Source organism: Arthrobacter sp. NPDC057013 (genome assembly GCF_042674585.1).
Classification (GTDB): Bacteria; Actinomycetota; Actinomycetes; order Actinomycetales; family Micrococcaceae; genus Arthrobacter.
On record NZ_JBHUSE010000003.1, the window covers coordinates 1 to 210,958 of the forward strand.

At 66.6% G+C, this 210,958-nt stretch carries 194 protein-coding genes, 1 tRNA gene, 2 pseudogenes and 3 riboswitches; of the genes and pseudogenes, 120 read left to right on the plus strand and 77 right to left on the minus strand.

Going from position 1 to position 210,958, the window contains the following annotated elements; genetic code table 11:
• From ACFTSA_RS05585 to ACFTSA_RS05600, 4 genes and pseudogenes are all read left to right on the plus strand, one after another.
• Positions 1-497 (plus strand): annotated as a pseudogene (locus ACFTSA_RS05585) (integrase); the annotation flags it as partial.
• A gap of 106 nt (positions 498-603) precedes the next feature.
• A complete protein-coding gene (locus ACFTSA_RS05590; protein WP_377950244.1) occupies positions 604-831 on the plus strand; it encodes a hypothetical protein in 228 nt (75 codons plus the stop codon).
• A gap of 103 nt (positions 832-934) precedes the next feature.
• The gene (locus ACFTSA_RS05595; RefSeq protein ID WP_076798765.1) at positions 935-1,237 is read left to right on the plus strand and encodes a DUF4193 domain-containing protein; all 303 of its coding nucleotides are present in this window, start codon (positions 935-937) and stop codon (positions 1,235-1,237) included.
• Between the two features lie 366 nt (positions 1,238-1,603).
• Positions 1,604-2,152, plus strand: coding sequence for a hypothetical protein (locus ACFTSA_RS05600; RefSeq protein WP_377950245.1), 549 nt, complete (start codon positions 1,604-1,606; stop codon positions 2,150-2,152).
• A 120-nt stretch (positions 2,153-2,272) separates the two neighbouring features.
• Here ACFTSA_RS05600 and ACFTSA_RS05605 read toward each other — a convergent pair whose 3' ends face one another.
• From ACFTSA_RS05605 to ACFTSA_RS05615, 3 genes are read right to left on the minus strand one after another with little or no spacing between them, the layout of a single operon-like run.
• Complete coding sequence (locus tag ACFTSA_RS05605) at positions 2,273-3,835, minus strand: APC family permease (RefSeq protein ID WP_377950246.1); 1,563 nt, start codon at positions 3,833-3,835, stop codon at positions 2,273-2,275.
• A 12-nt stretch (positions 3,836-3,847) separates the two neighbouring features.
• A complete protein-coding gene (locus tag ACFTSA_RS05610; protein WP_377950247.1) occupies positions 3,848-4,873 on the minus strand; it encodes an agmatine/peptidylarginine deiminase in 1,026 nt (341 codons plus the stop codon).
• Complete coding sequence (locus ACFTSA_RS05615; protein ID WP_377950249.1) at positions 4,870-5,904, minus strand: nitrilase-related carbon-nitrogen hydrolase; 1,035 nt, start codon at positions 5,902-5,904, stop codon at positions 4,870-4,872. Before ACFTSA_RS05615 ends, ACFTSA_RS05610 begins: the two co-directional genes overlap by 4 nt.
• Before the next feature lie 215 nt (positions 5,905-6,119).
• On the opposite strand from ACFTSA_RS05615, the gene ACFTSA_RS05620 reads away from it, so the two are divergent.
• Positions 6,120-6,599 (plus strand): Dps family protein, encoded by a 480-nt coding sequence (locus ACFTSA_RS05620; protein ID WP_377950250.1) that lies wholly within the window; start codon positions 6,120-6,122, stop codon positions 6,597-6,599.
• 102 nt (positions 6,600-6,701) lie between these two features.
• On the opposite strand, the gene ACFTSA_RS05625 is transcribed toward ACFTSA_RS05620, so the two are convergent.
• Positions 6,702-8,273 (minus strand): MFS transporter, encoded by a 1,572-nt coding sequence (locus ACFTSA_RS05625; protein ID WP_377950252.1) that lies wholly within the window; start codon positions 8,271-8,273, stop codon positions 6,702-6,704.
• Positions 8,274-8,339: 66 nt separating this feature from the next.
• Between ACFTSA_RS05625 and ACFTSA_RS05630 the strand changes: the two genes are divergently transcribed.
• The 6 genes from ACFTSA_RS05630 (at position 8,340) to ACFTSA_RS05655 (ending at position 16,916) form a co-directional block, all read left to right on the plus strand.
• Positions 8,340-8,879, plus strand: a complete 540-nt coding sequence (locus ACFTSA_RS05630) for a TetR/AcrR family transcriptional regulator (protein ID WP_377950253.1) — start codon at positions 8,340-8,342, stop codon at positions 8,877-8,879.
• A 100-nt stretch (positions 8,880-8,979) separates the two neighbouring features.
• Positions 8,980-9,078, plus strand: a riboswitch (glycine riboswitch).
• A gap of 189 nt (positions 9,079-9,267) precedes the next feature.
• A complete protein-coding gene (gene gcvP, locus ACFTSA_RS05635; protein WP_377950255.1) occupies positions 9,268-12,126 on the plus strand; it encodes an aminomethyl-transferring glycine dehydrogenase in 2,859 nt (952 codons plus the stop codon).
• Positions 12,127-12,151: 25 nt separating this feature from the next.
• Entirely contained in the window at positions 12,152-13,285 is a 1,134-nt protein-coding gene (gene gcvT, locus ACFTSA_RS05640) for a glycine cleavage system aminomethyltransferase GcvT (protein WP_377950257.1), read from the plus strand.
• Positions 13,286-13,664: 379 nt separating this feature from the next.
• The gene (gene gcvH / locus ACFTSA_RS05645; protein WP_377950258.1) at positions 13,665-14,048 is read left to right on the plus strand and encodes a glycine cleavage system protein GcvH; all 384 of its coding nucleotides are present in this window, start codon (positions 13,665-13,667) and stop codon (positions 14,046-14,048) included.
• Positions 14,045-15,370 (plus strand): serine hydroxymethyltransferase, encoded by a 1,326-nt coding sequence (gene glyA, locus ACFTSA_RS05650; protein WP_377950260.1) that lies wholly within the window; start codon positions 14,045-14,047, stop codon positions 15,368-15,370. Before gcvH ends, glyA begins: the two co-directional genes overlap by 4 nt.
• Positions 15,371-15,503: 133 nt before the next feature.
• Positions 15,504-16,916 carry an L-serine ammonia-lyase gene (locus ACFTSA_RS05655; RefSeq protein WP_377950261.1) on the plus strand — a complete coding sequence of 471 codons (1,413 nt, stop codon included), beginning with the start codon at positions 15,504-15,506 and terminating at the stop codon, positions 16,914-16,916.
• Between the two features lies 1 nt (position 16,917).
• Here the strand turns inward: ACFTSA_RS05655 and ACFTSA_RS05660 are convergent, their stop codons facing one another.
• A complete protein-coding gene (locus tag ACFTSA_RS05660) occupies positions 16,918-17,505 on the minus strand; it encodes a TspO/MBR family protein (RefSeq protein ID WP_377950263.1) in 588 nt (195 codons plus the stop codon).
• 96 nt (positions 17,506-17,601) lie between these two features.
• Between ACFTSA_RS05660 and ACFTSA_RS05665 the strand changes: the two genes are divergently transcribed.
• From ACFTSA_RS05665 to ACFTSA_RS05675, 3 genes are all read left to right on the plus strand, one after another.
• Positions 17,602-18,423, plus strand: coding sequence for a DNA/RNA non-specific endonuclease (locus ACFTSA_RS05665; RefSeq protein ID WP_377950264.1), 822 nt, complete (start codon positions 17,602-17,604; stop codon positions 18,421-18,423).
• Positions 18,424-18,531: 108 nt separating this feature from the next.
• A complete protein-coding gene (locus tag ACFTSA_RS05670) occupies positions 18,532-19,605 on the plus strand; it encodes a lipid II:glycine glycyltransferase FemX (RefSeq protein ID WP_377950266.1) in 1,074 nt (357 codons plus the stop codon).
• A 57-nt stretch (positions 19,606-19,662) separates the two neighbouring features.
• Complete coding sequence (locus tag ACFTSA_RS05675) at positions 19,663-21,159, plus strand: threonine/serine exporter ThrE family protein (RefSeq protein WP_377950267.1); 1,497 nt, start codon at positions 19,663-19,665, stop codon at positions 21,157-21,159.
• A gap of 21 nt (positions 21,160-21,180) precedes the next feature.
• On the opposite strand, the gene ACFTSA_RS05680 is transcribed toward ACFTSA_RS05675, so the two are convergent.
• Together ACFTSA_RS05680 and ACFTSA_RS05685 are read right to left on the minus strand one after the other, a co-directional pair.
• Positions 21,181-22,020: a siderophore-interacting protein gene (locus ACFTSA_RS05680; RefSeq protein WP_377950269.1), complete on the minus strand. Its 840-nt coding sequence runs from the start codon at positions 22,018-22,020 to the stop codon at positions 21,181-21,183.
• Between the two features lie 10 nt (positions 22,021-22,030).
• Positions 22,031-22,840, minus strand: a complete 810-nt coding sequence (locus ACFTSA_RS05685) for a uracil-DNA glycosylase (protein ID WP_377950270.1) — start codon at positions 22,838-22,840, stop codon at positions 22,031-22,033.
• A 220-nt stretch (positions 22,841-23,060) separates the two neighbouring features.
• Between ACFTSA_RS05685 and ACFTSA_RS05690 the strand changes: the two genes are divergently transcribed.
• From ACFTSA_RS05690 to ACFTSA_RS05715, 6 genes are all read left to right on the plus strand, one after another.
• Positions 23,061-23,366 carry a DUF3263 domain-containing protein gene (locus ACFTSA_RS05690; RefSeq protein WP_331568615.1) on the plus strand — a complete coding sequence of 102 codons (306 nt, stop codon included), beginning with the start codon at positions 23,061-23,063 and terminating at the stop codon, positions 23,364-23,366.
• 49 nt (positions 23,367-23,415) lie between these two features.
• Positions 23,416-24,054, plus strand: coding sequence for a LytR C-terminal domain-containing protein (locus tag ACFTSA_RS05695; RefSeq protein WP_377950272.1), 639 nt, complete (start codon positions 23,416-23,418; stop codon positions 24,052-24,054).
• Positions 24,055-24,212: 158 nt separating this feature from the next.
• Positions 24,213-24,416: a cold-shock protein gene (locus tag ACFTSA_RS05700; RefSeq protein WP_331568564.1), complete on the plus strand. Its 204-nt coding sequence runs from the start codon at positions 24,213-24,215 to the stop codon at positions 24,414-24,416.
• Positions 24,416-25,690, plus strand: coding sequence for an ABC transporter substrate-binding protein (locus ACFTSA_RS05705; RefSeq protein WP_377950273.1), 1,275 nt, complete (start codon positions 24,416-24,418; stop codon positions 25,688-25,690). Before ACFTSA_RS05700 ends, ACFTSA_RS05705 begins: the two co-directional genes overlap by 1 nt.
• 290 nt (positions 25,691-25,980) lie before the next feature.
• The gene (gene groL / locus ACFTSA_RS05710; RefSeq protein WP_331568568.1) at positions 25,981-27,609 is read left to right on the plus strand and encodes a chaperonin GroEL; all 1,629 of its coding nucleotides are present in this window, start codon (positions 25,981-25,983) and stop codon (positions 27,607-27,609) included.
• Between the two features lie 105 nt (positions 27,610-27,714).
• Positions 27,715-28,791 carry an RNase H family protein gene (locus ACFTSA_RS05715; RefSeq protein WP_377950274.1) on the plus strand — a complete coding sequence of 359 codons (1,077 nt, stop codon included), beginning with the start codon at positions 27,715-27,717 and terminating at the stop codon, positions 28,789-28,791.
• A 40-nt stretch (positions 28,792-28,831) separates the two neighbouring features.
• On the opposite strand, the gene ACFTSA_RS05720 is transcribed toward ACFTSA_RS05715, so the two are convergent.
• The 6 genes from ACFTSA_RS05720 to ACFTSA_RS05745 all read right to left on the minus strand — a co-directional run bounded on the left by ACFTSA_RS05720 (position 28,832) and on the right by ACFTSA_RS05745 (position 35,971).
• Complete coding sequence (locus ACFTSA_RS05720; protein ID WP_377950275.1) at positions 28,832-29,119, minus strand: WXG100 family type VII secretion target; 288 nt, start codon at positions 29,117-29,119, stop codon at positions 28,832-28,834.
• A 127-nt stretch (positions 29,120-29,246) separates the two neighbouring features.
• Positions 29,247-30,731 carry a sensor histidine kinase gene (locus ACFTSA_RS05725; protein WP_377950604.1) on the minus strand — a complete coding sequence of 495 codons (1,485 nt, stop codon included), beginning with the start codon at positions 30,729-30,731 and terminating at the stop codon, positions 29,247-29,249.
• A gap of 74 nt (positions 30,732-30,805) precedes the next feature.
• Entirely contained in the window at positions 30,806-31,519 is a 714-nt protein-coding gene (locus ACFTSA_RS05730; RefSeq protein WP_214847153.1) for a response regulator transcription factor, read from the minus strand.
• Between the two features lie 61 nt (positions 31,520-31,580).
• Positions 31,581-33,224, minus strand: coding sequence for a DNA repair helicase XPB (locus ACFTSA_RS05735; protein ID WP_377950276.1), 1,644 nt, complete (start codon positions 33,222-33,224; stop codon positions 31,581-31,583).
• Positions 33,225-33,237: 13 nt separating this feature from the next.
• Positions 33,238-35,727 (minus strand): helicase-associated domain-containing protein, encoded by a 2,490-nt coding sequence (locus ACFTSA_RS05740; protein WP_377950278.1) that lies wholly within the window; start codon positions 35,725-35,727, stop codon positions 33,238-33,240.
• 10 nt (positions 35,728-35,737) lie between these two features.
• Positions 35,738-35,971, minus strand: a complete 234-nt coding sequence (locus tag ACFTSA_RS05745) for a hypothetical protein (protein ID WP_377950280.1) — start codon at positions 35,969-35,971, stop codon at positions 35,738-35,740.
• Between the two features lie 183 nt (positions 35,972-36,154).
• On the opposite strand from ACFTSA_RS05745, the gene ACFTSA_RS05750 reads away from it, so the two are divergent.
• Both ACFTSA_RS05750 and ACFTSA_RS05755 read left to right on the plus strand, forming a co-directional pair.
• Positions 36,155-36,538: a cold-shock protein gene (locus ACFTSA_RS05750; protein WP_003804678.1), complete on the plus strand. Its 384-nt coding sequence runs from the start codon at positions 36,155-36,157 to the stop codon at positions 36,536-36,538.
• A gap of 8 nt (positions 36,539-36,546) precedes the next feature.
• Positions 36,547-37,101, plus strand: a complete 555-nt coding sequence (locus ACFTSA_RS05755; RefSeq protein ID WP_377950282.1) for a DUF3027 domain-containing protein — start codon at positions 36,547-36,549, stop codon at positions 37,099-37,101.
• A gap of 151 nt (positions 37,102-37,252) precedes the next feature.
• Here the strand turns inward: ACFTSA_RS05755 and serC are convergent, their stop codons facing one another.
• Positions 37,253-38,383, minus strand: coding sequence for a phosphoserine transaminase (serC, locus tag ACFTSA_RS05760; RefSeq protein WP_354262308.1), 1,131 nt, complete (start codon positions 38,381-38,383; stop codon positions 37,253-37,255).
• Between the two features lie 344 nt (positions 38,384-38,727).
• On the opposite strand from serC, the gene ACFTSA_RS05765 reads away from it, so the two are divergent.
• The 10 genes from ACFTSA_RS05765 (at position 38,728) to ACFTSA_RS05810 (ending at position 50,094) form a co-directional block, all read left to right on the plus strand.
• Positions 38,728-39,423, plus strand: coding sequence for a metal-dependent transcriptional regulator (locus tag ACFTSA_RS05765; RefSeq protein ID WP_377950284.1), 696 nt, complete (start codon positions 38,728-38,730; stop codon positions 39,421-39,423).
• Positions 39,424-39,616: 193 nt separating this feature from the next.
• Positions 39,617-39,859, plus strand: a riboswitch (cyclic di-AMP (ydaO/yuaA leader).
• 11 nt (positions 39,860-39,870) lie between these two features.
• Positions 39,871-40,692, plus strand: coding sequence for a M23 family metallopeptidase (locus ACFTSA_RS05770; protein ID WP_377950605.1), 822 nt, complete (start codon positions 39,871-39,873; stop codon positions 40,690-40,692).
• A gap of 112 nt (positions 40,693-40,804) precedes the next feature.
• Positions 40,805-40,998, plus strand: a riboswitch (cyclic di-AMP (ydaO/yuaA leader).
• A 52-nt stretch (positions 40,999-41,050) separates the two neighbouring features.
• Positions 41,051-41,761, plus strand: coding sequence for a C40 family peptidase (locus ACFTSA_RS05775; protein WP_377950286.1), 711 nt, complete (start codon positions 41,051-41,053; stop codon positions 41,759-41,761).
• A 102-nt stretch (positions 41,762-41,863) separates the two neighbouring features.
• The gene (locus ACFTSA_RS05780; protein WP_377950288.1) at positions 41,864-42,652 is read left to right on the plus strand and encodes an NlpC/P60 family protein; all 789 of its coding nucleotides are present in this window, start codon (positions 41,864-41,866) and stop codon (positions 42,650-42,652) included.
• Between the two features lie 222 nt (positions 42,653-42,874).
• Positions 42,875-43,375, plus strand: coding sequence for an HNH endonuclease (locus tag ACFTSA_RS05785; RefSeq protein WP_003804664.1), 501 nt, complete (start codon positions 42,875-42,877; stop codon positions 43,373-43,375).
• A 35-nt stretch (positions 43,376-43,410) separates the two neighbouring features.
• Complete coding sequence (locus tag ACFTSA_RS05790; protein WP_377950290.1) at positions 43,411-44,004, plus strand: molybdenum cofactor guanylyltransferase; 594 nt, start codon at positions 43,411-43,413, stop codon at positions 44,002-44,004.
• A gap of 36 nt (positions 44,005-44,040) precedes the next feature.
• Positions 44,041-44,388, plus strand: a complete 348-nt coding sequence (locus tag ACFTSA_RS05795; RefSeq protein WP_377950292.1) for a DUF6457 domain-containing protein — start codon at positions 44,041-44,043, stop codon at positions 44,386-44,388.
• Positions 44,385-45,923, plus strand: a complete 1,539-nt coding sequence (locus ACFTSA_RS05800; protein ID WP_377950294.1) for a molybdopterin molybdotransferase MoeA — start codon at positions 44,385-44,387, stop codon at positions 45,921-45,923. The genes ACFTSA_RS05795 and ACFTSA_RS05800 overlap by 4 nt, the downstream gene beginning before the upstream one ends.
• A 63-nt stretch (positions 45,924-45,986) precedes the next feature.
• Positions 45,987-46,859, plus strand: coding sequence for a formate dehydrogenase accessory sulfurtransferase FdhD (gene fdhD, locus ACFTSA_RS05805; protein ID WP_377950296.1), 873 nt, complete (start codon positions 45,987-45,989; stop codon positions 46,857-46,859).
• A 175-nt stretch (positions 46,860-47,034) separates the two neighbouring features.
• Entirely contained in the window at positions 47,035-50,094 is a 3,060-nt protein-coding gene (locus ACFTSA_RS05810; protein WP_377950298.1) for an alpha-mannosidase, read from the plus strand.
• A gap of 131 nt (positions 50,095-50,225) precedes the next feature.
• Here ACFTSA_RS05810 and ACFTSA_RS05815 read toward each other — a convergent pair whose 3' ends face one another.
• The 7 genes from ACFTSA_RS05815 to ACFTSA_RS05845 all read right to left on the minus strand — a co-directional run bounded on the left by ACFTSA_RS05815 (position 50,226) and on the right by ACFTSA_RS05845 (position 55,827).
• Positions 50,226-51,044 (minus strand): amino acid ABC transporter ATP-binding protein, encoded by an 819-nt coding sequence (locus ACFTSA_RS05815; RefSeq protein ID WP_377950300.1) that lies wholly within the window; start codon positions 51,042-51,044, stop codon positions 50,226-50,228.
• A complete protein-coding gene (locus ACFTSA_RS05820; protein WP_377950302.1) occupies positions 51,031-51,696 on the minus strand; it encodes an amino acid ABC transporter permease in 666 nt (221 codons plus the stop codon). Before ACFTSA_RS05820 ends, ACFTSA_RS05815 begins: the two co-directional genes overlap by 14 nt.
• Positions 51,697-52,530 (minus strand): amino acid ABC transporter substrate-binding protein, encoded by an 834-nt coding sequence (locus tag ACFTSA_RS05825; protein WP_377950304.1) that lies wholly within the window; start codon positions 52,528-52,530, stop codon positions 51,697-51,699. It lies immediately after the preceding gene.
• Positions 52,531-52,832: 302 nt separating this feature from the next.
• The gene (locus ACFTSA_RS05830) at positions 52,833-53,570 is read right to left on the minus strand and encodes a hypothetical protein (protein WP_377950306.1); all 738 of its coding nucleotides are present in this window, start codon (positions 53,568-53,570) and stop codon (positions 52,833-52,835) included.
• Entirely contained in the window at positions 53,567-54,292 is a 726-nt protein-coding gene (locus ACFTSA_RS05835; RefSeq protein ID WP_377950308.1) for a hypothetical protein, read from the minus strand. The genes ACFTSA_RS05830 and ACFTSA_RS05835 overlap by 4 nt, the downstream gene beginning before the upstream one ends.
• Before the next feature lie 51 nt (positions 54,293-54,343).
• On the minus strand, positions 54,344-55,078 hold the full coding sequence (locus ACFTSA_RS05840; RefSeq protein WP_377950309.1) for a hypothetical protein: 735 nt from the start codon (positions 55,076-55,078) through the stop codon (positions 54,344-54,346).
• A complete protein-coding gene (locus ACFTSA_RS05845) occupies positions 55,075-55,827 on the minus strand; it encodes a hypothetical protein (RefSeq protein WP_377950310.1) in 753 nt (250 codons plus the stop codon). Before ACFTSA_RS05845 ends, ACFTSA_RS05840 begins: the two co-directional genes overlap by 4 nt.
• Before the next feature lie 195 nt (positions 55,828-56,022).
• On the opposite strand from ACFTSA_RS05845, the gene ACFTSA_RS05850 reads away from it, so the two are divergent.
• Positions 56,023-57,687, plus strand: coding sequence for an ABC-F family ATP-binding cassette domain-containing protein (locus ACFTSA_RS05850; RefSeq protein WP_377950311.1), 1,665 nt, complete (start codon positions 56,023-56,025; stop codon positions 57,685-57,687).
• On the plus strand, positions 57,684-59,597 hold the full coding sequence (locus ACFTSA_RS05855) for an ABC transporter ATP-binding protein (protein ID WP_377950312.1): 1,914 nt from the start codon (positions 57,684-57,686) through the stop codon (positions 59,595-59,597). Before ACFTSA_RS05850 ends, ACFTSA_RS05855 begins: the two co-directional genes overlap by 4 nt.
• Positions 59,598-59,607: 10 nt before the next feature.
• On the opposite strand, the gene ACFTSA_RS05860 is transcribed toward ACFTSA_RS05855, so the two are convergent.
• The 3 genes from ACFTSA_RS05860 to ACFTSA_RS05870 all read right to left on the minus strand — a co-directional run bounded on the left by ACFTSA_RS05860 (position 59,608) and on the right by ACFTSA_RS05870 (position 60,637).
• Positions 59,608-60,012, minus strand: a complete 405-nt coding sequence (locus ACFTSA_RS05860) for an NUDIX domain-containing protein (protein ID WP_377950313.1) — start codon at positions 60,010-60,012, stop codon at positions 59,608-59,610.
• Positions 60,009-60,563, minus strand: a complete 555-nt coding sequence (locus ACFTSA_RS05865) for a DUF6314 family protein (RefSeq protein WP_377950314.1) — start codon at positions 60,561-60,563, stop codon at positions 60,009-60,011. The genes ACFTSA_RS05860 and ACFTSA_RS05865 overlap by 4 nt, the downstream gene beginning before the upstream one ends.
• Before the next feature lies 1 nt (position 60,564).
• Positions 60,565-60,637 (minus strand) — tRNA-Arg (locus ACFTSA_RS05870).
• On the opposite strand from ACFTSA_RS05870, the gene ACFTSA_RS05875 reads away from it, so the two are divergent.
• Positions 60,611-61,507 (plus strand): DUF998 domain-containing protein, encoded by an 897-nt coding sequence (locus ACFTSA_RS05875; protein ID WP_377950316.1) that lies wholly within the window; start codon positions 60,611-60,613, stop codon positions 61,505-61,507. The genes ACFTSA_RS05870 and ACFTSA_RS05875 overlap by 27 nt on opposite strands.
• On the opposite strand, the gene ACFTSA_RS05880 is transcribed toward ACFTSA_RS05875, so the two are convergent.
• Positions 61,504-62,145, minus strand: a complete 642-nt coding sequence (locus tag ACFTSA_RS05880) for a hypothetical protein (protein ID WP_377950317.1) — start codon at positions 62,143-62,145, stop codon at positions 61,504-61,506. The genes ACFTSA_RS05875 and ACFTSA_RS05880 overlap by 4 nt on opposite strands.
• Before the next feature lie 61 nt (positions 62,146-62,206).
• Between ACFTSA_RS05880 and ACFTSA_RS05885 the strand changes: the two genes are divergently transcribed.
• From ACFTSA_RS05885 to ACFTSA_RS05955, 15 genes are all read left to right on the plus strand, one after another.
• Entirely contained in the window at positions 62,207-63,082 is an 876-nt protein-coding gene (locus ACFTSA_RS05885) for an inositol monophosphatase family protein (protein WP_377950606.1), read from the plus strand.
• A gap of 118 nt (positions 63,083-63,200) precedes the next feature.
• Complete coding sequence (gene pcrA / locus ACFTSA_RS05890) at positions 63,201-65,738, plus strand: DNA helicase PcrA (RefSeq protein ID WP_377950607.1); 2,538 nt, start codon at positions 63,201-63,203, stop codon at positions 65,736-65,738.
• Positions 65,739-65,806: 68 nt separating this feature from the next.
• On the plus strand, positions 65,807-66,463 hold the full coding sequence (locus ACFTSA_RS05895; protein WP_377950608.1) for a hypothetical protein: 657 nt from the start codon (positions 65,807-65,809) through the stop codon (positions 66,461-66,463).
• A 223-nt stretch (positions 66,464-66,686) separates the two neighbouring features.
• The gene (sucC, locus tag ACFTSA_RS05900) at positions 66,687-67,853 is read left to right on the plus strand and encodes an ADP-forming succinate--CoA ligase subunit beta (protein ID WP_377950318.1); all 1,167 of its coding nucleotides are present in this window, start codon (positions 66,687-66,689) and stop codon (positions 67,851-67,853) included.
• Between the two features lie 30 nt (positions 67,854-67,883).
• Entirely contained in the window at positions 67,884-68,786 is a 903-nt protein-coding gene (gene sucD, locus ACFTSA_RS05905; protein WP_003804619.1) for a succinate--CoA ligase subunit alpha, read from the plus strand.
• Positions 68,787-68,928: 142 nt separating this feature from the next.
• Positions 68,929-69,402, plus strand: a complete 474-nt coding sequence (locus ACFTSA_RS05910; RefSeq protein ID WP_377950319.1) for an SRPBCC family protein — start codon at positions 68,929-68,931, stop codon at positions 69,400-69,402.
• A 172-nt stretch (positions 69,403-69,574) separates the two neighbouring features.
• Positions 69,575-69,979 carry a tautomerase family protein gene (locus ACFTSA_RS05915; protein WP_377950320.1) on the plus strand — a complete coding sequence of 135 codons (405 nt, stop codon included), beginning with the start codon at positions 69,575-69,577 and terminating at the stop codon, positions 69,977-69,979.
• 225 nt (positions 69,980-70,204) lie between these two features.
• Positions 70,205-71,221, plus strand: a complete 1,017-nt coding sequence (gene iolC, locus ACFTSA_RS05920) for a 5-dehydro-2-deoxygluconokinase (protein ID WP_377950322.1) — start codon at positions 70,205-70,207, stop codon at positions 71,219-71,221.
• A complete protein-coding gene (locus ACFTSA_RS05925) occupies positions 71,218-72,168 on the plus strand; it encodes a deoxyribose-phosphate aldolase (protein WP_377950323.1) in 951 nt (316 codons plus the stop codon). Before iolC ends, ACFTSA_RS05925 begins: the two co-directional genes overlap by 4 nt.
• Positions 72,169-72,171: 3 nt before the next feature.
• Positions 72,172-74,121 (plus strand): 3D-(3,5/4)-trihydroxycyclohexane-1,2-dione acylhydrolase (decyclizing), encoded by a 1,950-nt coding sequence (iolD, locus tag ACFTSA_RS05930; protein ID WP_377950324.1) that lies wholly within the window; start codon positions 72,172-72,174, stop codon positions 74,119-74,121.
• Positions 74,122-74,166: 45 nt separating this feature from the next.
• Positions 74,167-75,678, plus strand: coding sequence for a CoA-acylating methylmalonate-semialdehyde dehydrogenase (locus ACFTSA_RS05935; protein WP_377950326.1), 1,512 nt, complete (start codon positions 74,167-74,169; stop codon positions 75,676-75,678).
• 98 nt (positions 75,679-75,776) lie between these two features.
• Entirely contained in the window at positions 75,777-76,688 is a 912-nt protein-coding gene (locus ACFTSA_RS05940) for a sugar phosphate isomerase/epimerase family protein (RefSeq protein WP_377950328.1), read from the plus strand.
• 31 nt (positions 76,689-76,719) lie between these two features.
• The gene (locus tag ACFTSA_RS05945; protein ID WP_377950329.1) at positions 76,720-77,733 is read left to right on the plus strand and encodes a Gfo/Idh/MocA family protein; all 1,014 of its coding nucleotides are present in this window, start codon (positions 76,720-76,722) and stop codon (positions 77,731-77,733) included.
• Between the two features lie 114 nt (positions 77,734-77,847).
• Positions 77,848-78,723: a sugar phosphate isomerase/epimerase family protein gene (locus ACFTSA_RS05950; protein WP_377950330.1), complete on the plus strand. Its 876-nt coding sequence runs from the start codon at positions 77,848-77,850 to the stop codon at positions 78,721-78,723.
• Positions 78,720-80,180: a sugar porter family MFS transporter gene (locus ACFTSA_RS05955; protein WP_377950332.1), complete on the plus strand. Its 1,461-nt coding sequence runs from the start codon at positions 78,720-78,722 to the stop codon at positions 80,178-80,180. The genes ACFTSA_RS05950 and ACFTSA_RS05955 overlap by 4 nt, the downstream gene beginning before the upstream one ends.
• Before the next feature lie 83 nt (positions 80,181-80,263).
• Here the strand turns inward: ACFTSA_RS05955 and ACFTSA_RS05960 are convergent, their stop codons facing one another.
• Entirely contained in the window at positions 80,264-80,713 is a 450-nt protein-coding gene (locus ACFTSA_RS05960) for a MarR family winged helix-turn-helix transcriptional regulator (RefSeq protein ID WP_236807221.1), read from the minus strand.
• Positions 80,714-80,884: 171 nt separating this feature from the next.
• Here ACFTSA_RS05960 and ACFTSA_RS05965 point away from each other — a divergent pair, with 171 nt between their 5' ends.
• Entirely contained in the window at positions 80,885-82,165 is a 1,281-nt protein-coding gene (locus tag ACFTSA_RS05965) for an MFS transporter (protein WP_377950333.1), read from the plus strand.
• Between the two features lie 62 nt (positions 82,166-82,227).
• Here ACFTSA_RS05965 and iolB read toward each other — a convergent pair whose 3' ends face one another.
• From iolB to ACFTSA_RS05980, 3 genes are all read right to left on the minus strand, one after another.
• Complete coding sequence (gene iolB / locus ACFTSA_RS05970; protein WP_377950334.1) at positions 82,228-83,130, minus strand: 5-deoxy-glucuronate isomerase; 903 nt, start codon at positions 83,128-83,130, stop codon at positions 82,228-82,230.
• Between the two features lie 117 nt (positions 83,131-83,247).
• Entirely contained in the window at positions 83,248-83,988 is a 741-nt protein-coding gene (locus ACFTSA_RS05975) for a GntR family transcriptional regulator (RefSeq protein WP_377950335.1), read from the minus strand.
• A 173-nt stretch (positions 83,989-84,161) separates the two neighbouring features.
• Complete coding sequence (locus tag ACFTSA_RS05980) at positions 84,162-85,202, minus strand: gamma-glutamyl-gamma-aminobutyrate hydrolase family protein (RefSeq protein ID WP_377950336.1); 1,041 nt, start codon at positions 85,200-85,202, stop codon at positions 84,162-84,164.
• 40 nt (positions 85,203-85,242) lie between these two features.
• Here ACFTSA_RS05980 and ACFTSA_RS05985 point away from each other — a divergent pair, with 40 nt between their 5' ends.
• The 5 genes from ACFTSA_RS05985 to ACFTSA_RS06005 all read left to right on the plus strand — a co-directional run bounded on the left by ACFTSA_RS05985 (position 85,243) and on the right by ACFTSA_RS06005 (position 90,134).
• Entirely contained in the window at positions 85,243-85,710 is a 468-nt protein-coding gene (locus ACFTSA_RS05985; RefSeq protein ID WP_377950337.1) for an SRPBCC family protein, read from the plus strand.
• 82 nt (positions 85,711-85,792) lie between these two features.
• The gene (locus ACFTSA_RS05990) at positions 85,793-86,500 is read left to right on the plus strand and encodes a FadR/GntR family transcriptional regulator (RefSeq protein ID WP_377950609.1); all 708 of its coding nucleotides are present in this window, start codon (positions 85,793-85,795) and stop codon (positions 86,498-86,500) included.
• Between the two features lie 218 nt (positions 86,501-86,718).
• Entirely contained in the window at positions 86,719-88,086 is a 1,368-nt protein-coding gene (locus ACFTSA_RS05995) for an MFS transporter (RefSeq protein WP_377950338.1), read from the plus strand.
• 36 nt (positions 88,087-88,122) lie between these two features.
• Complete coding sequence (locus ACFTSA_RS06000; protein ID WP_377950339.1) at positions 88,123-88,899, plus strand: SDR family NAD(P)-dependent oxidoreductase; 777 nt, start codon at positions 88,123-88,125, stop codon at positions 88,897-88,899.
• 101 nt (positions 88,900-89,000) lie between these two features.
• Positions 89,001-90,134, plus strand: coding sequence for an LOG family protein (locus ACFTSA_RS06005; RefSeq protein ID WP_377950340.1), 1,134 nt, complete (start codon positions 89,001-89,003; stop codon positions 90,132-90,134).
• A gap of 1 nt (position 90,135) precedes the next feature.
• Here the strand turns inward: ACFTSA_RS06005 and ACFTSA_RS06010 are convergent, their stop codons facing one another.
• Positions 90,136-91,176, minus strand: a complete 1,041-nt coding sequence (locus ACFTSA_RS06010; RefSeq protein WP_377950342.1) for a matrixin family metalloprotease — start codon at positions 91,174-91,176, stop codon at positions 90,136-90,138.
• A 142-nt stretch (positions 91,177-91,318) separates the two neighbouring features.
• Positions 91,319-92,515 (minus strand): VIT1/CCC1 transporter family protein, encoded by a 1,197-nt coding sequence (locus ACFTSA_RS06015; protein ID WP_377950343.1) that lies wholly within the window; start codon positions 92,513-92,515, stop codon positions 91,319-91,321.
• Positions 92,516-92,762: 247 nt separating this feature from the next.
• On the opposite strand from ACFTSA_RS06015, the gene ACFTSA_RS06020 reads away from it, so the two are divergent.
• Positions 92,763-92,999: a hypothetical protein gene (locus ACFTSA_RS06020; RefSeq protein WP_377950344.1), complete on the plus strand. Its 237-nt coding sequence runs from the start codon at positions 92,763-92,765 to the stop codon at positions 92,997-92,999.
• A gap of 242 nt (positions 93,000-93,241) precedes the next feature.
• Here the strand turns inward: ACFTSA_RS06020 and ACFTSA_RS06025 are convergent, their stop codons facing one another.
• Positions 93,242-94,765 carry a sodium:solute symporter gene (locus ACFTSA_RS06025; RefSeq protein WP_377950345.1) on the minus strand — a complete coding sequence of 508 codons (1,524 nt, stop codon included), beginning with the start codon at positions 94,763-94,765 and terminating at the stop codon, positions 93,242-93,244.
• A gap of 291 nt (positions 94,766-95,056) precedes the next feature.
• Here ACFTSA_RS06025 and ACFTSA_RS06030 point away from each other — a divergent pair, with 291 nt between their 5' ends.
• The 12 genes from ACFTSA_RS06030 to ACFTSA_RS06085 all read left to right on the plus strand — a co-directional run bounded on the left by ACFTSA_RS06030 (position 95,057) and on the right by ACFTSA_RS06085 (position 110,694).
• Positions 95,057-95,632: a helix-turn-helix domain-containing protein gene (locus ACFTSA_RS06030; protein WP_377950346.1), complete on the plus strand. Its 576-nt coding sequence runs from the start codon at positions 95,057-95,059 to the stop codon at positions 95,630-95,632.
• A 156-nt stretch (positions 95,633-95,788) separates the two neighbouring features.
• Complete coding sequence (gene speB / locus ACFTSA_RS06035) at positions 95,789-96,901, plus strand: agmatinase (RefSeq protein WP_377950348.1); 1,113 nt, start codon at positions 95,789-95,791, stop codon at positions 96,899-96,901.
• Positions 96,898-98,646, plus strand: a complete 1,749-nt coding sequence (locus tag ACFTSA_RS06040) for a thiamine pyrophosphate-binding protein (protein WP_377950350.1) — start codon at positions 96,898-96,900, stop codon at positions 98,644-98,646. The genes speB and ACFTSA_RS06040 overlap by 4 nt, the downstream gene beginning before the upstream one ends.
• 246 nt (positions 98,647-98,892) lie before the next feature.
• Complete coding sequence (locus ACFTSA_RS06045; RefSeq protein WP_377950352.1) at positions 98,893-99,390, plus strand: MarR family winged helix-turn-helix transcriptional regulator; 498 nt, start codon at positions 98,893-98,895, stop codon at positions 99,388-99,390.
• Positions 99,391-99,451: 61 nt separating this feature from the next.
• The gene (locus ACFTSA_RS06050; protein WP_377950610.1) at positions 99,452-101,428 is read left to right on the plus strand and encodes an MFS transporter; all 1,977 of its coding nucleotides are present in this window, start codon (positions 99,452-99,454) and stop codon (positions 101,426-101,428) included.
• Positions 101,429-101,752: 324 nt separating this feature from the next.
• Positions 101,753-103,486 (plus strand): ABC transporter ATP-binding protein, encoded by a 1,734-nt coding sequence (locus tag ACFTSA_RS06055; RefSeq protein ID WP_377950611.1) that lies wholly within the window; start codon positions 101,753-101,755, stop codon positions 103,484-103,486.
• Positions 103,483-105,546 (plus strand): ABC transporter ATP-binding protein, encoded by a 2,064-nt coding sequence (locus ACFTSA_RS06060; protein ID WP_377950354.1) that lies wholly within the window; start codon positions 103,483-103,485, stop codon positions 105,544-105,546. The genes ACFTSA_RS06055 and ACFTSA_RS06060 overlap by 4 nt, the downstream gene beginning before the upstream one ends.
• A gap of 56 nt (positions 105,547-105,602) precedes the next feature.
• The gene (locus ACFTSA_RS06065) at positions 105,603-106,031 is read left to right on the plus strand and encodes an acyl-CoA thioesterase (RefSeq protein ID WP_377950356.1); all 429 of its coding nucleotides are present in this window, start codon (positions 105,603-105,605) and stop codon (positions 106,029-106,031) included.
• A gap of 32 nt (positions 106,032-106,063) precedes the next feature.
• Positions 106,064-106,306, plus strand: coding sequence for a hypothetical protein (locus ACFTSA_RS06070; protein WP_377950358.1), 243 nt, complete (start codon positions 106,064-106,066; stop codon positions 106,304-106,306).
• A gap of 54 nt (positions 106,307-106,360) precedes the next feature.
• Entirely contained in the window at positions 106,361-108,592 is a 2,232-nt protein-coding gene (locus ACFTSA_RS06075; RefSeq protein WP_377950359.1) for an McrB family protein, read from the plus strand.
• A gap of 121 nt (positions 108,593-108,713) precedes the next feature.
• Positions 108,714-109,910, plus strand: a complete 1,197-nt coding sequence (locus tag ACFTSA_RS06080; RefSeq protein WP_377950612.1) for a restriction endonuclease — start codon at positions 108,714-108,716, stop codon at positions 109,908-109,910.
• A gap of 235 nt (positions 109,911-110,145) precedes the next feature.
• Positions 110,146-110,694, plus strand: coding sequence for a TetR/AcrR family transcriptional regulator (locus ACFTSA_RS06085; protein WP_377950360.1), 549 nt, complete (start codon positions 110,146-110,148; stop codon positions 110,692-110,694).
• 8 nt (positions 110,695-110,702) lie between these two features.
• On the opposite strand, the gene ACFTSA_RS06090 is transcribed toward ACFTSA_RS06085, so the two are convergent.
• Positions 110,703-112,394, minus strand: coding sequence for a sensor histidine kinase (locus ACFTSA_RS06090; RefSeq protein WP_377950362.1), 1,692 nt, complete (start codon positions 112,392-112,394; stop codon positions 110,703-110,705).
• A gap of 101 nt (positions 112,395-112,495) precedes the next feature.
• Here ACFTSA_RS06090 and ACFTSA_RS06095 point away from each other — a divergent pair, with 101 nt between their 5' ends.
• Positions 112,496-113,251, plus strand: coding sequence for a response regulator transcription factor (locus ACFTSA_RS06095; protein ID WP_377950363.1), 756 nt, complete (start codon positions 112,496-112,498; stop codon positions 113,249-113,251).
• Positions 113,252-113,270: 19 nt separating this feature from the next.
• Here ACFTSA_RS06095 and ACFTSA_RS06100 read toward each other — a convergent pair whose 3' ends face one another.
• Both ACFTSA_RS06100 and ACFTSA_RS06105 read right to left on the minus strand, forming a co-directional pair.
• Positions 113,271-113,693: a very short patch repair endonuclease gene (locus tag ACFTSA_RS06100; RefSeq protein ID WP_377950365.1), complete on the minus strand. Its 423-nt coding sequence runs from the start codon at positions 113,691-113,693 to the stop codon at positions 113,271-113,273.
• 26 nt (positions 113,694-113,719) lie between these two features.
• Positions 113,720-114,154, minus strand: a complete 435-nt coding sequence (locus ACFTSA_RS06105; protein ID WP_377950367.1) for a pyridoxamine 5'-phosphate oxidase family protein — start codon at positions 114,152-114,154, stop codon at positions 113,720-113,722.
• Between the two features lie 207 nt (positions 114,155-114,361).
• Here ACFTSA_RS06105 and ACFTSA_RS06110 point away from each other — a divergent pair, with 207 nt between their 5' ends.
• From ACFTSA_RS06110 to ACFTSA_RS06120, 3 genes are all read left to right on the plus strand, one after another.
• The gene (locus ACFTSA_RS06110) at positions 114,362-116,137 is read left to right on the plus strand and encodes a purine-cytosine permease family protein (protein ID WP_377950368.1); all 1,776 of its coding nucleotides are present in this window, start codon (positions 114,362-114,364) and stop codon (positions 116,135-116,137) included.
• Positions 116,138-116,394: 257 nt separating this feature from the next.
• Positions 116,395-117,075 (plus strand): DUF6318 family protein, encoded by a 681-nt coding sequence (locus tag ACFTSA_RS06115; RefSeq protein ID WP_377950369.1) that lies wholly within the window; start codon positions 116,395-116,397, stop codon positions 117,073-117,075.
• A gap of 552 nt (positions 117,076-117,627) precedes the next feature.
• Positions 117,628-117,996: a PKD domain-containing protein gene (locus tag ACFTSA_RS06120; RefSeq protein ID WP_377950613.1), complete on the plus strand. Its 369-nt coding sequence runs from the start codon at positions 117,628-117,630 to the stop codon at positions 117,994-117,996.
• Positions 117,997-118,012: 16 nt separating this feature from the next.
• Here the strand turns inward: ACFTSA_RS06120 and ACFTSA_RS06125 are convergent, their stop codons facing one another.
• Positions 118,013-119,338, minus strand: coding sequence for a GAF domain-containing protein (locus tag ACFTSA_RS06125; RefSeq protein WP_377950371.1), 1,326 nt, complete (start codon positions 119,336-119,338; stop codon positions 118,013-118,015).
• Between the two features lie 190 nt (positions 119,339-119,528).
• Here ACFTSA_RS06125 and ACFTSA_RS06130 point away from each other — a divergent pair, with 190 nt between their 5' ends.
• The 16 genes and pseudogenes from ACFTSA_RS06130 to ACFTSA_RS06205 all read left to right on the plus strand — a co-directional run bounded on the left by ACFTSA_RS06130 (position 119,529) and on the right by ACFTSA_RS06205 (position 134,352).
• Entirely contained in the window at positions 119,529-121,319 is a 1,791-nt protein-coding gene (locus ACFTSA_RS06130) for an NAD(P)/FAD-dependent oxidoreductase (RefSeq protein WP_377950372.1), read from the plus strand.
• A gap of 50 nt (positions 121,320-121,369) precedes the next feature.
• Positions 121,370-122,182: pseudogene (locus tag ACFTSA_RS06135) on the plus strand (zinc-binding dehydrogenase); the annotation flags it as partial.
• Between the two features lie 172 nt (positions 122,183-122,354).
• Entirely contained in the window at positions 122,355-123,428 is a 1,074-nt protein-coding gene (locus ACFTSA_RS06140) for an alkene reductase (RefSeq protein ID WP_377950373.1), read from the plus strand.
• A gap of 193 nt (positions 123,429-123,621) precedes the next feature.
• A complete protein-coding gene (locus ACFTSA_RS06145; RefSeq protein ID WP_377950374.1) occupies positions 123,622-124,143 on the plus strand; it encodes an alternate-type signal peptide domain-containing protein in 522 nt (173 codons plus the stop codon).
• An 89-nt stretch (positions 124,144-124,232) separates the two neighbouring features.
• Entirely contained in the window at positions 124,233-124,424 is a 192-nt protein-coding gene (locus ACFTSA_RS06150; protein ID WP_377950376.1) for a hypothetical protein, read from the plus strand.
• Positions 124,425-124,519: 95 nt separating this feature from the next.
• Complete coding sequence (locus ACFTSA_RS06155; RefSeq protein ID WP_377950378.1) at positions 124,520-125,134, plus strand: signal peptidase I; 615 nt, start codon at positions 124,520-124,522, stop codon at positions 125,132-125,134.
• Entirely contained in the window at positions 125,131-125,619 is a 489-nt protein-coding gene (locus ACFTSA_RS06160) for a hypothetical protein (RefSeq protein ID WP_377950380.1), read from the plus strand. The genes ACFTSA_RS06155 and ACFTSA_RS06160 overlap by 4 nt, the downstream gene beginning before the upstream one ends.
• 52 nt (positions 125,620-125,671) lie before the next feature.
• Complete coding sequence (locus tag ACFTSA_RS06165) at positions 125,672-126,403, plus strand: GntR family transcriptional regulator (protein ID WP_377950381.1); 732 nt, start codon at positions 125,672-125,674, stop codon at positions 126,401-126,403.
• 264 nt (positions 126,404-126,667) lie between these two features.
• Complete coding sequence (locus ACFTSA_RS06170) at positions 126,668-127,663, plus strand: sugar phosphate isomerase/epimerase family protein (RefSeq protein WP_377950383.1); 996 nt, start codon at positions 126,668-126,670, stop codon at positions 127,661-127,663.
• A 56-nt stretch (positions 127,664-127,719) separates the two neighbouring features.
• Complete coding sequence (dhaL, locus tag ACFTSA_RS06175) at positions 127,720-129,495, plus strand: dihydroxyacetone kinase subunit DhaL (protein WP_377950384.1); 1,776 nt, start codon at positions 127,720-127,722, stop codon at positions 129,493-129,495.
• On the plus strand, positions 129,492-129,974 hold the full coding sequence (locus tag ACFTSA_RS06180; RefSeq protein ID WP_377950385.1) for a ribose-5-phosphate isomerase: 483 nt from the start codon (positions 129,492-129,494) through the stop codon (positions 129,972-129,974). Before dhaL ends, ACFTSA_RS06180 begins: the two co-directional genes overlap by 4 nt.
• Before the next feature lie 2 nt (positions 129,975-129,976).
• The gene (locus ACFTSA_RS06185) at positions 129,977-130,945 is read left to right on the plus strand and encodes a 3-hydroxyacyl-CoA dehydrogenase family protein (protein WP_377950387.1); all 969 of its coding nucleotides are present in this window, start codon (positions 129,977-129,979) and stop codon (positions 130,943-130,945) included.
• Positions 130,946-131,084: 139 nt separating this feature from the next.
• Complete coding sequence (locus ACFTSA_RS06190; RefSeq protein ID WP_377950389.1) at positions 131,085-131,852, plus strand: SDR family NAD(P)-dependent oxidoreductase; 768 nt, start codon at positions 131,085-131,087, stop codon at positions 131,850-131,852.
• A 12-nt stretch (positions 131,853-131,864) separates the two neighbouring features.
• Positions 131,865-132,005 (plus strand): hypothetical protein, encoded by a 141-nt coding sequence (locus ACFTSA_RS06195; protein WP_377950391.1) that lies wholly within the window; start codon positions 131,865-131,867, stop codon positions 132,003-132,005.
• 52 nt (positions 132,006-132,057) lie between these two features.
• Positions 132,058-133,458 (plus strand): MFS transporter, encoded by a 1,401-nt coding sequence (locus tag ACFTSA_RS06200; RefSeq protein WP_377950392.1) that lies wholly within the window; start codon positions 132,058-132,060, stop codon positions 133,456-133,458.
• Positions 133,459-133,572: 114 nt separating this feature from the next.
• The gene (locus tag ACFTSA_RS06205; protein ID WP_377950614.1) at positions 133,573-134,352 is read left to right on the plus strand and encodes a triose-phosphate isomerase family protein; all 780 of its coding nucleotides are present in this window, start codon (positions 133,573-133,575) and stop codon (positions 134,350-134,352) included.
• 36 nt (positions 134,353-134,388) lie between these two features.
• Here the strand turns inward: ACFTSA_RS06205 and ACFTSA_RS06210 are convergent, their stop codons facing one another.
• Positions 134,389-134,685 (minus strand): hypothetical protein, encoded by a 297-nt coding sequence (locus ACFTSA_RS06210; protein WP_306921216.1) that lies wholly within the window; start codon positions 134,683-134,685, stop codon positions 134,389-134,391.
• A gap of 266 nt (positions 134,686-134,951) precedes the next feature.
• Here ACFTSA_RS06210 and ACFTSA_RS06215 point away from each other — a divergent pair, with 266 nt between their 5' ends.
• The 3 genes from ACFTSA_RS06215 to ACFTSA_RS06225 all read left to right on the plus strand — a co-directional run bounded on the left by ACFTSA_RS06215 (position 134,952) and on the right by ACFTSA_RS06225 (position 139,935).
• Positions 134,952-137,483: a Tex-like N-terminal domain-containing protein gene (locus ACFTSA_RS06215; RefSeq protein WP_377950615.1), complete on the plus strand. Its 2,532-nt coding sequence runs from the start codon at positions 134,952-134,954 to the stop codon at positions 137,481-137,483.
• A 94-nt stretch (positions 137,484-137,577) separates the two neighbouring features.
• On the plus strand, positions 137,578-139,506 hold the full coding sequence (locus tag ACFTSA_RS06220; protein ID WP_377950394.1) for a gamma-glutamyltransferase family protein: 1,929 nt from the start codon (positions 137,578-137,580) through the stop codon (positions 139,504-139,506).
• 108 nt (positions 139,507-139,614) lie between these two features.
• Positions 139,615-139,935, plus strand: coding sequence for a hypothetical protein (locus tag ACFTSA_RS06225; protein ID WP_377950395.1), 321 nt, complete (start codon positions 139,615-139,617; stop codon positions 139,933-139,935).
• A 260-nt stretch (positions 139,936-140,195) separates the two neighbouring features.
• On the opposite strand, the gene ACFTSA_RS06230 is transcribed toward ACFTSA_RS06225, so the two are convergent.
• From ACFTSA_RS06230 to ACFTSA_RS06240, 3 genes are all read right to left on the minus strand, one after another.
• Positions 140,196-142,382, minus strand: a complete 2,187-nt coding sequence (locus ACFTSA_RS06230; RefSeq protein ID WP_377950397.1) for a DUF222 domain-containing protein — start codon at positions 142,380-142,382, stop codon at positions 140,196-140,198.
• Positions 142,383-142,516: 134 nt separating this feature from the next.
• Positions 142,517-143,377 (minus strand): SDR family oxidoreductase, encoded by an 861-nt coding sequence (locus ACFTSA_RS06235; protein ID WP_377950399.1) that lies wholly within the window; start codon positions 143,375-143,377, stop codon positions 142,517-142,519.
• An 8-nt stretch (positions 143,378-143,385) separates the two neighbouring features.
• The gene (locus ACFTSA_RS06240) at positions 143,386-144,354 is read right to left on the minus strand and encodes an MSMEG_6728 family protein (protein WP_377950401.1); all 969 of its coding nucleotides are present in this window, start codon (positions 144,352-144,354) and stop codon (positions 143,386-143,388) included.
• Positions 144,355-144,520: 166 nt separating this feature from the next.
• On the opposite strand from ACFTSA_RS06240, the gene ACFTSA_RS06245 reads away from it, so the two are divergent.
• The gene (locus ACFTSA_RS06245) at positions 144,521-145,144 is read left to right on the plus strand and encodes a hypothetical protein (protein ID WP_377950403.1); all 624 of its coding nucleotides are present in this window, start codon (positions 144,521-144,523) and stop codon (positions 145,142-145,144) included.
• 234 nt (positions 145,145-145,378) lie between these two features.
• Here the strand turns inward: ACFTSA_RS06245 and ACFTSA_RS06250 are convergent, their stop codons facing one another.
• Together ACFTSA_RS06250 and ACFTSA_RS06255 are read right to left on the minus strand one after the other, a co-directional pair.
• Complete coding sequence (locus ACFTSA_RS06250) at positions 145,379-146,047, minus strand: transglycosylase family protein (protein WP_377950404.1); 669 nt, start codon at positions 146,045-146,047, stop codon at positions 145,379-145,381.
• A 267-nt stretch (positions 146,048-146,314) separates the two neighbouring features.
• Complete coding sequence (locus ACFTSA_RS06255) at positions 146,315-149,032, minus strand: ABC transporter (protein WP_377950405.1); 2,718 nt, start codon at positions 149,030-149,032, stop codon at positions 146,315-146,317.
• A gap of 168 nt (positions 149,033-149,200) precedes the next feature.
• Here ACFTSA_RS06255 and ACFTSA_RS06260 point away from each other — a divergent pair, with 168 nt between their 5' ends.
• The gene (locus tag ACFTSA_RS06260) at positions 149,201-150,169 is read left to right on the plus strand and encodes an adenosine deaminase (RefSeq protein ID WP_377950616.1); all 969 of its coding nucleotides are present in this window, start codon (positions 149,201-149,203) and stop codon (positions 150,167-150,169) included.
• A gap of 44 nt (positions 150,170-150,213) precedes the next feature.
• Here ACFTSA_RS06260 and ACFTSA_RS06265 read toward each other — a convergent pair whose 3' ends face one another.
• The 4 genes from ACFTSA_RS06265 to ACFTSA_RS06280 all read right to left on the minus strand — a co-directional run bounded on the left by ACFTSA_RS06265 (position 150,214) and on the right by ACFTSA_RS06280 (position 154,089).
• Positions 150,214-150,846 carry a hypothetical protein gene (locus ACFTSA_RS06265; protein WP_377950407.1) on the minus strand — a complete coding sequence of 211 codons (633 nt, stop codon included), beginning with the start codon at positions 150,844-150,846 and terminating at the stop codon, positions 150,214-150,216.
• An 84-nt stretch (positions 150,847-150,930) separates the two neighbouring features.
• The gene (locus ACFTSA_RS06270) at positions 150,931-151,752 is read right to left on the minus strand and encodes a CPBP family intramembrane glutamic endopeptidase (RefSeq protein ID WP_377950409.1); all 822 of its coding nucleotides are present in this window, start codon (positions 151,750-151,752) and stop codon (positions 150,931-150,933) included.
• A 242-nt stretch (positions 151,753-151,994) separates the two neighbouring features.
• On the minus strand, positions 151,995-152,969 hold the full coding sequence (locus ACFTSA_RS06275; RefSeq protein WP_377950410.1) for an aldo/keto reductase: 975 nt from the start codon (positions 152,967-152,969) through the stop codon (positions 151,995-151,997).
• Between the two features lie 226 nt (positions 152,970-153,195).
• Positions 153,196-154,089, minus strand: coding sequence for a glucose 1-dehydrogenase (locus ACFTSA_RS06280; RefSeq protein WP_377950412.1), 894 nt, complete (start codon positions 154,087-154,089; stop codon positions 153,196-153,198).
• A 295-nt stretch (positions 154,090-154,384) separates the two neighbouring features.
• On the opposite strand from ACFTSA_RS06280, the gene ACFTSA_RS06285 reads away from it, so the two are divergent.
• Positions 154,385-154,660: a DUF2630 family protein gene (locus tag ACFTSA_RS06285; protein ID WP_377950413.1), complete on the plus strand. Its 276-nt coding sequence runs from the start codon at positions 154,385-154,387 to the stop codon at positions 154,658-154,660.
• A 157-nt stretch (positions 154,661-154,817) separates the two neighbouring features.
• Here the strand turns inward: ACFTSA_RS06285 and ACFTSA_RS06290 are convergent, their stop codons facing one another.
• Positions 154,818-155,117, minus strand: coding sequence for a hypothetical protein (locus ACFTSA_RS06290; RefSeq protein ID WP_377950414.1), 300 nt, complete (start codon positions 155,115-155,117; stop codon positions 154,818-154,820).
• A gap of 254 nt (positions 155,118-155,371) precedes the next feature.
• Between ACFTSA_RS06290 and ACFTSA_RS06295 the strand changes: the two genes are divergently transcribed.
• Entirely contained in the window at positions 155,372-156,220 is an 849-nt protein-coding gene (locus ACFTSA_RS06295) for a glycosidase (RefSeq protein WP_377950415.1), read from the plus strand.
• Between the two features lie 130 nt (positions 156,221-156,350).
• Complete coding sequence (locus tag ACFTSA_RS06300; RefSeq protein ID WP_331572429.1) at positions 156,351-156,653, plus strand: acylphosphatase; 303 nt, start codon at positions 156,351-156,353, stop codon at positions 156,651-156,653.
• 1 nt (position 156,654) lies between these two features.
• Here the strand turns inward: ACFTSA_RS06300 and ACFTSA_RS06305 are convergent, their stop codons facing one another.
• The gene (locus ACFTSA_RS06305) at positions 156,655-160,458 is read right to left on the minus strand and encodes a TM0106 family RecB-like putative nuclease (protein ID WP_377950416.1); all 3,804 of its coding nucleotides are present in this window, start codon (positions 160,456-160,458) and stop codon (positions 156,655-156,657) included.
• 159 nt (positions 160,459-160,617) lie between these two features.
• Positions 160,618-160,920: a DUF1540 domain-containing protein gene (locus ACFTSA_RS06310; protein ID WP_331572433.1), complete on the minus strand. Its 303-nt coding sequence runs from the start codon at positions 160,918-160,920 to the stop codon at positions 160,618-160,620.
• Between the two features lie 325 nt (positions 160,921-161,245).
• On the opposite strand from ACFTSA_RS06310, the gene fdhA reads away from it, so the two are divergent.
• Together fdhA and ACFTSA_RS06320 are read left to right on the plus strand one after the other, a co-directional pair.
• Positions 161,246-162,457, plus strand: coding sequence for a formaldehyde dehydrogenase, glutathione-independent (gene fdhA / locus ACFTSA_RS06315; protein ID WP_377950419.1), 1,212 nt, complete (start codon positions 161,246-161,248; stop codon positions 162,455-162,457).
• Positions 162,458-162,580: 123 nt separating this feature from the next.
• Positions 162,581-162,874, plus strand: a complete 294-nt coding sequence (locus ACFTSA_RS06320) for a hypothetical protein (RefSeq protein WP_377950420.1) — start codon at positions 162,581-162,583, stop codon at positions 162,872-162,874.
• Between the two features lie 8 nt (positions 162,875-162,882).
• Here the strand turns inward: ACFTSA_RS06320 and ACFTSA_RS06325 are convergent, their stop codons facing one another.
• A complete protein-coding gene (locus ACFTSA_RS06325; protein WP_377950421.1) occupies positions 162,883-163,620 on the minus strand; it encodes an HNH endonuclease family protein in 738 nt (245 codons plus the stop codon).
• A 383-nt stretch (positions 163,621-164,003) separates the two neighbouring features.
• Between ACFTSA_RS06325 and ACFTSA_RS06330 the strand changes: the two genes are divergently transcribed.
• Positions 164,004-164,549 (plus strand): YceI family protein, encoded by a 546-nt coding sequence (locus tag ACFTSA_RS06330; protein WP_377950423.1) that lies wholly within the window; start codon positions 164,004-164,006, stop codon positions 164,547-164,549.
• A 265-nt stretch (positions 164,550-164,814) separates the two neighbouring features.
• Positions 164,815-165,012 (plus strand): hypothetical protein, encoded by a 198-nt coding sequence (locus ACFTSA_RS06335; protein ID WP_377950424.1) that lies wholly within the window; start codon positions 164,815-164,817, stop codon positions 165,010-165,012.
• A 129-nt stretch (positions 165,013-165,141) separates the two neighbouring features.
• Here the strand turns inward: ACFTSA_RS06335 and ACFTSA_RS06340 are convergent, their stop codons facing one another.
• The 4 genes from ACFTSA_RS06340 to ACFTSA_RS06355 form a co-directional block, all read right to left on the minus strand.
• The gene (locus tag ACFTSA_RS06340) at positions 165,142-166,338 is read right to left on the minus strand and encodes a TerC family protein (protein WP_377950426.1); all 1,197 of its coding nucleotides are present in this window, start codon (positions 166,336-166,338) and stop codon (positions 165,142-165,144) included.
• A gap of 96 nt (positions 166,339-166,434) precedes the next feature.
• Entirely contained in the window at positions 166,435-167,190 is a 756-nt protein-coding gene (locus ACFTSA_RS06345; protein ID WP_377950428.1) for an ArsR/SmtB family transcription factor, read from the minus strand.
• Between the two features lie 273 nt (positions 167,191-167,463).
• A complete protein-coding gene (locus ACFTSA_RS06350; RefSeq protein ID WP_377950429.1) occupies positions 167,464-169,251 on the minus strand; it encodes a RecQ family ATP-dependent DNA helicase in 1,788 nt (595 codons plus the stop codon).
• A gap of 146 nt (positions 169,252-169,397) precedes the next feature.
• Positions 169,398-169,691, minus strand: coding sequence for a YegP family protein (locus tag ACFTSA_RS06355; protein WP_377950431.1), 294 nt, complete (start codon positions 169,689-169,691; stop codon positions 169,398-169,400).
• Between the two features lie 184 nt (positions 169,692-169,875).
• Here ACFTSA_RS06355 and ACFTSA_RS06360 point away from each other — a divergent pair, with 184 nt between their 5' ends.
• The 6 genes from ACFTSA_RS06360 (at position 169,876) to ACFTSA_RS06385 (ending at position 174,747) form a co-directional block, all read left to right on the plus strand.
• Complete coding sequence (locus tag ACFTSA_RS06360) at positions 169,876-170,292, plus strand: ester cyclase (protein ID WP_377950433.1); 417 nt, start codon at positions 169,876-169,878, stop codon at positions 170,290-170,292.
• A gap of 334 nt (positions 170,293-170,626) precedes the next feature.
• A complete protein-coding gene (locus ACFTSA_RS06365; protein WP_377950434.1) occupies positions 170,627-171,706 on the plus strand; it encodes a TM2 domain-containing protein in 1,080 nt (359 codons plus the stop codon).
• A gap of 328 nt (positions 171,707-172,034) precedes the next feature.
• Entirely contained in the window at positions 172,035-172,811 is a 777-nt protein-coding gene (locus ACFTSA_RS06370) for an SDR family oxidoreductase (protein ID WP_377950435.1), read from the plus strand.
• A 94-nt stretch (positions 172,812-172,905) separates the two neighbouring features.
• Positions 172,906-173,994, plus strand: a complete 1,089-nt coding sequence (locus ACFTSA_RS06375) for an L-idonate 5-dehydrogenase (RefSeq protein WP_377950617.1) — start codon at positions 172,906-172,908, stop codon at positions 173,992-173,994.
• Entirely contained in the window at positions 173,994-174,209 is a 216-nt protein-coding gene (locus ACFTSA_RS06380) for a hypothetical protein (RefSeq protein ID WP_377950436.1), read from the plus strand. The genes ACFTSA_RS06375 and ACFTSA_RS06380 overlap by 1 nt, the downstream gene beginning before the upstream one ends.
• The gene (locus ACFTSA_RS06385) at positions 174,193-174,747 is read left to right on the plus strand and encodes a hypothetical protein (RefSeq protein WP_377950437.1); all 555 of its coding nucleotides are present in this window, start codon (positions 174,193-174,195) and stop codon (positions 174,745-174,747) included. The genes ACFTSA_RS06380 and ACFTSA_RS06385 overlap by 17 nt, the downstream gene beginning before the upstream one ends.
• Here the strand turns inward: ACFTSA_RS06385 and ACFTSA_RS06390 are convergent.
• The 9 genes from ACFTSA_RS06390 to ACFTSA_RS06430 form a co-directional block, all read right to left on the minus strand.
• The gene (locus ACFTSA_RS06390) at positions 174,744-175,394 is read right to left on the minus strand and encodes a TetR/AcrR family transcriptional regulator (RefSeq protein ID WP_377950438.1); all 651 of its coding nucleotides are present in this window, start codon (positions 175,392-175,394) and stop codon (positions 174,744-174,746) included. The genes ACFTSA_RS06385 and ACFTSA_RS06390 overlap by 4 nt on opposite strands.
• Positions 175,395-175,422: 28 nt before the next feature.
• On the minus strand, positions 175,423-176,031 hold the full coding sequence (locus ACFTSA_RS06395) for a TetR/AcrR family transcriptional regulator (RefSeq protein WP_377950439.1): 609 nt from the start codon (positions 176,029-176,031) through the stop codon (positions 175,423-175,425).
• A 6-nt stretch (positions 176,032-176,037) separates the two neighbouring features.
• The gene (locus tag ACFTSA_RS06400) at positions 176,038-177,348 is read right to left on the minus strand and encodes a pyridoxal phosphate-dependent aminotransferase (protein ID WP_377950440.1); all 1,311 of its coding nucleotides are present in this window, start codon (positions 177,346-177,348) and stop codon (positions 176,038-176,040) included.
• On the minus strand, positions 177,345-178,142 hold the full coding sequence (locus ACFTSA_RS06405; RefSeq protein ID WP_377950441.1) for an SDR family oxidoreductase: 798 nt from the start codon (positions 178,140-178,142) through the stop codon (positions 177,345-177,347). Before ACFTSA_RS06405 ends, ACFTSA_RS06400 begins: the two co-directional genes overlap by 4 nt.
• 92 nt (positions 178,143-178,234) lie before the next feature.
• The gene (locus ACFTSA_RS06410) at positions 178,235-179,263 is read right to left on the minus strand and encodes a biotin-dependent carboxyltransferase family protein (RefSeq protein ID WP_377950442.1); all 1,029 of its coding nucleotides are present in this window, start codon (positions 179,261-179,263) and stop codon (positions 178,235-178,237) included.
• The gene (locus ACFTSA_RS06415; protein ID WP_377950443.1) at positions 179,250-180,056 is read right to left on the minus strand and encodes an allophanate hydrolase subunit 1; all 807 of its coding nucleotides are present in this window, start codon (positions 180,054-180,056) and stop codon (positions 179,250-179,252) included. Before ACFTSA_RS06415 ends, ACFTSA_RS06410 begins: the two co-directional genes overlap by 14 nt.
• Positions 180,057-180,098: 42 nt before the next feature.
• Positions 180,099-180,902 carry a LamB/YcsF family protein gene (locus ACFTSA_RS06420; RefSeq protein ID WP_377950444.1) on the minus strand — a complete coding sequence of 268 codons (804 nt, stop codon included), beginning with the start codon at positions 180,900-180,902 and terminating at the stop codon, positions 180,099-180,101.
• A gap of 96 nt (positions 180,903-180,998) precedes the next feature.
• Positions 180,999-182,348, minus strand: a complete 1,350-nt coding sequence (locus ACFTSA_RS06425) for an MFS transporter (protein ID WP_377950445.1) — start codon at positions 182,346-182,348, stop codon at positions 180,999-181,001.
• A 48-nt stretch (positions 182,349-182,396) separates the two neighbouring features.
• Positions 182,397-183,029 carry an RraA family protein gene (locus ACFTSA_RS06430; protein WP_377950446.1) on the minus strand — a complete coding sequence of 211 codons (633 nt, stop codon included), beginning with the start codon at positions 183,027-183,029 and terminating at the stop codon, positions 182,397-182,399.
• A 273-nt stretch (positions 183,030-183,302) separates the two neighbouring features.
• On the opposite strand from ACFTSA_RS06430, the gene ACFTSA_RS06435 reads away from it, so the two are divergent.
• Entirely contained in the window at positions 183,303-184,250 is a 948-nt protein-coding gene (locus ACFTSA_RS06435) for a 2-hydroxyacid dehydrogenase (protein WP_377950447.1), read from the plus strand.
• Positions 184,251-184,410: 160 nt separating this feature from the next.
• Positions 184,411-186,948, plus strand: a complete 2,538-nt coding sequence (locus tag ACFTSA_RS06440; protein WP_377950448.1) for a hypothetical protein — start codon at positions 184,411-184,413, stop codon at positions 186,946-186,948.
• Here ACFTSA_RS06440 and ACFTSA_RS06445 read toward each other — a convergent pair.
• On the minus strand, positions 186,908-187,213 hold the full coding sequence (locus ACFTSA_RS06445) for a putative quinol monooxygenase (protein ID WP_377950449.1): 306 nt from the start codon (positions 187,211-187,213) through the stop codon (positions 186,908-186,910). The genes ACFTSA_RS06440 and ACFTSA_RS06445 overlap by 41 nt on opposite strands.
• Before the next feature lie 196 nt (positions 187,214-187,409).
• Here ACFTSA_RS06445 and ACFTSA_RS06450 point away from each other — a divergent pair, with 196 nt between their 5' ends.
• Positions 187,410-187,544 carry a hypothetical protein gene (locus ACFTSA_RS06450; RefSeq protein ID WP_377950450.1) on the plus strand — a complete coding sequence of 45 codons (135 nt, stop codon included), beginning with the start codon at positions 187,410-187,412 and terminating at the stop codon, positions 187,542-187,544.
• Between the two features lie 320 nt (positions 187,545-187,864).
• Complete coding sequence (locus ACFTSA_RS06455) at positions 187,865-188,467, plus strand: DUF1326 domain-containing protein (RefSeq protein WP_377950451.1); 603 nt, start codon at positions 187,865-187,867, stop codon at positions 188,465-188,467.
• Positions 188,468-188,774: 307 nt separating this feature from the next.
• Here the strand turns inward: ACFTSA_RS06455 and ACFTSA_RS06460 are convergent, their stop codons facing one another.
• A complete protein-coding gene (locus ACFTSA_RS06460; RefSeq protein WP_377950452.1) occupies positions 188,775-189,842 on the minus strand; it encodes a glycerophosphodiester phosphodiesterase family protein in 1,068 nt (355 codons plus the stop codon).
• A gap of 185 nt (positions 189,843-190,027) precedes the next feature.
• Between ACFTSA_RS06460 and ACFTSA_RS06465 the strand changes: the two genes are divergently transcribed.
• Positions 190,028-190,555 (plus strand): flavodoxin domain-containing protein, encoded by a 528-nt coding sequence (locus ACFTSA_RS06465; RefSeq protein ID WP_377950453.1) that lies wholly within the window; start codon positions 190,028-190,030, stop codon positions 190,553-190,555.
• A gap of 39 nt (positions 190,556-190,594) precedes the next feature.
• On the opposite strand, the gene ACFTSA_RS06470 is transcribed toward ACFTSA_RS06465, so the two are convergent.
• Complete coding sequence (locus ACFTSA_RS06470; RefSeq protein WP_377950454.1) at positions 190,595-191,527, minus strand: SAM-dependent methyltransferase; 933 nt, start codon at positions 191,525-191,527, stop codon at positions 190,595-190,597.
• A 417-nt stretch (positions 191,528-191,944) separates the two neighbouring features.
• On the minus strand, positions 191,945-192,838 hold the full coding sequence (locus ACFTSA_RS06475) for a potassium channel family protein (RefSeq protein ID WP_377950455.1): 894 nt from the start codon (positions 192,836-192,838) through the stop codon (positions 191,945-191,947).
• A gap of 251 nt (positions 192,839-193,089) precedes the next feature.
• Between ACFTSA_RS06475 and ACFTSA_RS06480 the strand changes: the two genes are divergently transcribed.
• Positions 193,090-193,707, plus strand: a complete 618-nt coding sequence (locus ACFTSA_RS06480) for a DUF1326 domain-containing protein (RefSeq protein WP_377950456.1) — start codon at positions 193,090-193,092, stop codon at positions 193,705-193,707.
• Between the two features lie 211 nt (positions 193,708-193,918).
• Positions 193,919-194,482 (plus strand): DUF2182 domain-containing protein, encoded by a 564-nt coding sequence (locus ACFTSA_RS06485; RefSeq protein WP_377950618.1) that lies wholly within the window; start codon positions 193,919-193,921, stop codon positions 194,480-194,482.
• Between the two features lie 1,218 nt (positions 194,483-195,700).
• Here the strand turns inward: ACFTSA_RS06485 and ACFTSA_RS06490 are convergent.
• Together ACFTSA_RS06490 and ACFTSA_RS06495 are read right to left on the minus strand one after the other, a co-directional pair.
• Entirely contained in the window at positions 195,701-196,528 is an 828-nt protein-coding gene (locus ACFTSA_RS06490; RefSeq protein WP_377950457.1) for an SDR family NAD(P)-dependent oxidoreductase, read from the minus strand.
• Complete coding sequence (locus tag ACFTSA_RS06495; protein WP_377950458.1) at positions 196,525-197,256, minus strand: hypothetical protein; 732 nt, start codon at positions 197,254-197,256, stop codon at positions 196,525-196,527. Before ACFTSA_RS06495 ends, ACFTSA_RS06490 begins: the two co-directional genes overlap by 4 nt.
• A 120-nt stretch (positions 197,257-197,376) precedes the next feature.
• Between ACFTSA_RS06495 and ACFTSA_RS06500 the strand changes: the two genes are divergently transcribed.
• Positions 197,377-197,886, plus strand: a complete 510-nt coding sequence (locus ACFTSA_RS06500) for a MarR family winged helix-turn-helix transcriptional regulator (RefSeq protein ID WP_377950459.1) — start codon at positions 197,377-197,379, stop codon at positions 197,884-197,886.
• A gap of 292 nt (positions 197,887-198,178) precedes the next feature.
• Here ACFTSA_RS06500 and ACFTSA_RS06505 read toward each other — a convergent pair whose 3' ends face one another.
• Together ACFTSA_RS06505 and ACFTSA_RS06510 are read right to left on the minus strand one after the other, a co-directional pair.
• Positions 198,179-199,624 (minus strand): SLC13 family permease, encoded by a 1,446-nt coding sequence (locus tag ACFTSA_RS06505; protein ID WP_377950460.1) that lies wholly within the window; start codon positions 199,622-199,624, stop codon positions 198,179-198,181.
• A 29-nt stretch (positions 199,625-199,653) separates the two neighbouring features.
• Positions 199,654-200,772 carry a PrpF domain-containing protein gene (locus ACFTSA_RS06510; RefSeq protein ID WP_377950461.1) on the minus strand — a complete coding sequence of 373 codons (1,119 nt, stop codon included), beginning with the start codon at positions 200,770-200,772 and terminating at the stop codon, positions 199,654-199,656.
• Positions 200,773-201,014: 242 nt separating this feature from the next.
• Here ACFTSA_RS06510 and ACFTSA_RS06515 point away from each other — a divergent pair, with 242 nt between their 5' ends.
• Positions 201,015-201,953 (plus strand): LysR substrate-binding domain-containing protein, encoded by a 939-nt coding sequence (locus ACFTSA_RS06515; RefSeq protein WP_377950462.1) that lies wholly within the window; start codon positions 201,015-201,017, stop codon positions 201,951-201,953.
• A 105-nt stretch (positions 201,954-202,058) separates the two neighbouring features.
• Here the strand turns inward: ACFTSA_RS06515 and ACFTSA_RS06520 are convergent, their stop codons facing one another.
• A complete protein-coding gene (locus tag ACFTSA_RS06520; RefSeq protein ID WP_377950463.1) occupies positions 202,059-202,727 on the minus strand; it encodes a TetR family transcriptional regulator in 669 nt (222 codons plus the stop codon).
• 112 nt (positions 202,728-202,839) lie between these two features.
• Here ACFTSA_RS06520 and ACFTSA_RS06525 point away from each other — a divergent pair, with 112 nt between their 5' ends.
• Positions 202,840-203,676 carry an oxidoreductase gene (locus ACFTSA_RS06525; protein ID WP_377950464.1) on the plus strand — a complete coding sequence of 279 codons (837 nt, stop codon included), beginning with the start codon at positions 202,840-202,842 and terminating at the stop codon, positions 203,674-203,676.
• 35 nt (positions 203,677-203,711) lie between these two features.
• On the opposite strand, the gene ACFTSA_RS06530 is transcribed toward ACFTSA_RS06525, so the two are convergent.
• The 4 genes from ACFTSA_RS06530 to ACFTSA_RS06545 all read right to left on the minus strand — a co-directional run bounded on the left by ACFTSA_RS06530 (position 203,712) and on the right by ACFTSA_RS06545 (position 206,667).
• Positions 203,712-204,224, minus strand: coding sequence for a DinB family protein (locus tag ACFTSA_RS06530; RefSeq protein WP_377950465.1), 513 nt, complete (start codon positions 204,222-204,224; stop codon positions 203,712-203,714).
• A 98-nt stretch (positions 204,225-204,322) separates the two neighbouring features.
• The gene (locus ACFTSA_RS06535) at positions 204,323-204,796 is read right to left on the minus strand and encodes a DUF4383 domain-containing protein (RefSeq protein WP_377950466.1); all 474 of its coding nucleotides are present in this window, start codon (positions 204,794-204,796) and stop codon (positions 204,323-204,325) included.
• 173 nt (positions 204,797-204,969) lie between these two features.
• Positions 204,970-205,713, minus strand: coding sequence for a DUF2306 domain-containing protein (locus ACFTSA_RS06540; RefSeq protein WP_377950467.1), 744 nt, complete (start codon positions 205,711-205,713; stop codon positions 204,970-204,972).
• 9 nt (positions 205,714-205,722) lie between these two features.
• The gene (locus ACFTSA_RS06545) at positions 205,723-206,667 is read right to left on the minus strand and encodes an NAD(P)-dependent alcohol dehydrogenase (RefSeq protein ID WP_377950468.1); all 945 of its coding nucleotides are present in this window, start codon (positions 206,665-206,667) and stop codon (positions 205,723-205,725) included.
• 230 nt (positions 206,668-206,897) lie between these two features.
• Between ACFTSA_RS06545 and ACFTSA_RS06550 the strand changes: the two genes are divergently transcribed.
• Entirely contained in the window at positions 206,898-207,638 is a 741-nt protein-coding gene (locus ACFTSA_RS06550; protein WP_377950469.1) for a TetR/AcrR family transcriptional regulator, read from the plus strand.
• A 12-nt stretch (positions 207,639-207,650) separates the two neighbouring features.
• On the opposite strand, the gene ACFTSA_RS06555 is transcribed toward ACFTSA_RS06550, so the two are convergent.
• A complete protein-coding gene (locus ACFTSA_RS06555) occupies positions 207,651-208,433 on the minus strand; it encodes a FadR/GntR family transcriptional regulator (RefSeq protein ID WP_377950470.1) in 783 nt (260 codons plus the stop codon).
• A 96-nt stretch (positions 208,434-208,529) separates the two neighbouring features.
• Between ACFTSA_RS06555 and ACFTSA_RS06560 the strand changes: the two genes are divergently transcribed.
• Together ACFTSA_RS06560 and ACFTSA_RS06565 are read left to right on the plus strand one after the other, a co-directional pair.
• The gene (locus ACFTSA_RS06560; RefSeq protein WP_377950471.1) at positions 208,530-209,408 is read left to right on the plus strand and encodes a carbon-nitrogen hydrolase family protein; all 879 of its coding nucleotides are present in this window, start codon (positions 208,530-208,532) and stop codon (positions 209,406-209,408) included.
• A 10-nt stretch (positions 209,409-209,418) separates the two neighbouring features.
• The gene (locus ACFTSA_RS06565; RefSeq protein ID WP_377950472.1) at positions 209,419-210,771 is read left to right on the plus strand and encodes an APC family permease; all 1,353 of its coding nucleotides are present in this window, start codon (positions 209,419-209,421) and stop codon (positions 210,769-210,771) included.
• Positions 210,772-210,958 lie beyond the last annotated feature (187 nt).

A 210,958-nucleotide genomic window follows, 5' to 3' on the forward strand; every position in this document is an offset into this window, starting at 1 on the left:
GGATCACTTTCACCCGCTCACGTCCCTATAACAAGAACGACGGGGCCCACGTCGAGCAGAAAAACTGGTCGAGGGTCCGTGAGCTGGTTGGCTACCTGCGCTATGACACTGCCGCGGAACTTGAGCTGCTGAACCAAATCTGGGAGCTGGACCGTACCTTCACCAACTACCTGCTTCCCCAGCAGAAGCTCGTATCCAAGACCCGCCTCGGGGCCAAGGTGACAAAGATCCATGACGCGCCGGCGACCCCGCACCGGCGCGCGGCCGCCGATCCTCACACCGAAAGGAAGGCAGCAACGCGCATGAACGCCGAATACCGGAAAGTCAGACCCGCCGCCCTGTCCCGGCAGATCCTGGCCCTCACCGGGCAACTCGGAACCCTCGCCACCGCCAAGCAGCCAGCGCCCATCAAACCGCCAGTCAACGGGGACTGGAACCGCCGACCCAACCGGAGGTTTTCCAATGACGCAACGTATGCCCCTTCGCGGAGGTATTGACTTGAGGCAACAGGGTCCGCGCTGGGGCGCGGCCGAGTCTCTGCACTTAACCGCCCGGAGATGCGGCCGAAACGTGCCCACAACACCGGCCGCATAGCTTGGCGGCATGACCATCACAGAGTTGCTCACCAGGGTACGTGCGGCGCTCGCGGACGCCCTGTTCTTCCCGCCGGTTCCTGACACTGCCGGGCAGGCCAACGATGCCCTCCAGGAGGTCACCCGGTGGGCGTGGCTGCCTCCGCTCAGCGGCGTCGCCGTCGCGGAAGACCGCGCCCTCAGGACGCACGAAAATTCCGCCGCCAAGGCCCCTGAACAGGCGGAAAAGACCAATTAGTGTCGCGTTGGCCACACTATTCTTGACGTCGCCGCTTTATGACCTAAACTGCTTCACTGAGGTGCCTGAATGGCGCTGTGCAGCAACGAAAGTGAACAACGCTATGGCTACCGATTACGACGCCCCACGCAAGACAGAAGAAGAGTCTCCCTCCGAATCCCTGGAGGCACTCCAGGCGTCCCGCGGCGGCGGTGCCCAGACCGCCGTTATCGACGTCGATGAGAATGACACCGCCGAAGGAATCGACCTTCCGGGCGCCGATCTTTCCAACGAGGAACTGACGGTTATCGTCGTTCCTGAGCAGTCCGACGAGTTCACCTGCGGCTCCTGCTTCCTGGTCCGTCACCGGTCCCAGGTCGCCAAGGAAAAGAACGGCATGAAGTACTGCCACGACTGCGAAGGCTAAGCGGGACAATCCTCTGCGCATGTCCTGCCTTGCGGCGCGGCAGCCTTCATAGCCAGGCAGCCGCCAGAGCAAAGCCACGCGAGGCGCCGGCTCCCCGATGGGGAGGCCGGCGCCTCGCTTTATTGTGCCCGCGATCACGCCCGCTTCGGGGCCGGCAAGGCCCCGTTACCTGCGGTAACGGAAGCATGGAGAAACGGCCACGAACGCCTCTCGAAGCCCTTAAAAGCAGGCTCGGAATTTACGGCCCCGTGACCCGTATTTTGCGAGATTAACGGTTGCGCCCCGAACCGGCCACATCCCTCGTTTAGCGCTTTTGGCGCTCCTACTCTGGAGCTATCCAAATACTCACTCGAAAGGGGTGGCCAAATGAAAAAAATTCCCGCCTGGCTCACAGTCATCCTCCTGGCTGTTGGACTGGGCCTGCTGGCTCCGGGCTCCGCCTCGGCAGCCTCCTACTGCGGGCAGGTGTGGGGCTCGCTGGCGAAGGCTGACAAGACCATGAGCACGGCAGCCATCACCAACGTCCGCACCGGGCAGCACTACTGCTTTGACCGCCTCGTGATCGACCTCAAGGGCAAAGCCAAGGGCTACAACGTCCGCTACGTTTCCGAGGTGGCACAGGAAGGCTCCGGCCTGCCGCTCAAGCTCCGCGGCCGCGCATTCCTGCAGCTCACCATCAACTCGCCGGCCTATGACAATGCCACGGGCAAGGCCACCTTCAACCCGGCCAACCGGTCCGAGGTAACCAATGTGTCCGGGTATCACACGTTCCGGCAGGTGGCGTGGGCCGGCAGCTTCGAGGGCTACACCACCCTTGGCCTGGGCGTTCGTGCCCGGCTGCCGTTCAAGGTGTACACCCTGGATGGTCCCGGCTCCGGTTCCCGGCTTGTCGTCGACGTCGCCCACTACTGGTGAGCCCGCTACTGGTGAGATGCCCGCAGTAGGGGAGCAGAATTAGATACAGCGATGCCCCGCCTCCCGGACCGGGAAGCGGGGCATCGCTGCAGGTGGATGGCGCTATTCGGGGACCAGCCGCTATTCGGGAACCACCAGTGCCGGGGTGTCCTGGCGGATGGTGTCCCCGCGGAAGTAGCCGGGCCGCAGCCGCGACATCACCAGCATGAGGACGACCCCGAGGGCCAGAATCCCCACGCCGAGCACGAACACGAGCCCCACGCCGAAGATCTCCGAACCACTGCCGAATTCCGGGGCCCAGCTGTCCACGGCCGTCTGGATGAAGACGACGGTGAGGACCAGTCCGCCCAGCATGGGGAACAGCAGCCGCATGAAGAAGTTGCGGACGCTGGAGAACAGGCTGTGCCGGAAGTACCACGTGCAGGCGAAGGCGGTGAGGCCGTAGTAGAAGCAGATCATCAGGCCCAGCGCCAGGATGGTGTCGTTGAGGACGTTCTCGCTGACCACCTTCATGACCGCGTAGAAGCCGCCGGAGATCCCGCCCGCGACCAGCGTTGCGAAGCCGGGGGACCCGAAGCGCTTGCTGACCGACGCGAAACGCGGCGGGAGCGCGCCGTAGTGGCCCATCGCCAGCAGGCTGCGTGCCGGGGAGGCCATCGTGGACTGCAGGGACGAGGCGGTGCCGGAGAGCACGGCGAGAGACATGAGGATGGCCAGCGGACCCATGACCGGCGAGGCCAGGGCCGCGAAGATATTCGACTGGTTGTCCGGGTTGTTCAGGCCAATGCCGTCGGCGCCCGTGCCGGCCACCATCATGGTGGCCACGATCACGGCGAGGTAGAGGGCCAGGACGGCGACCGCCGTCGTGGTTCCCGCCTTGCCCGCTGTGCCCCTGCCGCCCTTGGTTTCCTCATTCACCGTCAAGCACACGTCCCAGCCCCAGTAGACAAAGACGGCCAGTGACATGCCGGCGGTGAACTGCTCGAAGCTCTCGATCTTCGCGGGGTTGAACCAGTCCCAACTGAACGCGAGGGATGTACCGGCGTCACCGGACGCTGCATGCGTGAGCGCCATGATGATGAACAGGACCAGGACCAGGACCTGAAAACCGACCAGGCTGTACTGCACGAGCTTGGTGGCGTGCAGGCCGCGGTAGCTGACCCAGACGGCCAGAGCCACGAACGTGAGGCAGGTGGCAATGTTGACTGCCGTGTTGGAGGTCAGGTCCGCGAGCCCGGGGTTGTTGAACACCTGGGCCAGGAAGAGATAGAAGAAGTCCACCGCGACGCCTGCCAGGTTGGACAAAACAATGATGTTCGCGGCGAGCAGGCCCCAGCCGCCCAGCCAGCCGACGAAGGGGCCGAACGCTTTTGTGGTCCACGTGAACGTGGTCCCGCTGTCCGGGGAGTCGGCGTTCAGCTCGCGGTAGGCGAATGCCACCAGGATCATCGGGATAAAGGCGACGATAAAGATCGCCGGCAACTGCACGCCCACGGTCCCGACGGCAGGCCCCAACGAACTGGTGAGGCTGTAGGCCGGAGCCACCGAGGATATACCCAGGACGACGACGGCCAGGAGGCCCAGCTGCCCGCCCTTCAGGCCCTTCCCGGTGATGCCGTGCGTTGCTTCGCCGGCCGGGGAAGAGCTCTTCCCGTCGGGCTGGATGCTCGTGGTTTGGCTCATGACAGGCCCTTTCTAGGCGGCAGCGGGCTGCTGCTGGGTGATGCAGTGGATTCCCCCGCCGCGGGCGAAGAATTCGCGGGCATCGATGCCCACCACCTTGCGCCCGGGATATGCGTCCGCGATGATGCGGAGTGCCTTCTCGTCGTTGGGGTCGGAGAACGTGCAGGCGATGACGCCGCCGTTGACCACAACGTGGTTGATGTAGCTGTAGTCCACGAAACCTTCCGGATCCGTCAGGGCGACGGGCGCCGGGACCTCGATGATCCTCCATTCCCGGCCGGCAGCGTCCGTGGTGGAGGACAGGAAGCTGATGATTTCCCGGCTCACCTCGTAGTCCGGGTGGGCGGGGTTCTGCTGGGAGTGGACCAGCAGTGTGCCCGGGGACGGGATGGCGGCAACGATGTCCACGTGCCCGCGCGTTCCGAACCGCTGTGAGTCGCGGGTGAGCCCGCGCGGCAGCCAGATGACCTTTTTGGCGCCGATGGTCCTGGCCAGTTCGGCCTCGACGTCGGCCTTGCTGAGTCCGGGATTACGGCCCGGATCCAGCTGCACCGTCTCGGTGACCAGAACCGTGCCCTCGCCGTCCACCTGGATGCCGCCGCCCTCGTTGACCAGTTCGGACACGAGGTGCCGGGCGCGGGACCGGCCTGCAACTTCGGCGGCGACCAGGGAATCCTTGTCCCAGCTGGCCCAGTCCTGGGCACCCCAGCCGTTGAAGACCCAGTCGACGGCGCCCAGGGCGCCGTTTCCGTCCAGCACAAACGTCGGGCCGATGTCGCGCATCCAGGCGTCGTTGAGTTCCGCCGTCAGCACCTCGACGGCGGGGGCAAGGTAGCGGGCGGCGGTTCCGACGTCGGACGGGTCCACCACCATGGTGACCGGTTCAAACTCGACGGCGGCGTTCGCGACGGCGGCCCAGACGGAACGGGCGGCGTGCGCCGCCTCCGCGGTGTCGCCGAGGGTGTAGCCGCCCGTGGGGAAGGCCATCCAGAGCCGCTCCTGGCGCGCCGTCTCCGCCGGCATGCGCCACGTGCTCATGCGTTTACCTCCACATTCGCCGCGATTTCGGTGCCAAACGGCTCCTCGGGTCGGACCGGTTCGGTGAGCCGGTCGTAGGTGTCCGGGCGGCGGGTGGTGAGGAAAGGGAACAGCGTCAGCCAGTCCTTGCGCTGGTCCAGGTCGAGGTCGGCCACGAGGACCGCAGACTCGTCGCGCGGAGCCTGGACCAGGATGCGTCCGTAGGGGTCGGAGATGAAGGAGGAGCCGTAGAAGTTCAGGCTGCCTTCCTGGCCCCAGCGGTTCGGGACCACCATGAACAGGCCGTTCGCGATGCCGTTGCCCACAATGACCTGCTGCCAGAGGGGTTGGGTGTCAAAGTCCGGGAACAGCGGTTCTGAACCGATCGCCGTCGGGTAGACCAGCAGCTCGGCGCCGCCGAGGGAGTACATGCGGGCCAGTTCGGGGAACCATTCGTCCCAGCAGGTGGGCATGCCCAGCCGGGCGCCGCCGAGTTCGGCCGGGGCGTGGACCTGGTAGGCGTCCCCGGACACCGGGCCCTGGCGGAAGAACTTGTCCTCGTAGTATCCGGCGGTCACCGGGATGTGCAGCTTGTGCGTACGGGCCAGGAGCTCGCCGGCCGGGGACACGAGGATGGAGGTGTTCAGCCCGAGGCCGTCATCCGAGCCGTCCGGGTTGCCGGCGTGCTGGTAGAGCGAGGCGTGGACGGTGATGCCGTTCCGGCGGGCGGCCTCGGCTGCGAAGCGGAAGGTGGGGCCGGTCAGCAGGTCCTCGGCGCCGTCGGAGGGGCGGGGCCGGTCCTGGCCCTGCCGTGCGAGGTCATTCTCCGGAACCTGGTCTGCGGGGTAGCGGGAGAGGGTGAGTTCGGGCAGGAACACCACGGTGGCGCCCAGCCCTGCGGCCCGGTCGATGCCGTCGTTGAGTTCGGCGCGGAGTGCGGCTTCGCTGCTGTGCCAGCGGTGCTGCACGAGGCCGACCCTCAGGGCGGGGCGGCCGGACGGCGCTGTCCGGGCGAGCGAAGCAGGCGCGTTGAGGCAGGTTATTTCGATCATGATGATGATTACTCCAGTGAGACGACCGTCACTAAATGAATGACGTTCATTTAGTATGCACGTGCCGCGCGGGTGTGGCAAGGGGTATTTGAATGCCGATCATTTATGACCCGCCAAGTAGTAAGTAAGCTGATCGTGAAATTCGCTCGCCGACGCTCCCCGTGCCGGCACGGCTGCGGTAGCGTCGAGACCACTGGACCAATCGAGGAGGATTCATGAAGGCTTCACCGACACTGACCAATAACATGCAGGCCGTCCTAACGGACCTGATCGAACTGCACATCCAGGGCAAGCAGGCGCACTGGAATATTGTTGGAACCAACTTCAGGGATCTGCACCTTCAGCTCGACGAGATCGTGGACGCCGCCCGCGCCTTCGCCGATGACATCGCCGAGCGCATGCGTGCCCTGCATGCCCTGCCCGACGGGCGCAGCGCCACCGTGGCGAAGGCGACCCACCTTCCGCAGTTCCCGGACGGGCTCATCAACACCAAGGATGCGATCGACCGTATCGTGGCGGCACTCGAAGCGGCAGTGGGCACCATGCGCAAGGTTCATGACGAGGTGGATGAGGAAGACCCCACCACCGCGGACCTGCTGCACACCTTCATTGAAAAGCTCGAGCAGTACGCGTGGATGGTGGGTGCCGAGAACATGAAGGCGTCCGCCAGCGTCACGCACCCTGACGTCAAGTAGCGGGCCGGCTGGATATACCCGCGCCGACGGCAAAGGGCAGCCCCGGAGAAAAATTCTCCCGGGCTGCCCTTTTCTGTGCCGGCGGCCTTGCGTCCGGCCGGTTTACTTTGCGTGCGGAATCCGGCGAAGAACGACGGCGGCCAGCACCGACGCTGCGGCCATCAGTACCAGCGCAATCGCCGCAGTGATATGGACGCCGGAATCGAACGCCGCCCGGGCAGCCGCCTTAAGCCCCTCGGCCAGCGGGGCCGGCAGGGATCCGGCGACCTCCATGGCGCCCGCCAGCGTTTCCCTGGCCTGGTCCGCTGACCCGGCAGGGACCGTCTGCGCCACAGCCCCGGGCAGGGTGAGGTGCTGCTGGTATGACGCAGTGAGGATGGACCCCAGGATGGCTGTCCCGAGGAGCGATCCCACTTCGTAGCCCGTCTCGGAAATCGCCGCAGCCGCTCCCGCTTTCTCCGCCGGGACCGCTCCCAGAATCAGATCGTTCGAGATAGTCTCCGCCGACCCCACACCCAGCGCCAGGATGAGGAGGGCGGCCAACAGCGCGGTGGGCCCGGCGTCGTGATTCCCGAACGCAACTATGCAGTACCCGGCGGCGCTCAGCGCCAGTCCCGCCGCCACCACAAAGCCCGGCCGGACCTTCCGGACCAGCGGAACCACGAGCAGGCCCGCCACCACGGTGGCCGTCAGGGCCGGCAGCATGGCGGTGCCCGACTCTGACGGCGACATTCCCTCGAGCAGCTGCAGGTGCTGGGCCAGGAACAGGATGAAGCCGTTGTAGGAGAACAGGGCCAGGATGTTCGCCGTGATCGCCGTGCTGAACACGCGGTTCCTGAACAGTGACATGTCCAGCAGCGGGGATGTGTCCACCATCCGGGACGCGAGGGCCTGCTGGCGGCGGATGAACACAAGGCCCGTGGCCAGTCCAAACGCCAGGACTCCGAGCGACGTCACGCCCGGTCCATGCGTGGCCAGTTCCTTGATGCCGTAGACCACAGGCGCCATGGTCAGCATGGACAGCGCCACGCTGGCCAGGTCCACTTTGCCCGGGTTGGGGTCCCTGGATTCCGGAATGAGGAAGCGGCCCAGAACCAGCGGCGGCAGCATGATGGGCACGGCCACGAGCAGGACGGCGCCCCACCGGAAATGCTCCACGAGCCAGCCGCCAAAAATCGGACCCAGCGCAGCGCCGCCGGAGAAGCCCGCGGCCCAGATGGCCACCGCCAGCCTCCGCCGGCCGGGCTCCCGGAAAATGTTGCGGATCAGGGAAAGTGTGGACGGCATGAGCGTGGCGCCGAAGAATCCCATGGCCGCGCGGCCGGCAATCAGCCATTCGGCGCTCGGGGCAAAGGCCGACGCCGCCGAGACCAGCGCGAAACCCGAAATGCCGACCAGCAGCAGCCGGCGGCGCCCGATTCTGTCGCCGAGGCTGCCCATAGCCACCAGGAGTCCGGCGAGGACAAGGGCATAGGCGTCCACTATCCACAACAGCTGCACGCCCGTGGGGTCGAGGCTGCGGGCGATCGCCGGAAGGGCAAACGTCAGCGCGGTGTTGTCCACGGCCACCAGGAGGACCGGGAACATCAGCAGGGCCAGGGCGAACCAGTCGCGCACGCCGCCGGCCTGGCTTGCGGGAGTGCGCTCCGGGGAAAGGGCTGGATGCAGGGTCATGAGTTAACTATACCGTCCGGACGGTATAGTTATAAACCCCGGCCCGGAACCGGCATGATGGAAGCCATGCCCAGAAAACCGGTCGCCCGCGGCGCAGTCCTCGACGCGTTTGAATCCCTCCTGATTGAGGTGGGGGAACGTGCAGCCACCCTTGACGCCGTGGCTGCTCGGGCGGGTGTATCCAAGGGCGGGCTCCTGTACCACTTTCCGAACAAGGAAGCGCTGATCGGTGCCCTGCTGGACCGGCTCGATGAGTTCGCGGAGGCGGACGCGCAGGCCATGGCTGCGGCCACCGAGGGTGCGGCCGCCTACTTCATCAGGTCGTCCGTCTGGGCGGACACCCCGCTGGACCGTGCCATCGTTGCCGCGACGCGGTTGGCCGAGGTGGCGCACGAGGGGACCCGGCGCCGGTTCGCGCACATCCAGCAGCGGTGGCTGGACGAGATCGCCCGCGACGTCGGGCCGGGCCTGGCCAGGGCCGTCCTGTACATGGGTGACGGACTCTATTTCAACGCCATGCTGTCCATCGGGCCGGCAGCGTCGCCGTCCGAGACCGCGGCCGACGTCGAAAGCCTCCTTGCCGCCCTTGACCGCCTCAGGCGGTGAGTGGCGTGTGCCAACCCACGCTGCCACAGTTTGCAGACGCGTTCCCGGCGTAGGACAATAGCCTCTGTGACAGCTGTCACCGCTCAATTGAATAAGCCTTTGATCTGCGGCGGGAGAGTCCTGCAAGTAGGTACAAGCAGGCGCCGTAGGAGCAAAACCTCCCCAGGAATCTCTCAGGCCCATGTACCGCCGCGGCAAGGCAACTCTGGAAAGCAGCAGGCTGCCCGCCCGCCATGTTCCGCCTTCGTGCGGATGGTTCAGGGCATGCTGTGCTCACCGACGGTGCAAGCGGTGCTGTGCGAAAGTGCAGCAACGCGGAAACTCTCAGGTCCAATACAGAGCGGGGAGGAACCCGAATCAATGTGGCGTACCCTGCGCCGCCTTAGTTATGGAGTTCCTTTTGACCGTTAATTCAGCCTCCTCGTCCTTCGTCGACCGGCACATTGGCGCCCGCCGCCAGGCCGACGTCGAAGCCATGCTCAAGGCCGTCGGCTACGACACCGTCGACGCGCTGGTTGATACGGCGGTGCCGAACGACATCCGCCAGGACTCCGCGCTGCAGCTCGCTCCGGCGCTGAGCGAGGTTGAAGCCCTGGCCGAACTCCGTAAGCTCGCGGCCAAGAACAAGACCGCCGTCCAGATGATCGGCCAGGGCTACTACGACACCGTGACGCCCCCGGTGATCCGCCGCAACATCCTTGAAGCACCCGCCTGGTACACGGCCTACACCCCGTACCAGCCGGAGATTTCCCAGGGCCGGCTCGAGGCGCTGCTGAACTTCCAGACCATGGTCCAGGACCTCGTGGGCCTGCCCATCGCCAACGCCTCGCTGCTGGACGAAGCAACGGCAGTGGCTGAGGCCGTGCTGCTGATGCGCCGGGCCAACAAGAACAAGGCCGCCCACGACGGCAAGACCGTCCTGGACGCGGACTGCCTGCCGCAGACCATCGCCGTCGTCAAGGGCCGCGCCGAGGCGCTTGGTTTCGAGGTGGAGGTCGCCGACCTTTCCCAGGGACTGCCCGACGGCGACATTAACGGCGTCGTCCTCCAGCAGCCCGGTGTCTCCGGCCGCGTCTTCGACCACAGCGAGGTCATCGCCGCCGCCAAGGAACGCGGCGCCCTGGTCACCGTGGCCGCCGACCTGCTGGCCCTGACCCTGATCACGCCTCCGGGCGAGCAGGGCGCGGACATCGCCGTCGGCTCCGCCCAGCGCCTGGGCGTTCCGCTGTTCTACGGCGGCCCGCACGCGGCCTACATGGCCGTGCAGAAGGGTCTTGAACGCTCCCTGCCCGGCCGCCTGGTAGGCGTTTCCAAGGACAACGCCGGCGTCCCGGCCTACCGCCTGGCGCTGCAGACCCGCGAACAGCACATCCGCCGCGAGAAGGCCACGTCCAACATCTGCACCGCGCAGGCACTGCTGGCCATCGTCGCGTCCATGTACGCCGTCTACCACGGGCCGGAGGGCCTGAAGGCGATCGCCGAAACCGCCCACGCCCACGCCAGGACCCTGGCCGCATCTCTCAAGGCTGCCGGGCTGGACGTCCTGCACACCAGCTTCTTCGACACCGTGACGGTGTCCGTCCCGGGCAAGGCCGCCGGCATCGTCGCCGCCGCCGAGCAGAGGGGCATCAACCTCCGCAGCATCGACGCCGACACCGTCGGCATCTCCGCCGATGAAACCACGACGACGGCCATCGTGGCCGACCTGCTCGCAGCCTTCGGTGCCGAGGCAGTGGAGGCGACCGACGGTTTCGTCCTGGACGCCGCCGTCGAACGTTCCTCCGCGTACCTGCAGCACCCGGTGTTCAACACGCACCGCTCGGAGACCCAGCTGCTGCGCTACATCCGCAAGCTCTCCGACCGCGACCTGGCGCTGGACCGCACCATGATCCCGCTGGGTTCCTGCACCATGAAGCTGAACGCCACGGCCGAGATGGAGGCCATCTCCTGGCCGGAGTTCGCCTCGATCCACCCGTTTGCCCCCGATTCCCAGACCGCCGGCTGGCGCGAGCTGATCGCCGACCTCGAGGCGCAGCTGACCGAGATCACCGGCTATGACCAGGTGTCCATCCAGCCGAACGCCGGTTCCCAGGGCGAGCTCGCCGGACTGCTGGCCATCCGCGGCTACCACCTGTCCCGCGGCGACGAGCAGCGCAACGTCTGCCTGATCCCGGCCTCCGCCCATGGCACCAACGCGGCCTCGGCCGTGCTGGCCGGCATGAAGGTCGTGGTGGTGGCCACTGCGGCCGACGGCACGATCGACCACACCGACCTGTACGCCAAGATCGAGGCCAACAAGGACGCCCTGTCCTGCATCATGATCACCTACCCGTCCACCCACGGGGTGTACGACGCCGACGTCCGCGAGGTCTGCGACGCCATCCATGCGGCCGGCGGCCAGGTGTACATCGATGGGGCAAACCTCAACGCCCTCGTTGGCCTGGCCCAGCCGGGCAAGTTCGGCGGCGACGTCTCACACCTGAACCTGCACAAGACGTTCTGCATCCCGCACGGCGGCGGCGGACCCGGCGTCGGACCTGTTGCGGCGAAGGCGCACCTGGCCCCGTTCATGCCGGGCGACGCGGCCACCTGGACCGAAGGCGACTGCGTTCCGATCTCCGCCTCGCGCTTCGGCTCCGCCGGCGTGCTGCCCATCTCCTGGGCGTACGTGAAGCTCATGGGCGGGGCCGGCCTGGCCGAGGCCACCAAGTCCGCGCTGCTCGCCGCAAACTACGTGGCGGCCAGCCTCAACGACTTCTTCCCCGTGCTCTACACCGGCGAGGGCGGGCTGGTGGCGCACGAGTGCATCCTGGACCTGCGCGAGCTCACAGCACGGACCGGCGTGACCGCCGAGGACGTGGCCAAGCGCCTGATCGACTACGGCTTCCACGCGCCCACGCTGGCGTTCCCGGTGGCCGGCACCCTGATGGTGGAGCCCACGGAGTCGGAGGACCTGGGGGAAATCGACCGGTTCATCAAGGCCATGATCAGCATCCGTGGCGAGATCGACCAGGTTGCCAACGGTGACTTCACCGTCGAGAACAGCCCCCTGCGCAACGCCCCGCACACCGCGGCCGCAGCGATCAGCTCTGACTGGGACCGGGCCTACCCGCGTGAACAGGCCGTCTTCCCGGTGCACTCCCTCAACCAGGACAAGTACTTCCCGCCGGTAGGCCGCATCGACGGAGCCGCAGGTGACCGCAACCTGGTCTGCTCCTGCCCTCCGATCGAAGCGTTCGAGAACTAGACTTCGTCCCACAAAGGATTCCCCAATGACTGAGAACTACACTGCCCTTTACGAGGAGCACAAGAAGCTGGGCGCCTCGTTCACCGACTTCGGCGGCTGGCAGATGCCGCTCAAGTACGGCTCCGAACTGGCCGAGCACAAGGCCGTCCGCAACGCGGCCGGCATCTTCGACCTCTCCCACATGGGCGAAGTCTGGGTGACCGGCCCGGACGCCGCGGCTTTCCTCGACTACGCCCTGGCCGGCAAGATCTCCGCCATGGCCGTCGGCAAGGCCAAGTACTCCCTGATCTGCAACGAGGAGGGCGGCATCATCGACGACCTCATCGTGTACCGCCGCGGGAACGAGAAATTCCTCGTGGTCCCCAACGCCGGCAACGCCAAGGTGGTGGCCGAGGCATTGGTGCAGCGGGCAGCAAACTTTGACGTCGCCGTCGAGGATGTTTCCGCCGAGACGTCGCTGATCGCTGTGCAGGGTCCCAAGGCCGAAGGGATCCTCCTCCGCCTCGTCCCGGCAGCCCAGCACGAGCTGGTGACCGGGCTGAAGTACTACGCCGCCGTCGAGGTTTCCTTCCTGGTGGGCGGCGCCGAGCGCAGCCTCCTGCTGGCACGCACCGGGTACACCGGCGAGGACGGCTTCGAGATCTTCGTGGAGAACGACGACGCCACCGCCCTTTGGCAGTCCATCGTCGCCATCGCGGACGAGGGTGAGTTGACGCCCTGTGGCCTTGCCTCCCGCGATTCGCTCCGACTTGAAGCCGGCATGCCGCTGTACGGCAACGAGCTCTCCCTCGAAGGAGACCCGTTCGCCGCCGGCCTGGGCCCCGTCGTCGCGCTGTCTAAGGAAGGCGACTTCGTGGGTAAGGCCGCGCTGGCCGCCAAAAAGGAAGCCGGCGCCGGTGCCACCACGGGCCGCAAGCTTGTGGGCCTCAAGGGTCTGGGCCGCCGCGCCGGCCGGGGGCACTACCCGGTCCTCAAGGACGGCAACGTCGTCGGCGAAGTCACCTCCGGCCAGCCCAGCCCGACCCTCGGCTACCCGGTGGCCATGGCCTATGTCGACGTCGCCTGCGCCGAACCCGGCACGGCACTCGACATCGACCTGCGGGGCAAGGCGGAGCCGTTCGAAGTGGTCACACTGCCTTTCTACAAGCGCTCAAAGTAGCCCGGGGTCCTGTCCTGTCCCCCCAGTGCTGGGCCGGCAGGCCCTTCGGCCCAAACATCCTCTGCATGCTCGGTCGCGTAGACGCCCGCTGAGCGGACGTGACGCTCCCTTAGACGCATGCTGCCGGATGCCGAGGCCGAAGGGGCCCCTGTCAGCTCACCTTGGGCGGCTTATCAGGACACAACCCCGGGCCGGGATCAGCGCCTTCGAAAGCCAAAGGTGCTGGCGGAGGGCCGCTGACCGCTGGTTGAGCCCGTCGAAACCAAGGCAGGTGACGGAGCAAGTTCAATCATTGGGGGTTGAGCTTGCCGAACCCTTGAGGGCAGAAGTAGCCAGGACTCCCAACCCGACCACAGAAGTAACGAGATTAAGGAACACAATGGCAAAAGTTGCCGCTGAACTGCAGTATTCCGACGAGCATGAGTGGGTTTCCCGCGGGGACGGGAATGTGGTGTCCATTGGCATTTCTGCCGTGGCCACTGATGCCCTCGGCGATATCGTTTACGTTGACCTGCCCGAGGTCGGCTCGGCTGTGACCGCAGGGGAGACCTGCGGCGAGGTTGAGTCCACGAAGTCGGTCTCGGACCTGTATGCGCCGGTCACGGGGGAGGTCACGGAGATCAACCCCACCGTCATCGAGAACCCCGCCCTGATCAACAGCGACCCGTACGGTGCGGGTTGGCTGTTCAAGGTGGCCGCTGATTCTGAGGGCCCGCTGCTGTCGGCCGAGGAATACGCTGCCAAGAACGGCGGCGAGCTGTGAGCGCCTCACTGGCTGCAACCGCAGCTTTCGAACAGGTCGTGTCCCCGAGCCTGAACGCGGACCTCGCGGAGCTGGACCCGGAGATCGCAGCGAAGATCGACGACGAGCTCGGCCGCCAGCGCGGCGGCCTGGAAATGATCGCGTCGGAGAACCACACGGCCGCGGCCGTGATGCAGGCGCAGGGGTCGGTGCTGACCAACAAGTACGCCGAAGGCTACCCGGGCAAGCGCTACTACGGCGGCTGTGAACACGTTGACGTGATCGAGCAGCTGGCCATCGACCGCGTGAAGGCCCTGTTCGGCGCCGAGTACGCGAACGTGCAGCCGCACTCCGGCGCGCAGGCGAACGCCTCGGTGATGCACGCCCTGATCAAGCCGGGCGACACCATCATGGGCCTGAACCTGGCCCACGGCGGCCACCTGACCCACGGCATGCGGATCAACTTCTCCGGCCGCCTGTACAACGTGATCCCTTACCAGGTCCGCGAAGAGGACCACCGGGTCGACATGGCCGAGGTGGAGCGCCTGGCCCAGGAGCACAAGCCGCAGCTCATCGTTGCCGGCTGGTCCGCCTACGCCCGGCAGCTGGACTTCGCCGAGTTCCGCCGGATCGCCGACTCCGTGGGCGCCTACCTGATGGTGGACATGGCGCATTTCGCCGGGCTCGTCGCCGCCGGGCTGCACCCCTCGCCGGTCCCGCACGCACACGTCACGACGTCCACGACGCACAAGACCCTGGCCGGTCCTCGCGGCGGCATCATCCTGACCAACGACGCCGACGTCGCCAAGAAGATCAACTCTGCGGTGTTCCCGGGCCAGCAGGGCGGTCCGCTGGAGCACGTGATCGCGGGTAAGGCCGTGGCCTTCAAAATCGCCGCCTCGGAGGAGTTCAAGGAACGCCAGGAACGTGTCCTGGCCGGTGCCCGGATCCTGGCCGAGCGCCTGGTCCAGCCGGATGTGGCCGCCAAGGGCATTTCCGTGGTGTCCGGCGGCACCGACGTCCACCTGGTCCTGGTGGACCTGCGGAACTGCGAGCTCGACGGTCAGCAGGCCGAAGACCGGCTCGCCGCCATCGACATCACCGTCAACCGCAACGCCGTGCCGTTCGATCCACGTCCGCCGATGGTCACCTCCGGCCTGCGCATCGGCACCCCGGCTTTGGCAACCCGCGGCTTCGGCGAAGCAGCCTTCGCCGAGGTTGCGGACATCATCGCCGAGGCCCTCACCGCCGACGCAGGCGCGGACCTGTCCGGACTGCGCACCCGCGTAGAGGCCCTGGCCGAAGCCCACCCGCTCTACCCGTCCGTAACACCCCTGGGTTAATTCCTGCGGGCGACCGACACCCCCTCAAGGATGGAGTTTTTGTCCAGATATCGTGACTTCGAAGCCCTTTTGGAGCCATTATCTGGACAAAAACTCCATCCGCACCTGACCACATGACTAGTTAGGATTGATTATGGCCGTTGGAGTCTTTGATCTCTTTTCCATTGGGATTGGCCCGTCGTCCTCGCACACCGTTGGACCCATGCGGGCTGCCGCGGTGTTTGCGGAGGAATTGAAGTCCGCCGGGGTGCTGGAGGGCGTGGCGTCGCTGCGGGTGGACCTGTACGGCTCTCTCGCTGCCACCGGGCACGGGCACGGCACCATGACGGCGATCCTGCTGGGCCTGGAGGGTTTCCACCCGGAGCTGATCCTGCCCGACGAGGTCGAGGAGCGGCTGGCGTCGATCGCGGAAACCGGGACCCTGCAGCTGGCAGGTTCGGTTCCCCTGCCGTACGGCGTGAAGGACATGATCCTGCGCCCGCTGACCGTGCTGCCCCGGCACACCAACGGCATGACCTTCACGGTCTCGGACGCCAACGGTGAAATCCTCCACAGCGCCACTTTCTTCTCGGTGGGCGGCGGGTTCATTGTCCGGGAGGGCGAGGAGGACGCGGCGCAGCAGAAACTGGACGAGTCCAAGAAGGAACTTCCGCTGCCGTTCCGCACCGCCGCCGAGCTGCTGGGCCGCTGCCAGTCCAAGGGCCTCTCCATTGCCGACATCATGCTGGTCAACGAGCGCGCGTCCCGCTCCGAGGAAGAGATCCGGGAGGGCCTGCTGCACATTTACTCCGTCATGGAAGGCTGTGTCGAGGTCAGCCTGAAGCGTGAGGGGCTGCTGCCCGGCGGGCTGAAGGTCCGCCGTCGTGCTCCCGACTGGCACGAACGCCTCCTGAAGGAGGGCCGTGGCCACGGTCCGGACCACCGGGACCCGAAGTACTGGCAGGAATGGGTCAATCTGGTGGCCCTGGCCGTGAACGAGGAGAACGCCTCGGGCGGGCGGGTGGTTACCGCTCCGACGAACGGCGCGGCAGGGATCATTCCCGCCGTCCTGTACTACGCGCTGCATTTCGCGCCGGGTATGGATCAGGCCACGCAGGAAGACCGCGACGACGTCGTGGTCAAGTTCCTGCTGACCGCGGGTGCCGTCGGGGTGCTGTACAAGGAACAGGCGTCCATTTCCGGCGCGGAGGTGGGTTGCCAGGGGGAGGTGGGGTCGGCGTCGTCGATGGCTGCTGCCGGGCTTGCCGAGGTCATGGGTGGCACGCCTGCGCAGGTGGAGAACGCCGCGGAGATTGCCATGGAGCACAACCTTGGCCTGACGTGCGATCCGATCGGAGGCCTGGTGCAGGTGCCGTGCATCGAGCGGAACGCGATCGCGGCGGCCAAGGCGATCAACGCGGCCAAGATGGCGTTGTGGGGCGACGGTTCGCACCGGGTCTCGCTGGACGAGGTCATCGTCACCATGCGCGAGACGGGCAAGGACATGAGCTCCAAATACAAGGAAACCGCGATGGGCGGGCTGGCGGTCAACGTCGTCGAGTGCTGACCTAGTTGTTGGCGGCCGCCCACAGGTTCAGGCTCGACGCGAAGATGACCCACGACAGGTACGGCAGCATCAGCAGCCCGGCCGTGCGGCGGATTGGACCGAACAGCAGGACGGTGCCGGCCACCGCCAAAGCCAGCGCAACAATGATGCCCAGCGCCAGCCAGAGTGCGGCCGGACCCCACGCCGGATACAGACCGAAAAAGACCGGCGTCCACGCGAGGTTCAAGGCAAGCTGTACGCCATAGAGGGTGAGAGCAGCCCTGCGGTCCGGGCTGCGGCTTCGCCAAACGAGCCAGGCCGCCACCGCCATGGCCGTGTACAGCACAGTCCAGACCGGACCGAACACCCAGCTGGGCGGGGACCACGGCGCCCTATCGGCTGCCGCGTACCAGCCCGTGACATTGCGGATGGTTGCCTGCGATCCTAGCCACGCCACCAGCGCGCTGGTGGCCAGGAAAGCGAGGAGGGCGGCCAGTTCGACGGCGGTGCGCCGCGGCCTGGGCCGCACGCCGTCACCACTGGTTCCGCCACTGTCACCGCCGGCGTCTCCTTCGGCTCCTTCGGCTGGCACGCGGTCCCTGCTTTCCATTGCCCTACAGTTGCCGAGGGCCCGTCCGGAGTCAAGGCGGCCAAGCAACCGCAGCGCCCCAGCCGATTGTCAGGCCGGCGTGCCACCATGGGAACCATGGGCGAAGGGTACGATTCCGGCTTCCTGCGCGAGGCCGTTGACCTGCCGGGCACGGACGCGTCCACGGTCCTCCTCGATTACACGCACTTCTCGGTGCGGCTGTTGCCGGCGCGCAGGCTGGCGGCCGTGACCGGTGTCAACATCAATGGACAAGCACTGGTGCCGCTGGGGCGCGAAGGAACCTGGCACTTCGACCCCCGGCTGCCGCAGGGGCTCCAGACCGGCCCGGACGTGTACCAGCACAACGACCTGGACCGGGGCCATCTGGTCCGCCGCCTGGATCCGGTCTGGGGCGATGAGAGCACCGCGCTGGCCGCAAACCAGGACACCTTCTCATACCCGAATGCGGCGCCGCAGGCAGCTGCCTTCAACCAGGGCAAGGAACTCTGGGCCGGCCTGGAAGACCACGTTCTCCACCACGCCAGCCAATACGACGCCAGGATCAGCGTCTTTACCGGACCCGTCCTCGACGCCGGCGACCTGCCCTACCGGGGCATCCAAATACCGCGGAAATTCTGGAAGATCGCAGCCTGGACCATGGATGGCCGGCTGGCCGCGGCGGGTTTCCTGCTGGACCAGTCCCCGCTCCTGGGCCCGGAGGAACTGGTGAGGATCATGAGGGAACGCCTGCTGGCAGACGAGCCACCGCCGCTGGGGCCTTACCGGACCTTCCAGGTCCCCATCCCGCACATTGCTGAGCTGACCCGGATCGCACTGACGCGCCTGGCCGACGCCGACCGGTTCACCGCCGGCGTTCCTGAGGGTACGCCGCGAGGCGCCGTCCTTCCGCTCACCGACCTTCGGCAGGTGCGGCTCTGACCAGGATCACGTCCCCGCGGCAAGCGGCGCGGGAGGCCGGACGGATAGACTTGAGGCTGCTTCTCCGGCACCTGCACGAAACGTAAGCGAAGATTGGATACGGCACACTTGCGAGAATTCACTGCCCGCTTTGCCACCTCCGAAGAGGTTGCCAACTGGGACTCCCACGTCACCGCGAATCCGAACGGCGGAAACCTGCTGCAGTCGGAGGCCTTTGCCGAGGTCAAGCAGCACTTCGGCTGGAAGACCCTGCACCTCGTGTACGAAACAGCCGACTACACGAGCTACAACCTGGTGCTGGAAAAGAGCTTCCCGCTGCTGGGCAAGCTCTGGTACCTCATCAAGGGTCCCGATGTGGCCGGCGTCGAGGACATCCCGGGCATTGCCGCGGCGAACACCGAGTTCGTCAAGCGTGCACGGCTGGGCGTCTTCGCCATCAAGATCGAGCCGGACATCATCCTCAGTGAGGCCGCGCGCGAAGTCATCGAGGGGGCGGGGCTGGTCAAGACGCACAACCTGCAGCCCAACGACTCCACAGCACTGCTGGATATTTCCCCCGAGGAGAACCAGCTCCTGCGCAACCTCCACTCACGGGGACGGAACGCCGTCCGCCGTGCCATCCGCGAGGGCGTCGAGGTGCACAACGTGGACCCCAGCGAGGAAAACTTCAAGGCCATGTACGCCCTGATGACCGACACCGTCCAGGCGAAGTCGCAGGTCCGGGTGCGCGAATACGACTACTACCGCCAGTTCTGGACGAACTTCATCAAGCGCGGCCAGGGCCGGCTCCTGTTTGTGTACGAGAACGGCGTTCCCTCGGTGGGCGCGTTTGTCATCAACTACGGCCGGAAGGGCACCTACAAGGACGGCGGATCGCTGCAGCAGCGCAGCCAGTACGGCGATTCGCATCTGGTGCAGTGGACCGCCATCAACCAGCTCAAGGAGCTGGGCTGCACCGAATACGACTTCTGCGGGACGCCGCCCAGCGACAAGCTCAAGGACACGTCGAATCCCTTCCATGGACTGGGGCTCTTCAAGACCAGCTTCAGCAAAACGGTCACGGACTTTGTTGGCTGCTATGACCAGGTCATCAGCCCGCTGAAGTACAAGATGTGGATTGCCGCCGGCGAACGGGTTGCCCGGCAGCTGTACACACGCCGCACCGGGCAGCAGTTTTACTGAGCCAACAAACTGGCAAGGCACCGAACTCCTAAGGCACTGACAGAAGGGGGAGCCCTGATGACCAAACAACCCCGTGGCTCCAACCGGCCGCCCACGGACGGGCTGCCCAAGACGGAGCCGCTGACCGCCTCGCAGCTGCACCAGAACGCGGCAGCCAAGCGCATGCTGCGCCGCCTGGTGCAGGGGGAAAATCCGCCGACGGCGCCACTGAGCATCGTGGACAGGCTCGCCGGGAGCCCCTACGCCAACCCCATGATCCAAGTGGGCGGTATCGACGAATCTGCCCGCAAGACGATGGACTTTGCGCTGCACCTGGCCGAGTCGATGTTCCGGTACGGTGCCGGCGCCCTCGAAGTGGAAACCAGCATCATTGCCGTGACTGCGGCGCTGGGACTTAAAAACATTGAGGTGGACATCACCAACCAGTCGGTTGGCATCAATTACGCAGCCAAGGACCAGACGCCCATCACCCTCCTGCGGGTGGTCCGGTCCTGGACGAACAACTACGCCGGGCTTGCCCAGGTCCACCAGCTGGTCACAGACATCGTTGCCGGCGGCGTCGGCCGGGACGAGGCCGTCCGCCGGCTCGACGAGATTGTCCGCCGGCCCAAACCGTTCCCGCGCTGGATGGTGACGGCGGCGTTCGCGGTGTTCTCGGCCGTGTTCGTGGCAGTCATCGGTGGCGGTCTCGGCGCCTCGGCTGTCGCGTTCGCCTCCAACCTGCTCATCAGCCTGGTGGCCCGGAAGCTGGGCCGCTGGCGGACGCCTGACTTCTTCATCACGGCGGCCTGCTCGTTTGTGGTGACGGTGATCGCGCTGCTGCTGTGGCGGTTCGGCAGCCCCGTGGGGATCCGGCTGGCTCCCGCCATTGTGGTGGTGGGCGGCATCCTGCTGCTGCTTCCCACCGGGCGGCTCGTGTCCTCGGTCCAGGACGCCATTAACGGCTTTCCCGTCACGGCGGCCGGCAGGTTCCTGTCCACCCTGCTGACGTTCGGGGCCGTCGTCGCCGGGATCGCCGTCGCCTTTGTGGTGGGGGACAGGATCGGCATGGAGCCGATCGACGTCACGGAGACGTTCCCGTCCGCGTACCCGCTGTGGGTGCAGGTGATTCTGGTAGCCATCGCCGTCGTGGCGATCGGTGTCACGGAACAGACGGACTGGAAGCTGCTGCTTCCGACGGCGGCTGTAGGTGTGGTGGGGCATTTGGCCCTTATCGGCGGCGAGGCGGTAGGCATTGGCCCGCGGTTCTCGCCGGCGCTCGCCGCCGTGGTGATCGGACTGCTGGCCCGTGTGGTGGCGCTGAAGATGGGCGCCCCGCAGCTGGTGGTCGCGGTGCCGGCCGGTCTGATTCTCCTGCCGGGCCTCACCATCTTCCGGTCGATGTACGTCCTGACCATCGAGGAATCGGAGATCCTGCTCGGGGCCGGCGGAATGCTCAGCGCCGGGGCGATCGTGTTCGGCGTGGCCGGCGGCATTGTGCTGGGTGACACTCTGGCCCGGCCGCTCACCCGCAGCCTGGCCAGCAACGAGCGGCGGCGGTCCCGCCGCCGCTAGGACCGGCTGGATCTTTCCGGGTTAGATCTTGCCTATCGGCAGCTTCTTCTCGGCCTGGAACACATCCTCGACGCGGCCCTTGGCCCAGTAGCCGGACAGCGAAACCTGGTTGCGGTCCAGGCCGCGCTCGCGGTACAGCACATCCCGCAGACCCTTCATGTAGCCCCGCTCGCCGTGCGCAAAAACGTTCACGCGGCCCTCGGGCCAGGCGGCGCCGCGCACCGCGTCCACCAGCCGGCTGCTTTCGCCGGCGGGAACGTCGCCGCGCTGCAGCCAGACCAGCTCTAGCCCGGCGGGAGCAGCAATCTCCTGGACGTCCGCCTCGGACCCCACTTCGAGGAACGCCAGGCCGCGTGCGTCCGCGGGGAGCGACTCGATGACGGCTGCCACTGCCGGCAACGCAGCCTCGTCGGCGGCCAGCAGGTACCAGTCCGCGTCCGGATCGGGGTTGTAGCCGCCGCCGGGGCCGGTGAAGATGAGGCTGTCGCCCGGTTCGGCCCCGGCAGCCCAGGGACCGGCCAGGCCTTCGTCTCCGTGGACCACAAAGTCAATGGCAAGTTCGCCGGCAGCGGTATCCACCCAGCGGACCGTGTAGGTGCGGGTGTGCGGCCACTGCTCCCGGGGCATCGATTCCCGGACGGCCCACAGGTCCAGGGGCTGGGGGTAGTCCACCCCGGGCTGCGGAAAGACGATCTTGACGTAACGGTCCACGAAGTCGTTGTTGACGTAATCGGCGAACCCCGGGCCGCCCGCGACGACGCGCACCATGTGCGCGGAAAGCTGTTCCCGCCGGAGGACAGTCAGGGTGACCTGCGGGCGGGATTTCTTGGTGGCGGTGGTGTCTGCCGGAAGCGAAGTCATGCGGGTAAGCCTAGCCTAAGCTCCTTTGCGGGAGCTGACGGGCCGGCACCGCCGGAAGCTCCCAGTCCACGGGGCCTGCACCCTGCTGTTCCAGCAGGGTGTTGGCGCGGCTGAACGGCCGGGAACCGAAGAACCCCCGTGAGGCGGACAACGGGCTGGGATGGGCACTGGCCAGCACGGGGGTGCTGCCCAGCAGCGGGCGGACGCTCTCGGCATCCTTGCCCCAGAGCACAGCGACGAGCGGCGCTGCCATTCCCTCCGCTGTCCGGCGGCCGGCGACGGCGGCAACTGCCGCCGTCGTGATCGCTTCCCAGCCCTTGCCGCGGTGGGACCCGGCACCGCCTTCCCGCACGCTCAGCACCCTGTTGAGGAGCAGGACGCCCTGGTCCGCCCAGGCGCCGAGGTCGCCGTGGATCCGGGGCGGCAGGCCCAGGTCCGACTCAAGCTCCCTGTAGATGTTGGCCAGGCTCCGGGGGATGGGGCGCGTGCCGGCGTCCACGGAAAACGCGAGGCCCACGGCATGTCCGGGGGTGGGATAGGGATCCTGGCCCACAATCAGGACCCGTACCCCGTTCAGCGGCTGCCGGAAAGCCCTGAGGACGTTCGACGCCGACGGCAGCACCCGCCGTCCGGCCGCCTCCTCGCCGGCGACGAAAGACAGCACGGACCGCAGTTCCGCCTCCACCCCGGCCAGGGCATCCGCCCAGTCCGGTGCCATCAGCTCGCGGAGGGGCAGCCTGGCCAGCTCCGCAAAGTCCGGGCCGGACGCCGTCGCAGGTTCGAGGTCGAAGAGCGGTTCAGGTTCGGTCACAGCATCCATTCTTCCGCAAGGCTGCCCGGAGCCCGGTGCAGGTCAAGATAAGACGGCCCGTTGGAGCCCCGTGCCGCAAATGACAATGCTGTTATTCCTCCGTAGCATAGGGGAGGTACTTTAACCGGATTCAGCTAAGGAGAGCGCAGTGGCCGAGCCGTTGCAGGACCACCTCGCGGAGCGGGATCCAGGGCGGGATCCAGGGCAGTATTCAGCGGAAGATACGCCGCTGGAGCAGGTGCTGCGGAGCGGCTCGCTGCTGGACGACTTCAAGCTCCGTGATTCGCCGCTGACCGAGCGGGAGCAGCAGATTCTCGCCCTGGAACGGCAGTGGTGGAAGTACGCCGGCGCCAAGGAACAGGCCATCCGCGAGCTCTTTGACCTGTCCGCGACGCACTACTACCAGATCCTGAATGCCCTGATCGATACAGAGCACGCGCTCGCCCATGACCCCATGCTGGTGAAGAGATTGCGTAGACTACGTACGTCACGTCAGCGGGCCCGCACTGCGCGCCGCCTTGGATCTGACGCGTAACTGCTAGCGCCGGACTGCCGGCGAAAACCAACAAGGACTCCTGTTTACCATGACTAATTTTGCTCGGGACGAATTTGACAGGGTGCCTGAGGTCTCCTCCCGGCAGGGCGTTCACCGCGCTGTCTCCGCGCCGTCACGTCCCAAGTTGTGGCCGATCCTTTCCGTGGGGATCGGGGCGCTCGCCGTCGGCCTGGTTGCCTTCTTCCTGTTGCCGCAGCTGGGATTCCAGCCTGCCATCGCGCCGCCGGCCGCCGCCGCGGCTGGAACCTTCACGGCGTCGGCCAGCCCCACGGCGACGCCCCCGGCAAGTGCGAAGCCCAGCCCCAGCGCCCCGGCCTCGGCGTCCGCTTCCGAATCGGCTTCGCCTTCCGCCCTGGAACCCGCCACCTCGGAAACCGTTGCCCCCGCAGCGGTGGACAAGTCGCAGCCGGTAGCTATCTTCAACGGCACGCTGACCTCCGGACTGGCCGGCCGCGTTGGTGCCACGGTCCAGTCCGACGGCTGGGTGCTCGGTGAAGTGTCCAACTGGCAGGGCGCTCCCCAGCAGCAGTCCGTGATCTTCTACTCTGACGCTGCCCACCGGGCCAACGCCGAGGCGCTCAGCGCACTCCTGAACATCCCCACGCTGGTGGAGAGCGCGGACTTCCAAACGCCCGTAGCGGTGGTGCTGGGCCCCGGCTACCAGTAGCCAAACCGGTTACGCCTGAATAACTATTGCCTCCGCTCCGGGCCGCCGGCCTGCGCCTCCCGGGTCCTGACTGGATAGAGTGAAGGCAGGCTGCGGGGCGTAATTCACGGCACACACCGACGTGGGCCTTGCGGAAGCAACCTGAAAGTGTGGGGATCATGGCATTGGGAACCGTGAAGTGGTTCAACGCGGAAAAGGGCTACGGCTTCATCACTGTTGACGATTCGGGCGACGACGTCTTTGTGCACTGGTCGGCCATCCAGACCGACGGGTTCCGGGCGCTGGACGAAGGCCAGCGGGTGGAGCTGGAAGTGGGCGAAGGCGAAAAAGGGCCGCAGGCAGAAATGGTCCGGCCCGTCTAGTGGCACGCAGCGCAGGTCTCAGGGGTTCTGCCGTCTGGGGCGCCGCCGTCGTGATGACGCTGGGCGCCTGTTCCGGATCCGGCGACAACGCCCGGACGGCCCCGGTTGAAGCCAGCGGCGACGGGACCCTGCGGATCGGGCTGATCCTGGACAATACCGGACCCCAAGCCTTCCTGAACGCCGCCGAGCTGGCTGCCGCCAAGCTCGCCGTCCAGGAGATCAACGCCGCGGGCGGGCACAAGGGCAGGCCCGTGGAGCTGTTGCCGGCATCCGCCGGCGGAGACGCCGCCGCCCAGGCCCGCGCACTCGCAGATGCCAAGGCGGACGCCGTGATCGGCCCCACCGATTCCAGCCGCGCGCCGGCCGCCATCGACGTGCTGTCCAAGGCCAGGATCACGCTCATTTCTCCGGCGAACACGGCCCCGGAACTCAGCGGCTACAAGAGCGGCGGCTACTACTTCCGGACGGCGGCGGCGGACATCGCGCAGGCTCCCGTCCTGGTGAAACTCGCCAGGGACGCCGGAGCCAAGAGCCTCGCCGTGGTCTACGAGGACGGCAGCTACGGCCAGGATGTGTCCGCAGCTGTTTCCGCTTCCGCCAAGGCCGGCGGGCTGGACCCCGTCACCGTTTCCGGCTTCAAGGCGGGTGAGGCACAGAAGTCCGCGGCTGCCGTCCGCGCCGCAGCTCCGGACGCCGTCGTGGTCATTGCCCGGGATGGAGCACAGGGCGCCATCGCCGAGCTTACCAACGCCGGAGTGCCGGGCAACAAACTCATCCTGGCCGATGGTGCATTCGGGCAGTACGGCTCCGCCCTCGGATCGAAGTCGCTTGAGGGAGCGCGCGCCCTGGTGCCCGGCGTCTTTCCTTCCGCGCATTTCCAGGCCGAACTCGTGGATATCGATGCGAAGCTCAAGGACACCACGTTCGCGGCCGAGACCTACGATGCCGTGAACCTCGCGGCCCTGGCCGCCGCGGCCGCAGAGGACGACGCCGGTACCTCCATCGCGGGGACGCTCATCTCCGTCTCCGGCGGAACTGCCGGCAGCCGCGCGCCTGCCTCCCCGTCGGCGAAGCCGACAGTCTGCTCGACCTACAAAGACTGCCTTGCCGCCATCCGGGACGGGAAGGCCATTGACTACGACGGCGAGTCCGGCCCCGTCCGCTTCGACGCGAACGGCGACGTCACCGCCGCGAAGTACATGGTGTTCACCTACGGCGCCGACAACAAGGCCAAGCTCAGGGGCAGCGAGGCGGCGGGCAGGTCGGCCGGCTGATCGCTGGCAGCGAATAAGTCCGCCCGTTCACGGGATAAACAAGCTCATCTGCTTGCACTCTCCCCGGGGGAGTGCTAATTATTGATTAGCACTCCAGCGTGCCGACTGCTAAAGAGTCGTCCGGTTCCGGCCGGCACTACTCCGGCGGCGGCGCAAGGAGCGAAAGAAACACCTGGTTGGGGTGAGATCCGGACTGTTGGGCATACAGAGGCCCGCGGAAAGGATCGTCCGTCGCGGGCACCGCAGCGAGGTTCCTTCTTAACGACTGTCCCGAAAGGACTACTGCCGTTATGGCCAAGATCATTGCATTTGATGAAGAGGCACGCCGCGGTCTTGAGCGGGGCCTGAACATCCTCGCCGACGCCGTCAAGGTCACCCTCGGCCCGCGTGGCCGCAACGTCGTCCTCGAAAAGAAGTGGGGCGCCCCCACGATCACCAACGATGGTGTTTCCATCGCCAAGGAGATCGAGCTGGACGATCCCTACGAGAAGATCGGCGCCGAGCTGGTCAAGGAAGTTGCCAAGAAGACGGATGACGTCGCTGGCGACGGCACCACCACCGCTACCGTCCTGGCCCAGGCACTGGTCAAGGAAGGCCTGCGCAACGTTGCGGCCGGCGCTGACCCGCTGTCCCTCAAGCGCGGCATCGAGAAGGCCGTTGAAGCTGTCACCGCTGAACTGCTGAACTCCGCCAAGGAAATCGAAACCAAGGAAGAGATCGCAGCCACGGCTTCCATCTCCGCCGGTGACGACGAGATCGGCGCCCTGATCGCCGAGGCCCTGGACAAGGTGGGCAAGGAAGGCGTCATCACGGTCGAGGAGTCCAACACCTTCGGCCTCGAGCTGGAGCTCACCGAAGGCATGCGCTTCGACAAGGGCTACATCTCCGCCTACTTCGTCACGGACACCGAGCGCCAGGAAACGGTCCTCGAGGACCCGTACATCCTGATCGTCAACTCCAAGATCTCCAACGTCAAGGAACTGGTCGCTGTCCTCGAGAAGGTCATGCAGTCCAACAAGCCGCTGCTGATCATCGCCGAAGACATCGAGGGCGAGGCTCTGGCCACCCTGATCGTCAACAAGATCCGCGGCACCTTCAAGTCCGTGGCCGTCAAGGCTCCCGGCTTCGGTGACCGCCGCAAGGCGCAGCTGGCCGACATCGCCATCCTCACCGGCGGCCAGGTCATCGCCGAGGAAGTCGGCCTCAAGCTTGAGACCGCCGGCCTCGACCTCCTGGGCAAGGCACGCAAGGTTGTCGTGACCAAGGACGAGACCACCATCGTCGAAGGTGCAGGCGACGCTGACCAGATCGCCGGCCGCGTTTCCCAGATCCGCGCCGAGATCGAGAACTCCGACTCCGACTACGACCGCGAGAAGCTGCAGGAGCGCCTGGCCAAGCTGGCCGGCGGCGTTGCAGTCATCAAGGCCGGTGCCGCCACGGAGGTTGAGCTCAAGGAGCGCAAGCACCGCATTGAGGACGCTGTCCGCAACGCTAAGGCTGCCGTTGAAGAAGGCATCGTTGCCGGTGGTGGCGTGGCCCTGATCCAGGCCGGCGCCAAGGCATTCGCCAACCTGCAGCTCCAGGGCGATGAAGCAACCGGTGCGAACATCGTCCGCGTTGCCATCGACGCCCCGCTGAAGCAGATCGCCTTCAACGCCGGCCTCGAGCCCGGCGTCGTGGTGGACAAGGTCCGCGGCCTGCCTGCAGGCCACGGCCTGAACGCAGCCACCGGCGAATACGTCGACCTGCTGGCTGCCGGCGTGAATGACCCCGTCAAGGTAACCCGCTCTGCCCTGCAGAACGCGGCTTCCATTGCCGGCCTGTTCCTCACCACCGAGGCCGTTGTGGCCGACAAGCCGGAAAAGAGCGCCCCGGCCGTCGGCGGCGGCGACGACATGGGCGGCATGGGCGGCTTCTAGCCACCCGCTGTTCCCAGCTGGCTAACAGGTGCGGCCCCCTCCACGGAGGGGGCCGCACTTTTTGTTCTGCGCATTTTTGTCCTTGCAGTCTGGCAGGATGGTTCGGTGACGATTACTGCAGCAGCCGACGGTTCGGCATTGGGAAACCCGGGTCCCGCAGGGTGGGCCTGGTACGTGAACGACGACTGCTGGCGGGCCGGCGGCTGGCCGCACGGCACCAACAACCAGGGTGAGCTGATGGCCGTCCTGGACCTCTTCCGCTCCACCGCGCACCTTCCGGACGAGGACCTGCACATCCTCTGCGACAGCCAGTACGTGATCAACTCGGTGACGAAATGGATGCCCGGCTGGAAGCGCAAAGGATGGCGCAAGGCGGACGGCAAGCCCGTGCTGAACGTCGATATCCTCAAGGACATCGACCGGGAGCTCGCCGGACGGAAGTACCGGTTTGAGTGGGTCAAGGGCCACGCCGGGCACGAGTTGAACGAGGCCGCCGACGAGCGCGCCAGGGCCGTGGCAACGGCCTACCAGCAGGGGGTTGCCGCCCGCTCAGGACCCGGATTCCCCAACGCGGAACCAGCGCCCGGCCGGCGGGCGGTCAAGGAAGGCCGCGGCGAGGGCGGCATTCCTTCGCTGTTTGAACGTGAGGCTCCGGTTGAACCGGAAAAACTAGCTGAACGCAAAACTCTGGTTGAACCCAAAACACTGGCTGAACCCAAAACACTGGCCCGCGGCTTCGAGTCCGCAAGCCCGGCGCTCTTCGGAGACGAACCCGACCTCTTCAGCGAACTGGGCGCCGGCGACCTTGGTGACGAGTCGTTTGCGGAACTCCCGGCCGGTGCCACGCCCGAAGCGATTGTTGAGGCCCTGGAACGTGAGCTCCTCCGTCCGGACGTCCGCAGCGACATCGGGCGCACAGGACAGCTGCTGCACCCGGACTTCACGGAAATCGGCACCGCAGGCCGGCTCTGGACCCGTGACGCCATGATGATGTCCCTTGAGGAAAGCCGGGGCGGTCCCGTCGACCTGGACGTGCTCAGTGCCGACAGGATCGGTACGGACACGGTCCTGCTGACCTACCGCAGCTACTCCCGCGCCGGCTCAGCCCTGCGGAGCTCCCTGTGGGTCCTGGACGGCGACCAGTGGCGCCTGCGGTTCCACCAGGGCACGCCCGAAGCCTGAGCAAGCCGCCGGCGCCAGCCAAAGCGTTGGAACGCCTGCGTCAGCTGAAACGCTGGGCGTTGCCTTGCTCCGCCTGGGCATAGGTGTCGGCGGCCGACGACAGGGCAAGATTGATGGAGGCGAGCGATGCCTCGACCTTGCCCTGCGTCAGGGTCCACTCGGCCACGAGCGCCTGGAAGTTGGTGGCAGCCGAACCGCGCCACGTGGCCTGCAGTTCGTCCAGGCCGTGCTTCATCGCCTGGACGTCGGCGCTGATCCGGTCAACGGTCGCCTTGACGTTGGCTGATTTCACCTGCAATACGTCGGTATCGACGGAAATGATGCTCATGGCGGGGCCTCTCGACGACTTGAGGGACTGCCCGGCAGGACAGTCGCTGTGGCTGGCGGACCGGCCGTTCCGGCCCGCTACGTCGAGCCTATGAACCGGCCGGGTCCCGCCGCCACGGCAGGATTCCCTATGTGGATAAGTGATTCCCGCCCGCAGCACGGTCCCCGGTAACACTGTCCGAGAACGTTCCGATGCCATCCGCTGCCGGGGTGTCCGCCTCCGGGGTGTCCGCCTCCGGGGAGTCCTCGCGGAGGGGGAGGCTGACCACGAGTGTTGCGCCGCCGCCGTCGGTACCGTCCACCCGGACGGAGCCGCCGTGCGAGCCGACAATGGCGGCCACAATCGCCAGGCCCAGCCCGCTGCCGCCCGTCTCCCGGGTGCGTGAGGTATCGGCCCGGTAGAAGCGCTCAAAGACCTTGGGCGCCTCCGTGTCCGAGATCCCGGGGCCGTGGTCCCGGACTTCGAGGACGGACACGGCGGAACCGTCGTCGGCCCGCCGGACGCCCACGGCCAGCTCGATAGGTGTTCCCGCAGGCGTGTAGCGCAGCGCGTTGCCCACCAGGTTGCCGATGACCTGGCGCAGCTTCGCCTCGTCGCCGAGCACGGGCGCCGGTTCGGCGCTGCCGTTGTGCAGGCCGGTCAGGGTGATGCTGCGGTTCCGTTCGCTGGCCTGGGTGTCCACCACCGCGTCGTGGGCGAGCAGCTGCAGGTCGATGGGCTTGCGCTGCAGCGGCCGCTGCTCGTCGAGCCGCGCCAGCAGCAGCAGGTCCTCCACCATGGAGCCCATCCGCTTGGCCTCGCTCTCGATCCGGCCCATGGCGCTGGCCACGTCCTCGGAGGACTGCAGCGCGCCGTGCCGGTACAGCTCCGAGTAGCCCCGGATGGTGACCAAGGGGGTGCGCAGCTCGTGCGACGCGTCCGCGGCAAACCGGCGCATCCGGTCCTCGGACGCCATCCGGGCAGCGAATGCCGCCTCGATGTGGGCGAGCATGGCGTTCAGGGACCGGCCGAGGCGGCCTACTTCCGTGGAGGGGTTCTCCACATCGACGCGGCGGGAGAGGTCGCCGGCGGCGATGGCGGCGGCGGTTTTCTCCACCCTGGCCAGTGGCCGGAAGGATCTGGTTACGGTCCAGTTGGCGATGAAGAAGGCGAGGATGATCGCCAGCGTTCCAACTCCTACCCCAACCAGGCTGATGTGGCGCAGCACCTCCTCCACCGGGGACAGCGGCAGTCCGATGACCACCACCGCGCGCTGCTGCTCGCTGCCCACGACGACGGGAACCGCCACCACGCGCCAGTTCTTACCGTCGGTGCCACGCACCTGGTAGGGAACGAAATCACGTTCCCGGGCCTCGTCGACGGAGATCGACGAAATGTCGGGCCGGGCGAGCTTGTCGTCGATGGGGTCCCGCTGCGTTCCCGGATAGTAGAGCGTCACCGCGTAGTCCGTGGGCACCGCCGGGTTGGCGATGGGGGAGATGGAACGCTGCGACTGGGCGGCGGCGACGGCGGCCCGGAGCTTGTCGTCCACCTGGCCCTCGAGGTAGCCGCGCAGCAGCGTCAGGGCAACCACGCCGGTCACGGCCAGGGCCATTAGCAGGAGGGCCATCATGATGGCCACCAGCTGGGACCGGAGGGTGGCGGACTTCCAGCGCTCCAGCGCCGACCTCCATCGTGCCAGCAAGGTCAGCGCTTTTCTGCTGTCCGCAGCACGTACCCGACGCCGCGCTTGGTCTGGATCAGGGCCGGGGCGTCGGGATCGATGTCCACCTTGCGCCGCAGGTAGGAAATGTAGGACTCGACGATGGAGGCGTCACCGTTGAAGTCGTATTCCCAGACGTGGTCCAGGATCTGCGCCTTGGACAGGACCCGGTTCGGGTTGAGCATCAGGTAGCGGAGGAGTTTGAACTCGGTGGGGGACAGCTCGATCACCTTGCCGCCGCGGCGCACCTCGTGGGCGTCGTCGTCGAGTTCCAGGTCATCCACCCGGATGACGGCCTCGTCGTCCTCCAGCAGCGGCTGGGTCCTGCGGAGCACGGCGCGGATGCGCGCCACCACCTCATCAAGGCTGAACGGCTTGGTGACGTAGTCGTCCCCGCCGACCGTCAGTCCGGTGACCTTGTCCTCGGTGTCATCCTTGGCGGTCAGGAAGAGGACCGGGAAATGCTTGCCCGCCGCGCGCAGCCGGCGCGTGACGGTGAAGCCGTCCATGTCCGGAAGCATGACGTCCAGCACCGCGAGGTCGGGCGCGTGCGCCTCGACGGCGGCCAGCGCCTCCCGCCCGTTGCCCGCGGACACCACTTCAAAGCCGGCGAAGCGCAAGGACGTCGAGAGCAGCTCGCGGATGTTCGGTTCGTCATCGACCACGAGGAGCTTCGCTTCGGCGCTGTTCTTTTTCATATTTCCCATGATGCTCCCAGAATCTGGGAGTTTTCTGGATGAATGTTGTGTGTTGCTTGGGTCAGCAGGATTCGACGTCCTTGGCGTCCATGATGCGGTAGGCGTAGCCCTGCTCGGCCAGGAAGCGCTGGCGCTTGGCCGCGAAATCCTGGTCCAGGGTGTCACGGGCAACGAGCGAGTAGAACCGCGCCGCCCGGCCGTCCTGCTTCGGCCGCAACAGCCGGCCGAGCCGCTGGGCCTCCTCCTGGCGCGAACCGAAGGAGCCGGACACCTGGATGGCCACGGAGGCCTCCGGCAGGTCGATGGAGAAGTTGGCCACCTTGGACACCACCAGCGTCTGGACCTCCCCGGCGCGGAAGGCGTCAAAGAGCTTCTGCCGGGCCTTCACCGGGGTCTCGCCCTTGATGACCGGGGCGTCCAGCCGCTCGCCGAGTTCATCGAGCTGGTCGATGTACTGCCCGATCACCAGGACCTGCTCGCCCCGGTGGTGTTCCACGAGCTGTTCGGCCACGAGAGTCTTCGTCTCGGAGGTGGCGCACAGCCGGTACTTGTCCGCATCCTCGGCCATGGCATAGGCCACGCGCTCGTCCTTGGGAAGGTCCACGCGGACCTCCACGCAATCGGCAGGCGCGATGTAGCCCTGGGCCTCAATGTCCTTCCACGGCGCGTCATAGCGTTTGGGTCCGATGAGGCTGAAGACCTCGCCTTCCCGGCCGTCTTCACGCACCAGGGTTGCCGTAAGGCCGAGCCGCCGCCGCGCCTGCAGGTCAGCCGTCATCCTGAAGATCGGGGCCGGCAGCAGATGGACCTCGTCATAGATGATCAGGCCCCAGTCGTGGCCGTCCACGAGCTCAAGGTGCGGGTACAGGCCGCCGCGTTTGGTGGTGAGGACCTGGTAGGTGGCGATGGTCACCGGGCGGACTTCCTTGACGGCGCCCGAATACTCGCCGATCTCGTCCTCGGTCAGCGAGGTCCGCCGGAGGAGCTCGTCCTTCCACTGCCGCGCCGAGACCGTGTTGGTGACGAGGATCAGCGTCGTGGTGGAGCTGGTCGCCATCGCGGCGGCCCCCACGAGCGTCTTCCCGGCGCCGCAGGGGAGCACGACGACGCCGCTGCCGCCGGCCCAGAAGTTCTCCGTGGCCAGCCGCTGGTACGGCCGCAGCGTCCAGCCCGATTCGTTGAGCAGAATGGGGTGCGGTGTGCCGTCGACGTAGCCGGCCAGGTCCTCCGCCGGCCAGCCGATCTTCAGCAGCAGCTGCTTCAGCTGGCCCCGCTGGGAGGAATGGACCACCACCGTCTCGGCATCGATCCGCGGGCCCAGCAGCGGCTGGATCTTCTTGGCCCTGCTGACCTCCTCGAGCACCGGATAGTCGCTGGTGCGCATGACCAGCCCGTGCTGGGGGTCCTTCTCCAGCCGGAGCCGGCCGTACCGGGACATGGTTTCTTCGATGTCGATCAGCAGGGAGTGCGGCACGGGGAACCGGGAGTAGGTGAGCAGCGTGTCCAGCACCTTCTCGGCGTCGAGCCCCGCGGCCCGGGCGTTCCAGAGCCCCAGCGGCGTGAGCCGGTAGCTGTGCATGTGCTCGGGGGCGCGCTCCAGCTCGGCGAAGGCCGCAATGGCGTGCCGGGCCTCCGTCGCCTGCTCGTGGTCCACTTCGAGCAGGATGGTTTTGTCACTCTGGACAATCAGGGGGCCGTCATTCATGCAGGTAGAACCTTCACTGCTGCATTTCCTCTGCTGCCTCGATGTCGATGATCCGGTGGATGGAAAGCACCCGCTCCGTGTCCTTCGCGGGGTCGAACACGCGGACGCGCCCGCCCGCGACGGAGACCGGGACAACCGTTTCCAGTTTCGCATTCCCCAGGCTGTCCACGACGTTCATCACGACCTTTTGCCTGAGCCGGATGGCCTTGTGCAGGGTCTCCAGTCCCAGCTGGGTGGCCTCCTCGCCGCCGGCAGCGGCGGGCCGGGAGCCGTTGGGGCTGGTGTGGTCCGCATGGCTGCGGAGGACGGCGAGCTGGGCGGTGACGTCGGCGTCGGGAAGGGCGGTGCGCGGCGCGCTGTAGACGGGGCGGCCGGTGCCCGGAACGGGGGCGGTGCGGTTAAGGCGGACGACGGCGGTCCCGGCCTCTTCGACGGCGGGTGACAGTCCCAGCCCGCGCAGCACGAGCGCAGTCTGCCGGGGCGAAGCCATGGACACCAGCACGGTGGGGGCGATCCGGACCAGGCCCAGGGACGAGGCGGCAGCCTCCCGGCAGAGCTCGCTGAGCGCGGCCTCGTCGTCGCTCTGGATGAAGCTGGCGGCCGCCCCGACCCGCAGCTTGCCGTGCCTGGCGGCGGTGTCCTCCACGAGGTACTGCAGCGGCTGCGGCACGGCGGTGGCGGAGTGCCGGCGAAGGAAATCGAGGATGGCCGCAGCGTCCTGGCCCGAGTCCAGGGCGCGCCGGATGGACTCCACGGAGAACCGGTACGTCGTGGCCGGGCCCTGCCCCTCGGCGTCGGCCATCCGCTGCAGCTGTTCTGCCAGGTCGGGGGCCAGGTATCCCGGCGCGACCGCGGTCAGGTCCGCCTGCAGGAGCACGTGGTTGAGGGCCGCAGGGAGGTGTTCGCCCAGTAGGTCCATGGCATCGTCGGGCGCGTCCGCGGCGATGGCGGCACCGAGCTGGCTGAGCGCACCGGACCCGATCAGTCCCAGCAGCTCCGCTTCGGCCAGGACGCCGCCGATCAGCGAACTGAACCGCCGCGCCATGCGCGGCTGGGACCACTCGGCACGCTGCAGCACTGCCTCCGCATTGAGGACCGGAGCCGCCCCGTCCGGCATCTCCGCCTCGAGGGTCAGCTCCCGCAGGATTTCCAGGATCCTCTTGCGGATAACGGGCGCGTCGGAGCGCTGGGCCTCCGCGGAGAGGGCGTTGACGGTAGCCGCCGGGGCGGCCCGGTGGTTGGCGGGTCCGCCGGGCTGACCGTTGACGGGCTGCCCCACGAGGGACGGCGCGCGCTCGCTGGCCAGCCAGGCGTTGACGAGCCACAGCCACTGTTCCTGCCGCGGCAGCCCGAGCCATTCCAGCTGCGGCGGCTGCACCCAGCACGAGCTGTCCACGTCCAGCCGGATCAGGCCGGACAGGGCGCAGACTTCCAGCAGTACGGCGGTGGTGTGGTGGTCCACGCGGAGCGTCTCGGCCAGCCGCCGCATTTCGCGGATGCCCACCCCGCCGCTCCGCAGGGTAGCCAGGGGCTGGTCCCTGACCGCATGCAGCAGTTCGCCGGTGAGCCGCAGGGTCTCCGCGATGGCGCCCAGCGCGGCGTTTCGGCGCAGCGCCGCGGTGGTGACGCCGAGCGTTGGCGCCGGGGGAGTCAGGGAGAAGTTGTCGATGATGGCGCCGCCGCGCAGGGAGATGCCCACACTGTGCGGCAGCTCCACGTGGGCGGCGTCCAGCGGCACCAGCAGGCCCCGCGCGAGCAGCCAGTCGACGGGTCCGACGTCGTGACCTTCAGTGGCGACGGAAGCCTTGCGCTGGGCCTGGGGTACGGCACCCATGGCCCAGTTGCTGAACCGCGCCAGCAGTGCCGCCGTCCGCTCCGGGGCGGTGGCGAGGAGCGCCTGCAATGCCTCGGGGGAGGAGGTCCAGTGCTGCAGCGCCAGCGCTGCCTCCATCGGGGTGGTGGCGGCCTGTACGGCCGCGCCGCTGCGGTGCAGCTCCGCGACAAGCTGGACAACGCGCTGGGCGAACGCCGGCTGCAGCCTGACGAGCTCGGTGTAGCTGCGCCCCAGGCCGGCCGGGTAGATGCCGACGACGTCCTTCAGGCTGCTCACCGGAAGGTAGAAGCGCTGCCGCTGGGCGGAGGGTCCTGCTCCGTGCGGCGGCTCCGCGCGCTGCACGAGGGCCAGGTCATGCAGCGACTGCAGGAGCTGCTCGACGGCGGCCACCGTTGATCCTGCAATGGCTTTCTTCAGCACCGCGGCCGATGCGCTGTGTCCGGTGTCCGTGTTGGTGCAGAGGTGCAGGGTTTCCAGGACCTGCATCTGGGGACGGTTCAGGCGCTCCAGGGCACGCTGCACGCTCACGCGGGCGCTGGCGCGGGCGGCGAGGGCAGGGAAGTCGGGAACGCCGGGGGAGATCAGGTCCGGCCGCGCAGCGAACAGGGCACGCAGTGACTCGTCGCTGCGTGCCTCCAGGTCCTTGCTGAGCGCTCGAATGAGGGACATCAGTCCAACGTTACCGCCCGCCCGTGGTTCCTGCCCGGCGGCGGGCGGCAACGCCGTCCGCCACCAGCACAAGCATCAGGAGGAAAGCTGCCGGAAGGCCGTAAAGGGCCGCCGACGTGATCCACTGCGGCGCGGCCTGGCCCGCGGCGGCCAGGGCCATGACCGCCCCGACGGCGGCGAGGGACAAAACTGCAAGGAGCACTGCCGCGGCCATCAGTGGCCGCCGGATACGCGCGGATCTCATGCAAGTAACGCTAACAGCAGCGCCGCGGCCGCGCCTCAAAGCGGGATTAGCCTGCCAGTCAGGATAACCTTGAAGGAAGAGACCAACATGGACCAGGCAGTCATACCCTGAACCCGCACATCGGTGCGGATGCGGTGACGGCCGGCCGTGCCCCAGAACGTCAGAACGAAGAAGGTTGATTAGGTGCCTACCGGCAAGGTCAAGTGGTACGACAAGGACAAAGGTTTCGGATTCCTCGCGGGCGAGGACGGGCAGGAAGTGTTCCTTCCCAAGTCCGCGCTGCCCGCCGGAGTTTCGGAACTGAAGGCCGGCACGCGGGTTGAGTTCGGCGTCGCGGATGGGCGCAAGGGCGCCCAGGCCCTGGGTCTGCGCGTCCTTGAAAAGACGCCGTCCATCGCCAAGGCCAAACGCCCCAGCGCAAGGGATCTTGCCCCGCTGGTGCAGGACCTGGTGACGGTTCTGGACAACCTGTCCGGCACGCTGTCCTCCGGCAAATACCCGGACGGCAACAAGGGCAAGGCAATTGCCGCCGCCCTGCGTAAGGTTGCCGACGAGCTGGACGCCTAGGCCTCCCGATGAACCCGGAACCTGAACAGGCCGAATCCAAGGTGGAGCCCAAGGCTGGATCCAAGGCCCTCAAGGGGCGCGCCGGAGTCCCGGTATGGCGGACGGGGAAGCCCGACGCCGTGCTGGCCGCTGCCGTGGACACCGCCCGGACCGCCATAGAAGGCATTGCAAAGGCATCCGAAATCGGGGACCACCTGGCGGCCCGTACCGAAGGCGACCGCGTGGTCACGCACCTTTTCGAATCACGGCTGCCGGGGTACATCGGCTGGCAGTGGTACGCCGTCCTGACCCGCAACTCCCGTTCCAAGGTGATCACGGTCAACGAGCTTGGCCTGCTCCCGTCCGCGGAGTCGATCCTCGCGCCGGAGTGGGTGCCGTGGGCCGAACGCGTGCGCCCTGAAGACGCCCAGGAGCAGGACGCGGAGGAAGCTCTTGAAGAGGGCGCGGCTGGCGAGGCCCCGCACGGAGCCCCGGGCGAAACCACCGCGGACGCCGAGGCAGAGTCCGACGCCGGAACAAAGGCCGACGCCGATGCAGAGTCAGGCAGTCCCGAGCAGGACTGACAACGGCAAACTGAGCACAAAGCAAACGGCGCCGTCGGGACGAAAGTCCGGACGGCGCCGTCGTGCTTTAACAGAAGAGTTTTTGTCCAGATATCGGGGCTAAACGGGCTTCAAACCCCGATTATCTGGACAAAAACTCCTCACCGGGCGACTACTTCTTCAGCTCGCCCACCACGTAGTCGATGCACTCCAGCAGGGCGGTGACATCGGAGGGCTCGATGGCAACGAACGTGGCGATGCGCAGCTGGTTGCGTCCCAGCTTCCGGTACGGTTCGGTGTCCACGATGCCGTTGGCGCGAAGCACCTTGGCGATGGCGGCGGCATCGATCGAGTCATCGAAGTCAATGGTGGCGATGACGTTGGAGCGTTCGGCGGCGTTGGCGACGAACGGCGTCGCGAATTCGGAGGCTTCCGCCCACTTGTAGATACGTCCGGCGGAGTCGGCAGTGCGTCCGGCGGCGAAGTCCAGCCCGCCGTTGGCGTTGAGCCACTGCACCTGGGCGTCCAGCGTGACGAGCGTGGACAACGAGGGGGTGTTGTACGTCTGGTTCAGCTTGGAGTTGTCGATGGCAGTCTTCAGGTCCAGGAAGTCCGGGATCCAGCGCCCGCTGGCCTTAACGCGCTCGGCCCGCTCCAGCGCTGCCGGGGAGAACAGGCCAAGCCACAGCCCGCCGTCGGAAGCGAAGTTCTTCTGCGGCGCAAAGTAGTAGACGTCCGTCTGGGCCACATCGACGTCAAGGCCGCCGGCAGCCGAGGTTGCGTCCACCAGCACCAGCGCGCCCTCATCGGCACCGTTCACCCGCTGGACGGGCGCGGCAACGCCGGTGGAGGTTTCGTTCTGCGGCCAGGCGTAGACGTCAACGCCGGCCTCGGCCTTGGGTGCAGGGCAGGTGCCGGGCTCGGACTTGATGATGGAGGATTCCGCAAGGAACGGTGCCTTGTTGGTGGCCGCGGCGAACTTGGACCCGAACTCGCCGAAGGACAGGTGCTGTGCCTTCTCTTCCACCAGGCCGAAGCTGGCAACGTCCCAGAATGCGGTGGAACCGCCGACCCCGAGGACCACCTCGTAGCCTTCGGGGGCACGGAAGAAGGTGCTGAGGCCTTCACGGACGGATCCAACCAGGTTCTTCACGGGGGCCTGGCGGTGGGACGTGCCAAGGAGCGTCGTGGCTGCTGCGGAGAGCGCCTCGATTTGCTCGGGCCTGACCTTGGAGGGACCGGCGCCGAACCGTCCGTCCTTGGGCAGGAGGTTTGCGGGAATAGTGATGCTGGTGTCGCTCACAGTGGCTCCAATTTTCGGCATGGAAGTGCGGTTCGGCGGGGACGGGGCGATGGCCGGCAGGCAACCATGACCGCCACCAAGACCCTCCTTATTCTGCCCGAAGCGCGGATACCGCGGGAACACGCCACCGTCATAGTCCAGTCATTGAGATGGTGCCCGTCACAGGCTCGGCGGATTATCCGGACTAATTCAAAATAGGCTAAGCTGGCACTGGACGTACGGGCAGACAGCCGGTGCTGCGCCGCCGTCATACAGGACCGCCGCTGCAGCTTGCCGGATCCCGGTGCGGCGGGCCCGCGGTACGGTGGGACGGACACAATACTGTGCTCGAGGAGCTGAGCTGAATGACGGATCTGATCGACACCACGGAGATGTACCTTCGCACCATTCTGGAGCTGGAGGAAGAGAACATCGTGGCGCTTCGGGCACGCATCGCGGAACGTCTCCGCCACTCGGGCCCCACTGTTTCGCAGACCATCGGCAGGATGGAACGCGACGGCCTCGTCGTCGTCTCCGGCGACCGCCACCTGGAACTGACCGAAGTGGGCCGCAAGCGCGCCACCGAGGTGATGCGCAAGCACCGGCTCGCCGAGCGCCTCCTCGCCGACGTCATCGGCCTCGACTGGGCCTACGTCCACGACGAGGCGTGCCGGTGGGAACACGTCATGAGTGAGCGCGTGGAACGCCGGATCTACGAAATGCTCGACCACCCCACCGAATCGCCCTATGGCAACCCGATTCCAGGCCTGGCCGCGCTCGGCGGGCAGCCGGCACGCCCGTTCTCGGACGGGGTGGTGAACCTGCTGGATGCCATGACCGGCTACGGCCCGGAATCCAAGGTCACCGTCAGCCGCCTGGCAGAACCCATCCAGGTGGAGCCGGAGCTGCTGCTCCAGCTGGATGAAGGCGGGATCCGGCCCGGCGCCGCCGTCTCGCTCGAGCGCGTGGGTGAGTACATCTCTGTCCGCGTACCGGGGTTCGAGGGTGCCCTTGAACTGCCGCCGGAAGTTGCTGCGCACGTGTTCGTGCGCCTGGGCTAAGCTCCAGAGGGTGCCTACGGGGGCCAGAGGGTGCCTAACGGGCGCCTAAACCGCCCAGCGGCGCGGAAGCCATATCCTGTCTGACATCTGCAGGCAGGATGACCTACCTCTTTTGCACAGGGAATATAACGGAATTATTACCGTGCCCGTTAATCGCCTATAGTTAAACGGCAACGCCGATACAAAAGCGTTACCTGATCTGAAGCCGAACCCTGCCAGCAGATCAGCAGAACGAGTCACCCACTGGCAGGGGCGGGGGAACCACAACCGGCTGTTTCGACAGCCTTGGGGTGAAGTCCGCAGCAGCAAGTCTCTTCCGCAGAAGGAATCCTTACGGGGATACCCCTGTGCCGGAACGGCTTGTGATGGCGGACCGGGTCTGAACTCTCTGACCCGAATCCGACAGCTAACTCCGCAGGCTATCCAGAGAGGAAACAGTACTTGTCCATGCAGAATGCCCGGGGCCGCCGCCGCGCGACTGGTCCCGCTCCGGAGCCGCGCCTTGCGGAGGCCACCGCCGCGGACCGACCCCGGGACGCCCAGCGCGAAGCGCGCCGCCGCCGCCGGGGTCCGTTCCGGCAGGTTGCGGATTTCGCCTCGGCCAGTGGCGTTGGGCAGAAAGCCGGCGTTGCCCTCGCGGCCACCGGCCTCCTGCTGACTGTTACTGTCCCCGCCACCAGCCCTGTCCTGGCTGCCGGCGAGCAGGGCGGGGCGTCCGCGTCCGCTGCATCACCGGCGCAGCCGAAAGTTTCGGCGGAACCGGCGGCAAAGATCGACTTCAGCCGCACGTCAGTCTCCACCACCGGCGACCCGGACGGAAAGCTCAAGCAGCTCCTGAGCGCCCAGTCGGCCGGCAGTGTCAGCCGTGCGGCCTCGGTGGGCACCTTGGGCGGACCACTGACCACGCTGGTCAAGTCCTCGCCGTTCGGTTACCGGGTGAGCCCGATCACCGGCGGAGCCGGCGAATTCCACCGCGGCCAGGACTTCGCCGCCGAGTGCGGCACCCAGGTGCTTGCTGCAGCCAGCGGCAAGGTCACCTTCTCAGGGTGGCACCCGTATGGCGGAGGCAACCGCGTCGTGATCGATCACGGCAACGGCCTGGAGACCACGTACAACCACCTGTCGTCCTCCAGCGTCCAGGTTGGCCAGAAGGTCACCCGGGGCGAGGTTATCGCCCTCAGCGGGACCACGGGCGCCTCCACCGGCTGCCACCTCCACTTCGAGGTGATGGTCAACGGGGATGTCGTTGATCCCATGGGCTGGCTCTAGGCCAACCCGAGTGAGCACTCTCATTCCTGTGACACGCCGTAACCTGAATGTGACATTGGCTCCGAACTGCTGTACCGTCTAAACCGCGTCAACTTTTCCGAAGTTGACGCTCTTGAGTGGATTGCCTAACTCTGCCACCGCTCAAGGTCCGTTCGCATTACATCGTCTGGCAGGGGCGGGGGAACCAATTTTGGTCTTCGCAAGAAGGCCTTGGGGTTAAGTCGCAAAGCTTCCCAGGAAGCGGAGCGGCCGGGTGACTCCCATCCGAATCCGACAGCTCACCTCGCAGGCATTGGGAGAGGCTACCTTCGTGTCTTCACGCCACAATGCCGCGCGCCACCGCGCGCAAACGGTTCGTATGAACCCGTTGGACTCCGTGTCCAAGGCGGTTAGCGCCAATGCCGGCACAGTAGGTCGCCAGGCAGCTGTTATCGCAGCTGCTTCAGGACTCATCCTGAGCGTTGGCATGCCTGCCAACGCGGCCGACGCCAACATTGGTGTTTCCGCCTCCTCGGAGACCGGTTCCCAGGCCGCACAGCTTGCTGTGACCGCCGCGCCCACCGCCACTGTCTCCTTCGAGCGTCCTGCCGTCACCACGGTGGCAGCCCCGGTCGCCGAAACCGTCGCTCCGCAGTCGAGCGACGAGAGCCAGACGGCCGGCGCAGGCCAAGCCGGCGACGAGAGCACCGGTGCGGCCACGGCCGTCACCGCCAAGTCCACCGATGGTGCGGTCTCCGCCGCAGCTTCCGGACTTGCTGCAATCGCGTACACCGGCATCGGCCACCCGTACGTGTGGGGCGGCACCACCCCCAGCGGCTGGGACTGCTCCGGCTTTACCCAGTGGGTTTACGCGCAGGCTGGCATCAGCATTCCCCGCGTCAACGCGTGGAACGCCATGAAGCCCACCTCCACGCCTGCCCCCGGCGACCTGGTCATGCAGAACGGCGGCGCCCACGTGGGCATCTACGTCGGCAACGGCATGATGATCAGCGCGCTGAACCCTGCGGACGGCACTCTCCTGCACGCCGTGTCCGCAACGGGCACGTCCGCTTTTTACACCCTTCGCTAAGAATCCGATTCGAGGCGGGCCGGCTTACCCCCAAGATGCCGGCTCGTCGATAACCCACGTCCTGCTACCGCAGTCCGTGGAACACGAAAGAGAGAAACTTTAATGACTACACGTGCGACTATTGCACGGCACCGCGCCGAGGTCACCAAGACCAGCTCGCTGGCTGTCATTGCCAAGGCCGTCGGCGACAACGCCGGTGGCGTGAGCCGCCAGGCTGCAGTTATCGCTGCTGCTTCAGGTCTTGTCCTGACCAGCGGCATCGCCGCCAACGCTGCTGAGACCAACGTCCAGCGCGAATCCGCTCCGGCTTCCACGCTGGAAGTGCAGTCCGCTGCAGCGCCGGCCACCATCTCGGCCGCTTCCAGCATCGCCATCTCTTACGAGAAGCCGGCTGTCTCCACCGCGCCGGCTCCCGTCGTCGAGGCCCCGAAGCCTGTCGTGAAGGTCCAGGAAGCCGCTCCCGCCGTTGACGCCGCTCCGGCTGCTGACGCACCGGCAGTCCAGGCCACCGCCGCCGTCGAGACCGCTGCCCCGGCAGCGCCGAAGACCACAGCCGCCAGCGGCAAGGGCGCTGCAATCGCCGCTGCCGCCTACGCACAGCTGGGCGTCTCGCAGGACTGCACCGCGCTGGCCACCAACGCACTCGCCGCCGTGGGCATCCACTACCACGGCTGGCCCGCAGGATACCTGTCCCTCGGCCGCACCGTGAGCGCTGCCGAGGCCCAGCCGGGTGACCTCGCGTACTACCAGAACGGCGGCATGGGCCTGGCCCACATCGCTGTCTACGTCGGCAACGGCATGGCCGTCCACGGCGGTTGGAACGGCGGAACCACCGCACTGTTCAGCGTGAACGTGGGCTCCGGCCCTGTCTTCATCCGCGTCGGCGGCTAAGACACCCACAGCATTACGGAAAGGACCCCCGCCAGCCGGCGGGGGTCCTTTTTTGCTTGCGCCCGCATGAATTTTTGGCGACACACCATGACGATGCTTGTGTTCGATTCGCTCATCTGCCTAATGAGTGTTTACTCTTATGGTGTCGATCCATAGCCCGGACATGCAGAGGGCAGCCGGCCCTCGCGCCTCTGCCGGGTGCGGCCGTGAAGAGGTATGTGCATGCGCACACTCGTTCTGAATGCTGGATATGAACCGCTGGCGGTAGTGACCTTCCGCCGGGCGCTGGTCCTTGTGCTCACCGGAAAGGCAAGCGTGGTGGCCGAAGGCGACGATCCTGTCGTCGGGCCGCAGGACATCATGGGCCGCCCGTCCGTGATTCTCCTGAACCGCTACATCCGCCCCCGGTACAACATGATCACCGCGGTGAGCAGACGGGGCGTGCTTCGCCGCGACGGCCACCGGTGCGCCTACTGCGGCAAGGCAGCCCACACCATAGACCATGTCCAGCCGAAATCCCGGGGCGGTGCCGACTCCTGGGAGAACCTGGTTGCGGCCTGCCTCCGCTGCAACAACGTCAAGGGTGACCACACGCCCAGTGAAATGGGCTGGAAGCTCCGGTTCGATCCGGCTCCACCGGTGGGCACCATGTGGCAGATCAAGGAGCTGGAGAAGCCCACACCGGCGTGGGACCCGTTCCTGCTTCCGGAAAGAGCAGCCTGAAGCCCGCCTGAGCATCGCAGCACTACGCTGGGCATGTGGACTTTGACGCAATAATCCTGGCCGGCGGCCGCTCCTCGCGCCTGGGCGGCTCGCCCAAGTCTGCCCTGATGTTCGACGGCGCCACCCTCCTCGAGCGCTCGCTCTCGGCAGCGGCCGGTGCCCGGCACCTCGTTGTGGTGGGACCTGAGACGGGGGACCTTCCCGGTGGTGTCCTCAGCACGCGTGAGGACCCGCCCTTTGCGGGGCCGGCGGCGGCAATCGCTGCCGGGCTCGCCGCGCTCCGGAGCGCAGGCCGGCCGCACTGGGTCCTGGTTCTGGCGTGCGACATGCCGCGCGTGGGCGATGCTGTCGGTACCCTGCTGGCCGCCCTTCCGGGCGCAGGTGCTGACGGCGTTATGGCGGCATCCGCCGACGGCCGGCAGCAGCCGCTGGCGGGTTTTTACAGCACAGCTGCGCTGGAACGCGCCGTTCAGGACGCCGCCGCAAGCAACGCCCTGGTCCACGGGTCAGTCTTCGCCCTCCTTGCTAGTCTTGACGTGCAGGCTGTGGTTGTCCCTGCCGGCTCCACGGATGACGTGGACACCTGGGACGATGCAGCCGCGTTGGGAGTAGCTGTCCGGGAGCAATGAGCCGCCTTCCGGACCGCCATGAATTTGGAGGCAGGCATGAAAAGCCAGGACGAGACGCTTGAGGAATGGTGCCGTCTGCTGCTGCGGGCTTTTGAGCTCGAGGATGTGGACGTGGACATCAACGAGGTGCTGTCCGTTGCGGGAGTGGCTGCGCACTCCGTGGTGCGTCCGGCTGCACCCCTCACTACTTTCATAGCAGGGCTCGCCACCGGCCTGAAGTGCGCTGCGGGCCAGGCCCCGGACGTCGAAGCCATGCAAAGCGCCATGGACGTGGCCCGTGCCGTTGCTAAATCCTACGCGGCCGACGAGGCGCGCGCGGCGGCAGGTTCCGCGGCCGCGGGTTCCGCCGGAACTTCGGCGCCCAGCGGGACTCCGGGGGAATGACAGCCGCGCCCGAGCACCGCTCCGACGACCCACCCGCCTCCGCAGAGCACACCCCTGCCGGGGTCGCAACTGCTGCCGGCGACGGAACTGCTTCGGCCGGCGGCGGACTTGTGACCGGCACCGACCCCGCACCAGGTGCCGATCCCGCCGCCGCGGGCGAGCCGGACGGCCAGCCGGAGCAGGAAGTGCCGGGGGAGCCGGACGAGCATGCCAAGCACCTGGCGCACACCTGGGAGGAGGCCCGGCATGCCGCCTTCGACTGTGCTGCCCCGATCCCGGCGGCACCCGTTCCCTTGCGCGAGGCCGTGGGCAGGACCCTGGCCGCGGATATCACCGCCCACCAGGACATGCCGCACTATGCGTCGTCCGCCATGGACGGCTGGGCAGTTAATGGAAGCGGTCCGTGGATCCTGGCCGAGCCGGGGCAGCGGCTGGCGCCGCACCAGGCGAGCGTGATCGTAACGGGCGGACTCATTCCCCCCGGTGCCAAGGCAGTGCTGCGCACTGAGAGCGGTGTGATCGCCACGGACGACGACGGGCTCCCCGTCCTGACGCTGGGCGGCGCCGCCCGCCCCGGCGAACCGGGTAACGGCCAGCACATCCGGAAAGCCGCAGAGGAGGCGGAAGCCGGGGACGTGCTGGTGAGGGCCGGCGTCGTGCTTAACCCCGCCCACGTGGCCCTCGCCGCCCTGGCCGGGTACGACGAGGTGGAGGTCCTCGGCAAGCCTGTGGTGAAGCTGCTGCTGACCGGGTCGGAAGTGATCGAGCGGGGACTGCCCGTGCCCGGGCGCGTGCGGGACACGTTCGGCCCACAGCTGGCCACGGTGGTGGAAATGCTGGGCGGCCTGTGCCGTGAACAGGCCCGCATCGGCGACAGCTATACGGAATGGCTGGCGGGCCTCGAAGACTCCGGCATCCCCGAGGCACTGAACCTGCCGGCCGACGTCGTTATTACCACCGGCGGGACCGGCCGTTCCGGCACCGACCACTTTCGGCGTGCCGTGGCCGAACTGGGCGGACGGCTAATTATCGACGGCGTGGCAATGCGGCCGGGACACCCCGCCGTCCTCGCAGAACTGCCGGATGGGCGCTTCGTGCTGGGGCTGCCTGGCAACCCGCTGGCGGCGATGATGGCCCTGTCCACGGTGGGCGCGCCGCTCCTGGCCGCCCTGGGACATGGCCAGTTGCCGCCGGTCCGGGAAGTTCCCTGCGGCACCATGATCGAACCCGACCCCGGCCGCACCCGGCTGATGCCCTTCCGGCTCCTGTACGGCATGGCCTCGCCCGCGCAGCACACCGGCCCCGGCATGATGCGCGGACTTGCATCGGCCGACGGCGTCCTGGTGGTGCCGCCGCACGGCGTGCAACTGGGCGAGATGGTGCCGGCATTCGCGCTGCCCTGGGGCCCGGACGTTCCCGAACCCAAGACCGCCGAATCCAAGCCTAAGAGCCCGGCGCGGAAGTCCGCCTCCCGGACCTCCGCAAAGCAGGCAGCCCAAAGCGGGCCGGTGGACTGGAGTGCCCTGCTTGATTGAAGTGCGTGCCCGGCTGAGATGCAATGATGGAGGCATGAACAGCCACTCAGCGCGGAGTCTCTCATGGGCCGTGTAACGCAACGACGCAAGGTATACCGCTACGTCCTGGACGGCTCGGCCGCTGCATTGGAGTTTCCGGTCCGGCACCGGGAGGACGTGCTCGCGGTGGAGGAGCCTCTTGAGATCCGGCTGGGCAATCTGTCCTTCTCCGTGACCATGCGCACGCCCGGGGACGATTTCGACCTCGTGGCGGGTTTCCTCGTCTCCGAGGGCGTCATCTGGGACGCCGACCAGCTGATCTCGCTCAGGTTCTGTGCCGGCGAGGACGAAAACGGGGTCCAGACGTTTAACGTGGTCGAGGCCCAGCTGCGGCCCGATGTGCCCCTGCCGGATTCCGGCCGGCACGTCTACACCTCCAGCTCATGCGGGATCTGCGGCACGGACTCCATCGAGTCGGTGACGAAGTCCTCGCATTTCAACCCCGCCGCCGACCGGCTCACCGTTCCGGTCGAAACACTTGCCTCCCTGCCGGACAAGCTCCGCGAGGCGCAGGCCGTCTTTGAGGTGACCGGTGGCGTGCATGCGGCCGGGCTGTTCAGGATTGATGACGACGGAGGTGCGGAGCTGCTTTGCCTGCGCGAGGACGTGGGGCGGCACAACGCGGTGGACAAGGTGGTTGGCTGGGCCCTGCGCGAACGCCGGTTGCCGCTCATCAATACCGTGCTCCAGGTATCCGGACGGGCCTCGTTCGAGCTCGTCCAGAAGGCCGCACTGGCCGGCATCCCGGTGCTCGCCGCGGTCAGCGCACCTTCGAGCCTGGCGGTGGAGCTTGCGGAGTCCACAGGCGTCACGCTCGCCGGTTTCAGCCGGGGAACCAGCCTGAACGTCTACGCAGGCTCCGCGCGCATTTCCACGCCTGCATCGGTGCCGCGGTAGGGGCGTGGCCCCTTGGCGGCCGGGCACCCAGGCAGTAGATTTTATCCATCGAATGGAAGCGTTGATCCGCTCAGACCGCAGCTGAACTGCCCACACCCAAGCTGACCGCCACGCCCATGCCCGCACGAAAGCCAGCACACCCCGCTTCGGCTTTCACGTACTAAAGAGGTACACATTGCATGACGACCGCCGGATCACGGAAGTCCGCCTGGACCGCTTTCTCCGCGAACGGATCACCCCTGCCATCTACGGGCGCAGCGTGCCCCTGGAGCTCAGCAGCTGGGACGTCCCGGATGAACCCGTCCCGGTCTTGGAGGCGCTGCGCCAGGAGTTCGTCCCGCAGGAACCAGGTGCTGCCTGGGGACGCCCGTGGAGCACAAAGTGGCTGCGGCTCCAAGGCGAAGTCCCGGATGCCTGGGGAACGGCTCCCGATACCGAGGTGGAGATCGTGGTGGACCTCGGGTTCACCACGGAGATCCCCGGCTTCCAGTGCGAAGGGATCGCGTGGCGGCCGGACGGCACCATCATCAAGGCCATCTCGCCCCGCAACCAGCACATCCCGCTGAAGCTGCTGGGCAGCGGCCTGGCCGTCGACTTCTACGTGGAGGCGGCAGCCAATCCCGACGTCGCCCAGGGCTGGAGCTTCGCCCCCACTCCATATGGCGACAAGGCCACGGCCGGGAATGAGCCGCAGTACCGCCTCGGCAGCATCGCCATCGCCGAGCTGAACCGCGCCGTGTGGGAGCTTCAGCAGGATGTGGTGACGCTCAGCGGGCTCATGCACGAGCTCCCCACCGAACTGCCACGCCGGCACGAGATCCTCCGTGCCCTTGAACGCATGATGGACACCATGGACCCGGACGACGTCCCGGGTACCGCGCCGGCCGGGCGGGCAGCGCTGGCCGAGGTGCTGGCCAGGCCCGCCTACGCCTCCGCCCACCGGCTGCTCGCCACCGGCCACGCCCACATCGACTCCGCCTGGCTGTGGCCCGTTCGGGAGACCATGCGCAAATGCGCCCGGACCTTCTCCAACGTGGTGGCCCTCATGGACGAGGACCCGGACTTCGTGTTCTCCTGCTCCTCGGCCCAGCAGCTCGCCTGGATCAAGGAATACTATCCGGAGCTCTTCGAACGCATCCGGGAGAAGGTGAAATCCGGCCAGTTCATCCCCGTGGGCGGCATGTGGGTGGAATCCGACACCAACATGCCGGGCGGTGAGGCGATGGCCCGGCAGTTCGTGGAAGGCAAGGGCTTTTTCCTCAGGGAATTCGACGTCGAGTGCAGGGAAGCCTGGCTCCCGGATTCCTTCGGGTACTCCGCGGCCATGCCCCAGATCGTCAAGGCCGCCGGCAGCCGGTGGTTCCTGACCCAGAAAATCTCCTGGAACCAGATCAACCGGATGCCGCACCACACCTTCAACTGGGAAGGCATCGACGGCACCCGCCTCTTCACTCACTTCCCGCCGGTGGACACCTACAACTCCGAGCTCAGTGGCCGGGACCTGGCACACGCCGAGCGCAACTACCGGGACCACGGATACGGCACCACCTCGCTCGTCCCGTTCGGCTATGGCGACGGCGGCGGCGGACCCACAAGGGAGATGCTGGCCGCCGCGCACCGCGCCGCCGATCTGGAAGGCTCGCCGAAAGTCCGGATCGGAACGCCGCGCAGCTTCTTTGAACAGGCCGAGGCCGAGTACACAGCGCTGCCCGTGTGGGTGGGGGAGATGTACCTGGAGCTGCACCGCGGCACCTACACCAGCCAGGCCAGGACCAAGCAGGGCAACCGCCGGTCCGAGCACCTCCTCCGCGAGGCCGAGCTCTGGTGCGCCACCGCCGCCGTCCGCTCCGCCGGGCAGTACACCTACCCCGCAGCCGAACTGAAGCGGCTGTGGCAGCTGGTCCTGCTGCAGCAGTTCCACGACATCCTGCCCGGCAGCGCCATCGCCTGGGTGCACCAGGACGCCGAACGCAACTACGCCGCCGTCGCCAAGGGGCTGGAATCGCTCATCAGCGAGGCATCCGCGGCCCTCCTTGGCGAAGGCACACAGGAGTTTCTGCTCAACGCCAGCCCCCATGCCCGCCACGGAGTCCCGGCGCTCGCAGCAGCTGCGCCTGCTGCATCCCACGACGCAGATGCGCCCAAAGACGCAGCAGCCCGGGATGAAGTTGCTGCCACGCCGCTGGATGGCGGCTTTGTCCTGGACAATGGCGTTATCCGCGCCGTGCTGGATGACAACGGGCTCCTGACCTCCCTGCGGGATCACGGAACAGGCCGCGAGGCGATCGCACCGGGCCAGTTCGGCAACCACCTGGAACTGCACCGCGACACCCCCAACGAATGGGACGCCTGGGACATCGACGAGTTCTACCGGCGGAAGGTCACCAGCCTGACCGACGCCGCAGAGGTGCGGCTGGAGCGGCACGGCGGGGACGCCGTCGTCGTTGTTGAACGGCTGACCGGTTCCTCCCGGATCGTTCAGCGCATCACGCTGGCGGCGGGCAGCCCGTCCCTGGGGATCTCCACCGAGGTCGACTGGCAGGAACGCGAGAAATTGCTCAAGCTGGGCTTCCCGCTGGACTTGCGGGCCGACCGCTCGGCGGCGGAGACCCAGTTCGGCCACGTCTTCCGGCCCACCCACGTAAACACTTCGTGGGAGGCGGCGAAGTTCGAGATCTGCGCGCACCGCTGGATCCACGTCGCCGAACCGGGGTACGGCGTGGCCATCGCCAACGCCTCGACATACGGGCACGACGTCGCCCGGTCTGTCCGGGACGACGGCGGGACCACCACCACCGTCCGGCTCTCCCTGCTGCGTGCGGCCAAGTTCCCCGACCCCGAGGCCGACCGGGGACTGCACGTTCTGGACGTCTGGGTCAGGCCGGCAGCGGGAATCGCCGAGGCTGTGGAGGAGGGCTACCGCGCCAACCTCGCACTGAGGACGGTCCGCGGCGCGCACCCCGCCGAGGCGCTGGTTTCCGTGGACAACCCGGCACTGGTCATTGAAGCGGTGAAGCTGGCCGAAGATGGCTCCGGCGACGTGATCGTCCGGCTGTACGAATCATTGGGCCAGCGTTCCGCCGGACGGCTGACGGCCAACTTCGGGTCCTCGGGAATCCAGACAGTGGACCTGCTCGAGCGGCCGGTCGAGGCGCCGGGTGTCGTTGCCGGGGCGGACTCCGCCGAGCTCACGCTGCGGCCGTTCCAGCTGGTGACCCTGAGGCTCGCCCGCTGACAGCGACCGGTTGCCGCATCAGGGGCAACCGGTCCGTCGATTTACCAAAAAGGGCCGCTCAGCTTGCTGCTGGGCGGCCCTTTTTGGCAAAACGGTGAAGGCTCCGGGCAGTGGCGGTCGCGAGAAGGCGGTCAGAACTCGTGCAGCAGGCGCCGGACGAATTGCCGGGTCCGCTCCTGCCGCGGCGCGCGGAGGACCTCGGCGGCCGGTCCGCGCTCCACCACCAGGCCGCCGTCCATGAAGATGACCTCGTCCGCCACCTGGCGGGCGAAGGCCAGCTCGTGGGTAACGATGACCATGGTCCACCCCTCGTCGGCCAGTTCCTGGATGACGCCCAGGACGTCGCCCACGAGCTCCGGGTCCAGCGCCGAGGTGGGCTCGTCGAACAGCAGCAGCTGGGGCTTCAGGGCAAGGGCACGCACAATGCCCACGCGCTGCTGCTGGCCGCCGGAGAGCTCGAATGGATACGCGTCGCGCTTGTCCGCCAGCCCCACCCTGGCGAGGAGCTTTTCGGCGTCGGCCACGGCCTCGGCCCGCTTGCGCTTCTGGACCTGGACAGGACCCTCAATGACGTTTTGCAGGACCGTCATGTGCGGGAACAGGTTGTAGTGCTGGAACACCATGGCGCTGCGGTCCCGCAGATCCGAGATCTCCTTCTTGGAGACCTTGGCGGAAAAATCGAGGGCGAGGGAGGTACCCGGCCCCGTAAAGGTGACCGTCCCGGCGTCGGGCGTTTCCAGGCCGTTCAGTGAGCGCAGCACGGTGGTCTTGCCCGAACCGGACGGCCCTATCAGGGCCACCACGTTGCCCCGGCGCACGTCGAGGTCGATGTCGCGCAGCACCACGTTGCTGCCGAACGCCTTTGCGAGGTTGCGGACGGACAGCACGGGCCTGGCCTGTGGTGCGGCGCCGGAGGGAACGGGTCCCCGGGTTTCGTCAGTGGGCGACATAGCGGTCCAGTCTCCTTTCAAGGACGGACTGCCCGGAGGAGAGCGCCAGGCAGATCACCCAGTAGACCAGGGCCGCCTCGAGGTACAGCACCATGAACTCCTGGCTGAAGGCCGCGATCTGCTGGGCGTTGCGGAAGAGCTCCGTGACCAGGATCAGCGAGGCCAGGGACGTGTCCTTGACCAGCGAAATGAAGGTGTTGGACAGCGGCGGCACGGACACCCTCGCGGCCTGCGGCAGGATGATGCGGCGCAGTGACTGGCTCCGGGACATGCCGATGGTGTGGCCGGCCTCCCATTGGCCCTTGGGCACAGAGAGGATGGCGGCGCGGATGACCTCGGCGGCGTAACCGCCCACGTTCAGCGAAAAGGCGATGATGGCGCTGGGCCAAGGATCCAGCTTCACGCCAAGGCTCGGCAGGCCGTAGAAGATCACAAACAACTGCACCAGCAGCGGCGTGCCGCGGATCACGGAAACGTAGAACCGCGCCACGCCGGACACCACCACGTTCCGGCTCAGCCGCATGAGCGCCACCAGCAGGGCCAGCGCGAGGCCAATGACGAACGAGGCCAGCGTCAGCGGGATGGTGCCGGTGACTGCCCCGGTGACAATGGGGCCGAAGGAGCTCCAGACGAGGTCCCAGTTCAACGGCATCTACTTGGTGACGTCCGTGCCGAAGTACTTCTTCGAGATCTTGGCCAGCGTTCCGTCAGCCCGGAGTTCGTCCAGTGCCTTGTCCACCGCGGCGGTGAGCTCCGTGGAGCCCTTCCGGAACACGAACGCGCTTTCCGACTTGTCGGTGGTTTCGGCGGCGATCTTCAGCCCGGCGTCGGGATTGGTCTTGGCATAGTCGAGGTACGTGAGCTTGTCGTTGACGATGGCATCCACGCGCCCCTGCCGGACCAGCGACACGCCCTGGGCCCAGCCCTCCACCGACTGGACGTTGGCCCCGGCGTCGACGGCCAGCTTGTAGAAGTTGCTGGTGAGCGACTGCGCCGTGGTCTTGCCCTTGAGGCTCTCAAAGCTGTTAATGCTGCTGTTGTCCGCCTTCGTCACGATCACGCCCGTAGAGACGGTGTACGGCTTGGAGAAATCGTACTTGGCCTTGCGTTCGGCATTGATGGAGATCTGGTTGGCGATGGTGTCGAAGCGCTTGGCGTCGAGGCCCGCGAAAATGCCGTCGAACTGGGTCTCCTGGAAGTTGGCCTTCACACCCAGCTTCTCCGCTACCGCCCGGGCGATCTCCACGTCGTAGCCCGTGAGATCGCCGGCTCCTTCCGCATGGAAGCTGAAGGGCTTGTAGGTGCCCTCGGTGGCGATGACGATCTCGCCCTTGGACTTCACATCGCTGAGTGACGTGTCCGAGCCGCTTGAAGCGGGAGCCGAGGAGCCTCCGCCGCCGGAGCCTCCACCGCAGGCCGTCAAGGCCAGTGCCAGTCCGGCGAGGGTGGCTGCAAGGGCGGAACGGCGGGAATGGAGACGGTTCATGGCGGGTACCTTTTTCTTCAGGCTGCGGCGGCAGGCATCGCGTCCGCCGGGTCCGGCGTCCGGCGATGCCACTGCGTGCAACGCATGGGCAGAGACCTTTTATTTCGCCATCATACGGGGACCGGCCTTCCCTTCCAGGCAGGCCCTTAAACAGGCTGAGTGGGGGCGGTCCCCAACGGCCGCCACCACTCATCCCCCCAATGTGCGATCCGGCAGGCGCCACAGCTGGTAAGCCAGGCAGCAACTGCTTTCACACATTCATGATTCTCTCACGGTCTAATGATTTTGTGAATCCCGGTTGGCTACCCTCCGGTAGATGACGTCCCGTGACTCCTGTGTTTCCCGGCGTTGACGCGCGCCAGCCACACCATGACCAGGCCGGAGGTGTAGAAAACCACCGCGCCGTTGTTCACTGCCGGCGCCACCGGGAGGAGCTGCGGAGGCGCGAACTCAAGGCAAAGTCCGGCAACGGTTGCCACGGCACCGGCCGCCATCAGGGCCGCCCCGGTCCTGACCAGCCTGGGCAGGTGTTCCCTGACGCTGCGGAGCAGTGCAGGCAGCAGTGCAAGGGAAACGTACGCCAGGTAGCCCCTTGCCGCGGCCCAGTAAAACGGCTGCAGGGCGGCGTTCCGGGCGCTGGCGGCGCCGGCGTCCCTGAAGCGGACCGACGAGGCGGAAGGCTCCATCAGAAGGAAGATGGCCACCAGGGCCACCGAGAAAACCGCAAGCATCACCATCCCGGGGCGCCCGGCGATCATGCGGTGGGCGTCGGGGGCGCCGAACCCCTTCGTGACGCGGACAGCAATGAGGTAGATGGTGGCGAAGACAACCAGGCGCAGCAGGACGTGGGCAATGTTGATGCCGCCGAGGGCGCCGTCGATGGCCACATAGAACTGCCCGATGCTCAGGACGGCCGCGGCCGTCGCCAACAGGAAAATGTAGAACAGGGCGGGGTTGACGCCGCGCAGGGTGCTCGGGATCCTGGCCAGCGCGGCACCCGCGCACACCACCAGCGTTATCCAGGGGAGAATCTCGCTCAAACCAGGTTCTCCCAGATTCTGTCCGTCTGTTCCTGGTCCTGCTCCTGGCGCCGCAGGGTTTTGCCGAGTGCCTGCAGGCGTTCCCCGGCGAGGGCTGCCAGGTCGCCGTCGCTGAGCCTGTCCAGCGCCGCCTGTCGTGCGCCGGGCGGCCAGCCGGCTTCGGTTTCGGTCACCAGGCCGGTGGCCACCAGTCCGCCTGCCAGTCCGACGCCGGCTGCCCGGGAGGTGGCAAGGGCCAGTTCGGGGGCGAGCCGGTTGGCGGTCAGTTGTGCCGAGTAGTTTTGGGGGGCGACGCCGGTGGCGGCGGAGACGCGGTGGCGGAGTTCGCCGTCGTCGATGGCGTCCACCCAGTTCTTCACGGAGGTGGCGTGCGGCGGCGGGCTGAGCTCCGGGCCGCCGGCGGGGCCTTCGGGTGCGGTGCGGCCAATGACTGCCCGCAGCAGGTCGACGGTGGCGATTTGGCTTACCAGTTCCTTGTCGGTGGGGAGGGGGCTGGAGCCCGCAAGGTCGCTGTAGGGCTCAAAAGTGGCCAGGGCGGCAACCGGATTGATGTTGTAGGCCCGGCTGATGCTTACGACTGTGGTCTCGGCAACCTTTCCCCGCACCATCTGCTGGGCGAGGGTGGTGCGCTTGACCCCGGAGACCCTGCAGACATCGGCCGTGCTGGTATCCGGTGCCACGTCACTAAGCCAGCGCTGGAATGCTTTGGCGGGGAGGGGCATGAAACGCTCTCTGCTGAACGAATGTTTGACTCATATTAGCGGCGTGGAAAATTAGCGGCGCTCGACGGACAGGGCTCCGCGCCGGCGGCCTGCTCTGCCGCTCGCCACCCAGATGAGTGCGAGGCCGACGACGAAGCAGAGGATAGCCGTGTAGTTGACGACAAAACGCAGGAATCCCAGCGGCGGCGGGATGACCGGGAACAGCAAGGTAAGGGGAACCGCGATGCTGCCCACGGCCAAAAGTGCCGCGCTTGCCCGGAGCAGGGCGGGCAGCGGGCGCCGGACAGCCCGCAGCATTCCCGGCAGGATCGCAAGGCACACGAAGGCCGGGTAGGCGCGGCCGGCGGCGGCGTAGTACTGGAGCAGCGCCGCGTTCTGCCCGCTCCTGGATTCGAGGCCGGTCATCCCGACGGCCGAACCTGCGGTGTCCATCAGGACAAAGCAAACCACCAGCACGGCAGAAATCACGCCGAGGGCCAGCATCCCGGCGCGTCCCCGGATCAGCTGGATCCCGCGGCTGTCCCCGAACCCGGCCGCAATCCGGAGAGCCAGGAACAGGATGGCTCCGAAGATGATGAAGCGCAGCAGCAGGTTTGCGACGTTAATGCCGCCAAGCAGGGTATCGATCGCCAGGTAGGGGCCGCGGATGCTCAGCAGGATGGCCAGCGTCAGGAGAGCCAGGGCATAGAAGATGGACTGGTTCTTCCGCCGGACAAGGTTCGGGATCCGGCTCAGCGCCGCGGCGCCGGACGCGATCAGGGTGGTCCATTGCAGCATTTCAATCATCCGAGGTTTTTCCAGATCTGTTCGGTTTGTCGTTGGTCGTGTTCCTGCCGCCGCAGGGTTTTGCCGAGTGCCTGGAGGCGTTCGCCGGCCAGGACGGTCAACTGGCCGTGGGTCAGCCGGTCCAGGGCCGCCTGCCGGGCGCCGGGCCGCCAGCCGGCTTCGGTTTCGGTCACCAGGCCGGTGGCCACCAGTCCGCCTGCCAGTCCGACGCCGGCTGCCCGGGAGGTGGCAAGGGCCAGTTCGGGGGCGAGCCGGTTGGCGGTCAGTTGTGCCGAGTAGTTTTGGGGAGCGACGCCGGTGGCGGCGGAGACGCGGTGGCGGAGTTCGCCGTCGTCGATGGCGTCCACCCAGTTCTTCACGGAGGTGGCGTGCGGCGGCGGGCTGAGCTCGGGCGGTCCTGTGCCTTTGCCCTTGCCCGCGGCACCGGCTCCGGCGTCCTCCTCGGTGCGCGCAATAATGGCGTGCAGCAGGTCGGCGGTGGCAATCTGGCTGACCAGTTCCTGCAGCGTCGGCGGGATCGGCGGTTGTTCCAGGTCCCGGTAGGGCTCGAAGAAGCCCAGCGCTGACACCGGATTGATGTTGTAGGCCCGGCTGATCCCCACCACTGTTGCCTCAGCCACCTTGCCGCGGACCAGCTGCTGGGCCAGGGTGGTGCGCTTGACCCCAGAAGCCCTGGCCACATCAGCAACGCTGGCGTCCGGCGCGACGCCGTGCAGCCAGCGCTGGAAGGCCTTGGCGGGTAGGGGCATGGAACGCTCTCTGCTGGCGGGCGGGGCGGTGCGAAGGGGCGGCACGCCGGCCTCGATTTTACGTAGCGCGCCGCTTCAACTATGCTAAGTGGTCGAACCCGCTGGTCCGTACACCCCCCAAGTCCGGACCAGCGGGTTCTTTCATGCCCGCCTGAATTTTCGGGCGAAAACGGGCAGCGGTGAGAGGATGGATTGATGACTGCAACCCTTGTTGCGAAGGACCTTTCGGGCGGTCATGATCACCGCACCCTCTTCTCTGGGCTGTCCCTCACGGTGGCTCCCGGGGACGTTGTTGGCGTGGTCGGCGCCAACGGCGCGGGCAAGTCCACGCTGCTGCGGCTCCTCGCCGGCGTGGACCAGGCACAGAACGGCACCGTCAGCCTCGCGCCGGCCGACGCCTTCGTAGGCTGGCTGCCGCAGGAACACGAACGCGTCCCCGGCGAAACGGTTGCCGCCTACATCGCCCGCCGCACCGGCTGCGCGAAAGCCACAGCCGAGATGGAAGCCACGGCGGAGGCCCTCGGTTCGGGTGCGCCCGGAGCGGACGACGCCTACTCGCTGGCGTTCGACCGGTGGATGGCCTCCGGCGCGGCGGACCTGGACGAGCGGATAGCCCCCGTCCTTGCGGACCTTGGCCTGGACGTCGGTCCCGAGGCCGAGATGACCGGGCTGTCCGGCGGGCAGGCTGCCCGCGTGGCGCTCGCCGCCCTGCTGCTGAGCCGGTTCGACGTCGTGCTTTTGGACGAGCCCACCAACGATCTTGACCTGGACGGCCTTGCCAAGCTGGAAGCCTTCGTGCAGGGCCTGCGAGGCGGCGTGGTGCTGGTTTCCCACGACCGCGAGTTCCTGGCCCGCTGCGTGACCTCCATCGTGGAGCTGGACCTCGCCCAGAACTCGGTGGCCGTGTATGACGGCGGCTATGAGGCCTTCCTGGAGGAACGCGCCGTGGCCCGCCGGCATGCCCGCGAACGGTACCAGGAGTTCGCCGCGACCAAGGCGGACCTCGTGTCCCGCGCCCGCACCCAGCGGGAATGGAGCTCCCAGGGCGTCCGGAACGCGATGAAGAAAAACCCGGACAACGACAAGATCCGCCGTGCCGCCAGCACCGAGTCATCTGAAAAGCAGGCACAGAAGGTCCGGCAGATGGAATCGCGCATCGCCCGCCTGGACGTGGTGGAGGAACCGCGCAAGGAATGGCAGCTGCAGTTCAGCATCGGCCAGGCGCCGCGGTCCAGCTCCGTGGTGGCAACCCTGCGCGACGCCGTCGTGCAGCAAGGCAGCTTCACCCTGGGGCCCGTGAACCTGCAGCTCAACGCCGGTGAACGGATCGGCATCACCGGGCCCAACGGCGCCGGCAAGTCGACGCTGCTCCGGCTGCTCCTGGGAACCCAGGAACCGGATGCCGGGGACGCCTCGCGCGGTGTGTCCGTGGCCGTCGGCGAGATCGACCAGGCCCGCGGACTGCTGGCCGGACAGCTGAAACTGGCGGACGCCGTCGAAGCCGTCCTGACCGACCACACGTCCGCCGAGGTCCGCACGCTGCTGGCAAAGTTCGGCCTCAAGGCGGACCACACTCTGCGCACCGTCGACTCGCTGTCGCCGGGGGAGCGGACCCGCGCTGCCCTGGCCCTGCTGCAGGCGCGCGGCGTGAACCTGCTGGTCCTGGATGAGCCCACCAACCACCTGGACCTCCCGGCGATCGAGCAGTTGGAGGAAGCACTGGAAGGTTACGACGGCGCCCTGCTGCTGGTCACCCACGACCGGCGGCTGCTGGAAAACGTCCGCCTGGACGTGCGCTGGAACGTGGACAACGGCGTCGTCACCGAACTGGCGGCAGGCAAGATGGAGCAGAAGAAATGAGCATGGACGGCGTCGCCTGGCGCTCCCTTTACAACATCACCCGGGCCAAGAGCGGCTCCCGGCCCTTCTCCAAGGAGACCCTGAAGCGCGTCATGGGCTTCGCCCGTCCGCACCAGGGAAGGCTGATCGCGTTCGTGGCGGTCTCCGTGGCCATGGCGTTCCTGGCGGTTGCCACGCCGGTGCTGGCCGGCCAGGTGGTCAACACAATCGTTGCCCGGGCCGATGCCGGCGAGGTGATCCGCCTGGCGGCCCTAATCGCGGGCGTGGCCGTGGCTGAGGCAGCACTCGGCATGGTGAGCCGCTGGCTGTCCTCCACCATCGGCGAGGGCGTCATCGTGGACCTGCGCACCAAGGTGTTCGACCACGTGCAGAGGATGCCGATCGCGTTCTTCACCCGGACCCGCACCGGCGCGCTGGTCAGCCGCCTGAACAACGACGTCATCGGCGCGCAGTCCGCGTTCGCCGGAACCCTGTCCGGTGTGGTCAGCAACGTGGTGGCCCTCATCCTCACCCTCGCGGTGATGCTGAACACCTCCTGGCTGGTCACCGTGCTGGCCATGATCCTGCTGCCAATCTTCCTCATCCCCGCCCGACGGATGGGCTCCCGGCTGGCGGACCTGCGGCGCGAGGCGGCCGAGCACAACGCCGCCATGGGCACCCAGATGACCGAGCGCTTCTCAGCCCCCGGCGCCACGCTGGTCAAGCTCTTCGGACGGCCCGACGAGGAATCCCGGGAGTTTGCGCTCCGGGCCGGCCGGGTCCGCGACATCGGCGTGCGGACGGCGATGCTCCAGTTCACGTTCGTGACGGCCCTGACGCTCGTCTCCGCGCTGGCCCTTGCCCTGGTCTACGGACTGGGAGGCTGGCTGGCCATCGGCGGGCAGCTCGCCCCGGGCGACGTCGTGGTGCTGGCGCTGCTGCTCACCCGCCTCTACGCGCCGCTCACCGCGCTGTCCAACGCCCGCGTTGAAATCATGAGCGCCCTGGTCAGCTTTGAGCGGGTCTTCGAAATCCTGGACCTGAAACCCCTGATCCAGGAAAAGCCCGGTGCCCTGGCCGTCCCGCCCGGGCCCGTTGCCGTGGAGTTCGACGACGTGCGCTTCTCCTACCCCTCGGCGGACAAGGTGTCGCTGGCCTCGCTGGAGGAGGTCTCCACGCTGGACACCCGCGGCGGCGAGGAGGTGTTGCACGGGATCAGCTTCCGGGTGGAACCGGGACAGACCGTCGCTCTCGTGGGCTCCTCCGGTGCCGGCAAGTCTACGGTGGCCCAGTTGCTGTCCCGGCTATACGACGTCGATTCCGGCGCCGTGCGCCTCGGCGGCACCGCTCCGGCCTCCGGCCTGGACGTGCGCGACCTGACCTTCGATTCCATCCGCGCCACCCTGGGCATGGTCACCCAGGACGGGCACCTGTTCCACGAGACCATCGCCTCCAACCTCAGGCTGGCCCGCCCCGAGGCCACCGATGAGGACATGTGGGCAGTCCTGCGCCAGGCCCGGCTCGAAGCCATGATCCGTTCGCTTCCCGACGGCCTCGAAACCGTGGTGGGGGAGCGCGGCTACCGGCTCTCCGGCGGAGAACGGCAGCGGCTCACCATCGCCCGGCTGCTGATCGCCCAGCCGCGCGTGGTCATCCTCGACGAAGCCACGGCAGCGCTGGACTCCACGAACGAAGCCGCCGTGCAGGCGGCACTGGGCGCGGCGCTGGAAGGCCGTACCGCCGTCGTGATTGCCCACCGGCTCTCCACGATCCGTGCGGCTGACGCCATCCTGGTGGTGGAGGACGGCCAGATTGTGGAGCGCGGGACGCACACGGAGTTGCTGGCCGCCGACGGCCGCTACGCCGAGCTGTACCGGACCCAGTTCGCCGAAGCCACGGCCGTGGCGGAGGAAGCGGTTCCTGAGTACTGAGTTCTGGACGTCACCGGCCCGGTGCCGCCAGCGCCGGCAGGATGTGGTCGGTGAGCAGCGGCGCCAGGTCCCCGGGCCATTCCGCCGCGAGTTCCAGCCACCGGATCTCGGCGATCTCCGCGGAGGGGTGCGCCACCCACGTGCCCGGCGCGGTGAAGACGGTGGCCTCGATTTCCGTGGCAGCCTCGTTGGCAGCGTCGGCCAGCCAGACGCCCATGAGGGTCAGCTCACGGGGATCGACGATGATGCCGACCTCCTCCTGGAGCTCCCGCGCGGCGGCCTGCACCGCGGTCTCGCCGGGCTCGGGTTTGCCGCCGGGATGCATGAACTTGTCCGTGCCGCGCTTGCGGACGGTCAGGAGCCGGCCGGCGGCGTCGTAGACACATACGGCGGAGACGATGATGCGGGGGTTCACGGTTTCGAGCCTAGCCCGTCTGCGGCGGGCGCCGGCACGGGCAGCCGCCGCAGCACCGACTCCAGCAGCAGATCCTTGCGCGGGCCGGTGACGTCCCAGGCGTAGCTGAACTCGTCCTCGCCGTGGCGGAGGTAGGTGACCCGGTAGGTGTCCGGATCGCACCAGTGCCGGTCCTGGCTGGCCTCCGGCGAGAAGCTCATCCGGTGGAACGGCCGGCCGTCCGGAAACAGCATGTCCATGGCCTCCGGCGTGTCCGCGGGCCGGAGCAGGTAATCGCGGGTGGCCAGGCCGGTGAAGGTTTCGCCGTCCCCGGCCGGCCAGTTAACTGAAGGCCAGACCACGGTGCCTTCCTCGTGGAAGCGGAGCCCGCCGTCGTCGTCGGGGGAAAAGATGACGACGCCGGTAAAGGTACCGCGGGTGCCGGCGGCCCGGTCCAGCATGGTCCGCTCCACGGACCAGCGGCCTGGCCGGGAATGTTTCACTGCGGAGGGGTCCGCCGGGGCGGTGCCCAGCAGATAGTCGCGGAGCCCGGACGGGTGCTGCAGATTCAAGTGCCCTCGATTGGAATCGAACCAACGACACCGGCTTTAGGAGAGCCGTGCTCTATCCACTGAGCTACGAGGGCGGGCGCCCGCTGCGGCCGGGTTTTGGACCGGCCCGTTCGGGCACGCTTACAAGCATACAAGGTGACGGCGCGTACTACGCTCTTGGCATGGCCGCCGCAGCTCAAGTCCCCACCGCCCGGGAAACCTTCCTGCCAGACACCGCCTCCACGCGCCACTACATCGGGGCATGGGCGGTGCTCAGCGTGGTCCAGTATTTCGTGGCGGAGGCAGCCGTCATCGGCGCCTGGGCCGGACCCGGTCCCTACAGCCGGCGGACCGGCCTCATCAGCGACCTGGGCGCCGTCACGTGCGGAATCTACAGCGGCCGCAGCATCTGTTCGCCGCTGCACGCGCTGATGAATTCCTCCTTCGTGGTGCAGGGCCTGGGGATGCTGCTGGGCGCGCTGCTGCTGAGCTCGGCGCTGCTGCGCGTGGCCGCCCGGCCCGGGGTGCGGGTGGCGGCCAGCCACTCCGGGGAAGTGCCCTGGTACACGGCGGTGGCGGCCCGGATCCTCACCGGGACGGCCGGCACCGGCACGATCATCGTGGGGCTGGTCCCGGAGGACCTGGAATCGGGCTGGCACTACGCCGGGGCGGTGATGTACTTCATCGCCGGATCACTGGCCTTGCTGCTGCTCGGCGCGCTGTGGCTTCGGCAGTCGCCACTGGGCTGGTTCGTGCTGGCCAGCGGCGGAGTGTCCGCGGCCGCGCTCGTCACGGCAGCCGTCACCGGCCTGGACGTCCCCGAGCCCGGAACTCTTGAGCGGTTGATGGGCTACCCCATCACCATCGGTCTGGCCGCCGCCGGCCTGGTCATCGCCCAGCGCGTCCGGCGGGAACGGCAGGTACGCAAGGCCTACGCCCGGGCCCAGGCGGCGCGGGGCGCTTAGGCTTCCGGTTGCGGGGTTTTCTTTGCGGACCGGCGCCCCAGGAACACGGCGGCGCCGCCGGCGAGAAGGCTGGCCACGAACAGTACCCAGCCGGCCACGGTGAGGCCGGACGCCAGGGCGACCTGGCCGCCGTCGAGGTTTACCGCAGCGATCATGGAATCGATGGTGGCGTTGCCCCACAGCCGGACCGCTACGAACAGCAGCGGCAGCGCCCAGAGCGCCCAGCGCAGCGCCTTGTTGGCCACGTTGGTGCCGATCAGCAGCAGCCAGGTGAAGGCGAAGATCAGCGGAAACAGGGTGCCCGCCGTCTTGTGGACGTAGTTGAGCTGGCCCCGGGCATCCCCGTCCAGGGCCCGGCGGAGCTGTTCGATGTAGCCCGCGTCGAAGCCGCCGACCAGGGAATCGGGCATGGCCAGCCCGCCGGACAACTGGGTGAGCTGGTTCAACGTCAGCAGGTGGACGTACCAGAACAGGAACAGGCTGGCCACCACGCCGGCGATGACGATGAGGTTGGCGTTGTTCTGCGCCTTCGCGGGCGTGCGGTCCGTGCCTCGATTGATCACCGGCGGCAGGTGGTGCTGGGGTACTGCGGCCTTCGCGCCGTGCTTCTTGATCCGCTGTGCAGGTGTTTTGGCCATGCGTCCATTATCGCCCGCCGCAGATCAAGCTGCTGTGCAGACCAAGCCTGCTGTGCAGCGCATGCCCGGCGCCGATAGGGTGGGAACCGTGACGGAACTGGGCAGACACAAACTGGGTAGACACAGCGCCACCAACCTGAGCCCCGAGCTCGACGACTACGAACTGGCGGCCGAGCTGGTCCGCGAGGCCGGGCAGCTGGCACTGCTGATGCGGCAGGGCGGCCTCGACGCCCAGCGCAAGACCTCGATCTCCGACGTCGTCACCGCGGCGGACCACGCCGCCGAAGCCTATGTGCTGGAGCAGCTGCAGCGCTGCCGCCCGGACGACGGCGTCCTGGGCGAGGAAGGCGCCGCGGTGCACGGCAGCAGCGGGCGGACCTGGGTCATCGACCCGGTGGACGGCACGTACAACTTCCTGCAGGGCTCCACCTACTGGTGCTCGGCCATCGCCCTCAAAGACGAATCCGATGTGCTGCTCGGCGCCATATTCCAGCCCGAGGAGGACAAGCTCTGGATCGGCGGCAAGCAGCACCCCACCACCCTCAACGGTGATCCCGTCACCACCTTTCGGGAGGACGGGGCCAACCGCAACGCCGCAGACGTTTCCCATCTCGGCGCCGCCACCTACATCCACCCGCGTTGGCTCTCCGACCCGATGTGCGCCATGCCGTGGCACGCCGCCGCGACGTCGGCCGCGACGCTGCGGATGCTCGGGTCCGGCTCGTGCGACCTGGGGCGCGTCGCTGACGGGCAGCTTGGCTGCTGGTTCCAGCACAGCTGCCCCGAATGGGACTGGCTCCCCGGGAAAGCCATCGTTACGGCGGCCGGAGGCCTCGCCGGCAGCGTCCACGTCAACGGCCTGGAATGGTTCATGGCGGGAGGAACGACGGCGGTGCACCAGTTGCGTGCCGCCCTCGAGTCAGGCTCTGTCGACTAGGTTTTCCGCCGGCTCCCGGCGGTCGCTTTTGGGTGCCCCGTCACGCCCGGCGCGTGGGTTATCCACAGTGCGGATCCCAGTGTCAGCCCCACCGCCTAGACTTGTAGTCACCATGGATATGTTGTTTGACCCCTACGCTGACGGTCCGTTCAAGGCTGGTTCCCACGCCGGTGCCATCACCAAGTCGCGCCCCGAAACAGGGCTGATGACGCCCGCGTTCGGCACCGGCCCGGGTGAATCCGCAGGCCACCGGGGGGTTGGCCCGGCATCCGGCCCGGTCGATGCGGGCCCGGGCGGGGAACATGCCCGGCACCACCTCCCTGACGCCGGGGCGCTGCTGGCGGGCCTGAACCCCCAGCAGGAAGAGGCGGTCAAGCACTCAGGCAGCGCACTGCTGATCGTGGCCGGAGCCGGCTCCGGCAAAACCCGCGTCCTCAGCAACCGGATCGCCTACCTGATCGCCACCAAGCGGGCCCACCACGGCGAGATCCTGGCCATCACGTTCACCAACAAGGCCGCCGCCGAAATGCGTGAACGCATCGAGGCCCTCGTGGGCGGCAGGGCCAAAGCCATGTGGATCTCCACGTTCCACTCGTCCTGCGTCCGGATCCTGCGCCGCGAGGCGGCCAACGTCGGCCTGAAATCCAACTTCTCCATCTACGACTCCGCGGACTCCCTGCGGCTGATCACGCTGGTGGCCAAGAACCTGGGCCTGGACCCCAAGAAGTTCGCGCCCAAGGCCATCCAGCACAAGATCTCCGCACTCAAGAACGAACTGATCGACGACGATTCCTTCGCGTCCGCAGCCAACCACAGTGACCCTTTCGAGAGCGCCGTGGCGGACGTCTTCAAGGGCTACACCCAGCGGCTGCGCCAGGCCAACGCCATGGACTTCGACGACCTGATCGCGCAGACCGTGTACATGTTCCGGGCCTTCCCGGCGCTCGCTGACTCCTACCGGCGCCGCTTCCGGCACGTCCTGGTGGACGAATACCAGGACACCAACCACGCGCAGTACGCCCTGGTGCGCGAAATCGTCGGCGAGGGGCCGGGAGCGGCGGAACTGACCGTCGTTGGCGACTCCGACCAGTCCATCTACGCATTCCGCGGTGCGGACATCCGCAACATCGTGGAATTCGAGAAGGACTACCCCGACGCCCACACCATCAAGCTGGAGCAGAACTACCGCTCCACCCAGAACATCCTGAGCGCAGCCAACTCCGTCATCTCCCGCAACCCCAACCGCCCCGAGAAGCGACTCTGGACCGCGGAGGGCGAGGGCCACAAGATCATCGGCTACGTGGGCGAAAACGAGCACGACGAAGCGCAGTTCATCGCCAAGGAAATCGACCGGCTCCAGGACGAGGACAACCTCCGCCCCGGCGACGTCGCCATCTTCTACCGCACCAACGCCCAGTCGCGCTCCATCGAAGATGTCCTGGTGCGCGTCGGCCTGCCGTACAAGGTGGTGGGCGGCACCAGGTTCTACGAGCGCAAGGAAATCAAGGACGCCCTCGCGTACCTCCGCGTGCTGGTCAACCCGGACGACGACGTCAACCTCCGCCGAGTCCTCAACGAACCCAAGCGCGGGATCGGGGACCGGGCAGAAGGAGCAGTGGCGGCCCTCGCCGAGCGGGAACGCACCTCGTTCATCGCCGCCGCCCGCCGCGCCGACCAGGCGCCCGGCATGGCCACCCGCTCCGTCAACGCGGTGCTCGGCTTCGTGAAGCTCCTGGACGACCTCGCCGAGGTCGCGGCAGGCTCCGGCGCTGCAGCCGCCCTCGAGGCCGTGCTGGAGCAGACCGGCTACCTCGCCACCCTGCGCTCCAGCAACGATCCGCAGGACGAGTCGCGGGTGGAGAACCTCGCCGAGCTTGTCGCCGTCGTGCGTGAATACGAGCAGGAGAACCCCGAAGGATCCCTCGAGGCCTTCCTGGAGCAGGTGTCCCTCGTGGCCGACGCCGACCAGATCCCTGACGCCCCCGGCGCGGACATCGACGCCGCGGTGGCAGAGGCCAAGCGGCTGGGCGTGGTCACGCTCATGACGCTGCACACGGCCAAGGGCCTCGAATTCCCGGTGGTGTTCCTGACCGGCATGGAGCACGGACTCTTCCCGCACCAGCGTTCGGCCACGGACCCCAAGGAACTGGCGGAGGAGCGGCGGCTCGCCTACGTGGGCCTGACGCGCGCCCGGAAGCGCCTTTACGTCACCCGTTCCGAGGTCCGCAACATGTGGGGCCAGAGCCAGTACAACCCGGCCAGCCAGTTCCTCGAGGAGATTCCTTCCGAGCTCGTCGAATGGAAGCGCGAGGGCACCAGCCGGCAGGTCGGCGGCTGGGGGAACGGGGCTTCCATCGGATCCAACAGGTACAGCGGATCCTTCTGGGGTGCCGGAACGGCCCGCGGCAACCGCGCCGATTCCTCCGCCGGCTTCAACGCCGACGTCCCCGCCGCCGTCGCGAAAAACCGCGTGCAGCCGCAGAAGGAAGTCATTGCGGTCAGCGTGGGGGACAAGGTCAACCACACCAGCTTCGGCAACGGCACAGTGCTCGCCGTCGAAGGCGCCGGGGACAAGACCGTAGCGAAGGTGAAGTTCGACGTCGGGGAGAAGCGGCTGCTGCTCCGGTACGCGCCGCTGACCAAGATCGACGCCTGAGCGTGCGGGTGCGCCGTCGGGAACGAGTGGTTGCCGGCTTGGCCGCGTTCCTGGCCGCCCTGCTTGCGATGAGCCTGGCCGGCTGTTCCGTAACCGTGGCCGATCCGGAGTACACCCCGCCGGCGCCCCTGCCCGCACTCGAACAGCTGAAACAGGCCCCGCTTACTGACCCGGCTGCCTTTGCCGCCGGCGAGGACGTGCTGGCATTTGTCACCGCGGACCGGAACATCGTGTGCACGCTGACGTCTGCCCGCGGGCCGCACCTGAACCTGCCCTACGAAACCAACAACTTCAGTGATTCCGGCAACGCGAAACTGGACACCGTGCCCGTGGCGCACTGCGAGCTCGCGGCGTACCCGGCGCCAGCAGCCGCGGACATCGGCGACGACTGCTCCGGGACCGGGCTCGGCTACCTCGGCGGCGCGGCACTCGTGACACCCGACAAGGCCCGGTACGGGGAATGCCGGTCCGGCGTCACGCAGATGGAAGCCGAATACGGACCCAAGGGCACCCCCAACGGGCCCGTCTCCAAACTTCCCGTCCTGCCCGACGGCGGCAACGTCGAACGGAACGGCCTGCGGTGCTCCGCCTACCGCTCGGGGGTGGCCTGCGGAAACGTCACGGGCGGCGTCGGTTTCTTCATCAGCCGGGATCATTACGAACTCATCTCCGCGAAGGGCAAAAACGTCCAAACGGCACCCGCCAAGGCCCCAAAAACCCCGTAATCCCGGGGTTTTTCTACGGTGCATAGAATAGTGTCGTTACTCACAGAACAGGTAGTCTGGAACGGGCCGGTCCCTCCAAAGGACTAGAGTTCCCACAGGAGCATTGCGCCGCGTGGCTCGTTTCCGGACCTGCCGCAGGGCGCTTAAATTCCGCAGCCCGGTCCGCACCATTTGGTGCTGTCCGGCTGTACAGAAACTACTTCGACGTAGAAGGACACAAACCGTGGACCTGTTTGAATATCAGGCGCGCGATATGTTCGAAGCGCACGGTGTACCCGTGCTCGCCGGCATCGTGGCGCACACCCCTGAAGAAGCAAAGGCAGCTGCCGAGAAGATCGGCGGCGTAACTGTCGTCAAGGCACAGGTTAAGGTCGGTGGCCGCGGCAAGGCCGGCGGCGTCAAGGTTGCCAAGTCCGCTGACGAGGCCCTTGAGCACTCCACCAGCATCCTGGGCATGGACATCAAGGGCCACACCGTCAACAAGGTGATGATCGCCCAGGGTGCAGACATCGCCGAGGAATACTACTTCTCCGTCCTCCTGGACCGGGCCAACCGCAACTACCTGGCCATGTGCTCGGTAGAAGGCGGTATGGAGATCGAGCAGCTCGCCGTTGAGCGGCCCGAGGCCCTGGCCAAGGTAGCCATCGACCCCGCCGTGGGTATCGACCAGGCCAAGGCTGACGAAATCGTCGCCGCCGCCGGGTTCGCTGAAGAACTGCGCGGCAAGGTCGCCGGCGTCATTCTGAAGCTCTGGGACGTCTTCAAGAAGGAAGACGCCACCCTCGTTGAGGTCAACCCGCTGGTCAAGACCGGCGCGGGCGAAATCGTCGCCCTCGACGGCAAGGTCACGCTCGACGAGAACGCCGAATTCCGCCACCCCAAGCACGCCCAGCTTGAGGACAAGGAATCCGCAGACCCGCTCGAGGCAAAGGCCAAGGCGCAGGACCTGAACTACGTCAAGCTGGACGGCGAAGTCGGCATCATCGGTAACGGTGCAGGCCTCGTCATGTCCACCCTGGACGTCGTCGCCTACGCCGGCGAGAACCACGGCAACGTCAAGCCCGCCAACTTCCTGGACATCGGTGGCGGAGCCTCCGCCGAGGTCATGGCCGCAGGCCTCGACGTCATCCTGGGCGACGACCAGGTCAAGTCCGTGTTCGTCAACGTCTTCGGCGGCATCACCGCCTGCGACGCTGTCGCCAAGGGCATCGTGGGCGCACTGGCCGAGCTGGGCCACTCCGCCAACAAGCCGCTGGTTGTCCGCCTCGACGGCAACAACGTCGAAGAAGGCCGCCGCATCCTCGCCGAGGCCAACCACCCGCTGGTAACCCTGGCCGCCACCATGGACGAGGGCGCCGACAAGGCCGCCGAGCTCGCCAACGCCCGCTGATCGAGCCTGTCGAGATCTAGGAAAGAAAACATGTCTATTTATCTGAACAAGGACTCCAAGGTCATCGTCCAGGGCATCACGGGCGGCGAGGGCACCAAGCACACCGCCCTCATGCTCAAGGCCGGCACCAACATCGTGGGCGGCGTCAACGCCCGCAAGGCCGGCACCACCGTCCTGCACGGCGAAAACGAGATCACCGTTTTCGGCACCGTCAAGGAAGCCATGGCAGAGACCGGCGCAGACGTCTCCATCGTCTTCGTTCCGCCGGCATTCACCAAGAACGCCGTTGTTGAAGCCATCGAGGCCGGCATCGGCCTGGTCGTCGTCATCACCGAAGGCGTGCCGGTCCAGGACTCCGCCGAGTTCTGGGCACTGGCACAGTCCAAGGTCGACGCCGACGGCAACCAGGTCACCCGCATCATCGGACCGAACTGCCCCGGCATCATCACCCCGGGCGAGGCCCTCGTGGGCATCACCCCGGCGAACATCACCGGCAAGGGCCCCATCGGCCTGGTCTCCAAGTCCGGCACGCTGACCTACCAGATGATGTACGAACTGCGCGACCTCGGCTTCTCCACGGCCATCGGCATCGGCGGTGACCCCATCATCGGCACGACCCACATCGACGCCCTGGCTGCGTTCGAGGCTGACCCGGAGACCAAGGCCATCGTGATGATCGGCGAAATCGGCGGCGACGCCGAAGAGCGTGCAGCCGACTTCATCAAGGCCAACGTCACCAAGCCGGTCGTCGGCTACGTGGCAGGCTTCACCGCGCCGGAAGGCAAGACCATGGGCCACGCAGGCGCCATCGTCTCCGGTTCCGCCGGTACGGCCCAGGCGAAGAAGGAAGCCCTTGAGGCTGCTGGCGTCAAGGTCGGCAAGACGCCGTCCGAGACCGCCAAGCTGCTGCGCGAAGTCTACGCAGCGCTCTAAGCCTCACTTCAGGCAACGCGGGGTCACTCCCAGCCCAATCCACCCCCCGGATTGGGCGCAGAGTGACCCCGCGTTTCTTTTTAACCATTGCCCCCGGACCGTTTGAGGTCTACCGTTTGGCACCAGCCAGGAAGGACCGATCATGAGCAACGCACTTAAACTCACCGTCCCAGACGGCGTCCCGTTCATCGACTTTGAGCGGGAGTTCGATTTCCCGGTTTCGGACGTGTTCCGCGCGCACAAGGAGCCTGGGCTGATCGGGCAGTGGCTGGGCCCGCGCGGCACGAAGATTGATATCGACCACTACGACTTCCGTTCCGGAGGCACGTACCTGTACAGCCACACCGGCCCGGACGGGGTGACGTACGCCTTCAGCGGCATCTTCCATACCGTCCGCGAAAACGACTTCGCCATCCAGACCTTCGAGTTCAGCGGCTACCCGGACACCGTCAGCATCGAATTCATGAGCTTCGAGGACCTGGGCGGGGGCAGGTGCCGGCTGCGGGCGCATTCCGTCTATCCCAGCATGGAGGCCCGCGACGGGATGGCCCAGTCTGGCATGGAGGCCGGACTCCGCGAGGGCTACGAGCGGCTCGAGGAAGTGCTGGCCAAGTAGCGCCCGCACCACAAGATCCCTGCACCGCAGCATCCCTGTTCCACAAGATCAAACGTCCGACGGCGGCCGGTGACCTTCCCCGTGAAGGTCACCGGCCGCCGTCGTCCGTTACACCCAACTGAGTGGCCGCGTACTTTGATAGTATGTAAAGACAAACTATCAAAGGAACGATATGCCTCTCGTACGAATCGACCTCCACTCCGGCCGCAGCCGGGATGAACTCAATGGCCTCAGCCGGGGAATCCATGACGCCATCCTGGCTGAATATGGGATCCCGGAGCGCGACTACTTCCACATCGTCACCGAGCATGCGCCGGGCCAGATCGTGGCGCAGGACGCGGGCCTTGGCTTCGAGCGCACGCGCGGCGTCATCATGATCCAGATCTTTACCCAGGGCGGGCGCAGCCAGGAGGCGAAGCAGCGTCTTTTCGCGGCGGTGGCGGAGAAGTTGGCCGCACTGGGAGTCGCCGGCGAGGACGTCTTTATCGGTTACGTCGAGAACACCGCGGGGGACTGGTCCTTCGGGTTCGGCCGCGCCCAGTACGTTACGGGTGAACTCGCCGTACCAAAGAAATAAGGGTGGACATACTATGCTTCCCCGCTTCCGTTTGCGGGTCCATCAACTCCGCATTCTGGAACCAGTTCTGCTTGTTGTAAGTATGTCAGTACAAACCTTTGACAGGACATAAATTCTAGGGCACAGTAGTTCATGTGGTCCCGCTCACGGGGCCCGCGGAACGCCGGAGCCTTGGCCGTTCGGCTGCTTAGAGGTTGAGATCCAAAAGAAAGGTCCACGATCACCGTGACCCACGAACTGCTCACGATCGGGCGAATCAGCGTTGATATCTACCCGAACGACATCGGGGTGGGACTGGAGGATGTCCGGTCCTTCGGCAAGTATCTCGGCGGCTCGCCATCCAACGTTGCTGTTGCTGCCGCCCGCCATGGCCACCGGACAGGTGTCATCACCCGCACCGGCGATGACCCGTTTGGTAAGTACCTGCACGGCGAACTGGAGAAGTTCGGCGTTGACGATTCCTTCGTCAGCCCGGTCCAGGGCCTGCAGACGCCGGCAACGTTCTGCGCGATCCAGCCGCCGCATGATTTTCCGCTGTACTTCTACGGACGTTTCCCCACCGCCCCGGACCTGCAGATCAAGGCCGAGGAGCTCGACACGGAAGCGATCCGGGACGCGCAGATATTCTGGTCCACGGTCACCGGCCTCTGCCAGGAGCCGAGCCGTGGGGCGCACATTTCGGCCCACGAAGCCCGGCCGCGCACCGGCCTGAAGGATGGCCAGTACACCATCCTGGATCTCGACTACCGGCCCATGTTTTGGGCCTCCGAGGAGGAAGCCCGGGAGCAGGTGGCCCGGATCCTGCCCCACGTCACGGTGGCTATCGGCAACGACCAGGAATGCTCCGTAGCCGTGGGCCCGGGCACCCCGGATGAGCAGGCGGACCGCCTGCTGGACGCCGGCGTCGAAATCGCCGTCGTCAAGCTCGGCCCTGAGGGCGTGATGGCCAAGACCCGCACCGAGCGGGTGGTCTCCGCACCCGTCCCGGTCGAGACCGTCAACGGCCTCGGTGCCGGTGACTCCTTCGGCGGCGCCTTCGTGCACGGCCTGCTTTCAGGCTGGCCGCTTGCCCAGGTCCTGGACTTCGCGAACGCGGCCGGCGCGATTGTCGCCTCCAGGCTGTCCTGCGCCGATGCGATGCCGACGCCGGCCGAGGTCACCTCGCTGCTCGCCGAGCGCGGACGTCTGGTTCCCGGCGATGCTGTTCCCACCATTTCTGTTCCCGAAGGAGCGGCCCTGTGAGCCTCAATCCCGGCACCGCTACCCTGGCGGTGGATGATGACCCCCGCCGGTACGAGCACCTGAGCACTATCCGGCTCGAAGACCCTTCGGCCATCTCCCGGGCTGCCAAGGCCCGGCGCCGCCACCCCGGCCTGAAGCACGGCCGGCAGAATTTTATTGTCGCGGCCGACCACCCGGCCCGCGGTGCCCTCTCCGTCGGCAATGACCCGGTGGCCATGGCGGACCGCCGCCAGCTGCTGGACCGCCTGCAGCTCGCGCTGGCCAACCCGGCAGTGGACGGCATCCTGGCTTCCCCGGACATCATGGATGACCTGCTGCTCCTGGGCGCCCTGGAGGGCAAGCTGGTCTTCGGGTCGATGAACCGCGGCGGCCTCGCCGGCCTGGTCAACGAGTTCGATGACCGTTTCACCGGGCACACCGCCGCTGCCCTGCAGGAACTGGGCGCGGACGGCGGCAAGATGCTGACCCGCATCTGCCTCGGCGACCCGGACACCGTCTCCCTGCTCGAAGCCACCGCGAAGGCGATCGATTCCCTCGCCGAGCGCAAGCTCATCGCCATGGTGGAGCCCTTCCTGTCCGTCCGCGAAAACGGCCGGGTCCGCAACGACCTGAGCCCGGACGCCGTGATCAAATCCATCGCCATTGCCGAGGGCCTGGGTTCCACCAGCGCCTACACCTGGATGAAGCTGCCGGTCGTGGCTGAGATGGAACGCGTCATGGCCGCCACCACCATGCCCACCGTGCTGCTGGGCGGGGACCCTGCGGGCACCCAGGACGAGGTGTTCGCCACCTGGGGAGCCGCCCTGGCCCTGCCCGGCGTGCAGGGACTCACGGTCGGCCGGACACTGCTGTACCCGGCTGACGGCGATGTCTCCGGCGCCGTTGCCGCGGCCGCCTCACTCCTCCACCACACCACATCAGCCCTCACCGCAGAAGTATCGGAGTAAACGATGGGAACTGGAACCCGCCGGATGACCGTGGCGCAGGCCGTGGTCGAATATCTTTCCAAGCAGTACACCGTTGATTCCGTGGGCGGGGTCGATTTCCGTGAACGCCTGATCCCGGGCATGTTTGGTATTTTCGGGCACGGCAACGTGGCCGGTGTGGGCCAGGCCCTGAAGCAGTACCAGCAGCTCGATCCGCGGATCATGCCGTACTACCAGGGCCGCAATGAGCAGGCCCAGTCCCACCAGGCCGTCGGGTACGCCCGGCACACCCGACGCCGGCAGACGTTCGCGGTCAGCACCTCCATCGGACCGGGTTCCTCGAACCTGCTCACTGGTGCCGCTTTGGCCACCACGAACCGTTTGCCGGTCCTGCTGCTGCCGTCGGACACGTTCGCCACGCGGGCGGCGGATCCGGTGCTGCAGCAGCTCGAACAGCCCTACGCCTATGACCTGACGGTCAATGACGCGTTCCGGCCGCTGTCCAAGTTCTTTGACCGGGTCACCCGCCCGGAGCAGCTGTTCTCCGCGTTCCACCACGGCCTGCGCGTCCTGACCGACCCGGCCGAGACCGGCGCGGTCACCATCTCGCTGCCCCAGGACGTCCAGGCCGAGGCCTTCGACGTCCCCGAGGAGTTCCTGGCCGAGCGGGAGTGGCGGATCCGCCGCCCGGAAGCGGACGACGACGACATCCGACGCGCCGCCGAAGCGATCCGGGCCGCGAAGCGGCCGCTGATCATCGCCGGCGGCGGCGTCCTCTACGCCTACGCCCACGAGGAACTCGCCAGGTTCGCCGAACTGACCGGCATTCCGGTGGGTAACACGCAGGCCGGCGTCGGCGTCCTGCCCTGGGACCACCAGTACTCCCTCGGCGCGATCGGCTCCACGGGCACGACGGCGGCCAACGCCATCGCCGCGGAAGCTGACCTGATCATCGGCATCGGCACCCGCTACGAGGACTTCACCACCGCCTCCCGGACCGCGTTCCAGAACCCGGACCTGAAGTTCATCAACATCAATGTCGCGCCGATTGACGCCTACAAGCACGGCACCTCGCTGCCGATCGTCGCCGACGCCCGCAAGGCCCTCGTCAAGCTCAACCAGGCCCTGGGCGGCTACCGCGTGGGCGCCGACCTGGAGCAGAAGATCGCTGCGGAGAAGCAGCGCTGGAACACCACGGTGGACGAAGCCTTCGACACGAGGTTCAGTCCGTTGCCGGCGCAGAACGAGATCATCGGCGCCACCAACCGGGCCATGGACGCCTCCGATGTGGTCATCTGCGCCGCCGGGTCCCTGCCCGGGGACCTGCACAAGATGTGGCGGGTCCGCGACCCGTTCGGCTACCACGTCGAATACGCCTACTCCTGCATGGGTTATGAAATCCCCGGCGGTTTGGGCGTCAAGCGCGCAGCGCTTGCCGAGGCCGCAGCGGGCGGTACCCAGCGTGACGTCGTCGTGATGGTCGGGGACGGCTCCTACCTGATGATGCACACCGAACTTGTTACCGCCGTCGCCGAACGCATCAAGCTGATTGTGGTCCTGATCCAGAACCACGGCTACGCCTCCATCGGCTCGCTCTCCGAATCCCTCGGCTCGCAGCGCTTCGGCACCCAGTACCGGGCCCTGGACGAAGAGAAGCACTCGTTCGACGAGGGCGAGACCCTCCCGGTGGACCTGGCCCTGAACGCCGAGTCCCTGGGCGTGAAGGTGATCCGGATCGAGCCCGGGGAGAAGGCCATCGCCGAACTCGAACAGGCCATCCGTGACGCCAAGGCCGCCCCGGAGCGCGGCGGCCCGATTGTGATCCACGTCGAATCCGACCCGCTGCTGGACGCCCCGAGCTCCGAATCCTGGTGGGACGTGCCCGTCTCCGCAGTGTCTGAACTTGGCTCCACCCGGCAGGCCTACAAGACCTACACCGACCACAAGTCCCGCCAGCGCAAGCTGCTCGGCTAACCTTCCCCAGCCTCTCCCAAGACCCAGACCAAGGAAGTCATCTCTATGTCAACGACGACCGTCACCACCACCATCAACCACTTCATCAACGGTGCCGAGACCTCCGGTGAGGGCGACCGCACCACCCCCGTCTACAACCCGGCCACCGGGCAGGTCAGCGCGGAGCTGCGCCTGGCCAACCGGGCAGACCTGGACACCACCGTCGCCGCCGCACGCAAGGCCGCCGATACCTGGGGCGACATCTCCCTGGCCAAGCGCACCGCCGTGCTGTTCAAGTTCCGCGAACTCGTCGCCGAGCACGTGAACGAACTCGCCGGGCTGATCACCGCCGAGCACGGCAAGGTCCTCTCCGACGCCAAGGGCGAGATCGGCCGCGGCCTGGAAGTCATCGAATTCGCCTGCGGCATCCCGTCCCTGCTCAAGGGCGACTACTCCGACCAGGTCTCCACCGGCATCGACGTCTTCTCCTTCCGCGAACCCCTCGGCGTCGTCGCCGGCATCACCCCGTTCAACTTCCCCGTCATGGTCCCGCTGTGGATGGCCCCGATGGCGATCGCCACCGGCAACGCGTTCATCCTCAAGCCCTCCGAACGCGACCCCTCCGCCTCCCTGCTGCTCGCCAGGCTCTGGAAGGACGCCGGGCTGCCCGACGGCGTGTTCCAGGTCCTGCACGGCGACAAGGAAACCGTCGACGGGCTCCTGACCCACCCGGACGTGGACGGCATCTCCTTCGTCGGCTCCACCCCGATCGCCCAGTACGTCCACGAGACCGCCACCGCCCACGGCAAGCGCGTCCAGGCCCTCGGCGGGGCGAAGAACCACGCCATCATCCTGCCCGACGCCGACCTGGACAACGCCGCCGACCACCTCGCGGCCGCCGCGTTCGGCTCCGCCGGTGAGCGTTGCATGGCCATCTCCGTCGCCGTCGCCGTCGGAGACGCCGCGGACCTGCTGGTTAAGAAGGTCGAAGAACGCGCCGTCGCCGTGAAGGTCGACAACGGCACCGTGCCCGGCGCCGAAATGGGCCCGGTCATCACGCCCGCTTCCAAGGAACGCATCGTCAGGATCGTCACCGAAGCCGAAGCCGCCGGGGCTGCGATGGTCGTGGACGGCCGCGACCTCGTCGTCCCCGGCCATGAAGACGGCTTCTGGGTCGGGCCGACGGTCCTGGACCACGTCAAAACCGAAATGACCGCCTACCAGGAGGAGATCTTCGGACCCGTCCTTGTCGTCGTCCGCGTCGACACCCTGGAAGACGGCATCAAGCTGATCAACGCCAACCCCTACGGCAACGGCACCGCCATCTTCACCTCCTCCGGCGCAGCCGCCCGCAAGTTCCAGCGCTCCGTCACCGTGGGCATGATCGGCATCAACGTGCCCCTGCCCGTCCCCGTGGCCTACCACTCCTTCGGCGGCTGGAAAGCCTCGCTCTTCGGCGACAAACACATCTACGGCCCCGAAGGCGTCTCCTTCTACACCCGCGGCAAAGTCATCACCTCCCGCTGGCCCGAACCCACCCACGCCTCCGGCGCCTCCTACAACTTCCCCTCCAACTAAGCCCCACCGCCACCCATAACCACCATCGACTGCTCCGTAATCGCCGTTTTGAGCGTCCATAGGGGCGTCTGCGGAGCAATCGATGAGAAGGAACAGTCATGACAGAGAACAAGCTGATCATCGGCACCGCGCCCGACTCCTGGGGCGTGTGGTTTGCGGATGACCCCAAGCAGACCCCGTGGGAGCGTTTCCTCGACGAGGTGGCAGAGTCCGGCTACAAGTGGATCGAGCTGGGCCCCTACGGCTACCTGCCTAACGACCCCACCCGGCTCGCCGAGGAACTGAAGCAGCGGGGCCTGTTGGTCTGCGCCGGCACGGTCTTCACCGCGTTCCACCGCGGCCTGGACCAGTGGGAGACCGCCTGGGAACCGGCACGCAAGGTCGCCGAACTCACCGCAGCCATGGGCGGCGAGCACATCGTGGTCATCCCGGCCATGTGGCGTGATGACGTCACAGGTGAGGCCGTGGAGAGCGGCACGCTCAGCGACAAGGCCTGGGCCGACCTCTTCGCCGGCCACAACCGCCTCGGAAAGACGCTGCTCGAGGACTTCGGCCTCAAGCAGCAGTTCCACTCCCACGCCGACTCGCACGTCGGAGCCCAGGAAGACATCGAAACGCTGCTCGGCGCGACCGACCCGAAGTACCTCAACCTGTGCCTGGACACCGGCCACGCGGAATACTGCGGCGCCTCCAGCCTGGAGCTCATCAAGAACTACCCGGACCGGATCGGGTACCTGCACCTGAAGCAGATCAACCCGGACGTCCTCAAGAAGGTCAACGAGGAAAACATGACCTGGGCTGCGGCGAACCTGGCCGGCGTCATGACGGAACCGCCCAACGGCCTGCCGGACCTGCGCGCTGTCATCGAAGCCGTCGAGGCCCTGGACCGGCCGATCTTCGGCATCGTCGAGCAGGACATGTACCCGGTGGCCTTCGATGTTCCGATGCCCATCGCCAAGCGCACCAGGAACTACCTGCTGTCCTGCGGCTCCCGCACCGCGGTCAACTAGCCCCCGGCATTCCAATCGTAAGGAAAGAACAATGACTGAAACCCTTCGCGTCGCCGTTATCGGCGCCGGCCGCATGGGCGCGGACCACATCCAGCGCCTCAGCAAGCGCATCCACGGCGCTGAAGTTGCCGCCGTCGTCGATGTTGACCTGGCCCGCGCCCAGGCCGCCGTCGAAGGCATTCCCGGGGCCGTGGCCCTGGCCGACGCCGAAGAGGCGCTGAACAACGGCGACGTCAACGCCGTCCTCATCGCCACCCCGGGCTTCCTGCACGAAGAGATCCTGCTCAAGGCCATCCCGAGGGACATTCCCATCCTGTGCGAGAAGCCGCTGACCCCGGACGCTGAATCGTCGTGGAAGATCGTCCAGGCCGAGGAGAAGCTGGGCCGCAAGCGCATCCAGGTGGGCTTCATGCGCCGCTTCGACGCCGAATACGCGGCCCTAGGCTCGATGATCCGCAGTGGCGAGCTCGGCGAGCTTTTGATGCTGCACCACCAGCACCGCAACCCGAGCACGCCGGCCGGCTTCACCAACGAGATGCTCATCAACGACTCCGTGGTCCACGAGTTTGACGCGATCCGCTTCTTCACCGGCGAAGAGATCACCTCCGTCCAGGTCCGCCTCGGCAAGGCCACGAAGAACGCCCCGGCCGGCCAGCATGACCCCCAGCACGTCCTGATCGAAACCGAATCCGGTGTCCTGGCCGACGTCGAAATTTACGTGAACGCCAAGTTCGGCTACGAAGTGGCCACCCAGGCCTCCTTTGAGGACGGCATCGTCAGCATCGGCGGCGACAGCGGCCCGTATCTGCGCAGCAACGGCCGCTGGGGCGGCAACGTCACGCCCGGATTCGAGGAGCGCTTCGGCGCCGCATACGACGTCGAAATCCAAGCCTGGGTGGACGCCGCGCTCCGCGGCGAAATCGGCGGACCCAGCGCCTGGGACGGCTACGCCACGGCCGCCTGCTGCGAAGCCGGCGTGGAGGCCCAGAAGAACGGCGAGAAGGTCGCCGTGAAGCTGAACGCCAAGCCCGCCCTCTACAGCTAGGCCCACCCCTTGGAGTTTTTGTCCAGATAACGCGACTTGGAGGCCCTCGAGGTTGCGATATCTGGACAAAAACTCCTTTCGTTATCCGTCTCTTTCCACAATGGAGTGTTCCTCGTGAAAATCGCCCTTGATCCCACCCCCTTCCACCACAGCCACAGCCTGCTGGAATTCCCCAAGGTGGTGGCCGACCTCGGCTACAAGTACATGCAGATGACGCCGCACCCGGATTTCATCCCCTTCTACAACCACCCCAAGGCCGATGACGAACTCGTGGGCCAGTTGAAGAAGGCGTGCACCGACGCGGGAATCGAAATCGCGTCCATCCTGCCCGTGCTGCGCTGGTCCGGCCCGGACGAGGACGCCCGTGAGGCAGCAGTGCGCTACTGGAAGCGCGCCATCCAGATCGCCGTCGACCTTGGCGTGAGCACCATGAACACCGAGTTCAGTGGCCGGCCGGAACTGGCAGAGGAATCCGAGCGCGCGTTCTACCGCTCCATGGAGGAACTGCTCCCCATCATCGAGCGCGAAGGCATCGACCTGCTCATCGACCCGCACCCGGACGATTTCGTGGAGGAAGGCCTCGCCGCGATCCGCGTCATCCGCGGACTGAACTCGAAGAACGTCGGCATGGTCTACGTGGCCTCCCACAGCTTCCACATGAGGAACTCGCCGCTGGACATCATGCGTGCCGCGGGGGACAGGCTGCGCCTGGTGCACGTGGCCGACACTATGGACCACCATGCCTCCCACGGACTGCGCTATATCACCAACCCGCCGGGCAACGCCGTCCGGGTCCACCAGCACCTGAAGATCGGCGACGGCGACGTGAACTGGGACGAATTCTTCGGCGGCCTGAAGGAAATCGGGTTTCTGGACCGGGACGACACGGTGATGGTGTCCAGCGTCTTCGCCGAAAACGAGAACGCCGAGGAGGTGTCCCGCTTCCAGCTGGACACCATGAAACAGTACGTGCAGAAGGTCAGCGTATGACGTTCGCGCCTTCTGGGAAGGCCGACTTAAAACACCAGCGGGCGCTCCGCACCGTCACCATCATCTCCACTTTTGGCGGCCTGCTCTTCGGCTACGACACAGGCGTCATCAACGGTGCCCTGCCCTACATGCAGGAGGACCTGGGCCTGACACCGCTGGCCGAGGGCCTGGTGACGTCGTCGCTGCTGTTCGGCGCCGCCTTCGGCGCACTTTTCGGCGGCCGGCTGGCGGACCGCAACGGCCGGCGAAAGATGATCATGGTCCTGGCCGCCATCTTCCTGATCGGCACCCTGTCCTGCACCCTGGCCCCCAGCACCGAGTTCATGGTGGCGGCCCGGTTCATCCTGGGCCTGGCCGTGGGCGGGGCGTCCGTGACGGTGCCGGTGTACCTCGCGGAGGTGTCGCCGTCGGCCCGGCGCGGGCGGATCGTGACGCAGAACGAGCTCATGATCGTCACGGGCCAGCTGCTCGCCTTCATCTTCAACGCCTACCTCGGAAACACGTTCGGCGAGGCCGGAGGCATTTGGCGCTGGATGCTTGTCATCGCCACGCTGCCGGCCGTTGCCCTGTGGATCGGCATGGCCTTCATGCCCGAAAGCCCCCGCTGGCTCGCCTCGATGGGCAGCTTCGGCGAGGCGCTCGGCGTGCTCCAGCGCATCCGCTCCAGGACCGAGGCCACGGCGGAGTTCGAAGAAGTCAAGGCCATGGCCGTGGAGGACTACAAGTCCAAGATGGGGTCCTGGAAGGACCTGCAGGTTCCCTGGCTGCGGCGGATCTTCTTCGTCGGCGTCGGCCTTGCCGTGATCCAGCAGATCACGGGCGTGAACTCCATCATGTACTACGGCACGCAGATTCTGGCGAATGCCGGCTTCGGCCGGGAAGCGGCCCTGAGCGCCAACATCGCCAACGGCGTCATCTCCGTGCTGGCCACCTTCGCGGGCATCTGGCTCCTCGGCAAGGTGGGGCGCCGCCGGATGCTCATCACCGGGCAGGTCGGCACCACCACGGCGCTGCTGCTGATCGGCCTGTTCTCGCTGGCCCTGCCCGAGGGCACCGCCCGCGGCTACGTGATCCTGGCCCTGACCGTCACGTTCCTCGCGTTCCAGCAGGGGGCCATTTCGCCGGTCACGTGGCTCATGCTCTCGGAGATCTTCCCGCTGAAGCTTCGCGGCTTGGGAATGGGCGCATCGGCCTTCGTGCTCTGGATCGTGAACTTCCTGATCGGCTTCGGCTTCCCGCAGCTGCTCGCCGCCATCGGCATCTCCAATACGTTCTTCGTGTTCGCCGTCCTCGGCGTGGGCGCGATACTGTTCGCCGCGAAGTACGTCCCCGAAACCAAGGACAAGAGCCTCGAGGACGTGGAGCACTACTTCAAGCACCAGGCAGGCGTCATCCCCAAAGCCGCGACCGCCGCCGAACAAAAGACCGACGCCGCCGCGGGAACCCGGGTGCACTAAGCCGCCGGTACACCGATGAAGGGCGGCCGACGGCGGGTGGCCGGTCAGAAGGGCGGCCGACGGCGGGTGGCCGGCCGGGGGAGCTAGACGCCGGCGTGGAGGCGGGGGAGGGCGTCCACCAGGGGCGCCAGCTCCGGCACCTGCTGCGCTTCGGCAAGGGTCCGTTCCAGCGTGGCGTCGTGGACCGGCCGTGCTTCTGCCAGCAGTTTGCTCCCGCTGTCCGTGAGTTCGGTGTAGATGCCGCGGCGGTCGTCCGCGCACAGGATGCGGGTCAGCAGGCCGCGGTCCTCCAGCCGGTTCACGAGACGGGTCGTCGCACTGGCACTGAGGGCCGTGGCCCGCGCCAGCTGCTGCATGCGCATGTGCCACCCGTCCTGCCGGCTGAGCGCGTCCAGCACGGTGTATTCGACGACGGAAAGCTGCGCCTGCCCCTGCAGCGACCGTTCCAGCTCCGCTTCAATCAGCCCGTGCAGGGCCGCCAGGGTGCGCCATCCCTGCGCGCGAACCTCCACGGCGTCGTCCTTGATGCCCATGGGCTCTCCTCCTTCAGTTCTCCGGCTCACTCGGAACAGAGCCCGGCAGATAGTTGCTTGCGCGCTATATCTTTTTGTGCAATATTTGCTTGTGCAACGAAATATAGCGCGCCTGCAACTAATACCTTACGCCGCGCTTCCCATTCAGTACAGTTCCGAAGGAGCACATCCATGCCTGTTGGCCTGATAGCCCTAGCCCTTGGCGGGTTCGGCATCGGACTCACCGAATTCGTCATTATGGGCCTGCTCCCCGAAGTGGCCGAGGACTTCCGGGTGAGCGAAGCCTCCGCCGGCTGGTTCATCTCCGGCTATGCGCTCGCCGTCGTAGTGGGTGCGCTGGGCCTTACCGCTGCGGTCTCCCGCTTTCAGCGCAAGCCGGTGCTGGCCATGCTGCTGGTGCTCTTCATCGCCGGCAACCTGCTGTCCGCCATTGCCCCCGACTACTGGGCGATGATGGCTGGCCGGGTGGTTGCCGCCCTCGCACACGGTGCCTTCTTCGGCATCGGTGCGGTTGTTGCTGCGGGGATGGTCCCGCCGGCAAGGAAGGCCGCTGCCATCGCCATCATGTTCACCGGACTCACGGCCGCCAATGTCCTCGGTGTTCCGCTCGGTACGTTGCTGGGTCAGGCCGCAGGCTGGCGTTCCACCTTCTGGGCCATCACGGGCATCGGAGTGCTGGCGCTGGCCGGCATCCTGGCCCTGGTGCCCAAGGCTGGGACCGGTGACACCACACACGGCGGGCTGCGCAGCGAGCTGGGCGCCTTCCGTTCCGGCCAGGTGTGGCTGTCCATCCTGGTGACCGTCCTCGGCTACGGCGGCATGTTCGGCGCGTTCACGTACATTGCCTTCACCCTCACCGAGGTCTCCGGATTCGCCGCCTCCACCGTTCCGTGGCTGCTGATTGTCTTCGGGGTGGGCCTGTTTATCGGCAACACCCTTGGCGGCAGGGCGGCCGACCGCGACGTCGACCGCACCCTGCTCGCCGTGCTCTCGGTCCTCGTGGTGGTCCTGGTGGTTTTCGCCCTGAGCGCGGGCAACCAGGTGCTCACCGTCGCCTCCCTGCTGCTCCTGGGCGGTTTCGGGTTCGCCACGGTGCCCGGCCTGCAGATGCGTGTCATGAAGTACGCGGCCAAGGCGCCCACGCTGGCATCCGGAGCCAACATCGGCGCGTTCAATGTGGGCAACGCGCTGGGCGCCTGGCTCGGCGGCGTGACCATCACCGCCGGGCTGGGCTACACCTCGCCCATCTGGGCCGGGGCCGCGATCACCCTGCTGGGCCTGGCGGTGATGGCCGGCGCCGCCGCCCGTGCCAAGGCAGCTGCCCGCCGGGCCCCGGCTGCAGATGCAGCCGCCGTGTCCGCGGCCAGTTCGTCCCCAGCGGGGGAGGAGGCGGAAGCGGCCGGTTCGGTCAATGCCGAACCGGCCGACGTCGGACCCGTTGCCGCCCGTTAGCCCCGCACCCCGCCGGTCCCAAACGGCCGCGCCCAAAGCGCGGCGAGGGCCGCGAACAGTGCCTACGCCCCGAAGGGCAGCCGTGGGTCCAGGTTCTGCCTGTCCCAGGTCTGGCGTACCCAGCCGTGGTGCGGGTCGTCGCTGATGAGCCAGTCGCGCACGCGGCCGGGGCCGGCCATGACGTTGAGGTAGTACATGTCGTAGCCGGGTGCCGCCATCGCCGGGCCGTGCCAGCCGTAGGGCACCAGGACCACATCGCCCGTGCGGACCTCGGCCGATACGTCAATGGGCCGGTGGTCGGAAGCGTAGACCCGCTGGTAGCCGATGGCGTCCGCCTTCTCGCCCGCGCCGGCGGAACCCGGGGCAGCGGCCACCCGCGTCTCGAAGTAGTAGATCTCCTCGAGTTGGGTCTCGCCCTCCTTCTCCTCGTCGTGCTTGTGGGGAGGGTAGGAAGACCAGTTGCCGGCGGGAGTGAGGACTTCGCAGACGATGAAGCGGTCGGCTTCCAGCGCGGCGGGGGTGCCGAAATTGTGCACCTGGCGCGAGCAGTTCCCGGCACCACGAAGCTCCACAGGCGTCTCCGCCGCGGTGATCAGGCGGGTGGGGTACTGGACCTTGGCGGGCGCCGTCGCGATGGCAACCCGGCCGCCGTCGGACGATGCGACGGTCACCGCCTTGTCCGTTCCGGTGTACAGCACGTCGGTGGGGCCGCTGAACACACTGGCCCGCCCGGCCAGGGGGTAGTCCAGCCCGTCCACGGACGCCGTGAACGCCCCGCTCAGCGGGATGACAATTCGCTCTTCAGCCGCGGGCGGGAGTTCGACGACGGCGCCCGGGGCCAGCGTGGCCACCTTCAGTCCCGTGTGTTCCCAGCCTTCCACGGCAAGTTTCGAGTCGGACGTTCCCAGCGAAACGTCCCAGCAGCCTTCGGCTGCACTGCCCAGGGGGTAGACCCATTCGGCCATTGTTCGTGTCCCTTTCGGAGGTTGTGGTCGGTCCGGCGCGCGACGGCCCGCGCAAGGGCAAGGCCTGCCGCCGCCCCTGCGCTGAAGCCGTGTCTGCGTGCTGGCGCTGGACTGCTGCTAGCGCTGAACCAGTGTCATTTCGAAGCTGTAGGAGTCGCCGCGGTAGACGTGGTGTCCGGTTTCCACATTCCGCCCCGTGTCATCGACGGCGGTGCGTTCCATGGTCACCAGGGCTGAGCCCGCCTCGGTCTCCAGGAGCGGAGCCTGGTAGTCGTTGGCCACCATTGCGCCGATGCGCTGCGTGGCCAGCCGGAAGTTGACGCCGCCGCTGCGCAGGATGCTGTAGAGGCCCTGCGTCTTCAGCAGCTCCTCGTCGATGTGCGTGATGTCGTCCCGCACCCAGTTCTCCATGAGGGCCAGCGGTTTGCCGCCTACCTTCCGGAGCCTGGTGAAGTGGTAGACCTTGGCTCCGGCGCTGAGGTGCAGGGCCTCCCGGGTGGCGGCGTCGGCTTCGACGTGTGCGAAGGTGAGCACCTCGGTGGTGGGCTTGCTGCCGTTGTTGGTCAGGTCGTCGTAGAGGCTGGACAGCTCAAGGGGGCGGCGGACCTGGCTCGACACCACCTGCGTGCCGACACCCCGCTTGCGGACGAGCAGCCCGGAACGGACCAGTTCGTCCATGGCTTTGCGCATGGTGGGGCGCGAGAGGTTCAACTGGGCGGCGAGGTCGATCTCGTTCTCCAACCGGCTCCCGGGTTCCAGCAGGCCGGTGTGGATGGCAGCTTCAATGCCCTGGACGACCTGGTGGTACAGCGGCACCGGCGACGAGCGGTCGATGCTGAGGCGTAGTTGGTTCGCCATTGAGTGCTCCCTTTGTGCTGCAGGTTCCTGCGTCCAGAAGCCTGTATGTCAGTGCATGTCCGTTTGTTAGGACATACTCCGATTTTGATCATAGCAGGGCGCCGCCGCCAGTCAAGGAACGCGGCAAATTGAGAATGCGGCTTGTCAGGGCGCCCCGGGCGGGGGCCTGACAGTCAGCGTGTGCGGCAGGCCTCCACGAACACCCGGAAGGGGGCAAGCCGTTGTTCCTCGGTCAGTTCCAGGGCCTCCGGGTGCCACTGCACCGATGCGACCCAGCGCTCGGGGTCCTCCAGCGCCTCCACTGTGCCGTCATCCGCCACGGCGGTTACCAGCAGCCCCGGCGCCACCCGGTCCACGGCCTGGTGGTGGCCGGAGGCGATCTTGACCTCGACGGCGGCCGTGTCACCCGCCGCTGCATCGTCCGCTGCCTTGCCCTCGGCTGCATCACCGGCGCTGGCGGACGCCGTCCCGCCGGCTTCCGGATTTTCGACGGCGGCATACATCTTCGCCACCTTGGACCCCGGGGTGATGGTTACCTCGTGCCAGACCCAGGGCCGGTTGGCCGCCGCCGGGATTTGACGGTGCGGCACGGTGCCCGGCGTCATGTCCTGGATCAGCGTTCCGCCGTAGAGGACATTGAGTAGCTGGTGGCCGCGGCAGATTCCCAGCACCGGCGTGCCGGTATCGAGCGCGCGACGCGCCACCGCGATGTCCAGCCGGTCCTGCTCCGTGTTGACGTCATAGAGGGAGGGCCCCGGCTCCTCGCCGTAGAGCCTCGGGTTAACGTCGCCGCCGCCGGGAAGTACGACGCCGTCAAGCGCCTCGGGCGCGTCCGGCGCCTTGGGCGCGTCCGGCGCCTTGCCGCCGTCGGAGGTTCCGCCGTCGGAGGTTCCGCCCGCGGGTGCGCCGTTCAGGCTGGCCCCCGGAGGCCCCTCCACGGATTCAGGGGTGAGCAGCACAGGTTCTCCGCCGGCGTCGCGGATGAGGCTGACAATGCAGCCGAAGAGGCTGTTGGCCTTGGCCACCCGCGGGTCCGGGTCCGCCGAGCTGCTCAGCCGGACGGGGATGCCGATCCGCGGCCGGCGCGCATCGCCCGGCGCCGCACTCGGAGTCGCGTCTGCATCAGGCGCTGCGTCGGGGGCCGGCATTGTGTCCGTGTTCTGCGCTGCGTTTGGGGTCTGCACTGTTCCTGAATTCCGCTTTGAATTCTGCATCCTCAAATTCTGCCCCATATCCGGCGATTAGGCTGGGCGGATGAGCAGCCGATATCTGGTGTCCCGCGACCGCTTCATCGCCGCCGCGCCGGACCGGATCTTCGAGGTCCTGGCCACGCCCGCACTGCACAGCGAAATCGACGGTTCGGGCACCGTCAGGGGCGCCCAGCCAAGGGGCCCGGGGCGGCTTGGACCGGGGGCCAAGTTCGGCATGGAAATGAATATCCGGGTGAATTACAAAATCCTCAACACCGTCACGGAGTTCGAGGAGGGGCGCCGGATCGCCTGGCGCCACTTCTACGGGCATGTGTGGCGTTACCTGCTGGAGCCGGCCGTTGACGGCAACGGTGTACCCGGTACCCTCATCACCGAACAGTGGGATGCACGCCATGTCCGCGGCAGGTTCCTGCTCCGTCTGGCGGGCTATCTGCGCCGCCACCCGGAGAATATCGACAGGACGCTCGCCAGGCTGGACACGCACGTTACGGGCGCCCAGGCCACGCGCTGACGCACTTCGCGCCGTTTTTACTGCGTCTGGCCCGGTTTCGGTAGTGTTGGGAGCATTGGGCAAGGCGAAAGTAGGGCAGTCGGTGGGGCGCAGGACACTTGTTGACGACCTCGTTGACGGTCTGCTGGACGACATACTGGACGGCAGGCTGAAGCCGCACGACGCGTTGCCGCCGGAAGCCGACATTGCCAAGGCATACGACGTCAGCCGGCTCACTGCACGCGAAGCCCTGAAGGCGCTCCGGGCCCAGAACATCCTGTACGTCAAAGCAGGCCGCGGGACGTTCGTCAATCCGGCAGACAACTGGACCGGCCTGGACGCCATCATCAAGGCGGCCTCCCACGGCAACGCGGACGACCAGGTCTCCCGTGGCCTGATCGAGGTCCGGCGCATGGTGGAAACGGGCGCCGCCGCGCTCGCCGCCCGTCGCCATACCCCCGAGCATGCCGAGGAGATGCGGGCATCCATCGCGGACATGAAGCGGTATCACCAGACCGGCGACCTTGACGGGTTCGTGACGGCGGACATTGCCTTCCACGACACCGTTCTGAAGGCCTCAGGCAACCCCTTTGTCCGCGCCCTTCTGGCCCAGCTCGGCCAGTCCCTCTACCGCGCCCGCCGTGAGACCTCGGCCATCGAGGAGATCCAGCGCCACGCCATCGCATTCCACCAGCGCGTACTGGAGAGCATCCTCACCGGCGACTCCGAGCTGGCGCGCAAGGCGATGGACGAGCACATGGACCAGACCTTCGAGGACTACGAGCGCTACGTTCACGGCCAGCGCTCCTAGCCGCCGGGTCTTCCTGCGCCCCTCCCTTCCGTATCTACTTCTTGCGTCTTGACGTAATGCTCGTCACCCTCCTATGCTTTTGGTCATGTTCTTCCATCAGATGTCTGACATCAGATAAATCAGATCTACTCACTGAAAACGGACAGAACCCCCATAAAGACAAGCAGCGGATTCCCACCGCAAAGCCGCAGGGCCGGGAACCGCCAGACAGAAGGTCGATGATGACTTCATTAACCACAAAGTCCTCCGGACTCGGCGAGCTTGGAGACCGCACGCTCCGCAAGGTCCGCCGCCGCGTAATGCCCCTGATAGTCCTGCTCTACTTCATCGCGTACCTGGACCGGAACAACGTCGGCTTTGCCAAACTGACCATGAGCGAGGACATCGGCCTGAGCGCCGCGGCCTACGGACTCGGCGCCGGTATCTTCTTCCTTGGCTACGCCGTGCTCGAAATCCCCAGCAACGCCGGCATGTACAAGTTCGGCGCCCGTAAATGGCTGGCCCGCATCCTCATCACCTGGGGCATTTTCGCAGCCGCGATGGCGCTGGTGAACGGCGAATCCACCTACTTCATCATCCGCTTCCTGCTCGGCGCCGCCGAGGCCGGCTTCTTCCCCGCCATCCTCTTCTACCTGACCCTGTGGTTCCCCGCCGCACAGCGCGTCACCGTGCTGGGCATCTTCATCCTGGCCCAGCCCATCTCGAACGCACTCGGCGCCCCCGTGTCCGGCCTGCTCCTCCAGATGGACGGCGTTCTGGGGCTGCACGGCTGGCAGTGGCTCTACATCATTGAAGGCATCCCCGCCGTCCTGCTGGGCGTGCTGACCCCCTTCCTGATGACGGACCGCCCGCGTGATGCCAAGTGGCTCAACACCGACGAGCGCGAATGGCTCGCCACCACCATGGACGCCGAGCTGGCAGCCAAGTCCAAGGGCAGCAGCCACAACTTTTTCGCCGGCCTCAAGGACAAGCGGACCATCGTCTACTCGGCCCTCTACTTCGGCCTGGTCTGTGGCATCTACGGCCTCGGACTCTGGATGCCCACCATCGTGGCAGCCCTGGGCGAGTTCTCCACGGCCGAGGTCGGATTCATTGTCCTCATCCCGTACGCAGTGGCGGCAGTCTTCGTCTACTTCTGGAGCAAGCGTGCTGACAGGACCGGCAAACGCGCGTGGCACAGCGCCGTCAGCATGGTGCTGGCCGGCCTGGGCCTGCTCGCGGCAGGCTACCTGCTCCCGGTCAACCCGGTCCTGGCACTCGTCGCCCTGACTGCCTCGGCCATGGGCATCTACGGAGCCATTGCCCCGTTCCTGTCCATGCCGTCCGCAGCGCTGACCGGCGCAGCCGCAGCCTCCGGCCTGGCCATGGTCAACTCACTGGGTAACCTGGGTGGATTCGTCGCTCCTTACGCAGTGGGCCTGCTGAAGGACGCCACCGGAAATAACCAGAGCGGCCTGCTCTTCCTCTCCTTCTGCCTGTGCGTCACGGCTGTGGCCACCTACCTCTATGCCCGCAGGCGCCCCGAAGGTGATGCGGCGCTGGATCCGGCAGTAAAGGCCGCCACAGGCACTCCGGCCAACCACTAAAGACCCATCCGAGAACCACCCGAAGGAATACCCGCAATGAGCTCAAACACCCCTTTCCCCGCAGAGCGCACCGTTGTGCTGACCGGCGCAGCGTCGGCCCGCGGCATCGGCCGCGCAGCAGCTGACCGCATGGCCAGCGAAGGCTGGTCCATCGCAATCCTGGATATCAACGCCGAGGACGCGAAGGCCGCCGCCGCGGAGATCGGGTCCAACCGCGCCGTGAAGGCGATCGGCGTGGGCGCCGATGTCTCCGACGAAACATCCGTGGACCGGGCGATCACGGAGATCGAAGCATCCCTGCCGCCGATCGTGGCCCTTGCCAACCTGGCCGGTATCAGCTCCCCGACGCCCTTCATGGAAACCACGGTTGCCGAATGGGACAAGGTCTTCGCGATCAACATGCGCGGCACGTTCGTGGTGTCCCAGCGGGTGCTCAAGGGAATGATCGAGCGCAAGCTCGGCCGAATCGTGAGCATCTCCTCCATCTCCGCCCAGCGCGGCGGCGGAACCTACTCCAAGGTGGCCTATAGCGCCTCCAAGGCAGGCATCATCGGCTTCACCCGCGCCTTGGCCCGCGAAGTTGGTGAGTTCGGCGTGACCGTGAACGCCATTGCCCCCGGTCCGATCGACACCGACATCATGGGTGGCACGCTGACCGAGGAGCGCAAGGCCCAGATGTCCGAGGGCATCATGATGGGCCGGGTGGGTACGCGCGAGGAAGTGGCTGCGCTGATCTCCTTCCTGCTGGGTGCGGACTCGGGCTACATCACCGCCGCCACCTACGACATCAACGGCGGCCTCCAGGTTTCCTAACCGGGGCCCTGACCCGTTCCTGATTCATCCGATGTGCCCCGCCGGGATTCCTGCGGGGCACATCGGCGTTAGGCGGTGTGTGTTGCCCTAGGCTGGGCAGCATGAATCCCTCCGGCAGCCTGAACCCGAGCCCGCGGACCCTTGAGGTGGACAGCATCGCAAGGTTCGACCGGCTGGTGAGCGCGGGGGCCAGGGCCATGCACGGCTGGCACGCCCAGTCGCTGGACCTGCGCGGACGGGGCACCGCCCTGGCAGCCCTGGACGCCGAGGGCGCGGTTTTCCTGGGCTGCACCTTCGACCCGGGCGTGGAGGCTTCGCTCCGCAGCCGGGGCGCACTGATCTTCCCGCGGCTCACCGGCGTCCCCTTCAATCCGTACCGCGCCGGGCTCTACACCCCGCAGGAGCTGTACTCGGGCATCGTCGATGAGCCGTACGAGAAGACCCCCGACGCCCTGGTCTACCAATGGAGCATGCGGCCGGGCCAGCGGAACCGCCTCGACTCCACGCTCGCGGCAGCCCTGCATGACCACGCAGTCGGCGACGCGCTGGAGGAATTCGTCCGCACACTTAACAGCGGAGGGCGTTCCATCGTCGGGGTCATGGGAGGCCATGCCCTGCAGCGGGGGACCGGCGGCTTCGCCGCCGCCGCCACGCTGGGCCGGCTCCTGGCCCGCCGCGGCCACCTGGTGGCCACCGGCGGCGGCCCCGGAGCCATGGAGGCGGCGAACCTGGGTGCCTACCTCAGCAGGGCCGACGACGACGATTTCCACCGCGTGCTTCGGGAGCTTGCTGCCGTCCCCGGCTTCCGCCCCTCGGTGTCCGCGTGGGCACGTGCCGCGGCAGCCGTCGTCGGACGCTTTCCGGACGGGACCGCGTCCCTCGGCATTCCCACCTGGTTTTACGGGCACGAACCGCCCAATTACTTCGCCACCCACATCGCCAAGTACTTTGCCAATGCCGTCCGCGAGGCCATCCTCCTGGAGGTCTGCAACGGCGGGATCGTGTTCCTGCCGGGTGCCGCGGGTACGGTGCAGGAGATATTCCAGGATGCCTGCGAGAACTACTACGGTGCCCCGGAGGCCATGACCCCGATGGTGCTGGTAGGCAGGGAGCACTGGGAACAGCGGTTCCCGGCCTGGCCCATGCTGCAAAGCCTCGCGGCGGGCCGGGCCATGGAGCAGCGGATCTTCCTGGTGGACAGCGTGGACGAGGCGCTCGCGGTCCTCGGCGGGTGAACTAGAGGTCCTTGCGGCAGGGTGTCTTGCCCAGCAGATAAAGGCCGTTCAGGTCGCCAGCTGCGACGCCGTCGGGCGCGCCGATCTCCGGATACATGAGCTGCATGGGGTCGCTGACGTGCTCCAGCCCCATCACGTGGCCCAGTTCATGGAGGATGACGGCGGTGGCGTAGGCAGTGCCGTCGGGGCGCTCAAGCTCAACAGCCATCTGCGGGGCGTCGAGTTCCAAGCTGCCGGTGACATAGCTCTTGGGACCGTTCCCGTAGCTGTAGTGGGTACTGCCGCCGGTGCCGATAACCTTGCCGCCCAGCTTGGGAGCCGCATCCGGCGTGGTCCAGCTGATCAGCAGGGGCGCCCAACGGTCACCGTAGGCCTCGGGCTGGTAGGGGTCGCGCTGGTCCGAGGGCTGCTCGTTGGTGGCGCCGTCGTCCACAAACTGGATGCCGGTGGCGCGGGAGATTTCCCGGATCGCCAGGGGAACCAGTCCGGCTGCGCCCTCCGGCGCCAGGCTGGCATTCACCACATAGTGCAGCGGACGGCACGGCGAGTAGCCCACAGGAGAGCCGTCGCTGTTCACGGCGAGGAACTTGTAGGAGTCGCTGGGCTCCGGAGGCGGTGCCGGCGTGCCGAGGGGAGTGGCCGCCTCCTCGAGGCCCGGCGGCGGTGCGCCCGTGGAACTGCCGGGCTCTCCGGTCCTGCCTGCCTCGGCCCCGCCAGCTTGTGGGCTGTGTCCGGGCTGCCCCGCTTGCCCGGCGGGATCCTGCCCTGTCCCATCCTGACCGGTTTCATCGGGACCGGCCGCATCCTGCCCAGCCCCCTCCTGCCGGGACGAGGACTGGTCACCGGAGCCGATGCGGAAGTTCAACACACCGGCGAAGCGGGGGTCACCGTAGGCCGTTCCGGCAGCCAGGAACGCTGCACAGCCGAGGGCAGCGAGCACGATCAGACGGCGGATAAACCTCGCGGCCGCGGTGGCCGGACCCGAGTGGCGCGGCTCGTGCCGGTGCCGGCGTTGACTGGACCCGGGCTCCTGACCCTCCACTGCACCCCTTTCACGGCATTCCTCTGCCGCGGCGCTCCCACAAGGGAAACAGGCATCAGGCAAACAGACCCACTTTACAGTTCCGCGAACCAGCGCAGGAAACCGGCCCAGCCAGCCAGCCAGCCAACCAGTCAGCCGTGGCTCAGGCGATCACAGCACCAAACGCCATGCCCAGGAGGTAGGTCACGCCGGCCGCACCAAGGCCGATGGCGAGCTGCCGCAGGCCGCGGGTCAGCGGCGACGTGCCGGACAGCAGGCCCACGGTGCCGCCGGTGGCCAGCAGCGCCATGCCCACCAGGACTGCGGCCACGATGAGGGCGCCGATCCCGGTCATGCCGAAAAGGAACGGAATGATGGGCACGATGGCGCCCGAGGCGAAGAAGCAGAAGCTGGAGAGCGCAGCGCCCCAGGCTGTGCCCACGGCCTGGTGCTCGTCCTCGGTCTCGGGGAGCTCGGGATGGAGCGAAAGGCTCGGATCGCAGTCGCACGTGAAGAGGCCCATGCGCTCGGCCACGCGGTGTTCGGCGGCCTCCCGGGACATGCCGCGGGCCAGGTAGACCAGCAGGAGTTCGTTGTGTTCGATGTCCAGCTGGGGTGCCGCCACCAGCGTGACCTGGGTGGGACGGGTTGCGTTCAGCAGTTCACGCTGGGAACGGACTGACACGAATTCGCCGGCGCCCATGGAGAACGCGCCGGCCAGGAGTCCGGAGATGCCGCTGAGCAGGACCACGCCGCTGCCGACGCCGGTTGCGGCCATGCCCATGACCAGCGAGAGGTTGCTGACCAAGCCGTCGTTGGCACCGAAGACGGCGGCACGGAACGTGCCGGCCAGCCTGTTGCGGCCGCGGGTTGCCAGGCCTCGGACCACTTCCTCGTGGATCTGCTCGTCGGCTGCCATTGCCGGGGTGGCGGACGGTTCCCTGGTGTAGGGGGAGCGGCCCTCGGCCCGCTGCGCCAGCGCGAGCACGAACACGGATCCAAAGTGCCGGGCGAGGAAGCCCAGAAAACGGCTGCGCAAGGAAGCGTGCCGGGCCTTGCCGGCGTGCTCGCCCAGCAGCTTCAGCCAGTGCGCCTCGTGGCGGCCTTCGGCTTCGGCGAGGGCCAAAAGGATGGCACGCTCTTCGCCGGTGCGGTTCTGCGCGAGGTCGCGGTAGACGGCAGCCTCCGCACGCTCGTCGGCGAGGTACTGGCGCCAGCGCTTGATGTCCGCGGCGCTGGGTTCCGGCCGGGAGGCCGCGGTGTTGGAAGCCGCGGCGAGGTCCGCGCGGCCGTTGGGTGAGGCGGAGGGGGCGGACGCATTGCCGCCGGCGTGGGGGTCAGATTTTGCGTGCTGAGACACGGGAACTCCTGGGTAGATGGGACGTGCTGCGGCCCCATTGCATCGCCCACTTTACCCCGGATTTCCGCGGGTTTTCGGCCGGTAACCCTTAGTCAAAAGTTTAGGGAAACCTCAATGACACCGGCCGCCGGAGCCAATGCAGCCGGTCTGGGCAGATGCCCTTGACCGCCTGCACCCACGGTGATCTGATGAAAATGTGCCCGGCCGACGGCGGGTACGGAAGTCCAACCACACGGAGGTCTGCCTGATGAACACCAACGGATTGCGCCCCGAGCCGGACACCCGCAACACCATCGAATCCGATCCCGCCTACGACTTCGCCGAGGACGCGCCGGTGGACGAAGACTGGGATACGGAAGACGAGTTCCTTGATTCTGAAGAGCGGGTTGTTCCCGCCAACTCCGAGGCCGTGGACGACGACGAACGCGTAGTCCCGCGGGACGGGGACGACGAGTTCCGTGCGGACGAAAGCTACGAAGCCTAGGGCGTGAACCGTTCCCTCGCGCTGTAACCCAATTCTGGGCCCACGCCCGCCGGGTTCCCTCGCCGTGGAGCCATATCGGCGAGTGTCCCTGCCTGAGCCTGCGAAGGCTGGGAGCCGCTGTGGACTTGCGAGGGAAGGGAGCGGGCGGGGACCACGACGGCGGTGCCTCCCCGCGCTGGGAGGCACCGCCGTCGTCGTACTCTAAAGCCGCCGCATCAGCGGACGGGACATCAGTGCCGGGGTCACCGGACAGTGGCCGAAACGGGCACTTCCTCGGTGTCCTTGCCGGCCACCCGGCGGTACCAGCGGCTCATGACCGCGGGGTCCGTGGGCTTGGTCAGCAGCGACACTGCCACGTACACCACTGCGGAGGCGAGCAGGCCGTAGTAGACCGGTTCGTTCGCGAAGACGCCTTCCAGCGGTTCCTTGGCGTTGATCTCGAGGATGATCATGGTGCCGAGCGTTACGACGGAACCGACTCCCATGGATGCCGCGGCCGCGATGCCGGTGCCGCGCTTCCAGATGAGACCGCCGAGGATGGCCACGAGGAGGCCGCCCACCAGGATGTCGTACGCGATGGTGAGGGCTGCGACGACGTCCTTGGTGATGATGGCAATCAGGATGGCCACGATGCCCAGCCCAAGCACCCACATGCGGTTGGCCTTGACGTCGTGCTCGGGGTTGTCGGAATCGTCCGTGTTGATGGTCTTGCCGAACCAGCCGGCGACGAACGGCAGCACGTCCGCGCGCGCCACGGTGGCGGCGGCGATCAGGGCGCCGGACGCGGTGGACATCATGGCCGCGACGGCGGCGGCGAGCACCAGGCCTCCGATGCCGATGGGCAGCAGGTTCTGGGCCACCTCGGCGTACACAACGTCCTTGCCTTGGGTGGCGACGTCGATGTTGGGCAGCGCCACCCTCGCGCCGAGGCCGATCAGTGCGCCGGCCGCGCCGTAGAGAATGCAGTAGATGCCGGCGGTGGCGCCGCCCCAGCGGGCAACCCGTGGCGTTTTGGCGGTGAACACACGCTGCCAGATGTCCTGGCCGATCAGCAGGCCCAGGGTGTAGACGACGAAGTAGGTGATGATCGTCTCGACGCCGATGCCGTCAATCCGGAAGAAGCTTGCCTCAACACGGCTCCGGATGCCGTCCAGGCCGCCTGCTGCGTTGAGGGTGAAGGGCAGCATGAGGAAGAAGATTCCCACGGTCTTGATGACGAACTGGACCTGGTCGGCCAGGGTGATGGACCACATGCCGCCGATGGTGGAGTACACCAGCACGATGGCGCCGCCGATGGCGATGGCCAGTGCCCGGTCCCAGCCGAACAGCACCACGAAGATGGTGGCGTAGGCGCCGGTGGAGGTGGCACAGAGCATCAGGGTATATGCGAGCATGACGATGCCGGAGGTCCGGGTGGCCTGGCTGCCGTAGCGCAGGGACAGCATCTGGGAGACGGTGTAGATCTTCAGCTTCTGGATGGTGCCCGCGAACAGCAGGCTCAGCAGCAGGACACCCGCGCCGATCGCCACCACGAGCCACATGCCCGAGATGCCGAACTTGTAGCCGAGGCCGACGCCACCGACGGTGGAGGCACCGCCCAGCACGACGGCTGCCATGGTTCCCGTATAGAGGAACGGGCCCAGGCGGCGGCCGGCCACGAGGAAGTCACTGTTGTTCTTGGTGCGGGACTTGCCCCACCAGCCGAAGGCCAGCATGGCGGCCAGGTAGACCACCACGATGGCGATATTGACGAAACTTGCGTCCATGATTTGGGGATCCTTGGAGCTTTGGCAGCTTGCGGTCCGAGCCGGAAACGGGTTGGCCGGATGGCGCTGCACTGAATGGAAATCTGGGGGAACGCTGGGTGCCTTGCTGGGCGTCTCCTCGTGGGAGTTGTTTTACAAGCAACACTTGTTGCATCAAAGCGTAGGCTGTGATTCGAGTAACAGTCAAGACGCAAAGCTCCGTGACGCGGGTTGCCCCGCGTCACAGAAGGGCCGGGCCGATAATATGACTCCAATGATGGGGCCGGGCGGCCGGCCGTGAAAGGTTCGTAAATGAAGGCACTACCAGTTGAGCCGAGCAATGTTCCGGTTGCCATCGGTTCAAGAATCCGTGCCGCGCGCCAGTCACAGCGGCTCACCATCGAGCAGGTGGCCGATGCCACCGGATTGACCAAGGGCTTCCTGAGTCGCGTTGAGCGGGATCTCACCTCGCCGTCCGTAGCCTCGCTGGTCACCCTGTGTCAGGTCTTGTCGATCTCCATTGGCGACCTGTTCGCGGCGCCCGAAACCCACCTGACCAAGCGTGATTCCGGCCCCCGCATCTCCCTTGGCGGGGAAGGGATCGTGGAGCGGCTGCTGACTGCGCGGTCCGAGCGGCGCGTGCAGATCATCCAGGCCGTCATCGACCCACGGGGCCGCGGCGAGTCGGAGCTCTATGCCGTTGACTGCGACGTCGACGTGCTGCACGTGATCAAGGGGACCATTAAGCTCATCCTCACCAACGAGGAGTATGAACTGACCAGCGGCGATACCGTCACCTTCCCCGGCCGGGAACCCCACACCTGGGTCAACCCGACCGACGAGCCCGTCGAGGTTCTGTGGGTGCTGGTGCCGGCCGCGAGCCGGTAGCGATCTTTGGAACTCTCCGGGCCGCCCTGCTGGGCGGTCCGGGTTTTTTGTGCCTTCCTTTCCGAAATCGAGTAAACAGTCGGTGCACATTAGACAACTTCGAGTGTATGATGGCTGTCACAACCCACCCTCGATCCTCGAAGGAGAGGCGTCCCTTTGGAAGAGCTGCGCATCGAAGCCAACGGCAACCTTGGCCCCATCGATTCATCCCGTATTCCCCGCTATGCAGGGGCCGCAACCTATGCCCGCCTGCCGCGCCTGGACCAGGTGGCCAAGTCTGACATCACCGTGGTGGGCGTGCCCTTTGATTCCGGCGTCTCCTACCGCCCCGGTGCCCGTTTCGGCGCCAACCACGTCCGTGAAGCCAGCCGGCTGCTCCGCCCGTACAACCCGGCGTGGGACGTCAGCCCGTTCGAGAACTGCCAGGTGGCCGACGCCGGCGACATGGCCGTGAACCCGTTCAACATCAACGAGGCCATCGAAACCATCCAGCAGAACGCCCTCGACCTGACGGCGGGAGGCAGCAAGCTCCTCACCCTGGGCGGCGACCACACCATCGCGTTGCCGCTGCTGCGTGCCGCCGCCGAGCGTGCCGGCGGCCCCATCGCAATGCTGCACTTTGACGCCCACCTGGATACCTGGGACACCTACTTCGGCGCGGAGTACACCCACGGCACACCGTTCCGCCGTGCCGTGGAGGAGGGCATTCTGGACACGGAGGCCATCAGCCACATCGGCACCCGCGGCCCGCTGTACGGGAAGAAGGACCTCGACGACGACCACCGCTTCGGGTTCGGCATCGTCACCTCCGCTGACGTTTACTACCAGGGCGTCCTTGAGACTGTTGCGAAGGTCCGGGACCGGATCGGTGACCGTCCGCTGTACATCTCCGTGGACATCGACGTCCTGGATCCCGCCCACGCCCCCGGAACCGGCACGCCGGAAGCCGGCGGCATCACCAGCCGTGAACTGCTGGAGATCATCCGCGGCTTCCGCGGCATGAACCTCGTCGGCGCCGACGTCGTCGAAGTTGCCCCGGCCTACGACCATGCCGAGATCACCGGCGTTGCCGCGAGCCACGTGGCCTACGAGCTCGTCACCCTGATGGCGGACAACACCGTCGCCGGCGACCGCTTCGGTACCGAGAACGGTTACGCCGCCCAGGCGCTGGGCCGGGAAGCCCGCCGTCCGGCAGGGTTCGCGGCAGCCTCGCCCGCGCCGGCCGACAATGGCGCTGTCCGTGCCGCCGTGGGGGAGTACTCCCAGTGACCGCCGTCGAGTCCGGCGCGGCTTCGGCTCCCGCAGGGGCAGCTGCTCCCGCGGCATCGGCTGCTGTTGGGGCGGACGCCGGGGCCGGTGTACGCAACGGCGGCGACCTCGTTGTCGAAACCCTCGAAGCGCTCGGCGCCAAAACAGTGTTCGGCATCCCCGGCCAGCATGCGCTGGGCCTCTTCGACGCGATGGGCCGGGGCAACCTGAAGTTCGTGTCCTCCCGCGTGGAGAACAACAGCGCCTTCGCCGCCGACGGCTACTCGCGGGCCACGGGGGAGGTGGGCGTGCTGTTCCTGTCCACCGGACCAGGCGCGCTGACATCGCTCGCCGGGCTGCAGGAAGCCTACGCCACCGGCGTGCCCATGGTGGTGGTCGCCAGCCAGATCCCGCTCGAGGGCCTGGGGGCCCGCCGGAAAGGCATGCTGCACCAGCTGGATGACCAGAAGGCGTCGGCGGCCAACGTCACCAAGAGCCAGCGCCTGATCCAGCACGCCTCCGGCATTCCGTCCGCCATCCAGGACGCCTGGACCGAGGCAATCTCCTCGCCGCAGGGTCCCGTGTGGCTGGAGGTCCCGCAGAATGTGCTGCTGGACCCCATCATGGTGCCGCCCGTCGAGGATGCGCTGGCCGAAGCGGCGGACAACCCGCCGCGCGTCGAGCTTGTCCGGGAAGCCGTGAAATGGCTGTCGACGGCGGAGCGTCCCGCCATCATCGCCGGCGGCGGAACCCGCCGGGGCCGGGCGGAAAAGTCGCTGCTCTCGATCGCGGAAAAACTGCGGGCACCGGTCATCTGCACGCCTGGCGGCAACGGGGCCTTCCCGTGGAACCACGAGCTGTCGCTGCAGTCCTGGATCGAGGACCGGCATATGACGGACCTCCTGGAGGACGCCGATGTCCTGGTGGTCATCGGCTCCTCGCTTGGCGAGGTCACGTCCAATTACTTCACGTTCGAACCGCGCGGCCGGATCATCCAGATCGACGCCGAACCGCGGGTTTTGGAGTCCAACCGGCCCGGCCTGGGGATCCGCGCCGACGCCGGCCAGGCGCTCGCAGCCCTGGACGCGTCGCTGATGGTGCCCGCTGATGCCCGCCCCGACTGGCATGGAACCTCGCCCGAGGACCTCGTCCGGGAGTCGCTGCGTAAGGTCAAGGAGCGGCTGGAATCGCAGGACCTCGCCAAGGAACTGAAGTTCATGGCTGATATCCGAGAGGCCGTTCCGGCGGACATGCAGACGTTTTGGGACATGACCATCTCGGCGTACTGGGGCTGGAGTTGCTGGGACGCCCGCGAGGGGCAGTTCCATTCCGCCCAGGGCGCCGGCGGCCTGGGCTACGGTTTCCCGGCGGCCATCGGCGGGGCCGTGGGCCTGGAGACCGTGGGCAAGTCCGCGGCGTCGGCCCGGGTGCTTGCTGTGTCCGGCGACGGCTCGGCCATGTACTCCATCGCCGAACTCGCCACGGCCAAGCAGCACAACGTGCCCGTCACGTGGCTGATCGTGGACGACGGCGGCTACGGGATCCTGCGCGAGTATATGGTGGGTGCCTTCGGTAAGGCCACCGCCACCGAGCTTGCGCGGCCGGACTTCGTGAAGCTGGCCGAATCCTTCGGCGTGCCGGCCACCCGGGTTGCACCTGAGAACGTGGGGGACGCCCTGAAGGCGGGCTTCGCCGCGGACGGCCCGAACGTCGTCGTCGTCGAAACACTGCTCAAGATGTTCGCCCCCACGCACCTGGACGCGTGACCCGCAACGGCCCGGACGCCTGACCCGCCCGCCTCCGGTCAGAGCCCCGAGCACGAACGCACAGATAAGCACTACCCCAGCGCGAACTGGCAGCTAATGCCCTCAAACCCCCGTTTTGAGGGCATTACCTGCCAGTTCGCGCTGGACGTGTTTAAGGACGTAGCCCCGGGGCCCCACATTGCTTAGTTTCCTAAAGCAACCATTTATTGTTATAGTTGCCTAAGGCAAGCAATAAGGGGTTTCATTATGGCAGTTGAGCCAAATACCGCGGCCGAACTCGTGCGGCAGATCTTCGACCTCCAGCGCGCCGTCCGGTGCGTGGCCATCTCGAACTCGCGCGGCCTGGAAGCGGGAATCGCCCTGCAGGGTGTACTCCGGTTTGTGGGGGAGAAGGAATCCCGCGCCACCCACCTAGCCGCACGGCTGGGCGTCAGCGCTCCCGTCCTGAGCCGGCACATCGCGGAGCTCGAGGAACTGGGGCTGGTACACCGCCGGCCCGACCCCGAGGACGGCAGGGCGCAGCTGGTGGCCCTCACCGACACGGGCCGCGCCAAACTCGTCGAGATCGAGGAACACCGCGTGGCCACGCTGCAGGAATTCCTGCAGAACTGGAGCCAGCAGGACGCCGAGGAGACGGCGAAAGTACTCTCCAAACTCACGGAATCCCTCCGGGACTCCGCCCGGGCAACGACGGCCGGCCCCAGCACAGTCACCACCAAACGCAAGGAGCAGTTCATTGGCTAGCCACGCTGCCGTCTCCGGGACGGCCACGTCACGCCCTTCGGCCCATCCACCCCAAGCGCCGATGACGCACCGGCAGATCATGGAGGCACTGACCGGGCTGCTCGCGGCCTTCTTCACCGCGATTCTCAGCAGCACCATCGTGGCCAACGCGCTGCCCACCATCATGTCCGAGCTCAAGGGCACCCAGACGGACTTCGCGTGGGTCATCACCGCGGCGCTGCTGGCCAACGCGGCCACTACCCCGATCTGGGGCAAGCTGGCTGACCTGTTCGACAAGAAGGTCCTGGTCCAGCTCAGCATTGTGATCTTCGTGGCGGGTTCAGTCATGGCCGGCCTGTCCCAGACCATTCCGCTGCTGCTGACGGCCCGCGTTGTCCAGGGCATCGCCATGGGCGGTCTGACCGCGCTGGCCCAGGCGATCATCGGCTCCATGATCCCGCCCCGCGACCGCGGAAAGTACTCCGGCTACATGGGCGCCGTCATGGCCGTCGGCACGGCTGGCGGGCCGCTGCTTGGCGGTTTCATCGTTGACAGCCCGCTCGGCTGGCGCTGGACGTTCTTCGTCTGCGTGCCGCTCGCCGTCGTCGCCCTCATCCTGCTGCAGATCACCCTCAAGATCCAGCACGTCAAGCGGCCGGCCAGGATCGACTGGCTCGGCTCCATCCTCCTCACGTCCGGCGTCAGCCTGCTCCTCATCTGGGTGTCGTTCGCCGGCAACCCCGACTACTACGACTGGTGGTCCTGGCAGTCGGCACTGATGGTGGGCGGCGGCGTCGTGCTTTTGGCGCTGCTCGTGGTGGTGGAATCCAAGGTTGAACAGCCCATCATCCCGCTGAAGATCATCTCCGAGCGCACCACCGCCCTGGCCATCTGGGCCTCGGTCGCTGTGGGCGTGGCGATGTTCGGCTCCTCGACCTTCCTTGGCCAGTACTTCCAGGTGGCACGCGGTGCAACGCCCACCGAGGCGGGCCTGCTGACCCTGCCCATGATCGCCGGCAACCTGATCGGCTCCGTGCTTTCCGGCCAGCTCATCAGCCGCACCGGCAAATGGAAGCGCTACCTGATTGCCGGCTCGGTCCTGCTGATCGGCGGCCTGGGTCTCGCCGGCACCATGGACCACAGCACGGAACTGTGGCAGTCCGGCATCTTCACGGCGATCCTGGGCCTCGGGCTAGGCATGCTCATGCAGAACCTCGTCCTGGCCGTTCAGAACACTGTCAGCGCCAGCGACATCGGCACGGCCAGCGCGTCCGTGGCATTCTTCCGCTCCGTGGGCGGCGCGATCGGTGTGTCTGTGCTGGGTGCGATCATGAGCAACCGGGTCAAGGAACTGGCCGTCCAGGGCCTTGCCGACGCCGGCATCAAGGCAGGTTCCGGCTCGTCCGGAGCCAGCCTCGACCTGGCCGACATGCCTGCCCCGATCCGCGACATCATGCGGGCCGCATACGGTGATGCCACCGCCGAGATCTTCCTGATTGCCGGTGCCATCGCGGTTATTGCCCTCATAGCCGTGCTCCTGATCAAGGAACAGCCGCTGCGCCGGACGGTCGATATCCGCCCGGAGGCTGCTGCCGCGGCCGCCGCGGAGTCCGCACCAGAGTCCACGCTGGCCGGCACGGACTACTCCGATGACGACCTCGAACGTGAGTTCGCCGAAGTGCTGACCCGCCAGCTTGCCGACGACGCCAAGGCGCCGGCCTACCCCGGCCGGCAGCGGACTGCGGAACCGGTCATGCCGATGAACGAACCGCCGGCGCGGGCGCGGACCATGCTGGCTGAGATGCATAACAACAAGCCGGCCGACCTGGTGCCGCTCATCCAGGAAACCCAAGGGCTTCTCGCGGAGCAGCAGCTTCAGCTGGCCACCGCACTGAACGCCGTCGCACGGCAGGCTGAGCAGCAGCGGATGCTCGCTGAGGAGCAGGCCCGGGTCAGCGCCGAACTGAAGGCACTGAGCCGGCGGCTGGCCAAGGAGCGCAAACTCCAGAGCGCCGCCGCGCACTACATCGCTTCGCACGGCAAGCACCGCGGCGAGTAGCCTCCCGCTCAGACGGAGTTTTTGTCCAGAGAATGGCCGCTAAATCCCTCCCGGAGGGCATTATCTGGACAAAAACTCCAGTTGAGGGGGCGGGGCGTACGACGGCGGAGCCCGGCCTGGGTGCTGGACTGTCCGTTCGCGCCCGGGTGCTGGACTGTACGTTCGCGCCCGGGTGCGGGAGCCGGCGTCGTCCGTTGGGATGATCTTCGGCTGCGACGTTTCGCACGGGCAACGGATTTCGTAGAGTTGGAAGGCTTGGGCTGTCATACCCATCTGCTACTACTTTTCTTAACTAATTGGCGCACTCCCGAAGGATCCGTGAGCATGCTCGTCACCCTCATACGGCGTTATTCCAGACCGTATCTGCCGTACATCCTGGCTGTCATCGCATTCCAGCTGGCATCCACCATTGCGGCCCTCTACCTGCCCAGCCTCAACGCCCAGATCATTGACGAGGGCGTCTCCCGCGGCGACACCGATTTTATCTGGCGCACCGGCGCCGTCATGCTCCTCGTGGCCTTCCTTCAGGTGGGCACCGCCACCGCCGGCGTCTACTTCGGATCGAAGACGGCCATGGCCGTGGGCCGAGACCTCCGCCGCGGCGTTTTCCGCAAGGTGACCAGCTTCTCGGCCAAGGACGTCAACGCGTTCGGCGCGCCCACCCTCATCACCCGGGGCACCAACGACGTGCAGCAGGTCCAGATGCTGGTGCTGATGGGCCTGAACTTCATGGTCTCCACGCCCATCATGTGCATCGGCGGCATCATCATGGCCCTGCGCGAGGACATCAACCTGTCGTGGCTGGTCTGGGTGTCGGTCCCCATCCTCATTGTGGTGGTGGGCTACATCGTGGTGCGCCTCATGCCGCTGTTCCGCTCCATGCAGAAGAAGATCGACCGCATCAACGAGGTCCTGCGCGAGCAGATCATCGGCATCCGCGTGGTCCGCGCTTTCGTCCGGGAACCGTACGAAACGGACCGCTTCGGCCAGGCCAACAAGGAACTGACGGACGTATCGCTCAAGATCGGTTCCTTATTCGTCCTCATGTTCCCCGCCATCGGCATGATCCTGCACCTGTCCACCGCCGCCGTGCTCTGGTTCGGCGGCCAGCGAGTGGACTCCGGCGACATGCAGGTCGGCTCCCTGACAGCGTTCCTGCAGTACCTGCTCCAGATCCTCATGGCAGTGATGATGGGTACCTTCATGGCCATGATGATCCCGCGCGCGTCCGTCTGCGCGGACCGCATCGGCGAGGTGCTCGACGTCGAACCGTCCATCCACGACCCCCAGCAGCCGGTCAGCCCGGGACAGCTGGAAGGCGTGGTGGAGTACCGCAACGTTACGTTCGCCTACCCCGGAGCCGAGGCCCCGGTTCTGAGCAACATCAGCTTCACCGCCCGGCCGGGGGAGACCGTGGCCATTATCGGCTCCACCGGCGCCGGCAAGACCTCCCTGCTGTCGCTGCTGCCGCGGCTCTACGACGTCGCCGACGGCGAGGTCCTCCTCGACGGCGTTCCCGTCAGCCAGCTGGACCGGGAGGAGATCACCAAACGCGTTGCCCTGGTTCCGCAGCGCCCCTACCTGTTCTCCGGAACCATTGAGCACAACCTCCGCTTTGGAAAGCCGGACGCTTCGGACGACGAGCTTTGGGATGCGCTGCATGTGGCCCAGGGCGACGGTTTCGTGAAGGAAAAGAAAAACGGGCTCGCGTCCCGCATCGCCCAGGGCGGCACCAACGTGTCCGGCGGCCAGCGCCAGCGCCTGTGCATCGCGCGAGCCCTGGTCACCAGGCCCAGGGTCTACCTGTTCGACGACTCCTTCTCCGCGCTGGACGTCGCCACCGACGCCAGGCTGCGCGCCGCGCTCAAGCGCACCACCGCCGACGCCACCGTCATCATCGTCGCGCAGCGCATCTCCACCATCACGGAAGCGGACCGGATCCTGGTGCTGGACAACGGCAGGATCGTGGACCGCGGCACGCACGAGGAGCTCCTCGAAACGTCGCCCACCTACCAGGAAATAGTTGAGTCCCAGCTGAGCGTGGAGGAAGTGGCATGAGCGCCGACAAGAAGGGCACCAGCCAGGGCGCCGAGAAGCTTCAGAGCCAGACCGCCACAGAAGCGCCGGTCCTCGAGGACGACGACTTCGTCGAGGAGGAGTACAAGCCGGGCGAGGCCGACGGCGGCATGTTCGGCGCGATGCCGGCCAAGAAGGCCCAGAACTTCTGGCCCTCCGCCAAGCGCCTCATGGGCCTGCTGAAACCCGAAGCCGCCGGCATCTACGTCGTGGTGGGCATGGTCATCGTGTCGGTGATCCTGAACGTCATTGCGCCCAAGGTGCTGGGCCAGGCCATGGACGTCATCTTCGGCGGCGTGGTGGGCAAGCAGCTGCCCGCCGGCGTCAGCAAGGACCAGTTCGTCGAGGGGCTCCGGGAACGGGGCCAGAACAACTTCGCGGACATGGTCTCCCGGATGGAGCTCGTGCCCGGAACCGGCATCGACTTCCAGAAGCTGACAGTCCTGATTTCTGCTGTGCTGCTGATGTACTTCGTGGCCAACATCTTCCTGTGGCTGCAGGGGTACGTCCTCAACAGGATCGTCATGAAGGTGATCCGGCAGCTGCGCGACGATACGGAAAAGAAGCTCAACCGGCTGCCGCTGAACTACTTCGACACCCGGCAGCGCGGTGACGTGCTCTCCCGGGTGACGAACGACGTCGACAATGTCCAGCAGGCGCTGCAGCAGGCGTTCGCCCAGCTCATCAGCTCGGTGCTGACTGTGCTCGGCATCGTCATCATGATGTTCATCGTCTCGTGGCAGCTGGCATTGATCGCCCTCATCGCGCTGCCGCTGTCCGGTGCTGCCGCCGGCGTGATCGGCGCGCGCAGCCAGAAGCTGTTCGCAGCGCAGTGGAAGAACACCGGTGAGCTGAACGGCCAGATCGAGGAGTCCTTCTCCGGGCATGACCTGGTGCGGGTGTTCGGCCGCGAGGCTGACATGCTGGAGCGCTTCGAGGAGCGCAATGAGGCCTTGTACAAGGCCAGCTTCGGCGCGCAGTTCGTGTCCGGCATCATCTTCCCCGTCATGCAGTTCGTCTCCTACCTCAGCTACGTCGGCATCGCGGTGGTGGGCGGCCTGCGGGTTGCCTCGGGCAGCATGAGCCTGGGTGACGCCACAGCCTTCATCCAGTACTCGCGCGAGTTCACCCAGCCGCTGGGGCAGATGGCGGGCATGGCCAACATGCTGCAGTCCGGTGTGGCATCCGCCGAGCGAGTCTTCGAGTTCCTGGACGCGGAGGAGCAGGACGCCGAGACCGCCACGCAGCACCTGCCGGCCAAGACCGACGGCCACGTGGAGTTCCAGGACGTCACGTTCAGCTACTCGCCGGACAAGCCGCTGATCGAAAACCTGTCCTTCACCGCGCAGCCGGGGCACACCGTCGCCATCGTAGGACCCACCGGCGCGGGCAAGACCACCCTGGTGAACCTGGTCATGCGCTTCTACGAACTCAACTCCGGCTCCATCACGCTCGACGGCGTGGACGTCACCCAGCTGAGCCGCGCCGAGCTGCGCTCCAAGGTGGGCATGGTGCTGCAGGACGCGTGGCTGTTCGGCGGCTCCATCTACGACAACATCAGGTACGGCAACCTGGACGCCACCGAGGACCAGGTCATGGCAGCGGCCAAAGCCACGTTCGTGGACCGCTTCGTCCGGGCCCTGCCCGACGGCTACAGCACCGTCATCGACGAAGAGGGCAACAACGTCAGCGCCGGCGAAAAGCAGCTCATCACCATCGCCCGCGCCTTCGTGGCCAACCCGTCGCTGCTCATCCTGGACGAGGCGACCAGCTCGGTGGATACCCGCACGGAACTCCTGGTGCAGAAGGCCATGGCCGCGCTGCGGACGGATCGGACCAGCTTCGTCATCGCGCACCGCCTCTCGACGATCCGTGACGCCGACACCATCCTGGTCATGGAGAACGGCAAGATCGTGGAGCAGGGCAACCACCAGACCCTCCTCGCCGCCGAAGGCGCCTACTACCGGCTGTACATGTCGCAGTTCGCCGGCGCGGATGCCGAAGAAACTCCGGTGGATGATTCGACGGCGGTGCACAGCTGACCGCCGCGACGCCGGGAGGCCACTGGGACCCCCGGCGTATTGAGGTGCTCGTGCCCATGCGCTGGGGGGACATGGATGCCTACGGGCACATCAACAACGTCGAGATCGTCCGCATGCTGGAGGAGGCGCGCATCGCCGCCTTCGGCCCGCCCGCCGGCGCCGGGCTGCCCGGGATCGAGCCCCACGTGTCGCTGTTCAACGACGTTCCCAAGGGCACCATGGCGCTCGTGGTGGACCATCGGATCCGGTACGTGAAGACCCTCGAATACCGCAACATCCCCGCAGCGGTCCAGGTGTGGGTGGGCGCCGTCAAGGGCGCGAGCTTCGACATTCACTACCTTGTGCAGGACCCCGTAACTGGCGACGATTGTGTGAAGGCCTCAAGCCATTTGGCCTTTGTCGATGAAGCCACCGGGAGGGTGCAGCGGCTGACGCCGAAGCAGAAACAGCTGCTGGAGCCCTTCACCGAGCGCAAGGAGCATTGACCATGGGAACGAGGAACCTGGGAAGGAAAAAAATGGCACGCAAGAAGAAATCCTGGAAGGAACTTCCGCCTGCTGCGCGCATCGGCACCATCGTCATCGGAGCCGCGCAGCTCACCTTCCTCGCCGCGGCCCAGCGCGATCTTTCACGCCGTCCGGCAGAGCAGATCCGTGGCCCCAAGATGTTCTGGCGGCTGGCCACGCTCATCAACTTCATCGGCCCGGGCTGCTATTTCGCCTTCGGCCGGAAGCGACTGCCCGGCGATACGCGGAAGTAGTTACCGGGCTGGTCATGGTGCTGGCGCTCAGGTTTACCCTGTAAATTTGACCGCATGACCCCCGCCCCAAAGCCTGCCATGCACCGCGCCCTCGGAGTCTCCAAAGAGATCGAGGACGCCGCGTGGTTCGTACTCGGCGCCGGGCTGCAGGGCAGGCCGTCGGCGCTGGACGGCCGCACGCAGACGTGGACGGCAGAGGCTGCGGCGGAACTGCTGGAACGCCTTGAGCGGGGAGTCGCGGACGCCAAGGCGCCCATGATGACCAACCTGCGGCACAACCTGGCGGACGCGTCCCCGTCCGCGAAGCAGCTGGCCGTGGAGCTCCTCTTTCTGCAGTCCCTGCCGCTGGCGCACGAGGTCAAGTCGCTCAAGGTCAAGCGGGCGCGGGTCGCCGAGGCAGCATCATGGCTCGAGCCGCCGCTGGAGCTCCCGGACGAGCTTTACAAGGGCATGACCGACCACGGCGTCATCCGGGACCGGACCGCCGAGTTCAACTGGACCATCTGGGACCACCTGAAATGGCTCTGCCGGTTCGTCCATCATGTCGACCGGCAGTCCACAGCCGCAATCGGCAAGGCCCTGAAGGATCCGCTGGCCTTCCACATGCTGGCGGCCGGAACTCCCGATGATCAGCCCGCCATCCGCCGCAGCATCGAATACCTGGCCTGGCCCAGCTACTTCGAGCCGGTCGTGGCGGACATCGAACGCCAGGAGATCAGGGACGCCTTCGCCTCCCTCGTCGGCGGCGCCAAAGGGGACAGCGAGGAGGAAATCACCGCTGACATCCGCCGCATCCGCCTGCACTTGGATGAGCAGGCAGGCCAGCGCATCGACTGGTACGCCCGGCAGCTGGTGAGCCAGTGGCGGAAAGTCGGGGACCCGGGCCGCCGCGCCTGGCTGCTGCGCACCCACCATGACAACACCGAACTCCTCGCTGCCTGGCAGGCAGAGGAGAAGGTGACGCTCGACGTCGAACACCTCCGCCTGCTCGACGCCGGCGTTACCGCCGGGCTGGTCCAGCACGCCGTGGACGAGGACTACAAGCACCTCGGCTACGTGGAGCGGGAGGACACCAAGACTGCCGTCTTCGCCTTCCTGACCGTGATGAAGCCGGGCGACTTCGCCCTGTACCAGAACGCCGGAGCCGTCCGGATCGGCGTCGTGCTGGGGGAGCCGGACCACAACGGGGACAACCGGCGGATGCGCCGCAAGGTGCGCTGGTTCGACGAAGCCCACGCCGTGACCGACCTGCCGCGGCACATCCAGCGCCAGCTGGCCACCCCGGGCATCGTCGTCGACGTCACCCGCGTGGTGCAGGCGCTGCAGGCGCTGCTGCCCGCCGAGGCGGAAACCGAGCCCGACGCCGAGGCGTCGCCGGCCACCGTCGCCCTCCCAGTCCTGGGCGGCTTCCGCCCGGTGACGCGCGAGTTCGCGGACTCCCTCCACATGGAGGTGGAGCCGTTGCAGGAGATCGCGGACCTGCTGGAGGAGAACCGGCAGCTGGTGCTGTACGGCCCGCCGGGAACCGGCAAGACCTACCTCGCCAAGCATCTGGCCGCCGAGCTGGCGCAGGACAGCACCGACGAACGGGTGAAGCTCGTCCAGTTCCACCCGTCCTACGCCTATGAGGACTTTTTCGAGGGGTACCGGCCGGACAAGACCGACGAGGGCCAGGTTTCCTTCAAGCTCGTGGCCGGGCCGCTGCGCCGGCTCGCTGAGGAAGCCGCGAAGCCGGGCAACGAGTCGAAGCCGTACTTCCTGATCATCGACGAGATGAACCGCGCCAACCTGGCCAAGGTGTTCGGAGAGCTGTACTTCCTGCTGGAATACCGCGATGACCGGATCTACCTGCAGTACAGCCCCAACGAGCCGTTCACGCTCCCGGACAACCTGTACATCATCGGCACCATGAACACCGCGGACCGGTCCATCGCGATGATGGACGCCGCGATCCGCCGCCGCTTCGCCTTCATCGAACTGCATCCGCAGACCGAACCGGTGAAGGGTTCGCTGCTGAGGTTCCTGGAGGCCCGGCAGCTCGACACCACGCCGGCGCTGCTGCTGGACGCGCTCAACCAAGCCATCGATGAGTGGGACCGCGACCTCATGATCGGGCCGTCCTACTTCATGAAGAAGGCCGCCCAGACGCCCGCCGGCCTGCGCCGGATCTGGAAGTACGAGCTCATGCCGCTGCTGGAGGAGCACTACCACGGGCAGCTGAACCGGGCCCAGCTGGAAGAACGCTTTGGGCTGGACCAGCTGCTGGGACGCCTTGCGGCTCGCTAGCCCCGCAGCCCCGGCGGCTTCCTTTGCGACCCCGGCTTCAGGCGGCGGCGGCACCGGAACCGGCGCTGCTGGTGCCGCCCGCGGTGGCCGCGGCCCGGCACCGGCACTGCGGCACATCGTCCTGGACGAGCTGTCCCGCGGCACCGTGGAGAAGCTCGACGCCGAAAGCGCCGCCTTCCTGAACTCCAGCGGCCTGGCCAAGGCGACGCCCATGGGAATGGGGCTTTTCCGGATCGAACCGGTCGGCATGGTGGGATCCGTGCGCACTCCGCTGGTGCAGCTCGACGTGCGGCCCAAGGACCGGCTCGGGCTGAGCCGGCTGCTTTTCCTGCTGAGCTACGCCGGGGACCAGGGCTTCCGCGACGACACCGTGGCAGCCGACGAGGATGCCGAGCTGTGGAGCGCCTTGGCGGCGTCACTGGTGCAGCTCGCCGAACGCGCCCTGCAGCGCGGTGTATTGCAGGGCTACGTGACGGTCGACGACTCGCTCCGCACGGTCAAGGGGCGCATCCGCATCTCCGACCAGATCTCCCGCCGGCCGGGAATGCTGGTGCCGCTGGAGGTCTCCTACGACGAGTTCACGGAGGACATCCCGGAAAACCGCATTCTGCGCGCCGCCCTCGACCGCATGTCCCGCGTTCCGGGCGTCCGCCCGGAGGTGCTGGGCCGCCTGCGGCAGCTGAAGGGAAAGCTCGACGGCGTCACCCGCCTCCACGCTGGTGCTCCGCTTCCGCCGTGGCACGCAAGCCGGATGAACCTCCGCTATCACGCGGCACTGCGGCTCTCCGAAGTGATCCTGCGCAATGCCTCCGCGGAGGCGGGGGAGGGCAAGCAGCAGACGGCGTCCTTCGTCGTCGACATGGGCAAGGTCTTTGAGGACTTTGTTGGCGCAGCCTTGCGCCGGGCCATGGGGGCCTTTCCCGGCGAGATGCGGCTGCAGTACAACGCGCTGCTGAACGAGGCGGTCCGGGATTCGGACCGGCTGACCGTGCGTCCGGACGCCGTGCACCTGCTGGGCGGCCGGCCGGTGGTGGTGTATGACGCCCAGTACCGCGCGGGTACGGACCAGGGTGCGTCGCTGTCGGCGGACCATTTCCAGATGCTGGCCTACTGCACGGCGTTGCGCGTGCCCACGGCCTGGCTGGTGTACGCCGGGGCGGGTGAGGTGAAACTGAGGCGGATCCTCAACACCGACATCGACATCGTGGAGTTTCCGCTGGATCTTTCCCGCCCGCCGTCGGAAATCCTGGCAGCGGTGGCTGACCTCGCCGAGCAGTCCTGGGGAGAAGTTGTGCGCCAGGCAAGCCTCGGCCGCTAACTGCGTGTCCTGGTCCTGGAGCTGAACATTGGCTGCAAGACAGACAGGTCTGTCTTGCATTTGGGATAGACTGTTCCTAATGGCAGAGGTACCCAGCTCCGAGCCGTGGAGCGCCGGGAGAGAGCTTTCCGGAGGGCTTCAGACTGGACCGCAGCCGGCCGCCACGCCGAGTGTCCCGCTAGCATCGGGAGGCCGGACGTATGGCGAGGAGATTGCAGCGTCCGGTGCTTCCAGAATGCGCGAACGGATCGTCAGTGCGGCCTACGACCTCTTTGCCCGCCGTGGCGTCCGTGACGTGGGCATCAACGAAATTATCAGCAGCTCCGGCGTCGCAAAGGCCACGTTCTACCGCCACTTCGCCTCCAAGGACGAGCTGGTGCTGGCCTTCCTGGAGAAGCGCGACCAGGTGTGGACGGTCAGCGCCATCATGGGGGAGGCGCGGCGCCGGGCGGACACCCCCGAGCAGCAGCTGCTGGCCATCTTCGATGTCTTCTCCGACTGGTTCCGCCGCACCGACTTTGAGGCCTGCTCCTTTATCAACGTGTTGCTGGAGATGGGCGCTTCGCATCCGCTGGGGCGGGCCAGCATCGATTACCTCGCCAGGATCCGCGGCCACGTGAAGCAGCTCGCGGACGAGGCCGGGCTGCAGCGGACGGACGACTTCTCCCGCTCCTGGCACATCCTGATGAAGGGCTCCATCATCTCCGCAGCCGAGGGCGACCTGGACGCGGCCCGGCGGGCCCGCCGACTGGCCGGGTGGCTGATTGAGGACCACCGGGCGTAGCCGGCAGCTCAGTTCTGAACCGGCACCGCAAACGTGAACGTGGTGCCCTTTCCCACTTCGCTGCGGAGCGAGACACGGCCCCCGTGGGCTTCCACAATGGCCTTGCTGATGGACAGCCCCAGTCCGACGCCGGGAATGGCTGAGTTGCGCACGGCTGCCGACCGGAAGAACTTGGCGAAGACCTCCTCCTGGTCCTGCTGGCTCATTCCCATGCCCGTATCGCTCACGCTGCACACCATGTGGCCGTCCTCCGAGCGCAGCGCCACCACCACATCGCCGCCGTCGGGTGAGTATTTGATGGCGTTCGACACGAGGTTGTCCAGAACCTGGGAGATGCGGGCGGCATCGATGTGCGCCTCCAGCCGTTCCGGGGCTTCGGCGCGCAGTTGGATGCCGGACTCTGCGGCGCGCGGCAACGCGGCGGTGACACTGGTGCGCACGAGCTCGGCCACGTTCACAGCCTCCGGGGTCACGAGCAGCTGGCCATTGCGGCTGGACAGCAGGTCCGAGACCAGAGTGAGCAGCCGTTCGGAGTTCCGCCGGATGATCTCCAAGGGGCCACGCTGGGAGTCGGTGAGGTCGTCGTCGTCGTCCAACAAAAGCTCGACGTAACCAAGAATGGAGGTGAGCGGCGTACGGAACTCGTGTGAGACGTTCGAGACGAAATCGTCCTTGGCGGCCAAAGCGTTCACCAGCTCGGTGACGTCGCTGAACACAATGACGGAGCCCGCAAAATTCCCGTCCTGGTCCTTCATGGGCCTGGCACTGGTGGATATCGCGCGTTGTTCCGCGCCCGCGCCGAGCCACACCAGATAGTCGGTGAATTCCTCGCCGAGTATGGCGCGCCGGACGGGCCGGTCGTCGACGGGGACCAAGGTGGTTCGGTCGGCAGCGAACACCAGGAGCTGCGATTCGTTGGGATCGTCGATGGTTGGCGGCGTTGCCAGCTGGTGATGCTTGCGCTGCTTGCGGTTCATCAGGATGTCATGGCCCTGAGCATCGACGGCCAGGACGCCCAGGTGCACCGTGTCCAGGACCGTGTTCAGCAGCCGTTCCTGGCGCTTGCTTCCGGTCAGCACGCCGCGGAGCTGTGAGTCCTTTTCTTCCAGATCCCGCTGCTGCTCCTCGAGGTCCCGCTGCTGCCGGACCATGCTGAGAGTCATGACGGACACGGTGACACCGATGCCCAGCATCATCACCGGCAGCAGGAAGGAGCGCGCCAGGTCCTGCCCGGAGACGGTGCCGCGGATGAAGAGCGGCACCCAGATAATGCCCAGGGGGCCCAAGAAGGACAGCGCCACCGCGGCCTTGGGGAAGAGCCCGGAGGCGCACAGCCAGATGACCGGAAACACGGCCATGAGGCTGAGCCCCGTCAGGCTGTCCTGGCCACCCTCCCTGCCCAGGGAGATGGACAGCAAATCCAGGAGGGGTAATACCAGGAAAGTGGGATAGGGCAGCCGGTGCCAGGGCACGGCATAGCAAAGGATCAGTATTACTGCCTGTGAAAGCAGAAAGCTGATGAAAAGGGGGTTGAGCAGCGTCTCAGGGAAAAACGCCAGAATGAGGATTGCTGTGATTCCCGCCGTCACGGAAAGCGGCATTTGGCTCAGCATCACCCTGCCCCGCAAGGAATACTCATGGAAGGGCCGCCGGAAGAGCAGGATCCTGCCCGAGGAGTCTTTCCAGGCGATACTGCTCATGGGCGCGGGTCCATCTGGGCGGGGCGTGAGAAACGCATAGGAGCAGGATATCCGGCGCGAGCTATACTGCAGACGGGATGTAGCGGGCTGAGGGGGCTGCGATGGGTGATACACGCGTGGGATTGGTCATCGAGGATGATCACGATATTCGCGAATTGGTACGCGTTGTTCTGACGCAGGCCGGCTTTGAGGTGCGGGCCGCGAGCAGCGGAGCCGAGGGCGTTCTTGCCGCCAAAGAACTGGATCCGGCGGTCATCACGCTGGACCTCGGACTGCCGGACATCGACGGCTTCGAAGTGGCACGGCAAATTCGCCAGTTCTCCGACGCCTACATAGTCATGCTCACCGCTCGTGCAGAAGAACTGGACACGCTGATCGGCCTAGAGTCGGGCGCCGACGACTACCTCACCAAACCGTTCCGTCCGCGTGAGCTGCGAGCCCGCGTTGCGGCCATGATGCGGCGTCCGCGTTCGACGCCGGAACTCGCCGAAGAGGCCGGCTCACCTGCCGCTGCCGCGAACGACGGGCGGAAGTTCACCCACAATGGGCTGGACCTGAGCTACGATTCCCGGACCGTGGCCGTGGACGGCCAGGAGCTGAGCCTGACCCGCACCGAGTTCGACCTGCTCCATGCCCTGCTTGAGGCGGGCCGCATGGTCCGGACCAAAGCGGATCTGGTGCGCCGGCTGCGGGACGAACCCTACGACGTCGGAAGTTACATCAGCGAGGCGGACGAGCGGTCCGTTGAGGTGCACATGGGCAACTTGCGCAAGAAGCTCGGCGATTCCGCGCAGAATCCGCGCTGGCTGCAGACCGTCCGCGGCGTGGGCTACCGGCTGGCTCCGGCCGAGAACTGAACCTGCTCCGTTTCTTCGTTCAGCCCGCGAGGAACAGCTCAAGCTGTTCCTCCACGGCGGACAGGTCCCTGAGCTGGCACTCCCAGACGGTCAGTACTTCCCAGCCGTCGTTTTCGAGCTGACGGCGCTGGCTGGCGTCGCGGTCCCGCGTTCGGGTGCGTTTTGTTTCCCAGAATTCGGCGTTGGCCTTGGGGGAGTGCTGGCCCACCCTGCAGTCGTGGAAGTGCCAGAAACAGCCGTTGACGAAGATGACCTTGCGCCGGCCGGCGAAGACGAGATCCGGGTTGCCAGGCAGCTTGATGCCGCGCGACGCGCCATGCAGGCGGTAGCGGTAGCCCTTGGCATGCAGGAGGCGGCGCACCAGCAGTTCGGGCTTGGTGTTCTTGCCCCGGATGCGGGACATGTTCCAGCTGCGCTGCTCAGGGGTCAGCCGGTCCGCCATATTTCCAGTCTAGGCCGGCGTCGCAGCTAGAAATCGCGCTCCGGCTGTTCGCCAAACTGGAAGTGCCGGCCGCTCACGGAGCCGGGATCGATCTGCACGTAGAAGTCTTTCAACGTGGGGACCCAGGACGCGAGCCCGAGCTCTTCGGCTTCGGCGATCTCGGCCGACTTGCTCAGGACGCGGGCGGTGCCGCGGAGCACCACCGACCAAGCCTGGTCCGACATGATGCCGTCCGTTTCGAACAGGACCCTGTCGTTGATGGTCACCTGGGCTAGCTTGTTGCCCGGCGCTGTGCGGAAGTACAGCTTCCTCCGGCTGGTCACATAGTTCACCGGGAAGATATCCGGCTCACCCGCAACGGTGACCACGAGGCGGCCATGCGTTGTGCCCTCCAGAAGCTGCCAGCACTGCTCCTCATCGAGGACCAGAATGGGATCGCCGTCGGCGTGGTTGAACATCATGTCTCCATTCTTCTACGGCATGTAGAAAAACGATAGGGGTATGGACAGATTTTCCCAGTACGTGCGGTCTCGCGCCACGGGGTGGTGGGGCATTTTGACGGGCGCGAAGGACACTTTACACGGCTGTAATAGCGCCGGAACCGGACTGTCGCACGGCGTGACTAGCGTCGGCTTAGAAGACAAAGCGGCGACGAAAGCGGATGCCTCATGACAAATGACCTGCAGGACAGCGAACTCTTGGATAGCCCTGGCGGTGGCACCGCCGTCGGGCTCGAGACCAAGCGGCCCCGGGCGACGGCCAAAGCGGCGACGGCCAAAGCGGCGACGGCCCAAGCGGCAACCGGCAACGCGGACGCCTTGAGCGCCACGAAGGAGAGCCTGGAGGATTACACGCTCAGATTCGCGCCCCGTTCCTACCGCAAGTGGAGCGCGGGCGTGGTGGCGACGAGTGCACTCGGAGGCATTGCCTATCTGGCTGATTTTTCGATCGGCGCGAATATCGGGATTGCGTATGGAACGGTGAACGCGATCCTCGGTATTGTCGTCGCCGCCGTCATTATCTTCGCCACGGGTTTTCCGCTTGCCTATTATGCGGCCCGGTACAACATTGACTTGGACCTCATTACCCGCGGTTCCGGGTTTGGTTATTACGGTTCCGTGGTGACGAACGTGATTTTTGCGACCTTCACGTTTATCTTCTTCGCGCTGGAAGGGTCAATCATGGCGCAGGGCCTCGAACTGGGCCTGGGGATTCCGCAGTGGCTGGGTTATGCGGCGTCCACAATCATCATCATTCCGCTCGTCATTTACGGGATGAACACGCTGGCCAAACTCCAGGTCTGGACCACGCCGCTGTGGCTGCTTCTCATGGTGGTTCCGGTCGGCTACCTGCTGGTGTCCCACCCCGGCAGCATCGATGACTTCTTCGCCTACACCGGGCATTCAGGGGCTGCTGGAACCAACCTGGCATCCGTCATGCTGGCTGCCGGCGTCTGCCTGTCCCTGATGGCGCAGATCGCGGAGCAGATCGACTACCTGCGGTTCATGCCACCCAAGACCGCCGACAACAAGGGCGCTTGGTGGCGGGCCGTGATCCTTGCCGGGCCGGGCTGGGTTCTGTTCGGTGCCGTCAAGCAGATTGTGGGGATGTTCATTGCCGTCTACCTGATCGCCAAGCTGGATCCGGCGGCCTCGGCGACGGCGAACGAGCCGGTGCACCAGTTCCTCGGCGTCTACGAGGAGATGATGCCGGCATGGCTGGCAATGAGCCTGGCCGTGGTGCTGGTGGTGATCTCGCAGATCAAGATCAATGTCACCAACGCCTATTCGGGCTCGCTGGCATGGACCAACAGCTTTACGCGGGTGACGAAGACCTACCCCGGGCGGATGGTGTTCGTGGCGGTGAATCTGCTGATTGCCCTGGTCCTCATGGAGGCCAACATGTTCGACTTCCTCAACACGATTCTGGGCTTCTATGCCAACTGCGCCATGGCCTGGGTTGTCACCGTGGCTTCGGACATCGCCATCAACAAGTACCTGCTGAAGATTTCGCCCAAAACCCCCGAGTTCCGGCGCGGCATGCTGCACGCCGTGAACCCGGTGGGGTTTGTGTCCATGCTGGTTTCTGCCGGGATTTCCATCGCGGTGTTCTTCGGTGCTTTTGGTTCGGGCATCCAGCCGTATTCGCCGGTTTTCGCCGTGGGGCTGGCACTTGTGCTGCCACCGGTTCTGGCGGTCCTGACCAAAGGCAGGTACTACCTGCGGCGCACCGATGACGGCATCGACCTGCCGATGTTCGACGCCGACGGTAACCCCAGCGATGCAAGGCTGCTCTGCCACGTGACCGGGATTGAGTTCGAACGCCCGGACATGATGCGCTCCGCCCAGGACGGGCCCGACGGCGAACCCCGGTATGTTTCGTCGCTCGCCTTGTCGACGGATAAGGCAGGCGATCTGGTTCTCCCGGCGCAAGCCAAGGGGTAGGGCATTCTGGTTCTTGAGTTGCGCCGTGATGTTGACGGCACTGGCAGCTTCGTGATTCTGGCTGCGTGAATGGGATTGCAGCGGGTCCGGTGAGGTTCTCACCGGACCCGCTTTGCGTTGTGCCCTGGGGCGCTTTTTCATGTTTGCCCGGGCACAAGAGGCTGTGGATAACTTTGAGCCGGAAAGTGTGATCTCGGTTACCCTTTAACCACTGTTCGGACACAGATGTCTTGAAACCTATCCGGGGGGATTAGCGCATGACTTCTCGTACCTGCATTTCTGAACGCCTCCGTCTGCCTGTCATTTCTGCCGTCGCTGTGTCCGTCATTTTGCTTAGCGGCTGCAGCGGTGGTGGGAATCCCCAGGCTGGTCCGACTGGCACGAACGTAGCGTCGCCGGCTCAATCCGCTTCCGGTTCGGCATCTCCCCGGCCGAGCGCCACCCTTACGCCCAAGCCGACCCCGGTGTATAAGCCCGCCGACGCCAAGGGGAGGGCGCAGAACGTCCCCGTGCCGGTGAAGCCAGCGCTTGCCGACAAGAACACCAAGGAGGGGCTGGAGGCGTTTACTAAGTACTGGTATGAGCTCATGGGTTATGCGTACGAAACCGGAAATCTCAAGCCAATTGATGAGGTTACGGCGGCAGCATGCGCGTCATGCGGCAGGGTCCGGCCAACAATTCAGTCTTGGAACTCCGAAGGCAGGTGGATAGAAGGCGGGCGCTTTGAGATATTCGATGCCAGTACCAAGTTTCGTCCGGATGCCAACGGTAATCAGCAAGTGTTTGTGCAATATCATCGACTCGCCGTAAATTATCGGCAGGCCAATGGGATCATCAAGCAAGCTTTTCAGAAGACTAATTTGCTGGCAGACATTTTTCTTGCGAAGTATCAAAACGACGGTTGGTTTGTTACCAACGTTGATCGTGTCGGCGGCTAGATAGCCGTGGCCGCCGGGGGGAGGCGAGTCCTGGGCCATTTCGTGGCGTTCGTGGTACTAGCACTGACGTCTTTAGTTGGCGCTGGCGCTGCCGCAGCTGTCGGACCGATCGTAGATTGGGCAGGATCGGGCGTTGGCGTGTGGCATGAGGATGAGTCTGGAAATTGGGTTGACCTGCCTTTTGAAGCTCCTCAAATTCAAAAGGCCTACAAGTACGAAATGCTGTGCATCCGAAACAACCAGAACGACGTTGACCCCGCATGTATTGCACGGGCAAACTGTGCTGCTGGCAAAGACGGACGCCCTGTGCGATGGTTCGAGCGCTTCTTGAACGGGCCGCCTGGAGCGTGGAGTCCGATCAGCCCCGATCGTTGTATCTATTCGGAGGATCCCAGTGACGTCCTCGGTAGGATCGCCGCCCAGATCCAGCGCCGTTTCGAGCAGTTGCCGGTCATTGCAGGCACTCTAGGAATTCAGCCTCGTCCCCATACGCTGAGGGGTGCCGAGACCAACTTCTATGCGGAGTCATCGGTACAGTCTTTTGACGTGACAATGCTTGGGCAGAAGGTCCACATCATCGCGAAACCTGTCGAGTATCGCTGGGAGTACGGCGACGGGACATCGCTCGGCCCCACGACCACCATGGGCGGCCCGCTCCCGCAAGACCGCTGGGGTGAGAAGACACGAACCAGCCACGCCTACGCGGCGACCGGCGACTTCAACGTCGTACTCACTACGTACTTCCAGGGAACCTATTCCGTGAATGGCGGCCCGGATCTTCCCATACCCAACCAGGGGCAGTTCAGCTCCCCACCCCAGACGGTGAGCGTGTGGCGTTCCGTCACGCGCAATTACGCGGACGATTGCAACACAAACCCGCGCGGTGACGGCTGTCCAGGCGCTGCGCCGGGGAACCGCTAGAACAGTGCCGCGAAGCCTACGCCCGCAACTCCCGATCCATCCGTGCCATCTTGGCCCGCACCAACTGGAAGCGGGGATCATCCGTCCCGGCCACTCGCTCAACCACGGCAGCCGCGGCTGAATCGGCGGCTCCCATCTCGGTCGAGCACCATTGCAGGATCAGGTCGGCCACACCGCTGGCGCGGACAGAGGCGCCCACTGCCTCGTTGAGTTCATCGCGCATAAGTTCGATGGCGAAGTTGGCCGAACGGGTCAGAAGCTTGGCAGGATACGCGGCAAGTGCGTCGCTCACGCGCCCCGCCCGCAGGTGGGCAGCCACCGTCGACGCGTCGGTCTCAACCTTCACCCCGGCGGAGAACCGATACGGGTTGGGCTCCACAACGTTCCCAAGCAGGCCGCGAATCCGGTGCATCTCAGTCCGGACGGATGCAGCCGCACCGTCCTCGCCGTACAGTTCGTACGCCAGCTCCTCGGCGCTCCACCCACTTGACCGGGAAGAAAGCATCGCCAGGATCTCGGCGCGGCGCAATGTCAGCGCAAGCCGCGGCCCGCCGTCGATCTCTGCAGTGGGCTTGTCACCCAGGATCCGCAGGGTCAACCTGTGGCCGGTGCTTCTGACCTTTGCAGCCGGAATTGAGCGTGTCCCCTCCGGCCCGGAGCCGAGAGCTGGTGCTCCTGCCGATTTCAGCAGTTCCTCGGCCAGCCGGACACCGCACCGCACCATCCGCAGACTGTCCGGCGTCATGGACTGGATAGGTCCCGAGACATCAAGGACGCCCAGGACGTCGCCCGTGAACGGATCCCGGATAGGTGCGGCCGTGCAGGCCCAGTCATGGTGGGTGCGAACGAGGTGCTCCGCGGAGAACAGTTGGGCCGGTGTGCCGGTGAACAAGGCCTCGCTGATGGCGTTGGTACCCACCCCGGACTCGGACCAGTCCGCGCCCTCCACGAACTCCAGCGAATCCGCCTGGCGCAGAGCCTGAATGCTGCCGATCCGCCAAAGAACCTCGCCGAGGTGGTCCGTGACGATAAGCAGATGCCGCCCGTCGGTGGTCTCGTCGGCAAGCAGTTGGGACAGTGCCGGCATGACCACTGCCAGGCGGTGGTCGGCGCCGAGCAGCCGGGCTTCACTGACGCCGTGACGGTGAACCGGCCGATGCCGGTCGGGATCGATCCCCAGTGCCAGGGACCGCTGCCATGACGACACGAGTGACGGGGCGATGTGCGGATCAGGACGTCCGGAAATCGTGGCTTCATGGGCCTGTCGCAGGGCCCGGGCGTACTCGAGGGGCGACGTAAAGCGGAGACCGCGTGCCTGGGCGGCAGCGTCAGACATCGTCATACGCGTCCTCCCAACTCGCCATTGAATCGTGCCGTGCCGCCCACCAAGAGCGAAAAACATGCAACCCGATTGTAACCCCCGGCGGCTTTTACTTGTGATGCGGGTCACGGGGCGGCCAGGGGCGGAGGCCCCGGCATCCGCTACGTGGCAGCAGGCCGCACGGCCAGGTCATCAAATGAAAGAGGAAATCATGCCCGAGACACCAAACGGCATCGTCGCCGGATGGCTGGAGCAGTTCGATGAGGCGCTGCGCACGAAGGACACCGCCGCTGCCCTTGAGTTGTTCGACGACGAATCGTACTGGCGCGACTTCGTGTCCTTCACGTGGAACCTCAAGACCATGGAAGGCAAGGACAGCATTGGCCGCATGCTCGACGCGACCCTCAACGACGTCGGCCCGCACAACTGGGCGCTCGCCGAGGACGCCACCGGCGATGCGTCCAGCACAGAGGCCTGGGTGACATTCGAGACCGCGCAGGCACGGGGCTATGCCCACCTGCGCCTTCGCAACGGGAAATGCTGGACCCTGCTCACCACCATGCAGGAGCTCAAGGGATTCGAGGAGAAGAAGGGTCCCAACCGCGAGCAGGGAGTAGCCCACCGCATCGAGAAGGGCCGCAAATCATGGCTCGAACTCAAAGAGGAGCAGGCCGCCAAGCTTGGCTACGAGGAACAGCCCTACACCGTGATTATCGGCGGTGGCCAGGGCGGCATCGGACTCGGTGCACGGCTCCGCCGGCTCGGCGTTCCCACCATCATCATCGAGAAAAACGCGCGGCCCGGTGACTCCTGGCGGAACCGCTACAAGTCCCTACACCTGCACGACCCCGTCTGGTACGACCACCTGCCGTACATGAAGTTCCCTGACGACTGGCCCGTCTTCGCCGCCAAGGACAAGATTGGCGACTGGCTGGAGCACTACACGCGGATCATGGAGCTCAACTACTGGTCCAGCACCGAATGCACCAACGCACGCTGGGACGAGGGCGCCCGGGAGTGGGAAGTCAGCGTGGTCCGCGACGGCAAACCGGTCACCCTGCGCCCGAAGCAGCTCGTCTTCGCGCTCGGTGTCTCCGGCTACCCCAATGTCCCCAAGTTCGACGGCGCCGAGACGTTCCTGGGGGAGCAGTACCACTCGTCCAAGCACCCGGGCGGCGGGGACTGGACGGGCAAGAAAGCTGTGGTGATCGGGTCCAACAACTCAGCCCACGACATCTGCGCCGACCTCTGGGAGCACGGCGCCGACGTCACCATGGTCCAGCGCTCCTCCACCCACATCGCGCGCAGCGAATCGCTGATGGACCTCGCGCTCGGTGACCTTTACTCGGAACGGGCCCTGGCCAACGGCGTCACCACCGAGAAAGCGGACCTGCTGTTCGCCTCGCTGCCGTACCGGATCCTCCCGGATGCACAGATTCCGGTCTACCAGGAAATGGCGCGGCGCGACGCTGACTTCTATTCCCAGCTGGAGTCCGCCGGCTTCGACCTGGACTTCGGCGTCGACGGTTCGGGGCTCTTCCTGAAGTACCTGCGGCGCGGCTCCGGCTACTACATCGATGTCGGCGCCTCGCAGCTGATCATCGACGGCAGGGTGAAACTCGCCAACGGCCAGATCGGCAAGATCACGGGCAACGCGGTGGTCCTCGACAACGGCGCCGAGCTGGAGGCCGACATCATCATCTACGCCACCGGCTACGGCTCGATGAACGGCTGGCTCGCCGATCTGGTTTCACCCGAGGTGGCGGACGCGGTGGGGAAATGCTGGGGATTCGGCTCGGACACGCCCAAGGACCCGGGCCCGTGGGAGGGGGAACTGCGCAACATGTGGAAGCCCACCAACGTGGAGAACCTCTGGATCCACGGCGGCAATCTTCACCAGAGCAGGCATTACTCCACCTATCTGGCGCTGCAGCTCAAGGCCCGGATGGAAGGCCTTCCCACTCCGGTGTACGAGCTGCAGCCATCCCACCACACCCGCTGAAAGGGGCAGTCCATGAAAGCTGCACGGTTTCACAGCCGACGTGACCTCCAAAAGGGGTCACCGGGCTGTCGGTAGGGGACAACGTGGTGGTCGAGCCGTACTCCGTCTGCGACGACTGCGAGCCCTGCCGGGCCGGCAACTACAATCTGTGCACCCGCATGGGCTTCATCGGCCTGGCGGGAGGCGGAGGAGGACTCAGCGAAAAGATTGTGGTCGATTCCCGGTGGGTTCACCCCGTCGGCTCTATCCCGCTGGACGAGGCTGCCCTGATCGAGCCTTTGGCCGTGGCTTACCACGCAGTCGGCCGGAGCGGCCTGGCCGCCGGGGACATGGCCGTCGTCGGCGGCGCCGGGCCCATCGGCCTGCTCACCGCAGCCGTGCTGAAGGGGCTGGGAATCACGACGATCGTCACCGAGCTGTCCGCCGCCCGCAAGGAGAAGGCGGCCTCATCCGGCGTCGCCGACCATGTCATCGATCCCAGCGAGCAGGATGTGAAGGCGCGGGTGCTGGAACTGACCCGTGGTGCCGGAGCCGATGCCGCTTTCGAGTGCGCCGGCGTCAATGCGGTGCTGGACACCATGCTGGACGTTGTGAAACCGGCGGGCGTGGTGGTGAACGTTTCCATCTGGGGCCGCCCGGCCACGGTGGACATGCAGAAGGTGGTGCTCAAGGAAATCGATCTTCGCGGCACCATCGCCTACAAGGGGGACCATGCCGCGGTCATCCGGCTGGTCCAGGACGGAAAGGTGGACCTGAAACCCTTCATCACCGGACGCATCGCTCTCGAGGACCTCATCGACAAGGGGTTCGACACGCTGATCAACCACAACGACACCGCGGTCAAGATCATCGTCCACTCCTAGCGGCGGCCAGCGGGCCGGCAACAAATGAAGTACGACGGCGGCACCCAACCCGGGTGCCGCCGTCGGCCATGCCTGCGGTGCCGTGCGAGGTGAAGTGCGCCACACCCGGAATAGTTGCAGACGCGTGGCAGTTACCGCTGGTGAACCTGATGCATTCTGAAAGGAACTCCGCATGCTGTTTTCCCCGCTAACTCTCGGCGAGTACGAACTCTCCAACCGCCTCGTCATGGCGCCGCTGACCCGTGTACGCACTGGCAAGGAGGGTGTACCCGGCCCGCTCGTGGTGGAGCACTACCGCCAGCGCGCGTCCCTCGGCCTCATCGTCAGCGAGGGAACCTACCCCAGCCCCGCCGGCCGCTCGTACCCGGGACAGCCGGGACTGGTGACGCCGGAACAGATCGCGGGCTGGAAGGAGGTCACCGACGCCGTCCACGCCGAGGGTGGCCGGATCTTCGCCCAGATCATGCACGGCGGCCGCGTCTCGCACGAGGACATCAACGGCGGCCACCGCGTGGTTGCCCCCAGCGCCATCGCGGTCGAAGGTGAAACGCGCACCTACAACGGCAAGCAGCAGCACCCCGTCCCGCACGAACTCTCCATCGATGAGCTGCCCATCGTGCGCGAGGAAATCGTCACCGCATCGCGCAATGCCATTGAGGCAGGGTTCGACGGCGTTGAGCTGCACTCCGCCAACGGTTACCTTCTCCACGAGTTCCTGGCGCCGAACACCAACGTCCGTACCGACAGCTACGGCGGCTCGCCCGGGAACCGCGCCCGCTTCGTCATTGAGACGGTGAACGCCGTCGTCGAGGCGCTGGGTGCCAACCGTGTCGGCATCCGGATCTCGCCCGAGCACAACGTCCAGGGCATCGAGGAAACGAATGCCGCCGACGTCCGGGCAACCTATGAGGTGCTGGTCAACTCCATCGCCCCGTTGAACCTGGCCTACCTGAGCATCCTGCACGCCGACCCTACCGGCGACCTCGTCCAGGACCTGCGGTCACGCTTCAACGGCCCCTTCCTGGTCAACACCGGCTTCGGCGTCGTCACCACCCGCGAGGAGGCTCTCTCGCTCGTTGCCGACGGACACGCCGATGCCGTGGTCGTGGGCCGGCCCGCCATCGCCAACCCGGACCTCGCCCGCCGCTGGCGTGAAGGCCTGCCGCTGAACGAACCGGACCAGTCCACGTTCTACGGCGAGGGCGCGAAGGGTTACACGGACTACCCGGAGTACCAGCCGGCCTAGGCCTCGCGCTCCTCTATTTCGAGCCCCGTAAGTAGCAAAAGGAACCGCCCCTTCGCCGGGTGGTTCCTTTTGGTTTAAGCGGCAACTTTCTTGAGTGAATCTTGACCCTATGCCGCATGGAGTCCTGAGTTAGCCCCTGCATTGTTTTGTGCAGCAGGAAAACCACTCAGCATTCACCCCGGAGGGCCTCATCATGAAGAACAGCGCACTGATTAAGGGAACCGTCGCCATCGCAGTGGGCGCCGCTCTGCTGCTGGGCGGCGGCGGCACCCTGGCCTCCTGGAACGCCTCCGCTACCGGCACTCCCGGCACGGTCGTCGCCGGCGACCTCAACGTTACGGCCGCCACCGGCGTGTGGAAGGACCGCAACGACGTCCCTATCACCAACATCGCCAACTACAAGGTTGTCCCCGGTGACAAACTGACCTACACCCAGGACCTGGCGGTGACACTGACCGGTGACAAGATGGCCGCGACAGTTGCAGCCGCTGGAGCTACCCCGGCCAACGGATTCACTGCGGCCAATGTGATTGTCACCGCGCCCGCACTTACCGTGGGTGGCGCGGCTGTCAGCAACCCGCTGACGGCCTCCGCAACGGTTACAGCCACCATCACGTTCGAGTTCAAGTCCTCCACTTCGGGCCGTTCGGACGTGACCAAGACGTACAACTTCAACGACGTCTCCTTCACCCTGGACCAGATTGCCCCCGCGTAACGGGCCTGCTCTAAGCCACTTCCGGCCGTCGCTCAGGGCGGCCGGAAGTTCAAACGTCGGCCGTAATCGATTGAGGGTCAGGAGGAGCCATGGGCATCCCGCGCAATCTGCGGGCAGCGGCACTCGTCACCACGGGCACGGCGGCCAAGAGCAATGTTGGGGCCGGTGATCTGGCGCAGTACCTCACCGTCAGTGCCAAGTTTGCGGCAAGCAGCGCCGCCTGCGGCAGGCCTGGCTCCGGTCGCCGTTCCGAAGGGGACTGGCACCACACTGTGTTTTGAAACCAAGCTTGCCTCCAACGCTCCAGCCACCGTGAAAGGACAATCCGTGACCATCACGACTCCCCTCACCGCGACGCAACTCTGCGGGGTGCCCAGTGGCTGCGCCTAGTATTCTTCCGACGGCGGGCGCGGCCGTTGCTGCACCAGCTCGGGGTGAGGCTTCCGGCCGCCAGGCTGTTCGGTGGCTCGCGGCGGCCGGCAGAACCATCAACTTCGTGCTGCTGGTGGTCGCAGTGTTCGCTGCCCTGGTGCTCATCCTGGTCCCCAAGGCCACGGGCTCGCAGACCTACACCGTGCTGACAAACTCGATGGCGCCCAAATACTCACCGGGGACCTACCTTGTGGTCAAGCCCACGGCGTTCAGCGAACTCAAGGCCGGGGACGTCATCACGTTTCAGCTGGAATCGGGAAAACCTGCGGTGGAGTCGCACCGCATCATCGGCTTTGGGACCACGCAATCGGGGGAGAAGACCCTCATCACCAAGGGCGACAACAACGACATCACCGATGCCAATCCCGTCCGCGAGCTGCAGGTGAAGGGCAAGCTCTTCTACGCCGTCCCGTATGTGGGCTACGTGGCCAACGCGCTGGGGAACTCCGACCGCGGACTCTGGGTGTCGGTGGGCGCAGCGGGACTCATCGGCTACGGCGCCGTGCTCATCTTCCGGACCATGCGCAGCCGGCGCCGCGAAGCAGGAGCGGCAGCGTGAACACCCCAGACGCAGCCCAGGCCAAGGTCCCCGGCGCAATGCTGGCACTCTTCGCCTTCGTGCTGACAGTTTTGCTGGGCATCGGCGGGACTGCCGCCGCCGCACTGTGGCAGCAGTCCGCCACGGCGACGATGTCGGTCTCCGCAGCTGCCGACTGGGGCCCGCCCGCAATAACTCTGGCCTGTACGCCCAGTTCGAACGAAAAGACGGCAACCCTGACGGTAACGTCCGCGCAGACGCCCACGCTGCTCACTATTGCCCGCCGGTCCGGCGGCTCCTACAGCCCGCTCGCGATCGAGTACCCCTCCGACCTCAACGCGCAAACGTTCACCTTGACCGAGACCTCGCTCATTATCGTTGCCAACGCCGGTGTTAGCCCGATGACTGTCCGCGTGACGGCTACCTACCTGGACGGTCAGAAAGCAATGGCGGAGTGGACCTTGGGGATCGTCTCCAATGGCGGGAAGGTCAAGTGCGCGCCGTAACGTCCGCCTGAGCGTGCCAGTCATCACTGATGTGCCCCTATAGGATCTGATCATGCAAAAAGCGTCCAACGGCACCCGCGCCGGCAGCCGGCCCGAGGGGCAGACCGGAGGCAAAGGAGGCCGGACGGTCAGCCGCCAGGTCCTGGCCGACCACGTATACGAGGAACTGCTGGCCTCGCTCATGGACGGCAGGCTGGAACCCGGGGCCGCCGTGAGCATTGACGGAACGGCCCGTGAGCTGGACGTTTCCCCGACCCCCGTCCGCGAAGCATTGGCCCGCCTGGAACACACCGGCATGGTCCGCAGGGTGGCACTCAAGGGGTACCGCGTTGCGCCGGTGTTCACCCGCGAGGACTTTGCGGATCTCATGGAGGCCCGCCTCGCAATCGAGCCCGTCAACGCCCGGATTGCCTGCGCCCGCCTGAATCCGCACCGCCTTGCCGAGCTCGAGCAGACAGTCACCGACCTGAAGTCAGCGCCCCGCGGCCCGTCCTTTGTCGAGTACAAGGACTACCTCGAGGCCGACGAGCGCTTCCATCAGCTCATTGCCCAGCAGACGGACAATCAGTTCCTGGTCGGCGCATATGCCGCACTCGGCGGACAGGTACAGCGCTTCCGGCTTTTCGGGGGAGTGGGCATCACCGACGCCGAGAATGCTATCGCCGAGCACCAGGCCGTTCTGGATGCTCTATCCAGCGGCGATCCCGGCAAGGCTGAAGCCGCCATGGCGGCCCACATCCAGAAGGTCCGCGAGCGCGCCATGGCCGACGCGCCGGAGGAGTAACCGGTCCCAAAGTAAGTGGCAGCAGAGGGCGTTCCCAGCCGTGGGAACGCCCTCTGCTGCTACCTCGACGGGGAGAGCGTGGAAGGTCCAGCGACATGATGCCCGGACGTGAGGCTCTTCACACGCCACCCTGACCCCTATAGGATCTTCGATAGTCCCGCTAACGAGAGGACGTCTGGGTCTGACTTTGCGGTGTGACCTTGACAACTTCTATCGGATAGTAAATCCTATAGGAAACAGGATTCCACAAGGGAGTGAACACCAATGGCTTACACCGCCGACAACTGGCCCATCACTGCGGCACTGCTGCAGTTCCCGGGCGTCGACGCCCAGGGCACCCACATCAACGATGCCGACGCCTCCGCATGGGCCGAAGTCCTCAACGAGGTCAAGGAAGCAGGCTTTGCCAACGCCGACCTCACCGACAGCTGGGTCCGGCCCGGCGACCTCAGCAAGGAGCGCCTCGCCGAGTTCAAACAGACCGCCGACAGCGTGGGCATCGGCATCCCGGTCATCTCCGCCATTCGCCGGAGCGTGATCGAGGAGGGCAAGTGGGAGGACAATCTGGCCTACAGCCACCGGACGATCGACGCCGCCGCCGAACTCGGCTGCGAGGTTGTCTCCTTCGGACTGCACCAGGCCATCACCCCGGAGCAGCAGAAACAGCTCTGGTTCTGGACGGTCGAAGGCTACAAGGATCCGGCAGGGGACAAGGAAGCCTGGAACAACGCCGTCGCCCGTTTCCAGGAACTGGGCCGGCACGCCGCAGAGGTGGGCGTCCTGCTCTCGCTCGAGATGTACGAGGACACCTACATCGGCACCGCGGACTCCTCCGTGCAGTTCGTCCAGGACATCGGCCTGTCCAACGTCGGCCTCAACCCGGACCTCGGCAACCTGATCCGCCTGCACCGACCCATCGAGGACTGGCGGGAAATGGTTGCCAAGACCCTGCCGTACTCCAACTACTGGCACATGAAGAACTACATCCGTGACGAGGATGTAGCCCGCGACATGTACGTTGCCATGCCCTCCAGCATGGAAAGCGGCCTCATCAACTACCGCGAGGCGTTCAAGGTGGCCCTCTCCGTCGGCTTCCAGGGGATCCTGTGCACCGAGCACTACGGCGGCGACGGACTCTCCGTGACGGCCAGCAACCAGGACTACCTGCGGCGCCACGTGCTGCCGAAGAAGGCTGGCTACGCACTCGGACAGAGCCAGGTGGCGCAGGGCCGCCAGCAGCCTGTGGCCGTAGCGCGCTAGAGGCGCCCCACTAGAAGTCAGAACTGACCAACCAACCCCGGATTCAATGAGGAACCATGACCCAGATCTTCGACAATCCCGCTGATTTCGCAGACGAGGCACTGGACGGCTTCGTAGCCGCCAACCGCGGGTACGTTGCCCGCGTGGACGGCGGCGTGGTCCGCTCCACCGAGATCCCCGCCGGCCAGGTGGCCCTCGTGGTGGGCGGCGGCTCCGGCCACTACCCGGCCTTCGCCGGCCTGGTCGGGCCAGGCCTAGCCGCAGGGTCCGCGTGCGGCAACATGTTTGCCTCCCCGGCCGCCGGACAGGTCTACCGTGTGGCAAAGGCAGCCAACGCCGGCGGCGGGGTGCTGCTGAGCTACGGCAATTACGCCGGCGACGTGCTGCACTTCGGCCAGGCGCAGCTCCGTCTGAACGCCGAGGGCATCGAGACGCGGACCGTGCTGGTCACGGACGACATCGCCAGCGCCCCGCTGGACCAGATCGAGAAGCGCCGCGGCATCGCCGGCGACCTGACGGTCTTCAAGATCGCAGGCGCCGCCGCCGAGGCAGGGCTGAGCCTGGACGAGGTGGAGCGCCTGGCGATCAAGACCAATTATCGTACCCGGTCCCTTGGTGTTGCCTTCGATGGCTGCACCCTCCCGGGCGCATCCGAGCCGCTGTTCCACGTCCCGGCCGGGCAGATGTCGCTGGGCCTTGGCATCCACGGCGAACCGGGCATCTCTGAGCACCCCATGCCCACCGCCTCCGAACTTGCCGAGCTGCTGGTGTCGCGGCTGCTCGAGGACAAGCCGGAGGACGCCGGCGACCGGGTGGTTGCCATCGTCAACGGACTGGGCACGGTCAAGTACGACGAGCTGTTCCTCCTCTTCGGAAAGGTCGAAAAGCTCCTCAACGCCGCCAACCTGACGGTCGTGGAGCCGGAGTGCGGCGAACTCGTCACCAGCCTGGACATGTCCGGGCTCTCGCTCACCCTGCTGTGGCTCGACGACGAACTCGAGCAGTTGTGGGCCGCGCCGGCCGACACCCCTGCCTTCCGCAAGGGCAACACCGCCCCGCGTGCCCGCCGCGAACTCACCGGCACGGACGAAGCAGCTGACGTGGACACCGAGAAGGCAACCGCGGCGTCCGCCAACCTGGGCCGGATGGCAGCTGCCGTCCTCGCCCAGGTGCGGGACGTCGTCGTCGAACACGAAGCGGAACTTGGCGACCTGGACGCGATTGCCGGCGACGGCGACCACGGCATCGGCATGCGCCGAGGCGTTGATGCGGCAGTTGCGGCCGGTGAGCAGAACGCCCAGGCGGGAGCCTCTGTTGAACGCGTTCTCACCGCGGCGGGCGAGGCGTGGAGCGAGCGCGCCGGCGGAACCTCGGGCGCGCTGTGGGGCACGGCCGTGATGGCTGCAGGACTCGCGCTCGGAAACCGCGATTCGTACGAAGCCGGAGACGCGGCCGCCGCCGTCACCGCCTTCAGCGACGCCATCACCGAACTCGGCAAGGCGGAGCCGGGGGACAAGACCATGGTTGACGCCCTCCTGCCGTTCCGGGACGCGTTCAAAGAAGCGTTCGACGGCGGGACCTCCCTGGGCGGCGCACTCACCGCCGCCGCTGCCGCGGCGAACGAAGCAGCCCGCCGGACCGCTGACCTTCGCCCGCTCAAGGGCCGTGCGCGCCCGCTGGCGGAAAAGAGCCTCGGCCACCCGGACCCCGGCGCGGTCTCCTTCGGACTGATTGCCGAGCGCGTGGCCACGTACCTCGCATCTGATGCGGCCGACTCCACGCCGGCCGCGTCCCACATGGCCTCGACGGCCGGAAACGGAGCAACGGAATGAGCACCACAGAAGGCTGGCGCATTGTCATCGGCAACGATGAGGCCGGCGTTGAATACAAGGAAGCACTGAAGGCCCTGCTGGAGGCGGACCCCCGCGTTGCCTCCGTCGAGGACATCGGCGTCGCGGCCAACGACTCCACGGCTTACCCCCATTTGGCCGTCGCAGCTGCCCGCAAGGTAGCTGACGGCCAAGCGGACCGCGCCCTCCTGATCTGCGGCACCGGCCTGGGCGTGGCCATTGCCGCCAACAAGGTGCCCGGCGTCCGCGCCGTCACCGCGCACGACAGCTACTCCGTGGAACGCTCCGTCCTCAGCAACAACGCCCAGGTCCTCACCATGGGCCAGCGCGTCATCGGACTGGAACTCGCCAAGAAGCTCGTCGGCGAATGGCTGGAGCACCGCTTCGACGAAAACTCCTCCTCCGCCGCCAAGGTGGACGCCATCTGCTCGTACGAACCCGACTACACGAAGGCCGACTGACCATGACCGAAACACCCACCAGCTCACCCAAATTCGCCGTCGTCGGATCCGGCTACATGGGCGGCGGCATCGCGCAGGTCCTTGCCCTTGGCGGTGCCCGCGTTGCCCTCGCTGACGTCTCCGCTGAGGTGGCCCAGAAGAACTACGAGCGCCTGCTGACCGAGTCCGACCAGTTCGTGGCCGACGGCCTGTTCCCCGAGGGCTCCACCGAAATCCTGAAGCAGAACCTCTGGGCCGCGAAGGACATCGAGGAAGCCGTGGCCGATGCCGACTTCATCGAGGAGGCAGTGCCCGAGGTCCTCGCCATCAAGCACGAGACCCTGGCCCGCATCAGTGCCGCCGCGCGGCCGGACGCCATCATTGGCTCCAACACCTCCACGATCTCCATCGCCGAGCTCTCCCAACCGGTCGCCAACCCGGAGCGCTTCCTTGGCGTACACTTCTCCAACCCGTCGCCGTTCATCCCCGGCGTCGAGATCATCCCGCACGAGGGCACCTCCACCGAGACCGTTGCCGCTGTCCGCGACCTTGTCCACTCCGCCAACAAGCAGACGGCAGTGGTCAAGGACGTTACCGGGTTTGTGCTGAACCGGCTGCAGTACGCCCTCTTCCATGAGGCTGCGCAGCTGGTGGAGCAGGGCATTGCGACGGCGGAGGACGTGGACACCCTGGTCCGCACCACCTTCGGCTTCCGGCTGCCGTTCTTCGGCCCGTTCGCGATCGCCGACATGGCCGGCCTGGACGTCTACAACTTCTGCTACAAGTCGCTGCAGACCGACTTCCCGGAGCGCTTCGCCACCCCCAAGATCCTCACGGACCTCGTGGAGGCAGGCAAGCTCGGCACCAAGACCGGCGCGGGCTTCCTGAACGTCCCGGCCGAGCGCACCCCCGAGCTGATCGCCTACCGCAACAAGGCCTACGTCGCCATGCAGAAGCTCATCGAGGAACTCGGCCAGGCCCCCATCAACTAAGCACCAGCTCACCAAGCACCACGGCAGTTGGGCGCTGTGCAGGCAGTTGCCCTCCTGTTGTGCTGCCCGATTTCTCCGGTTGCTGCCAGTGGATTCCGCCCGGCAGCAACCGGTCCCCTTACAACCTAGGAGCACATCCATGAGCACTTTTCCGTCCGAGCGCACGGCCATCGTCACCGGCGCTGTCTCGGAGCGCGGCATCGGCCGGGCCACCGCCAACTACCTGGCGGAGCAGGGCTGGAACATCGGCATCATCGACCTGGACGACGCGCTCTGCCAGGCCACGGCCAAGGAGATCGCGAGCCAGTACGGCGTGAAGGCCCACGGCGCCGGCGCGAATGTTGCCGACGAAGCCTCGGTCCGCGCAGCTATCGACTCCATCGAAGCCGAGCTCCCGCAGATCGTGGCCCTCGCCAACGTTGCCGGCGTCAGCTCGCCGGTCCCGTACCTGGAACTCGACGCCGCCGAGTGGAACCGCGTGCTCAACATCAACCTCAACGGCGTCCACTACGCCACCCGCCGTGTGGCCGAATCCATGGTGAAGAACGGCATCGGCCGCATCGTGAACATCTCCTCCGTCTCCGCGCAGCGGGGCGGCGGAACGTTCTCCAAGACCCCCTACTCCGTGGCCAAGGCCGGCGTGATCGGCCTGACCCGTTCCACCGCCCGCGAACTCGGGGAGTACGACATCACGGTCAACGCCATCTCACCGGGCCCCATCGACACCGACATCATGGGCGGCACCCTCAGCCAGGAACGCAAGGACGAACTGGTCAGGGACCTCGTGGTGAACCGCGTCGGTTCCACCAGAGACATCGCAGCAGCCATCGCCTTCCTCATCAGCGAGGACGCCGGATACATCTCCGGCCAGACGCTGAATGTGGATGGCGGCCTCTATATGCACTAGGAACGGACAGTCATGTCACAGCACAAGAAGCCTGCAGCAACCCCTGCCCCGGGCACCGGACTCAGGTCCTGGAGCCGCGGGCGCAAGCTCTACCTCGCCGTGGGCATCCTTTCCTGCATCGCCGGAATCATGATCATGGCGTTCTCCGGCTAAGAACAGCAACCCCACTCTCGTTCGTACCTGATTTACTCAAAGAGGAGTTTTGATGTCCCTAACAGCAGCTTCCACCAAGGAGCTCCTGGATTCGCCGGTCCTCAAATCGGCGATATCCAAGGCTTCGTTCCGGCTTATGCCGATGCTTGTCATTTTGTACGTGGTGGCCTTCCTGGACCGCACCAACGTGGGCTTTTCCGAAGCGGCCCTGGGCGTGGACAAGGGCATCAGCGCAGGGGCGTTCGCCCTTGGCGCCGGGATCTTCTTCATCGGCTACGCCTTGTTCGAAATCCCCAGCAACCTGCTACTGACCAAGTTCGGCGCCAAGGTGTGGCTGGCACGCATTGCCATCACCTGGGGGATCGTCTCCGCCTGCTTCGCTTTTGTGCAGGGCGAGACGTCCTTCATCATCCTGCGGTTCCTGCTGGGCGTGACAGAGGCCGGCCTGTTCCCGGGTGTCATCATGTTCCTGGCGGCCTGGTTTCCGAACAAGGTCCGCGTGAAGATGTTCGCCATCTTCTACCTGGCCCAGCCGTTCTCCCAGATGATGGGCGCGCCACTGTCCGGCTGGCTGATCAACATTGGCGACCAGGTTCCGGGCGTGCAGGGCTGGCAGGTCATGTTCTTCGTCGAAGGTATGCTGGCTGTCCTTGCCGGCGTCGCCGCGTACTTCTTCCTGATCAACAGCCCGCAGGACGCAAAGTTCCTGGAAAAGGATGAGAAGAAGGCGCTGCTGGACGTCATGGCGCTCGAGGACACCGTCAAGGAGGAGACCGGACCCCGCGGCGTTCTTGCCGCCATGAAGAACCGCAAGGTCTGGTACTTCACGGTGATCTATTTCTGCCTCCAGATTGCCGTCTACGGGGTGACGTTCTACCTGCCCCAGCAGGTGTCCCAGCTGACCGGACAGAAGGTGGGTCTCGCCGTCGGACTTCTGGCCGCCATCCCGTGGTTCTTCGGCATCTTCGCCTGCTACTTCATCGGCAAGGCCGCCAACACCATAGTCCGCCGCCGCGTCTGGGGCACCGGCCTCTTCATTTCCACCGGCCTGTGCATCTTCGGCTCGGCCTGGGCCGGCGCCAACCACCTCCCGGCGCTGGGCATCATCTTCATCACCCTGGCGGTCTGCAGCTTCCTGTCGATCGGCCCCATCGCCTGGTCATATCCGACGGCGTTCCTCACCGGAACCGCCGCCGCGGCGGGCATCGGACTCATCAACTCGCTGGGCAACCTGGGCGGCTTCGTGGCCCCGATCCTGCGGACCACCGTCAACCAGGTCACTGCCTCGGACACCGGCACCATGGGCGTCTACGCACTCGGTGTGCTGCCGTTCCTCGCCGCGGCCATGATGATCGGCACGCGGAAGTTCAAGAACAAGGCCGACGACCTGCTCGAGACCAGGACCACCGCGAAGGCAGGCACTGCCGAAGACCAGGCACTGCTGGAAAAGTAGTCAGCAGCAAAGCCCAGCAGTTCAGCAACACCAGCAAAGGCAGGAAACCCCGTGACCCAACTCAGCCAGGCCATCCAAGACCCCGGCACGATTCTGGTCGGCGTCAGCACCAAGATGTACCTCGGCTACCGGGACAGCCTGCGCTGGCTGGATGAACTGCGCCAGCAGGTGGACGCCCGCCCGGCCCTCGCGGCCGGGCGGGTGGTCCCGTTTGTGATTCCATCCTTCCCGATGCTTCCGGCCGCCGGGGAGATCATTGCCGGCTCGCCGCTGGTCCTTGGTGCCCAGAACTGCGGTTGGGCCGACGGTCCGTGGACGGGCGAGCTCTCGCCGTCGCTGCTTGCCGAGCTGGGCGTCGGACTCGTCGAAATCGGCCACGCCGAACGGCGCCGGCACTTCGCCGAGGACGACGCCATGATCGCGCTCAAAGTCAGGGCGGCCGACGGCGCCGGCATCACCCCGCTGCTGTGCGTGGGGGAGGAGTCGCGCGGCTCGGAGATCACCACAAGCACCGAAGCGGCCGACGCCGGGAGTACTGGCGGCACGGAAGGCGCCGCCCGCTTCGTCTACGGACAGATCCAGGCTGCTGTCGGCGGTGACTGGGACCTGGCCGCCCGGCTGGTCATCGCGTATGAACCCGTCTGGGCCATCGGCGCCGCCGAGCCTGCCAGCGCGGAGTACGTCTCCGCCGTCGTCCGTTCTTTGCGGGAGTTGCTCGGTGCCCATGGGCTGCAGGATCTGCCGGTCATCTATGGCGGCTCCGCCAAACCCGGCCTGCTGCCCACCCTGGACGGTGTGTCGGGGCTGTTCCTCGGCCGGTTCGCGCACGACGCCGCGAACTTCGGAAAAGTGCTGGACGAGGCATTGTCACTGCCGGGCGTGGCCAGCTCCTAGCCACCCGGCACCACAAAACGGCACTACAAAACGGCACTACAAAAAGGCCTCGCGGCCCGTCCCCTCGCTGAGCACGAGCTCGCCGTCCTCAATGGACACTAGGAGGCTGCGCGGCCGGCCGTGGAGCTTCATTTCCGCGCTGAGGTTGCGGCTGGTGACTTCGACCCCCACGGTAGCGCCTTTTGCCGGCAGTTCCACGGAGACTTCCTCGGCCATGCCCAACAGTTCCCGGGTGGTGACATCGCGGTCGTACCGGGCCTCCTTGCCGTTGACCGTGATGGCGACTTCATCGTCGTTGAAGCCGTCCTGAAGAATGATGAGCAATTCCTGCATGATGCGCCGCCTAAGTCGATGACCCCCTCTGCATAAAGTCACTACACCACTTAAGGACGGATGTGGGTAGTGCGGTTTGTTCCGTTCTCCGGTCTCCTGACCGCCGCGGATCCGGTCGCGTAGGGCAAAATGTTCTGGTGACCCAACAGCCGCAGCACGCCGCCACGCCCACGCCCAGCCCTGCCTCCGCCGCCGGGACAAAGCCGAAGGAAACTCCCGCACCCACGCCCGTAGGCGGCCAGGGCACTGACGAAGTTGCCGCCCGGATAGCGGAACAGATCGCCGCCGAACTCGGCGTGAAGGCCTGGCAGGTGAAGGCGGCCGTGGAACTGCTCGACGGCGGCTCCACCGTTCCGTTCATCGCCCGCTACCGGAAGGAAGCCACCGGCACGCTCGACGACGGCCAGCTCCGCGAGCTCGACGAGCGCCTGCGCTACCTCCGCGAACTGGAGGACCGCCGTCGGACTGTCCTGGAGGCGATTGCCGCGCAGGGCAAGCTGACCCCGGAACTGCAGGCCGCCGTCGTGGCCGCCGATACGAAGTCCCGGCTTGAGGACATCTACCTGCCCTTCAAGTCGAAGCGGCGCACCAAGGCTCAGATCGCACGCGAGGCCGGGCTGGAACCGCTCGCCGATGCCCTGCTCAAACGCCCCGACCTTGATCCCGAGCGCGAGGCCGCCAAGTACCTGAACGCGGAGCACGCCGTCGACGACGCGGCTGCGGCGCTCGCCGGCGCCCGGGCCATCCTCGTGGAGCGCGTGGCGCAGGACCCGGACCTTGCCGAGAACCTGCGCGAGCGGCTGTGGACGCAGGGCCGGATGGTGTCCCGGGTAAAGAAGGGCAAGGAGACCGAGGGACAGAAGTTCGCGGACTACTTCGACTTTACGCAGGCGCCGTCCGGGATGCCGTCGCACCGGGTGCTGGCGCTGCTGCGCGGTGAGAAGGACGGCGTGCTCGAGCTGGACCTCGCTGAGGCGGACCCGGCCGATGATGACGCCCTCGCCGCCGCGCGCACCCGTTATGAGTCCGCCGTGGCGCGGTTCCTCGGGGTTGCCGACCGCGGCCGGCCCGCCGACCCGTGGCTGCTCCAAACCGCCCAGGTGGCATGGCGCTCCCGGGTGCTGGCACGGCTGACGGCCGACCTGCGGGGACGGATGTTCGCCGCCGCGGAGGACGAGGCTGTGCGCGTTTTCGCCGCGAACCTCCGCGACGTGCTGCTGGCGGCGCCCGCCGGAAACCGCGCCACGCTTGGCCTGGACCCCGGGCTGCGGACGGGCGTGAAGGTGGCCGTGGTCGACAAGACCGGCAAGGTGGTGGCCACGGACACCGTCTACCCGCACGCGCCGGCGCGCAAGTGGGACGATGCCCTGGCTACGCTGACCCGGCTGGCGCGGCAGCACGCCGTCGAGCTCGTGGCTATCGGCAACGGAACGGCGTCGCGCGAAACGGACAAGCTCGCGGCCGAACTGATCAAGCAGCTCTCCACCGCCGGGTCCTGGACTGGTGCGGGCACTGACGGGACGCCTTCTGCGGCGCCGCAGAAGCTAGTGGTGTCTGAGGCTGGCGCGTCCGTGTACTCGGCGTCCGCCCTGGCCGCCGCCGAGCTCCCCGGCATGGACGTGTCCCTGCGCGGCGCGGTGTCCATCGCCCGCCGGCTGCAGGACCCGCTGGCCGAGCTGGTGAAGATCGATCCAAAGTCGATCGGCGTGGGGCAGTACCAGCACGACGTCACCGCCGCGAAACTGGACCGCAGCCTGGACGCCGTGGTGGAGGACTGCGTAAACGCCGTGGGCGTCGACGTGAACACGGCCTCGCCGGCCTTGCTGAGCCGGGTGGCCGGCGTCGGGCCGCTGCTGAGCGAGAACATCGTGGCGTACCGCAACGAGCATGGGCCGTTCGCCAAGCGCAGCGAGCTGAAGAAGGTGCCGCGGCTGGGCGCCAAGGCGTTCGAACAGTGTGCCGGGTTCCTGCGGATCACCGGGGGAGCGGAACCGCTCGACGCCTCGAGCGTGCACCCCGAGGCGTACTCGGTGGCCCGGAAAATCCTGACTGCGGCAGGTGCCACACGCGGTTCCGGAGCTCCTGCAGGCATTGCCGGTCTTGCTCCGCTGGCCGATGCCGGACGGCTGAACCCGGCCGACTTTGTGGACGGCACCTTCGGCTTGCCGACCGTTCGTGACATCATCGCCGAGCTTGAGAAGCCGGGACGCGACCCCCGTCCGGCGTTCAAGGCGGCGGCGTTCTCCGAGGGCATCGAGAAGATCTCCGACCTCAAGCCTGGGATGGTCCTGGAAGGAACAGTCACCAACGTGGCCGCATTCGGTGCGTTCGTGGATGTCGGGGTGCACCAGGACGGGTTGGTCCACGTGTCCGCACTGGCGAACCGGTTTGTCGCCGATCCGCGCGAGGTGGTGAAATCCGGGCAGGTGGTGCGGGTGAAGGTGCTTGAGGCTGATCCGGAGCGGAAGCGGATCTCGCTGACGCTGAGGCTCGACGACGAACCGGCCGCAGCAGGCGACCGGCAAGCCGGCGGACGCTCGGGCGTGGAACGCGTCCGCGGCGACCGGAACCGGGAAGGCGGCCCCGGCGTCGAACGCTCGGCGGGCGGCAACCGGAACCGTTCAAGTAGTCCTGGCCAAGCTGGCGGAAAGCCGGGCCCGCGCCGGGGGAGCGATTCAGGTCAGCCAGCTGAAGATCGCAACAACGCAAGGCGCCAGCCGAAGCAGTCCGGCCAGCGTCCAGTTCCGGCGGATACCGCCATGGCCGAAGCGCTGCGGAGGGCCGGCTTGGGTAAATAGGGCTAACCGGGGCAAGCAGGACGAAACACGGGCGGAGCGTGTCGCGGGCGCCGTATCCCGGAAGGGCCGGAAACCGGTGACTACAGTAGCCCCTATGAGTTTTACGAGGCCGGAGACTTTCACCACCCGTCCTACGCTGCAGGGCACCTTCGGCATGTCCGCTACGACCCATTGGCTGGCTACCGGCACTGCACAGGCTGTGCTGGAGCGGGGCGGCAACGCGTTCGACGCGGCCACGGCGGCCGCGTTCGTGTTGCATGTGGTGGAACCGCACCTCAACGGGCCGGGCGGTGACATGACCGGCGTCTTCAGCACGGCGGAGGAACCCGGAAAACCTGTGGTCCTGATGGGCCAGGGGCCGGCCCCGGCGGGCGCGACGGTCCAGCACTTCCGCGCCGAGGGCCTGGAACTGGTGCCCGGGTCTGGTGCGCTCGCCGCGGCGGTTCCGGGCGCCGTCGATGCCTGGCTGTTGCTGCTGCGGGACCACGGAACGTGGGAACTGGCCGAAGTCCTGGATTTCGCCATCCGCTACGCGCGCGACGGCCATCCGGTGCTGGCACGTGTCGGCAGCACGATCTCGGCAGTGGCGGGACTGTTCCGCGACCACTGGCCCACCTCGGCCGAACTGTGGATGCCCGAGGGACGCATCCCCGAGGAGGGCGAGCTGGTCCGGAATCCGGCGCTTGCCCGCACCCTGCAGAAACTGGTGCAGGCCGGTGCCGGCCTCGGCGAGGCATTCGCGGCGCAGCCGGCCCACACGCGCGAGGAGCGTATCGACGCCGCCCGCCGGGAGTGGAGTGAGGGCTTCGTGGCGCGCGCCGTGGCCGAAAGCGTCCGGACACCGCACCGGCACTCGTCCGGGACCGACCACCGCGGCGTCATGACAATGGCCGACATGGCCGGGTTCCGCGCGTCGTACGAGGATGCGGCCACCTTGGAGTTCCGCGGGCACACCATCGCCAAGACCGGCCCGTGGGGGCAGGGCCCGGCCCTGCTGCAGACGCTTGCGATCCTGGCAGGCTTTGATGACGACCACCTCGACCCGTCCACCGAGCTGGGTGCGCACACCATTCTGGAGGCCCAGAAGCTCGCACTGGCGGATCGCGAGGCGTACTACGGCGACGCGGATGTCCCCCTCGGCTACCTATTGTCGGAAGGGTACGCGGCGTCGCGGCGGGAACTAATCACTGACGAGGCGTCGCACGAGTTCCGTCCGGGCTCGGTTCCGGGGCGTGAGCCGCACGTGCCTGCGCTGCGGACGGAGTATGTCCCGCCTGCGCTGTCGAACGACGACGGCGGGCCGTCCGCCTCGGGTGGTAATGCCGGCGGCGTGGGTTCTGCGGCTGCCGCTAGTGTTGGCGAACCGACGATCGGTGAACCTGCACTTGGCGAACCGGTTCTCGATGAACCCAGCGTGGCGTCCAACGGGGAAACACGCGGCGACACCTGCCACATCGATGTTGTGGACCGCTGGGGCAACATGGTTTCAGCCACGCCATCCGGTGGCTGGCTGCAGTCGTCTCCGGCGATCCCTGAGCTCGGGTTCTGCCTGGGCACGCGGCTGCAGATGACGTGGCTGGAGCCCGGAACGCCGTCCATGCTGACGCCGGGCAAACGACCGCGGACCACGCTGACGCCGACGCTGGTGCTGCGCGATGGCGTTGCTGTATCGGCGCTCGGCTCGCCCGGCGGAGACCAGCAAGACCAGTGGCAGTTGCTGTACCTGCTGCGGACGATCGTCGGCGGGTACTCGCCCCAGCAGGCCATCGATGCGCCGGCGTTTCATACGACCTCGATGCCTGGGTCCTTTTGGCCGCGCACCTGGCAGCCTGGCGGCGCGGTCGTCGAGGATCGGTTGGGCGATGACGTTATCGCCGGGCTCGAACGGCGGGGCCACCGGATCACCCGGGCAGGCGACTGGACGCTGGGACGGCTGTCCGCCGTCGTACGCGATCCCAGGACCGGCGTGCTGCAGGCTGCCGCGAATCCGCGGGGAGCGCAGGGATATGCAGCCGGACGTTAGGAGCGGACGGTCTTTCGCCCGCGTGCCCGTTGGATCGGGCGGTGAATATTCGTGCCTGCGGGCGAGAACGGGGTTTCTGGCATGGCGGTTATCTGCAAGGCTGGGGGCATGAACTACTTCTTGGAGTACACGATTCCCGCTGCCCCCGACGACGCCGAATTCGAGTTCCCGCACGACGAGATCCGCCCCGGGACCATCATTCCACTCTCGGAGACCAATGCCGACGTAGTGCACACTCCCGAGCTTCCTGCCCGCACGGGCATCATCGGTGCCACCGTGCCCGAGGCGAAACTCGAAGCCGAGCAGCTCATCACCCACAGCCGTGCGACGGAGGCGTCCCTGTACGAGGACCCCTCAAACTCGCTGCAGGCCGGCGTGGGCACCCTGGTTGCCACATTCACTGAAGGCCGCGGCTGGCAGGACGCCTAGCAGTCTCTGGTTTTCGTTTACCGAAGCGCCTGGTCCCGAATTGGGCTGGGCGTTTTCTGCTTTGAGGGGCGAAGCTAGGGAACCGTCGGTGCCGGCAGATCATGGCGCGGCTGGAACTACCAACATCCTGGCAACTTCCGGCTGTCGGTCCGGGCTGGCAGGTAGGCGCCTCGGATCGACTTGCTCGTGGACGCGGGCGTGGCTGTCCTAGTTGATACTGCTTCTGTGTTCTGCCGGCCCGGCCTGTCTTGTGGGCGGGTTCATGTTTTGTGGTGGTGGTTTTGTCGGGGTTGTTGGCGTGGGTCGATGTGGGGTGGGGGTATGAACCAGGGGATGCCGTTTTTGACGTGGATTTTCCATTGTTCCTTGTGGATCAGGTGGTGGTGGTGGGTGCAGAGGAGGACGCCGTTGTCGGTGCTGGTGGGTCCGCCTCGGGACCAGTAGGTGATGTGGTGGGCTTCGCACCAGGGTGCGGGGATGGTGCAGTTGGGGAAGGCGCAGCCTTGGTCGCGGGTGTTGAGGGCTTTGCGGATGTGGGGCGGGAAGATCCGGGTGGTGCGGCCGATGTCGAGGATGCGTCCTTGGGAGCCGAGGAGGATGGGGATGATGTCGGCGTCGCAGGCGATTTTGCGGATGGTGGAGGCGGTGACGGGGCCGGTGTAGGTGAATGTTCCGCTGCCGGTGGGTGTGGTGTAGAGGTTGGTGCCGGACCGGTTGATTTCGGACCAGTTGATGCCGGGCGGGTCGGTGGTGGCGTTGTTGGTGCTGGGCCGGGTGCCTGTCGGGGCGTCGGTATCGGCTGCCTGCCGGGTGTCTGTGGTGTCGGGTTCGGGCCAGGGTTCGCTGGGCTGCCAGGTGCCTGGCAGGAGTACGGGACCGCTGGGTTGCCATTCGTTGGGCTGGAGTCGGTCTGTTGGCGGGGTGTTGGGTTGGTTTCTGTTGTAGCGGGGGCCGCGGTTGCCGGTGGTTTGGATGCTGTTGAGGAGGTCCCGGTAGCTGACGGTGACCATGACTTGGGGGCGGAGTCCTCCGGTGGTGGGCAGGGTGCCTGCGGCGAGGGCGGCTTTGGACGCGCCGACGAGGCCGTCGAGGCGTTGCTGGGCGGGGGTGCGGCGGTCCGGGTCGGGGAGCGGGGTGGGGGCGTTGAAGGCCGCGTCGGGCTCGATGGCGGGGCTGTCGCTGCCACTGCTGCTGCCCTCTTGGCCAGGGCCAGGGGCAGTGCCGTCACCGCCATTCCCGCCGTGGTTGCCGTCGTGGGTGTCCGCGCAGTTGGTGGTGTTGGGTGGGGTGGTGCGGGGGTTGGTGGCGGTGTTCATGACGGTGGTGAGGACTTCGTATTGGTCGGTGGTGGCGCGGATTTCGAGGTGGTGGAGTCCGCCGCGTTTGTGGTGGAGGAAGACGCCCTGGCGGTGGCGGAGGTTTTCTTCGGAGGGTTCGGTGCCGTCCTGGTCGAGGGCGTCGATCCAGCGGTGGGCGATGCGGGTGAGGAAGTCGTGGTCGTTTTCGATCGCGGTTTGGGTGAGGCTGTGTTCCATTGCGGCGATCAGGGCGGGGTCGGGGGTGTGGCGGACTTTGTCCAGGGCGGTGGTGATGGTGGTTCCGGCGCGGGAGGAGATGATGCCGGCGGTGAGGGCTGCTGCGGTTTCTTCGCGTTCGGGTGGCATGGGGCGGCCGGTGAGTCCGGTGCGGGGGAGAGTGGCGGTGGCGAGGGCGAGGCGGCGGCGTGCTTCGGGGGTGCTGATCCGGAGCCGGGTGCGGAGGAACTCGGCGGTGTTGTGGGCCCCGTCATCGGCCGGGGACCAGCCCACCGCAGACGCAGACGCAGCGGCAGGGGCGGCCAAGGATGGCCGGCCTGCGGCGGCTGTGACGGCTCCAGCAGCTGCGGCCGGCTCGGACGGCGGGGCGTCGGGGGCCGGGGCGGTTTCGGGTTCGGTTCTCCAGCCGGTGGTCCATCCGGGTACCTGGCCGGCGGTTTGGGCGGCATTGATCGCCTCGGTCCTGGTCCGGTCCACCGCGCCGGCGGCGAGGACCTGGAAGTATTCGACGCGGCGGGACAGTTTCTCGGCCAGTTCCGCGAAATCGGCTGCCTGAAGGAAGTTGGCCGCGGCCAACTCCTCCGTCGCCGCGGCGGTCGCCGCGTCCAGCAGTGCCAGGGACGCCTTCAGATCAGGCGTTGCCAGCGCCGGGGACGCCGGCTCAGCCGGTGCCGTGCCAGCTGCTACCGGACCTGAAATCCCGAAAGGCGCTGCAGCAGAACTGGACCCCACCGCCATGCCGGCGGCAGCACCGCCGTCGGACGCGTCCTTTACCGGCGAGTCGGAACGGGAACCGGCAGCCTCAGAGGGAACGCTGCGAAGCCGGCCGCCACGCAGCAGGGCGGCAGCGCGAAGGCTCCGGACGTCAGTCCCGGCCGCGATGTCCGCTCGATCCTCCCCAAAGGCTTCCATAGGAAAACTATCTCAACGGTGTCTGACATTCTTTGGGGTGTTTAGCGTCGCTTCGGACCAAAAGCGAAAAAACTTTTGAAAATTTTTTGGCCCGGTCATTTGAGCCGCATCTCCACCTGGGCGGGCGCGGGTACTCAGGGGTGGCGCACTCCGACGCCAGCCAAAATGTCGCGGTAACCTTCGCGGAAGGACGGGTACTTGTACGAAAACCCTGTTCCCCGAAGCAGCGCGTTGCTGCAGCGTTTGTTTCCGCCGCGTGCGTCGCCCAGGGAACCCGGCGGGGGGACGTCCAACCCCAACTCAGCCGCCAGGAAACGCAGGACGTCGCCCAACTCAGCCGGATCGCTGTCCACGCCCAGATACACCGGCCGGAGCGCGTCAGGCATGGTGAGCAGATGCACGATGGCGCCGGCTGCGTCGTCGCGGTGGATGCGGTTGGTGTACCGCGGCTGGTCCGGAATGACGGCGGCGCCGGTTCGAACCTGGTCGATAAGCCGAGTACGGCCCGGTCCGTAGATCCCGCCAAGCCTGAGCACGACAGGTGCGGTCCTGGTCCCGTCGAGCCGCTTCAGCAGCAGCTCCTCTGCTTCACGCATGACGCGGCCCGAGAAACCCGCAGGGTCCGGCGTCGTGGATTCATCGATCCAGCGGCCGCCGGCGTCGCCGTACACAGCGGTGGACGAGACGAAGAGGACGCGGTCGGGTGCAACGCGGTCGCGTTCGAGGGCGTCGAGGACATGCGTCACCCCGTTCACGTAAGCGTTCCGGTATGCCTCTTCTGTAGAGGCATCCGCAGCCACGGCGATGACGACGGCGGTAGTGTCCTCCGGGACACGCGGCAGTTCGGCGGTGCTCAAGTCGGTGGCGGCGCCCTCGATCTCAGCCGGCAGCTTGTCCGGCGAACGGCGCCAGCCCACCACCCGGTGCCCCGCCGCGGCGAAGCGCAGACCTGTCTCGGTTCCGAGGTCGCCGCAACCGGCGAGAAGGATAGTCACAGCAGGACTCAGAGCGCCGGGACAGGGAAGAAAACGCGGGGGTCCTGCAGCAGCGCCGGGTAGTCGAACTCCGACCGGTCGATGATGTCGGTGAGCTGGAAGTTGCGTCCGAAGCGCCCGTCGTCGAGCGTGATGGGCCGGCCCACAACCATTCCGACGGCGAACCTGCTGCCGCCGTCGAACGGCACGGCGACCGGCGACTTGCCGGGAAGCGTTGAGAAGGCTGCTTCCTGGCGCTGACGCTTCCTCGACGGCTTCTTGACGAGCGGTTTGGCCGGTGCCTTCTTGGCCACCTTGGCTGGGCGGCGTGAAGTTTCCTCCGCGTAGACGAACTGGTATTCGTCGCCGTCGGATTCTCCGGCGCCCGACCCGGAACCGGCGCCTGACCCGGAACCGGGGCCAGCCCCGGCGGAACCGGAAGCAGCCGCCCGGCCCACCGCAGGCAGCCCGATCTTGTCCAGCTGCTCGGGGTCGCCGTGGCCGACGTGCTCGCGAAGAATCCAGAGCACCTCACCCTCGGGGTCCTCCGGCAGGAACTCGTGCCGGGGTTCCGGCCAGACGTACTCCAGGCCGTGCTCCGTGCCCGGGAAGACGTCTTCGTAGAAGTGCGGGTCCTTGCGGATGAGGTTGGACCGGTGGCTCAGATGGAATTCGGGGTTGCCGAGCCACGGCGGAAGCAGGATCTTGGCGGCGTAATCAGGATGCGCGGCCTGCGGGGCGAACTCGCGGATGTTGTCGCGGGTGTTGTCGGCGAAGCCGCGCTTGGTCCATTCGTCCACCATGGCCAGGCCATACAGGGTGAGCGCTGGAACGTGCCCCATCCACATACGGATGGCGGGGTGTGACTGCCATCCGTATTCCGGGATGACCAGCGCGCGGAGTGTCTGCAGCGCTTCGACGCGCTGCTTGCCGAGCCGGGGTGTGTCCAGCGCGGCCGCGCTTTGCCGGAAATCGGGGTAGGGAAGGAAGGTTTGCATCCCTTCAGTCTGCCGTCCTTGGCGCCCTGTGCCAATTGAAGTGCCGGACGGCACAACCAGCGGCCAAAATGGACCGTCCAGTGTTCACATAGTGGACCCATGCATGCGCAAGGTTGATTAATCCCCTAAGATATCCGAAACCTCAACAGCGTCTGGAAGCCAACTCATGACTCTTACCTCTCCCGCGCCCCTGTCGTCCGCCCCCGCGGAGGCGAATTCACATGCGTCACAGGAGCCTCAACTGTTCGTTCCGAAGTACGGCCAAATGCTGGGCGCCGACGCGAACGGGATCCTCGTTCTCGACGAGTTTACTCTGGACCCGGCTGCTGCGCGCAAGGACCAGCACCGTTTCCGCACCGCGCTTGCTTCCGTTGCGCTGACCCTGCGCCGGCTCGTGGCCCTGCGCGTTTTCATTGCAGTGGTGGCCGTCGCCAACCTGCCGCTCTTCCTGATGTCCACCGGCTGGTGGATCTACGCCGTTTCGCTTGCCTTGGTCATCGGCGTCCATGCCGCAGTGAACTGGCTGAACAAGCACGAGCCGCGCGTCAAGCAGCGCCACGAACTTGAGCTGCACCTGCACCGCGAACGCAGCGACAACTACCGCAAGGTGCGCGACGCCGTGAAGTTCGTCGTCGACAGCCCCGCCCGCGTCAACGAGCACCTCTACCTCGAGCTGCTGCACGCCAAGCGCGTTGCCCTGCACCTCGCCTCCGGTACTGTCGCCCTGCTGGACACCAGCGACGACGCCGCCTGGAAGGTGCGCATCGTCCGGGAGCTTCCCGCGGCCTAAGGCCGAATACTGACGGTTCCAGCCGTCACGCTGTAGAGATTTAAGAATGACGCCGGGCGTCCCCACTCAGGGGGCGCCCGGCGTCGTAGTTTCTGGAGGCAGAGCCAAGAAGGCCGGGCGCAGAAAGTCCGGAACACAGAGACGCCAGACAAAACAACGCCGGGCGGCCCCCGGAAAGGGACCGCCCGGCGTCGAGCTTCAAGGGAAGTGCCGCTAAGCGACCGACCGAGCAGCCTAGGCCGGGAGCTGCAGAACCTGGCCCACGAACACGAGGTTCGGGTTGCTGATCGTGTCAGCATTGGCGTCGGCGAGGTGCTGCCAGCCGCCCTGGATGCCGAGCTTGTCGGCGATCTTGCTCAGGGTGTCGCCGTCCTGGACGGTGTAGGTCTCGCCGCTCACCGCGATGGCGGCAGCGTGACGCGCCTGGACAGGAGCCTCGGCCACCGGGGCCTGGGCAACGGGTGCGGTCTGAACCGGAGCCTGGACGGGTGCGGCCTGGACCGGAGCGCTCTGCGGCAGGATCTGCGGCGCCGGAGCGCCACCGCCGCCGGCCAGGCCGAGCTTCGCGGAGCAGGCGGGCCATGCGCCCCAGCCCTGGCTGGCCTGGACCTTTTCGGCCACGGCGATCTGCTGGGCGCGCGAAGCGCTCTGGGGTGAGCCGGTTCCGCCGTAAGCGGCCCAGGTCTGCGGGGTGAACTGCAGGCCGCCGGAGAAGCCGTTGCCGGTGTTGGTGGACCAGTTGCCGCCGCTCTCGCACTGGGCGAGGGCGTCCCAGGTGGAGGCGCTTGTGGCGGTGGGTGCTGCAGCGTTGGCGGCAGTCGCGGAGAGCGCAAGGGTTGCGGCGGAAACGGCGGCCAGGGTGACACCACGGCGCGCGGCAGTGCTGAGAGTGGATTTCTTCATTTTGGGATGCTCCTGAGGCCACCCGCGCTCGGTCCGTCCCCGGACGTTGTCGCGCTACTGCCCGCCCCTGACGAACTAGAGGTCATTTCGGTGTCCGCCGGCCGGGCAGTAACTGGTGGAGGCGGCACCGGGCATTCATGGGCCCGCGTTGCGCGGGCATGTGCCCCAGCCTAGAGGTGTCGCGCGCCGTTATCAAATCGAGATAATCATTGACAGTCAAGCGGTTTTAGGCAGTCGGAGCTGCCGGGCACGGGGACCGGAGTGCTGCTATTCGGCACTCCGGCCCAGCGCAGAAGAGCCGAGCGCGGAAGCCAGGTACGGCGCCGTCCGGCTGTCTGGTGAACCGGCGACGGCGTCGGGCGTTCCGGCGGCAACGATCTTGCCGCCGGCATCACCACCGGCCGGCCCGAGGTCGATCACCCAGTCCGCTTCCGCCACCACGTCCATTTCGTGCTCCACAACGACCACCGTGTTTCCGGCGTCGACGAGGCGCTGGAGCTGGGCCATGAGGAGGCGTACGTCGGCCGGGTGGAGCCCTGTGGTGGGTTCGTCCAGCAGGTAGAGAGTGTGGCCGCGGCGTGCCCGCTGCAGTTCGGTGGCGAGCTTGATGCGTTGGGCTTCACCGCCGGACAGTTCGGTGGCGGGCTGGCCCAGCCGCAGGTAGCCCAGCCCGACTTCCCGGAGCGTCTGCAGGCTGCGGGCCGCCGAGGGAACCTCCGCGAGGAATTCCGCGGCGGCATCAACTGTCAGGCCCAGGATCTCGGCCACGTTCCTGCCGTTGTAGGTGACTTCGAGGGTTTCGGGGTTGTAGCGGGAACCGTCACATTCCGGGCAGGGCCCATAGCTGCCGGGCAGGAACAGCAGTTCGACGGCCACGAACCCCTCGCCCTGGCAGGTTTCGCAGCGCCCGCCGGCCACGTTGAAGGAGAAACGCCCGGCACCGTATCCGCGGGCCCGGGCTTCGTCTGTGGCGGCGAATTCCTTGCGCACGGCGTCGAAGAGTCCGGTGTAGGTGGCCAGGTTGGACCGGGGCGTGCGGCCGATCGGCTTCTGGTCCACGGTCACCAGCCGGTCCACGTGGTGCAGGCCGGTAACGGTTCCGACGCTCAGCGGCGTGCCGGGGCCGCCGGCGTCCACGGGCTGGTCCCCGGCGGTTCCCCCGGACTCCGGGCCGTCCGCGCCAGCGTCGCCGTGCAGTTCGGATCCGACCACCTCAGCCAGCACGTGGCTGACCAGCGTCGACTTGCCCGAGCCGGAGACTCCGGTGACGGCTGTGAGGACCCGCAGCGGGATGGACGCGTCGAGGCCGCGGAGGTTGTGGCGTGAGATGTCGTTCAGTTCCAGCCAGGCACCGGGCTCCCGACGGCGGCCGGTACGGACGCCGCTGCCCGGCCTGTTGGCGCCGGGCTCACCGGTGCCGTGCGCACGGTCGTTGGACGCCCCGGCGCGGGGACCGCCGGCGGTGCTGTCGCCGTCGTCGGTTTCAGCGTCACCCAAACGGCCGCGAGAGCCATCCGGCACGAGGAACGGGCGCGTGACGGAAGCCTCGACGTCGGCGAGGCCGGCCACAGGGCCGCTGTAGAGCACCTCGCCGCCGCCCTCTCCGGCCCGGGGACCCACGTCCACGAGCCAGTCGGCGCGGCGCACGATGTCCATGTTGTGCTCCACCACGAACACGGAGTTGCCCGACGATTTCAGCTGCTCCAGCACCGTCAGCAGTGGCTCGGCGTCGGCGGGGTGCAGCCCGGCAGAGGGCTCGTCCAGCACATAGACCACGCCGAACAGACCCGAGCGCAGCTGTGTGGCGATCCGGAGCCGCTGCATTTCGCCGGGGGAGAGCGTGGGAGTGGGCCGGCCCAGTGCCAGGTAGCCGAGCCCCAGGTCCAGCAGGACAGTGATCCGCTGGAGGAGGTCGCGTGTGATGGCCACGGCCACCTCGTTGCTTTCGCCGGAGGACAGCTTGCGGGAGGCGGTTCCGGCGGCCTTCAACTGGGTGGTCGGGCGGATGATGTCCGCCAGTTCGGCCATCGGCACGGCGTTGAGGTCGGCGATCGTCCTGCCGGCGAACGTGACGGCCAGGGCCTCGGGGGTGAGTCCGCTGCCGCTGCACCGCTGGCAGGGGCCGGTTTCCATGAAGCGGAGCACGCGTTCGCGCATCGTGTTGCTCTTGGAATCCGCCAGAGTGTGCAGCACGTGGCTCTTGGCGCTCCAGAACTTGCCCTTGTACGGCTTGGCCACCCGGTCGCGCTGCGGGGTAATTTCCACGACCGGCTGCTCCCCGGTGAAAAGGATCCAGTCGCGGTCCTTCCGGGGCAGGTCCTGCCAGGGCGTGTGGACGTCGTAGCCCAGGTGGGTGAGGATGTCGCGCAGGTTCTTGCCCTGCCACGCCGTGGGCCAGGCGGCGATGGCTCCGTCCCGGATGCTCAGCGACGGGTCGGGAACCAGCGAGGCTTCGCTCACGGTGTGTGCGACGCCCAGGCCGTGGCACTCGGGGCATGCTCCGGCGGCGGTGTTGGGGGAGAAGGCGTCCGAGTCCAGCGGGCTCGCCCCGGCCGGGTAGCTGCCGGCGCGCGAGAACAGCATCCGGAGCGAGTTGGACAGTGTGGTCACCGTTCCCACCGTGGAACGGCTGCTCGGTGTGCCGCGGCGCTGCTGAAGCGCGACGGCGGGCGGCAGCCCGGTGATCATCTCCACCTTGGGGTTGTGGCCCTGTTGGATGAGGCGGCGGGCGTACGGGGCGACGGATTCGAAGTACCGGCGCTGGGCTTCGGCGTAGATCGTGCCGAACGCCAGCGAGGACTTGCCAGATCCCGAGACGCCGGTGAAGGCCACGATCGCGTCGCGCGGGACGGCCACGTCCACGTTGCGAAGGTTGTTCTCACGGGCACCGCGCACCCGGACAAAGCCGTCGGCAGAGTGGTGGGCGCCGGTTTCCGGGCTCCAGTCCAGACCGGCCAAGGGATCAGCATACTCTTCAGTCCGCATCTGTTCGACTCTAGCGGTGATGGCGGATCCGGGGACTATTCTGTCGGGGTGAACACTTACGACGCCGCCGCCGAACCAATCGATCCCGCTGCTCTTTCAGGTCAAACCGGCCCTTCAGATCAGACTCTGCCTTCAGCTGAAGAGGAGTTGGTGGCGCCCCCGTCGCCGATGCCCTTGGCGGAGCTCCACCTTCACATTGAGGGGACGCTGGAGCCGGAGCTGATCTTTGCGCTCGCTGAACGGAACGGGATCGAGCTGCCGTATGCAAACCTGGACGAGCTGCGGAGCCGGTACGAGTTCACGGACCTGCAGTCGTTTCTCGATCTGTACTACGCCAACATGGCCGTGCTGCGGACCGAACAGGACTTTGCGGACATGACGCGGGCCTACCTGACGCGGGCCGCGGCGGCCGGGGTGCGGCATGCGGAAATCATGATGGATCCGCAGGCACACCTTTCGCGCGGAGTCGCTCTGGAGACCTGCGTGAACGGGGTCGCCTCTGTCCTCGCCACCTCTGAGGAAGAGTTCGGCATTTCCACGCTGCTGATCGCCGCCTTCCTCCGCGACCTGTCCGAGGACTCGGCCCTTGAGGTCTTGGAAGGCCTTCTGGGGATGAACGCCCCGATCGCCGGCATCGGCCTGGACTCCGCAGAGGTGGGCAACCCGCCGTCGAAATTCACCCGGCTGTTCGCCCGGGCCGGCGAAGCAGGCCTGCGGAAGATTGCACACGCGGGGGAGGAGGGCCCGCCGTCGTACATTGTGGAGGCTCTGGACGTGCTGGGCGTGGAGCGGATCGACCATGGGATCCGGTGCATGGAGGACCCCGAGCTCGTGGAGCGGCTGGTCGATGAACATGTGCCGCTGACGGTCTGTCCGCTGTCGAACGTCCGGCTGCGCGCCGTGGACATGCTGGCCGCGCACCCGCTGCCGGCGATGCTGGCCGCCGGGCTCAACGTCAGCGTGAACTCGGACGACCCGGCGTACTTCGGCGGCTATGTGGACACCAACTTCGCCCAACTGGAATCGGTGCTGGGGTTGTCCGAGTTCGACCGCGTCAGACTCGCCGCGAACTCCATCAGGTCGTCGTTCGCCAGCGAGGAGCGGAAGCACGAGCTGCTGGCCGAACTGTCGGGCTAGGCTCCGGATTAGCTTGCGGCGGGGTCCCGGCCGTGGCCGGAGGGTTACGGCCTAAGCGGGTCCGCGGAAGCCGGGCCGGCCGTAACCGGGACCGGCGCACCCGTCCGGATGATCCACGAGCCCAGCGCCGCCGTGACCAGCCCGATCGGGATCCCGTACGGCGGCAGCCCGGCGTTGTAGCCCAGGAAACCGGCGACGACGAATGCCACGCAGATCCACGCGGGGAACATGCCTGAGCGCCAGCCGGCCATGCCAAAAAACATCCAGCCCACGCTGAAGAGCACGTAGCTGGACAGCCCCCCGACCGCCAGCATTCCGGACCCGCCCGCGAGGATCGCGCCGGGGGCGACCTCGGCAATCCAGGGTCCGGCAAAGCCGTCGAACCACATGTTGCCGGCCATGTCCAGGGTGCCCACGAGCGCGATGCAGAACCCGGCGGCGCCGAGTCCGCCCGCCCGGGCGCCGAGCCGGAAGTAGACGGATACCAGCGCGAGGGTGAGCCCGATGAAGACCACCCAGTAGAGGGCGTTCGTGACCTGGAAGGGCGTCTGCCGCATCATCTCGATCCGGTCGAGGCTCCGATCGGCGGCGAGCAGGCGCGCCAGGTCCACAGCGGCGAAGAGGAGTCCGGACGCCACGGCGATGGGGCCCGCGGCTTTGGCTAGCGGCGAGGACATGTTTCCTCCTGACGTGGATTGGGGTGTCGGGTCCTGAAGGAAGGCGCCGGTGCCGTGCGCCCGGCGCCAATCACCCGCCGTCGTTCACGTGGGACGCATTCGGAACGGGAAACGCCCGACGGCGGTGGCCGAGCGGGGTGCCTTGCGCCAGGCCCGGCGGTCCAGGACCACGGTGGCAAGCACCGCCAGGACGACGGCGAGGAAGTAGATCAGCTCAGCGCGGCCGGCGGCGGCTGCGGCGAAGCCGAAGGACCCGACCGTGAAAGTGCCCTGGCTGTTGTGGAACAGAAGCGTCAGCAGGACACTGCCGCCGGTGCGGTTGAACAACCAGACGTAGAGGAACGTGATGGCGAACGTCGTCGGCAGGCCGATCACGCTCAGCCCGAAAAAGAGGACCAGCGGCAGGTGCCACAGCGTCACGAGCGCGCCCAGGATTGCCGCGGACAGCAGAGGCGGACGCGATGCCTGGAGGAGCGGGAGGGCGTAACCGCGGAAGCCTGGCTCTTCGCCGAGTGCACCGTCCAGGGGATTCACCAGCCGGACGGCGAACACGGTCAAAAGCCCGCTCCACGTCAGCTGTTTGAGACCCGGGGCGGCGGCGCCTAATGCCACGGTGATGAATCCGGTGACGAGGACGAGTGCCACAGGGAGCAGGAGAGCCACCGCGTACCAGAGCCAGCCGACGCGCCACCGGATCAGCCGCCGGCCCCAGACGCGGAACCCGGGCCGCCCCTCCGTCAGGGCTATGACAATAACCGCGGAGGCCAGCGGACCTACTGGCAGGAATTCCATGCGGGGCATCAGCCCGGCCGCGAAGAACGGCCATGAGGCCCAGGAAATGGCGTAGGCCAGAATGAAGAAAGCCAGAAGCCTGTGGTGTTTTAGCCAGCCCATAGAACGGCGCATTGCGGCTCCAAACGGTCTGAAGATGCTCCCATTGTCCGCCCGTGCCGCTCCGCTGCGCCAGCAGGCGATGCATCCCCGCAAGCCGGCCGCAGGGGCCGGCTGCACCTGGCTTCCGGCGGGCATCCGACGCGGACCTCCGCCGGGGTGACGTGGTGTTCGTCAGCCCCGGGGACATCGCCGGGCTCGGCCTGAGTGATGGCTCGTTCGTGCCGCCGCTTCCGGCGGACGCGCCGGCGCGGGTTCTAGGTATCGATCGAGGTCATGTGCGGGTAGCGCGCCCCTGCGGCCGCGCCAGCCGGGGCCAGTTCATCGAGACGGGCAAGGTCCGCGGCAGAAAGCTCGACGTCGGCCGCACCCAGGTTCTCGGCCAGTCGTTCGCGCTTCTTGGTGCCCGGAATGGGGACGATGTGCTCACCCTGCGCGAGCAGCCACGCCAGGGCGAGCTGCGCCGGACTGCACTGCTTCTCATCCGCGAGTTCCTTGACCCGGTCCACGAGCTGCAGGTTCCGGGTGAAGTTCTCGCCCTGGAAGCGGGGTGAGTGGCGCCGGAAATCGTCTTCAGCAAAATCGTCGGGGCTGCGCAGCTGGCCGGTGAGGAAGCCCCGGCCGAGGGGGCTGTAGGGCACGAACCCGATTCCCAGCTCCGCCAGAACCGGGAAGACCTTCGTTTCCGGTTCCCTCTCCCAGAGCGAATACTCAGTCTGCAGCGCAGTGATCGGATGGACGGCGTGCGCCCTGCGGATGGTGTCGGCGCTGGCCTCCGACAGGCCCAGGTAACGGACTTTGCCGGCCTCGACGAGCTCCGCCATCGCTCCGACGGTGTCCTCGATGGGGACGGTCTTGTCCACCCGGTGCTGGTAGTAGAGGTCAATGTGGTCTACGCCGAGGCGCTGCAGGCTTGCGTCGCAGGCGGAGCGGACGTATTCGGGGCGGCCATTGATGCCCACCCAGGATCCGTCGTCGCGCCGTTCGTTGCCGAACTTGGTGGCCAGGACCACGTCCGAACGCCGCCCGGCGATGGCCCTGCCCACCAGTTGCTCGTTGGTGAACGGGCCGTACATGTCTGCGGTGTCCAACAGGGTTCCGCCGGCGTCCAGGAAGGCGTGGATGGTGGCGATGGACTCGCTGTCGTCGCCGGTGCCGTAGAACTCGCTCATGCCCATGCAGCCGAGGCCGAGGCTGGAGACTGAAAGTGTGCCTAGTGTGCGGGATTCCATGGGGCTCTCCTCAAGTGGATTACGGGAGTGGCTCAGGGAGGTGCGTGTAGTCGCCACTATAAGTCGGTTCGCGGCGTTTTTGCTCCGCTTTCGTGCTGCGGAGTCGCCGCCGGCCCCGGGCGTCCCGCGTACTGACGCGGTTCCCGGCGGCTGGCGGCGGTGCTGCTTCCTGAAGTGGTGCAGAAATGCGCAGGCTACGGTCCCGGCAGCACGGCCCCGGCAGCAGTTAAGGCGTGGGGCTGCCGCCGTTGACGTTCAGGGTCTCGCCCACCACGAAGCTCGACTCCGCCGAGGCCAGGAACACGTAGGCCGGGGCGAGTTCGGCGGGCTGTCCGGCCCGGCCCAGGGGAGTGTCCTTGCCGAACTCGGGGAGGGCTTCCTTGGGCTGGCCGCTGCTGACCTGCAGGGGCGTCCAGATCGGCCCTGGAGCCACGGCGTTCACCCGGATGCCCTTCGGTGCCAGCTGCTGGGCCAGCCCCTTGGTGAAGTTGTTGATGCTGGCCTTCGTGGTGGCGTAGTCAACGAGGGTCGGCGACGGGTTGTACGCCTGGATCGACGTCGTGTTGATGATCGTTGAGCCGGCGGGAAGGTGCGGCACGGCGGCCCTGGTGAGCCAGAACATGGCATACACGTTGGTCTTCTGCGTGTGGTCGAACTGCTCGTCGGTGATGTCCCCGATGTCCTCCTGCGCCACCTGCTTGCCGGCGTTGTTCACGAGGAGGTCCAGGCCGCCCAGTTCCTGCAGCGCGGTGTCCACCAGCTTCTGGCAGGTGGCGGCGTCCTTGAGGTCGCCGGGCACCTTCACGGCCTTGCGGCCGGCCTTCTCGATCAGGTTCGCGATCTTCGCGGCGTCTTCCTCCTCCTCGGGAAGGTAGGAAAGCACGACGTCGGCCCCTTCCCGGGCGAAGGCGATCGCCGTCGCAGCGCCGATGCCTGAGTCGGCGCCGGTGACGATGGCCTTCCTGCCGTCGAGGCGGCCGGTGCCGCGGTAGGTGTCCTCGCCCAGATCGGCTTTAGGTTCAAGTTTGGCGTCCAGGCCGGGCTCGGGCTGGTGCTGCTTGGGCGGGGAGATGTGCTCGTAAGCGGTGACGGGATTCTTGAACGTGTACTGGTCGGTCATGGTTCTCCTCCGTGGTGGTGTTGAACGCGGACAGGATCATCTTGCTCCGGGCGGTGCTGGCATTGCGGTAATGCTAAGCATGCTTACCGTCCACCCTAACGAGACGACGGCGGGCCCGCCAGTGCTGCGGCCGTCGCGGACTGAGGAGGGGCAAGGTTTTGCTCGGAATGACGGGGAATTGCCCCTTTCCCGGGCTGTGTCACGTGACTAGGCTGGCAGTCCAGCCCCGCCGCGAACAGTTTTCGGTGGCGGTGCCAAAGTGAATCCGGCCCGCGGTAACCAAGGAGTGAAGGCGATGGACAACCAGGACATTCTGCAGCGCATCCAGGCGCTGGTTGACGAAGAGCATCAGCTCCGTGAGCCGGCGGGTTCGGGACCCGCCGGCGGGGGCAATTCCGACGAGGATGACGACGGCCGGACTGAACGCCGCGCCCGGCTGCGGCAGGTGGAAGAGGCGTTGGATCAATGCTGGGACCTATTGCGCCAGCGCCGGGCAAAGGCCAAGGCGGGTGAAGATCCCAACGAGGCTGATGCCCGCCCCGTCAATGAGGTGGAAGGCTATGTCCAGTAGGAAGCCAGTCCAGTAGGAAGCCGGTCCAGTAGGCAGGCGGTCCAGTAGGCAGGCGGGTCAGCAAGGAGTCCAGGGTGCTGGGGCGAGGCGCGGCGGCATGGGAGGGGGCGGCCGCCGTAGGCAGCCGCCCCTCCGTGTTGATGGTTACTGCCGGCCGCTACTGTTCCTGGCCGCTGTGCAGTCCGTCGTCGCTGCTGTCCGCGGCCGCGGCGTCGCCGACGTCGTCGGAGAGATCCATGTTGCCGCGGGCTTCCTCCATGGTGGGGCCGCCGGACGGGACGCTGTAGCGCTCCGGGCGGATGCCGTGCGACTGCTCCTCGATGAGGGCCTGCTCCTCGCTGAAGCGGATGGCGTTGGCATCGTCACCCGCGTCGCCGGGAACGTCGTCGCGGAGTTTTGACGGGTCCGGAACGATAAAGCCGTCTGCCTTGCTGCTGTGTTCACTCACTGGAATCATCCCTTCCGTTGGTGCCTCGCTCTATGTGGTAAGCCTACTTTCTATTCTTCCCGCCGGGAATCGGGCCGCGCAGGTGAGCAACAAGCTGGACTGCGAAGCGGCAGCGAGGGCCGAAAAAGCGAGATTTCCGGCTCAGTTCAGGTGTAATCTCCGTCATAGTCGGTCACGACACACAATGTTTACCCGACAAAGTCGCCAGATTCGCCCAGCACTTGGCAGACTACTGGGGGAACAATCGCTCTGTAAGGGGAACCATGCGCAAGACTGCCGCCGAAAACACCAACATCCGCCTTAAGGCCGTGCTGGACGTTCTGGCAGAGGGGGTGTTGTCGGGTGAATCGCAGAACGCCGGTGCCGTGCTGGCTGAAGCGCTCGTCCGGGTTCCGCTGAACGCCTACGAGGCTGAACTCCTCAGCGGCGGCATTCCCCGCGGCCACAAATCACTGACCACCGCTACGGCCAAGCTGGTCAAGGCCGGCTGGCTGGTCAAGGGACGCTCCGGCTGGACCATTACCGAGGACGGACAGCGCGCAACGGTCGCTTTCCCGGACGCGGCCAGCTTCTCGGCAGCGCTCGACGCCGGTACTCCGGTCCCTGCCGACACGCCCCTTCCGGTGGCCGCACCTGCCAAGCCGGCGGCCAAGAAGGCAGCCGCTGCAAAGGCCGAGAAGGCTCCGTCCAAGGCCGCGAAGGTTGTTGACAAGGCGGCCAAGCTGATCGAGGACGCTGTTGCTCCGGTGGCCAAGGCGGTCCTGAAGAAGGCAGAGGCCGAGGCCGAAGCACAGGCTCCCGCAGAAACCGTCGACCAGCCGGCCGCCGTGGCCGTGGCCGGCGACTTCAACACCCTGCTGGGCGCCCCGGAGAACTGGGCGCCGCAGTACGACGAAGCGCAGATGCAGCTGGACGAGCTGGACCAGCTCTGGAAGCTGTCGGCTGAGATCCCGGCTGGCTACTACAACTTCAAGATCGCCCTCAACCGTTCCTGGGAAGAGAACTACGGCGCGTTCGGTGCGTTCGATGGAGCCAACCACGAACTGCACCACTCCGGCGGTCAGCTCACCATCCGCTACGACCACCGGACGCGGGACATCACCGTCAACTGATCCGTCCGGCCGAGGCCCCGCTGCAGCACCTGCTGCAGCGGGGCCTCGCTGTTCCTGACGTTAGTTGTTCAGGCCTGTGCCCGCCGGTCGAGCCTGTCGAGACCAAGGCCGCCGGCGCTACATTGGTTCCATGACTGACTCGAAGGCAGCAGACCCGGACAGCGTCCGCCTCACCGCACGCGTCACGGGAATGGTCCAGGGCGTCGGATTCCGCTACTGGACCGCGCGCAAGGCCGACGAGCTCGGCCTGACCGGTTCGGTCAGGAACGACGACGACGGTTCGGTCGCCGTCGTCGCGGAGGGACCGCAGCCGGACATCGTCGAATTCAGGCGCTGGCTCGGATCGTCCCAGGCACCGGGCAGGGTGTCGCACGTCGACGAGAAGGTTTCCCCGGCTGAAGGCGGCTTCAGGAGTTTCCAGGTCGTCGGCTGACTCAGTCCCGGTTGAATTCCCCCGGGCTGAGTCCCAGGAACGCACCGAGTTCCTCCAGCGCGAAAGGCCGCGCCGGCATGTAGTTGGTGAGTTCGGGGGAGCGGACGATTACGGCCCGCCATTGGCCCCGCGATACCGCCACGTTGATCCTGTTGCGGTTGAGCAGGAACTCGGCCCCGCGCGGTGCCTCCGCAATGGCCGAGCACCCCATCGACACCAGCACAACGGGAGCTTGCTGGCCCTGGAATTTGTCTACTGTTCCCACCCGCACCTCGGAAAGCCCCTCCTGGTCCAGGGCGTGCTGGATTGTCTGCACCTGGGCGTTGTACGCAGCCACCACCAGGATGTCCTTGGCTTCCAGCCGCCGGATCGGCTCGTCCCTGCCCGGCGTCCATTTGAGCCCGATGTGCTCCCGCGCCAGTCCGACGATCGCCGCGGCTTCTTCGGCCGAACTCGTGGTGTTGCCGGCATGCGGCACCAGGACGGTGTCCACACCCGGAGTCACGCCGTCGAGGTGGCGCAGGGACGCCGCCGGCGCAGATTCCAGCCTGCCGTCATAGCTGAGCACCGACACCTTCCGGCACAGCTCGGGATGCATCCGCCAGGAGTCGGCAAGGAAGTAGCCGAGCTCGGCAGGCATCGTGGCGTGCCCAGCTGACAACCAGCCCAGTGCCGACTCATCGACCGGCTCCGGATGGGAGCCCTGCGTGACCTGGGGAAGCTGCTGCGGATCGCCGAGCAGGAGGAGCCGCTTTGCGGAGCGTGCCACGGCCAGGGTGTTGGCGAGCGAATACTGGCCGGCCTCGTCGATAACCAGCAGATCCAGGGAACCGGATGGCACGTATTTGCCCGTCATGGTCCAGGCGGTTCCGCCGACCAGGCAGCCGGCGTCCCCGTCCAGAAGCCTCGCGACGTCCTCATCGGCGACGCAGGTCCACGGCACGTCGTGTGGTTGAGAGAGTTTCTTCGCCACCACGGCGCGGTCCACCCCGGCTTTCTCGATCGCCGTGCAGAGCATGTTTTCGACGACGGCGTGGGACTGCGCGACCACGCCCACTTTCCACCCGGCCTCCACAAGCCGGGCAATAACCTGGGAGCCGACGTACGTCTTGCCTGTGCCCGGAGGGCCCTGAACCGCGAGGTAGGACGAGTCAAGGTGTTCCAGCGCCTGGGTAATGGCAGACACGTAGTCGGCGTCGCCGTTAGCGTCATTGCCGACGGCGGGCAGGCTCCGGATGCCGGCCAGCCGGGGTGCTGTCCGGCGCAGAATGTCCACCCCGGCATGCTTGGGAAGTTCCGGCAGGGAGGAACCAACGCGCTGCGCGAGTTCTGCAAGCGCGGCCTCAATGTTGTCGGTGGCAATGGGACGGTCGTCCGTCAGGGCCATGGGCAGCTGGAAGTAAGGTGGCACCTTCCCCGTGGACTTCTCCGTGATGGTGATGACGGTCCGGCCGGGCCGTTCAGGAAGGTCCTCGACCGCTTCCACGAGCGTTCCGAAGATGCCGTCGCGGGAGGGCGGCATGGTGGCCTCGTGGGGTGCCGCCGCGGCGGCCGCCAACGCGCGGGCTGAATCTGAGGGCTCGGGTGCTGCCGCGCGCCTCGGGGTGCGCCCGCCGTCGACCTCCCCGAGACCGTCGGGCAGAGGGTCCTCGAACATCCGGAACCACTTGGAACCCGGCTTGAATTCGGAGCCTTCGCTCATGATCCCGGTGAGCCGCAAAGTACGGGACTCCGTCCTGGCGCGGGAGGTGGGCGGGGCCCAGTCCGAGACCACCTCGGCCCCTTCCACGATGAACACGTTGCGCTGGTCCCGCCACCTGTCGACCTCGGATTCGAGGCGGTCGAAGTGCTCCCACCAGAACTGCTTGCGCTCCCGGCGGTGATAGCCGGTGGCCGCCGCGACCATTGCCACGGCCTGCTCATCCGCCGTCAGCTCGCGGTGTTCCGGAATGGCGTCCAGGAAAGACCGCAGGCCTGCCTCCTCCCGAGAAGGTTCCGGGTCCGCAACAGCGTCCAGCGGCGTTTGGGAACCGGCCGCCGTCCCTGCGCCGGCGGCCATGGTCACCGAACCGGCCGCCGTCACGCCCGCCCCACCAGGAGCACCGGGCGCGCCATTTCCGCGCAGCTGCAGCAGCCAGTCGCGGAGGCGCAGCGTGGAGAGGCAGTCGTACTGGTTGTAGTCGGAAATGGAGGCCAGGATGGCGGCGGCTTCCGCCTGCGTCTCGGGGCCGGCGTCACGTGCCTCGCAGTAGGCGGCGTAGGCCACCACCGACGTGCCGGCGTCCTTGACGTCCCCGGACCTCAGGTTGTCTCCCATGTACAGGGGCTCGAGCTTCTTGATGGAGTACGAGGCCTCCGAAATCCGCAGCGAATGCCGGACCGTGGCGTATAGGTCCACCAGGAGCCCGTCCCGCAGCCAGGAATCCACCACATCCTCGCCAGCGACATGGTTCAGCGAGAGGTTGCGCAGGGCCGTCTTCTCGTAGGGGGCGTAGTGGTAGACGTGCATGTCCGGATACTGTGCACGGCGTGCCTCCACGTAGGCGAGGAAGTCCAGGAACGCCTGCCGCTCGCCCGCACGCGAGTGGGCCCAGAACGGCCGGAAGACCGGTTCCTGGCCCGGCGGGTCAGTGGGCAACGGGGCCTCAATCACACCGAAAAGGTACTCCAGGCCCCATTGGCCTGCGGGATCCTGCCAGAGGGGGTCGCCCTCGAAGTCGAAGAAGATGTCGCCGTCGCTCGGGGCAGGAATGCCGGCCAGCGCGTTGTCTGGCAGCACCTTGTAGGTGACGGTGTGCGGCTGGCCCTCCTTCATGAAAGTGCGTGAGCCGTCGGCTGCTTCCAGCCCGGTCTGCATCCTGGCCTGGTCCCGCAGGCGCCGCCGCGACCCCGTGGCCAGGTGCAGAGGGAGCTCCGCTAGGGCGTCGATGGTGGTCACGCCATCCGCGACGAGCTTCTTCCGCTGGACGGAGGTCATGCCCGCCACCATGAGCAGGTCGCGGTGCCCGGCCACCTGCTCGGCGCAGTAGTCGCACCTGCCGCAGTAATTGACGCCCGGCTGCTGCCACGCAACAGGACTCTCCGCGCGACGGTGCGCAGCGGCGAGCTCACGGAAGCGCGCCCGGCGCTCGCGGTACACCGGCAGCAGATCCGCCAGCGAGTGCGTGCTGCGTTCGAGGTTGCCCAGCACCAGCAGGACCCGCGGGGCCGGTTCCAGCCCGAGCTTGATCAGCTGGTCGCCGTAGGCAGCAAGCTGCAGCAGGGCTCCTACCTTCGCGTGCCGCGCCAGCTTGGTGTCCCAGACCTCATACCGGTCCGCAGCGGAACCCCTGGACAATGAAGGTCCCGCGGCTGTAATGCCCACGGCCTGTTCGCTCGCCACGGCCGCCTCCTCCCGCACCAGGAAGTCTGCATAGCCGAGGAATTCGCCGTCGAAGAACGTGGCCTGGAAGACGACGTCCGCGCCGGCGCGGAGGGCGGCGGCGGTCTCGCGGGCCTTGTCCGCCAGGCTGGCACGGTCCGGCGTTCCGCGGTCGATGCAATAGACACCGGTGCCGCGCGAGGCGTCCCACGGGCCGTGGCGGTCGACGAGCGAGGCCAGCACCTTGTGCTCGTGGACGTCGCCGAGCTTGCCGGCCCGTGCCTGCATCTCGTCGGCGGCGAAGTCGGCTTTGGGGGACCGGCCAAGTTTCTCGTCCAGGACCCGGAGCGTCCGGTATTCGCACTCGCTGGCGGTCACGAGGTCGCTGGCTGAAAACACCAGATCAGCCGGTTCGCCCGGTGTGGTTGGGTCGAGCAGGAACATGGGGCCTCCCCATTGGCAGCCTCGCTCCGGGTCGGTTCCCGGTGCGCTGATTCGAATCTAGCAAGAGGCTACGACAATCAAGCCGCACCGGCCGGGAGCCGGGCCAATGGGGGACCCTATCCGCCTGCGCTGGTCAGTGGATGCGCAGTGGATCCCAGGTTAGTGGGTGGCCTGCCGTCCATTGTGGGAGTAGGTGAGGCAGTCGGCGTTGTCCGGGCCGGGGCCAACGTGGACTTCGGATGCCTTGCACATCAGGTGGTCGTTGTGGATGCATTCCGCCCGTTGGCACGCCCCGACGCCGGCGAGGACCTTCGGCAGGCCGCCGTGCACGCCGGTGTCGATGAATGTGGCACAGGAGGCGTGGTCTGTGGTGCCGCCGACCGTGATGGCCTCGGCGTTACATTCGGAGTGGTCGTTGAAGGAGCAGTTGGTGACGCTGCAATCGGCTACGTGCGTGCTCATGGATTCCTCCAAGGTTCCGGACGCCCCGGCTGGGCGACTCGCTGTTCCCAAAGTAGGCCGGACGGGCGCGATCAAAAAGACCCAATTGTGTTGCGTAATTGACGTAATTGTTATACCCAAACCGCTGAGGGTCTACTCTCAATTCTCCGCTCATACCCATGGACCCGTCGGGGGCACCGTTCTAGACTGGCAGGACCCTCCACCTTTAAGGCCCGACGGCGTCGTCCGGCCTTTCAGGGGAATGCCCTGGAGGGCGCATCACATCACTCATGAATTCACCGCCGACCCTTCACGGGGAAGGGTCCGTGACGCCAGGAGGAAAGAGATGGAAGGGAACAAAGCCGTTGCCTACAAGGGACCCGGCAAGGTGGAAGTCATCGATATCGACTACCCCACTTTTGAACTTAAGGACGGCCCGGGCGTAAACCCGGCCAACGTGGGGCGCCAGGTTCCCCACGGTGCGATTATCAAGACGGTGGCCACCAACATCTGTGGCTCTGACCAGCACATGGTCCGCGGCCGGACCACGGCGCCGCCGGACCTGGTGCTGGGCCACGAAATCACCGGTGAAGTGGTGGAGGTGGGGCCCGGCGTCGAATTCATCAAGGTCGGGGACATCTGCTCGGTGCCGTTCAATATTTCGTGCGGCCGGTGCCGGAACTGCAAGGAGCGCAAGACCGGTATCTGCCTCAACGTGAACCCCGACCGGCCGGGCAGCGCCTACGGCTACGTGGACATGGGCGGCTGGGTGGGCGGCCAGGCGAATTATGTCCTGGTGCCGTACGCCGACTGGAACCTGCTCAAGTTCCCGGACAAGGACAAGGCCATGGAGAAGATCCTGGACCTCGCCATGCTCTCGGACATCTTCCCCACGGGCTTCCACGGCGCCGTGACTGCGGGAGTGGGCGTCGGCTCCACCGTATACGTCGCGGGTGCCGGTCCTGTTGGACTGGCAGCGGCGACGAGCGCGCATCTGCTGGGCGCCGCCGTCGTAATTGTGGGCGACATGAACGCTGACCGGCTGGCGCAGGCCCGCAGCTTCGGCTGCGAGACGGTGGACCTCGCCAAGGGCGGGCCGGCGGAACAGATCGAACAGATCCTGGGCGTACCTGAGGTGGACTGCGCCGTGGATGCCGTGGGCTTTGAGGCGAAGGGCCACGGCCAAGGCGCAAAGGAGGCGCCGGCCACCGTGTTGAATTCGCTGATGGATATCACTGCGGCCGGTGGCGCGCTGGGCATTCCGGGGCTGTACGTAACGGGTGATCCGGGCGGCATCGACGAGGCCGCCAAGAAGGGGGCGCTGAGCCTGAGCCTCGGCACGGGCTGGGCGAAGTCGCTGAGCTTCACCACGGGCCAGTGTCCGGTGATGAAGTACAACCGGCAGCTGATGATGGCCATCCTCAACGACCGCGTGCACATCGCCAAGAACGTCAACGCGAAGCCGATTCCGCTCGAGGAAGCACCGAAGGGGTACGCCGAGTTCGACGCCGGCGCCGCCACGAAGTTCGTGCTGAACCCGAACGGATACCTCAGCTGACAAGGGAGGCTCGCGGGGCCGCATGCAGTTCCACAGTGGTGGGCAGCATGCGGCCCCCATTGCCGTCGTCGGGGAGTAGGGCCAGACTCATGGAACCACCACCACCCCAGCGCAGGAGGATCCATGAACAGCCAGCCGGACGAAACGCCGCTTGAAGTACCTGAGGTCGACGCGTTCGAACAGCGCCAGCCCGCAGGTCCCGAGGGGGACGAGGAACCGCGGCCGCTGCCCGAGGACGTTCCCGAGGCGGATGCCCTGGAGCAGCGGACCCCGCTGCGCTCCAACGGCGCGGCCGCCGCGCCGGACCTTTCCGCCGAGGAAGCGGCCGAGGCCGACGCCATCGAGCAGGCGGCCGGGACGCCCGGCAACGATGATGACGACTACCCGTTCGCGGGTGAGGTGCCGGAGGAAAGCTGAGCTTCCGGCTACTTGCCGCCAGCGACGGTTCCGCCGCACTGGGCCAGCACCGACGCCATCGCGGTACGTTCGGCCGGGGTTACCCACAGCTTGTACTTCGCCTTGACCGAAATCTGCCGCGCGACGTACGGGCAGCGGTAGGCGCGGCTGGCAGGCAGCCAGGTGGCGGCGTCGCCGTCGGACTTCTGCTGGTTGGCGGGGCCGGAAGCGGCGAGCAGGTTGAGGGGATCGTTGGCGAAGGCGGTCCGTTGCGCCTTGCTGAGGCGCTGGGCGCCCTTCTGCCACGCGTCGCTGAGGGCCACGACGTGGTCGACTTGGACCGCGCTGCTGGTTTTGCTGCCGCGGGTGAAGACGATGGTGGTGGCCGTGTACGGATCGGCGAGGGTGCCGGTCAGGACGATGCAGTTCTTAGTTCCGGGCTTGAACGTTGTGGATTTGAGGTCCCGGGCGAGGATGTCGTTGCGGGTGTCGCAGCCGTTGTGGTCCGTGTCGGACCAGGCCGGGCCGAATTCTTCCCGGTCGTAGCCGGTTTTCGGTGCGCGGCCCTTGACGGGCAGGGTGGCGAGGAGGTCGGCTGCCTTGACGGCGTACCCGGGCGCGTTGCCGCCTGATCCGCCGGGCACAGCGTCCGACGACGGCTGCCGGGTTGCGCTGATGACCCCGCCGCAGGCGGTGGTGGCCAGGATGACTGCGGCAAGGGCGCCGGCTGCAAACCAGTTCCTTTTGCGGGGTGGTGCTTGGTGCAAGGCGGTGTACTCCCGTGGCGCTGGCTGTCGATTCAACGACCGATCGTACTGGCTGGCGGGACGGAGCTGGCGGTGCCACGCGGATGCCGTCCTGAAACGCAGAGAGCCCCGCACTGCCTGACGGCTTTGCGGGGCTACTCCTAGCGGCAGGACCACCCCGGATGGGGGATACGCGGTGGGCCTGTCTCTAGGCTAGGCAAGCTTCCTGAAAATTGGCTAGGAATGTGCGGGTTTTCCGCCGGACGCCCTGGGGCGGATTTTGGGCGCCTGCTGAGCGCCTGCCAGGCCGACGGTGAAGCTTCTCGTCCTTGACTTCACGGGCGGGCTAAACCAGTGTTGAAACCGCACTGACCAGCAGGTTTTTCCTTCAAAGGAGATGCGTCATGACTCTTCCCGCAGGCCTGACCCCCGGTATTTGGACACTCGATATGTCCCACAGTGAGATCGGCTTCAGCGTACGGCACGCCGGGATCAGCAAGGTCCGGGGGCGGTTCCGGGAAGCAACCGCCGAGGCCCATGTGCGCGACTCCCTGGCCGACTCCTCGGTTCATGCCACCGTGCGCACCGACAGCTTCGATTCAGGTGACGCCAACCGCGACGCGCACGTGAAGGGGGAGGACTTCTTCGACGTCGCGCAATTCCCGGAGATGACCTTCAAAGGCACGCACATCGATGGCGACGGCGAGGACTACACGTTGACGGGCGACCTCACCATCAAGGGCGTCACCAAGCCTGTTGAGCTGGAGGTTGAGTTCACCGGCGTGGCGGTCGACCCCTTCGGCGCAACCCGCGCCGGGTTCTCGGCGGAAGCCGAGATCAGCCGCAAGGAGTTCGGCCTGACCTGGAACGCCGCCCTCGAAGCCGGCGGCCTTCTGGTCAGCGACAAGGTAAAGATCAACCTTGAGGCTGCGCTGGTCAAGCAGGAGTAAGCGCACGGCAGGACCTCATCTCTGCCACTCCTGGTGTGCCCCGGCGTGACGCCTGCGCTGCTGGATCATATGCCCTCACTCGAGGTGCCGGTGCTTCCGCGCGGGAAGCGGCAGGTCTCCGCGCCTGACATTGCGCCTCCCGAGGAAACCTTTTGGGGGCTAATACTCCGCGGTAGCCACGCCCGGATGACCGGCGTAAAGTCGGGAAAGACCGGTCCCCAAATCGGTCGCAGCCTGAACAGACGCACAACCATAGGAGTTCATCGTGAACTTGGGCAACATGATCAGGAACGCTGCAGGACGAATCTCCGGACGGACCACCCACGGAACCACCGGTGGATATTCGAGGGGATACACGCGGGGCACCAGGCCCTCCACCACGGGACGGACCTCTTCCATGGGTCGCGGCCGCACCGCGGAAGGAATCGGCGACAAGATCCGCCACTTCCTCCACAGGCACTAATCCATTAGGCACCCACAGCAACGCGGGGGCACTAATCCATTAGGCACCCACAGCAACGCGGGGTCACCCAGCGCCCCCAATTCGGACGGTTTATTGGGCGCCAAGTGATCCCGCGTTGCTGTTGTCTGGTTACTTTTCGCCGGCGCGCTCGAGTGCCTGGTCGTGTTCGGCGTGAGCCTGGCGGATGAGGTCCATGAATTCGGTCTCGTTCCGGATGAGCCGCTTGTACTTCTCCGGGAGCCTCTTCAGTTCCTGCTCCTCGTGGACCAGCTTGTCGAAGATCCGCTCGCGCTCGGCGATGTCTGTCTCGTAATTGAGGTCCACGTACGTGGTGGCGTGCCGCCTGGCGCCGGAGACCATGGTCTTGGCCTTGCCCTTGGGGCTGAGGAGGGAGCCGATGATGGTGACGGCGAGGACGCCGAGGATCACGCTGAGCGAGGTGCCGGTGCTGATTTCGATGACGTTGACGTGCTCGCCGTCGTTGATGAACGGCAGGTTGTTCTCGTGCAGGGCGTGCAGGATCAGCTTCACGCCGATGAAGCCGAGGATGGCGGCGAGGCCGTAGGAGAGGTAGATGAGCCGGTCGAGGAGTTCGTCGATCAGGAAGAACAGCTGCCGCAGGCCCATAAGCGAGAATGCCGTGGCCGTGAAGACGATGAACACGTTCTGCGTCAGGCCGAAGATGGCCGGGATGGAGTCCAGCGCGAAGAGAATGTCCGTGGCACCGATGGCGACCATCACCAGGAGCATCGGGGTGAGGACCTTCTTGCCGTCCACCACGGTGAAGAGCTTGTCGCCGTCGAAATGTTCGGAGGCCGGAAGGAACTTCTTGGCGAGCCGGACTACGAGGGTTTCGCTGTCGTCGTCGTGGTTGTCCGGCTTGAGCAGGTTTCCGGCAGTGATGAGCAGGATCAGTCCGAAGATGTAGAACACCCAGGCGAAGCTGTTAATCAGTGCGGCGCCGAGGAAGATGAAGCCGGTCCTGGCGAGCAGCGAGAAGACGATGCCGAACAGGAGCACCTTCTGCTGGTCCGCGCGCGGCACCTTGAAGCTGGACATGATGATCAGGAAGACGAAGAGGTTGTCCACGGACAGCGCCTTCTCGGTCACGTAGCCGGCGAAATACTCCGTGCCCATCTTGGAGCCGCCGAACAGCCAGACGCCGAGGCCGAACACGAGCGCCATGCCCACATAGATGGCGGACCACGTGGCGGATTCCTTCAGGGACGGAGTGTGGGCCTTCCGGACGTGAAAGAAGAAGTCGAAGACCAGGAGCGCAACGATCCCGGCAATCGTGAGGGTCCAGACGATAGGGGGAACTTCCATGCTGCCTCTTTCCTGAGCGTTTCGGGTGGGGCCTGCAAGACAACCCTACCCAGTCCGCTCTGGCCGCCCGCCACTGCGGGTGCCCCGGAAGGCTGCTCAGCCGTACATCAGCGAGCCCGGCGTGGTGAGCTTTTCCCCGGTCTCGAGCCACGTCTTCAGGCCGGAGAGGATCATCGGCCAGCCGCCGTAGAGCTGCTCGTTGGCGCCATCGCGGAGCTGGTCGTGGGTGACGGTGAGGTGGCAGGAGTCGTCGCCGACCGGCTCGATTTCCCAGGTGACCCGGGAGGTACCCTCGGCCTTGACGTCCTCGCCCCACAGCGCGCGCATGGTTTGCACCAGCCGGCGCGGGGGATCGACCTCCAGGTTCTCGCCCTCGCCCAGCAGTGCCCCGGCCTTGGGGTTGCCCATCTCGAAGCGCGAACCCGGCGTCCAGTCGGACTTCAGCGTGTTCCCGAACTGGTACTTGCTGCGGATGTCGCTGTCCGTGATGGCTTCCCAGAGGCGTTCCGGAGTGGTCTTGATGTAGATTTCGAAGATCTTTTCCATGGGACTTTCCAATCGGGTCTTGAGGTCGCTAAGCGCAGCGGCCCATGGTTCTGCATATTTACTCACCCACCGGTCGTGGACGAGCCTGATGGGCACCGGATTGAGGAAGTGCAGTTTCTCGCGGCCGCGGCGCCGGGTCACCACGAGGCCCGCCTCTTCCAGGATCCTCAGGTGCTTCATGACGCCGAAACGGGTCATCTCGAACCGCGCCTCCAGCGCGCTGAGGGTCTGGCCGTCTTCTAGGAAGAGCGCGTCCAGCAAATCTCTGCGGATGGGGTCGGCGAGGGCCTTGAATACGGCGTCCACACGGTCAGGATAGGTGACCATTTGGTCACATGTCAATGGTCCGCGGTCTCTCTAAATGCACCGAAGCGGAGGCGTGATCTGGGAGGAACCCTGGGCTCGTGATTGCCACCGCGGACCGCCACCGGGCGGTCCGGGCACTGGCTACCTCAGTCAATGCAGCTTGCCTTTCAACGCTCGCGGGAAATGCGCCGGCCGGGCCAGGGTGCCGTAGCAACAAATGCCGGGGCATGAATCCCCGCAACGCGTGACGCGCGAGGTGGAGGTACGACGGCGTCACGTCGCCAGCGTCAGCAGCTTCCCGTCCGTCACGGCCTGGCGGGAGAGGGTCTTGTAGCCTTCCCGCTCGAACAGCACGGTGATCACGTCGTCCTCGTGCCGCATGACGATGCCCGGACCCCATTCCTTGTGCACCACGGCGGCCTGGAGCGGGAAAGGTTCCCCGCCCGCCGCGGCCGCGGCGCCGTCGTCGTAATCCTCTTCGTACGCGGAGCCGTCGTCGCAGTTGTCGCAGTTGCCGCACGGCTCGGGCAGGGCCTCGCCGAAGTAGCCCAGTAGGAACTGGCGCCGGCAGGCGTCCGTCTCCGCGTAGCCGCGCGCCATCTCGATCCGAGAGCGGTCCACGCGCTGGCGTGCTTCGGCGAGTTCGACGGCGTGCTCCACCACCTTGGGCAGTTTGGCGCCGGGTTCCAGCCGGACGCCGCGCTTGAGCGCCTTCACGGACCGGGTCTCGAGCAGTTCGTTCAGCAGCCCGGTGAGCCGGCGGCCGGGGATGCCGGTCTGCTCGGCCAGCGCCTTCTGGGTGACCGGTTTGTCGGCCGCGCGCAGGGCGCTGAGGACGGCGAGCAGCGCGTCCTCGTCCGGCTTGTGGGTGCCGAAGAACTTGCGGAGTCCGAGGTCCTCGGGCCGGTAGTGCAGGACGGCGGAGGCGGGCTGGCCGTCGCGGCCGGAGCGTCCGATCTCCTGGTAGTAGGCGTCGAGGGACTCGGGGATGTCGGCGTGGATCACGAAGCGGACGTTGGGCTTGTCGATGCCCATCCCGAATGCGGTGGTGGCCACCACGACGTCGAGTTCGCCGTCGAGGAACTGCTCGTGGACCTGGTCCCGCTCGCTCTGCTTCCGGCCTGCATGGTAGGCGGCGGCGCGCAGCCCGTGTTCCGCGAGCTCGGCGGCGTACGCTTCCGTGTCCTTGCGGGTGGCGGCGTAGAGCAGGCCCGGCCCCTCGAGCTCGGCCACCTGCCGGACAACTGCACGCTCCTTGTCCCGCTCCTCGAGGTGGCGGACGACGTCGAGCCGGATGTTGGGCCGGTCGAAGCCGTGGACCAGCACCAGCGGGTCCTTCATCCGCAGACGCTGCTGGATCTCGTCGCGCACCGGTGGAGAGGCGGTGGCAGTCAGGGCGGCGACCGGCGGGTTCCCGAGCTGCCCGCGCGCCTCGCCCAGCCGGAGGTAGTCGGGGCGGAAGTCGTGCCCCCAGGAGGAGACGCAGTGGGCCTCGTCCACCACGAACAGCGCCACGTCCATGGCCGCGAGCCGCTCGATCGCGTCAGTCTTGGCCAGCTGCTCGGGCGCGAGGAAGAGGAAGGCCGCGTCGCCACGCTCGGCCGCCTCCCACGCGTCCTCCACCTCGGAATCCTTCCGGCCCGAGTTGATGGCGACGGCGGAATCCCCGCCCAGGTCCTCAAGCAGGCCGTCCAGCTGGTCCTCCTGCAGCGCAATCAACGGGGAAACGACGACGGCGGGGCCGCGCCTTGCGCTGTCGGCGGCGGATTCGTCGGGGTGCTTTGGGCGGTCGTGGCCGCCGTGGATGAAGCCGCTGTGGATGAACAGGGCGGCCACCTGGTAGATAGCCGATTTCCCGTAGCCGGTGGGCATCACCGCAAGCACGTCCCGGCCGGACGCGAGGGCGGTCATGCCGGCGAGTTGGCCGTCGCGGAGATGGGGCAGGCCGAGCCTGTCGGCGGCGACGCGGCGCAGAGCGGCTTCGGCGCCGGTATCGGTACTTTCGGCGTCGCTATTCCCGGTTGCGGGGCTTTCGGTACTGGGGGCGAGGGCTTCGGTCATGGTGGCGGCTCCCTGGGGGCGTTCCAAGGCCGGGTGTCTTCAGCCGTGGAACCAACCCTAGTGCCCTGCCCGGCCCTGGTGCGAGGCCCGCCCGCCGTCACGTCCCCATTGCCAACGTCCCGCCGGTCAGCCGGCATCCCGGACTGTCAGCGGGAGTGGACCCCTTTGGCTGTGTTGGTCTGGAAGCGGGTGTGGGAGTGGATCCGCGTCGTCGCATGGGCAACCCTGGACTTGGGGATGATGATCTCCCCGTGGCCGCCCCGGCTCATGTCGCGGATGAGGCCGGTCCCGGCCACCTCCCTGGTCCAGGAAATTCCGGCGACGGCAGCCGCCTTGGTGGGGTACTTCACCGAGACCGCCACCAGGCTTCCCGCCCCGTCCAGGAGCCTGACGCGGAAGCCGCCGTCCGGGGCATCGCTGATTTCGAAGTATCCGGCCATGACAAACCCCTTCGTTCGTGGTTCTTCTTTGGCGTGTCCCCTAAGCCTATTTTGGACCTTTCCGGCCCTGAAGGACCGTCCGGGTGGCTGCCGAATTGGGGGAAGCAACTGACCATTGAAGGTGGAAATCGGCAGGAGGACAATGCAACTGCCATATACAGCCACAACCGCAAAGGAGACGGAGATGGCTGGCGGAAACGGACTGATCAAGCGTTTTTACGACGAGGTGCTGACGGGCGGAAACCTGGCGATCATCGACGAGATGGTGGCGGACGACGTCGTCGACCATGAGGAGGGATTCCCCGGCCAGCCCCCGGGCAAGGAGGGAGTGAAGTTCTATGTCAACGCGGTCCGGACCGCGTTTCCGGACCTCGCGGTGAAAACCAGCGAGCCGGCCCTCGCCGACGAGGACCTCGAGGCCGCCTACGTGACCCTGACAGGAACACACCAGGGCGACTTTGCGGGAGTCCCGGCCACGGGCAAGTCGGTGGAATTCTCGGGCATCGACATCATCCGGGTGCAGGACGGGAAAGTTGCGGAGCACTGGGGATCGACGGACACGCTGAGCCTCATGCAGCAGATCGGAGCGGTGCCAAAGTAGGCCGGCCGAGCTGACCGCACAGGAAACAAAAGTACGACGACGGCGGGCGGCGTCCGTCGTCGTCGTACGTCTCTGCGGCGCGTCGTCCGGGGACGCGCCGTGGCGTCCCCGGATGCCATCCGGAAGCCCTGTATCATCCCTAGAGGGGGCGGTGACGCCAGAGCGTCAAACTGGGGGACAGCAGCATATGTGCAAGCCATAAAGCCTTAAGTAAACGGGCTTTCTGAAGCCATGTGCCACCCCTCTTTTCGTACCACCCCTTCCGCACTGCCCACCTCTTTCTTCCTCCGCCACCTCGGCGACCCCTGCCGTCGCCTGCCCTGAAAGGACCGCAATGAGCCACCCCGGCCCAACCCCGCCGCCGCCCTCCGACTACACCACTTACGGCGCGCCGCAGTATGCGAACGGGCAGTTGTTGGACGGGCAGAACGCTGGGCAGGCGTATCCGGGGCAGTACGGGGCCGTTCCGGGACAGTATGGGGCGGAACCGCAGAAGTCCTTCGTGGTCACCTGGCTGTTCTCGCTGCTGCTGGGCGGCCTGGGCGTGGACCGCTTCTACCTCGGCAAGGCCGGCACGGGCGTCGCCAAGCTGCTGACGCTGGGCGGCCTGGGCTGGTGGTCGCTCGTGGACCTGATCCTCACGCTGGCCGGGAAGCGGACGGACAAGAACGGCCGGCCGCTGGCAGGCTATGCGCAGCACAAGAAGGTGGCCGTCCTGGTCACGGTGGCCTATTTGGTGGTCAGCCTGGTGATCGGCGTGTTCGTTGGAATTGCCACTGCAGCCCTTGTCCGGCAGGCCGCCACGCCGCCGATCATCTCTGCGGCACCTGTCACTCAGGAGAGCGCCGCCGGTTCCTCAGCGGCGCCGGAAAGCACCGAGAAAGCAGCCGCCGGGGAGGACCGGCCGCACCTCGAAGCCAAGACGCTCACCGGCACGGGCGACGCCGTCAAGACTGTCGACCTTAAGGGCCTGCCGGCGGTTGTGACCTTCACGTGCAAGGCCTGCACCGGCAATACCGCCCTGGAGACCAACGGCGCCGAGATCCTGCTGGTCAACACCACCGGCGCCTACGCCGGTTCGCACCTGGTCGACACCAGTGCCGGCACGCCCACCACCGAATTCAACATCAGCGCCGACTCCGCGTGGACCCTCAAGATCGAGGACATCGACAGCATTCCGTCCTCCACGGACAAGGTCAGCGGCCACGGCGACAGGGTCCTGTACTGGGATGTGGCCACCGACAAGGCGGCCATCACCAACAAGGGTGAGAGCACCTTCGTGGTGCAGGGCTTCGGCAGCGAGGTTCCCGAGCTCGCCGTCAACAAGATCGGCAACTACAGCGGCATGGTGACGCTCACCCCCGGCTTCGTCCAGGTGAACTCCGACGGCGACTGGACCATCGCACCGAAGTAGCGTTCGCTCCTACGAACTGAAGGCCCCGCGGGACCGGCACAATGTCCGGTCCGCGGGGTCTTTTGCATCCCGCCCATCCCAAGTGACTCGCAGTTGTTGCAGTTATGGGCCCTCAAAACGACAACAACTGCGAGCCAGTCAGTTGGGGTCCTCCCGGCCGATTGCTCATCCACACGAGGCCACGCTGCCGGCAGTAGATAAGAATCTCAGCTCAAATGAGAAGTTATTCTTGTTTTAAGCCTGGTAGGCGCCTACGCTGGGAGGGAACCAATTGGCGCCGCTGCAGAGACGTGCGGCGCCTCAGCAGGCAGGGATGAAGGAAGCGCAGATGAACACCCCCACACCCTTTGATCTAACGGGCCGTCGTGCCCTTGTCACCGGCTCCTCCCGGGGCATCGGACTGGCCCTGGCGGACGGGCTGGCCGCCGCCGGCGCAAGCGTGGTGCTGCACGGTTTCGACGCGCACCGTTTGGAGCTGACCCGCAAGGTGTTCGCCGAACGGTTCGGGGAGGACCGGGTGGACGCCGTGGCTTTCGATGTGACGGACGCGGACTCGGTGGCTCAGGGTATCGCGCACATTGAGGAGAATCTGGGCGAGCTGGACATCCTGGTCAACAACGCCGGGATCCAGCACCGCGTCCCGCTGCTGGAGCTCGCCGTCGAAGACTGGAACCGCGTGATCTCCACCGACCTGACGAGCGCCTTCCTTGTGGGCCGGGAAGCCGCGCGGAGGATGCTGCCGCGTGCCCGCGGCAAGATCGTCAACATCGGCTCCGTGCAGTCTGACCTCGCCCGTCCCACCATCGGCGCATACACCGCGGCCAAGGGCGGCCTGCGCAATCTGACCCGCGCCATGACGGCCGAATGGGCTGCCGGCGGCCTCCAGATCAACGCCGTGGCACCGGGCTACATCCATACCGAGATGACCCAGGCCCTGGTGGACGACCCCGAGTTCAACTCCTGGATCTGCAAGCGCACACCCGCCGCCCGGTGGGGAACCGTGCAGGACCTGATGGGGCCCGTGCAGTGGCTCGCCTCGGATGCTTCCGCGTATGTCAACGGCCAGACCATCTTCATCGATGGCGGAATGACGGCGGTGGTCTGACGTGACTGAACTCAGCACTACGGTGCCCGGCGCAGCCCAGAAAGCCGGCGCAGCCCAGAAAGCCGGCGCAACCCAGGAAGGGCGCAGCGCAGCACTGGAGCAAAACAGTGCAGCACTGGTCGTCCACGGGGTGGAGGACCTGCGCCTGGATCCAATCAAGCCCACGGGGCCGCGAAGCGACGAGGCCGTGGTCCAGATCGCCTACGGCGGCATTTGCGGTTCCGACCTTCACTACTGGCTCCACGGCGCCGCCGGCGAATCCATCCTTCGCGAGCCGCTCGTCCTCGGACATGAGGTCGTGGGCACGGTAACGCAGGCGGCGGCGGACGGCTCGGGCCCGGCCGCGGGTACGCAGGTGGCTGTCCACCCGGCGACACCCGGTGGCAACGGTGCCCGCTACCCGCAGGACCGCCCCAACCTGTCGCCCGGATGCACCTATCTCGGCAGCGCCGCCCGGTATCCGCACACGCAGGGCGCCTTCAGCCAGTACGCCGCTCTGCCCGCCAGGATGCTCCGGCCCCTGCCCGCAGGGCTCATGCTGCGTGCGGCCGCCCTGGCCGAGCCGGCCAGCGTCGCCTGGCACGCCGTGGCCCGAGCCGGGGACGTCCGCGGCAAACGCGCGCTGGTGGTCGGCAGCGGCCCGATCGGATGCCTGGCCGTCGCCGTACTCAATCGTGCGGGCGCGTCGGAGATTATCGCCGTCGACGTCCATGAGGAACCCCTGCAGCGCGCACGCCTGGTGGGTGCCACCGGCACCATTCTGGCGTCCGACGCCGATGCTATCGCCGCCGTGGAGGCCGACGTCACCGTGGAGTCTTCCGGGAACCACCGCGGGTTGGATTCGGCCATCCGCGGAACGATGCGCGGCGGCAAGGTGGTGATGGTGGGACTGCTTCCCAGTGGAGCGCAGCCGGTGGCCATCTCGCTTGCCATTACCCGCGAACTGGACCTCCTCGGCTCCTTCCGCTTCAACGCCGAAATGGATGAGGTCCTCGCGGCGCTCGCCGACGGAAGCCTGTTCGTGGAGCCGGTAATCACCCACGAGTACCCGTTCAGCGAGGCACTCGAGGCCTTCAACACCGCCAAGGACGCGCGCCGCTCCGGCAAGGTCCTGATCTCCTTCACCCCCGACACCGCCACCTCTGACCCGTCCACACCCGACACAGCCGCAGGGGCAATCTGATGCTGCGCGCCATAGGCCACGTAATCAGCACGCGCGTCCGTACCGTCACCGCCACGACTGGAACCCACTGCCCGGTCAGCGGCGAGTGGGCGCCCGTCGGTGCGCACGGCACTGTCTGCCGTTTCCTCGAGGGAAGCATGATGCCGGCTTTCCGGAACCGGGCAGCGGAATGGGAACTGATTGAGGGCCTGCAGCGCCGTGACGTACATTCCTGACGCCCGGCCGCGGCGTCGCGTCGCTCAGCCGCGCATCAACGCCTCACAGGCCCGGGCTGACTCAGCCCGGGCCGCATCATCTGGTGAAGACCAGGACCTGGAGCGCAGGCTGGGCCAGGAAAAGGCCGCCCGGGCTCATCGGCAAAGTCTGTTCCGCGCGCTGCTGAGCCGGCGGAACGAGGCCGTTGCGGCAGCCATGGCCGGCGGAGTGCCCGCGGCCGCCGTTGCCGCCGCAACCGGGCTGAAGATCACCGAGGTAAAGAAGACGAGCAGGGCCTTCTCCGAGTCCTACATTCCCGGCCTCTCACGCGAGCAGCACGTTTCCGGTCTTGTAGCGCTGGCGGAGCAGCTGCAGAGGGTAATCGAGGAGAAGGAAAGTGCTGAGCGGCAGCTGCGTGCCGATGTCGTACAGGTCCTTCGCAGCGGGGAGATGGACATCTTCCGGATCGCCGCACTGACGGCCGTCACCGCCGACCGGCTGCGTGAACTTACGCGCGGAACGGGCCTGCGGGCAGAGGCATTCCGGCTGGGATCCTAACTGGCGGCCTGGGCCGCATCCGCAGCAGGCGCGGCCTCCGCACCAGCACTACCCCCAGAGCCTTTCCCGCGCGACCGGTCCTCGTTCCAGCCGGCCATGGCGCCCTTGAGCGCGGCGATGAGCCGGACGGTGGCCTGGTCCTTGGTCAGCCCCACGGTCTGGATCAGGTCGAGGATTTCGCGGGGGTCGAAGAGGATGTTCCACAGGAACATGGCCTCGTCGCCGAGCGGTTGGAGGCCGAGCTCGTCGCAGGCCTCCCGCAGTGGCCGCTCCAGCGCCTCGGCCTGGACGGTCAGGTAGTAGGCGCCCTTGCGCAGGCGGGCCAGGTACCCCTCGCCGGAACGGGTGTAGAGCATCGCGCCGCCGTGACGGGTGACGAGGTCCACCCACTTGCGGCTCACAGCTTCGAGAAGTTCGAGCCCGGTTGATTCCTGCTTCAGGCTGAAGTCCCGGAGCTTTTCGCCAACGCCAAAGCGGTACTCGGCCAAAACATCCTCAACCGAGGCAAAGTGCCGGTAGGCGGTCGCCGTGGAGATTTCGGCGTGCTTGGCGATGTCCGACATGTTGATCGGACCGCGGCGGGCTGCGAACAGCTGGCCGGCGGCCTTGACGAGCTGTCGGCGGTTGCGCTGTGTGTCACTACGCATGGATCGGCACCCTTTCCTTACTACCCACCTAGCTTAGGTCCTGGGCCGGCATCCATCCGCGCAGTGCGGCGGTGAAGGTGCGTACCAGGCGGCCGGAGGCCTGTTCGGGGGTGAGGCCCATACTCTGGATGAGGTCGAAGATTTCGCGGGGGTCGAAGAAGGCGTTCCACAGGAACAGGGCAGTCTCGTCCTGCTGAGGGGTTCCCAGCTCCCGGGTGACCTCGTCGAGCGGACGCCGCAGCGCCTCTGTCTGCACCGTCAGGTAGTAGGCACCCTGGCGCACGCGCGCCAGATAGCCCTCGGCCGAGCGCGTGTGGATCATCGAGCCGCCGTGCCGGACCACCAACTCGACCCATTTCCGGCAGACCGACTCCAGCAGCTCCAGGCCGTGCGTTTCCTGCGCCAGGCTGAACTCCAGCAGCTCGCGGCCCACCTCAAAACGGTAGGCCGCGAGGACCTCGTCAACCGAGGCGAAATGCCGGTAGGCGGTGGCGGTCGAGATGCCCGCGCTCGCGGCAACGTCGGCCATCGACGCCGAAGTGCCGTCCCCGAACAGCGTCCCCGCGGCGCTGATCAGGAGGGCCCTGCTGCGCTGGGTGTCCGTGCGCAGGCCGGATGCCGGGTCTGTCAGCTGCACGGCGGTCTACCGGAGGGCTGCCAGGCCGGCAGCCAGGCGTTCGACGCCGGCGGTGATGGCTTCGGCGCTGGCGGCGTAGGAGAGGCGGAGGTGGAATTCGCCGTTGCGGCCGAATTCGCTGCCGGGGCGGACGGCGACGCCGAAGTCGCGCAGGTGCGCCACCATCTGTGCCGCCGGAAGGTCGACGTCGTACCTGGGGAACAGGTAAAAGGCGCCTTCCGGGGAACTGACGGTGAGCCCGGGGATGCTGCTCAGGCCGCTGGCCATGAGTTCCCGGCGCTGGGCGTAGGAGGCGTGCATGCGTGCGATGTCCGGCCCGCACGTCTTCAGCGCGGTGAGCGCGGCCAGCTGGACGGCGGTGTTCATGGAGCCGTTGAAGGTGTTGTGGACCCGCGCCGCGGAGGCGATGACTGACGGCGGGCCCCACAGGTAGCCGACGCGCCAGCCGGTCATGGCGTAGCTCTTGGAGAAGGTCTGGCAGTAGATGGTCCGGCCGCGGAGGCCTTCGATTTCCAGGGCGGAAACGAAGGGCTCGGGGGTGTAGACGAGGTCGCTGTAGGCCTCATCGGACAGCACCAGGGTGTCGGTTCCGGCCACCATGTCCGCCAGGGCCTCGAGCTCACGGCGGGTGTGGACGATGCCCGTGGGGTTGGAAGGGTTGCAGAAGACGAACAGCTTGGCGTCTTCCATCGCCGTGGCCAGTGCCTCGAGGTCCCAGTGCAGGTCCTCCGCCAGCGGTACGGGAACGACGGTGCCTCCGGCCATGCTCACAAGGTCCGCGTACAGCGAGTAGGTGGGGTCCGGGATGACCACCTTGTCTCCCGGGTTGACGATTCCGAGGATCGCGGCGGAGAGGCCGGCGGTGCCGCCCTGGGTGACCAGCACGTCGCCCGGGCTGGCCACTTCGCCGAGGAGCCGGCCGATACGGGCAGCCAGCTCCTCGCGAAGAACCAGCTCGCCAAGCAACGGCGAGTAGTGGGTGTGGCCCTCCTCCAGGGCCTTGGCCGCCGCGGCGCGGACCTGGGCGGGCGTATCGAAGTCGGGCTCGCCCATGGCCAGGGACACGAGGTCGCCCTTGGACTGGGGCTGCTGAACCCGGAGGGAGGTGCGCTGCACGCGCAGCACGGCCTCCGAGGGCTGAAAGCCGTTGACGACGGTGGTGGCTGGTTCAAGGGTCATGGTGGTCCTGCTTCGGATCGGGGGATGGCTGGTGGGGGCGAGGCCGACGGCGGACCTTGCGGCGGTCGGTACGGATCCGACGGCGGTGGGTGCGGCAGTGCCGACGGCGGAGGTCGCGTACGTGCGGCGGCGTTTCATGGCTGGGGCACTTCCTCTGCGGGGGCGCCGGCCCAGCGGCTGATTTCGATGTCCCCGGAGGTGTCGCGCTGGACAGTCGGGGCGATTACGAGCTCCTGGACCACTGTCCGCTGCGGCAGCGTGGCTACCAGGTGGATGGCCCGGGCGACGTCGTCGGGCTGGACCATGGCCTCGCGTTCCTCCTGCCGGGGCGGGCGTGCCCTGTTGTCCAGGATGGGTGTTGCGGTTTCGCCGGGCAGGATGGTGACGGCGCGCAGGCCCTCGTTGCGGAACGTGTTGTGAAGGTAGGTCATGAAGTTCCGGACCGCAGCCTTCGCCGCACCGTAGGCGGCGCCGCCGAGCAGGTTCGGATTGACGGCGGCCAGTGAGGAGACTGTGATGATGGTGCCGGTCTTGCGGGCCAGCATGCCCGGCAGCACGGCCTGGGTGAGGAGGTAGACGGCGTTCAGGTTCACATCCAGGACGTCGTTCCATTCCTCCTGGCTGATCCAGCGGACATTGAGCACCTTGCTGGCGCTGCCGGCATTGTTCACCAGGATGTCCACCGGTCCCAGGGTCTCGCCGACCCACTCGACCAGGGCGTCGACGTCGTTCTTTGAACAGATGTCCGCGGCCCGGGTGAACGCCTTGCCACCTTCGGCGGTAATGGCTGAGGCCACTTCATCCAGCACCTCGCCGCGGCGGCCCACCAGCACCACGCTGGCGCCTTCGGCGGCGAGTTGGGCAGCGGTGGAACGCCCCATGCCGGTGCCCGCACCGGTGATGATGGCAACCTTGCCTTCAAGAAGTCCCAATGTACCGCTCCTAATCGCAGTGAGATTTGCATTTCATATGAGAAAAGTTTCTCATCTTTATTCCGGCCGGGTCAAGCACCGGTCCGGAAAGTTCAGGCTGCCGCCGGGCTGGGAGCCAGTGCGGAGGCGTGCGGCAGGCGGACGGCGGAGAACAGGCTGGCGACGCGTTCCTCGAGCACGCTGAGCAGCCGCTGCTCCTCGCGGTAGCGTTCCACTGCCTGGCTGCTGCTAACCCAGTTGAAGGTCATCTTCTGCCCGGGGCGCGCCTGGCCGAGCAGGGGCAGGGATGCCTTGGCGGCGAAGGCGACGATGGGGTAGCCGGCGGTCAGGGTCCGGTAGCGGCCGAGGATGATGAGTTCGTCGCCGTGCGGGATCTCGAAGGCGCCGATCGGAACCCCGTGGGACACGATTTCGCCCAGGCCCTCGGGGTGGACCACCGGGCCGTCCAGGCGCAGGCCCACGTGGTTGGACTTCGCGGTCACCATGTAGGCGCGCGAGGACAGCAGTTCACGGATGCCGGGTGCGGCGTCGGTTTCCGGGCCCTCGATGATGTCGATGTGCCAGGTGTCCGGGCTGAAGGCCGGGACTGGCACCGGCAGCCGGAAGAGGGGCTGGGAGAGGTAGGGGTGTTCGAACCCGGTGTAGCTGGTGTGCAGCTGAAGGTCCTGTCCGGCGCCGATCTGCTGCGGGAAGCCCATGCGCGCCTCCGGTGCGGCGCTGCCCATGAACAGGCTGGTCCCGAGGGCGCCGCTGAACGCGAGGTAGTTGCGCATGCCGCCCCGCGCGTTGGCGATGACCACGCGTGCGCCTGCCGGGATGCAGACCGGCTCCCACATGGCGGCAGCCTCGCCGTTGACCGTCACGTCCGCGGGGGCCCCGGTGACGGCGATCAGCACCGGAGAATCGGGAATGAAGCTGAAGCGGCCTCCCATGATCTCGATGCTCGTGGCCGTGCGGAGGTTGCCCACCAGGATGTTGGCTACCGAGGCAGAATGCTGGTCGGCCGCGCCACCGCACGGAACGCCCAAGTATTCGGAGTGTTCCCGGCCGAGGTCCTGGAAGGTGGACAGCCAGCCGGCCTCGCGGACCTTCAGTCCGACGGTCAGTTCAGCGGTCCGCATCAGTGGTCCCTCCGGAAGTTGCGGTTGCCGACGCGGAAAACGCGGTGGCCGGCCGGAGGAACTGGCCTTCCAACGACTCCCATTCGCTCTCCGGGATGACCCGGAAACGCACCCGGTCGCCCGGGGTGTAGGACGTGGCTGGGTCCTCGCGGATGTCGCACACGGTCAGCGGCGTGCGGCCAATGACCTTCCAGCCGCTGGGGCCGGGAAAGGGCTGGATGATGGCGCTGGTGCCGGCCACCATCACCGAGCCGGGATCCACATTGGTGCGGGGTTCCCGGCAGCGGCTGACCTGGCCGGGGAACGGGAGGGTGCCCATCATCGGCGCCATCGCGGATGCGAGGAGGTTGATGGACAGTTCGGTGCTTTTCAGGATTTCCAGCACCGCCTCCGGGCTGATGCCGAGCTCGGAAGCGACGTCGGGAAGGTCGGGGGAGTAGGCCTCGCTGACCACCACCGGGATCACGAACAGCTCGGCCGGGCGCCCGGCATCGCCATGAGCTCCGTCCGGCCCGGAACCCGCCGCGGCCAGCCGGATGGTCTGGGCGAGTTGGGCGTGGCTGACGGCAAGGCAGTCGAACTCCACCAGTACCGAGTCCACGCCGGCCACCACGTCGAGGAGCCCGTGCGGCTGAAGGCCGAACACCAGTTCGCGGAGCCGGCGGCTTCCGGCCTGGCGCTCCTCGGCGTTGGCGGCGAGCGCCTTCAGCATCAGGGCCGAGTCGCCGAAGGGCGTCGCCTCGATTTGCAAGGGTTGATGCGTCGGCGTTCCTGGCGCTGGCTGGGTGCTCATGGTTCCTAGGTTCGAGAGGCGTGGTGGTCGGGCAACAAACGATCAGGCGGCAGCCCGGCGGGCCTTCTCGGCCAGGACCTCCTGCAGGCCGGTGGCCTTGATGCCGGCCTTGTCAAGGGCTGCGCGGAGGGCGGTGCCGTTCTCCAGGACCTGCGGGTGGTCGCCGTGGAGGAGGACCACGTCGGCGTCGTGCCCGAGCGGGACCACCTTGCCGGTGACGGCGCGGACGGTGCCTTCGGTGACCACCTGGACCACGCGCCGGCCGATCTCCTCGGGGTCATGCAGGAGCGCGCCCTCGGCGTTGCGGGAGACGGGCATGCCGTCCTCGCCGTAGCCGCGGTCCGCGAGGAAGACGTAGCCCACTTCGAGTCCGCGCTTGCGGGATTCGTCGGCGAGCAGCCCGTTCTGGCAGATCACGATGTAGGAGGGGTCGTAGGCCTTGATGGCGTCGGTGATGGCTCGGGCGTGCTTGCCGTCGGTCTGGGCGATGCTGCCCATCCGGCCGTGCGGGGCCACGTGGCTGATCTTGCCGCCGTGGATGCGGGCGAAGGCGTCCAGCGCGCCGATCTGGTAGAGCACGTCGGTGCGGATTTCCTCTTCGCTGGCCTCGATCAGGCGCCGGCCGAAGCCCACCAGGTCCGGGTAGCCGGGGTGCGCGCCGAGTTCGATGCCGCGTTCGATGCAGGACTTCACGGTGGCGTCCATGACGCGGGGGTCGCCGGCGTGGAAGCCGCAGGCGATGTTGGAGGCGGTGACCAGGCCCAGGAGGGCGTCGTCGTCGCCGATGGTGTAGTTGCCGTAGCTTTCGCCGAGGTCTGCAACGACGGCGACTGAATTAATGCTCAAGGTGACTCTCCCGGTGGTTCTGTTGTGGTGCCTAATGGTCCAACGACGGCGGGTGGGCGGCAATGGTGGCCGCCGCCCGCCGTCGTCGGGGTTTGGTTAGTGGGTCTGCAGGGGCTGGCCCTTGGTTTCCTTCAGGAAGAACACGGACACCAGGGTGATGATGGCTGTGCCGATCGAAGCGTACGCGGGGACCATGCTGTTGCCCGTGGCCTTGATGAGTTCGGTCATGACCAGGGGCGCGCTGCCGCCGAAGATGATGGTGCTGATGCTGAAGCCGATGCTGTAGGCGCTGTAGCGGACGGTGGTGGGGAACATCTCGGTTAGGACGGTGTGGACGACGGCGGCGTGGCCGGAGAAGGCGATGGCCATGACCACGGTGGCGATGCAGGCCAGGACCATGTTGCCGGTGGTGATCATTGCGAACATCGGGTAGGACACCACGGCCATGAGGACTGCGGAGACGGCGAGTACGGGCTTGCGGCCGATGCGGTCGGAGAGGCGGGCCATGAGCGGGATGGAGATGATGATGGCCACCAGGCTGAAGGCGGTGACGGTCAGGGCCTGGACCATGGTGAAGTTGTTGCCGGTGCCCAGCTGCGTCTTCAGGTACGTGGGCATGTAGGCGAAGAGCAGGTAGTAGCCGGGGCCGTTGACTGCCGGGAGGAAGATGGTCAGCGCGATGGCCTTCAGGTGGCGCTTCGACGTCAGCGCTGCCCGCAGCGGGTTCCGCTCCACCTCATTGCGCTTGCGCAGTGCGTCGAAGTGCGGGGTGTCCTCCATCTTGGAGCGGATGTAGTAGCCGATGTAGCCGAGGGGCAGGGCGAACAGGAACGGCACGCGCCAGGCCCAGGCTTCCATGGTGGCGTCGCCGAGGGTGGTGATGAGCGTGGCGGATAGGGCGCTGCCGAAGAGGAGGGCGCAGAACGAGCCGACGGCGATGAAGCTCATGTTGTAGTTGCGGTGCCGGTTGTGGGCGTATTCGCCAACGAAGGCCATGGCGCCGGCCACTTCGCCGCCGGCGGAGAAGCCCTGCAGGATGCGGAAGAGGATCAGCAGCGCCGGTGCGGCCCAGCCGATGACTGCCGACGACGGGATGAGGCCGATGGCGGCCGTGGCGCCGGAGATGAGCAGCAGGAGCACGGCGAGCAGGTTCTTGCGTCCCAGCTTGTCGCCCAGGTAGCCGCAGATCACGCTGCCGAACGGGCGGGCCAGGAAGCTCACCAGGAAGCCGACATTGGTGAGCAGCAGGGAGCCGAGGTCCTTCGAGCCCATGATGTTGATGGCCAGGTAGGTGGTGAGGAGGCCGTAGATGCCGTAGTCGTACCACTCCACGAAGGAGCCCATGGTGCCGGCGAAGGTTGCCTTCCGCACCATCCTGCCGTCGGCTGTGACGACCTGTACTTGAGCCGTATTAAGGTCCACTGATTCCGTCGATGAATTAGTCATTGGAGTTCTCTCAGTCTAGGAGGGTCCCTGTTGGGGGAGAAGCTTGGATTAGCTGTATTCGCGCGTGATCTCGGCCGTCATTTCGGCCTCGTGCGCGGCGACTTCGATAACGCGTTCCAGGATTTCCGCGGCGCGGGCCTGGGGGATGATGACGACGCCGTCGTCGTCGGCGGCGACGATGTCGCCGGGGGAGCAGACGATTCCGCCGATGGCCACCGGCTCGCCGATCACACCGGGGCCGTTCTTGAACGGGCCTGCGGGTGTGGTTCCGCGGGCGAAGACCGGAAACCTGATCTCCGTGATGGTGGCGCGGTCGCGGATGTAGCCGTCAATGACGGCGCCAGTGGCTCCGGCGGCCTCGAAGCGCTGGGACAGCTGTTCGCCTACCAGGGCGCGGTGCGCGTGCCCAAAGCCGTTGATGACGACGACGTCACCCGGCTCGATGTAGTTCAGTGCCTCGATGACAGCCGCGTTGTCTCCGGCTGCGCCGAGGACGGTGAGTGCGGTGCCGACGCAGTGTGCGCCGGCCCAGACGGGGTTGATGTTGCCGTCCACCAGGCCCAGCCGCTCCATCGCGTCGCCGATGTTGGCCACCGGGAACTTCTCGAAAGCCTTGACCAGGTCCCGGGACGGGCGGGTCCACTGTGCGGTGCGGACAGTGAGTTCGAGCGTTGTTGCCATGGTGTTTCACCTTCAGTTGGGAGGGTTGGATGCGGCGGCTATTGTTGAGACCGCAATCACATATGAGAAAAGTTTCGCGTTTCCTTTTCCATCCGTCAAGCCTTTTTCGTTTCCGGGATGTAAAAGCTTGCCGGTCGGCGTGATCGGCGTGGTGCCGCCCTTGTCGCCCTTGGCGGTCGATGCGATGATGATCGCATATGAGAAATCTTTCGCAAGTCTCTACCGTTGGTTGAGCCTGTCGAAACCCCCGCTTCCCCAACCCAAAGGACACCCATGCCGTCAATCCGCACCGTCAGCTTTCCCGACCGGGATCTCCTCGCACGCCTGGAGCCTCTTCCCGGCGACCTTCGGGGCGCTGTTTGGGATCTGTGCTCCGACCCCGAGGGGGCCACGCTGGAGGAGCTCGACGCGGTGGTCCTCCCGTACATAGACGCCTCTGCAGTCCTGGGCTCACTCGCCAAGGCGGCGAACCTTCAGCTGGTCCAGACTCAGTCGACAGGGTACGACGGCGTGCCGGAGGCGGCCGGTGCGTCGGCCGCCGTCGCCACTGCTGCCGGTGTGCACGCTGCCGCGACTGCGGAACTCGCCGTCGGGCTTATCCTCGCGAAGCTCCGCGGCATCGACGCGGCGGTCCGGGACCAGCAGACGGGCAGCTGGCGTCCCGAGCGCCGTTCATCCCTGGCGGACCGTCGGGTGCTGCTCCTCGGCGTTGGCGGAATCGGACATGAAATCGCCAAGCGACTGGCGCCGTTCGAGGTGGAGCTGACCCGGGTGGGCAGCAGTGCGCGCATGGACGAGCGCGGCCAGGTCCACGCCGCGGCGGACCTCGTTGCCTTGGCCGCCTCGCACGACGTCCTGGTGGCGGTAACCCCGTTGAACGAGGCCACGCACAAGCTGGTCAATGCCGAGGTCCTGGCTGCGTTGCCGGATGGCGCCCTGGTGGTGAACGTCGGGCGCGGTCCGGTGGTGGACACCGAGGCCCTGACGGCGGAGGTCCTCTCAGGCCGGCTGCATTGCGCACTCGACGTCGTGGAGCCGGAGCCGCTGCCGAGCGATCACCCGCTGTGGGCTTCGGAGAACGCGCTCATCACGCCCCATATCGGCGGCAACGCGTCGGCGTTCGAACCGCGGATCGTGAAGCTCCTTGCGCAGCAGCTCGAGGCGCTGGCTGCTGGGCAGAGCCCGGCGAACCTCGTGCAGGACGGCCCCTTCGCCGGCTGAGCCTGTACCCATCCCAACTGCGAGTAACTTCGGGAGCTGCCCGCCTGAGCCTGCAGAAACCGTGACCAAAGTTTGCGCTCTTTTCCTTTGTTGAGCGTGAGCGCAAAATGAGCCTGCGAGCCGCACAATGACCGTGCGGTTCCGAAGGCTGGCGAGAAACATGAGCAGGGAACCTTCGAAGGCGTCAGTTTCGACACCCGAATCCAATTCAATATTTGAAACCGAGCGACACCGGCCAATGGGGGCCAAGGCCTTGGTCCTGCGTGTTCTGCTGGCATTGGCCGTGCTGTGTCTGGTGGTGGTGATGGGATCCCTTTCGGTCAATACGGGGCCGGGCGGGACTGGCAGCAGCCAGGCCACGTCGACTCAGAGTCCGACTCAGAGTCCGACGCCGAGTCCGACGCCGACAGATGATCTCGGCCGCTTGTGCGCTCAAGCGGCTGGTCTGACTCAGGGCGGAAAACCAGCGGACGCCCTGGCCCTGATCGAAAAGATCCGCGGCCAGGTGCGGAGTCCTGCTCTGCTTGCGACGACGGCCTGCGAGGGTGAGCGGCTTGCGGCCGTCCGCGCGGCAGCGCAGCCCCCGCCAACGGCACCGCCGCAGAACCCGGCAGAGAAGGCAGGCGCCAACTGGGAACGGTTCAACGCCGAGTGGATAATGCCCCTTTCGAAAGCCGGACTCGCGTTGCTGGGGCTCGCCGCTGGGTTCCTGGTGCTTGGAAGGCTGCTGGTCCTGTTGCCAAAAATTTCCGGGGTGAGAAAAAGTCCGGCGGACCGGGCCCTGTTGGCACTTAGCGGGCTGGCGTTCATTCTGTCCGGTTCCTGTTTGATCGTGCTGGCGCCTGACTGGAATGCAAGTGCCATCGAAGGAAAGTCCTTCGGGCAGATGTTCGCGGGTGGACTGTTGGCGCTGTTTGGTTCCCTTGTGCTCGCCGTTTACTTGAGCAGTCGGCTGCGCGTGACGCTGGATGTGCGTGACACGAAGGGCGAAACCAGCAAGGTCGACGTCTCGCAGATCGGTGCCCTCCTGCATGAGCTTGGGGCCGATGCTCCCCGGGGACTGGAAATTCCGGAAGGGTCGGACGTGACGGCGCTGGCTGACAATGCCATGCCCGTCTCGTTTACCAACAAGGTATTGGCTGCAGTTCAGAAGCTCGTGGTCTCCATATTCGGCGTCACACCGTGGCGGGTAGTGGTGTCCTCGTCCAATGAAGCGTCGATGACCGTTTCCATGGCGCGTAACGGATCGAGTGTTGGCGCTGTCACGATCGACGGGAAAGAGCTACAGCTGGCGCGCGGGAAGAGTGAAAAATCCGGCACAGATGACAAGACGGCGACTGCGGCGGAGACTAACAGCGCCGCCGAGTTGGAGCTGCACAAGATGGCGTCCGCGTACATCCTCGTGACGCTGGCGAAGAAGCATTACGGGTTTGAAGGTCTGTGCGGGGCCACGGATTGGCGGAGCCTGGGACTCCATTACATCGCCACGACCGACACCACCATGGCAGACGAGAGGCAAAAGAAGCTGCTGGGTGCCGCCGTCGACCATGACGCGGGGAACATGCTCGCCGAGGTGGCTCTACAACACGCATTGTTCCGGGAAAGTACGGATAAGGAGACCATCAAGACCTACGCGGACTGGCTGTCCCGCAAGGCCTTGGCGATGAGGGCCGATATCGACCGCCGAGCGATCTCGGAAGCGGGCTACTCACCTCTCCTGCACCGCGTTGAAAAGACATTCCTCAGCGCGGTACTAAACCTTCCGCCCGCCTCGTGGGAATTCCACCAGCTGCAGTCGCATGCGCGGCAGGTCGCGGAGAGGCTGGTACAGGAACTTGCGCCCTCGAAGCGTTACCCGATTCCCGCTCCTTTGGCCCAGGCGATGCGCCTGGAAGCTGCCCTAGCTCACCACGATCTGCTCGACGCCAAGAAATCACCTGATGACCTGTACATACAGGCGCTGAGGTCCACGGCACCCCACACGGCTTACAACGCGGCGTGCAGCATAGCCAGGAATCAGGGTTTGGCGGGTAAGGATGAAGTCGAGCGGCGGCTCCAGTACGCGCTGTCGGACGAGAGGCTCAAAGAATGGGCTCGACGGGACCCTGAGCTTGCGGAACTGAGGAAGAGCGAGGATTTCCTACACTTCCTGGGCGTGAAGCCGCGGCAGGACTTCTGGAAGCTCGAGGCGTTTGAGCCGTACGAAAAGCAGCTCCGCAGGGCGGGGATAGCGCGACCAAGCGATCTGTACGCTCACGAGGTCGGGCAGAGCGACATCAGCGCCTACGTCCAAGTGAGCCCGCTGGTTATCAAGCGCTTGAGCCGCCTGGCGTCTCTTGTTCGGAGGGCGCTTGCCGTGCCGGAAGAAGCGGATGCGAACGGGCGGGTCGGCCTGTACAGAGTGGAAGTGGTTGGAGCGCTCGTGCAGGCCGGTATCGAGTCCCCTGACGAGATCCACGACGAGTGGCTCGCCGCCGGTGCGCCGGGTAAGGCTAAGACGGGCCAATCGGGCGACTTCATCATCAAGCTACAGAAAAGCATGGAGGAGCGTCTTCTCATGGCCCCGGACGGCGAGCGGCTGAAGTCGTGGCTCCGCCAGCTGAAGAGCACACCGGCAGGCGAAACGGGTATCAGGCAACACCGGGTGTGCAGCTCGTTCAGCTTTCCACGGTTTCCGTCGAGGACACGTGGAAAATGATCTCTTCCGGCTCGGCCGCCAGTGAGCCTTCGAAGATCTCGAGCGCCCTTGCCACTTCAGGAAGAGATTCCTGCCTGTCCAATGCGGCGCGGTCCTCGAAGACTTCCGTGGCAATGAAGACATCGGGATCAGTCACATCACGGCCGATGTCGAAACTGACCACGCCGTCTATGGCCCGGCTGGGCAGGACAACGTCGCGCAGGACAGCCATGACTTCGTCAGCCTTGCCGGGCTGACACCTCACCTGGAACCGGACCACGATCATTGGTGGCTCCCCTCACTTTCGGTGAGGATATGCTACGCCCCGTGTGGGATGAACTGGCGCCTGGCCCCATTTACCAGCCCACCGCCGTCGTACTTCCTTGTGGCCGCTTCGGAGACTTGACCCCTCCGGCTCGATCAGCGGCCCAGCTCCGGTGTAACATGCACGCCCCGGCATCCACGTCACCGACAACGTTTCGGTGAAGCTCTACGAGAACGACGTCGAGGGCGACGACTACCTCGGCCAGCAGGTCCTCGAACCGGGCAGCAAGGACGGGATCATGGAGTTCACGAAAGACGGCGCCAAGTACCGGCTGAGCTACAAGGTGTCCTGAGCCGCCCGGTGCGTTCAGCCCGCGGTGTCGGCCATCGCCAAGAATGGCCGCGTGTCGACGGGTTCAGGCGGCCATATTCGGCAAAACGGCGTAGGGATCGGCCCTGGTGCCTAGCAGTTTTCGCAGCCCAGCGCAGTTCTCCGTTGGGACGAACTCTGCTAGCACTACGCCAGCTTGCGGCGGCCTCTGTACCAGCGGTCCGCTCCGCATTTTCTGCGTCTTCCGGGGCTTATGTGGCGCTGTAATTCCTTGTTGACGCGGTCCGTAGCCCGGAGCACACTGTCAGCGTAAGGGGGGTTCGTGGGAAAGGAGCCCCGAAAATGGCATGGCAAATCGAAGGCACGTACTTCGAAAACTGCAACTGCGATATGGTCTGCCCGTGTGCCACCTCCGGCCAAACATTGCCTGGGGATGAGGACCGCTGCAAGGTGGCGCTGGCCTTCCACGTCCAGAAGGGTGACGTCAACGGCGTCGACGTCGGCGGCCTGAACGTCTGCGTGGTGACCGATGCGCCTGCCCTGATGAGCGACGGCGGCTGGAAGGTAGGCGTCCTTATGGACGCAGCCGCCTCACCCGAACAGGCCGAGGCGCTCGGGGCCGTGTTCGGCGGCCAGCTGGGCGGACCGATGGAGGACATGGCCCCCCTGATAGGCGAGATGCTGGGTGTGGAGTCCCGCGACTTCACCTATGAGGATAACGGGAGGGAGCACCGCGTCCGGATCGGCTCGGCGGTCGACATGTCGGTGGAGGACTTCGTCTCGCCACTGGACCCGACCGGCGCCGGCGTTAAGGTCAGCGGCATCGGCTTCCCCGCCGACACGTTGGCCGCCGGACGCGGCACGTCCACGGTGGATGTCTTCGGCCTGTCGTGGGACAACGCCGGAAAGAACTCCTTCTCGGCACCGTTCGCCTGGTCGGCCTGACTTGTCGGGGCAGGAACATGTGACAGTCCGCAACCACGCGCCGGTCGACCCGCAGAGCACTCATCCGGGCGGCCCGAACCGTCGCGCTCGTCGTCAGGTACTTGGTCAAGCTACAAAGGCCGGCTCCGCGACCTCGCCTGGACGGCCGTCATCGCCGTCACCGTGCCGCTGGAGAAGCCGTGGAGGCACGGGCGTGCGCTGAGCAGGCTCGTTGGAGTGGCGCTGATCATCTTCGCCTTCTTCGCCCTGAGCAATCCCGCCCTGCTGAAAAGGGGACGGTCCGGCGTCGTACATTCTGACTGGACAGCTACACCGTGTAAGCCTTCGGCAGCTTCAGCCCCCGCTCGTCCATGAGGGTGCGCAGGCGGGTGGGGTAGTCGGTGATGATTCCGTCCACGCCGAGGTCCATCAGGCGCGCCATGTCCGCGGTCGTGTTCACGGTCCACGGGATGACGGGCAGGCCGTATTCGTGGGCCTCGGCGATCATCTTCGGGGTGACCGACGCGAAGGCGGGGGAGATGACGTCATAGCCAAGGGCCTTGGCGGCCTTGGCGAGGGAGCCGTCGTAGTCGTCGATGTCGATGCCGCCGAGCTCGGGCGCGGCGCCGGGCTTGCCCACCTGCAGCCAGGCGTCGCCGCTGGACAGCGCCACGACCGGCAGTTGCGGGGCGATCTTCTTGGCGTAGTTCAGCGTGGACCAGTCGAACGACTGCAGGGTGGTGCGCCGGGACATGCCGGCCTTATGGATCTCGATGACCACGGCCTTGGTGAGCGCCACGGAGGCGTCGCCGCCGGCCTGGCCGTCCTCCACCTTGGTCTCCACGTTGAAGCGGACCTTCTTGGCGCCGTACTCGTTGGCCAACGCGAACACGTCCTTGAGCTCGGCGATCCGGTTGCCCCCGATCACCTGCTGCTCCGGGTATCCCGCCAGCTGCTTGTAGCCGCAGTTGAGGGTCTTGATCTGGGCCAGCGACAGGTCCGCCACCCGGTCGCCCGCGTAGGGGAACTCGGGGTCGTTCGGCGTCACCGGAGCGGTGTCCACGCACTTGTTGGCCTGCATCGTGTCGTCGTGCCAGACGATGACCTTCCCGTCCTCGGTCAGATGCGTGTCCAGCTCGAGCGTGCTCACGCCCAGCTTGAGCGAGTTCGCGAACGCGGCCAGGGATTCCTCGGTCCACTCGCCGCGGCCGCCGCGGTGCGACTGCAGGTCGAAGGAGCCGTTGCGCTCGTTCGTCTTGTTGGCGGAAGAGGCGGTGGAGTTCGACGACGGCGTGCTGGCGTCCGCTGTCGGCGCGGCAACGGCGGGTCCCGCCGTTGCGGCAATGGCGGCGGTGAAAAGTGCGACGGCGGCCGCTGCGGTCAGGGCTTTGCGCATGGGTTTTGGTTCCTCCCGGATGACGGTGGCCGGCGCTGAGCCGCCGACCCGTCCACCCTAGGGAGGCCAGGTGGCCTGCCGTCTGCGGGGAGGTGGAGCTGAGGTTAACGGCATTGCGGGAACGCTTGCACGTTGCAGCCGGGCCGGGTTCCATCAGAATTGAGGAAGAAAAGCAGGAGGTCGCCATGACTGTTCTTGTTGCCTATGCAAGTGCGCTGGGTTCCACCCGGGAAATAGCTGAACGTGTGGCCGCCCGCATGGCGGCTGTCCCGGGCGGGGTCGAGTGCCGGTCCGTGGAGCAGATCGAGTCGGTCTCCGGCTACGAGGCCGTGGTGGTGGGCAGCGCCATCCACAATCAGGCGTGGTTGGCCCCGGCTTGGGAGTTCCTGACAGAGCACGGTCCCGAGTTGGCCCAGCGACCGGTCTGGGCCTTCAGCGTGGGGATGTCCGACGGCCTGCCAAAGCTCTTCCGCGGGCGCGGTGCGGAACTGCAAAAGCAACGCCTGGAACAAACGCAGCTCAAGGATGTTCCGCTTCGCAGCCACGCTGTATTTTCCGGCGTCTACGAGGCCAGCCAGTTATCGGCTCCGCTCCGGGCACTGTTCCGCCTCACCGGCGGCCGGTTCGGGGACCTGCGCGACTGGGCGGCGATCGACGCCTGGGCCGATCAGATCACAGCTGAACTCGCTGAGCCCGCTCCGCCCCAGTCCTGAGGGCGTGCCCTTTTTCCCGACGCCTTTCCCGACGGCGGCCTACGCCAGCCGGGCGGTGACGAAGCCGCCCCGGGACTGGTCCGAGTTTGGCTGCTGCTCAGGCTCCGGCGCCTCCGGCCCCGATTCGGTTGAAGCGTCCAGCGACAGCACGCGGCCGTACGTCGAACACAGCTCCTCGACGGTGTGGCTGCTGCAGCGCCAGCCGGCCGACTCGAGCAGTTCCACCGGGTTCGGCGGATCGGCCCGCGCCAGCAGTTCACTCATGGGAAGGCCAGTCTGCTCGCTGAATTCGCGCAGTTTGGCCTCGATGTCGTCGGTCTTGGGCAGGGCCACGGCGCGCTCAATCACCGCGCGGGAACCCGGCGCCGACAACGCCGCAACTTCGCCCAGCACCGCGTGCTGGGAGGCGGCATCGAGGTACGGCAGCAGGCCCTCAAGGACCCAGGTGGTGGGCTGCGCAGGGTCAAAACCGGCGCCGAGGAGCGTTTCCCGCCAGGGCGAGGACAGATCAGCGGGCAGGGAAATCAGTTCGCACCCGGGCTCCGCCGAAAGCCGGCTCAGCACGTGGGCCTTGAACTCCAGGACGTTGGCACTGTCGATCTCAAACACCCGGGCACCGTCCGGCCAGGCCAGCCGGAACGCCCGAGTGTCGAGTCCCGCGCCCAGAATCACCGTCTGCGGCGTCGGTGGGCCGGACTGCAGGAAATCGTCAATGAACCGCGTCCGCATGCCGATGTAGATGGAGGCCAGCAGGAGCGGCTGCTGCAGCGGAGGAGCCTCAGCAGGTTCGGCGGGCCACACCGTCGGCAGGTCCAGGTGGGAGCGGGCCGCCACCACCAAGGCCGAGGCGAACGGGTCCGCCACGAGCGGGTCGGCCCGCGAGGTTTCGACGGCGCGGCCCGCGGCCACGGCAAGTGCGGTCAGCGGGAGCCCCTGGTCCTCAAGTTCGGTACTGCCTGTCGGTTCAGTCATGCCTTGCCCTCCCGTCGCCGTGGATCTCTTGGCGAGCCTACCCCCGGCGGCCACCGATCCACAGGCCCGTCACACCTGCGCGGCGCTGTCCCACCAGCCTTCCCACGGCGCGGAGGTGAGGTGGCCCCGGGGAAAATCACTGTTCGGCCCCGTCTCCCCAAATGCGGAGTGCCCATCATTGCGCGCGGAGCTGAAAAACAGGTTCAAGGTATTCCAAAGCATGGCTAGTTCCTTTCAATTGACCTGCGGTTTTCAGGTAGGAATTAGCGTAGCCGCGGCATGTTTCAGGGCGTCGTTGCAACGTTTCTGCTTTGTATCCGTCTGCTCACACAGCAATTCCTGACAGGCGCATAGGGCAGTACAGCGCGCCAAACGTTGTTATCTCGTCAGTCATACGTCCGGCTCAAGGCCGGCGAGCTAAGGAGTATCCGCCTTCCGGGACCGGCGGTGCCTGTGGTGTGTGGAATAGTGTTCGAACACCTCGGTCGAGGTCGTGCCGGCATGCCCGAACCTGCCCCGGAGAACCTTCGCGAGATCGTCCAACGCCGCCTCCAGCATCCGCCCGGCGAACTGCAGATCGGTGTCGTCGCTGGCCGTAGCCTCGGCCGCGAGCTGCTGGGCGTACGTAACGGTGGCCGGCAGGGAGCCCCTCTGCTCGACTTCCTGGAAATAGTACGTTTCGTGGAAGGCCAGCAGGTCAATGCTGACGGCCGCGACGCTGCCGGCCAGCGATTCGAGCAGCGCGGCGGCATGGCCTGGATTGATGGTGAACGGTCCGCCGGGACTTGCCGCTTCCCTGAAAAGGTTCAGTTGATGAGCAAGGGCACGACGGCGGTTCAGAGCCGGGTACATCTGCAGGATCCACGAAACCGTGGCCGTCAGCAAACCGAAACCCATGACCGCCTGGGCAGCCGAGACGAGCCTGAGCAAAGGATGGCCCGCCACGACCTCGCCGAATCCGACGGTGGACAGCGTGACCATGGAGATGTAGACCGCTTCGGGGAAATCCGCCTGCCGGGGAACCCTGTCACCGTAGATGAAACCCTCCGGAAGGTGCGGCAGGTAGAGAAATGCCCAGCCCAGGACGGCCATGGCTGCCCAGGCGCCGATGACGGCAGCCATGGCCGTGGGAGCCGCGATCGACGAGGACCCGTTCCTGGACAGTCTGGACAGACGCCAGAATCCGTGCATTATCGTCCTGCACACGGGGCCGGAACCGTGCGGGTACAGCAGGGTGTGGAAGACGTCGACGAGCATCAGCAGAATCAGCCCGGCTCCGATCACCGTCCACACGACGTCCCACAAGTCCATGCCTCATCTTAGGATCCCGCCATCTCCGGGTCCCGCCCGGGACTACAGTGCCGGTCCTGATTTGCGCTCGTCGCTCTGGCATTGTGACCTGGTTAAAGCCAGCAGTTTCGGGCGAAGCAAAAGCTTATTGACACTCAATCCGCGCTGAGTATTCTCAGCGATATCAGGGCCTTTTCGCCCAATATCCAGTCGTTTCGGCGCCGTGCTTCGCCGCTTCTGCCTGGCAATGGCGCCAGCAAGGAGAGTCCTCAATGTCGTGGGAAATGTCCGGCAAGTATCTTGCGAACTGCAACTGCCAGCTGATTTGTCCGTGCCCGGTGGACAATCCGCCCACGGGGCCCAACGGGGAATGCCGCGGTTCTGCGGTCTTCCACATTGCCCATGGCCGGCTGAATGACACCGATCTTTCGGGCGTCGACTTCGCTTTCTGCAACCTCTTCCCGTCTAACCTGACCTCGGGCAATTGGAAGGTGGGCATCGTCCTGGACAGCGGCATCTCGGACGGCCAGGCCTCCGCGCTGGAGCGCATCCTGCACGGGGACGAGGGCGGACCGTTCGCCGACTTCGCTGCCCTTTACGGTGAATGGCTCGGCGTCGAGCGCGGCACCGTCAGCTTCTCCGACGGCGACAGCCCGTCGGCGTCGGTGGCGGGCCATACCAACCTGGGTTTCGAAGCGCTGCCCGGCCCCGGCGGGGGAGTCACCACAGTGAAGAACGCCATGTTCGGCTTCGCCCCCGAGTTCCTGATCGGCAAGGGCAGCGGCGGATCTGACCTCTTCGGCCTGGACTACCAGGCGGTTTACGGCGAGACGGCGGACTTCACCTTCGCGAGCGAGATGGCCGAAGGTGGACCCAAAGGCCGCGCCTGAGCCCCGGCAGCACACTCTGCGCACGATCGATGTGCGCGAGGCCGGGCTGATTGCCGTCCTGCTCATCCTCGCCGCGGCGGGCTGGGTGCTCACTGCGCAGCGGATGGGCGGGATGGACATGGGAGGCTGGACGGACCCCGGGCCGCTGGACTTCTTCCTCACCACTTGGGTGGTGATGCTGGCCGCCATGATGTTCCCCTCGGTGGCACCCATGGTGACGGCGTACGCGAAAATCAGCCGCCGCCGTCGGGAAACCGGGCGGTACGCACCGCGCGGCTCCACCGGGCTTTTTGTGGCCGGGTACCTGATCTCGTGGACGGCTTTCGGGCTCGTGGCGTACGGGCTGTACGAGGCGGTCGTCTCCGTTGCACCCGGGGCGCTCGCGGCCGACGCCGGCGGGCGCTACGCCGCGGCCGGGGTGATCATCGCGGCTGCCGTTTACCAGCTGACGCCGGCAAAGAACGTCTGCCTCACCAAGTGCCGGACGCCGTTGGACTTCATCCTGCACAGGATGCGGCCGGGATTGGGCGGGGCGCTGTGGATGGGAATGGAACACGGTGCATGGTGCGTGGGGTGCTGCTGGGCGCTGATGGTGGCGCTGTTTGCGCTGGGCGTGATGAGCGTCGGATGGATGGCGTTGGTGGGCGCCTTCATCGCGGTGGAGAAGATGTTGCCCTGGAAGCGGCTGGCCAACCGCGCGGTCTCGGCGGCGCTGGTGCTGATCGCCGTCGGCATCGTCCTGATGCCCGGCGCGGCGCCGGGCATGACCATGTAGCGGGGCGTCGTCAGGAACTTCCGACGGCGGGACTGCCGCCGGCGGCGTCCGGCACCGACCGCCCCGGCGTCCACGAACGGGCCGTCCCCCACGAACTGAGCAGTGCGAGGCCGGCCGCCACCGCCGCGCTCAGCACCACGGCGCCCAGCCACAGCGAGACGGGCCAGCGGATCGCATCGGTCACCGCGAATGCCACCAGCTGGCCCGTCCACAGCAGCGCCGCGATGCCTGCAGTGACGGCGGGCAGCCGCCTGCCCAGCCAGCTGTCCGGAATCCGTCAGCAGCAGGTCGGCCACGACGGCGGCAACCGTTGCCCCCGCGGCTCCCGCAATCGAGTAAGGGTGCAGGCCGATCATCGCCACGGGCAGCCAGGCCGCCGCCGCGACCAGCAGGGTGACTATCCCGCGGGCGGGACGCCGGGCGGCGGAGAGCGTGAAGAGGAACGGGGCGATGATCAGCGCCGTGGTGATCAGGTAGCCCGCCAGGGTGACGACTACCGGCAGCTCCGATTGGTTGCGTCCGGGGCTGCCGAACGGCGTGGGGGTGAAGAGGGCTGTCGGTCCTGGCCGGACGAAGGCGGAGACATAGATGAGGAAGAACGCTCCCAGCCCGGTCATGAGAACGACGGCGAAAATCACCGCCGGGGTCCAGGTCATGTTTCCGGCGTGCCCGGCCGCACGTGCGCTCCGCACCCCAGTGCCCAGGATGAGGAAGAGGCTGAAGCCGAGCAGCAGGTGCGTGGGGCTGACCAGCGCGTCCAGTGACACCTCGATGCCCAGGATCTCGTGCCACGGCAGGTCCAGGCCGCCGGCGGTGGCGAACAGGGCCACGCCCGCCGCGGTGCCGCGGTAACCCGGCGGAATGGCCTGCAGCAGCGGCTGCCCCGGCGTCCTGTTGCGCCAGATCACGACGGCGGTCCACGCCGCCGTGGCCAGCATGCCGGAGTAGAGGGCCGCGTGCCAGGGCGTGAAGAACGTCTCGAGGCTCGGCAGGTTGATGTGCGCCCAGCCGTCGAGGAATACGGACAGCACCAGCCACAGGCCGAGGAGCTCGGTGACCAGGTCTCGGTGGCTGTCTGTTCGAGCGTTGCGCGCAGTTTCGAGCATCGTTGCCCACTTCCACGGAACCGTCAGGTGAGGGGATGCTACTGCTGCTTCGGCGCGGCTCACAAGGGAAAGGACCTGCCGCCGTCCCCTCCAGGACTGCAGAGGGGTTCAGTCATGGCTGGGCTTCCTTTCTGCTGGTGCTGAAGGCCGGAGTTCCGGCCAGCCGGCCGCCGTCGACCGCCAGGACGCTGCCTGTGACGAAGGCGGACTCTTCAGAACACAGCCACAAGGCTGCGGCGGCAATGTCCGTGGTGGTGCCGATTCGGCCCAATGGCACCGCTGCGGCCGCCTTCTCCTGTGCCGCTTGGCCTGCCGCCGCGAGCCGGTCCGTGAGGATGGGCCCCGGGGCGATCGCGTTGACCCGAATGCCGTGGGCGGCGTAGTCGAGCGCCGCCACGCGCGTGAGGCCTCCGACGCCGAACTTGCTGGTTACGTAGCCGCACAGGCCAGCGACGCCCTGTTCGCCGGCTGTGGAGGACATGTTCACGATCGCCCCGCCATTCCCGCTTGCCAGCATGAGCTCGATCTCGAACTTCAGGCAAAGGAAGACGCCGCGCAGGCTGACGGAGATGGCACTGTCGAAGTCCGCGCTGGTCCATTCGACGAGCGGGGCGGGAGGTCTTCCGCCGCCGGCCGCGTTGTTGACTGCCGCGTCCAGCCGGCCAAAGCGTTCTTGGACTTCGGCCAGCAGGGTTTTCACCGAGTCCTCACTTGTCACATCCACGGGAAGGGCCACTGCATGGCCGCCAGCCTCGTGAATGGCCTGGACTTGCCTTGACAGGCCGTCGGTATCGCGCGCGGTTGCAACCACCTGCGCGCCCGCGTCCGCCAGGGTAGCGCAGATCGCGGCGCCGATACCCCGGCTCGCTCCGGTGACCAGCGCCACCTTGCCGGACATCGGCCTGCCGTCCGCCGTAAAGCCGCGCTCCGCCGTCGTCATGGCCTTACCGTCCCTTGCGTTCGCGGCTCCTGGTTCGCTGCCGCCCGGTTGCGTGGCAGCATGAAACCGGCGGCGACCAGCCAGAGGAGCCCGCCGAAGCGGCCGAGCGGCAGGAGGAACTGGAGCGGCTCGACCGCCATCGACAGGAAGCTCAGTTCGGACAGCGCGGCGATGACCAGGCCGGTCCAGGCCAGCCACCGCGGCATGAACCGCAGGATCAGTGACGGGACGGCGATCCCCGCCACCAGCAGGCCGAGTCCGACGACGAAGCCGACGCCTCCCGTGATGAACGCGAGGAAGGAGAGTGCATGCGTGAGCGTGGCGTCCGTGGTGATCTCGGGCCGGCTCAGCAGCCAGGTCACGGAACCCGAGAACATGAGGAAGATGGCTGCGCTGATGCCGCCGAAGAAGCCGATCGCCGGCCCGGGAACGCGCACCCCGAGCCGAAGCTGCCTGGCGTAGACGGTGGCCGCATAGATCCCCAGCGGCACGGCGGAACCGAATTGGAGCATGCCGCCCACTCTCGCTGGGGCAGTGTTCTGCCGGAAGAAGGCAGCCACCTGATCGGCAGGCGCGAACGGGGATACGAACGTCTGGCCGCCCGTGAGGACCGCGGATGTGATGAGGCTGGCAAGGAAAATGGCAAGGCTGACGATGGCAAGAACCCCTGGGTGCGGGCCGCCCGAACCGGTCTGGTGCCGCTCGTTGGGAAGTGAACGGTTGCTCATGGCTGCACCCTTCTGCTGTGGACCGTCTGCTCCGGCTCGGCCCTCCGGGAGGGCCGTATTGCATCACCACTAAAATGGTTCACCTACAGAATTATTCTGTCAAGGATGTATTCTGGAGCCATGAACTCAGCCAAGCCCGGCAGGCCGAAACGGACAGCATTCCTCCTGTCCCAGCTGGGCGCCGTGGCGTCGTCCCGCTTTGCGGACCGCACGCGCGAGATCGGCCTTACGCCAAGCGACGCCGGTGTGCTCCGTCTGCTTGGCCGGGCGCCCGGACTGAGCCAGCGCTCCCTCGCGGACAGGCTGGGTGCCGTCCCCAGCAGGGTGGTTTCCCTCATCGACTCCCTCCAGGAACGCGGCCTGGTGGAACGGGTCCGCAGCAGCACCGACCGGCGGAACTACGAACTCCACCTCACCGATGCGGGCCAGCAGGTGCTGCGTGAGCTGCGGGGGATCGCCGAGCAGCATGAAGCGGAGCTTCTGGCGCCGCTTTCCGGCGAACAGGTGGCGCAGCTTGACCTCCTGCTCGCGCAGCTCGCCGACGGCCACGGGCTGGACCGCGACCTCCACCGGGACTCAGCCCTGGATCCAGCGGGCGACGGCGGACGCGACGTCAGGCGCAAGGCCTGACCGTACGCTGGACGCCGGCCCGCCGTCGTGCTTTTAAGCAGTGCCCCTAAGCTGGTCGACGGCGGCAGCCAGGCTGGTGCGCCGCTTCCTGGCACGCCAAAAGGCAGGGCGGCTGAGCCGCCCTGCCTTTGGTGCGTACGGGTTGATTCCTGCGCCCGGCTTTCGGGCTACCTGTTGCGATGGAGTGCAGGGTTTGTGGTCCCGTTCGCTTGCCGGATGTGAATCCGGCAACCTGCCAATCGGTGGTGGTCACCGACTGGCAGCAACCGTTGTGTGTCCTGCCTGGGGTGGATCACATGATGCCGGTGGGTACCAGCAGGGCCCAGGCCAGGGCAGGAGCCGCCAGGACCACGCCGCCGGCGTACATCATCAGCTGCTTGTAGACGCGCTGGCGGTCGTTGTCGCGGGCGTTGGCGACGACGAGGGCGCCGTCGGTGGAGAAGGGGGAGACATCCACCACGGTGGCTGCAATGGCCAGTGCGGCGACGGTTCCGGAGGCGCTCAGCGAACTGGTGGCCAGCAGTGGACCGGCCATCGGGATGAACGCGGTCAGCAGTGCGGTGGACGAGGCGAAGGCGGATCCGACGCCGATGACGTAGCAGAGGACGAGGGCGATCAGGAGCGGGGCGCCCAGCGCGAGGGCCTGCTCGGCGAGGGTGTCGATGACGCCGACGTGCTGGAGCAGGGAGACGTAGGTGATCATGCCTGCCACCAGCAGGACGGTGGACCAGGAAACGCCGCCAATGAACGTCTTGTGTTCCTTGATGTTCACGAAGGCCAGGATGAGGCCGGCGGAGAGGGCGACGAAGCCGATGGGCATGTGGAAGCCCAGGGTGCAGACCAGGATCACACCGATCAGTGCCAGCGTGAAGATCTGCTGGCGGCCCGGACGTCCGGCGCGGGGCGTCTCGAGGCCTGCATACTCGTTGGCGTGCTTGTCGCGCAGCTTGCCGAGGAGGGCGAACACCACGATGGTCAGGGCCGAAAGGATGAGGTTCAGGGCAAAGCTGGCCGTGAACAGCGCGCCCTGGGAGATGGGGAAGCCGTTTTTCACGGAGATGTCGTGCACCAGCACGCCGGCGACGGACAGCGGGGAGAAGCCGCCGGCGTGGGCTCCGTTGATGACGAAGGCGCCCATGAGGACCGGGTGGATGCGGGACTCGTAGGCAAGTCCGAGGGCTGCCGGTGCCAGCAGTGCGACTGCGGCGGGGGAGAAGGTGCCCAGTGCCGTCAGTGCGGCGGCCATCAGGAAGAACACCCACGGCAGGAGCATTGTCTTGCCCCTGACCATGCGGACGCAGGTCTGGACGATGATGTCGATGGACCCGTTACGCTGGGCCATGCTGAAGAAGTACGTGACGCCGATGATCGTCAGGACGATGCTGGCCGGGAACTCCTCAAGGATCTCCTTGTCGCTCATGCCGAGCATGAAATAGCCGACGCCGAAGGAGGCAACCAGCCCCATCACGCCGATGTTCAGCGGCCACTTGGTGGCGACGACGAACATCACGACGAGAATGACGAGCGGGATGATCTGCGTGGCTGTCATGGTCGGCTCCGATCCCGAGGCGGCCGCGGGACTGAACAAGACACCCCCGAACAGGAGGGCGGCCAGACCCAGAATAGCGGTGGCGACTACCGTCATCAGCAGGATACGACGGCGACGGTTGGGCCGCTGGGAGCGGTCCTCGCTGGTGTCGCCCTCCAGGAGTGCTGGTTGTTCTTCAGTCTTAGTCATGATGCTGTCTCCTCGTTGAGTGGCGCTGGTCAGTTGGTGGCGCTGGCGAAGGAGGCGTCGACGGCGCTGCCGAGGGCCTCGGGGACGTGGATGGTGGTGGTGGCGATGGTGCGGGCGGTCCGGTCGACGCCGACGAGCAGCGATCCGTCCCGTTCCTCGCTCCAGGTTTCGATCACGCCGGCCGGTGTCCGCAGCCGCAGGGTGGGGCGGACTGTGCTGCCGGTGATGCTGTTGAGCACGGTGCCCGGGGTGCGGGCGGCGAGGGTCAGTGCGATGCTGCCGGTGATGGCGAGCGCCGGGTGGGGCTTGCCCATCGAGAGCATCATGACGCTGACGTCGCTTTCCGCGTCGCCCGGTGCCCGTGAGGCGGCGATTGCCACCTTGGGGACGGCACGCGCTGCCTCGGCGGTGGTGGCCGCGAGCCCCATCCGCACTGCGGCCTGGCGGCGGATGTGCTCCAGCGTCTCCAGCTGCAGCTCCACCCCGGCGGACCAGCTGTCGTAGCGCTCCGGGTCAAGGCCCAGATCCTCGGCCCGGAGAATGACCACCGGCGCTCCGGCGTCCACCATGGAGACGGTCCAGCGGGTTCCGCCGGCGGTAATGGTGTCCGAGGCTGAACCTGTGGGAAGCAGCTGGCCGGTGGTTTTGCCGGCAGGGTCCTGGAAGCCGAGCCCCACCCGGTACCCGGGGAACGGGACGCCGGGCATCTGGGCCTGCGGCACGATCGGCAGGGCACCGGACGGCGTGGACACGCGCTGGATGATGATCTGGCCGGTGTTGGTGTTGCGGGTGACGATCCGGGTGACGTCGCCGGTGGGCACTACCCAGCCCTTTTCGATGGCGTACAGGCCTACCACTGCGGAGCAGTTGCCGCAGTTGCTGCCCCAGTCCACTGCGGCCTCTTCGATGCCCACCTGGGCGAAGGTGAACTCGACATCAACATCATCGTCTGCGGGGCGGTGAAGGATCATCGCTTTGCTGGTGGTGGAGGTCGCCCCGCCAACGCCGTCGATCTGCCGGTGGTCCGGGCTGCCGAACAGCCGGGGAAGCAGCACATCCGGGCTGGTTCCCGTTTCGTCCAGCTGTCCGGTTTCGAAGACCCAGCACTTGCTGGTGCCTCCGCGCATCCACTCCGCTTCGATCTTCATGATCCCGTTCCTTGCTTCTCTACCGCCCCGAGATGTTCGGTGCCTTGATTCGAGATTGACCCAGATCACAAATGAAGACAATGTTGGATTTCTGTCAGCCTATGTAGTGTTCCTTCATTCATTGAGTTTCAGGGGCTGGTGCTCCTGTCAAAATGCCCTCGGGTGACCGTTCGGAGCCGCCAGTTCGCACGAATCGTGGGCTGGCTGCATAGAATGAACCGTTAGAGGAGAAGGGTGAAGAAGTGGTTAACGATGAAGCCCAAGATTTATTCGATATCCGGCGGCTGGCCCTGCTGGTGGAGGTCGTCGAGCAGGGATCGATCACAGCCGCGGCCGAGCTGATGCTGTACACGCCCTCCGCGGTCTCCCAGCAGCTGCGGAAGCTCGAGCAGGAAGTGGGGCAGCCTCTCCTCAACCGCCGTTCCCGCGGGGTGGTCCCCACGGAGGCCGGCCAGGTGCTCGCCGGCCACGCCCGCAAGATCGTCGGGCAGATGCGGGCCGCCCAGTCCGACCTGGACCAAATCGCCGGCCTGAAGCGCGGCTCCCTGACCGTAGGGACGTTTCCGACTCTCGCGGGGTCATTCATGCCGGTTGTCATCCGGGCCTTCAAGAAGAGGTATCCGGCGATTGGCCTCTCGCTGCGAAGCGCGCGCTTCGAAGAGCTTGTTGAAGACCTGCAGTCGGGGGTCACCGGGCTGTGCCTCCTCTGGGACTACCCCTGGAACCGCTTTCATGACGATTCCATCCGGATCACGGAGGTCTTCCAGGAAAGCACCGTCCTTCTGGTGTCCCGCGGGCATCCTCTTGCGGACCGCGAAGAGATCCGCATGGAGGAGCTTCGGAAGGAATCGTGGATCGTGCGGGCCGAGGCCCACCCCGTGGTGGAAGTGCTGCAGCGCTCGGCCCATGAGGCCGGGTTCGAGCCAACCATTGGCTTCCTGGCCAACGATTACCAGGAGGCCCAGGCGATGGTGAGCGTCGGGATGGGCGTGGCCATGGTGCCCAAGACCGCTGTGGCGCTGCAGCACCCGGACGTCAGGGTCGTCAGCCTCGGCTCGGCCGCACCCCTGCGGCGGGTGCTGCTGGCCCAGCGCCAGGACAAGGTCTACGCCCCGGCAGAGGTTGCCTTCCACTCCACCCTGCTGGAGATCGCCCGCGAGCATGCCGGAGACTATCTGTAGCAACGACGGCGGGGAGGGCGGAGTTTTTGTGCAGATAATGGCCGCAAAAGGGCCTCCAACTCGCGACAAAAAAACTCCGTCCCAGGGGGCAGCGGAGGTTGTCGGTTAGTCAGCCAGCAGTCCCATGAGGACGATGCTGGCCGTCCGCTCCAAGGACGCTGCGAAGCCGGAGGGCAAAAATATCAGGGACGGGTCCGCCGCGTACGCGTCCTGCACGGCCTGGGGTGGGTGGGCGTGGGTCCAGAGGGCGCCGGCGAACACGGTGATGGTCCTCGTTGCTTCTGCTGCACCCTCCTCGCTGAGCTCAGGGAGGACCTGGCGGAGTGCCGCGGTGAACTGGGCCAGGCTTTCGTAGCCGTTCCGCTTGTACTTCATGACCGTCTCCGCGGTGACGTTGTGCTCCAGGACGCCTGCCTGGACGCTGAGCAGTTCGCATAGCAGTGGGCGCGCCGAGATCTCGGTCGCCAGTGCCGCGGCGACGCTACCGACCCGGGCCCGGACCGAAGCGTCCGCGTCGACGACGCCAAGTAGCTGTTTCCCGATCTGCGTGAAGAACTCCTCCGCGAGTTGGATGAGCAGGTCGAGAAGCACCGCCTCGCGGGAATCGAAATAGCGCAGCACGTTCGACTTGGCCAGCCCGACCCGGCGGCTGAGCTCGTTCAGGCTGACCGCGGAGACCGGCATTTCGGCAAGCATCGAGGCCGCCGTCTGCAGGATGGCTTCCCGCCGTGCCTCCCGCTGGTCCTCGCTTCTGGCGCGCTGGAAAGTACTCATGCCTCCATATTACAGACCAGAGGTCTCTTGACTAAGGACCGGCGGTCTCTTACATTAGAGACCAGCGGTTCTTTAGTTGACGGACCCAGAATGAGAGAAATGGAAACCTGACATGAACAAGAAGGTTGCACTGGTCACCGGCGGCTCCTCCGGCATTGGCGAGGTCGCCGCTCGCGAGCTCAAGGACGCCGGCTTCACGGTGTATGCCGCGGCGCGGCGGACTGACCGGATGGCCGCGCTCGAGCAGGCCGGCATCCGGACGCTCGCCCTCGACGTCACGGACGCGGAGTCGGCGCGCGCCGCCGTCGAGCGCATCATCCAGGACGAGGGGCGCGTTGATGTCCTCGTGAACAACGCCGGCTACGGCTCCTACGGTTCCCTGGAAGAAGTTCCCCTTGCCGAGGCGCAGGCCCAGCTCGACGTCAACGTGCTCGGCCTGGCGCGGCTGACGCAGCTGGTGCTGCCCCACATGCGGACACAGGGGAGCGGCAGGATCATTAACATCAGCTCGATGGGTGGTCGCTTCGCGACACCGCTGGGCTCCTGGTACCACGCCAGCAAGTACGCGGTCGAGGGCCTCAGTGACGCAATGCGCCTCGAGGTCGGGCAGTTCGGCATCGACGTTGTCCTCATCGAACCGGGCGGGATCCGCACCGAGTGGGGCGCCATCGCCGCGGACAAACTGCGCGCCACCTCCGGACAGGGCGTTTACCGCACGCAGGCCGAGGCCATGACCAAGACGCTCTCTGCGAGCTCCGAGCCTGGCTACCGGCTCGCTTCGCCGCCCGAGGTGGTGGGCCGCGCCATCGCGAAGGCGGCCACCGCCCGAAGGCCGCGCACCCGCTACAGCGTCGGCATCGGGGCGACCCCGATGATCTGGCTCAGCCGGATCCTGCCCGACCGCACCTTCGACTCCGTCATCAAGCGCGTTGCCGGTGTGCCGGCCTGACAAGGCAGGCGCCAACACGGCCCGCGCTCACGGTGTCAGCTGCTGAGGATCTGCTCGCGGAGGATCTGCTCGCGGAGGATGTCAGCGTGGCCGCAGTGCTGTGCGAGTTCGCGCAGCATGTGCAGGTACACCCAGCGCAGCGGGAGCGGGCCGCGCCTGTTGCCGTGGACGAGGTCGTCGAGGTGCAGGGAGGCCGCAGCGCGCCGCGACGCCTCGCAGGCTGCGTGGTGGGCGGCCTGGATGCTGGCAATCGTGTCCTGGTCCTCAAGGATGAATGACTCGTCCGGGGTTGCCGGTATGCCGATGTCGGCGCGGGAACGGCAGGTGATTGCTTCGTCGAACCAGACTTTCTCGACGAAGGTGGCGTGCCTGACCAGTCCCAGCAGCGTTGTGCGGGACGGTACCAAAGGCCGGCGTGCCTGTTCCTCCGTCAGCCCGTCAAGGGAGGCATTGAGTCTGCTGCGGTGCTCATCGAGGAACGCGTCGAACTGGATCCGCAGCGGCTGATTGATGACGTCCTCGGCGAATGCGGCGGGAAGGGAAGGCATGCAGGCAGTATTCCAAGCGCAGGCCGCCGAAGCAACGGCGAAGGCCGCCCCGAAAAGGGACGGCCGTCGTCGTTGGTTTTGCTAACGGTGGGTCCGCGCTATGGGGTGGCGGTTCCCCTCGTCCGGTCCATGGCATCCCTGCCGAGCCAGAGGCCCAGGCCGACCATGGCGAGGCCGAGGATCAGGTGCAGCCAGTTGTCGGCAGAGTTGAACGGGACAAAGTTGGCACCCGAGCTCATGTCGATGACCAGGCCGTAGAGCCACAGAACGATGTAGACGATGCCGCCGCCAAGCAAGAACCAGCGGGCCGTCGAGGCGGTCCGGGCCATTGCGATGCCGGCCGCGCCGAACAGCAAATGGACGATGTTGTGCAGCACGGACACCTGGAAGACTCCAAGCAGCATTGCCCCGGAGTCATATCCGGCAAAGCTCATGGCGCCGTAGTTGGTGGTGATTCCCGGAATGAACCCGAGGACCCCAACCAGCAGGAAAACCACACCAAGACCCATGGCGGTGTTGTGAAGGGACAACCCCATTGCGTGGTGGTGTGCGGGGTGTGAAGCGGTTGTCATTAGTCTCCCTTTCACGGTGACTGCCGGTTCTTCAGGTGGAGAACCGGCTCGCGGCAAGGAGTCGCAGGAATCCTGCCGACGCCCATAGCCTACTCCTGAAAACCGCGCGTGTGCAGGGGAAAAGCGCTAGTCGGCAGTCCGGGCAGGGTAGGCCATGCCGCTCGCGAAACCGTTCATTGCCCTGGAACAAACGTGGCAGTCCGGCCGCGCCGGGCGGGCGGTGTGTTGGGCCGGGAGCGGCGGCGGATGCCGTATTCGGCCACCGCCAGGTTGATCATCCATGCTGCGCCCATGAGGAGAGCCCGCGTGGTCACGTCGGGCGGTCCGGTCAGGAGCTCCGGGACGATAAGGATGATGCCCTGGGTCCCGGCCGCAACTCCGATGGCGTAAGCGCGGGTCATCCAGGCGCCGTGTTTAGCGAAGTCCCGGCGGGTGATGGCAAGGACTCCCAGGATCAGACTCACCAGCATGGCGCTGCCGAAGACCAGCCGGAAGATGAGCAGGACGAGCCCGTCGCTGGGCGGCAGCTCGTAGAACAGGGCCATCCACAGCCCGGACAGCGCCGCCAGGAAGCCGGCGGGTATGAGAATGCGTCCCGCTGCCCGGTGCCAGCTGCGCCGGCCCCGGCGAAGGGAGGGGGTGAACTGGAATGCCCCCAGCAGGGAGTAGACGGTGACGCTGACGATGTGCGTGACCACCGGGATAGGCGAGGTGAAGAACCTCTCGTTGCGCGGGGTGATGGTGGCGCCGCCGGTCAGTTCGGTGAGGCGTGCCGCTCCGGCGAGCACGGGGATGAGGGTGAGGAAGATCAGGGCCGCCGGCACCAGCCAGCCGTGCCGGGGCCGTTGGCGGGAGCCGGGCCTGTGGTTTTCGGTATGACCCGAAGTTTGGGCGGTGTTGTTTCCGGTGGCTTTCATGTGAGAGTCCTATTCGCCGGCGATGCGGAGGATGACGTTTCCCTTTTTTCGTCCGGCATCGACATAGCGGTGTGCTTGGACGATCTCGCGAAGGGTGTAGGTCCGGTCAATGACGGGCCTGTACCGGCCCGCTTCCGCGAGTCGGACGAGGTCAGCGAGGTCGTCGGCGGTGTACCTGAGTTTCAGGTCGCCGGCCGTGACCAGTTTTCCGCTTCTGCGGCTGTTGGCGGACGCCTGGAGAATCCCCTTCAGGTCGGCGACGACGAGAAGCAGTTTTCCGCCCGGGTTCAGGCTGCTGGATACCCGGCTGAAGGGGGCGTTGCCGACGCAGTCCATGATCACGTCGTAGGTGCTGTCCCGGACGGCGAAGTCCTGAGCGGTGTAGTCGATCACCCGGTCCGCACCCAGGGAGGTCACCAGATCCGGGTTTCCGTTGCTGCAGACTGCAGTGACATGGGCTCCCATGTTCTTGGCGAGTTGCACCGCGGCTGTCCCCACGGCACCGGAGGCCCCGTTGATGAGGACGGTGTCGCCGGGCTTGACGTTGGCGCGGGCCAGGAAGCCACGGGCCGTGAGGCCGCCGAAAACGATCGTGACTGCCTCTTCGAAACCCATGGTCCGCGGTTTGGCAGTGGTGGCTGCGTCCTGCGTGACCGTCACGTATTCGGCGTGGCCGCCGAACTTTGCCCCGAGCATGGCGACCACCTCGTCGCCGACCCGGAACCTCGTCACAGCGGATCCCGTGGCTTCTACCACGCCGGCGACGTCCATTCCCAAAACCCTGCGACGTGGACGGAAGACGCCAAGTCCGAAGGCCGTCGGGATTTCCAGACCCGCGGGGACGGTACGGCTGCGGGCGCGGTGGTCGGCGGCGCTCACCGTGCTGGCGTGGACCTTGATGAGGACCTCGTCCGGACGCGGTGACGGTCTGGGGATTTCCTCGACGCGGACCACTTCCGGTGCGCCGAACCGGCCGTAGGTAGCCGCCCCTCATTGTGCTGCCAGGGTGGCCGATGCCGCCTGCGTGAGCCGGACGACGGACGAGATCCGGGTTTGCTTGCCTTGGATTCATAGGGGACTCCTCGTACCCATTGGTGTACGACGTACACCTTCATGGAAGGAGAATAAAGTGTACGCGGTACACCTGTCAATGGCGTAAGTTTGGATCAGGGAAAGGATGGTTTGTGACCCAGCAGATCGAAGGGCAGCGGCGCGTGCGGCTGAACCGTGACCGGGTGCTGCAGGCTGCCGTCTCCCTGGCGGACGAGGCTGGAATCGACGAGCTCAGCATGCGCAGGTTGGGGCAGGAGCTGGGTGTCGTGCCGATGGCGCTCTACAAGCATGTGGCCAACAAGGAGGAGCTCCTCGACGGGATGGTCGAGGCAATCATCTCCGAGATCGATCCTGCCGTTGGCGGCGCCGACTGGAAGAACGCTGTCAGGCTGCGGGTACTTTCGGCCAGGGCCGTGCTCCAGCGGCACAGGTGGGCCCGGAATGTCCTGGAATCACGAACCAACCAGACCCCCGCCGTCCTCGGCTACATGGACTCCTTCATCGCCATGTTCCTGGCCGGCGGCTTCTCAGTGGACCTGACCCATCACGTCATGCACGCCATGGGCAGCCGCATCTGGGGATTCAGCCAAGAGCTGTTTGATGACTCCGCCGGCCCGGGTGGGGGAGCTGCCGCTGAGGTGGCACCCGAGGTGCAGGCTGCAATGTTCCAGCAGATGGCGGCACGCTATCCGAACATCCTTCAGGTGGCCACCGCAGCGAGCCATGATGAAGGCTCCGTTGTGGGCCATGGCTGCGACGACCAGTTTGAGTTTGAATTTGCGCTCGACCTGCTCCTGGATGGCTTTGAACGTCTCCATCGGCAGGGATGGACATCACGCCAGGCCAAAAAGCAGCAGCGGAACGACGGCTGAGGCCGGCGTTCGTCACGTCGGTGTGGACCCGGATCCGCCATCGGCCAGGCCCATGAACATGGTCCGGTGCAGGATGTCCACGTGCTTCCGGGAGATTTCGACGGCGGTGTCCCCGTCTCCCGCGCGGAGGGCCGCCACCAACTCCACGTGGTCGCAGTTCGACTTGTGCAGCAGCTCGATGGGGTAGGGGATGAAGTAGGCATAGAGCTCGGCCAGCGTCTCGTGATAGACCCCGACGGCGGTCCCCAGGCAGGACGCTGTTCCCACCAGCTGGTGGAACTGCTCGTCCGCCTGATGGTAGGCGGACCAGTCGGTGGACTCCGCCATGTCCCGGGTCAGCCGCTCCAGTTCGTCCAGCTGCTCGGCGGTGGCGTTGACGGCTGCATAGTGGGTGACCGCGCATTCGAAGAGCAGGCGCCGGTCCACCAGCCGGTTGACGGCCTGGGACTCCGCGGGCGACGCCGTGAGTTCGGCCAGCACGTCCCGCGGAGGCTCCTCCGCCACGAACGTTCCTCCGGCCCGGCCGCGGCGGCGCACCACCACGCCCTGGTCCGCGAGGCTCGCCAGTGCCCGGCGGGCGGTGATCGGGCTGACGGACAGGCCCAGCGCCACGTCCTCCTGGTCCGGCAGGCGTTCGCCGGGCTTCAGCAGTCCCAGCGAAATGGCCATGCCGATGCGCAGCCGCACGGCGTCGATAGCGCTCCTGCGGTCGATGCCGGCCAGGGCGCCTGAGCCGATGGGGGAGGCGCCGCCGGGAGAAGCGGGGGAGGCGGTGTCCTCCAACTGACGGGTCATATCCGCTACTTTACGGCCCATCCGCAGCCCCTTCCCATAATTGGATCATTCTGATCTAATATAGTGCAGATCACACCCCAACGCGGAGACAAACCCATGCAACGCATCCTTCCCCTCATTGCCGCCCAGGCCAGGCCACGGCTCATCGGCGAACCCGTCACGGCCTTCGCGGACGAGGTCACGGCAGCCCTGGAGACCAAGCCGGACAGCAAACTCGTGGTCTTCCCCGAGCTGCACCTCTTCGGCGACGGGACCCCGGACCTGCAGCGCACCGAAGCCCTGCAGGGCTCCGCCGAACCGCTGGACGGACCAAGAATCAAAGAGCTGAAAGAGCTTGCCGCGGACCTGGGCATCTGGCTGGTCCCCGGCAGCGTCTGCGAGCGCGGCCCGGAAGGCCAGCTGTTCAATACCCAGCTGGTGCTGTCCTCGGAGGGGGAGCTGGCCGGCTACTACCGGAAGATCTTCCCCTGGCGCCCCTTTGAGCCGTACGACCCCGGCGACAGGTTCACCACCGTGGACCTGGCCGGGATCGGCAGGGTGGGATTGAACATTTGCTACGACGCCTGGTACCCGGAGGTGTCCCGCCAGCTGGCCTGGATGGGCGCCGAGGTGATTCTCAACGTCGTCAAGACCACCACCCCGGACCGGCGGCAGGAGCTGGTGCTGGCCAAGGCGAACGCCATCGTCAACCAGGTGTTCGTGGTCAGCGTCAACTGCGCCGGCCCCACCGGCCAGGGAAAAAGCATCATCGTCGATCCCGAGGGCAACACCATCACGGAAGCCGGGGACGATGCGCCGGTGCTGCTGACAGCGGACCTGGACCTGGCCGCCGTCGGGCACGTCCGTACCCACGGGACGGAGAACCTCAACCGTCCCTGGTCCCAGTTCCGTGACGGGGAGGCCGCCGTCGAACTTCCCGTCTACCAGGGGCGGATCAATCCGCTGACCTGGACACCCCCCACTTTCAATGCTTAAGGACACCCACGTGACCACTCCAACCCTGACCCGCACGCTGAAGCTGCCGTCGCTGGTGCTGTTCGGCCTGGCGTACCTGACCCCGCTGATTGTCCTGGCCATCTTCGGCCTGATCGCCGAGACCACGGGCGGGGCGGCGCCGTCGGCCTACCTCGTGGCGATGGTGGCCATGCTGTTCACGGCGCACAGCTACGGCCGGATGGCGGTTGCCTACCCCGTGGCCGGCTCCGCGTACACGTACGTGCGCCGGTCGATTGATCCCCGGGTGGGCTTCCTGGTGGGCTGGGCGATCCTGTTGGACTACCTGTTCCTGCCCATGGTGATCTGGCTGATCGGCAGCTCGTACCTGAGCGCGCAGTTCCCGGGCGTGCCCATGTGGCTGTGGATTGTGGGCTTCATCCTCATCACCACGGTGCTGAACATCCTGGGCATCAAGGTGGCGGACAAGGCCAACTACGTGCTGATGGCGTTCCAGCTGCTGGTGATCGTGATCTTCGTGGCGCTGGCCATCGGCAACGTGGTGTCCACCTCCGGCGCGGGCGGCCTGGCCAGCACGGAGCCGTTCTTCAACAGCACGTCCAGCTTTGCCACCATCTCCGCGGGCGCGGCCATAGCGGCGTACTCGTTCCTGGGGTTCGACGCCGTCACCACCCTCACCGAGGAAACCGTGGACCCGCGCCGCAACGTGCCCCGCGCCATCATGCTCATCGCGCTGATCGGCGGCGGCATCTTCGTGGCCGTCTCCTACGTCACCCAGCTGGTGCATCCGGGCGGCGTGTTCGAGGACTCGGCGTCAGCGGCCAGCGCCATCGCGCTGCAGATCGGCGGGCAGCTGTTCGGTGCGGTGTTCCTCGCCGGTCTGGTGGTGGCGCAGTTCGCCTCCGGCCTCGCCGCGCAGGCCAGCGCCTCGCGCCTGATCTACGCCATGGGACGCGACTCTGTGCTGCCGAAGGCCATCTTCGGCAAGCTCAGCGCGAAGTACCACACGCCCGTGGTGAACCTGGTGGTCACCGGCATCGTGGGCCTGATCGCGATCTTCCTGGACGTGGCGACGTCGACGTCGTTCATCAACTTCGGTGCCTTCACGGCCTTCACGCTGGTCAACGTCTCCGTGGTGTTCCATTACGTGCGCCGGCGCCGGGCGGGGGAGCAGCTGAACTTTGTTTCGTACGTCGTTATCCCGGCGGTGGGTGCTCTGGTCTGCGCCTACCTGCTCTCCCAGCTGGACAGCAACGCGATTACGCTGGGACTGAGCTGGCTGGCGCTGGGCATCGTGGTGCTGGCGCTGATCACGCGCGGCTTCCGGGCGGCGCCGCCGGAAATGACGACGACGGAGAAGGCCACCGTGGAGGCCGCCGCCTAGGTTTTGGGTTGGATTACGGGACGGGAGGAACCGGCGTGAGGATAGCGCTCGGGCAGCTGGAGTCCGGCACGGACGTCGCGGCCCACCAGGCCGCGAACAGCCCGGACGGCGCGACCGCCCCCCCCCCCGGCGCCCCCCAGGGTGGGGTCGCGGGGGGAGCGCAGAAACAGGAGGTGAACGGGGACAA

What these genes read in the sequence shown, in the direction of transcription:
- ACFTSA_RS05945 (WP_377950329.1), top strand. Translation starts at nt 76,720, where the DNA reads ATGACTGAAACCCTTCGCGTCGCCGTTATCGGCGCCGGCCGCATGGGC.
- ACFTSA_RS06460 (WP_377950452.1), bottom strand. Translation starts at nt 189,842, where the DNA reads ATGCGCAAAGCCCTGACCGCAGCGGCCGCCGTCGCACTTTTCACCGCC.
- ACFTSA_RS06475 (WP_377950455.1), bottom strand. Translation starts at nt 192,838, where the DNA reads ATGGACTTGTGGGACGTCGTGTGGACGGTGATCGGAGCCGGGCTGATT.
- ACFTSA_RS06005 (WP_377950340.1), top strand. Translation starts at nt 89,001, where the DNA reads ATGAATCCCTCCGGCAGCCTGAACCCGAGCCCGCGGACCCTTGAGGTG.
- ACFTSA_RS06250 (WP_377950404.1), bottom strand. Translation starts at nt 146,047, where the DNA reads ATGAAGAAATCCACTCTCAGCACTGCCGCGCGCCGTGGTGTCACCCTG.
- ACFTSA_RS05725 (WP_377950604.1), bottom strand. Translation starts at nt 30,731, where the DNA reads ATGATGGCCCTCCTGCTAATGGCCCTGGCCGTGACCGGCGTGGTTGCC.
- ACFTSA_RS06245 (WP_377950403.1), top strand. Translation starts at nt 144,521, where the DNA reads ATGACTCTTACCTCTCCCGCGCCCCTGTCGTCCGCCCCCGCGGAGGCG.
- ACFTSA_RS05605 (WP_377950246.1), bottom strand. Translation starts at nt 3,835, where the DNA reads ATGAGCCAAACCACGAGCATCCAGCCCGACGGGAAGAGCTCTTCCCCG.
- ACFTSA_RS06530 (WP_377950465.1), bottom strand. Translation starts at nt 204,224, where the DNA reads ATGCCTTCCCTTCCCGCCGCATTCGCCGAGGACGTCATCAATCAGCCG.
- ACFTSA_RS06260 (WP_377950616.1), top strand. Translation starts at nt 149,201, where the DNA reads ATGCCCTTGGCGGAGCTCCACCTTCACATTGAGGGGACGCTGGAGCCG.
- ACFTSA_RS06280 (WP_377950412.1), bottom strand. Translation starts at nt 154,089, where the DNA reads ATGACCGACCAGTACACGTTCAAGAATCCCGTCACCGCTTACGAGCAC.
- ACFTSA_RS06115 (WP_377950369.1), top strand. Translation starts at nt 116,395, where the DNA reads ATGACTTCTCGTACCTGCATTTCTGAACGCCTCCGTCTGCCTGTCATT.
- ACFTSA_RS06350 (WP_377950429.1), bottom strand. Translation starts at nt 169,251, where the DNA reads ATGACCGAAGCCCTCGCCCCCAGTACCGAAAGCCCCGCAACCGGGAAT.
- ACFTSA_RS06415 (WP_377950443.1), bottom strand. Translation starts at nt 180,056, where the DNA reads ATGAGCACCCAGCCAGCGCCAGGAACGCCGACGCATCAACCCTTGCAA.
- ACFTSA_RS06290 (WP_377950414.1), bottom strand. Translation starts at nt 155,117, where the DNA reads ATGATTCCAGTGAGTGAACACAGCAGCAAGGCAGACGGCTTTATCGTT.
- ACFTSA_RS05765 (WP_377950284.1), top strand. Translation starts at nt 38,728, where the DNA reads ATGACGGATCTGATCGACACCACGGAGATGTACCTTCGCACCATTCTG.
- ACFTSA_RS05745 (WP_377950280.1), bottom strand. Translation starts at nt 35,971, where the DNA reads ATGAGATCCGCGCGTATCCGGCGGCCACTGATGGCCGCGGCAGTGCTC.
- ACFTSA_RS06295 (WP_377950415.1), top strand. Translation starts at nt 155,372, where the DNA reads ATGCGCAAGACTGCCGCCGAAAACACCAACATCCGCCTTAAGGCCGTG.
- pcrA (WP_377950607.1), top strand. Translation starts at nt 63,201, where the DNA reads ATGTTGTTTGACCCCTACGCTGACGGTCCGTTCAAGGCTGGTTCCCAC.
- ACFTSA_RS06445 (WP_377950449.1), bottom strand. Translation starts at nt 187,213, where the DNA reads ATGATCGTGGTCCGGTTCCAGGTGAGGTGTCAGCCCGGCAAGGCTGAC.
- ACFTSA_RS06265 (WP_377950407.1), bottom strand. Translation starts at nt 150,846, where the DNA reads ATGTCCTCGCCGCTAGCCAAAGCCGCGGGCCCCATCGCCGTGGCGTCC.
- ACFTSA_RS05840 (WP_377950309.1), bottom strand. Translation starts at nt 55,078, where the DNA reads ATGATTGAAATGCTGCAATGGACCACCCTGATCGCGTCCGGCGCCGCG.
- ACFTSA_RS05855 (WP_377950312.1), top strand. Translation starts at nt 57,684, where the DNA reads ATGAGCATGGACGGCGTCGCCTGGCGCTCCCTTTACAACATCACCCGG.
- ACFTSA_RS06555 (WP_377950470.1), bottom strand. Translation starts at nt 208,433, where the DNA reads ATGACCCGTCAGTTGGAGGACACCGCCTCCCCCGCTTCTCCCGGCGGC.
- ACFTSA_RS05680 (WP_377950269.1), bottom strand. Translation starts at nt 22,020, where the DNA reads ATGACTTCGCTTCCGGCAGACACCACCGCCACCAAGAAATCCCGCCCG.
- ACFTSA_RS06465 (WP_377950453.1), top strand. Translation starts at nt 190,028, where the DNA reads ATGACTGTTCTTGTTGCCTATGCAAGTGCGCTGGGTTCCACCCGGGAA.
- ACFTSA_RS06495 (WP_377950458.1), bottom strand. Translation starts at nt 197,256, where the DNA reads ATGAGCAACCGTTCACTTCCCAACGAGCGGCACCAGACCGGTTCGGGC.
- ACFTSA_RS06380 (WP_377950436.1), top strand. Translation starts at nt 173,994, where the DNA reads ATGCTGCGCGCCATAGGCCACGTAATCAGCACGCGCGTCCGTACCGTC.
- ACFTSA_RS06510 (WP_377950461.1), bottom strand. Translation starts at nt 200,772, where the DNA reads ATGAAGATCGAAGCGGAGTGGATGCGCGGAGGCACCAGCAAGTGCTGG.
- ACFTSA_RS05600 (WP_377950245.1), top strand. Translation starts at nt 1,604, where the DNA reads ATGAAAAAAATTCCCGCCTGGCTCACAGTCATCCTCCTGGCTGTTGGA.
- ACFTSA_RS06095 (WP_377950363.1), top strand. Translation starts at nt 112,496, where the DNA reads ATGGGTGATACACGCGTGGGATTGGTCATCGAGGATGATCACGATATT.
- ACFTSA_RS06200 (WP_377950392.1), top strand. Translation starts at nt 132,058, where the DNA reads ATGTCCCTAACAGCAGCTTCCACCAAGGAGCTCCTGGATTCGCCGGTC.
- ACFTSA_RS05850 (WP_377950311.1), top strand. Translation starts at nt 56,023, where the DNA reads ATGACTGCAACCCTTGTTGCGAAGGACCTTTCGGGCGGTCATGATCAC.
- ACFTSA_RS05785 (WP_003804664.1), top strand. Translation starts at nt 42,875, where the DNA reads ATGCGCACACTCGTTCTGAATGCTGGATATGAACCGCTGGCGGTAGTG.
- ACFTSA_RS06140 (WP_377950373.1), top strand. Translation starts at nt 122,355, where the DNA reads ATGCTGTTTTCCCCGCTAACTCTCGGCGAGTACGAACTCTCCAACCGC.
- ACFTSA_RS06130 (WP_377950372.1), top strand. Translation starts at nt 119,529, where the DNA reads ATGCCCGAGACACCAAACGGCATCGTCGCCGGATGGCTGGAGCAGTTC.
- ACFTSA_RS05615 (WP_377950249.1), bottom strand. Translation starts at nt 5,904, where the DNA reads ATGATCGAAATAACCTGCCTCAACGCGCCTGCTTCGCTCGCCCGGACA.
- ACFTSA_RS06120 (WP_377950613.1), top strand. Translation starts at nt 117,628, where the DNA reads ATGCTTGGGCAGAAGGTCCACATCATCGCGAAACCTGTCGAGTATCGC.
- ACFTSA_RS06455 (WP_377950451.1), top strand. Translation starts at nt 187,865, where the DNA reads ATGGCATGGCAAATCGAAGGCACGTACTTCGAAAACTGCAACTGCGAT.
- ACFTSA_RS06205 (WP_377950614.1), top strand. Translation starts at nt 133,573, where the DNA reads ATGTACCTCGGCTACCGGGACAGCCTGCGCTGGCTGGATGAACTGCGC.
- ACFTSA_RS05975 (WP_377950335.1), bottom strand. Translation starts at nt 83,988, where the DNA reads ATGGCGAACCAACTACGCCTCAGCATCGACCGCTCGTCGCCGGTGCCG.
- ACFTSA_RS06070 (WP_377950358.1), top strand. Translation starts at nt 106,064, where the DNA reads ATGGCACGCAAGAAGAAATCCTGGAAGGAACTTCCGCCTGCTGCGCGC.
- ACFTSA_RS06075 (WP_377950359.1), top strand. Translation starts at nt 106,361, where the DNA reads ATGACCCCCGCCCCAAAGCCTGCCATGCACCGCGCCCTCGGAGTCTCC.
- ACFTSA_RS06370 (WP_377950435.1), top strand. Translation starts at nt 172,035, where the DNA reads ATGAACACCCCCACACCCTTTGATCTAACGGGCCGTCGTGCCCTTGTC.
- ACFTSA_RS05985 (WP_377950337.1), top strand. Translation starts at nt 85,243, where the DNA reads ATGAGCAGCCGATATCTGGTGTCCCGCGACCGCTTCATCGCCGCCGCG.
- ACFTSA_RS05795 (WP_377950292.1), top strand. Translation starts at nt 44,041, where the DNA reads ATGAAAAGCCAGGACGAGACGCTTGAGGAATGGTGCCGTCTGCTGCTG.
- ACFTSA_RS06410 (WP_377950442.1), bottom strand. Translation starts at nt 179,263, where the DNA reads ATGCGGACCGCTGAACTGACCGTCGGACTGAAGGTCCGCGAGGCCGGC.
- gcvP (WP_377950255.1), top strand. Translation starts at nt 9,268, where the DNA reads ATGGAGTTCCTTTTGACCGTTAATTCAGCCTCCTCGTCCTTCGTCGAC.
- ACFTSA_RS05665 (WP_377950264.1), top strand. Translation starts at nt 17,602, where the DNA reads ATGGGCGAAGGGTACGATTCCGGCTTCCTGCGCGAGGCCGTTGACCTG.
- ACFTSA_RS05820 (WP_377950302.1), bottom strand. Translation starts at nt 51,696, where the DNA reads ATGCCGTTGAACTGGGACCTCGTCTGGAGCTCCTTCGGCCCCATTGTC.
- ACFTSA_RS06085 (WP_377950360.1), top strand. Translation starts at nt 110,146, where the DNA reads ATGCGCGAACGGATCGTCAGTGCGGCCTACGACCTCTTTGCCCGCCGT.
- ACFTSA_RS06045 (WP_377950352.1), top strand. Translation starts at nt 98,893, where the DNA reads ATGGCAGTTGAGCCAAATACCGCGGCCGAACTCGTGCGGCAGATCTTC.
- ACFTSA_RS06320 (WP_377950420.1), top strand. Translation starts at nt 162,581, where the DNA reads ATGAACAGCCAGCCGGACGAAACGCCGCTTGAAGTACCTGAGGTCGAC.
- ACFTSA_RS06225 (WP_377950395.1), top strand. Translation starts at nt 139,615, where the DNA reads ATGAACTACTTCTTGGAGTACACGATTCCCGCTGCCCCCGACGACGCC.
- dhaL (WP_377950384.1), top strand. Translation starts at nt 127,720, where the DNA reads ATGACCCAGATCTTCGACAATCCCGCTGATTTCGCAGACGAGGCACTG.
- fdhA (WP_377950419.1), top strand. Translation starts at nt 161,246, where the DNA reads ATGGAAGGGAACAAAGCCGTTGCCTACAAGGGACCCGGCAAGGTGGAA.
- ACFTSA_RS05590 (WP_377950244.1), top strand. Translation starts at nt 604, where the DNA reads ATGACCATCACAGAGTTGCTCACCAGGGTACGTGCGGCGCTCGCGGAC.
- ACFTSA_RS06190 (WP_377950389.1), top strand. Translation starts at nt 131,085, where the DNA reads ATGAGCACTTTTCCGTCCGAGCGCACGGCCATCGTCACCGGCGCTGTC.
- ACFTSA_RS06185 (WP_377950387.1), top strand. Translation starts at nt 129,977, where the DNA reads ATGACCGAAACACCCACCAGCTCACCCAAATTCGCCGTCGTCGGATCC.
- ACFTSA_RS06105 (WP_377950367.1), bottom strand. Translation starts at nt 114,154, where the DNA reads ATGATGTTCAACCACGCCGACGGCGATCCCATTCTGGTCCTCGATGAG.
- ACFTSA_RS05835 (WP_377950308.1), bottom strand. Translation starts at nt 54,292, where the DNA reads ATGCCCCTCCCCGCCAAAGCATTCCAGCGCTGGCTTAGTGACGTGGCA.
- ACFTSA_RS06170 (WP_377950383.1), top strand. Translation starts at nt 126,668, where the DNA reads ATGGCTTACACCGCCGACAACTGGCCCATCACTGCGGCACTGCTGCAG.
- ACFTSA_RS05915 (WP_377950320.1), top strand. Translation starts at nt 69,575, where the DNA reads ATGCCTCTCGTACGAATCGACCTCCACTCCGGCCGCAGCCGGGATGAA.
- sucD (WP_003804619.1), top strand. Translation starts at nt 67,884, where the DNA reads ATGTCTATTTATCTGAACAAGGACTCCAAGGTCATCGTCCAGGGCATC.
- ACFTSA_RS06560 (WP_377950471.1), top strand. Translation starts at nt 208,530, where the DNA reads ATGCAACGCATCCTTCCCCTCATTGCCGCCCAGGCCAGGCCACGGCTC.
- ACFTSA_RS05610 (WP_377950247.1), bottom strand. Translation starts at nt 4,873, where the DNA reads ATGAGCACGTGGCGCATGCCGGCGGAGACGGCGCGCCAGGAGCGGCTC.
- ACFTSA_RS06360 (WP_377950433.1), top strand. Translation starts at nt 169,876, where the DNA reads ATGGCTGGCGGAAACGGACTGATCAAGCGTTTTTACGACGAGGTGCTG.
- ACFTSA_RS06145 (WP_377950374.1), top strand. Translation starts at nt 123,622, where the DNA reads ATGAAGAACAGCGCACTGATTAAGGGAACCGTCGCCATCGCAGTGGGC.
- ACFTSA_RS06110 (WP_377950368.1), top strand. Translation starts at nt 114,362, where the DNA reads ATGACAAATGACCTGCAGGACAGCGAACTCTTGGATAGCCCTGGCGGT.
- ACFTSA_RS05935 (WP_377950326.1), top strand. Translation starts at nt 74,167, where the DNA reads ATGTCAACGACGACCGTCACCACCACCATCAACCACTTCATCAACGGT.
- ACFTSA_RS05895 (WP_377950608.1), top strand. Translation starts at nt 65,807, where the DNA reads ATGAGCCTGGCCGGCTGTTCCGTAACCGTGGCCGATCCGGAGTACACC.
- ACFTSA_RS05620 (WP_377950250.1), top strand. Translation starts at nt 6,120, where the DNA reads ATGAAGGCTTCACCGACACTGACCAATAACATGCAGGCCGTCCTAACG.
- ACFTSA_RS05775 (WP_377950286.1), top strand. Translation starts at nt 41,051, where the DNA reads ATGAACCCGTTGGACTCCGTGTCCAAGGCGGTTAGCGCCAATGCCGGC.
- gcvT (WP_377950257.1), top strand. Translation starts at nt 12,152, where the DNA reads ATGACTGAGAACTACACTGCCCTTTACGAGGAGCACAAGAAGCTGGGC.
- ACFTSA_RS06505 (WP_377950460.1), bottom strand. Translation starts at nt 199,624, where the DNA reads ATGACTAAGACTGAAGAACAACCAGCACTCCTGGAGGGCGACACCAGC.
- ACFTSA_RS06485 (WP_377950618.1), top strand. Translation starts at nt 193,919, where the DNA reads ATGGTGACGGCGTACGCGAAAATCAGCCGCCGCCGTCGGGAAACCGGG.
- ACFTSA_RS06355 (WP_377950431.1), bottom strand. Translation starts at nt 169,691, where the DNA reads ATGGCCGGATACTTCGAAATCAGCGATGCCCCGGACGGCGGCTTCCGC.
- gcvH (WP_377950258.1), top strand. Translation starts at nt 13,665, where the DNA reads ATGGCAAAAGTTGCCGCTGAACTGCAGTATTCCGACGAGCATGAGTGG.
- ACFTSA_RS06365 (WP_377950434.1), top strand. Translation starts at nt 170,627, where the DNA reads ATGAGCCACCCCGGCCCAACCCCGCCGCCGCCCTCCGACTACACCACT.
- ACFTSA_RS05995 (WP_377950338.1), top strand. Translation starts at nt 86,719, where the DNA reads ATGATGACTTCATTAACCACAAAGTCCTCCGGACTCGGCGAGCTTGGA.
- ACFTSA_RS06330 (WP_377950423.1), top strand. Translation starts at nt 164,004, where the DNA reads ATGACTCTTCCCGCAGGCCTGACCCCCGGTATTTGGACACTCGATATG.
- ACFTSA_RS06540 (WP_377950467.1), bottom strand. Translation starts at nt 205,713, where the DNA reads ATGAAAGCCACCGGAAACAACACCGCCCAAACTTCGGGTCATACCGAA.
- ACFTSA_RS05770 (WP_377950605.1), top strand. Translation starts at nt 39,871, where the DNA reads ATGCAGAATGCCCGGGGCCGCCGCCGCGCGACTGGTCCCGCTCCGGAG.
- ACFTSA_RS05695 (WP_377950272.1), top strand. Translation starts at nt 23,416, where the DNA reads ATGACTAATTTTGCTCGGGACGAATTTGACAGGGTGCCTGAGGTCTCC.
- ACFTSA_RS05655 (WP_377950261.1), top strand. Translation starts at nt 15,504, where the DNA reads ATGGCCGTTGGAGTCTTTGATCTCTTTTCCATTGGGATTGGCCCGTCG.
- ACFTSA_RS06490 (WP_377950457.1), bottom strand. Translation starts at nt 196,528, where the DNA reads ATGACGACGGCGGAGCGCGGCTTTACGGCGGACGGCAGGCCGATGTCC.
- ACFTSA_RS06065 (WP_377950356.1), top strand. Translation starts at nt 105,603, where the DNA reads ATGCGCTGGGGGGACATGGATGCCTACGGGCACATCAACAACGTCGAG.
- ACFTSA_RS05625 (WP_377950252.1), bottom strand. Translation starts at nt 8,273, where the DNA reads ATGACCCTGCATCCAGCCCTTTCCCCGGAGCGCACTCCCGCAAGCCAG.
- ACFTSA_RS05880 (WP_377950317.1), bottom strand. Translation starts at nt 62,145, where the DNA reads ATGGCCAAAACACCTGCACAGCGGATCAAGAAGCACGGCGCGAAGGCC.
- ACFTSA_RS06340 (WP_377950426.1), bottom strand. Translation starts at nt 166,338, where the DNA reads ATGGAAGTTCCCCCTATCGTCTGGACCCTCACGATTGCCGGGATCGTT.
- ACFTSA_RS05660 (WP_377950263.1), bottom strand. Translation starts at nt 17,505, where the DNA reads ATGGAAAGCAGGGACCGCGTGCCAGCCGAAGGAGCCGAAGGAGACGCC.
- ACFTSA_RS05965 (WP_377950333.1), top strand. Translation starts at nt 80,885, where the DNA reads ATGCCTGTTGGCCTGATAGCCCTAGCCCTTGGCGGGTTCGGCATCGGA.
- ACFTSA_RS06310 (WP_331572433.1), bottom strand. Translation starts at nt 160,920, where the DNA reads ATGAGCACGCACGTAGCCGATTGCAGCGTCACCAACTGCTCCTTCAAC.
- ACFTSA_RS05685 (WP_377950270.1), bottom strand. Translation starts at nt 22,840, where the DNA reads ATGGATGCTGTGACCGAACCTGAACCGCTCTTCGACCTCGAACCTGCG.
- groL (WP_331568568.1), top strand. Translation starts at nt 25,981, where the DNA reads ATGGCCAAGATCATTGCATTTGATGAAGAGGCACGCCGCGGTCTTGAG.
- ACFTSA_RS06165 (WP_377950381.1), top strand. Translation starts at nt 125,672, where the DNA reads ATGCAAAAAGCGTCCAACGGCACCCGCGCCGGCAGCCGGCCCGAGGGG.
- ACFTSA_RS06500 (WP_377950459.1), top strand. Translation starts at nt 197,377, where the DNA reads ATGAACTCAGCCAAGCCCGGCAGGCCGAAACGGACAGCATTCCTCCTG.
- ACFTSA_RS05960 (WP_236807221.1), bottom strand. Translation starts at nt 80,713, where the DNA reads ATGGGCATCAAGGACGACGCCGTGGAGGTTCGCGCGCAGGGATGGCGC.
- ACFTSA_RS05720 (WP_377950275.1), bottom strand. Translation starts at nt 29,119, where the DNA reads ATGAGCATCATTTCCGTCGATACCGACGTATTGCAGGTGAAATCAGCC.
- ACFTSA_RS05910 (WP_377950319.1), top strand. Translation starts at nt 68,929, where the DNA reads ATGAGCAACGCACTTAAACTCACCGTCCCAGACGGCGTCCCGTTCATC.
- ACFTSA_RS06240 (WP_377950401.1), bottom strand. Translation starts at nt 144,354, where the DNA reads ATGCAAACCTTCCTTCCCTACCCCGATTTCCGGCAAAGCGCGGCCGCG.
- ACFTSA_RS05675 (WP_377950267.1), top strand. Translation starts at nt 19,663, where the DNA reads ATGACCAAACAACCCCGTGGCTCCAACCGGCCGCCCACGGACGGGCTG.
- ACFTSA_RS05845 (WP_377950310.1), bottom strand. Translation starts at nt 55,827, where the DNA reads ATGCCCCTACCCGCCAAGGCCTTCCAGCGCTGGCTGCACGGCGTCGCG.
- ACFTSA_RS06210 (WP_306921216.1), bottom strand. Translation starts at nt 134,685, where the DNA reads ATGCAGGAATTGCTCATCATTCTTCAGGACGGCTTCAACGACGATGAA.
- ACFTSA_RS05955 (WP_377950332.1), top strand. Translation starts at nt 78,720, where the DNA reads ATGACGTTCGCGCCTTCTGGGAAGGCCGACTTAAAACACCAGCGGGCG.
- ACFTSA_RS06430 (WP_377950446.1), bottom strand. Translation starts at nt 183,029, where the DNA reads ATGGCAACAACGCTCGAACTCACTGTCCGCACCGCACAGTGGACCCGC.
- ACFTSA_RS05980 (WP_377950336.1), bottom strand. Translation starts at nt 85,202, where the DNA reads ATGCAGAATTCAAAGCGGAATTCAGGAACAGTGCAGACCCCAAACGCA.
- ACFTSA_RS06285 (WP_377950413.1), top strand. Translation starts at nt 154,385, where the DNA reads ATGGACAACCAGGACATTCTGCAGCGCATCCAGGCGCTGGTTGACGAA.
- ACFTSA_RS06055 (WP_377950611.1), top strand. Translation starts at nt 101,753, where the DNA reads ATGCTCGTCACCCTCATACGGCGTTATTCCAGACCGTATCTGCCGTAC.
- ACFTSA_RS06525 (WP_377950464.1), top strand. Translation starts at nt 202,840, where the DNA reads ATGAACAAGAAGGTTGCACTGGTCACCGGCGGCTCCTCCGGCATTGGC.
- fdhD (WP_377950296.1), top strand. Translation starts at nt 45,987, where the DNA reads ATGGGCCGTGTAACGCAACGACGCAAGGTATACCGCTACGTCCTGGAC.
- ACFTSA_RS05730 (WP_214847153.1), bottom strand. Translation starts at nt 31,519, where the DNA reads ATGAAAAAGAACAGCGCCGAAGCGAAGCTCCTCGTGGTCGATGACGAA.
- ACFTSA_RS06270 (WP_377950409.1), bottom strand. Translation starts at nt 151,752, where the DNA reads ATGCGCCGTTCTATGGGCTGGCTAAAACACCACAGGCTTCTGGCTTTC.
- ACFTSA_RS06535 (WP_377950466.1), bottom strand. Translation starts at nt 204,796, where the DNA reads ATGACAACCGCTTCACACCCCGCACACCACCACGCAATGGGGTTGTCC.
- ACFTSA_RS06255 (WP_377950405.1), bottom strand. Translation starts at nt 149,032, where the DNA reads ATGCGGACTGAAGAGTATGCTGATCCCTTGGCCGGTCTGGACTGGAGC.
- ACFTSA_RS06305 (WP_377950416.1), bottom strand. Translation starts at nt 160,458, where the DNA reads ATGTTCCTGCTCGACCCAACCACACCGGGCGAACCGGCTGATCTGGTG.
- iolB (WP_377950334.1), bottom strand. Translation starts at nt 83,130, where the DNA reads ATGGCCGAATGGGTCTACCCCCTGGGCAGTGCAGCCGAAGGCTGCTGG.
- ACFTSA_RS05700 (WP_331568564.1), top strand. Translation starts at nt 24,213, where the DNA reads ATGGCATTGGGAACCGTGAAGTGGTTCAACGCGGAAAAGGGCTACGGC.
- ACFTSA_RS06400 (WP_377950440.1), bottom strand. Translation starts at nt 177,348, where the DNA reads ATGAAACGCCGCCGCACGTACGCGACCTCCGCCGTCGGCACTGCCGCA.
- ACFTSA_RS06520 (WP_377950463.1), bottom strand. Translation starts at nt 202,727, where the DNA reads ATGAGTACTTTCCAGCGCGCCAGAAGCGAGGACCAGCGGGAGGCACGG.
- ACFTSA_RS05800 (WP_377950294.1), top strand. Translation starts at nt 44,385, where the DNA reads ATGACAGCCGCGCCCGAGCACCGCTCCGACGACCCACCCGCCTCCGCA.
- ACFTSA_RS06180 (WP_377950385.1), top strand. Translation starts at nt 129,492, where the DNA reads ATGAGCACCACAGAAGGCTGGCGCATTGTCATCGGCAACGATGAGGCC.
- ACFTSA_RS05740 (WP_377950278.1), bottom strand. Translation starts at nt 35,727, where the DNA reads ATGTCCCTCATTCGAGCGCTCAGCAAGGACCTGGAGGCACGCAGCGAC.
- ACFTSA_RS06480 (WP_377950456.1), top strand. Translation starts at nt 193,090, where the DNA reads ATGTCGTGGGAAATGTCCGGCAAGTATCTTGCGAACTGCAACTGCCAG.
- ACFTSA_RS05825 (WP_377950304.1), bottom strand. Translation starts at nt 52,530, where the DNA reads ATGAACCGTCTCCATTCCCGCCGTTCCGCCCTTGCAGCCACCCTCGCC.
- iolD (WP_377950324.1), top strand. Translation starts at nt 72,172, where the DNA reads ATGGGAACTGGAACCCGCCGGATGACCGTGGCGCAGGCCGTGGTCGAA.
- ACFTSA_RS06050 (WP_377950610.1), top strand. Translation starts at nt 99,452, where the DNA reads ATGACGCACCGGCAGATCATGGAGGCACTGACCGGGCTGCTCGCGGCC.
- ACFTSA_RS06275 (WP_377950410.1), bottom strand. Translation starts at nt 152,969, where the DNA reads ATGGAATCCCGCACACTAGGCACACTTTCAGTCTCCAGCCTCGGCCTC.
- ACFTSA_RS06000 (WP_377950339.1), top strand. Translation starts at nt 88,123, where the DNA reads ATGAGCTCAAACACCCCTTTCCCCGCAGAGCGCACCGTTGTGCTGACC.
- ACFTSA_RS05735 (WP_377950276.1), bottom strand. Translation starts at nt 33,224, where the DNA reads ATGAATGACGGCCCCCTGATTGTCCAGAGTGACAAAACCATCCTGCTC.
- ACFTSA_RS06025 (WP_377950345.1), bottom strand. Translation starts at nt 94,765, where the DNA reads ATGGACGCAAGTTTCGTCAATATCGCCATCGTGGTGGTCTACCTGGCC.
- ACFTSA_RS05755 (WP_377950282.1), top strand. Translation starts at nt 36,547, where the DNA reads ATGAACCCGGAACCTGAACAGGCCGAATCCAAGGTGGAGCCCAAGGCT.
- ACFTSA_RS05815 (WP_377950300.1), bottom strand. Translation starts at nt 51,044, where the DNA reads ATGTCGCCCACTGACGAAACCCGGGGACCCGTTCCCTCCGGCGCCGCA.
- ACFTSA_RS06435 (WP_377950447.1), top strand. Translation starts at nt 183,303, where the DNA reads ATGCCGTCAATCCGCACCGTCAGCTTTCCCGACCGGGATCTCCTCGCA.
- ACFTSA_RS06090 (WP_377950362.1), bottom strand. Translation starts at nt 112,394, where the DNA reads ATGAGCAGTATCGCCTGGAAAGACTCCTCGGGCAGGATCCTGCTCTTC.
- ACFTSA_RS06125 (WP_377950371.1), bottom strand. Translation starts at nt 119,338, where the DNA reads ATGACGATGTCTGACGCTGCCGCCCAGGCACGCGGTCTCCGCTTTACG.
- ACFTSA_RS05940 (WP_377950328.1), top strand. Translation starts at nt 75,777, where the DNA reads ATGACAGAGAACAAGCTGATCATCGGCACCGCGCCCGACTCCTGGGGC.
- ACFTSA_RS06150 (WP_377950376.1), top strand. Translation starts at nt 124,233, where the DNA reads ATGGGCATCCCGCGCAATCTGCGGGCAGCGGCACTCGTCACCACGGGC.
- ACFTSA_RS06220 (WP_377950394.1), top strand. Translation starts at nt 137,578, where the DNA reads ATGAGTTTTACGAGGCCGGAGACTTTCACCACCCGTCCTACGCTGCAG.
- ACFTSA_RS06425 (WP_377950445.1), bottom strand. Translation starts at nt 182,348, where the DNA reads ATGACTAATTCATCGACGGAATCAGTGGACCTTAATACGGCTCAAGTA.
- ACFTSA_RS05885 (WP_377950606.1), top strand. Translation starts at nt 62,207, where the DNA reads ATGCCCGGCGCCGATAGGGTGGGAACCGTGACGGAACTGGGCAGACAC.
- ACFTSA_RS06440 (WP_377950448.1), top strand. Translation starts at nt 184,411, where the DNA reads ATGAGCAGGGAACCTTCGAAGGCGTCAGTTTCGACACCCGAATCCAAT.
- ACFTSA_RS06470 (WP_377950454.1), bottom strand. Translation starts at nt 191,527, where the DNA reads ATGACTGAACCGACAGGCAGTACCGAACTTGAGGACCAGGGGCTCCCG.
- ACFTSA_RS05630 (WP_377950253.1), top strand. Translation starts at nt 8,340, where the DNA reads ATGCCCAGAAAACCGGTCGCCCGCGGCGCAGTCCTCGACGCGTTTGAA.
- ACFTSA_RS06230 (WP_377950397.1), bottom strand. Translation starts at nt 142,382, where the DNA reads ATGGAAGCCTTTGGGGAGGATCGAGCGGACATCGCGGCCGGGACTGAC.
- ACFTSA_RS05780 (WP_377950288.1), top strand. Translation starts at nt 41,864, where the DNA reads ATGACTACACGTGCGACTATTGCACGGCACCGCGCCGAGGTCACCAAG.
- ACFTSA_RS06195 (WP_377950391.1), top strand. Translation starts at nt 131,865, where the DNA reads ATGTCACAGCACAAGAAGCCTGCAGCAACCCCTGCCCCGGGCACCGGA.
- ACFTSA_RS06030 (WP_377950346.1), top strand. Translation starts at nt 95,057, where the DNA reads ATGAAGGCACTACCAGTTGAGCCGAGCAATGTTCCGGTTGCCATCGGT.
- ACFTSA_RS06300 (WP_331572429.1), top strand. Translation starts at nt 156,351, where the DNA reads ATGACTGACTCGAAGGCAGCAGACCCGGACAGCGTCCGCCTCACCGCA.
- ACFTSA_RS06390 (WP_377950438.1), bottom strand. Translation starts at nt 175,394, where the DNA reads ATGCGTAGTGACACACAGCGCAACCGCCGACAGCTCGTCAAGGCCGCC.
- ACFTSA_RS06020 (WP_377950344.1), top strand. Translation starts at nt 92,763, where the DNA reads ATGAACACCAACGGATTGCGCCCCGAGCCGGACACCCGCAACACCATC.
- ACFTSA_RS06060 (WP_377950354.1), top strand. Translation starts at nt 103,483, where the DNA reads ATGAGCGCCGACAAGAAGGGCACCAGCCAGGGCGCCGAGAAGCTTCAG.
- ACFTSA_RS06100 (WP_377950365.1), bottom strand. Translation starts at nt 113,693, where the DNA reads ATGGCGGACCGGCTGACCCCTGAGCAGCGCAGCTGGAACATGTCCCGC.
- ACFTSA_RS05595 (WP_076798765.1), top strand. Translation starts at nt 935, where the DNA reads ATGGCTACCGATTACGACGCCCCACGCAAGACAGAAGAAGAGTCTCCC.